158 protein-coding genes, 4 tRNA genes and 2 pseudogenes (1 of these 164 only partly in view) are annotated in these 172,282 nt (G+C 59.7%); 79 read left to right on the top strand and 85 right to left on the bottom strand.

Features of this window, described 5'->3' with window-relative positions; translation table 11 throughout:
* On the top strand, positions 1 to 283 hold a 283-nt coding region (locus KHU30_RS20730; protein WP_211444480.1), incomplete at its 5' end, for a hypothetical protein.
* Here KHU30_RS20730 and KHU30_RS20725 read toward each other — a convergent pair.
* The gene (locus KHU30_RS20725; protein WP_211444479.1) at positions 270 to 1,046 is read right to left on the bottom strand and encodes an enoyl-CoA hydratase; all 777 of its coding nucleotides are present in this window, start codon (positions 1,044 to 1,046) and stop codon (positions 270 to 272) included. The two genes, KHU30_RS20730 and KHU30_RS20725, sit on opposite strands and share 14 nt — an antisense overlap.
* Before the next feature lie 224 nt (positions 1,047 to 1,270).
* On the opposite strand from KHU30_RS20725, the gene KHU30_RS20720 reads away from it, so the two are divergent.
* Complete coding sequence (locus KHU30_RS20720; RefSeq protein ID WP_211444512.1) at positions 1,271 to 1,708, top strand: universal stress protein; 438 nt, start codon at positions 1,271 to 1,273, stop codon at positions 1,706 to 1,708.
* Positions 1,709 to 1,816: 108 nt separating this feature from the next.
* On the opposite strand, the gene mltA is transcribed toward KHU30_RS20720, so the two are convergent.
* Together mltA and apaG are read right to left on the bottom strand one after the other, a co-directional pair.
* Positions 1,817 to 3,013: a murein transglycosylase A gene (gene mltA, locus KHU30_RS20715; protein ID WP_211444478.1), complete on the bottom strand. Its 1,197-nt coding sequence runs from the start codon at positions 3,011 to 3,013 to the stop codon at positions 1,817 to 1,819.
* Positions 3,014 to 3,185: 172 nt separating this feature from the next.
* On the bottom strand, positions 3,186 to 3,560 hold the full coding sequence (gene apaG / locus KHU30_RS20710; RefSeq protein WP_211444477.1) for a Co2+/Mg2+ efflux protein ApaG: 375 nt from the start codon (positions 3,558 to 3,560) through the stop codon (positions 3,186 to 3,188).
* Positions 3,561 to 3,715: 155 nt separating this feature from the next.
* On the opposite strand from apaG, the gene rpe reads away from it, so the two are divergent.
* The 3 genes from rpe to trpE all read left to right on the top strand — a co-directional run bounded on the left by rpe (position 3,716) and on the right by trpE (position 6,863).
* Complete coding sequence (rpe, locus tag KHU30_RS20705; protein WP_211444476.1) at positions 3,716 to 4,381, top strand: ribulose-phosphate 3-epimerase; 666 nt, start codon at positions 3,716 to 3,718, stop codon at positions 4,379 to 4,381.
* Positions 4,378 to 5,076: a phosphoglycolate phosphatase gene (locus tag KHU30_RS20700; protein WP_211444475.1), complete on the top strand. Its 699-nt coding sequence runs from the start codon at positions 4,378 to 4,380 to the stop codon at positions 5,074 to 5,076. The genes rpe and KHU30_RS20700 overlap by 4 nt, the downstream gene beginning before the upstream one ends.
* Positions 5,077 to 5,348: 272 nt before the next feature.
* The gene (gene trpE / locus KHU30_RS20695) at positions 5,349 to 6,863 is read left to right on the top strand and encodes an anthranilate synthase component I (RefSeq protein ID WP_211444474.1); all 1,515 of its coding nucleotides are present in this window, start codon (positions 5,349 to 5,351) and stop codon (positions 6,861 to 6,863) included.
* Positions 6,864 to 6,918: 55 nt separating this feature from the next.
* Here the strand turns inward: trpE and KHU30_RS20690 are convergent, their stop codons facing one another.
* A complete protein-coding gene (locus tag KHU30_RS20690) occupies positions 6,919 to 7,119 on the bottom strand; it encodes a DUF1059 domain-containing protein (protein WP_098497518.1) in 201 nt (66 codons plus the stop codon).
* A 404-nt stretch (positions 7,120 to 7,523) separates the two neighbouring features.
* On the opposite strand from KHU30_RS20690, the gene KHU30_RS20685 reads away from it, so the two are divergent.
* From KHU30_RS20685 to trpC, 3 genes are all read left to right on the top strand, one after another.
* A complete protein-coding gene (locus KHU30_RS20685; protein WP_211444473.1) occupies positions 7,524 to 8,093 on the top strand; it encodes an anthranilate synthase component II in 570 nt (189 codons plus the stop codon).
* Positions 8,094 to 8,161: 68 nt separating this feature from the next.
* Positions 8,162 to 9,199 (top strand): anthranilate phosphoribosyltransferase, encoded by a 1,038-nt coding sequence (trpD, locus tag KHU30_RS20680; protein WP_211444472.1) that lies wholly within the window; start codon positions 8,162 to 8,164, stop codon positions 9,197 to 9,199.
* Positions 9,200 to 9,234: 35 nt separating this feature from the next.
* Positions 9,235 to 10,038: an indole-3-glycerol phosphate synthase TrpC gene (gene trpC, locus KHU30_RS20675; protein WP_211444471.1), complete on the top strand. Its 804-nt coding sequence runs from the start codon at positions 9,235 to 9,237 to the stop codon at positions 10,036 to 10,038.
* Positions 10,039 to 10,055: 17 nt separating this feature from the next.
* On the opposite strand, the pseudogene KHU30_RS20670 reads toward trpC, so the two are convergent.
* Positions 10,056 to 10,343 (bottom strand): annotated as a pseudogene (locus KHU30_RS20670) (MetQ/NlpA family ABC transporter substrate-binding protein); the annotation flags it as partial.
* Positions 10,344 to 10,576: 233 nt separating this feature from the next.
* Here KHU30_RS20670 and KHU30_RS20665 point away from each other — a divergent pair.
* The 5 genes and pseudogenes from KHU30_RS20665 (at position 10,577) to KHU30_RS20645 (ending at position 20,976) form a co-directional block, all read left to right on the top strand.
* Positions 10,577 to 12,466 (top strand): S9 family peptidase, encoded by a 1,890-nt coding sequence (locus KHU30_RS20665; RefSeq protein WP_407928114.1) that lies wholly within the window; start codon positions 10,577 to 10,579, stop codon positions 12,464 to 12,466.
* A gap of 427 nt (positions 12,467 to 12,893) precedes the next feature.
* On the top strand, positions 12,894 to 13,886 hold the full coding sequence (locus KHU30_RS20660) for a LacI family DNA-binding transcriptional regulator (RefSeq protein ID WP_211444469.1): 993 nt from the start codon (positions 12,894 to 12,896) through the stop codon (positions 13,884 to 13,886).
* Positions 13,883 to 15,106: an AGE family epimerase/isomerase gene (locus KHU30_RS20655; RefSeq protein ID WP_211444468.1), complete on the top strand. Its 1,224-nt coding sequence runs from the start codon at positions 13,883 to 13,885 to the stop codon at positions 15,104 to 15,106. The genes KHU30_RS20660 and KHU30_RS20655 overlap by 4 nt, the downstream gene beginning before the upstream one ends.
* A 202-nt stretch (positions 15,107 to 15,308) precedes the next feature.
* Positions 15,309 to 17,885 (top strand): GH92 family glycosyl hydrolase, encoded by a 2,577-nt coding sequence (locus KHU30_RS20650; protein ID WP_211444467.1) that lies wholly within the window; start codon positions 15,309 to 15,311, stop codon positions 17,883 to 17,885.
* 81 nt (positions 17,886 to 17,966) lie between these two features.
* Positions 17,967 to 20,976: pseudogene (locus tag KHU30_RS20645) on the top strand (GH92 family glycosyl hydrolase).
* A 64-nt stretch (positions 20,977 to 21,040) separates the two neighbouring features.
* Here KHU30_RS20645 and KHU30_RS20640 read toward each other — a convergent pair.
* From KHU30_RS20640 to KHU30_RS20625, 4 genes are all read right to left on the bottom strand, one after another.
* Entirely contained in the window at positions 21,041 to 22,411 is a 1,371-nt protein-coding gene (locus KHU30_RS20640) for a carbohydrate porin (RefSeq protein WP_230427496.1), read from the bottom strand.
* Positions 22,412 to 22,505: 94 nt separating this feature from the next.
* Positions 22,506 to 23,147 (bottom strand): FMN-binding negative transcriptional regulator, encoded by a 642-nt coding sequence (locus KHU30_RS20635; protein WP_211444466.1) that lies wholly within the window; start codon positions 23,145 to 23,147, stop codon positions 22,506 to 22,508.
* Positions 23,148 to 23,194: 47 nt separating this feature from the next.
* The gene (locus KHU30_RS20630) at positions 23,195 to 23,626 is read right to left on the bottom strand and encodes a GNAT family N-acetyltransferase (protein WP_211444465.1); all 432 of its coding nucleotides are present in this window, start codon (positions 23,624 to 23,626) and stop codon (positions 23,195 to 23,197) included.
* Positions 23,627 to 23,741: 115 nt separating this feature from the next.
* The gene (locus tag KHU30_RS20625) at positions 23,742 to 25,007 is read right to left on the bottom strand and encodes a dicarboxylate/amino acid:cation symporter (RefSeq protein WP_211444464.1); all 1,266 of its coding nucleotides are present in this window, start codon (positions 25,005 to 25,007) and stop codon (positions 23,742 to 23,744) included.
* Between the two features lie 328 nt (positions 25,008 to 25,335).
* Here KHU30_RS20625 and KHU30_RS20620 point away from each other — a divergent pair, with 328 nt between their 5' ends.
* Both KHU30_RS20620 and KHU30_RS20615 read left to right on the top strand, forming a co-directional pair.
* Positions 25,336 to 25,851: an anthrone oxygenase family protein gene (locus KHU30_RS20620; RefSeq protein WP_211444463.1), complete on the top strand. Its 516-nt coding sequence runs from the start codon at positions 25,336 to 25,338 to the stop codon at positions 25,849 to 25,851.
* 113 nt (positions 25,852 to 25,964) lie between these two features.
* Positions 25,965 to 27,185, top strand: a complete 1,221-nt coding sequence (locus KHU30_RS20615) for an ABC transporter substrate-binding protein (RefSeq protein ID WP_230427495.1) — start codon at positions 25,965 to 25,967, stop codon at positions 27,183 to 27,185.
* A 130-nt stretch (positions 27,186 to 27,315) separates the two neighbouring features.
* Here KHU30_RS20615 and KHU30_RS20610 read toward each other — a convergent pair whose 3' ends face one another.
* The 3 genes from KHU30_RS20610 to KHU30_RS20600 all read right to left on the bottom strand — a co-directional run bounded on the left by KHU30_RS20610 (position 27,316) and on the right by KHU30_RS20600 (position 31,419).
* Positions 27,316 to 29,082: a tannase/feruloyl esterase family alpha/beta hydrolase gene (locus KHU30_RS20610; protein ID WP_407928110.1), complete on the bottom strand. Its 1,767-nt coding sequence runs from the start codon at positions 29,080 to 29,082 to the stop codon at positions 27,316 to 27,318.
* A 246-nt stretch (positions 29,083 to 29,328) separates the two neighbouring features.
* A complete protein-coding gene (locus KHU30_RS20605) occupies positions 29,329 to 30,396 on the bottom strand; it encodes an alpha/beta fold hydrolase (protein WP_211444461.1) in 1,068 nt (355 codons plus the stop codon).
* Positions 30,397 to 30,483: 87 nt separating this feature from the next.
* Positions 30,484 to 31,419: an alpha/beta fold hydrolase gene (locus KHU30_RS20600; RefSeq protein WP_211444460.1), complete on the bottom strand. Its 936-nt coding sequence runs from the start codon at positions 31,417 to 31,419 to the stop codon at positions 30,484 to 30,486.
* Positions 31,420 to 31,574: 155 nt separating this feature from the next.
* On the opposite strand from KHU30_RS20600, the gene KHU30_RS20595 reads away from it, so the two are divergent.
* The 7 genes from KHU30_RS20595 to KHU30_RS20570 all read left to right on the top strand — a co-directional run bounded on the left by KHU30_RS20595 (position 31,575) and on the right by KHU30_RS20570 (position 36,172).
* Positions 31,575 to 32,531 carry a LysR family transcriptional regulator gene (locus KHU30_RS20595; RefSeq protein WP_211444459.1) on the top strand — a complete coding sequence of 319 codons (957 nt, stop codon included), beginning with the start codon at positions 31,575 to 31,577 and terminating at the stop codon, positions 32,529 to 32,531.
* Between the two features lie 120 nt (positions 32,532 to 32,651).
* The gene (locus KHU30_RS20590; protein ID WP_211444458.1) at positions 32,652 to 32,960 is read left to right on the top strand and encodes a panthothenate synthetase; all 309 of its coding nucleotides are present in this window, start codon (positions 32,652 to 32,654) and stop codon (positions 32,958 to 32,960) included.
* A 231-nt stretch (positions 32,961 to 33,191) separates the two neighbouring features.
* Positions 33,192 to 33,443 carry a hypothetical protein gene (locus tag KHU30_RS20585; protein ID WP_211444457.1) on the top strand — a complete coding sequence of 84 codons (252 nt, stop codon included), beginning with the start codon at positions 33,192 to 33,194 and terminating at the stop codon, positions 33,441 to 33,443.
* Positions 33,406 to 33,564 carry an Rz1-like lysis system protein LysC gene (lysC, locus tag KHU30_RS25790; RefSeq protein ID WP_407928109.1) on the top strand — a complete coding sequence of 53 codons (159 nt, stop codon included), beginning with the start codon at positions 33,406 to 33,408 and terminating at the stop codon, positions 33,562 to 33,564. Before KHU30_RS20585 ends, lysC begins: the two co-directional genes overlap by 38 nt.
* A complete protein-coding gene (locus KHU30_RS20580; protein WP_211444456.1) occupies positions 33,542 to 34,039 on the top strand; it encodes a phage tail protein in 498 nt (165 codons plus the stop codon). The genes lysC and KHU30_RS20580 overlap by 23 nt, the downstream gene beginning before the upstream one ends.
* A gap of 559 nt (positions 34,040 to 34,598) precedes the next feature.
* Positions 34,599 to 35,177: a hypothetical protein gene (locus KHU30_RS20575; RefSeq protein ID WP_211444455.1), complete on the top strand. Its 579-nt coding sequence runs from the start codon at positions 34,599 to 34,601 to the stop codon at positions 35,175 to 35,177.
* An 11-nt stretch (positions 35,178 to 35,188) separates the two neighbouring features.
* Positions 35,189 to 36,172, top strand: coding sequence for a hypothetical protein (locus tag KHU30_RS20570; protein WP_211444454.1), 984 nt, complete (start codon positions 35,189 to 35,191; stop codon positions 36,170 to 36,172).
* 678 nt (positions 36,173 to 36,850) lie between these two features.
* Here the strand turns inward: KHU30_RS20570 and KHU30_RS20565 are convergent.
* From KHU30_RS20565 to petA, 6 genes are all read right to left on the bottom strand, one after another.
* A tRNA-Thr gene (locus KHU30_RS20565) sits at positions 36,851 to 36,926 on the bottom strand.
* Positions 36,927 to 36,951: 25 nt separating this feature from the next.
* Positions 36,952 to 37,461 (bottom strand): ClpXP protease specificity-enhancing factor, encoded by a 510-nt coding sequence (locus KHU30_RS20560; protein ID WP_211444453.1) that lies wholly within the window; start codon positions 37,459 to 37,461, stop codon positions 36,952 to 36,954.
* 96 nt (positions 37,462 to 37,557) lie between these two features.
* Complete coding sequence (locus KHU30_RS20555) at positions 37,558 to 38,169, bottom strand: glutathione S-transferase N-terminal domain-containing protein (protein ID WP_038485359.1); 612 nt, start codon at positions 38,167 to 38,169, stop codon at positions 37,558 to 37,560.
* A gap of 81 nt (positions 38,170 to 38,250) precedes the next feature.
* The gene (locus KHU30_RS20550; protein WP_211444452.1) at positions 38,251 to 39,033 is read right to left on the bottom strand and encodes a cytochrome c1; all 783 of its coding nucleotides are present in this window, start codon (positions 39,031 to 39,033) and stop codon (positions 38,251 to 38,253) included.
* Between the two features lie 16 nt (positions 39,034 to 39,049).
* Entirely contained in the window at positions 39,050 to 40,453 is a 1,404-nt protein-coding gene (locus tag KHU30_RS20545; protein WP_211444451.1) for a cytochrome b, read from the bottom strand.
* A gap of 3 nt (positions 40,454 to 40,456) precedes the next feature.
* A complete protein-coding gene (petA, locus tag KHU30_RS20540; RefSeq protein ID WP_211444450.1) occupies positions 40,457 to 41,077 on the bottom strand; it encodes a ubiquinol-cytochrome c reductase iron-sulfur subunit in 621 nt (206 codons plus the stop codon).
* Between the two features lie 303 nt (positions 41,078 to 41,380).
* Between petA and mscL the strand changes: the two genes are divergently transcribed.
* From mscL to KHU30_RS20525, 3 genes are all read left to right on the top strand, one after another.
* A complete protein-coding gene (gene mscL, locus KHU30_RS20535; protein ID WP_329956590.1) occupies positions 41,381 to 41,791 on the top strand; it encodes a large conductance mechanosensitive channel protein MscL in 411 nt (136 codons plus the stop codon).
* A 231-nt stretch (positions 41,792 to 42,022) separates the two neighbouring features.
* Positions 42,023 to 42,607 carry an RNA polymerase sigma factor gene (locus tag KHU30_RS20530; protein ID WP_230411527.1) on the top strand — a complete coding sequence of 195 codons (585 nt, stop codon included), beginning with the start codon at positions 42,023 to 42,025 and terminating at the stop codon, positions 42,605 to 42,607.
* A complete protein-coding gene (locus KHU30_RS20525) occupies positions 42,607 to 43,329 on the top strand; it encodes an anti-sigma factor (RefSeq protein WP_211444449.1) in 723 nt (240 codons plus the stop codon). Before KHU30_RS20530 ends, KHU30_RS20525 begins: the two co-directional genes overlap by 1 nt.
* A gap of 92 nt (positions 43,330 to 43,421) precedes the next feature.
* Here KHU30_RS20525 and clsB read toward each other — a convergent pair whose 3' ends face one another.
* The 21 genes from clsB to KHU30_RS20420 form a co-directional block, all read right to left on the bottom strand.
* Positions 43,422 to 44,585 carry a cardiolipin synthase ClsB gene (gene clsB, locus KHU30_RS20520; protein ID WP_211444448.1) on the bottom strand — a complete coding sequence of 388 codons (1,164 nt, stop codon included), beginning with the start codon at positions 44,583 to 44,585 and terminating at the stop codon, positions 43,422 to 43,424.
* A gap of 76 nt (positions 44,586 to 44,661) precedes the next feature.
* On the bottom strand, positions 44,662 to 45,468 hold the full coding sequence (locus tag KHU30_RS20515; protein WP_211444447.1) for an endonuclease/exonuclease/phosphatase family protein: 807 nt from the start codon (positions 45,466 to 45,468) through the stop codon (positions 44,662 to 44,664).
* A 12-nt stretch (positions 45,469 to 45,480) separates the two neighbouring features.
* A complete protein-coding gene (nudB, locus tag KHU30_RS20510) occupies positions 45,481 to 45,948 on the bottom strand; it encodes a dihydroneopterin triphosphate diphosphatase (protein WP_211444446.1) in 468 nt (155 codons plus the stop codon).
* A gap of 229 nt (positions 45,949 to 46,177) precedes the next feature.
* A complete protein-coding gene (aspS, locus tag KHU30_RS20505) occupies positions 46,178 to 47,980 on the bottom strand; it encodes an aspartate--tRNA ligase (RefSeq protein WP_211444445.1) in 1,803 nt (600 codons plus the stop codon).
* A 53-nt stretch (positions 47,981 to 48,033) separates the two neighbouring features.
* On the bottom strand, positions 48,034 to 48,684 hold the full coding sequence (locus tag KHU30_RS20500) for a DUF502 domain-containing protein (RefSeq protein ID WP_211444444.1): 651 nt from the start codon (positions 48,682 to 48,684) through the stop codon (positions 48,034 to 48,036).
* Between the two features lie 69 nt (positions 48,685 to 48,753).
* A complete protein-coding gene (locus KHU30_RS20495; RefSeq protein ID WP_211444443.1) occupies positions 48,754 to 49,083 on the bottom strand; it encodes an FmdB family zinc ribbon protein in 330 nt (109 codons plus the stop codon).
* Between the two features lie 133 nt (positions 49,084 to 49,216).
* Entirely contained in the window at positions 49,217 to 50,278 is a 1,062-nt protein-coding gene (locus tag KHU30_RS20490; RefSeq protein ID WP_211444442.1) for an ABC transporter substrate-binding protein, read from the bottom strand.
* 18 nt (positions 50,279 to 50,296) lie between these two features.
* Positions 50,297 to 51,085, bottom strand: a complete 789-nt coding sequence (locus KHU30_RS20485; RefSeq protein ID WP_230411528.1) for an ABC transporter permease — start codon at positions 51,083 to 51,085, stop codon at positions 50,297 to 50,299.
* Positions 51,078 to 51,989: an ABC transporter permease gene (locus tag KHU30_RS20480; RefSeq protein WP_211444441.1), complete on the bottom strand. Its 912-nt coding sequence runs from the start codon at positions 51,987 to 51,989 to the stop codon at positions 51,078 to 51,080. The genes KHU30_RS20485 and KHU30_RS20480 overlap by 8 nt, the downstream gene beginning before the upstream one ends.
* Positions 51,982 to 53,067, bottom strand: a complete 1,086-nt coding sequence (locus KHU30_RS20475; RefSeq protein WP_211444440.1) for an ABC transporter ATP-binding protein — start codon at positions 53,065 to 53,067, stop codon at positions 51,982 to 51,984. Before KHU30_RS20475 ends, KHU30_RS20480 begins: the two co-directional genes overlap by 8 nt.
* A gap of 136 nt (positions 53,068 to 53,203) precedes the next feature.
* Positions 53,204 to 53,818, bottom strand: a complete 615-nt coding sequence (locus tag KHU30_RS20470; RefSeq protein ID WP_211444439.1) for a methyltransferase — start codon at positions 53,816 to 53,818, stop codon at positions 53,204 to 53,206.
* 2 nt (positions 53,819 to 53,820) lie between these two features.
* Positions 53,821 to 55,398, bottom strand: a complete 1,578-nt coding sequence (ubiB, locus tag KHU30_RS20465) for a ubiquinone biosynthesis regulatory protein kinase UbiB (protein WP_211444438.1) — start codon at positions 55,396 to 55,398, stop codon at positions 53,821 to 53,823.
* On the bottom strand, positions 55,395 to 56,003 hold the full coding sequence (locus KHU30_RS20460; protein WP_211444437.1) for a ubiquinone biosynthesis accessory factor UbiJ: 609 nt from the start codon (positions 56,001 to 56,003) through the stop codon (positions 55,395 to 55,397). The genes ubiB and KHU30_RS20460 overlap by 4 nt, the downstream gene beginning before the upstream one ends.
* A gap of 98 nt (positions 56,004 to 56,101) precedes the next feature.
* The gene (locus tag KHU30_RS20455) at positions 56,102 to 57,049 is read right to left on the bottom strand and encodes a Tim44 domain-containing protein (RefSeq protein WP_211444436.1); all 948 of its coding nucleotides are present in this window, start codon (positions 57,047 to 57,049) and stop codon (positions 56,102 to 56,104) included.
* 8 nt (positions 57,050 to 57,057) lie between these two features.
* Complete coding sequence (gene ubiE, locus KHU30_RS20450; RefSeq protein WP_098495333.1) at positions 57,058 to 57,792, bottom strand: bifunctional demethylmenaquinone methyltransferase/2-methoxy-6-polyprenyl-1,4-benzoquinol methylase UbiE; 735 nt, start codon at positions 57,790 to 57,792, stop codon at positions 57,058 to 57,060.
* 277 nt (positions 57,793 to 58,069) lie between these two features.
* Positions 58,070 to 58,594, bottom strand: coding sequence for a hypothetical protein (locus KHU30_RS20445; protein WP_230427494.1), 525 nt, complete (start codon positions 58,592 to 58,594; stop codon positions 58,070 to 58,072).
* A gap of 103 nt (positions 58,595 to 58,697) precedes the next feature.
* Complete coding sequence (locus tag KHU30_RS20440; RefSeq protein WP_211444435.1) at positions 58,698 to 60,086, bottom strand: FAD-dependent oxidoreductase; 1,389 nt, start codon at positions 60,084 to 60,086, stop codon at positions 58,698 to 58,700.
* 38 nt (positions 60,087 to 60,124) lie between these two features.
* Positions 60,125 to 60,673, bottom strand: a complete 549-nt coding sequence (locus tag KHU30_RS20435) for a phosphonate degradation HD-domain oxygenase (protein WP_211444434.1) — start codon at positions 60,671 to 60,673, stop codon at positions 60,125 to 60,127.
* Between the two features lie 13 nt (positions 60,674 to 60,686).
* Positions 60,687 to 62,144, bottom strand: a complete 1,458-nt coding sequence (gene phnY, locus KHU30_RS20430; RefSeq protein ID WP_407928113.1) for a phosphonoacetaldehyde dehydrogenase — start codon at positions 62,142 to 62,144, stop codon at positions 60,687 to 60,689.
* 63 nt (positions 62,145 to 62,207) lie between these two features.
* On the bottom strand, positions 62,208 to 63,449 hold the full coding sequence (gene phnA, locus KHU30_RS20425) for a phosphonoacetate hydrolase (protein WP_211444432.1): 1,242 nt from the start codon (positions 63,447 to 63,449) through the stop codon (positions 62,208 to 62,210).
* A 33-nt stretch (positions 63,450 to 63,482) separates the two neighbouring features.
* A complete protein-coding gene (locus tag KHU30_RS20420) occupies positions 63,483 to 64,199 on the bottom strand; it encodes a phosphonate utilization associated transcriptional regulator (protein ID WP_211444431.1) in 717 nt (238 codons plus the stop codon).
* Positions 64,200 to 64,444: 245 nt separating this feature from the next.
* Here KHU30_RS20420 and KHU30_RS20415 point away from each other — a divergent pair, with 245 nt between their 5' ends.
* A complete protein-coding gene (locus tag KHU30_RS20415; RefSeq protein ID WP_211444430.1) occupies positions 64,445 to 65,575 on the top strand; it encodes a 2-aminoethylphosphonate--pyruvate transaminase in 1,131 nt (376 codons plus the stop codon).
* A 97-nt stretch (positions 65,576 to 65,672) separates the two neighbouring features.
* On the opposite strand, the gene KHU30_RS20410 is transcribed toward KHU30_RS20415, so the two are convergent.
* From KHU30_RS20410 to KHU30_RS20400, 3 genes are read right to left on the bottom strand one after another with little or no spacing between them, the layout of a single operon-like run.
* Complete coding sequence (locus tag KHU30_RS20410) at positions 65,673 to 66,104, bottom strand: gamma-butyrobetaine hydroxylase-like domain-containing protein (protein ID WP_211444429.1); 432 nt, start codon at positions 66,102 to 66,104, stop codon at positions 65,673 to 65,675.
* A 21-nt stretch (positions 66,105 to 66,125) separates the two neighbouring features.
* Entirely contained in the window at positions 66,126 to 66,554 is a 429-nt protein-coding gene (locus tag KHU30_RS20405) for an HIT family protein (protein ID WP_211444428.1), read from the bottom strand.
* 2 nt (positions 66,555 to 66,556) lie between these two features.
* Entirely contained in the window at positions 66,557 to 70,573 is a 4,017-nt protein-coding gene (locus tag KHU30_RS20400) for a DUF3683 domain-containing protein (RefSeq protein ID WP_211444427.1), read from the bottom strand.
* 322 nt (positions 70,574 to 70,895) lie between these two features.
* Between KHU30_RS20400 and KHU30_RS20395 the strand changes: the two genes are divergently transcribed.
* Positions 70,896 to 71,045: a hypothetical protein gene (locus KHU30_RS20395; protein ID WP_211444426.1), complete on the top strand. Its 150-nt coding sequence runs from the start codon at positions 70,896 to 70,898 to the stop codon at positions 71,043 to 71,045.
* A gap of 192 nt (positions 71,046 to 71,237) precedes the next feature.
* Here KHU30_RS20395 and KHU30_RS20390 read toward each other — a convergent pair whose 3' ends face one another.
* Complete coding sequence (locus KHU30_RS20390) at positions 71,238 to 71,729, bottom strand: YqaA family protein (protein WP_211444425.1); 492 nt, start codon at positions 71,727 to 71,729, stop codon at positions 71,238 to 71,240.
* Between the two features lie 177 nt (positions 71,730 to 71,906).
* Between KHU30_RS20390 and ilvA the strand changes: the two genes are divergently transcribed.
* From ilvA to KHU30_RS20355, 7 genes are all read left to right on the top strand, one after another.
* Positions 71,907 to 73,433: a threonine ammonia-lyase, biosynthetic gene (ilvA, locus tag KHU30_RS20385; RefSeq protein WP_211444424.1), complete on the top strand. Its 1,527-nt coding sequence runs from the start codon at positions 71,907 to 71,909 to the stop codon at positions 73,431 to 73,433.
* Between the two features lie 141 nt (positions 73,434 to 73,574).
* Positions 73,575 to 74,414 carry an NADPH-dependent 7-cyano-7-deazaguanine reductase QueF gene (gene queF / locus KHU30_RS20380; RefSeq protein ID WP_211444423.1) on the top strand — a complete coding sequence of 280 codons (840 nt, stop codon included), beginning with the start codon at positions 73,575 to 73,577 and terminating at the stop codon, positions 74,412 to 74,414.
* Between the two features lie 132 nt (positions 74,415 to 74,546).
* On the top strand, positions 74,547 to 75,158 hold the full coding sequence (locus tag KHU30_RS20375) for a hypothetical protein (protein ID WP_211444422.1): 612 nt from the start codon (positions 74,547 to 74,549) through the stop codon (positions 75,156 to 75,158).
* A 297-nt stretch (positions 75,159 to 75,455) separates the two neighbouring features.
* Positions 75,456 to 75,932 (top strand): PTS sugar transporter subunit IIA, encoded by a 477-nt coding sequence (locus tag KHU30_RS20370; protein ID WP_211444421.1) that lies wholly within the window; start codon positions 75,456 to 75,458, stop codon positions 75,930 to 75,932.
* Positions 75,933 to 75,980: 48 nt separating this feature from the next.
* Positions 75,981 to 76,928 carry an HPr(Ser) kinase/phosphatase gene (gene hprK, locus KHU30_RS20365; RefSeq protein WP_038485268.1) on the top strand — a complete coding sequence of 316 codons (948 nt, stop codon included), beginning with the start codon at positions 75,981 to 75,983 and terminating at the stop codon, positions 76,926 to 76,928.
* A 167-nt stretch (positions 76,929 to 77,095) separates the two neighbouring features.
* The gene (gene rapZ / locus KHU30_RS20360; protein WP_211444420.1) at positions 77,096 to 77,977 is read left to right on the top strand and encodes an RNase adapter RapZ; all 882 of its coding nucleotides are present in this window, start codon (positions 77,096 to 77,098) and stop codon (positions 77,975 to 77,977) included.
* A 43-nt stretch (positions 77,978 to 78,020) separates the two neighbouring features.
* Positions 78,021 to 78,647: an LON peptidase substrate-binding domain-containing protein gene (locus KHU30_RS20355; RefSeq protein WP_211444419.1), complete on the top strand. Its 627-nt coding sequence runs from the start codon at positions 78,021 to 78,023 to the stop codon at positions 78,645 to 78,647.
* A gap of 33 nt (positions 78,648 to 78,680) precedes the next feature.
* On the opposite strand, the gene mutY is transcribed toward KHU30_RS20355, so the two are convergent.
* From mutY to KHU30_RS20335, 4 genes are read right to left on the bottom strand one after another with little or no spacing between them, the layout of a single operon-like run.
* Complete coding sequence (gene mutY, locus KHU30_RS20350) at positions 78,681 to 79,802, bottom strand: A/G-specific adenine glycosylase (protein ID WP_211444418.1); 1,122 nt, start codon at positions 79,800 to 79,802, stop codon at positions 78,681 to 78,683.
* The gene (locus KHU30_RS20345) at positions 79,803 to 81,740 is read right to left on the bottom strand and encodes a dynamin family protein (protein ID WP_211444417.1); all 1,938 of its coding nucleotides are present in this window, start codon (positions 81,738 to 81,740) and stop codon (positions 79,803 to 79,805) included.
* Positions 81,741 to 81,792: 52 nt separating this feature from the next.
* Positions 81,793 to 82,614 (bottom strand): bifunctional DNA-formamidopyrimidine glycosylase/DNA-(apurinic or apyrimidinic site) lyase, encoded by an 822-nt coding sequence (mutM, locus tag KHU30_RS20340; protein WP_211444416.1) that lies wholly within the window; start codon positions 82,612 to 82,614, stop codon positions 81,793 to 81,795.
* The gene (locus tag KHU30_RS20335) at positions 82,598 to 82,840 is read right to left on the bottom strand and encodes a hypothetical protein (protein ID WP_211444415.1); all 243 of its coding nucleotides are present in this window, start codon (positions 82,838 to 82,840) and stop codon (positions 82,598 to 82,600) included. Before KHU30_RS20335 ends, mutM begins: the two co-directional genes overlap by 17 nt.
* A 50-nt stretch (positions 82,841 to 82,890) precedes the next feature.
* Here KHU30_RS20335 and KHU30_RS20330 point away from each other — a divergent pair, with 50 nt between their 5' ends.
* From KHU30_RS20330 to KHU30_RS20285, 10 genes are all read left to right on the top strand, one after another.
* Complete coding sequence (locus KHU30_RS20330) at positions 82,891 to 84,708, top strand: tetratricopeptide repeat protein (protein ID WP_211444414.1); 1,818 nt, start codon at positions 82,891 to 82,893, stop codon at positions 84,706 to 84,708.
* On the top strand, positions 84,705 to 85,379 hold the full coding sequence (gene lolB / locus KHU30_RS20325; RefSeq protein WP_211444413.1) for a lipoprotein insertase outer membrane protein LolB: 675 nt from the start codon (positions 84,705 to 84,707) through the stop codon (positions 85,377 to 85,379). The genes KHU30_RS20330 and lolB overlap by 4 nt, the downstream gene beginning before the upstream one ends.
* 22 nt (positions 85,380 to 85,401) lie before the next feature.
* Positions 85,402 to 86,289, top strand: a complete 888-nt coding sequence (gene ispE, locus KHU30_RS20320; RefSeq protein ID WP_211444412.1) for a 4-(cytidine 5'-diphospho)-2-C-methyl-D-erythritol kinase — start codon at positions 85,402 to 85,404, stop codon at positions 86,287 to 86,289.
* 86 nt (positions 86,290 to 86,375) lie between these two features.
* A tRNA-Gln gene (locus KHU30_RS20315) sits at positions 86,376 to 86,452 on the top strand.
* 172 nt (positions 86,453 to 86,624) lie between these two features.
* Positions 86,625 to 87,575 (top strand): ribose-phosphate pyrophosphokinase, encoded by a 951-nt coding sequence (locus KHU30_RS20310; protein ID WP_061936920.1) that lies wholly within the window; start codon positions 86,625 to 86,627, stop codon positions 87,573 to 87,575.
* A 126-nt stretch (positions 87,576 to 87,701) separates the two neighbouring features.
* The gene (locus tag KHU30_RS20305; RefSeq protein ID WP_211444411.1) at positions 87,702 to 88,325 is read left to right on the top strand and encodes a 50S ribosomal protein L25/general stress protein Ctc; all 624 of its coding nucleotides are present in this window, start codon (positions 87,702 to 87,704) and stop codon (positions 88,323 to 88,325) included.
* A 126-nt stretch (positions 88,326 to 88,451) separates the two neighbouring features.
* Complete coding sequence (pth, locus tag KHU30_RS20300) at positions 88,452 to 89,036, top strand: aminoacyl-tRNA hydrolase (protein WP_211444410.1); 585 nt, start codon at positions 88,452 to 88,454, stop codon at positions 89,034 to 89,036.
* Positions 89,037 to 89,142: 106 nt separating this feature from the next.
* Entirely contained in the window at positions 89,143 to 90,234 is a 1,092-nt protein-coding gene (gene ychF / locus KHU30_RS20295) for a redox-regulated ATPase YchF (RefSeq protein WP_211444409.1), read from the top strand.
* 239 nt (positions 90,235 to 90,473) lie between these two features.
* Positions 90,474 to 90,887: a CzcE family metal-binding protein gene (locus KHU30_RS20290; RefSeq protein WP_211444408.1), complete on the top strand. Its 414-nt coding sequence runs from the start codon at positions 90,474 to 90,476 to the stop codon at positions 90,885 to 90,887.
* Positions 90,888 to 91,012: 125 nt separating this feature from the next.
* Positions 91,013 to 91,909 (top strand): LysR family transcriptional regulator, encoded by an 897-nt coding sequence (locus KHU30_RS20285; protein ID WP_211444407.1) that lies wholly within the window; start codon positions 91,013 to 91,015, stop codon positions 91,907 to 91,909.
* Positions 91,910 to 91,926: 17 nt separating this feature from the next.
* Here the strand turns inward: KHU30_RS20285 and KHU30_RS20280 are convergent, their stop codons facing one another.
* The 3 genes from KHU30_RS20280 to KHU30_RS20270 are packed head-to-tail and all read right to left on the bottom strand — an operon-like array spanning position 91,927 to position 95,195.
* Positions 91,927 to 92,511: a hypothetical protein gene (locus tag KHU30_RS20280; protein ID WP_211444406.1), complete on the bottom strand. Its 585-nt coding sequence runs from the start codon at positions 92,509 to 92,511 to the stop codon at positions 91,927 to 91,929.
* Positions 92,512 to 92,520: 9 nt separating this feature from the next.
* Positions 92,521 to 94,734: a xanthine dehydrogenase family protein molybdopterin-binding subunit gene (locus KHU30_RS20275; RefSeq protein WP_211444405.1), complete on the bottom strand. Its 2,214-nt coding sequence runs from the start codon at positions 94,732 to 94,734 to the stop codon at positions 92,521 to 92,523.
* Positions 94,731 to 95,195, bottom strand: a complete 465-nt coding sequence (locus KHU30_RS20270) for a (2Fe-2S)-binding protein (RefSeq protein WP_211444404.1) — start codon at positions 95,193 to 95,195, stop codon at positions 94,731 to 94,733. The genes KHU30_RS20275 and KHU30_RS20270 overlap by 4 nt, the downstream gene beginning before the upstream one ends.
* Positions 95,196 to 95,542: 347 nt before the next feature.
* Between KHU30_RS20270 and KHU30_RS20265 the strand changes: the two genes are divergently transcribed.
* Complete coding sequence (locus tag KHU30_RS20265; RefSeq protein ID WP_211444403.1) at positions 95,543 to 97,846, top strand: FdhF/YdeP family oxidoreductase; 2,304 nt, start codon at positions 95,543 to 95,545, stop codon at positions 97,844 to 97,846.
* Between the two features lie 4 nt (positions 97,847 to 97,850).
* A complete protein-coding gene (locus KHU30_RS20260; protein WP_211444402.1) occupies positions 97,851 to 98,144 on the top strand; it encodes a helix-turn-helix domain-containing protein in 294 nt (97 codons plus the stop codon).
* 333 nt (positions 98,145 to 98,477) lie between these two features.
* Here the strand turns inward: KHU30_RS20260 and KHU30_RS20255 are convergent, their stop codons facing one another.
* Both KHU30_RS20255 and KHU30_RS20250 read right to left on the bottom strand, forming a co-directional pair.
* Positions 98,478 to 99,965, bottom strand: coding sequence for an aminotransferase-like domain-containing protein (locus tag KHU30_RS20255; protein ID WP_230427493.1), 1,488 nt, complete (start codon positions 99,963 to 99,965; stop codon positions 98,478 to 98,480).
* Between the two features lie 203 nt (positions 99,966 to 100,168).
* Positions 100,169 to 100,891, bottom strand: coding sequence for an OmpW/AlkL family protein (locus tag KHU30_RS20250; protein ID WP_211444401.1), 723 nt, complete (start codon positions 100,889 to 100,891; stop codon positions 100,169 to 100,171).
* Positions 100,892 to 101,169: 278 nt separating this feature from the next.
* Here KHU30_RS20250 and KHU30_RS20245 point away from each other — a divergent pair, with 278 nt between their 5' ends.
* Complete coding sequence (locus KHU30_RS20245) at positions 101,170 to 101,439, top strand: MoaD/ThiS family protein (RefSeq protein WP_211444400.1); 270 nt, start codon at positions 101,170 to 101,172, stop codon at positions 101,437 to 101,439.
* A 2-nt stretch (positions 101,440 to 101,441) separates the two neighbouring features.
* A complete protein-coding gene (locus KHU30_RS20240) occupies positions 101,442 to 102,530 on the top strand; it encodes a WD40/YVTN/BNR-like repeat-containing protein (protein WP_211444399.1) in 1,089 nt (362 codons plus the stop codon).
* 106 nt (positions 102,531 to 102,636) lie between these two features.
* Here KHU30_RS20240 and KHU30_RS20235 read toward each other — a convergent pair whose 3' ends face one another.
* From KHU30_RS20235 to KHU30_RS20225, 3 genes are all read right to left on the bottom strand, one after another.
* Positions 102,637 to 102,900, bottom strand: coding sequence for a hypothetical protein (locus tag KHU30_RS20235; RefSeq protein WP_211444398.1), 264 nt, complete (start codon positions 102,898 to 102,900; stop codon positions 102,637 to 102,639).
* Positions 102,897 to 110,981 (bottom strand): hemagglutinin repeat-containing protein, encoded by an 8,085-nt coding sequence (locus KHU30_RS20230; protein WP_211444397.1) that lies wholly within the window; start codon positions 110,979 to 110,981, stop codon positions 102,897 to 102,899. Before KHU30_RS20230 ends, KHU30_RS20235 begins: the two co-directional genes overlap by 4 nt.
* A 61-nt stretch (positions 110,982 to 111,042) precedes the next feature.
* Entirely contained in the window at positions 111,043 to 112,806 is a 1,764-nt protein-coding gene (locus tag KHU30_RS20225) for a ShlB/FhaC/HecB family hemolysin secretion/activation protein (RefSeq protein ID WP_230427492.1), read from the bottom strand.
* 24 nt (positions 112,807 to 112,830) lie between these two features.
* Here KHU30_RS20225 and KHU30_RS20220 point away from each other — a divergent pair, with 24 nt between their 5' ends.
* Together KHU30_RS20220 and KHU30_RS20215 are read left to right on the top strand one after the other, a co-directional pair.
* On the top strand, positions 112,831 to 113,409 hold the full coding sequence (locus KHU30_RS20220; RefSeq protein WP_211444395.1) for a hypothetical protein: 579 nt from the start codon (positions 112,831 to 112,833) through the stop codon (positions 113,407 to 113,409).
* The gene (locus KHU30_RS20215) at positions 113,406 to 114,683 is read left to right on the top strand and encodes a dicarboxylate/amino acid:cation symporter (RefSeq protein ID WP_211444394.1); all 1,278 of its coding nucleotides are present in this window, start codon (positions 113,406 to 113,408) and stop codon (positions 114,681 to 114,683) included. Before KHU30_RS20220 ends, KHU30_RS20215 begins: the two co-directional genes overlap by 4 nt.
* An 18-nt stretch (positions 114,684 to 114,701) precedes the next feature.
* Here KHU30_RS20215 and KHU30_RS20210 read toward each other — a convergent pair whose 3' ends face one another.
* Positions 114,702 to 115,205: a cupin domain-containing protein gene (locus tag KHU30_RS20210; RefSeq protein WP_230427491.1), complete on the bottom strand. Its 504-nt coding sequence runs from the start codon at positions 115,203 to 115,205 to the stop codon at positions 114,702 to 114,704.
* Positions 115,206 to 115,553: 348 nt separating this feature from the next.
* On the opposite strand from KHU30_RS20210, the gene KHU30_RS20205 reads away from it, so the two are divergent.
* From KHU30_RS20205 to KHU30_RS20170, 8 genes are all read left to right on the top strand, one after another.
* Positions 115,554 to 116,525 carry a MurR/RpiR family transcriptional regulator gene (locus KHU30_RS20205; protein ID WP_211444393.1) on the top strand — a complete coding sequence of 324 codons (972 nt, stop codon included), beginning with the start codon at positions 115,554 to 115,556 and terminating at the stop codon, positions 116,523 to 116,525.
* A gap of 70 nt (positions 116,526 to 116,595) precedes the next feature.
* On the top strand, positions 116,596 to 117,504 hold the full coding sequence (locus tag KHU30_RS20200) for an isoaspartyl peptidase/L-asparaginase family protein (RefSeq protein WP_230427504.1): 909 nt from the start codon (positions 116,596 to 116,598) through the stop codon (positions 117,502 to 117,504).
* A 43-nt stretch (positions 117,505 to 117,547) separates the two neighbouring features.
* The gene (locus KHU30_RS20195) at positions 117,548 to 119,404 is read left to right on the top strand and encodes a dipeptide ABC transporter ATP-binding protein (protein WP_211444503.1); all 1,857 of its coding nucleotides are present in this window, start codon (positions 117,548 to 117,550) and stop codon (positions 119,402 to 119,404) included.
* 67 nt (positions 119,405 to 119,471) lie between these two features.
* The gene (gene gsiB, locus KHU30_RS20190) at positions 119,472 to 121,034 is read left to right on the top strand and encodes a glutathione ABC transporter substrate-binding protein GsiB (RefSeq protein ID WP_211444391.1); all 1,563 of its coding nucleotides are present in this window, start codon (positions 119,472 to 119,474) and stop codon (positions 121,032 to 121,034) included.
* A 131-nt stretch (positions 121,035 to 121,165) separates the two neighbouring features.
* Positions 121,166 to 122,086, top strand: a complete 921-nt coding sequence (gene gsiC / locus KHU30_RS20185; RefSeq protein ID WP_211444390.1) for a glutathione ABC transporter permease GsiC — start codon at positions 121,166 to 121,168, stop codon at positions 122,084 to 122,086.
* A 50-nt stretch (positions 122,087 to 122,136) separates the two neighbouring features.
* Positions 122,137 to 123,012, top strand: coding sequence for a glutathione ABC transporter permease GsiD (gene gsiD, locus KHU30_RS20180; protein WP_211444502.1), 876 nt, complete (start codon positions 122,137 to 122,139; stop codon positions 123,010 to 123,012).
* On the top strand, positions 123,012 to 124,046 hold the full coding sequence (locus KHU30_RS20175; RefSeq protein ID WP_211444389.1) for a DmpA family aminopeptidase: 1,035 nt from the start codon (positions 123,012 to 123,014) through the stop codon (positions 124,044 to 124,046). Before gsiD ends, KHU30_RS20175 begins: the two co-directional genes overlap by 1 nt.
* A gap of 13 nt (positions 124,047 to 124,059) precedes the next feature.
* Entirely contained in the window at positions 124,060 to 124,878 is an 819-nt protein-coding gene (locus KHU30_RS20170) for a M55 family metallopeptidase (protein ID WP_211444388.1), read from the top strand.
* A 418-nt stretch (positions 124,879 to 125,296) separates the two neighbouring features.
* Here the strand turns inward: KHU30_RS20170 and KHU30_RS20165 are convergent, their stop codons facing one another.
* Entirely contained in the window at positions 125,297 to 126,694 is a 1,398-nt protein-coding gene (locus KHU30_RS20165) for an amino acid permease (protein WP_211444387.1), read from the bottom strand.
* Between the two features lie 85 nt (positions 126,695 to 126,779).
* Here KHU30_RS20165 and KHU30_RS20160 point away from each other — a divergent pair, with 85 nt between their 5' ends.
* From KHU30_RS20160 to KHU30_RS20150, 3 genes are all read left to right on the top strand, one after another.
* Positions 126,780 to 127,265 (top strand): hypothetical protein, encoded by a 486-nt coding sequence (locus tag KHU30_RS20160; protein ID WP_211444386.1) that lies wholly within the window; start codon positions 126,780 to 126,782, stop codon positions 127,263 to 127,265.
* A gap of 109 nt (positions 127,266 to 127,374) precedes the next feature.
* A complete protein-coding gene (locus KHU30_RS25250) occupies positions 127,375 to 128,640 on the top strand; it encodes a carbohydrate-binding protein (protein WP_329956700.1) in 1,266 nt (421 codons plus the stop codon).
* A gap of 123 nt (positions 128,641 to 128,763) precedes the next feature.
* A complete protein-coding gene (locus KHU30_RS20150; RefSeq protein ID WP_211444384.1) occupies positions 128,764 to 129,114 on the top strand; it encodes a hypothetical protein in 351 nt (116 codons plus the stop codon).
* A gap of 36 nt (positions 129,115 to 129,150) precedes the next feature.
* Here the strand turns inward: KHU30_RS20150 and KHU30_RS20145 are convergent, their stop codons facing one another.
* The 14 genes from KHU30_RS20145 to KHU30_RS20080 all read right to left on the bottom strand — a co-directional run bounded on the left by KHU30_RS20145 (position 129,151) and on the right by KHU30_RS20080 (position 144,724).
* A complete protein-coding gene (locus tag KHU30_RS20145) occupies positions 129,151 to 130,326 on the bottom strand; it encodes a glycoside hydrolase family 18 protein (RefSeq protein ID WP_211444383.1) in 1,176 nt (391 codons plus the stop codon).
* A 20-nt stretch (positions 130,327 to 130,346) separates the two neighbouring features.
* Positions 130,347 to 131,258: a glycoside hydrolase family 16 protein gene (locus KHU30_RS20140; RefSeq protein WP_211444382.1), complete on the bottom strand. Its 912-nt coding sequence runs from the start codon at positions 131,256 to 131,258 to the stop codon at positions 130,347 to 130,349.
* Positions 131,259 to 131,260: 2 nt separating this feature from the next.
* Complete coding sequence (locus KHU30_RS20135; RefSeq protein ID WP_407928108.1) at positions 131,261 to 132,616, bottom strand: MFS transporter; 1,356 nt, start codon at positions 132,614 to 132,616, stop codon at positions 131,261 to 131,263.
* A gap of 15 nt (positions 132,617 to 132,631) precedes the next feature.
* A complete protein-coding gene (nagZ, locus tag KHU30_RS20130; protein ID WP_211444381.1) occupies positions 132,632 to 134,158 on the bottom strand; it encodes a beta-N-acetylhexosaminidase in 1,527 nt (508 codons plus the stop codon).
* 56 nt (positions 134,159 to 134,214) lie between these two features.
* Positions 134,215 to 135,240, bottom strand: coding sequence for an SIS domain-containing protein (locus KHU30_RS20125; RefSeq protein ID WP_230427490.1), 1,026 nt, complete (start codon positions 135,238 to 135,240; stop codon positions 134,215 to 134,217).
* Positions 135,233 to 136,396 (bottom strand): N-acetylglucosamine-6-phosphate deacetylase, encoded by a 1,164-nt coding sequence (gene nagA, locus KHU30_RS20120; protein WP_211444380.1) that lies wholly within the window; start codon positions 136,394 to 136,396, stop codon positions 135,233 to 135,235. The genes KHU30_RS20125 and nagA overlap by 8 nt, the downstream gene beginning before the upstream one ends.
* Positions 136,393 to 137,127, bottom strand: coding sequence for a GntR family transcriptional regulator (locus KHU30_RS20115; RefSeq protein WP_061938885.1), 735 nt, complete (start codon positions 137,125 to 137,127; stop codon positions 136,393 to 136,395). Before KHU30_RS20115 ends, nagA begins: the two co-directional genes overlap by 4 nt.
* Positions 137,121 to 138,044, bottom strand: coding sequence for a BadF/BadG/BcrA/BcrD ATPase family protein (locus KHU30_RS20110; protein WP_211444379.1), 924 nt, complete (start codon positions 138,042 to 138,044; stop codon positions 137,121 to 137,123). Before KHU30_RS20110 ends, KHU30_RS20115 begins: the two co-directional genes overlap by 7 nt.
* A gap of 174 nt (positions 138,045 to 138,218) precedes the next feature.
* The gene (locus KHU30_RS20105) at positions 138,219 to 138,653 is read right to left on the bottom strand and encodes an ExbD/TolR family protein (protein WP_211444170.1); all 435 of its coding nucleotides are present in this window, start codon (positions 138,651 to 138,653) and stop codon (positions 138,219 to 138,221) included.
* A 93-nt stretch (positions 138,654 to 138,746) separates the two neighbouring features.
* Positions 138,747 to 139,175, bottom strand: a complete 429-nt coding sequence (locus KHU30_RS20100) for an ExbD/TolR family protein (protein ID WP_098495917.1) — start codon at positions 139,173 to 139,175, stop codon at positions 138,747 to 138,749.
* A 2-nt stretch (positions 139,176 to 139,177) separates the two neighbouring features.
* Positions 139,178 to 140,089, bottom strand: a complete 912-nt coding sequence (locus KHU30_RS20095; protein ID WP_211444499.1) for a MotA/TolQ/ExbB proton channel family protein — start codon at positions 140,087 to 140,089, stop codon at positions 139,178 to 139,180.
* A gap of 83 nt (positions 140,090 to 140,172) precedes the next feature.
* Positions 140,173 to 140,823 carry an energy transducer TonB gene (locus KHU30_RS20090; protein WP_211444378.1) on the bottom strand — a complete coding sequence of 217 codons (651 nt, stop codon included), beginning with the start codon at positions 140,821 to 140,823 and terminating at the stop codon, positions 140,173 to 140,175.
* Between the two features lie 305 nt (positions 140,824 to 141,128).
* The gene (locus KHU30_RS20085; protein ID WP_211444377.1) at positions 141,129 to 143,858 is read right to left on the bottom strand and encodes a TonB-dependent receptor; all 2,730 of its coding nucleotides are present in this window, start codon (positions 143,856 to 143,858) and stop codon (positions 141,129 to 141,131) included.
* 644 nt (positions 143,859 to 144,502) lie between these two features.
* Positions 144,503 to 144,724 (bottom strand): hypothetical protein, encoded by a 222-nt coding sequence (locus tag KHU30_RS20080; RefSeq protein WP_211444376.1) that lies wholly within the window; start codon positions 144,722 to 144,724, stop codon positions 144,503 to 144,505.
* A gap of 281 nt (positions 144,725 to 145,005) precedes the next feature.
* Between KHU30_RS20080 and KHU30_RS20075 the strand changes: the two genes are divergently transcribed.
* A complete protein-coding gene (locus KHU30_RS20075; RefSeq protein WP_211444375.1) occupies positions 145,006 to 145,926 on the top strand; it encodes a bifunctional helix-turn-helix transcriptional regulator/GNAT family N-acetyltransferase in 921 nt (306 codons plus the stop codon).
* A gap of 35 nt (positions 145,927 to 145,961) precedes the next feature.
* On the opposite strand, the gene KHU30_RS20070 is transcribed toward KHU30_RS20075, so the two are convergent.
* Positions 145,962 to 146,816, bottom strand: coding sequence for an NAD(P)-dependent oxidoreductase (locus KHU30_RS20070; protein ID WP_211444374.1), 855 nt, complete (start codon positions 146,814 to 146,816; stop codon positions 145,962 to 145,964).
* Positions 146,817 to 147,006: 190 nt separating this feature from the next.
* On the bottom strand, positions 147,007 to 147,294 hold the full coding sequence (locus tag KHU30_RS20065) for a hypothetical protein (RefSeq protein WP_211444373.1): 288 nt from the start codon (positions 147,292 to 147,294) through the stop codon (positions 147,007 to 147,009).
* Positions 147,295 to 147,662: 368 nt separating this feature from the next.
* Here KHU30_RS20065 and KHU30_RS20060 point away from each other — a divergent pair, with 368 nt between their 5' ends.
* Complete coding sequence (locus tag KHU30_RS20060; RefSeq protein WP_211444372.1) at positions 147,663 to 148,034, top strand: hypothetical protein; 372 nt, start codon at positions 147,663 to 147,665, stop codon at positions 148,032 to 148,034.
* Between the two features lie 80 nt (positions 148,035 to 148,114).
* On the opposite strand, the gene KHU30_RS20055 is transcribed toward KHU30_RS20060, so the two are convergent.
* Positions 148,115 to 148,546, bottom strand: a complete 432-nt coding sequence (locus KHU30_RS20055) for a universal stress protein (RefSeq protein ID WP_211444371.1) — start codon at positions 148,544 to 148,546, stop codon at positions 148,115 to 148,117.
* A gap of 282 nt (positions 148,547 to 148,828) precedes the next feature.
* Between KHU30_RS20055 and KHU30_RS20050 the strand changes: the two genes are divergently transcribed.
* Positions 148,829 to 149,236 (top strand): MarR family winged helix-turn-helix transcriptional regulator, encoded by a 408-nt coding sequence (locus tag KHU30_RS20050; protein ID WP_211444370.1) that lies wholly within the window; start codon positions 148,829 to 148,831, stop codon positions 149,234 to 149,236.
* 10 nt (positions 149,237 to 149,246) lie between these two features.
* Positions 149,247 to 151,001, top strand: a complete 1,755-nt coding sequence (locus tag KHU30_RS20045; RefSeq protein ID WP_211444369.1) for a chloride channel protein — start codon at positions 149,247 to 149,249, stop codon at positions 150,999 to 151,001.
* 199 nt (positions 151,002 to 151,200) lie between these two features.
* Here KHU30_RS20045 and KHU30_RS20040 read toward each other — a convergent pair whose 3' ends face one another.
* Positions 151,201 to 151,980 (bottom strand): alpha/beta fold hydrolase, encoded by a 780-nt coding sequence (locus KHU30_RS20040; protein WP_211444368.1) that lies wholly within the window; start codon positions 151,978 to 151,980, stop codon positions 151,201 to 151,203.
* Between the two features lie 554 nt (positions 151,981 to 152,534).
* Between KHU30_RS20040 and KHU30_RS20035 the strand changes: the two genes are divergently transcribed.
* Complete coding sequence (locus KHU30_RS20035) at positions 152,535 to 153,527, top strand: HEAT repeat domain-containing protein (protein WP_211444367.1); 993 nt, start codon at positions 152,535 to 152,537, stop codon at positions 153,525 to 153,527.
* 82 nt (positions 153,528 to 153,609) lie between these two features.
* The gene (locus KHU30_RS20030) at positions 153,610 to 153,813 is read left to right on the top strand and encodes a hypothetical protein (protein ID WP_211444366.1); all 204 of its coding nucleotides are present in this window, start codon (positions 153,610 to 153,612) and stop codon (positions 153,811 to 153,813) included.
* 426 nt (positions 153,814 to 154,239) lie between these two features.
* Here the strand turns inward: KHU30_RS20030 and KHU30_RS20025 are convergent, their stop codons facing one another.
* The gene (locus KHU30_RS20025; protein WP_211444365.1) at positions 154,240 to 154,509 is read right to left on the bottom strand and encodes a hypothetical protein; all 270 of its coding nucleotides are present in this window, start codon (positions 154,507 to 154,509) and stop codon (positions 154,240 to 154,242) included.
* 73 nt (positions 154,510 to 154,582) lie between these two features.
* Here KHU30_RS20025 and KHU30_RS20020 point away from each other — a divergent pair, with 73 nt between their 5' ends.
* Both KHU30_RS20020 and KHU30_RS20015 read left to right on the top strand, forming a co-directional pair.
* Positions 154,583 to 156,199 (top strand): M66 family metalloprotease, encoded by a 1,617-nt coding sequence (locus tag KHU30_RS20020; RefSeq protein WP_211444364.1) that lies wholly within the window; start codon positions 154,583 to 154,585, stop codon positions 156,197 to 156,199.
* A 204-nt stretch (positions 156,200 to 156,403) separates the two neighbouring features.
* Complete coding sequence (locus tag KHU30_RS20015) at positions 156,404 to 156,706, top strand: hypothetical protein (RefSeq protein WP_211444363.1); 303 nt, start codon at positions 156,404 to 156,406, stop codon at positions 156,704 to 156,706.
* Between the two features lie 123 nt (positions 156,707 to 156,829).
* On the opposite strand, the gene KHU30_RS20010 is transcribed toward KHU30_RS20015, so the two are convergent.
* Together KHU30_RS20010 and KHU30_RS20005 are read right to left on the bottom strand one after the other, a co-directional pair.
* Complete coding sequence (locus KHU30_RS20010; protein ID WP_211444362.1) at positions 156,830 to 157,189, bottom strand: cupredoxin domain-containing protein; 360 nt, start codon at positions 157,187 to 157,189, stop codon at positions 156,830 to 156,832.
* Between the two features lie 9 nt (positions 157,190 to 157,198).
* On the bottom strand, positions 157,199 to 157,711 hold the full coding sequence (locus tag KHU30_RS20005; protein WP_230427488.1) for a DUF4142 domain-containing protein: 513 nt from the start codon (positions 157,709 to 157,711) through the stop codon (positions 157,199 to 157,201).
* Between the two features lie 138 nt (positions 157,712 to 157,849).
* On the opposite strand from KHU30_RS20005, the gene KHU30_RS20000 reads away from it, so the two are divergent.
* Entirely contained in the window at positions 157,850 to 158,521 is a 672-nt protein-coding gene (locus tag KHU30_RS20000; protein WP_211444360.1) for a helix-turn-helix transcriptional regulator, read from the top strand.
* 332 nt (positions 158,522 to 158,853) lie between these two features.
* Here KHU30_RS20000 and KHU30_RS19995 read toward each other — a convergent pair.
* A tRNA-Met gene (locus KHU30_RS19995) sits at positions 158,854 to 158,930 on the bottom strand.
* Between the two features lie 84 nt (positions 158,931 to 159,014).
* A tRNA-Met gene (locus KHU30_RS19990) sits at positions 159,015 to 159,091 on the bottom strand.
* Between the two features lie 185 nt (positions 159,092 to 159,276).
* On the opposite strand from KHU30_RS19990, the gene KHU30_RS19985 reads away from it, so the two are divergent.
* From KHU30_RS19985 to KHU30_RS19970, 4 genes are all read left to right on the top strand, one after another.
* The gene (locus KHU30_RS19985; RefSeq protein ID WP_211444359.1) at positions 159,277 to 159,861 is read left to right on the top strand and encodes an NUDIX hydrolase; all 585 of its coding nucleotides are present in this window, start codon (positions 159,277 to 159,279) and stop codon (positions 159,859 to 159,861) included.
* Between the two features lie 20 nt (positions 159,862 to 159,881).
* On the top strand, positions 159,882 to 160,619 hold the full coding sequence (gene aat, locus KHU30_RS19980; protein ID WP_211444358.1) for a leucyl/phenylalanyl-tRNA--protein transferase: 738 nt from the start codon (positions 159,882 to 159,884) through the stop codon (positions 160,617 to 160,619).
* 141 nt (positions 160,620 to 160,760) lie between these two features.
* Complete coding sequence (locus KHU30_RS19975; protein ID WP_211444357.1) at positions 160,761 to 161,486, top strand: arginyltransferase; 726 nt, start codon at positions 160,761 to 160,763, stop codon at positions 161,484 to 161,486.
* Positions 161,487 to 161,582: 96 nt separating this feature from the next.
* The gene (locus KHU30_RS19970) at positions 161,583 to 162,626 is read left to right on the top strand and encodes a quinone-dependent dihydroorotate dehydrogenase (RefSeq protein WP_211444356.1); all 1,044 of its coding nucleotides are present in this window, start codon (positions 161,583 to 161,585) and stop codon (positions 162,624 to 162,626) included.
* Between the two features lie 60 nt (positions 162,627 to 162,686).
* On the opposite strand, the gene KHU30_RS19965 is transcribed toward KHU30_RS19970, so the two are convergent.
* The 5 genes from KHU30_RS19965 to cysT all read right to left on the bottom strand — a co-directional run bounded on the left by KHU30_RS19965 (position 162,687) and on the right by cysT (position 168,261).
* Positions 162,687 to 163,901 carry an NYN domain-containing protein gene (locus tag KHU30_RS19965; RefSeq protein WP_211444355.1) on the bottom strand — a complete coding sequence of 405 codons (1,215 nt, stop codon included), beginning with the start codon at positions 163,899 to 163,901 and terminating at the stop codon, positions 162,687 to 162,689.
* A 412-nt stretch (positions 163,902 to 164,313) separates the two neighbouring features.
* Positions 164,314 to 165,303, bottom strand: coding sequence for a CysB family HTH-type transcriptional regulator (locus KHU30_RS19960; RefSeq protein WP_211444354.1), 990 nt, complete (start codon positions 165,301 to 165,303; stop codon positions 164,314 to 164,316).
* 10 nt (positions 165,304 to 165,313) lie between these two features.
* Positions 165,314 to 166,402, bottom strand: a complete 1,089-nt coding sequence (locus KHU30_RS19955; protein ID WP_211444353.1) for a sulfate/molybdate ABC transporter ATP-binding protein — start codon at positions 166,400 to 166,402, stop codon at positions 165,314 to 165,316.
* On the bottom strand, positions 166,399 to 167,232 hold the full coding sequence (gene cysW / locus KHU30_RS19950; RefSeq protein ID WP_230427501.1) for a sulfate ABC transporter permease subunit CysW: 834 nt from the start codon (positions 167,230 to 167,232) through the stop codon (positions 166,399 to 166,401). The genes KHU30_RS19955 and cysW overlap by 4 nt, the downstream gene beginning before the upstream one ends.
* A gap of 156 nt (positions 167,233 to 167,388) precedes the next feature.
* Positions 167,389 to 168,261, bottom strand: a complete 873-nt coding sequence (gene cysT / locus KHU30_RS19945) for a sulfate ABC transporter permease subunit CysT (protein WP_211444352.1) — start codon at positions 168,259 to 168,261, stop codon at positions 167,389 to 167,391.
* A gap of 395 nt (positions 168,262 to 168,656) precedes the next feature.
* Here cysT and KHU30_RS19940 point away from each other — a divergent pair, with 395 nt between their 5' ends.
* The 5 genes from KHU30_RS19940 to KHU30_RS19920 form a co-directional block, all read left to right on the top strand.
* Complete coding sequence (locus KHU30_RS19940; RefSeq protein WP_211444351.1) at positions 168,657 to 168,977, top strand: hypothetical protein; 321 nt, start codon at positions 168,657 to 168,659, stop codon at positions 168,975 to 168,977.
* Positions 168,978 to 169,035: 58 nt separating this feature from the next.
* Positions 169,036 to 169,308, top strand: coding sequence for a hypothetical protein (locus tag KHU30_RS19935; protein ID WP_211444350.1), 273 nt, complete (start codon positions 169,036 to 169,038; stop codon positions 169,306 to 169,308).
* Between the two features lie 99 nt (positions 169,309 to 169,407).
* Positions 169,408 to 170,808 carry a sensor histidine kinase gene (locus tag KHU30_RS19930; RefSeq protein ID WP_211444349.1) on the top strand — a complete coding sequence of 467 codons (1,401 nt, stop codon included), beginning with the start codon at positions 169,408 to 169,410 and terminating at the stop codon, positions 170,806 to 170,808.
* 41 nt (positions 170,809 to 170,849) lie between these two features.
* A complete protein-coding gene (locus KHU30_RS19925; protein ID WP_211444348.1) occupies positions 170,850 to 171,557 on the top strand; it encodes a head GIN domain-containing protein in 708 nt (235 codons plus the stop codon).
* A gap of 20 nt (positions 171,558 to 171,577) precedes the next feature.
* On the top strand, positions 171,578 to 172,282 hold the 5' portion of the coding sequence (locus KHU30_RS19920) for a LytR/AlgR family response regulator transcription factor (RefSeq protein ID WP_211444347.1). The gene runs 54 nt beyond the window's last position; 705 of the gene's 759 nt are visible here — the first part of the coding sequence; it begins with the start codon at positions 171,578 to 171,580; its stop codon lies off the right edge, out of view.

Here is a 172,282-nt window from a genome sequence, read left to right as displayed (position 1 = left end):
CCAGTTACCCGGCTCGCGTCGCTGTCAAATCGTTTTGTTTGTCAGCAGCAGAGAGATGAGATTATGTAGCGTTTCAAGTTTTTCGTCAACTACTTTTTTACTTCTTACCGAAAAACTTTTTACTCACTACATCCACTTCAACCCGCTTTTTTCCCGCAAACTTCGCGCCCAATTCAGCACCAATTCCTTGCTGCTGTTTCGTTTCTTTCGCGTCGTTCTCAACGGGAGGCGAACTATAGCAAGCCCTCCCGCCGGCGGCAAGCATTTTGTTAAATATTTTTAAAAACAGGCAGACGCTTGCCCAGGAACGCTTGCATGCCTTCCTTCTGGTCTTCTGTAGCGAAGGTGCTGTGGAACAGGCGGCGCTCGTAGTTGATGCCCTCCGCCAGCGTAGTTTCATAGGCGCGGTTGACCGATTCCTTGATCATCATCACTGCCGGCAGCGACATCGAGGAAATCACGATCGCCGCCTCCAAGGCTTCCTGCAGCAGCCGTTCCAGCGGCACCACGCGCGACACCAGGCCGGCGCGCTCTGCTTCGGCGGCATCCATCATGCGAGCGGTCAGGCACATGTCCATCGCCTTCGACTTCGATATGGCGCGCGGCAAGCGCTGTGTACCGCCGGCGCCGGGGATGATGCCCAGCTTGATTTCCGGCTGGCCGAACTTGGCATTGTCGGCAGCGATGATGAAATCGCACATCATCGCCAGTTCGCAGCCCCCGCCCAGTGCAAACCCCGCCACGGCGGCGATCACCGGCTTGCGCACACTGCGGATCTGTTCCCAGTTGCGGGTGATGTAATCGCCTTTGAAGACATCCATATAGCTCAGCTCCGCCATGCCGCCGATGTCGGCGCCGGCGGCGAAAGCCTTGTCGCTACCGGTCAGTACGATGCAACCGATATCCGGATCGGCATCGAACTTGAGCAAAGCCTGGCCCAGCTCGGTCATCAGCTGGTCGTTCAGGGCGTTCAGCGCCTTCGGGCGATTCAGATGGATCAGACCAACTTTTCCTTGGGTCTCAACCAGAATGTTTTCGTATGTCATTACAGATCCTATCTTTATGTATGTTGATTACGTATGTTGAATCGGCTTAATTGTAGCGCCGCTAAGTTAGATAAGGTTTAGGATGGCTATATTGCAAATCCACAGCGGCCGCCCGAGGAATCTTTCAATTTGTGCATTGTCTATATATATGCAGGAAGTAACTATATTACCGACGAGATCGCCAGTTTTTGACCGACACCCCTTTTACTGGAAGGAGGCAAGCCATGTTCAAAACCATTCTTGTACCCACCGACGGCTCTCATTTGTCGGAAAAGGCCATTAATACAGCGATTGAATTTGCAAAATTCAGCGGCGGCAGGATCCTCGCCCTCTCCGTTGCCGAACCTTATCCATTCTCGCCAATGGCGGAAAGCAGCATGGCGACCGACCCCGGCACGTATGAAGAAAACATGCTGGCGCTGGCCAAGCTGAATGTACAGAAAGTCGCCGACGCCGCCAAGATCGCCGGCGTATCCTGCGAAATGTTGACGGCGCAGGCCTTCAATCCCGACGAGGAAATCATCAGCGCCGCCGAAAAACACCATTGCGATGCGATTTTCATGGCTTCGCACGGGCGTAGCGGCCTTAGCCGGCTATTTCTGGGAAGCAAGACCCAACGAGTGCTGGCACATTCGACCATTCCAGTGCTGGTACTGCGCTAAACACCTGTCCGAACCACAGCGAAAACCGGTTGATGACACAACCAGGACCGACTTGATCCATATCGCTGCAAGTCCGGTCCGTCATTCATGCTCTATATAGAGAGCAACTCAGCGCGCCGGCGCCCCCTTAGGCAGCAGCAGCCACATCATGCCGCGCTGCTTCATCCGGCCGGCCTTTTCGCCCGCTTCGTTGCCAAAGCCCCAGAAGAAGTCGGCCCGCACCGCTCCCTTGATCGCGCCGCCAGTATCCTGCGCAATCACCAGCTGTTGCAATGGCGCGCTGCTGTTCGGCTGGGTGGTCGCCAGGAACACCGGCGTTCCCAGCGGCACAAACTGCTGGTCGACCGCGATCGAACGCAGCGGCGTCAGCGGCACGCCTTGCGCGCCTTTCGGTCCCTGGCTAGCATCCAGCACTTTTTCCTCTTTGAAGAAGACATAGCTCGGATTGGCGTTCAGCAGTTCCTGCTGACGGCCCGGATTGGCTGCCAGCCAGCCTTTGATCCCCTGCGCCGAAGCCTGGGCCAGCGTCAATTCGCCTTTATCCACCAGGTAGCGGCCGATCGAGCGGTAGGGATAACCGTTCTGGTCAGAATAAGCGACCCGCACAATGCTGCTGCCGTCATTCATCTGCACCCGGCCGGAACCCTGCACCTGCAGGAAGAATGCATCGATGGGATCGTCCACCCACAGGATTTCCTTGCCGGCCAGGGCGCCGGACTTATCCAGCTCTGCCCGGCTTGGATAAGGCACCACTTTATTGCCGACCAGTCGGCCGCGCAAGCGCAAGCCTTTCAATTCCGAATAAATGCTGGCCAGGTCGACCGTGATCAGATCGTCCGGCGCGCGGTAGATCGGCGTCTGATAAGGACCGCCGCGCTTGCGCGAGCCCTTCAGCAGCGGCTCGTAATAGCCGGTGACCAGGCCGTTGTCGCTGCCATCGGCATTGATAACCTGATAAGGCGTGAAGAACGATTGGAAGAAGATGCGGATGGCTTTTTCATTGCCGGCATCCAGCCCGGCCGCGATGGCGCAAGGCTCTTTCCAATCGGCTTTACGGGCTTGCGTGGTGCATGAAGTCAGGAAAGCCGGCAGCGCCTGGCGCAAATCGTCGCTGTCCCAGCCCGGCAGGGCTGCGAAGGTAGTAGCGCGCAGGTTGGCGCCAGGGGCGACCGAAGGCACGGTGGGAGCCACACCCGGACGCGGCGTTTCCTGTGGAGGAGGAGTAAGGGGAGTCGTGGTGCAGGCAGCTAAACTGAATCCGATAATCAAGACAGAAACGGGTAAACTGAGACGTTTAAATAGCATTTAGGATTCTTTATGTGGTTAGTGGCTCTCGAAGCTTGCTTCGCCTTCTTTGTATTCGCATTCATTGTCTGGTGGACCATGTTTTCCGGCCGCAAGCCGGATCAGAAACCGCCGCGCAAATCGCTACCGCCAAAAGACGACAAAAAGGACCAATAGTTCAAAGCTCAATGCATCAATGCAGGGTGCGCGGCAGAGACAGGATGAATTCCGGGATGCGCGCCTCGAACTGTTCGCCGTCTTCAGCCACGCAGAAATACTCGCCCAGCATCGAGCCCTGCGGCGTCGCCAGCGAGGTGCCGCTGGTGTATTCGAACTGCTCGCCCGGCTGCAGCAGCGGCTGATGGCCGACCACGCCCAGGCCGCGTACTTCTTCCACGTGATTGTTGGCGTCGGTGATGACCCAGTGCCGCGAAATCAGCTGCGCGGCGACCTGGCCGGTGTTCTTGATGGTGATCGCATAGGCGAAGACATAGTGCGAACTGTCAGGCTGTGATTGCTCTTCCAGGTACTGGGTTCTGACAGTGACGGTGAATTCATAGGCGGCCATGCTGGTTTCCTCGGTTGATGCTTATATATAAGATTTAGATATAGCGGACGGCCCATTGCACACGAATTTCTGCCCTGACGCAAGCTGCAAGGGCACCTGATGCGGGGCTAAAGGGTAAAATAGCGGTCTTTTGCGCCTTTCCCTGGACCGCCCTCATGCCAACCTATCGTATCGCTCCAAGTATCCTCTCCGCCGACTTCGCCCGCCTGGGCGAGGAAGTACGCAACGTTGTCCGCGACGGCGCCGACATCATCCACTTCGACGTCATGGACAACCATTACGTACCGAACCTGACGATAGGCCCGCTGGTGTGCGAAGCCATCCGCCCGCATGTGCAGGTGCCGATCGACGTCCACCTGATGGTCAAGCCGGTAGACCGCATCATTCCCGACTTCGCCAGGGCCGGCGCCAACATCATCACTTTCCATCCGGAAGGTTCGGAACACATCGACCGTTCGCTGCAGCTGATCCGCGACCACGGCTGCAAGGCCGGTCTGGTGTTCAATCCCGCCACGTCGCTGGAATACCTGGACTATGTAATGGACAAGATCGACATCATCCTGATCATGTCGGTCAACCCCGGTTTCGGCGGCCAGTCCTTCATTCCGCAAGCGCTCAAGAAAATCGCCGAGGCGCGCCGCCGCATCGACGAATCGGGGCGCGACATCATGCTGGAAGTCGACGGCGGCATCAAGATCGACAACATCGCAGCGGCCGCCAAGGCTGGCGCGGATACTTTCGTGGCCGGCTCCGCCATCTTCGGCAAACCCGACTACAAGGCCGTCATCGACGACATGCGCGCGCAACTGGCAACCGTATGAACGCAGCCGCGACTGCCCCGACTGCGCTGAGCGGCATCGCCGCCGCCATCATCGACTTGGACGGCACCATGCTGGACACGGCGCCGGATTTCCACGCCGCCGTCAATCGCATGCGCGCCGAGCTGGACCTGGCGCCGCTGCCGCAGCAAACCATTGTCGACTTCGTCGGCAAAGGCAGCGAGAACCTGATCCGTCGCGTGCTCGGCGTCGATTACCCTGCCGCCCAGGTCGAACAGCATTTCGAAGCAGCGCTGGACTCCTATCAGCGCCACTACGCCGTGGTCAACGGCAACCTGGCCACGGTCTATCCGGGCGTGGTGGAAGGTTTGCAAGCCATGCGCCAGCAAGGCTTGCGGCTGGCCTGCGTCACCAACAAACCCCTGGAATTTGCCGTCGCCCTGCTGCAAAAAGCCGGCTTGCGCGATTATTTCGACGTGGTTTACGGCGGCGATTCTTTTCCGAAAAAGAAGCCGGACCCGATGCCGCTGCTGGCGGTATGCGCCGATTTCCAGCTGCAACCGGCGCAGGTGCTGGCCATCGGCGATTCCAGCAATGACGCCCAGGCTGCCCGCGCGGCCGGTTGCCCGGTGTTTAACGTGCCTTATGGCTACAATCACGGCGAGTCTATACAAAATGTCGATTCCGATGGTATAGTCACCTCGCTGCTTGTTGCAGCACAAAATATCAGCAACTAAATCGACTGAATTACAGTTTATTTTAAGACCGCCCAATCTCTCATGTTTTTCAACAAAAAACTTCATGTCCTCTTAGCCGCCCCCGGGGCCTGGCTATGGCGACGCTGGCAATCCTGGGCTAACTGAACCCACCGATAGCTGCTGCCTGAGTACTTGCGGACAAAGTAATTCGCCACACTGTGACGACACACTCTCCTCTCGATATTTAAAATTCAGGCAACGTTTTTTGTAGTGAACCACCGCTGTTCTACAATAGCGGCCTGGAGAGAAACATGACCGAACTCGAATTCAAATCGCTGGCCACCCAAGGCTACAACCGCATCCCGCTGATCGCCGAAGCCTTTGCCGATCTCGAAACCCCGTTGACGCTGTACCTGAAGCTGGCGCAGACCCAGCAGACCGGCAAGAACACCTTCCTGCTGGAATCGGTAGTCGGCGGCGAGCGTTTCGGCCGCTATTCGTTCATCGGCCTGCCGGCGACCACGCTGCTGCGCAGCTACGGCACGCGCATCGAAGTGCTCCAGCATGACAAGGTCATCGAAACCCGCGAAGGCAATCCGCTCGATTTCATCGCCGAATTCCAGGCACGCTATAAAGTGGCGCTGCGTCCTGGCCTGCCGCGTTTCTGCGGGGGCCTGGCCGGCTACTTCGGCTACGACACGGTGCGCCATATCGAAAAGCGGCTGGCCCATTCGACGCCGAAAGACGATCTCGGCCTGCCCGATATCCAATTGCTGCTGACCGAAGAACTGGCCGTGATCGACAACCTGTCCGGCAAGCTGTACCTGATCGTGTATGCCGATCCGACCCAGCCGGAAGCCTTCTCCAAAGGCCGCCAGCGCCTGAAAGACTTGCGCAACATGCTGCGCCGCCCGGCCGATGCGCCGGTGACGTCGGCTTCGGTACGCACCGAAACCATCCGCGAATTCAAGCGCGAAGATTATTTGAAAGCCGTCGCCAAAGCCAAGGAATACGTGATGGCCGGCGACCTGATGCAGGTCCAGATCGGCCAGCGCATCAAGAAACCTTACGTCGACTCGCCGCTGATGCTGTACCGCGCCTTGCGCTCGCTGAATCCGTCGCCGTATATGTACTTCTATAATTTCGGCGACATGCAGATTGTCGGCGCCTCGCCGGAAATCCTGGTCCGCAACGAACAAACTTCAGCGCCAAAAGCCAACGGCGAAGCCAAGCGCACCGTGACCATCCGCCCATTGGCCGGCACCCGCCCGCGCGGCAGCACGCCGGAACAGGATGCGCAACTGGCCACCGAACTGCTGGCCGACCCCAAGGAAATCGCTGAACACGTGATGCTGATCGACCTGGCGCGCAACGACATCGGCCGCATCGCCGAAACTGGCAGCGTCAAGGTGACCGACCAAATGGTGATCGAAAAATATTCGCATGTGCAGCATATCGTTTCGAATGTCGAAGGCGAGCTGAAATCCGGCCTTTCCAACCTGGATGTGCTGAAAGCGACTTTCCCGGCCGGCACCCTGTCCGGTGCGCCGAAAGTGCGCGCCATGGAAATCATCGACGAACTGGAACTGACCAAGCGCGGCATCTACGGCGGCGCCTGCGGCTACCTGTCGTTCGGCGGTGAAATGGATGTCGCCATCGCGATCCGCACCGGCGTCATCAAGGATGGCATGCTGTACGTGCAGGCTGCGGCCGGCATCGTCGCCGACTCGGTGCCCGAGATGGAGTGGCAGGAAACCGAAAACAAGGCGCGCGCAGTGCTGCGCGCGGCGGAACAGGTGCAAGACGGCCTGGATGGAGAAATCTGATGCTGGCCATGTCCTTATGGCCAGCGCAAGAAGCCAGGCGTTGATGCCGCAACCGTCAGATCTTTAGCGGCGGCGTGCCTTCCTTGAATAGCTGTCCGAGCTGGCTACGCAATTCGGGGGTGTCCTGGTGACCGTGAACGCTGACCGCATGCTGGACTGCCGCTGCCAGCAATTCTTCATCGTTATCGGCAGCGATCGCCACGGAACACTTGGTATCGCTAGGATATTCGCGGCAATCGATGTATTTGCGTGACATGGTGAGCTCCTTCATTGCAGCAATATGATTGCAGCACACAAACGGCCTGCTGCGAGCACGCTTGAGAATAAATCTTAGGAATCAAAGAGGCCTTTGTCAACGCAGCGCCGGCGTAAATCTTGAGGTCGCCGGAAGCCGCCGGAAAGCTGATTTTCCGGCATGCTTTCCCGGCAAGAACTTTGTCGGCAGCAGGTTTTCCTGTCGCCAATATTGAGGATTGACAAGCACTGCGACCCGGCGCCATCGGATGCGCCATCTGATCAAAATCGAAGCAGTTCCGATAATTCCGTTTGAGACTATGATGACTATGATTATTGCCACACTTTGCCGCCGCGACAGGACAACCTGCCAAGCTGCCGCCCTGCAGGCAGAATTCCCAACAAAATCAATGGGTTAAAACTATTATGCTGCTAATGATCGACAACTACGATTCCTTCACCTATAACCTGGTGCAATACTTCGGTGAACTTGGCGAGGATGTCCGTACTTTCCGCAACGACGAAATTACACTCGATGAAATCAATGCCCTGAAACCTGACCGCATCTGCCTGTCGCCAGGCCCCTGCAGTCCGAAGGAAGCAGGGATCTGCGTCGACTTGCTGCAGCAGTTCGCCGGCCAGCTGCCCATCCTCGGCGTCTGCCTCGGCCACCAGGCCATCGGCGAAGCATTCGGCGGCAAAGTGATCCGGGCCCAGCAAGTCATGCACGGCAAGACCTCGCCGATCAGCCATACCGGCGTCGGCGTTTTCAAGGATTTGCCCAATCCGTTTACCGTGATCCGCTATCACTCGCTGGCGATTGAGCGCGCTTCGATTCCGGCCTGCCTGGAAATCACGGCCTGGACCGAAGACGGCGAAATCATGGGGGTGCGCCACAAGGATTACGATATCGAGGGTGTGCAGTTCCACCCGGAATCGATCTTGTCGGAACATGGCCACGCGCTGCTGCGCAACTTCGTCCAGCGCACTGCCTGAAGCGGCGCCAGCCGTTCGCCGGCGCCTGCGGAGGCGGCGCCGCCTTTCTCATTCCCGGTAAGGACATCATGCCAATCACCGACCAAGAAGCGCTCCTGCGCTGCATCGAACACCGCGAAATCTTCCACGACGAAATGCTGTCGCTGTTCCGCCGCATCATGAAGGGCGAAATGTCGCCGCTGATGATTGCGGCGCTGACCATGGGCTTGCGCGTCAAGAAGGAAACCATCGGCGAAATCGCCGCCGCCGCGCAGGTCATGCGCGAGTTCGCCACGCCCGTACCCTGCCGCGACACCAGCAACCTGGTCGATATCGTCGGCACCGGCGGCGATGGCGCCCAGACCTTCAATATTTCGACCGCCTCCATGTTCGTGGCCGCCGCTGCCGGCGCGCGCGTCGCCAAGCATGGCGGGCGCAGCGTCTCATCTTCCTCCGGCAGCGCCGACGTTCTGGAATCGTTCGGCGCCAATATCAACCTGACGCCGGCCCAGGTGGCCGAGTCGATAGAACAGACCGGCATCGGCTTCATGTTCGCGCCCAACCACCATGCTGCGATGAAGCATGCAGCACCGGTGCGCAAGGAACTGGGCGTGCGCACCATTTTCAATATCCTGGGGCCGCTGACCAATCCGGCCGGCGCGCCGAATATCCTGATGGGCGTATTCCATGCCGACCTGGTCGGTATCCAGGTGCGCGTCTTGCAGCGCCTGGGCGCGCAGCACGCGATCGTCGTCTGGGGCCGCGACAACATGGATGAAGTCTCGCTCGGCGCCGGCACCATGGTGGGCGAGCTGGTCAACGGCGAGATCCGCGAATATGAAATCCATCCGGAGGATTTTGGCCTGCAGATGACCGCCAGCCGGAACTTGAAAGTCTCCAACGCGGTCGAATCGAAGGAAAAAGTGCTGGAAGCGCTGCTGGACCAGCCGGGCGCGGCGCGCGATATCGTCGCCATCAATGCCGGCACCGCCTTGTATGCGGCCGGCGTCGCCAGTTCTATCGGCGATGGGCTGGACAAGGCCCGCGCGGCAATCGCTTCCGGCGCAGCCAAAGCAAAACTCGATCAGTTCGTGCACGCCACGCAAACCATCGCCGCCGCCGGCTGAACACCATCATCAATACCGTAGCAAAGGATAACGCCATGTCTGATATTTTGAACAAAATCCTGGCCGTCAAAGCGGATGAAGTCGCTGCGGCAAAAAAGCAGCAAGATTTCGCTGGCCTGCGGCGCGAAGTGGAATCCGATGCCGAGGCGCGCGCCGCCCTGCGCGACTACGAAGCCGCGCTGCGCGCAAAAATCGCGGCGGGACACGCCGGCGTGATCGCCGAAGTCAAGAAGGCCTCGCCATCCAAGGGTGTGATCCGCGCCGACTTCCGTCCGGCCGAGATTGCCGTCGACTACGTTGCCCATGGCGCGGCCTGCTTGTCAGTGCTGACCGACATCCAGTTTTTCCAGGGTGCGCCGGCTTACCTGCAGCAAGCGCGCGCCGCCTGCAGCCTGCCGGCGCTGCGCAAGGATTTCATGATCGATCCGTACCAGGTGTACCAGGCGCGCTCCTGGGGCGCCGACGCCATCCTGCTGATTGTGGCTGCGCTGGACCATGGCCTGATGGCGGAGATGGAAGCGGTCGCGCATGAGCTGGGCATGAGCGTGCTGGTGGAAGTCCACAACGCCGAAGAGCTGGACGCGGCCTTGAAACTGAAAACCAATCTGCTCGGCATCAACAACCGCAACCTGCGCACGTTTGAAACCTCGCTGCAGACCACGCTGGACCTGCTGCCGCACATTACGCCGGACAAGCTGGTGGTCACCGAATCCGGCATCCACAGCAAAGACGACGTCAAGCGCATGCGCGACGCCAATGTCCATGCCTTCCTGGTGGGCGAAGCCTTCATGCGGGCGGAACACCCGGGCGTCGAACTGGCCCGTCTGTTCGATCACTGAAGCTGCAAGACCTGCACTTAGAACGCCGGAATCAAGGATCCCTTGAATTCGGCTTCGATGAATTTGCGCACTTCTTCCGACGAATAAGCCTTGACCAGTTTTTTCACCCAAGGCTTGTCCTTGTCTTCCGCCCGCGTGACGTTCAGCTTGGCATACGGCCCCTTGGCATCCCCCACCGCAATCGCATCGCGCTGCAATGACAATCCCGCCTTCACCGCATAGTCGTTGTTGACCGAAGCCGCCGCCAGATCGTCCAGCGAACGCGGCAGCTGCGCCGCATCCGGTTCCACCAGCTTGAGTTTCTTCGTCCAGGTCGCCGGCTGCCAGCGCTTCGTTCGGCTGCAGATAGCCTTCACACATCCGCGGGCCGTCGCTACGGAACGATTTCGCATGTTGGTATATCTCAGCAATCGATTGATGAATACCCATTCCTGTTTGCGGCATATAATAATTTTGCCAGTCAATCACGCCGGCTCAGGCCTACAGGCCTGAACGCCGGCTACGACCGACGTACTTTTGGAGGTTTTCGATGCGCGCAATATATAAAGTGGTTACCGCAACCTGCTTCAGTTTGTCCATCATAGGCGGAGGAGCAATGGCCGCCGACCCGCCCAAGCAATATTCCGTGCGCGATTTCTTCAGGAATCCCGAGCAAGCCGGTTTCCAGCTCTCCCCTAACGGCAAATACATCAGCTTCATGCAGCCTTGGGAAGGCCGCATGAATATCTTTATCCGGACCGTCGGCTCGGATGCGCCGCCGCTGCGCGTCACCTCCGAAAAAGACCGCGATATCAGCGGCTATTTCTGGAAGGGCGACGATCGCATCCTGTTTGCCAAAGACTTCGGCGGCGACGAGAATTTCCACGTGGTGTCGGTCGGACGCGACGGCAAGGACCTCAAGGACCTGACGCCCTACCCCAAGGTCCGCGCCCAGATCGTCGACGACCTGGAAGACATTCCGGATGAAATCCTGGTCAGCCACAACAAGCGCAATGCCGAAATCTTCGACGTCTACCGCATCAACGTCAAGACCGGCGCCGAAAAGCTGGTAGCCAAGAATCCCGGCACCATCCAGGCCTGGATCACCGACCACGACGGCAAGGTGCGCGCCGCCACGACTTCAGACGGCGTCAACACCAGCCTGCTGTACCGCGCCAGCGAAAGCGCGCCGTTCAAGACTATCCTGACCACCTCATTCAAGGATTCGGTCAGCCCGCTGTTTTTCACCTTCGACAACAAGAAGCTGTACGTCTCCTCGAACCTGGGCCGCGACAAGCAGGCCATCGTGATCTTCAATCCGGAAACCGCCAAGGAAGAAGAACTGCTGTATGAAAATCCGGAAGTCGATGTCGACGGCCTGTCCTTTTCGAAGAAGCGCAAGGTGCTGACGGAAATCAGCTACACCACCTGGAAGCCCGAGCAGAAATTCCTCGATGCGCAAAGCGAAGCCTTGCACAAGACCCTGCAGGAAAAACTGCCTGGCTACGAAGTCATCACGCAGTCGCACACCAAGGATGAATCGAAGTGGATAGTGGCCGCCTACAACGACCGCACCCAGGGCAGCCGCTATCTGTTCGACAGCAAGAGCGGCAGCCTGACCAAGCTGGCCGACATCAATCCGGCCATCGCGGAAAAAGACATGGCGGAAATGAAAGCGGTGCAGTACAAGGCGCGCGACGGCTTGCTGATCAACGGCTACCTGACCCTGCCGCAGGGCAAGGATCCAAAGAACCTGCCGGTGATCATCAACCCGCACGGGGGCCCTTGGGCGCGCGATGTGTGGGGCTACAACCCGGAGGTGCAGCTGCTCGCCAACCGCGGCTATGCGGTATTGCAGGTCAACTACCGCGGCTCCACCGGCTACGGCCGCAAGTTCTGGGAAGCCTCGTTCAAGCAATGGGGCAAGACCATGCAGGATGACCTTAGCGATGGCGTGCAATGGCTGGTCACGCAAGGCATCGCCGATCCCAAGCGGGTGGCGATCTACGGCGGCTCCTACGGCGGCTATGCGACGCTGGCCGGCGTCACCTTTACGCCGGAACTGTATGCGGCAGCGGTCGACTATGTCGGCGTCTCCAACCTGTTCACCTTCATGAACACCATCCCGCCCTACTGGAAGCCGTTCCTCGACCAGATGCATGAGATGGTCGGCGATCCGGAGAAAGACAAAGCCTTGCTGAGTTCGGCCTCGCCGGCATTGCATACCGACCGCATCAAGACGCCGCTGTTCGTTGCGCAAGGCGCCAACGATCCACGCGTCAACAAGGCCGAATCGGACCAGATCGTGGAGAGCCTGCGCAAGCGCGGCGTGCCGGTGGAATACATGGTGAAGGACAATGAAGGCCACGGCTTCCACAACGAAGAAAACCGCTTCGACTTTTATACAGCGATGGAAGGCTTCCTGGCCAAGCATCTGACGCCGCAATAAACGTCAACGCATTGCTTTACTGGATATGGAAAGCGCGGGCGCCGGCAACGGCGGCCCGCTTTTTTTTCGCCGCCAAAGGTAACAATCAAAGCGCGGCAACATCCCCGGCAAGAATCGATGCCTCGACAGTCTTTAGATGCTGTTTAGATACAGTTTCTTCACATATGCCTATTCACAGGCTGAGGAATGACGAAGGTTTAGTAAGTTTACTAAACAAATAAAACTCATAAATGTAAAATAAATCCTTATATATCAGCTAGTTATACTATTTTATTTTAAGAAATATTTGTAAATTTCATTTTTTTACTATACATTGATACTCACAAAACACCCTTGAGTTCCGGCGGCATCAGGCGCGACAGCACCGCGGCCGGATCTCAGGCAAATGCAGGCGCCGCAGCGGCAGCCGGCAAACAAGGAGGAGAGAATGCGAGCAACGATCCGCGATATCGCGCTGGCTGCCAATGTATCCATCGGCACCGTGTCGCGCGCCCTGAAAAAACAATCTGGCCTGACCGAGCAGACCCGCATCCATGTACAAAGGATCGCGTCCCAGCTTGGCTACAACGAAGCCAACCTGCGTCAGGGAAAAATCCGCCGCCTGACTTTCCTGCTGCATCGCCAGCACAATAATTTCGTCGCCAGCCCGTTTTTTTCGCATGTGCTGCATGGCGTGGAAACTGCTTGCCGCGAGCGCAGCATCGTGCCGACCGTATTGTCGATAGGCCCGGCCGACAATGTGATGGAACAGATCCGCCTGCACGAACCCGATGCGCTGGCGGTGGCCGGCTTCATGGAGCCGGAAGTGCTGGAATCGCTGACCAAGACCGGCAAGCCGGTAGTGCTGATCGATTTGTGGGCGCCCGGCTTCCGCTCCGTGAACATCGACAATCTCGGCGGCGCCCTGGCGGCGACCCGCCATCTGATGGAGCTCGGCCGCCAGCGGCTGGCTTTCGTTTCCGGGCCGCTGTCGCACTATAGTATTGCGCAACGCGCGCTGGGCTACCGCCAGGCGCTGTTCGAAGCCGGCCGCTTGTTCGATCCGCGCCTGGAAATCACTTTGCAGCCGGGCCAGGAACTGCAGCAGCAAGCCGCCGCCGCGATACACACCCTGCTGCAATCGGGACCGCCGCCGGACGCCATATTCTGCTACAACGACGCCACCGCGCTGGCCGTCATGAATGCGTGCCAGGCGCGCGGCCTGCGGATTCCGGAAGATATCGCGCTGGTCGGCTTCGACAATATCGATGGCGCCGCCAGCGCCGCGCCGCCGCTCACTACGCTGGCGGTCGACAAGGAAGCACTGGGGCGGATGGGCATGCAGCTATTGCTGGACGATGCGCCGGCGCAAACCGAAGTGGTGCTGCCGGTGGAGCTGATCCAGCGCGCCAGCACGCTGGGCAGCGGGACGCTCGCATGAACATGCTCGAACCGACCGCCATGCCCAAGGACGAATTCCGCCATCCAGCCTTCCTGCTGCAGCACGTGCGCGACACCATGCGCTTCTATCATCCGCGCGCCATCGATGCCACGGGCGGCTTCTATCATTTCTTCAAGGATGACGGCAGCATCTACGACAGCGAAACCCGGCACCTGGTCAGCAGCACGCGCTTCATCTTCAACTATGCGATGGCTTACCGCCAGTTCGGCGACCCCGCCTATCTGGATGCGGTCCGGCATGGCGTGGCCTTCCTGCGCGATGTGCACTGGGATGCGCAATTGCAAGGCTACGACTGGACCTTGTCCTGGAAAGACGGCCGCAAGCAAGTGCTTGATCCGACCCGCCATTGCTACGGCCTGGCGTTCGTCCTGCTGGCTTACGCCCACGCCATGATGGCGGGCGTGGCCAGCGCCGAAGAATGGCTGTACCAAACCTACGACCTGCTGGAACAGCGTTTCTGGGAACCGCACGCCGGCCTGTATGCCGACGAAGCCAGCGCCGGCTGGCAGCTGCAAGCCTATCGCGGCCAGAACGCCAACATGCACATGACCGAGGCGCTGCTGGCGGCCTATGAAGCCAGCGGCGACACGCGGTTCCTGGACCGCGCCGATATGGTGGCGCGCCATATCACGGTGCGCCAGGCAGCCCTGAGCAATGGCTTGATCTGGGAACACTACCATCCAGACTGGACGGTCGATTGGGATTACAACAAGGAAGACAGCAGCAATATCTTCCGTCCCTGGGGTTTCCAGCCCGGCCATCATGCCGAATGGGCCAAGCTGCTGCTGATACTGGAACGGCACCGGCCGCAGGAATGGCTGCTGCCGCGCGCGATCGAACTGTTCGATGCCGGCATGGATGCGGCCTGGGACATGGAGTGCGGCGGCATCTACTACGGCTTCGCGCCGGACGGCGTGATCTGCGACCAGGACAAGTATTTCTGGGTGCAGGCAGAGAGTTTCGCCGCTGCAGCCCTGCTGGCCCAGCGCACCGGCAAGCATCGCTTCTGGGACTGGTACGACCATATCTGGCAATACAGCTGGCGGCATTTCATCGATCACCAACATGGCGCCTGGTTCCGCATCCTGACTCGCGACAACCGCAAGTACAGCGATGAAAAGAGCCCGGCCGGCAAGACCGACTACCACACCATGGGCGCCTGTTATGAAGTGCTCGGCGTCTTGCAACAAAAAGGATGACGATGCGGTTCCGGCCGAACATGTCTCCTGAAGGCTTGTACTGAATATCTCTTGACCCGCGGCGCCGTCACGGCCCGCCCTGTCGCCAGCCGGCTTCCCCGACCTGGCCACACCAGCAAATACTGAAATGCGAATTGAATTCGTAGTGGGTAGGTGTTTCCGATTACTTTGCATCAGCAAGTAACGACAATAAGGAGGAACGATGAATAAACAGACATGCAGGAAACTTGCAGCGAGTGCACTCGCGGTCATACTGTTCGGTTGCGGCGACGGTTCAAATGGCATCGATGGAAAGACCGGCAGCGCCGGAGCGGCCGGCGTCAATGGCGTTCCCGGCCAGCCGGGAGCTACGGGAGCTACGGGAGCGGCCGGTGCAGCCGGTCAGCCGGGACCCGCGGGAAGCAGTGCTGCCACACCAGTGGCCGACGCCGACAATGCGCTCAAGCCGCTGCCCGAACTGGCGCTGACCAAGTACATCAATCCCTTCCTCGGCACCAGACAACAACCCGGCGGCACCCATCCCGGCAACACCAGTCCGGCGGCAACCCTGCCGTTCGGCATGGTCTCCTTCGGCCCCGACACCGACATCGATCACCAGTATTATTCCAGCGGGTCGGGCTACAACTACGACAGCAACATGATCAACTACTTCAGCATGACCCGCATCAGCGGGCCGGGCTGCCGCAGCGGCGGCACCTTGCCGATCATGCCGACCATGCTGACCAGCCAGCTCGCCAGCAACAGCAACCTGGTCATGCGCCAGGCCGGCAACACCTTCGATCACAAAGACGAAACTGCCGCGCCCGGCTACTACAAGGTGAAGACCAAGGACGGCATCGTCACCGAGCTGACCGCAACCGCCCGCAGCGGCTTCGCGCGCTTCACCTATCCCGATAAAACCAAGGCCATCCTGGTGATCGATGCGACCCAGAACAATTCGATGACCGGCGTCAGCGCCCAGATCTGGCAAGACCCGGCCGACGCCAGCGGCTTTTACGGCAAGACCTCCAACAAATTCAACTGCGGCGGCGCCTACGACGTGTATTTCTACATACAGTCCGGTTCCGCCTACGCCACGGCGCCGCGCTTCATCAACAATAGCGGCACCGTGATCCTGAATTTCGACCTGTCCAAGTCGGCCGGCAGCAGCGCGGCAGTCAAGATCGGCCTGTCGTATGTCAGCCCCGCCAATGCCTTGCGCAACCTGAAAAAGGAAAACGCCGGCTTCGATTTCGACAAGACCAAAAGCCAGGCCGACGCCACATGGAACACCCGGCTCAACACCATCCAGGTGGATGCGGCCGGCGCCAGCGGCGATTCCCTGACGCAGTTCTATACAGCCTTCTACCACGCCATGTCCGGCCCGACCTTGTTCAGCGATGTCGACGGCAGCTACATCGGCCTGGACAAGCAGCGCCACCAGACCGATGCCTACAAGGACAAGAACGGCGTCCTGGTGCGCCGCAGCCACTACACCACCTTTTCCATCTGGGACACCTACCGCTCGCTCGGCGCCATGCATGCCTGGCTGTTCCGCGACGAAGCGGCCGACATGGCGCAATCGCTGGTGAACGACGCCGTCCAGTGCGGCGCCTTCCCGCACTGGGCTGACGCCAACGTCGACGACGTGCCGATGGAAGGCGACCATGCGCCGATGCTGCTGGCCAGCCTGCAAGCCTTCGGCGCCACCCGCTTCGACAGCGCCACCGCCCTGACCTACATGAAGCGCGCCGCCTTCGGTCCCAGCACGGACTGGCCGCAATGGCCCGCCTGCAACGGCAATCCGGCTTTCGGCAGGAACGTGGCGGGCACCGCGCAAGGCAATATGCCGGATTACCTCAAGCTGGGCTATGTCGCCGAGGGCGGCGACGCCAGCGGCATCCATACCGGCTCGCTGACGATAGAAGGCGCCAACCGCGATTTCGCCATCGGACGTTTCATCAGCAACCTGAATCCGGGCGACGTCTCCGCCGAAGACAAGAAGAGTGCCGCCGCCCTGCTTCTGCGCGGCGAGAACTGGAAAAACATTTTTAATCCGACCACCAAGGTGCTGGCGGTCAAGGACCTGGCCGGCAGCTGGGCTTCGCCCTCGCAGGACGACGGCTATCACGAAGGCACGGCTGCCCAGTACCTGTGGGCGATCCCGCATGACCTGAGCAAAATCGTCACCGCCCTCGGCGGCAACGCAGCCGCCATCCAGCGCCTCGACACATTGTTTTCCGTCAGCGCCAAAGCCGGGACGCCGTCCGGGCTGACGCTGGACAGCAGCCGGCTCAACGGCGGCGAAAATTCGGATGACTTCTACATGGGCAACGAACCCGGCTTCGCTTCGCCATGGGCCTATAACTGGACCGGCACGCCTTCGCGCGCGCAGTTCGTGCTGCCGCAGATCATGGCCGCCACCTTCTCCAGCAAACCCGAGGGCTTGCCGGGCAACGACGATGTCGGCGCCACTTCGGGCTGGTATGTGTGGGCTGCGCTGGGCTTGTACCCGATGATTCCCGGCGTGCCCGGACTGACCATGGCGACACCGCAATTCTCCAGCATCACGATCCAGCTGGCGGACGGCAAACGCTTGCTCATCAAGCGCGACAAGAATGCCGCCTTTGTCAAAACCCTGAAAGTGAATGGCCAGGACTGGCCCAGCACCTGGCTGCCGCTGAGCAAAGTGCAGGCCGGCGGCACGCTGGATTTCAGCGTCTCCGACAAGCCGACTTCGTGGGGCCAGGCCAGCGCGCCGCCGTCCGGCGCCGCCGGCAATTTTTCCCAGTCTCCCTGACGCAATTCAAAGGATGCGGATCGGCCATGCGGCCGGTTCGCCGGCGTTCGCCTGCCGTTGGCGCGGGCTGCGTTCGCCGTTATGCAAGCACGCCAGCTTCATCCAGAAATTTGGACTTTCAAAAATAATGCTATTGGAGGAACAATGAATCTGCATTCGAACAAAGATCTCAGACATAAGCTGGCCATCGGCATTGCCGCCGCAGCGCTGTTCGGCTGCGGCGGCGGCTCGGACCAGCCATCCGCCGGAAGCACTGGCGCCTCTGCCGCGGCCAACAGCCTGGTTAAAGATGCTGCGCCGGCAAACGCCGGCACGCTGCAATCAAACAGCGATGGCTTCACCAAAGTCGCGCTGACGCAGTACGTCAATCCCTTCGTCGGCACCGCGGATTCATCGGCGCCGGCCACCGATCCTGTGCCTGCGGGCGCCAGGGGCGGCACCTTCCCCGGCGCGACGACGCCGTTCGGCATGGTGCAATGGACGCCCATGACTCCCAGCAACGGCGGCCAGGACCATCCGGTAGGCTACATCTACAAGGAAAAGACCATCACCGGCTTTCCGCTGACGCAGATGAGCGGCTCCGGTTGCGACGGCAATGAAGGCGAACTGCCGATCATGCCGACCTTCGACACCAGCGCAGTCGGCGTCAACGCCAAGGAAAATTTCGATCACAAGAATGAAACGGCGCGGCCCGGTTATTACCAGGTGACTTTGAACGACGGCATCAACACCGAGCTGACGGCGACCACCAGAAGCGGTTTCGGCCGCTTCACCTTCCCGGCCAGGTCAGCCGTCGCCAGCGCCAGCAAGACCCCTTACCTAGTGTTCGACGCCACCCGCAGCAACACCATCTCGCCGACCACCGGCGTCATCAGGACCGAGGGCAAGGATGGCTTGTCCGGCTCCACCGTCGGCGGAAAATTTTGCGGAGCGAGGACTTACACCCTGTACTTCTACGCCAAGTTCGACCGCAACATCACCGCCGCCATCAGCAACGGCAAGGCTAACGTGACCTTCGACGCCGGCAGCAAGCCGGCGGTGCTGATGAAGATCGGCCTGTCCTATGTCAGCAGCGACAATGCCCGCAAGAACCTGGAACAGGAAAACCCGAACTGGGATTTCAACGCCGTGCGCGATGCCGCCGCCGATGCCTGGAACAGTCGTCTCAACACGATCCAGGTCACTGGCGGCAGCGAGACCGAAAAACGCAAGTTCTACACCGCGCTATATCACTCGCTGCTGTCGCCCAACACCAATAGCGACGTCACCGGCGACTATCTCGGCTTCGACCAGAAGATCCACAAGGTGCAGGACGGCCGCACCCAGTATGTCAACTACTCCAACTGGGATGTGTACCGCAGCCTGATCCCCTTGAACAGCATGCTGTTTCCCAAGGAAACCAGCGACATGATGCAATCGCTGGTCAACGACGCCGACCAGTGCGGCGCCATTCCGCGCTGGGCGCCGATCAATGTCGATGCCGGCATCATGCCGGGCGACTCCGGCGTGCCTGCCATCATGGGCGGCTATGCCTTCGGCGCCACCAACTTCGACGCCAAGAAAGCCTTGGACTACATGACCCTGGTCGGCAACAAGGCCGATGTGCAATGCACTGGCGACCACGTGCGGGACAGCGTCGACCGCATGAACGACTACCTGGTGCATGGCTACGCCGCCATGGACAACGGCTGGTGGGCCGGCTCGCTGACGTTTGAATTCGGCACCGCGGATTTCGCCACCGCGCAGCTGGCCAAGGCCCTGGGCGACAACATGAACTACCAGCTGTTCCTGAGCCGTTCCGCCAACTGGAAAAACCAATTCAACCCGACGCAAAAGCAACTCCTGCCGCGCTATCGCAACGGCAGCTGGCTGCTGAACCCGCAGCCGAACGCCGACATGGTGGAAGGCAACGCCGAGCAATATACCTGGATGTCGGCCTACGACGCGCGCGGCCTGTTCAACCTGGCAGGCGGCAATGCAGCCGCCATCAAGCGCCTTGACGCCTTCTTCCAGAATCTCAATGCCGGCATGAACCTGCCCAACTTCTACATGGGCAATGAACCGAGCTTCGCCACGCCCTGGCTGTACAACTGGAGCGGTGCGCGACGTGGTCAACACGGTGTTCTCGGACGATCCGGGCGGCTTGCCGGGCAATGACGACCTCGGTGCGGTCTCGTCCTGGTACGTGTGGGCGGCAATCGGTTTGTATCCGGAAATCCAGGCGGTCAGCGGCTTGACTGTCGGCAGCCCGATGTTCGACAAGGTGGTGATCCGCTGGGCCGACGGCAGCAAGAAACTGGCGATCAACGCAAAAGGCGCCGCCAGCAACTCGCCGTATATCCAGACCCTGGCGCTGAATGGCCAGGCGCTCGACATGCCTTGGCTATGGCTGAAAGACTTGAAGGACAGCGCCACGCTGGACTTCACGCTGGCTGCCAGCCAGTCGCAATGGGGCCAGGATTCCGCAGCCAGGATGCCTTCGTTCGGCCTCGACAGCTTTACCAGCCTGGCCGACGCCCTGAACAATCACGGCATCGGCAGCGATGGCCAGAAAACCACGCGCGGGCTGGAGGGCTATACCTACGACATGGGCGGCTGGAGCTATTCCTCGCAAGCGCTGGCGGCAGCCGGGGCGACTGCGGGCGGCGGCGTCAGCTTCAACGGCATCCGGTTCACCTGGCCGGACGGCAAGTCAGGACTGGATAATATGGTCAGCCAGGGCCAGACCATAACCCTGGCCAAGCCGCGGGCAGCGACGACGCTGGCGATCCTGGGCAGTTCGACCAATGCCTCAAGCGCACCGACCGGCAAGCTGACCGTCACCTATGCCGACAATACCCAGGCCAGTTTTGACCTGCGCTTCGACGACTGGACGCTGGGCGGCGGCTCGGCCAAGGTCGGCAGCTACAACCAGGTTGCCCTGACCAGCGCTCATCGGGTCGACCAGAACGGCAATACCGACAGCACCAAGGCCTATGTCTATTATTGGGACGCCAAGCTGGACCAGCAACGCCAGGTCAAGAGCATCACGCTGCCGTACCAGACCGACAATGGCGCAGTGATGCATGTGTTTGCGATGGAGCTGAAGTAAGGTGAAAGGCGCTTACGGCTTGCGCAAACCGTGCCGTAAGCGCAAGCCGCTCCCTGCGATGCGCCTAGAATTCCGCGTGCAGCCGCAGGGAGCCCACCGTCACCGGCCCGCGGTCGGCGTTGTAGGCGGGATTGTAGAAGCGCTGCACATCCGCCGTCAGCGCAACGGCTTTCGACAGGCTGTAGCTGTAATAGGCTTCCAGGATGCGTTCCGGCCGGTAGTTCAGCTGGCCGTCGCCGATGAACACGCCCAGCCCGCCGGCCGCCAGGTATTCCTGATGCGCCTTGCTCAAGCCGTTCTGTATCAGGGCGAAACCGAAGGTGTCATTGGCGCGATGCCAGCTGCTGCCCTTCACCGAAACACCCGCGCTGACCGAGCGTTCGATTTCCGAGAATGAATAGGTTTCGGTCTTGCCGTCGTTGCGGCTGACACGTGCAAAGACGCCGACATCGCTGCCCAGGCTCTGCTCGATATTGATCCCGTAGCCATACTTGATCTGGCTCTTGCGTACCTGCGCCACATCGGGTGTGCCGCCGTTGAGCGCGGCATACGCCAGCGCATCGGAAAAGCCGCCCATGAATTCCTTGTTGCGGAAAGCCAGCAGGCGCAGCTTGCCGGGCTGGCCGGCTATCACGTGATCGTGCTCGAGCTCGATCTGGTCGCTGTGATATTTGGCGATGCGGGTGTCCAGGCGCTGGCCGTTCGACTCCAGCGGCACCATGAAACGGCCGAAACGGAAAGCCCAGTCGTCGTAATAATATTCGGCCGCCCCGCCCCAGGTATAGCTGCGGGTATCTCCGGAATAATCATAGGGGCCATAAGTCGACAAGGCCCAGTTCAGGAATTGCGTGCGGCCGTCATGAGCATAGGCATTGTTGTCGAAGATATCGATGATGCTCAGGTTACCCAGCGTGAACACCAGGCGCCGCTTGTCGACCATGCCGGCCAGCTGGTTGGGCGCCGACTCGACCGCCTGTTTGTCGCCGCCGAAACCCCAGGTCTGGCGCAGGAACAGGCGCGCCCGGTAAAAGGTGGGGCTCGAACTGCTGCCCTTCTGCTGCTCCGAGTCCATCATCCCGCCCAGGCCGGTCAGGCCCGACATCGGCACGGCTTGCACCACCTCCGGATTGAAGTACAGCTCGCCGCCGCTCCAGGTGCGCAGGCCAAGGAACAAGGTGCCGGAGAAGGAATAGCCTTTTTCGGCCGCAGTGCTCAAACTGTTGGTTCCTGAATACGCGGCGTCAAACGAAGGCTTCTTTTGCCACACATAGGTGGCCTGTCCGTGCACGCCCCAGGTTTCTTCCTCGATATCGTCCGCATGCGCGGCGAGCGGCGCGGCGGCCGCGGCCGCCAGCATCAGACCCAGCCAAACCCGGTTGTCCGGGCTGAAGGTGAAACGATCGTTGAATATGCGCACTAGTTGTTTACGTAACATGGATTTTCAACACAGGCGCAATGCTGTGCAGGCGGGCTTGATGGAATGACGGAATGATGGGGATATTACAGCATCGTCGCAACGAATCCCTGGTTTAACGCTTGGCTTTGCCGGCCTCGACCAGCGCCGCCATGGCCAGCGACTCATCGTCGGCCAGCGCGCTCAACCCGGCAATCACGGTTGCCTGGTTCTGCGCCGGCTGGTTCTGGCTGACCTTCCACTTGCCGCACAAACGGGTAATCACGATTTCGATGCCGACGATGGCGCCCATCAGCTTTTCCGTGTAATCCTGCGGCGCGTCGGACAACTGCCAGGGCCGCGCGAAAGCGGCTTCGTTGTGCGCGGTCAGCGCCGCCAGGTGCGCCGGCAGCCAGCTGGCGTCGTCGATGATGCGCAGCGTGCCGTAGGCATGCGCCACGGCGTAGTTCCAGGTCGGCACCACCTTGCCGGTCTCGGCCTTGGTCGCATACCAGGACGGCGTGATGTACGCCTCCGGGCCATGGAAAATCGCCAGCACTTCCACCTCCTTGCGGAAATCCTGCCAGAGCGGATTGGCGCGCGCCACATGTCCGTGCAAGGTGCCGAAAGGGCCGTCTTGCGCAGACAGCAGCAAGGGGATGTGGTTGGCGTTGAGCCCGTCCGAGGACAGCGTCACCAGAGTGGACAGGGGACGTGCGCGTATCAGCTCGTGCAGGACTTCGATGCGCGGTTCGTCAAAGTGCTTGGGGATATACATGATGTGCTCGTGTGAAGTATCTGGCCGGCCAAGGATTACCGAAAAATTCAGCGCCGGTTGGCATAGGCTTCCGGCACAAAGCGCTCCATCAGCGTCTGCGGCCGGGCGGGCACCGTGAAACCGAACTTGGCGTACAGCCCGTGCGCGGTGCTGGTCGCCAGCATGAAACGCCGCAGCCCCTGCAGCCTTGGATGCGCCATGATCGCCGCCATCAGCTCGGCGCTGTAGCCTTTGCCGCGGTGTTCGGCCAGCACGAAGACATCGACCAGGTAAGCAAACGTCGCATAGTCGGTAATGACCCGCGCATAGGCCACTTGCCCGCTACCGGCAAACAAGCCGAAATTCAGCGAATGGCGGATCGATTCTTCCACCATCGACAGAGGAATGCCGCGAGCCCATGCCGATTCTTCAGACAGGAAACGATGAATCAGCGGAACGTCCAGTTCAGCCGCTTCGGTGGTGATGCGCAATTCGTCCATCGGGGGATGCTTTCAGGTTATTTACAGAAAACCGCAGGCCTGTAAATTAGCATACTCCCGAATGAAAAACAGCGCCCTGGCGGCGCTGTATCTCAAATGCTACTTCTCAGTTTTCTCACGCATCGCTTGCCAGGGCCTTGCGGCCGGCATCTTCATCCAGCTCGCCTTCCCACTTGGCGATCACCGAGGTCGCAATGCCGTTGCCGATCACGTTGGTGGCGGTACGGCCCATGTCGAGGAACTGGTCGATGCCGATGATCAGCAGGATGCCGGCTTCCGGCAGATGGAACATCGGCAGGATGGCGGCCACCACCACCAGCGAACCGCGCGGCACGCCAGCCATGCCCTTGCTGCTCACCATCAGCACCAGCAGCATGGTGAGCTGCTGGGCAAACGACATTTCGATGTTGTAAGCCTGGGCCACGAACAAGGCGGCGAACGCCTGGTACATCATGGAGCCGTCGAGATTGAAGGAATAACCGAGCGGCAGCACAAAGCCGGTGATCTTGTTGTTGACGCCGAATTTCTCCAGCTGCTCCATGGTCTTCGGATAGGCTGCTTCGCTGCTGGCGGTGGAAAACGCCAGCATGATCGGTTCTTTCAGCAGGCGCAGCAAGGTGAAGATCCCGCCGCGCAGGAAAAGATAGCCCATCCCGATCAGCAAGGCCCACAGCGTAGCCAGGCCGACATAGAAACCGCCGAGGAACTTGGCGTAAGTTGTCAGCACGCCAAAACCCTGCACCGTGATCACGGCGGCGATGGAGGCAAACACACCAAGCGGGGCGAAGCGCATCACGTAGTCCGTGACCTTCAGCATGACTTGCACCAGGCCATCGATCGCCGTGGTCACCACCTTTGCCGACTCGCCCTTGACCGAAGCCAGGCCGAACCCGAAAAACAGCGAGAACACCAGGATCTGCAAGATTTCATTCTTGGCCATGGCGTCGACGAAACTGCTCGGGAACACGTGGGAAACAAAATCCTTCAGGTTGAAGCCGCTGGTATTGAGCTTGGTGTCGGCGCCCAAGGCCGGCAGCGGCAGGTTGAGCGCGTGGCCGACCTGGAGCACGTTGACGAACAACATGCCCAGCGCCAAAGACAACAGGGAGGCGATCACGAACCAGCCCAGTGCCCGGATGCCGATACGGCCGACCGAGCTGCTGTCCTTCATGCCGGCAATGCCGGACACCAGCGTGCCGAACACCAGGGGCGCGATGATCATCTTGATCAGCCGCAAGAACACATCGGTGATGATAGAGAAATAGGCGGCGATTTCCTTCGCCGCCGCTTCGTCCGGCGCCAGGCTGTGGCAGATGTACCCGACCACTATGCCAAGGACCATGCCGAGCATGATCCAAGTCGTTGCTTTAATTCTTTTCATTTACGTATCCTGCCGTTAGACATATAAAAAATACAAAAGCTGTCGACCCGGACTGTGCCGGCATCGCGAAGAAACCTTTATTTCCACAATGAAATATACTTTGCGAAAATATCAACGTTCCACTGGAAAAATAAAAAAGCCCTCATTGCTGAAGGCTTGATGAACCTGGTGTCGGCGGCAAGACCTTGCCCCTGATGGCAAGCCTGCGCCAAAGCTCGAACGGACCAGCATGGTACATTAGAAAACCGCCTCCAATCAATAAAAAGAGGCTTGGAGCCTGCATGCGCGCGGGTGACGACAACGGTTTTATACCAACGGAGACCTTCACATGACTGTCATTGAAAATCTGTTGTTCCCCATCTTGCTCTATGCAGCGCTCGCTTGCGGGTTATTGGGCGGACTGTTCTTCGCATTTTCCAATTTCGTGATGAACGCCCTGTCCCGCATCTCGCCGGCCAGCGGGATCGCCGCCATGCAGTCCATCAACGTCACGGTGCTCAATCCGCTGTTCCTGCTCCTGTTCCTTGGCGCCGCCCTGCTCTGCGCGGCCTTGGCCGTCTTTGCCGTTTTGCGCTGGCAGCAGCCTTATGCCGGCTGGCTCCTGGCGGGCAGCCTGTTCTATCTTGCCGGCGGTTTTCTGGTGACGATGGGATGCAACGTTCCGCTCAATGACGCGCTGGCTGCGGTAGATCCGTCCCTGCCGGAATCATCGCGGGTCTGGCAGAACTACCTCAGCGCATGGACCAGCTGGAACCACGTCCGGACCATATGCTGCCTGCTCTCTTCCGCACTGTTCATCGTCGCCGCTGCGCGACAAGCCTGGCTGACGCAGATCTCAAATTAAGACGACAAGCTTATATTTTTACTGGAAGCTCTGAAAATACCGAGTTTTTCATCTCCTTGATGTATATTTCCCAAAAGAAATTAATAGGCAGCAATTAAATCTAGGAGATGGTGATGCAAAACCGCAGTACATATGGCTTCATTTTTTGTCTGGCAGCATTAGGATTCAGCGCAAGCGCACAGGCCGAACTGCCGCCCATCAAGATCGGCGTCATCGGCCCGATCACCGGCCCCTCGGAAGACATGGGGCAAAGCATGATAGGCGGCGCCAGGGTCTTCCTGGCTGACATCAACCAGGTCGGCGGTGTGCTCGGCCGCAAGATCGAGCTGGTCGAGCGCGACGATCGCGCCAAGCCCGATATCGGTTCCGCCATGGCCAAGGAAATGATCGAGAAGGACGGCGTCGTCGCCGTGGTCGGCTTCGGCAATACCGGCGTCGCCCTGCCAGCGGCGAAACTGTTCCAGGAAGCCAAGATCCCGCTGATCGTCACGGGCGCCACCGGCGCCACCATCACCAAATCCTTCATGCCGCCGGCCTATCCGGTCAGCTATATCTTCCGCACATCCGCCAGCGATGCGCTGCAGCCGATCGTGATCCTCAACGATGTGATCGACCGCCGCAAGATCGACAAGATCGCGCTGCTGCATGATGACAGCCCCTACGGCCAGTTCGGCAAGCAAAGCATGCTGACCGAGCTGGGACGGCGCAACATCAAACCGGTCCTGGTGGAAAGTTTCAAGGTCGGCGACCAGGACATGACGACGCAGCTGCAGCACGCCCGCGACAACGGCGCGCAAGCTGTCGTGATGTACTGCCTGGCTCCCGAGGGCGCAATGGTGGTGAGAAGCGCGGAAAAGCTGAAACTGCGCCTGCCGATCGTCGGACCTTGGGGCATGTCGCAGCAAACCTTTATCGACAAGGCCGGCCAGGGAGCGGAAGGCGTGCGCAGCTCGGTGACCTTCATCGAAAACGAACTGAGCTCGGTCAGCAACCAGTTCTCGCTGACCTATCGCAATGTGAACAAGACCAACCACATTCCTTCCGCCGTGGCCGCGGCGCAGACCTATGACGCCTTGCGCCTGATTACGCTGGCGATATTCCAGGCCAACTCGGTGGACGGCGGCAAGGTCAAGGATGCGCTGGAGAACCTGCAGGTGCACACCACCTCTACCGTGGTTTCGCGCTATTTCAAGCCGTTCTCGCCGACCGACCACGAAGCCATCGACCTGAACATGATCGTCATGGGTGAAATCCGCAACGGCAAGGTAGCGTACGCATACAAGGAAGATGCCAGCAGCGGATCGATTACGCGCACCAAGAAGGCCAGCAACTGATATCGCCGGCGCCGGGCAGTTAGCGTTACCAGCCCGATGCCTGAATCCCGAGGCAGCTGAAAAGCTCCGGGCCAGCTGGCCCGGGATTATATGGATCGCGTTCCCGGGAAATTAGGCAGCGCTGAATCCGCTACTGCGTAGCGCAACTGAAACTCGCAGCCAGGTTGATATCGCCCGCGCCCTTGTATTTCGGCCATGCCGGAAATTCGCACAACGGCCTGGTGCGGCCCGGGACGCCAGCCGTATCCGAGACGACCTGCGCTGCCGGGGCGCTGCCCTGCTCCACCCAGCTCTCCAGCGCCGTCAGCGAATCCCATGCGGCATTGAAGACCGTCGACAAGGAATGGCCATAGCCGGGGATTTCGTAGTAGCGGACGAAGCTGTCAACCGCAGTGCTGCCCATGGTGGACTGCAGGCGCCGGAAATAATCCTCACTGGAGCGGGTGCTGACCAAGGCATCCGACATGCCGTGCGCCATCAGGATTTTTCCGCCCTTGGCCATGAATGCCGACAAATCGGTCTTGTTGATATCTTGCATGAGCGTGAGCTGATCGATGCGCGCCTGCCATGCGCCCGCATGCTGCGGATCTAGCGACAGGGAATCAAATGCCGGATCACGCGTGATGAAATGCTTCGCCCATTGATCCCAGAACGTCGCCCAGTATGGCGCATCGGCCGGCATGGGTTGCGCCGGCTGGCTGTCGCCCATGGCCAGCAATCTTACCGTCTTCTGCGCCGCCGAGTCGCCGGCCAGGCCGAGATCGGCGCCCCATACATTAAAGCCGGGAAATTGCGTTTCGCCGCTGCCGAGCGGGCGGTCAAACGTGATTGCGGTGCTATAGATCTTCAACGCAGCAATCTGCGCATCGGAGAGGCAATTGTCGCCCGTATCTGCGCCGCCGGCACAGCGCAAGGGCGCGCCGTTGAGCATCGCGCTGGCGGGATCGAAGCGGCTGTTGCATGCCTGCATGTTGCTGATCAAGCCGTCCTTGACGCCATCCAGCGCGTCGCAGGCTTCCATCGCCGCGTCGTACAGCGTCTTGCGCTTTGCCAGGTTCAAATAGGCATTCGGCATGGCAAAGGCGCGCGTGATGCGGCCGAACTGCAGGTCCAGGCTGGCCGCGGCCCAGGCCGGATAAAGCGCGATCACGCCATCCCAGTCCTGCGGCCAGCGCTGCGCCACCGCCAATGCTTCGCGGCCGCCGGTCGAACCGCCGGCGAAGTAGGATTTTTGCGGCAGGCCGCTGGCGTAATACCGCCCGATCAGATGGATCGCCACATCGCGTGTTTTCTTGAGCGCGTCGCCGGCAAAATTCTGCAAGGCTTCGTCGTTCCGTCCGAACGAACCGTCGCGGCTGCCCGTCTGGTTGGCCTGGTGCCCCGAATCGCTGGCAAAGGTTGCGTAGCCGCGCGCCAGCGGCTTGGCCTGATCCAGCGGGCCGGCAGGGACATTGCCACTGACATCGGGAACAGTGCCGTTATACCCGCCGCCGCCGAACATCAGCGCCTTGTGGTTCCAGGCGGTCGGCAGATCGAGCTGGAATTTGATTTTCGGCGCCGCCGGATCGACCGGATCGATCTCGCCCTTCACCAGGCAATACTCACCCGTCGCCGCCACGCCGGCGCCGGCAGCCGGTACGCTGTGCGCATCGGTCACGATTGCGCCCGTGGTCGGCAAGCCGATGGCCTGGGCGGAGATCGCCATGCCGTTTAGCTGAGGACAGCTGAGTGGTCCGGCGCCGGCTTGCAACTCGCTGCTGCATCCGGCGGACAGCAGAGCCATTCCCAGCAAGAGCGGGAATGCATACAAGCGGTAAAGCCGCGCATTGATGCCGTATGTTTTACTGCCAGAGCCCGGGGCTTCAAACGTTCTCAGAAATGTTCCTCGATTCATCATGAGTGCAGCTCCTCCAGTAAGTGTTGGTCGTGGCTATCTATTCAACTCACGTAACAATAAACCAGTCTGGCGGAATTCATCGGGACGGCAAAATTAAGAGGCCCTAGTTACCGGGCAATGCAGTTCATTTAAGCGAGCACGGCGGACGACAGGCGGCGCTTTCCCTGCGCGCTGAAAACGAGAAGAGTGCGGCCGCCGCAGGCCGCAATCCTCAAATACCCACTTCGCCGCATGCCGTGCTGCTTGCTATTGCGCGCTTATTTTTTGCACGGCACGGTCATCGTCGCTTTGGAGAAATTCCTTCAGCAGATTGAAATACGCATCCGTTTCCTCCACCCATGGCCGGTGTCCGCTGCGTTCAAAGACCATCATCCTGCTGCTGGCGGCAGGCAGCGCTGCCTTGATTTCGCTGGCGATCTTCGGCGTGCCGACGCGGTCGTAACGTCCTGCGGCGACCAGGGTCGGGACTGTGAAAGATTGCATGCGCGCACGCGGATCGTAGTGCTTCATGGTGCCGCCCACCTGCCACTCGGGATCCTGGCCGATGAAGCTGAGGTAGACATCGGAATTGGCGGCGTCGGCCGGGTCGCCGGAGCTATACAGCTTGCTTTCCATATCCGGATCGCGCCAGTAGATGTCCAGCTCGGTCTCTCCATACAGCTTCCCATATTCCGGCGCGCTCGATTTGACGCCGTGCGCGCGCAGCTGCATCAGTTGCTGCCATATCTCGGGAAACTGGTTGCGCGCGGTGAAATTGACGCTGTCGATATTCTGCTGCCAGCTGTGCGCATTGAGCATCGTGCTGGACAGCACAAGCTTGGAGACATGCTGCGGGTACTTCAGCGCATATGCGAGCGCAGGCATGCCGCCGTACGAATGGCCGAGCACCGAGATGCGCTCATAGCCCAGCGCGATGCGCAAGGCTTCGATGTCCTCGGCGTCGCGTTGAACTGTATATTCCGAGGCGCGCTTCGAATCCAGCCTGTCCGAACGGCCTCTGCCGATATTATCCAGATAGACGACGGTATGTTCCGCGGCGAGCCGGGAGAACCACGGATGGAACGACGCGTGGCTTGAGCCCGGGCCGCCGGCGATCAGGAAGACCGGCGACCCGGAGCCCTCGGTTTCATAATAGATTTTGCCGTACCGCGAAGGAGCAAACTGCCCTTTGCCATGCATCTCTATGCCTGTCTTGGCAGGCGCCTCGGGACTGGCCTGCGTCTGCGCGCTGGCGGGAAGCCCGGCAAACATTGCGGCGGTCAATGCAAATGCAGCGATTTTTTTAATACCGAACTGGCTGGATCTGGCTTTCATTTTCTTCTCTCTTTTATCAGAATTTGTCGAAGCGATATTGGTTCATCACGCGCAACCTGCCGTTCGTGGCAGGCAGCATGAAGGCAATTACCTTGTCAGCGTTGCGCGAGTCTCGATGAAGCTGGTGACGCGGCTGGCGATCTCCGCCGAGTCTTCTTCCAGTGCGAAGTGGCCGCTATCGAGAAGGTGCAGCTCGGCGTTCTTGATATCCTGCAGATAAGCCTTGGCGCCGGCTTCGATGAACAAGGGGTCGTTCTTGCCCCAGACGATCAGCGTCGGCGGCTGGCTCTTGCGGAAATAAGCATGCCAGGCGGGATATTGTTCTACGTTGGTATGGTAGTCGACCAGCAGCCCCATCTGGATCTTGCGATTCAGCACGCTCTGCAAGCCGTCCTGGTCATGCATCCATGCATCGGGACTCAACTGCTCGGGATTGCGGGCGCCGGTCTTGTACATGAATTGCACGCCTTGCGGACTGAGCACCTGCGACATGGCTTGCTCGGTCTCGGCATTGATGCCGACGCTGAGCTGCTTGATGTCGCTTGCCAGCTGGGCGGACAAGCCTTCCTTGTAGGCATTGGCGTTCTGGATGACCAGGGCGGAAATCCACTCAGGGTGCTTAGCCGCGATGCGGAAGCCGACCGGCCCGCCGAAATCCTGGACATACAGCGCAAATTTCGTGAGCCCCTTCTTTTCCAAGAAACGCGTCATGACATCGGCCAGGCCGTCAAACGTCGGCGTGAACGGCACGCCTTCCGGCACCTCGCTGTAGCCGCTGCCCGGATAGTCGGGCGCAATCACGTGGAATTTCCCCATCAGCGCAGGAATCAGATCCCGGTACATATGCGATGACGATGGAAAGCCATGCAGCAGCAGAATGGTCGGATTGGCCGGATTGCCTGCCTCGCGGTAGAAAATCTTGATGCCGTCCACGTCCTGAGTGCGGTAAGCCACTTGCGTCGCGGCCTGCGCCTCCAGCGAGGAAAACAACGCGATGCATAGTCCGATGAATGTCGATTTCATGAATCTCTCCTGAGGGGGAATAGGTGCGAGCCGGTAGTTTTTGACTTCTTTTAAATATTCCATGGGAGAAATATACCTGTATCCACTAGCATTGATAAGATGGATAATTACTAAAACAATGTCCATCATTAATGGACAATAAACAGGCGCCCAATATGGCAAATCTTTCCTCAGTCAATCTCAATCGCCTGCTGGTCTTTGTCACGGTGGTGGAAGCCGGTTCTCTCACTGCCGCGGCCAATCGGCTGGGCCTGACCAAGACCATGGTCAGCACCCACATGCAGCGCCTGGAGAGCGAAATCGGCGCCAGCCTGCTGGTGCGCACCACGCGCCGCCTTAACCTGACCGACGCCGGCGAAGCCTTTTACGAAGCCAGCCGACGCATCGTCAGCGATGCTGAGACTGCGATCTCCGCCGCCGGACACGACACGGAGGAGCCGCGCGGCACCCTGCGCATCACCGCGCCGATCGACTATGGCGCGACGGTAGTCGCGCCGGTGGCTGTCGCCCTGCAGCTGCACTACCCGCGCCTCAAAATAGAATTGCTGGCCGGCGACCGTTTCTTCGACCTGGTCGCGGACGGCATCGACGTAGCGATACGCATAGGACGGCTGGCCGACTCCGGCCACCAGGCCGTCCGCATCGGCAGCTTCGAGCACTGGCTGGTGGCGAGCCCGCAGTTTCTTGAACGGGTTGGCATGCCGCGGACGCTGGATGATCTGAAAGATTTGCCGTTTGTAGCGCTATCGGTATTGCCGCAGCCGCTGACCTGGACCTTCAAGACCCAAGGCAAGACCGAACAAACCGTACGCTTCAATTCGACGTTTTCCGCGAACACCGCTTATGCCGCCGGCATCACCGCGCTGGCGGGGGCCGGGCTGGCGGTCTTGACGGATTTTGCAGTGGCCGAGCATGTTGCCGCTGGTCGCCTGCTGCGCGTGCTGCCGGAGTGGGAATTACCGGATGGCGGGATTCATGCGGTGTTTCCGGCGGCGCGGCATCGGCCGAAGAAGACGCGGGTGTTCATCGATGAGCTAAGAAATCATGTCAACAAATCGGAAGGAGCAGCCGTCAGCCTCGGCCCAAACCGGACGGTGCCTGAATGCAACTAGATTGATCGGATCGAAATGACGGGTGGCTAAATTGACCAGTAAACCTACAATGAAAAGGTTTTACAGGAGTGAATCAAGATCTTTGGCTGGGAAGTCATTCAAATCTCTAAGGAGACAATCGTGCGGATGCTATTGAACGTCAAATTTCCTAATACCGAATTCAACGCAGCTATCAGGGACGGCTCGGCCAGCAAGAAAATGGGCCAGATTCTGGATGAGTTAAAACCGGAGGCAGCCTATTTCACCGAACAGCACGGGCAGCGAACAGCCCTCCTGATCGTCAGCCTCGATGACCCTTCGAAAATCCCCATGCTTGCCGAGCCATGGTTCCTGACTTTCAATGCCAATGTGGAGCTAAGAGTGGTCATGACGCCAGAGGACTTGAAGAGGGCCGGGCTTGAAGAGCTTGGCAGAAAATGGGCATTTTAGGACGCCCTAAAGCGACAGCACAACGCAATCGCTGAGCTGCATTAGGCGCCGTAATGACAAGTCGCGGCGCAAAAGAAAAAGGCCCTCATTTCTGAGGGCCTTTTAAATTCTGGTGCTGGCTGCAGGACTTGAACCCGCCACCCCCCTGATTACAAGTCCAACGGGAAATTGATTCCTTTCAATTACTTACCGAGTTTTCAGTTCCGCAATTCGATAATTTCGATATCCCTCTTGGGAATTGACGCGCTGTGCCTGGTGATTTATGTCCAGCGGGATAGCCTGACCGCTGCCAAGGAACGTGCCGAGACCGCCAAACAGATCACAGGCGATCGCGACGGCACCATCAAGACCTTGACCGACGCGGCGGCCAAGGACAAGAAGGCCGCCGCCAAGCTGCAAGCCGCCACCGGCGCCGACGCTGACAGTCACCCCCTGTCCAGCGATCATGCGCTGCAAACTGCCGGCGACGGCGTCCAGAACTAACGGCGCGTTGTTGCTTGCCCTGGAGCGCGCAGAAGCTGCGCGGGGCATTTGTGCGGCCCAGATGGGCGCCGTTGCTGATTGTCAGGAGGACGCCGAACGTGTACAAGCCAAAAAGCCTTAGTGCACATCTGACAGCCGCCAGCGCTGAATTGCAGCAGAACCCCGACAAGCTGCTGGTCTTTGCGGAGGGTGGCAACACGGTGGCGACCGGCACCGCTTCCCTGTCGTTTGAATATCGCTATAAGCTGAACATCATCATCACCGACTACGCTAGCAGCGAGGATGCCATCATGGTCCCGTTGCTGGCCTGGGTGCAGGTGCGCCAGCGCGACCTGCTGGACAATGTCGAGCTGCGCAAGACCGGCATCGGCTTTGATGTGGATTACAACAACCACGCGTCGGTAGACCTGCCGATCACACTGGCGCTGACCGAGCGGGTGATAGTGAAACCAGCCGGCGCCGGTCGGCTGGAAGTGTTGCACCTGGCCGAGCCGCAACCCACACCAGCAAATACCGCTGATTTCTGGCAAGCCTATGCAGGCGCTGGACGGCGCGCCCTATGCGGCGCGCAAGCAGCGCAAGAATCCACGGGGTAAGAAAGGGAGAATCAAACGGCAGAAAGCCGCCATGTTTGAGAAGACCGCACGCTAAAAAATCTCAAAATCGAGCAGGACGAAAATCAGCTTTCAGTCGGCTTCCTTGGGCGCGTTGCGCGGATTGCCCGCGTGCATCAGGAGGGATTGACCGACAAGGTTGCAAAAAAAAGGCGACATATCACTACCCGACTCGAGCACTACTTGAATTTAATGTGACTGACCACGCAGTGATTCGGCATTCTTTACTCAAACATCTGAATAGTCCTTTTTAAGAAAATTTCATCGCCAGGTCAAATTCTTAGTTCGTAGGTCATTGCCGATAAGCGTGACGACAATCGACGTTTCATCCAGTTTCGCGATATCTGGCGTAAATATTCATGAAATCTTAATAAATAAATACAAATCTCACAAAAAGAGTGGCACTTTTCTCATTTCTAATTGGCAACACATATGAGCAGTCATGCTCGATCTTTGATCCATAAATTGCAGAACAGGCGAAGCCGCAAATATCGACCTCGGTACTGTTGCGATAAGTCTTTAACTAACAGAAAAGGATTGTGTGAACCATTTAGCTAAATGTCCTTTTGGACGCAGGATAATATTCTCTTTAATAATTAGCTTATTTTATGGAAGCTCAGCCAGTGCAATTGATACCGTCATCATTACTGCGCCTAGACCCGACCGCCCATCAGGCCCATATTATGGCGACCCTGATGGCCCTTCTGCAGGGGGTGGAGATGGAGGAGGTGGAACTCCAGGCAGTCCGTCCGACCTAATTGCCGAGCAAAAAAAGCAAAGCAAGAATAGTGACATACGATGCAATCCAGATTTGCCCCAAGAAATGAGAAATGTAACGTCAAGATCAAGCCAAGATGAGCGATGGGCTGTCGCCAATCAACTCAAAGCAATGTGGAATGTAAAAGAAGGTCCTGCAGCGAGAATTGGCAGCGCCCTATTTGGGTATTTCAATCCAAAAAGGCAATACGTGTTTAAGGTCGCCTATGCAGATGGTGGCTGGGAATGGTGGACGGCAAATCCAGCAATAGGCAGCATTTCCGTTATACCGGGTTCCAATACGGGATTCTATGGCGGCGATGGAGTCGCTAAACCGAGTCCGGATTGTCCCAATTACGGTTAATTAGAGGTTATATGAAAAATTCGATTAAGATCAAAGCGCTGATTTTTCTGGTCATTGGCATTTCTATCGCCGGTTATGCATGGCATTTCACAAAGGGTCAAGATGCGGCAGATGGGCAACAGTCAATACAGAATCAAAGCGTGGCTGTAGGACGCTCAGTGGAAGATGGGGCAAGATTAGAAAATACGGTTTTAGCTGGCCAAACAGGTAAATCAAACGAAAAGCCCACCGTCGCAATGGCAAAAGCTTTTTATGCCAGCACTGATCTACACGCCTTCGCGGAGTCGGCAAAAAATCATCCAGAAGCAGGAGGCATCGGCTATGCAATAAGTGCGCTCAATTTATGCAGAGAATTGCGTAATTTGCCAGAACCAGGGAATGATGGAAAAGAAGATTCGATTAATTACGGAAAAAGACTTGCAAGTTATAACCGTATAAAAATCCGATGCCAAGGATTTTCTGATAATGATTTTTCTACAGATACTATTAGTGAACTGGTCAGGAGAGAGAGGGACGATAAAGATATCTTACGTACAGTAGATATTTCTTTTGCTCTTATCCTTGGAAACGCTGGCCCGGATCGCAACATTTCGTCGGAATCCAGAAAGCAATTTTTTAAAGAGATCAGTAATTTGCAAGATCCCGGCGTAATAAGTGTTTTCGGTCGAGAAATCGTAACGTATCAAACTCCGGAAGGTGGCGTTGGTTATTGGTTGGATGGTCATTTTTATCCACAAAACTCCGCAAATTCACCGCTGACTGATGCTTGGGAATTGGCCTCATGCTCGTTTGGAATGGTATGCGATCAAACAAATTCAATCATTGAACTTCAATGCGTCACAAAAGGTCAGTGTTTTGATAATTTGTCCGATTTTTATAAAAACACTACGTATGCCAACAACGCTTCTTCTTTTCAGGATTTGTTGAAATATAGAGATCGAATTATGACGGCGATCCAAAGCAAAAGCGTGGATGCTTTTCTAAAGCCAAATTAGATTTGCGAATGTGAATCGATCGAGCGATTTACGGATTTTCTGCATTGAGTTTTACACAGCGCAAGTATGATTGCCTTCGCCTGATCTGCACTAGACTCGTAGGTTTGGTCTTGTCTACAGCCTCATCAGCTGGTACGGCGACGCGGATAGTGTACAAACACTCCTCGCGTCGCCGCGTTCTTTTTTCCAGACCGACACTGTAGTACGCCACCTCGCAACAAAACATTCCTTGGCAGTTGGCAACGTGGATATCAACCCGCTATCAGGTGCATGCCAAGCTATACAGTTTCACCGGTCCAGATCCGACCGTTGTGCTGGGTGACGCGAACAAGCGTATGCAGCAGTACGCCAAGGAGGCGCATCAGCTGGGGCGCGTACCCAATGAACGCGACCACGTTGCGCAGCTTATTTACACGCGCCAGGGAAGTCGCCATCAATACCCACCCCGAACTAGCAACCGGAATAAAGGAATTCCAATTCCGTGATTTACGGGCGAAAGCGGGAACCGATAAAGAAGAAATTGACGGTATTTCTGCCGCACAGGACCAGCTAGGGCACGCAACCGCGACAATGACTGCACACTATGTTCGACACCGCAGGGTAAGCTAGTCAAGCCTACAAAATGATTTTTGCGGAACAAAAGAAAAAGGCCCACCAGACGGTGGGCCTTTTAGATATTGGTGCTGGCTGCAGGACTTGAACCCGCCACCCCCTGATTACAAGTCAGGTGCTCTACCAGATGAGCTAAGCCAGCTAAACTGCGAAGACCGCAATTATACCTATTTAATTCGCGTTAGGGTAGGTCTTCCACCTTTTTTTGGTGGTTCCGGATCTTTTTCGGGGTCTGTTTCAGGCGAATTCTGTTTGGCATCGCTGCTTGGCGACGGTACGGAAGTCAAAATCGGCGTCACCGTGGCTGACGGCTCGGTGCTGAGCTCAGGTTCGGGCGCGGCGCCGCTGAGATCGGACTCGGCCGGGGCCGATGGTTCGAAGGCCATGCCTTGGCCGTTTTCGCGGGCATAGATGGCGATCACATTGTCGACCGGCACGGAGATGTCGCGCGATACGCCGCCGAAACGGGCGCTGAAATTGACGAACTCGTTATCCATCTTCAAGCCGCTGGTGGCTTCGAAACTGATGTTCAATACAATCTCGCCATTCTTGACGAATTGCATCGGCACGCGCGTGTGCGCATCTACCCTGGCCGCCAGATAGGGGGTGTAGCCATTGTCGGTGCACCATTCATAAATGGCGCGCAACAGATACGGTTTGGTAGAGGTTTCGGACATGGCAGCTACTTGGTTCGGTACAAATGATTGAGAAACAACTGAGCAAGGGCTGTCCCGCATCGCCAGCGGCGATACCGGACAGCGAACAGCAACATCTTAACGACGCATGACTTTTTCCGACGGCGTCAGCGCTTCAATGTAGGCCGGGCGCGAGAAGATACGCTCAGCATACTTCATCAGCGGCGCAGCCGTCTTCGACAGTTCGATGCCGTAGTGATCCAGACGCCACAGCAATGGCGCAATCGCCACGTCCAGCATCGAGAACTCGTCGCCCAGCATGTATTTGTTCTTCAGGAACAAAGGCGCCAGCGTGGTCAGACGGTCGCGGATTTCCGAGCGTGCCTTGTCGTGGCTCTTCTCTGCTGCTTTGGTTTTCTCGTTTTCCAGCGTGTGCACGTGGATAAACAATTCTTTCTCAAAGTTGAACAGCATCAAACGCGCACGGGCGCGCATCAGCGGATCGGCCGGCATCAGCTGCGGATGCGGGAAACGTTCGTCGATGTACTCATTGATGATATTGGACTCGTACAGAATCAGGTCGCGCTCGACCAGGATCGGCACTTGACCATAAGGGTTCATGGTCGAGATGTCTTCCGGCTTGTTGAACAAGTCGACATCGCGAATTTCAAAGTCCATGCCTTTCTCGAACAGAACGAGACGGCAGCGTTGTGAAAATGGGCAGGTTGTACCCGAATAGAGAACCATCATTTTTATAGTTCCTTAGAAACAAAAGGGTGAGACCCATACGGCTCACCCCAAAACGCATATCCGCAAAATCGCGGATATGAACTACTTAACGTCTTTCCAGTATGACGCGTTGAGGCGCCATGCCAGAACAAAGAACATGCCGAGGAACAGCAGTACCCAGACGCCCAGGCGCTTGCGGGTATTCTGAGCAGGCTCGCCCATCCATTCAAGATAGGAAACCAGGTCGGCGACTGCAACGTCGTATTCGACCTTGTTCATCTTGCCTGGCTTGAGCTGCTCGAAACCGACAAACTTGTGCTCCATCTTGCCTTCTTCATGAGGATCTTTTACGTCTTCGTATTTGGCAGTACGAATGCCTTCCAGTTCCCACAGCACGTGCGGCATGCCGACGTTAGGGAAAACCATGTTGTTCCAGCCGCTGGGACGGCTGTCATCCTTGTAGAACGTACGCAGATAAGTGTACAGCCAGTCCGGGCCGCTGCCGGCGCCGGATGCCTTGGCGCGGGCGATCACCGACAAATCGGGCGGCGCGGCGCCGAACCATTCCTTGCCGTCTTTCGGCGCCATGGCGATGGTCATCAGGCCGCCGACCTTGTCGCTGGTGAACAGGAGGTTGTCCTTGATCTGCTCTTCTGTCAGGCCGATATCGCGCAGGCGGTTGTAGCGCATGGACGAAGCGGAGTGACAGTTGAGGCAGTAATTCACAAACAGCTTGGCGCCGTTCTGCAGCGCCGACAGGTTGTTGCCCTGCGGTGGAGCGGTATCCAGCGGATAACCGCCCTCTTCACTGGCAAAGGCAAGCGCCGGCAGCAGCACTAGAGTCGCCATTAATTTTTTTATCAATGCGCTTTTAAGCAATGTCATGTTCTTATCCTCTGGCTTAGTGCGGGTGATAAACAACACGGTCCGGCACCGGCTTGAAGGTACCGGCGGCGCTCCACCATGGCATCAGCAGGAAGAAGCCGAAGTAGATGAAAGTGCAGACCTTCGATACATAGCCGCCGATTGCCGATGGCGGCTGCACGCCAAGGTAACCGAGCACCACGAAGGTGATCGCAAACAGGATGTAGACATATTTGTGCCAGCTCGGACGATAGCGGATCGACTTGACCTTGGAATGATCCAGCCAAGGCAGGCCGGCTAGGATCACGACCGAAACGCCCATCAGGACGACGCCGAAGAACTTGGCGTCGAAGATGAACATGGCGCCGATGATCGCCACGCCGACGGCGGTGGCGGCAATCTTGATCATGCTGCTCAGCGTTGACTTGAACCACAGCAGCGCGATGAAGGCGGCAACGCCGGCTTGCAGATAAATGATGAAGTCCGAAGTCACTGCCCGCAGGATCGAATAGTAAGGCGTGAAATACCAGACCGGTGCGATATGCGGCGGCGTCTTCAGCGAATCAGCCGGGACAAAGTTGTTGTACTCGAGGAAGTAGCCGCCCATTTCCGGGCCGAAGAACACCACGGCGCTGAAGACGATCAGGAACACCGCAACCGCCATCACGTCATGCACCGAGTAGTAAGGGTGGAAAGGCACGCCATCCAGCGGCACGCCCTTGGCATCCAGCTTTTCCTTGATCTCGACGCCGTCGGGATTGTTCGAGCCGACTTCGTGCAGGGCGATGATGTGGGCCACCACCAGGCCGATCAGCACCAGCGGAATCGCGATCACGTGGAACGAGAAGAAGCGGTTCAGGGTAGCATCCGACACCACGTAGTCGCCGCGTATCCACAGCGACAGGTCAGGGCCGATGAAAGGAATCGCACCGAACAGGTTGACGATCACCTGCGCGCCCCAATACGACATCTGGCCCCATGGCAGCAGATAGCCCATGAAGGCTTCGCCCATCAGGCACAGGAAAATGCCGACGCCGAACAGCCATACCAGTTCGCGCGGTTTGCGGTACGAGCCGTACAGCAGGCCGCGCACCATGTGCAGGTAGACCACGATGAAGAAGGCCGAAGCGCCGGTCGAGTGCATGTAGCGCACCAGCCAGCCCCAAGGGACGTCGCGCATGATGTATTCGACCGAGGCGAAAGCCAGGGTGGCGTCCGGCTTGTAATGCATCACCAGGAAGATTCCGGTGACGATCTGGATCACCAGCACCAGCAGCGCCAGCGAACCGAAGGCGTACCAGAAATTGAAGTTCTTTGGCGCGTAGTATTCCGACAGATGCGCCTTCCAGGTGGAAGTCACGGGGAAACGCGCATCGACCCAGTTCAAGGCTTTTTCGGCGATGGGAGCATCGGCCGGCAGCTGCTTTTCGTGGAATGCCATGGTTTAAGCCTCACCTTTCTCGTCTTTACCAATGACGATCTTGGTATCGGACAGGTACATGTAGCGTGGCACATCGAGATTGTTTGGCGCTGGCTTGTTCTTGAAGACACGGCCGGCCAGGTCGAAGGTGGAACCATGGCAAGGGCAGAGGAAGCCGCCTTGCCAGTCGTCCGGCAGCGAAGCCTGTGCGCCCGGCGCGAATTTCGAGGATGGGGAGCAGCCCAGGTGCGGGCAGATACCGACCAGCACCAGGGTTTCCTCGTGGCCGACGTGGCCGCGGTTGTTCGACTTGTTCTTGCAGTAGTCGGGCAAGTCCATGGTGTAGGGCTTGAGCGACTCGGGATCGGCAACTTCAGAGGCCGTATGTTCCAGCCCTTTCATTTGCTCGGGGGTGCGTTTCATGATCCAGACGGGCTTACCGCGCCACTCGAACACTTGCATCTCGCCTGGTTTAATGCCGGAAATATCCACTTCCACTGGCGCTCCTGCTGCTTTCGCGCGCTCGGACGGCTGGAACGTGGACACAAAAGCCCCCGCCGTGGCCAGACCGGCCACGCCACCCGCCGCGCATGTAGCGACGAGCAAACCACGCCGACCGGAATCGACCTGCTTTTCGATACTCATACCAACCCCAATCAGTCAAAATACGAAAATTGCACGGAACTTCTAGCAACCCTAGATTATATCGAAGCCGGAGACTGTTTTAAAGGAAATACGTACAGTCAAGTACAAAATCAGCTAATTGTGTGGAATCTGCCGTTAAATCTGGCACAATTCCCGTCAGCGCCTCACTCTTGCACCGCAGCAAGTCTAAGCGATGGGGAAAAGATGCTGGAAAATAACAAGAATTGACAATTTTGTCCTTTTAATCCGGTCGCGATCGCAGTATCTTCCCGACTGTCAACATTAGTATGGAGAAATAGCGATATGAGCATGATGCAAGAATTCAAGACCTTTGCACTCAAAGGCAATGTGATGGATCTGGCGGTCGGCGTCATCATCGGCGGCGCCTTCGGCAAGATCGTCGATTCATTGGTGCAGGACATCATCATGCCGGTGGTCGGCAAGATTTTCGGCGGCCTCGACTTCGCCAACCACTACTTCCCGCTGAACGGCCAAAGCGCCGACCTGACCCTGGCCGAAGCGAAGAAGGCCGGCGCGGTGCTAGCCTATGGCAACTTCCTCACTATCGCCCTGAATTTCATCATCCTGGCATTCGTGATCTTCCAGATGGTGCGCATCATCAACAAGTTGCGCGGCGAAGTGCCGCCCGCACCGGCGGCCGATCCGGAAAATACCGTGCTGCTGCGCGAGATCCGCGATTCCCTGAAAAAATAACGCCGCCCTGCAGCTAGCGGCACAGCCGCAGCCGACAGCCCGCCTTCAGACAGCGGGCTTTTTTACGGCCGCCGCCTAAACCAATTGAGCAAGAGACAAGGCGATCGCCGCTTGCCGGTTGCGCCACAAGTTGCCATGCGCTAATCTGCAGATTGAGATGCTTGGTTGCGCAACAACAAAACCAGGCCCCGCCGGTAATGCGAACGCAGTCCACATCAAAAGGAAGTCGAATTGCCTTCTACAGACCTGCATCCGGAACAATTGAAAATCTGGCTTGCAGCCGTCGTGCGCAAGGACGCCGCCGCTTTCCGCGCTCTGTATGAGGCGACTTCTCCGAAACTGTTTGGCTTCGCGCTGCGTATACTAGTTAAGCGCGAATGGGCGGAAGAGGTCCTGCAGGAAAGCTTCATCAGCATCTGGAACAACGCCGACAGCTACCAGGCCAGCCTGGCGGCGCCGTTGACCTGGATGACCACCATCGTGCGCAACAAGGCCTTCGACTTCCTGCGCCGTGCCGACCGCGCCGTCGAGATCGATGCCGACACATTTGACAAGGAAGTCATGAACGCAATGGAAAGCGCCGATCCGACACCGTTGGAAGCGCTGCAGCTCACCGACGATGCAAAGGCGCTGGCGACATGCCTTGGGCGTCTGGAGGGATTGCATCGGCAAGCCATTGCCCTGTCCTTCTATCATGACCTGTCGCATAGCGAAGTGGCAGAGCAAATGAAGCTGCCGATCGGCACCGTCAAAACATGGATACGGCGCGGCCTGGAGCGCCTCAAAGCCTGCCTCGGCAAGCTGGGGAGCGTCTGATGGACATCCAGACCAAGCCTGCCCTGATAGACAAGCTGGCAGCCGAATATGTATTGGGCACGCTCAAGGGCGGCGCACGGCGCCGTTTCGAGAGCTTGCTGCGGCGTCACGACGTATTGCGCCTGGCGGTAGCCGAATGGCAGGACCGGCTGCATCCAATGGCCGAGTTGGCGCCGGCAGTGCCGCCGCCGGCAGCGCTCTGGCCGGCCATCGAAGCCAAGCTGGGCCTGTCCGCCAAGCCGCAGCACAAGCGTCCCTTCTGGTTCGAGCTGCGCGAAGACCTCAGCTTCTGGCGCGGACTGGGCATGTTCTCGACCGCCGCGGCCCTGATCCTGACCTCGCTGCTATTGACCAAGCAATTGCAGCCGGTGCCGGCGCCTGCGGCAAGCTCGTATATCGCGATGCTGAGCAACGATCAGGCGCAACCGATTGCCGTTGTGACCGGAGATGCGCCAGGCGGCCGCCTGACAGTCAAGGTGGTGGCGCCGCAGGCGATCGCCGCCGACAAGAGCCTGGAACTGTGGGCTGTGCCGAAAGAAGGTCCGCCGCGTTCGCTCGGCCTGCTGGCCGCCGACGGCAGCGTCAGCCTGGCCTTGCCTGCCAACGCTACGCCGCAGTCGGTCCCGCTGCTGGCGGTGACACTGGAACCGAAGGGCGGATCGCCGAATCCCAACGGTCCGACCGGGCCCATCGTCTTCAAGGGCGCCTGGGTGCAGATCTAGCCGCTGACGGTTGCTTCCGATACGGGCCGCTGCAGATGATGCCGCGGCCCGAGTCATTTTCCCCTGCTCTATCAGACCCGCTCAAGCAGCCTTCATTCGCGGTTGCCGGCAGCAATTACCCGCATCAGCAAGCGATACAGAAAAAAAGCCGCGCCGTGCCAGGCGCGCGCCCGCCACGACAGATTGTCAAAGGCGTCGGCCGCAACGGCATCGCCGTCGGCAATGCCGGCTTCTATCTGCCGCCGCAGTGTGCGCGAAAAATCGGCATCCTTGATCACTACGTTGGCCTCCTGGTTCACCAGCAGGCTCAAGCCGTCGAAATTACTGGAGCCGACCGTGGCCCAATCGTCGTCGATGACCGCGACTTTGGCGTGCAAGGTCGTTTTGCGATACTCGACAATCCTGACCCCTGCCTTCATCAATTTCGGATAATAGGACTGGCTGACCGCGTCCTGCAGACGATAATGGCCGACCCCCAGCAGCAAGGTGACCTGGACGCCGCGCCGCGCTGCCTCCTCCAGGCCGCGCCGCAATTTCCTGCCTGGCGCGAAATAAGGGCTGGTCAGCAAGGCGCTCTGGCGCGCATGCCCCAATGCCTGCAGGTAGGCGCGCTGGATGGTGCGGCGGTTGCGCAGGTTATCGCGCAGCACCAGGCCGGCCAGCGCCGGTCCGTGCGCGCTGCCCGGGCGGCGCACGCGGCTGCGCTTGAACTGCTGCAAGCGCGCCAGCAGTTTCATTTCGCCCAGCCGCATCCATTGCGCTTCCAGTTCAAGATGGATGGTAGCCACCAGCGGGCCCCTGATGCTCACCGCGAAATCCCAGCGCGGCGCTGGCAAGGGCAGGCGCAGGTCGTCGTCGGACACCATGTCGTCGATGATGTTCAAGCCGCCGATAAAGCTGATGTCGCGATCGACCACGCATATCTTTCGATGCATTCTTGCCACGCCGCGCTGGAACCAGGGATTGAAGGCGCGATACATGACGCCGCCAGCCTCGAACTCCTGCTGCAGCGAAAGCGAGCGCTGGTGGCCGCTGCCGAGCCAGTCAGCAATCACACGTACGGTGACGCCGCGCCGCGCCGCGCGCGTCAGCGCCTGCTGCACCGAGGACGCGGTAGCGTCGGCGGCGAAGATATAGGTTTCCAGGTAGATTTCGGCGCGGGCGGCGTCGATGGCGGCAATCAATGCCGGAAAAAAGGCAGCGCCGTTGTGCAACAGCGTGATGTGGTTGTCTGCGCTGAAGCTTACCGCGCGCATGCGACGAACAGGAGGAGAAACGGCATCCGGACGGTCTTTCTGAAATCATGGTTGAGGCTGGCGCCGCCAGCCGCTTTTATCGCAATCTGAGCGTGGCCACGATAGGCGCATGATCCGACAATTTTGCCCATTCCGCGCCATGCAGGACTTCCGCCGATTCTACCGTAAAGCCGCGCAGATAAATCCGGTCCAGGCGCAGCCAGGGAAAGGCGGCGGGAAAAGTCCGCGCCGGCTTCAGCTTGGGCGTGCGCCCTATCAGTTGCTGCAGGTAGGAACCGACGCCCTGCATCATGCCGGTCGTGGCGATGCGTTCGTCGAAGATCTCGGCCACATCCAGCCGCACCCTGAGAAAATCGCTCAGGCGATTGCCCCAGTCGTTGAAATCGCCGGCGATGATCAGCGGCGCATCCGGCGGCGAGGAACTGCGCACCGCTTCGATCAGGGCCGCGGTCTGGCGGCGGCGGCCGCCGCCGAACAAGCCCAGGTGCACCACATAGCAGTGGACATCGGCGGTCGGGGTCTTCAGGACGCAGTGCAGGATGCCGCGCGCCTCGTAAGCATGGTCGGATACATCCTGGTTGCTTTGCGAGGCGATTTCGAAGCGGCTCAGCAAGGCGTTGCCATGATGGCCATGGTCATAGACGGCGTTCATGCCGTAGGCTGCGTGATGCGAATCGCCGGCCAGGAAATCGTGCTGCGGCTGGTCCGGCCAATGCGCCGCGTGGCGCGCCGCCAGCAAGTCGTGCCGCCCCTGCACTTCCTGCAGGAAGAAGACGTCTGCCTGCATCCGCGCCAGCGCCTGCTTCAGGGCATGCACGCGCGGCCGGCTGCCGAGCGAGGAAACGCCCTTGTGTATGTTGTAGGTGGCAATGCGCAGTTTCATGGAGGGTACGGCTTACTGTCGTTTAAAGTGGTGCGGCAACTGCAGGATCGCCTCGGCATTCGACGGCGAAAAACAGGCATCGGCAGCCTCGCGGTAAGGCAGCCACTTGTATTGCAAATGCTCGCGCGGCGCCAGCGTGACCGGCACGCCGGCCGGCACCAGCAGGCCGAACACGTGCTCGGTGTTCTTTGTAATCCCCGGCGCATAGCGATGGCGCCATACCGGATAAATCTCGTAGACGTTAGCCACCCGCCAGTCGTTCAGATTGGAGGGCGGCACGCTGCCATCCTCAGCGGCGACCACAATGCCGGTTTCCTCTTGCACCTCACGTATCGCCGTTATTTCCAGCGCTTCATCAGGGAAGTCCTTGGAACCTGTCACCGATTGCCAGTAGTCGCGTTTATCGGCGCGCTCCATCAACAACACCTGCAAGTCTTCCGTGTAAATAACCACCAATACCGATTCGGGAATTTTATACATGCAAATAAGCAAAAAATGAGGTTGCGTCAGCGTAATCCGGCGAGCGCAAGATCAGGTAAACCATGCTACACCATCAGCGGCCGGAACCGAGCGGGCAGCCGCACAGCCCGCCGGGCGAGATTGCGCCGTACCGTGCCCGACTACGCAAAGCACTACTATAAACCGGTTTCGACGGGCGTAAAAAAAGCGCGGAAAACCGCGCTTTTCGATTGCTGCTTTTTATCTGAAATCAGACGACTTTCGCTTCCGGCATGCGCAGGCGGATATGCAATTCTTTCAATTGCTTTTCGTCGACTTCCGACGGCGCCTGCGTCAGCAGACATTGCGCGCGCTGGGTCTTCGGGAAGGCGATGACGTCGCGGATCGACTCGGCGCCGCACATCATGGTGACGATGCGATCCAGGCCGAAAGCCAGGCCGCCGTGCGGAGGCGCGCCGTATTGCAGGGCGTCGAGCAGGAAGCCGAATTTCAGCTGCGCTTCTTCGGCATCGATCTTCAGAGCACGGAACACCTTGCTCTGCACGTCTGCGCGGTGGATACGGATCGAACCGCCGCCCAGTTCCCAGCCGTTCAAGACCATGTCGTAGGCCTTGGCAATTGCCTTGCCTGGATCGGTTTCGATAAAGTCTTCGTGGCCGTCTTTCGGCGATGTGAACGGATGGTGCAAGGCGTTCCAGCGGTCGCTGTCTTCGTCGTATTCGAACATCGGGAAGTCGACCACCCACAATGGACGCCATGTGTCGTCGAACAAGCCGGCCTTCTTGCCGAATTCGCTGTGGCCGATCTTGACGCGCAGGGCGCCGATGGCATCGTTGACCACCTTGGCCTTGTCGGCGCCGAAGAAAATCAGGTCGCCGTCTTGCGCGCCGGTCAGTTCCAGGATCTGCGCCAGCGCTGCATCGTGCAGGTTCTTGACGATAGGCGATTGCAAACCGTCGCGGCCGCTGGCCTTTTCGTTGACCTTGATGTAAGCCAGGCCCTTGGCGCCGTAGATGGCGACAAACTGCGTGTAGGCATCGATTTCCGAGCGCGGCATGGCGGCGCCGCCCGGCACGCGCAGGCCGACCACGCGGCCGTTGTCCATGTTGGCGGCGCCGGCGAAGACCTTGAAGTCGACGTCTTTCATGACCGCGGTCAGGTCGGTGAACGCCAGCTTGACGCGCATGTCCGGCTTGTCCGAACCGTACAGGGCCATCGCGGTGGCAAAGTCCATGACCGGGAACGGGTTAGGCAGGTCGATGTCCAGCGCGTTCTTGAACACCAGGCGGATCATGCCTTCGAACATGTCGCGGATTTCCTGTTCCGACATGAAGGAAGTTTCGCAGTCGATCTGGGTGAATTCCGGCTGGCGGTCGGCGCGCAGGTCTTCGTCGCGGAAGCATTTGGTGATCTGGTAGTAACGGTCGAAGTTGGCCACCATCAGCAGCTGCTTGAACAATTGCGGCGATTGCGGCAGCGCGAAGAAATGGCCGGCGTTGACGCGCGACGGCACCAGGTAGTCGCGCGCGCCTTCCGGAGTCGACTTGGTCAGCATCGGCGTTTCGATATCGATGAAGCCGTTGGCGTCCAGGAACTTGCGCACTTCCATCGTCACCTTGTAGCGCAGGCGCAGGTTGTTTTGCATCTGCGGACGGCGCAGGTCCAGCACGCGATGCGTCAGGCGGGTGGTTTCCGACAGGTTGTCGTCGTCCAGCTGGAACGGCGGCGTGATCGACGGGTTCAGCACTTCCAGGTCGTGCGCCAGCACTTCGATCTTGCCGGACTTCAGGTTGCTGTTGCCGGTGCCGTCAGGGCGCAGGCGCACCACGCCGGTGATGCGCAGGCAGAATTCATTGCGCACCGCCTCTGCATTCTTGAATACTTCGGCGCGGTCCGGATCGCACACCACCTGCACCAGGCCTTCGCGGTCGCGCAGGTCGATGAAGATGACGCCGCCATGATCACGACGACGATGCACCCAGCCGCACAGGCTGACGGTTTGGCCGAGAAGGACCTCAGTAGTGAGGCCGCAGTATTGGGTTCGCATGGACATATTCAGTTTTTCGCAGTTCAGATGTTGTACGGATGTTTTAAATTAATGTTGCTTCATGCGCCGGATTCATTGGCGCTGCCCGGCGGCGTATCGATGGCCAGCTTCTTGCCGGCCAGCTGCTCCGGCGCCACCACGCCCATTGAAACAATATACTTCAGCGCCTCGTCGACGCTCATGTCGAGTTCGATGGTGTCTTCGCGCGGCAGCATCAGGAAAAAGCCCGAAGTCGGATTCGGCGTCGTCGGCACATAGACGCTGACGTAGTCGCCGGGCAGGTGATTCTTGACGTCGCCGCCCGGAATCCCGGTCAGGAACGCGATGGTCCACGATCCCTGGCGCGGATACTGCACCAGCAAGGCTTTGCGGAAGGCATTGCCGGAGGATGAGAACAGGGTGTCCGAGACCTGCTTGACGCTGGAATAGATCGAACTGACCACTGGAATCCGCGTCAGCACCGCTTCCCACATCGAGACGATCTGGCGGCCGATGAAGTTGCGCGTCGCCAGGCCGGTCAGGAAGATCACCAGCAAGGTCAGGATGGTGCCGAGGCCGGGAATGTCGTGCCCCAGCAAAGCCTTGGGCCGCCATTGCTCAGGCAGCAGCAGCAGCGACTGATCCATCGTGCCAATGATCAGATTCAGCACCCATAGCGTGATTGCCAGGGGCACTAAAACCAGTAGACCGGTGATGAAATATTTACGCATGGCTTTCTTTGTCGGACGTCAGCTGCCGTGCAGCTGCGCCGGGTTCAACTCGTTGACTAAGCGACGACCTTAGCTTGCCGCTGCCGTGCCGCCCGCGCTGGCGGCTGCCGGCGCCGGGCTGCTGGCGGGCGCTGCAGGCGTCGCCGGAGCAGTGACTACGGTACCAGCGGGCGCCGCCGCTTCCGCTGCGCCTGCCGGCGGCACGGTCGCTCCTGCGCCGCCACGGAAATCGGTGACATACCAGCCGCTTCCTTTCAGCTGGAAACCGGCTGCGGTAACCTGCTTCTTGAACGAGGCTGTGCTGCAGGACGGGCAAACCGTCAGCGGCTCATCGGACATCTTTTGCAGCACATCTTTGGCAAAACCACAGGCTTCGCAGCGATACGCATAAATCGGCATGGTGAAACTCCGCAAATATCTTACAAAACCCTGAATTATAAAGGTTTTTTCCAGCATATACGGACCTGGCCGGCGGCTTGTGGCGGCGGCGCCATGATTTGGCGCAATTATTGCCAATTTCACATCAAGAAACTCAGCGCGCGCGGATCTCGGTCCAGATGCGGTTGACGGCGCGCCGCTGCTTGCTGTTCAGGTCTTTCAGCATTTCCAGCTTGGCGAAGCCGGCCTTGTCCGGAAAAATCGCCTGGTTGTTGGCGATCTCCGGCTTGATGTACTTGGCGGCGTCGGCGTTAGGATTGCCGGAACCGATCAAGTTGCTCAGCTCAGCGGCATTCTTGCCATCCAGCATGAAATTGATGAACTTCTGCGCCAGGTCAGGCCGCGGCGCCGCCTTGTGGATCACCATGCTGTCCAGCGCCAGAACCGCGCCCTCTTTCGGCATGCCGTGGCGGATGCGGAATTTGCGGCCGGCTTTCTGGGCATCGACATCCGCCTGGAAAATGTCATTCGAATAACCTTGCACCAGCCAGATATTACCTACAGTCAATTCCTTGATGTAGCTGCTGCCATTGAACGCCGCCCAGTACGGTTTGGCTTTGAGAATGACGTCCTTGGCTTCCTGCCAATGCTTCTCATCAGTGTCGTTGGCGGAATAGCCCAGGTATTTCAAGGCGGCGCCCATTAACTCGTTGGCCGAATCCAGCACAGTAACCTTGCCCTTGATCTTGGCCAGGATCTTCGGATCGAAAATCGCCGCCCAGCTATCCACCGGAATTCCCAGTTCCTTCATCTTCTGGTCGTTATAGCCCATCAAGGTGACCGTATAGGCGTAAGGCACGGAATACTTGTTGCCCTTGTCGAAATCCGTATTCAGGTAGGCCGGGTTGATGTTCTTCAGGTTCGGCAACTGCGCCTTGTCGAGCGGCAGCAAGGCCTGCTGCTTGATCAGGGCATCCAGCGCATTACCGGTCGGTACGATGATGTCATAACCCTTGGCGCCGGCCGCCAGCTTGGCCAGCATTTCCTCGTTGTCGCCGTAGTAAGTCTGCACCACCTTGCATTTGCAGAAAGCCTCGAAGCGCTCCACCGTCTCCGGCGCAATGTAATTGTTCCAGTTGTACAGGTGCAGTTCGTCGGCGGCTTGGGCAGAGACGCTGGCAAACAGAAGTGAAGCAATGGCGAGCAGTTTTTTCATGGCTGTCCTGATAGGCGATTAGGAAGAACGTAAGGCGTTGGGCGCAAGCTTGGACGCGATGATTATAAGCAGCAAGGTCAGGCCCATCAACAAGGTCGAGACCGCATTTACTTCCGGCGTGACGGCAATCTTAATCATTGAATAGATCTGCAGCGGCAAGGTGGAAGCGTTGGCGCCGGCGGTGAAGAAGGTGATCACGAAATCGTCGATCGAGAGGGTGAACGCCATCAAGGCTCCCGCCACCACACCTGGCATGATCAGCGGCAGGGTCACCAGCCGGAATGCCTGCATGGGCGTGGCGCCGCAGTCGCGCGCCGCTTCGGTCAGGCTTTCATCCATGCCGGACAGGCGCGAGCGCACCACGATGGCGACAAAGCCGATGCAGAACGCGATGTGCGCCAAGGTGATCGACAGCAGTCCCAGCGTGATGTTCAGCATGACGAAGAAAATCAGCAGGGATACGCCGACCAGGATTTCCGGAATCGCAATCGGCGTCAGCACCAGCAAGGGCAGCAGCTTGAGCTTGTAGCGATGCATGGCGAAACCGGCCATGGTGCCCAGCAAGGTGGACGCGGCGCTGGCCACCAGCGCGATCATCAGCGAATTGCCGGCGGCGCGCAGCATCTCATCGTTATTGAACAGCTTGCGATACCAGTCCAGCGTAAAGCCGACCCACTCGGCATTGAGCTGCGAGTCGTTGAAGGAATACACCACCACGATAATCAGCGGCACGTACAAAAACGCATACACGAACAGCGCCACCAGCCACAGGCCGAGCGGACGCCGCATCCGGTTCAGGTTAACCATGGGCTTCTCTCCTTGGCCTTGCCACCAGCACGGCAATGCCGGCGGCGATCAGCGCCGCTACCGTGAGGACGATAGACAGTACGCTGCCGAACGGCCAGTCGCGGGTTTCCAGGAATTGCTGCTTGATGACGTTGCCGATCATATCGCTGCCGGTGCCGCCCAGGATGTCGGAGACCGCGAAAATCCCCAGCGCCGGAATGAATACCAGCGCCGCGCCGGCATACACGCCGGGCAAGGACAGCGGAAAAGTGATGCGCCAGAAGCGCTGCCAGGCCGATGCGCCCAGGTCCTGGGCGGCGTCGACCAGCGCCGGGTCATGCTTTTCCAGATTGGCGTAGAGCGGCAGCACCATGAACGGCAAGTGCACGTAGACCAGGCCGACAATCACCGAGAACGCGGTAAACAACAGGCGCACCGGCTCGATGCCGGCCAGTCCCAGCACGTAATTGACCGCCTGCGTCAGGCCGGATTGCGGGCCGAGGATGATCATCCAGGCATACACGCGTATCAGGAAATTGCTCCAGAACGGCAGGATCACCAGCAGGATCAGCAGGTCGCGGTATTTCTTCGGGCTGCGCGCAATCAGCAGCGCCAGCGGATAGGCCATCAGCAGGCAGCAGCAAGTGGTGATCACCGCATACATCAGCGATTTCAGGAAGATCGCGGTATAGATGAAATCGGAGGCGAAGCGCTGGAAATTTTCCAGCGTCAGGTCCAGCTTGCCGGCCTCGTCGAACACCGGCGCCAGGCCGCCGTAGTCGCCAGCATAGCGCACTGAGGCGAACACCATGATCAGGCTGGGGATGGCGAAGAACAGCAGCAGGTAGAACAGCGGCGGCCCGCTGATCAGCCAGCGCGCCAGCCGGCCGCGTTTGGCTGCGTCGTTTTTTGCCATCTTACTCATACAAGAAATGTCCTGCGTCGAATTGCCAGGCGATGTCGACCATGTCGCCGACCTCGAAGAATTTGGCGCGGCCGGCGGCCGAATTGGCCAGCAAGGCTTCGATCGTGGTGCCGCCTTCGGTCTGCACGATGTACACGGTGACATCGCCCAGATACAGCAGCTCCTTGACGAAGCCCTTGAAATGGTTTTCCGCGGTGTCGGTGCTGATCTCGGCGCTGATATGGATCTTTTCCGGCCGCAGCGCCAGCGTGCCTTTCAGGCCGGCGGCCGCATTCGGCGGCACGGCGCTTTTCACCAGGCCGAGGCCGGGCACGTCCAGCTGCATGGAGGCGCCGTCGATGCTGGCGATAGCGCCGTCCAGCAAGTTGCAGGTGCCGATGAAATCGGCGACAAAACGGGTGCGCGGATAGCTGTAGATGCGCGACGGTTCGTCCAGCTGTTCGACGTTGCCGCGGTTCATGACCGCGATCCGGTGCGACAGCGCCAGCGCCTCGCCCTGGTCGTGGGTGACGTAGACGAAGGTGATGTCGACTTCTTTTTGCAGATTGATCAGCTCGATCTGCATCTGCTCGCGCAGCTTGGCGTCCAGCGCCGACAAGGGCTCGTCCAGCAGCAGCAGCTTGGGACGCGACACCAGCGCCCGCGCCACCGCGACACGTTGCCGTTGACCGCCTGACAACTCATGCGGAAAGCGTGCGGCGAAGCCGGTCAGGCGCACGTCTTCCAGCGCTTCCTCGACCCGGCTGCGGATCTGCTCCGCCGGCACCTTGGCCATCTTCAGGGGGAAAGCGATGTTGGCCGCCACCGTCATGTGCGGAAACAGCGCGTAGTTCTGGAACACGGTGCATACCGGCCGGTGCTCGGGCGGACTGCCCACCAGGTCGACGCCATCCAGCAGGATCTGGCCGGAATCGGGCAGATCGAAACCGGCGATCATGCGCAGCAAGGTGGTTTTGCCGCAGCCGGAAGGGCCCAGCAGGGTAAAGAATTCGCCGGCTTCAATTGACAGGCTGATATTGTCAACTGCGGCAAAGTCGCCAAAACGACGACTGACGTTACGGATTTCTAGCAGCGCCATATTTAGTCATTTCCAGAAGGGCGAAAAACCGCCAATTGTAGCAAGTTGACTGCAAATTATGTGAAAAAAGCCAGTGCATGTACCGTCGGACACACACTGGCTCGTATTTTGACGACTCTGGCGCCGAGACTACCTGTCAGCCTCGGCGGCGCCATTCCATCCAGCGCTCTTTGCCTGCAAATACGGCGATGGAATCGGTCACATCCTGCTCATCGGCCAGTTCGAAATCGACATGCAATAAGCGTTCCAGTTCAGCCCGGCTAATGCCGAACGGCGGCCCTTTGGGCGAGTCGTCGAAAAAAAAGAAGCCGGCCAGCGTGGCGCCGGCCGGCAACAGCTCTGCCCAACGGCGGACGATATCGGCACGCCGTGCGGGCGGCAAAGCGCACAGGAAGGCGCGCTCATAGATAAAGCCGAGCGGTTGCTGCGCCTCATAGGTAAAGAAATCGGCCTGCAGCACGCGCCCGTACCACTTTCCCAGTACAGCCTGCGCGGCGCTCACCGCGGCGCCGGAAAAATCGATGGCGGTCACATCCCAGCCGGCCTCGGCCAGATAGGCTACCTCGTAGCCGGTGCCGCAACCGGGAATCAGGGTCGATGCCGGTCTGCTGCGGTTCACGTACTGTTGCAGCGCCAGCGGCACGCCGCCGGTATCCCATGGCTTGAAATCCTGCTCGAAGCGCTCGCTCCAGAAATCGGGGTGCGAGGGATCGCGGCTGGCAAACTTGGGAGGAACATCGGGAGTCGCCATGGCTACCACCAGATTCTGTGCGCGAAGCGAAGATAAAGCAGCGTCAGCAACACACCCGCGATGACGCCGCCGCCGAGATAGACCACGATGCCCAGGAAGTGGTTGGTCTTGCGTTGCTCGGCAATCAGCTGCCACATCAGTTCATTACTGTGTTCGCCGCGCGGCTCGATGGCCTTGGTCATTACCTGATGCGCCAGCCGCGGCAGTTGCGGCAGCAGCTTGCTGTAACGCGGCACTTCGATTTTCAGATGCTGCAGCAGGCCGCGCCAGCCCATCTGCTCGCTCATCCAGCGCTCCAGGTGCGGCTTGGCGGTCTTCCACAGGTCCAGGTCCGGATCGAGCTGGCGGCCCAGGCCTTCGACATTGAGCAAGGTCTTTTGCAGGAGCACCAGCTGCGGCTGCACTTCGACATTGAAGCGGCGCGAGGTCTGGAACAGGCGCAGCAGCACCTGGCCGAAGGAAATATCTTTCAGCGGCCGGTCGAAGATCGGCTCGCAGCAGGCACGCACTGCCGACTCCAGTTCGTCGACCCGGGTTTCCTTGGGCGCCCAGCCGGATTCGATATGCGCTTCCGCCACGCGCTTGTAATCGCGCTGGAAAAACGCCAGGAAATTCTGCGACAGATAATCCTTGTCGAAATCGTTGAGGGTGCCGACGATGCCGAAGTCAAGTGCGATGTAGCGGCCGAAAGTGGCCGGCGCTACCGACACCAGGATATTCCCGGGATGCATGTCGGCATGGAAAAAGCCGTCACGGAACACCTGGGTGAAGAAAATCTCGACGCCGTCGCGCGACAGCTTGCCGAGATCGACGCCGGCGTCTCGCAGGCGGTCCAGCTGCGAAATCGGGATGCCGTGCATGCGTTCCATCACGATCACCGAAGGCGAGCAGTATTCCCAGTACATCTCGGGCACCACCAGCAAATCCGAATCGGCGAAATTGCGGCGCAGCTGGCTGCCGTTGGCGGCTTCGCGCATCAGGTCCAGCTCATCGTGCAGATACTTGTCGAATTCGCCCACCACTTCACGCGCCTTCAGGCGGCGGCCGTCGGCCCACAATCTCTCGACCAGGCCGGCGGCGATATGCATCAGCGCCACGTCTTCATCGATGGATTTCTTCATGCCGGGACGCAGCACCTTGACCGCTACTTCCTTGCCGTTTCTCAGTGTCGCAAAGTGTACCTGCGCAATCGAGGCCGAGGCCACCGGCTCGCGCTCGAAGCTGGCGAACAACTCATCCGGATGGGCCTTCAATGATTTTTCGATCTGTGCAATCGCCAGGTCCGAGCTGAAGGGCGGCACCCGATCCTGCAGGCGCGCCAACTCGTCGACCATGTCGCCCGGCACCAAATCGCGACGGGTCGACAGCACTTGTCCGAACTTGACGAAAATCGGCCCCAGCTCTTCCAGCGCCATGCGCAAACGCTCGCCGCGCGGCGCCGAAATATCGCGCCAGAAAATCAGGGTATCGATCAGCTTGGAGATGCGCGGCGTATCAAAACCCGACATGGCAATATCGTCCAGGCCGTAACGCACCGCAACGCGGACGATCTTAAGAACTCGCAAAAATTTCAGAATCATGGGGTTTTCAATTTGTTGATGCGTTTCGCCAGGCGCTCCAGATCGTCGCGCAGCCTGGTGACATCATTCGTAAAGTCGGACACAGCCCGCGGCCGCACCAGCATCGGCTGTTCTTCCAGAAAATATTCGGCCAGGTTTTCCGCCAGCTTTTTATGCGTCGAGAGAACGCCTGCGATCAGCGCGTTGCCGCCGGAAACGATGCGCACGGCGGCGATATCGCCGACCAGCTTGCTCAGATCGTGTTCGGCATCCCAGCGCAAACCCTGGCTGACTTGGGAAATCGCATTGGCAAAATCGGCGTCGCCCTCGATCTTCACGTAGGAGAAAGCACGCTCGCGGTTCTGTGCGATCAGCGGCAAATCCGCCAGATTGACGCGGATGGTGACGTTGGGGAGGTTCACCACCTTTTCATCCGTATCCGTGGGCGGCGCCTGCAGCAAGCCGTCGACGCCGACCTGCCAGCTCAGCTTGACGGCGCCGCCGTCGAAACAGGCGACCTTGCCGGCGTGCGACGCCAGGATACGCTGCGCCCACGGTTCTTGCGCCAACAGGTGATTGACAGACGCGGTAATCGGCTTGAAGTTTAGTGGTGAAGTCATCGTCATAAAATAAAACCGCCCATGATTATTCATGGGCGGTCCAAGTTTATCAGTTTGTCAGGCCCAGAGCCTGTTTATGCTCTGGCGCGCGGCAAGACAGGGCCTTATGCCGCCACTTGCTGAATTCCCGCCAGAACCCAGCCGCCCTGCCCCGACAAGGGCTTGGACAGGTTCCAGACTTCAGTGAACGGCTCGGCCGAGGCTTCCGGCACTTCCTTGATCAGGCCGGTGAACTTGACGCTGGCCAGGTAATCGTTGCCGACGGTTTCGATGCCCATCAGTTCGCCATCCAGCTGCACGACGTCGGTGTTATTCGGCGAAGCGCCGCGTTCCTGCAATTGCAGGCGCAGTTCGCCAAACATTTCCGGCGTGGTGAATTCGCGGATATCGTTGATGTCGGCCTTGTCCCAGGCGGCCTGCAGGCGAATGAAGTAAGTCTTGGCGCTGCGGACGAAGCCGGGCACGTCGAAATCCGCCGGAATCCCCCAAGGAGCGCTGTTAGCCGCGGCGGCCGGAGCGGCTGAGGCTTGGAACGATGAAGCGGAATTGACGCGAGAACCGATTTCAGGCGTGAAACTGGACGAATTGCTATCGAAATTGGCGGCGGGAAGATTGCCGCCCAGGTTAGGCGCCGAGCCTGGACCGGAATATGCCGCCGGCGCTGGGCTGTTCTTGCGCATTACCAATCGCACAACAAAAATCACCGCGACCGCCAGCAAGGCCATCATCAGGAACGAGCCGAAAGCGCCGCCCAGGCCGAAATGCGACATCAGGGCGCCCAGGCCGAGACCCAGCAAGGCGCCGCCGAGGATGCCCTTCCATGGGCTGGCCGGTTTAGGCGGAACCGCAGACGGCGTGGCGGCAGGCGCCGCCGGCCTGGCCTGGTTGGCGCTGCCGAAATTCTGCGACGGCGCGCTTGGCGCCTGGCGCGAAATGCCGGACGACTGCTTGCCGAACGAACCGCCGCCGCCGAGACGACGGGCGTCGGCATTCGATATTGTCATCGACAGGGTGGTTGCGACCATCAGCAACATCAGCAAAAACTTCTTCATGCGAGCTCCTACAGTTTTATGCCGGTATGCAAGGCCGCCACACCGGCAGTTAAATTGAAATACTCAACCCGCGCCAGGCCCGCATCCGTCATCATCTGTTTCAGGGTGTCCTGATCGGGATGCATGCGGATCGACTCCGCCAGGTAGCGATAGCTTTCAGAATCATTGGCAATCTGCTTGCCCAGCCACGGCAATACGGAAAACGAGTAGACGTCGTAGGGCTTTTTCAAAGGCTCCCACACTTTCGAAAACTCCAGCACCAACAACTTGCCGCCCGGCTTCAGCACACGGCGCATTTCCGCCAGTGCGGCATCCTTGTGCGTCATGTTGCGCAAACCGAAGGCCACCGAGACGCGGTCGAAATAATTGTCCGGGAACGGCAATTTCTCGGCGTCGCATAGCAAGGTGGGGGTGGACAAGCCATTATTCAAGAGACGATCACGGCCGACGCGCAGCATCGACTCGTTGATGTCGGTCAGCCAGACCTCGCCGGTAGGCCCGGCGCGCTTGGCGAACGCCTTGGCCAGGTCGCCGGTGCCGCCGGCGATATCCAGCACCTTGAAACCGGGACGGATGGCTGCCTGGGCGATGGTGAAAATCTTCCAGACGCGATGCAGGCCGGCCGACATCAGATCGTTCATGACGTCGTATTTAGGCGCAACCGAGTGGAAAACTTCGGCGACTTTGTGGACTTTATCGTCCTCGGAGACGGTTTTATAACCGAAATGCGTGGTGTTGGTCATGGTGGCAAGCTTGTTTTGGCAGTCTTACATTATACAAGTCCGGCCAGCAGATGCTTGGCTTGCCAAATAATCTATGGAAATCTGCTTTTCTGTTGCCGGCTATGGGATAGCCGCCAGGCTTTTGCCGGCGGGATAGCCGCTTGGCGGCGGCGCGGTGGGATAGTTGGCCGGCCAGGCCTGCGAAACCAGATCGCAGCTGCGCTTCTCGATACCGGGGAACTGCTCCGCCTCCTTCGCCGGATACGACAATGGCTGCGCGGCGGCGGCATGGATCGATTCATTCTCTCCCGTCAGTCAGGGGCATCAGATTTTTGCCATTTTCCCAGTTGGTGCCAAGCGGATTGGCTACGTTGTTTTCACTCGTTGAAAAATCGCCGTGCTGTTGCGGGATTTTGCCGTCGACCGGCACGATTGCGCGTTGCGTGAACCTATGCCTTGCGTTATCGAATTCCAGCACATGGTAGGCGCTGGTGTTATTCCAGTCCGCGGAAGGAAAGGCGATGAAGTGCACCGTGTATTTTTCTGCGCCGAAACTGCCATCGACAACATAACTGCCATAGTGCTCCTCGCCTGGCGAAATGATCTTATACAGACCGTTATCGTAATAAAACAAGATGGCGTCATGAAACGGCTTTTTTTCATACAGTTTTCTGTAATAAAGCCGCTGCATGTATGTCGGTTTCCCAAACTGCACACTCAGCGCAGCAGCCGCGCCGCCTTCCGCGGCAACAACGCTGGCGCTGCTCATGAACCCCGGAATGGCAAAAAACAAAGCAGCAACGCGCGAAATGGCAGATCTCATCTCTATCCTCGCAAACATCATGTTGGAAATCAGTTAGCTCAGATCATAGCGATAACGCATGGGATGAGATGAAACTTAATTAAAAACTAAGCAATGTCTTACGTTAAGCTTTGTCAGCCTTGCCGGCCGCGTTGGCCAGCTTGCTCAGCATCTGGTCCAGCAGCCACGGTTTGCGATCGTGGTCTTCCGCCAGTTCCTTGCGGCGGATGGCGTTGCGCACCAGCAGCGAGCCGAGATAACGCACCGGCTCCGGCGGAAACTGTCCGCGCGGGCCGGTCGCCAGCGGGCTGCGGCTCCAGTCGTTGTCCAGTCCGAGCACCAGCGATGACAGCAGTTGCCCGCCCATGTAGCTGGGGCCGACACCGTTGCCGGAATAGCCGAAACCGTAGAACACATTCGGCATATCGTTCAGCCGTCCGAAGAACGGGAAACCGGTGACCGAACGGTCTGACGGTCCGTTCCAGCTGGCGGTAATCGGCACGCCGGCCAGCGCCGGGAAGAATTCGTGCAGGCTGCGCTGGAGTTGCTGCTCATAGGGGGAACGCTGGTCGAATACCGGCAGGATGCGGCCGCGCCAGGCGAAGGTGTTGCCGCCCTTGCCCAGCATCAGGCGGCCGTCTTCTGTGCTGCGGTAATAGAACACGAAGGTGCGCGAGTCGAGCACCGATACGCCGTCTGTCAGGCCTATCCGCTGCAGCAGCTCGGGACATTTTTCCGTGATCACCATGTCGCTGGACACTACCGCCAGCGTGCGTTCGAACTGCGGGAAACGGCTGGCCATCCAGGCATTGATCGCCAGCACCATCTTGCCGGCCTGCAGGCTGCCGGCGGGCGTTTGCAAGACAACGCTGGCGCCGGGCGTGAAGGACAGCATCGGCGTTCGTTCATAAATCCGCCCCCCCATCTGCAAGGCGACGCGGCGCAATCCGCGCACCAGCTTGCCCGGATGGACGGTCGCCGCCATCGGTGAAAATATGCCGGAGAGATTGCGCGTCGAACCGGAACGGCGCTGCACTTCAGCATCCGGCAAGGAATGATAGGAACTGATGCCCTGGCGCTGCAATTCGGCCAGCACCGGATCCAGCACGCCCAGCTGGGCTTTGGTGGTGGCGGTGTAAAGCGTGCCGTCCTGGCGGAATTCGGCGTTGATCCTGTGTTCGCGGCAGAAATCGCCGATATGCTCGACCGCCGCTTCCGAAGCCTTCACCAGCCTGACCGCTTCGGCCTCGCCGAACAGACGCCGCAAAGTGAGAAACTTGGTCGACCAGGTCAGCAGGCAGCCGCCATTGCGGCCGCTGGCGCCGGCGCCGCACAGGTCGCTCTCGATGATGGCGATGTCCAGCGCCGGATCCTGCTGCTTCAGCTGGATCGCAGTCCACAGGCCGGTAAAGCCGCCGCCGACAATCGCCACGTCGGCTTTTTGCCGGCCTTGCAGCGCGGGAGCCAGCTCGCCGTCGGCGAATAGAGCATCTTCCAGCCAGAATGGGCGCATGAGGGATCGATCCTAGATGAGCAACGATTAAAGAGTAACTAAGAGGTCAAAGCACAGGCCGACATCAGCCTGGCGAAATGCTGCAGATCTGGCGTCTGCATTCCTGCCACCTTGGCCTGATCGTCCCAAAGGCGCAGGCTGACGGCATCGGCAGCGTAGGGCCGGGCAACGAACTGCGCAGCGTCGGCCGCGGAAAATACGCCGCCCTGCAATTCCAGGCTGCGCTTGGAATCTTCGGAAAGACGTCCCCAATAGGCGGTGTCGGTCGCGCATAGATAGCGCTTGGCGTCCACGTGCAGACGGATCGGCTCCAGCACCGCCGCGCTGAACAAGCCGCGCAGATAAGGGATGGCAAAATATTGATGGGTGTCGTCGACGCCGCGCGCCGACGGCGTCTCGCCTTGCGGATTGAGCAGATGGCCGAGGTCGTGCAGCAAGGCGGCGCACACCAGTTCGTCCGTGGCGCCGGCCTGCGCGGCCAGGGTCGCCGATTGCAGAGCATGCTGCAGCTGGTTGACCGGTTCGCCGCTGTACATTTCATGGCCGCCTTGTTCAAACAGATCGCAGATTTGCGCAATAGTGAGCATGTTTTCTTCCCGCTCAGTTCCAGGGCAAGGAATAGGTTTTGGTATTGCAGAAGCTCTTCATCGCTTCTTGCACGCCTTCCTTGTAGCCGAGGCCGGAATCCTTGATGCCGCCGAACGGCGTCAGCTCCAGGCGATAGCCCGGGACTTCACGGACATTGATGCTGCCGACTTCCAGCTCGCGCACGAAGCGCGTGATGTAATCGAGCCGGTTGGTGCAGACCGAGGACGACAAGCCGTAAGGCGTCGAGTTCGAGATGCGGATCGCATCGGCGATATCGGTGCAGCGGATCACCGGCGATACCGGTCCGAAAGTCTCTTCCGCCACCAGCTGGCAATCGGCCGGAACGTGGTCCAGCACAGTGGGCGAATACACGGCACCGTCGCGCTGATTGCCGAACAACAGCTTGGCGCCGCGCTGGCAGGCGTCGTTCACCTTGGCTTCGAAGGCGCTGGCGGAACGGGCGTCGATCACGGTGCCCATGTCGTTCTGCAGATCCATAGGATTGCCGTACTTGACAGCCTTGGTCTTGCGCACCAGCAGATCGACGAATTCGTCAGCCACGGCCTGGTGCACGATCATGCGCTTGATGGCGGTGCAGCGCTGGCCGGAATTCTTGTAGGAGCCGGATACCGCCAGCGTTGCCGCCTCTTCCAGGTCGGCGTCTTCCATCACGATGATCGGATCGTTGCCGCCCAGCTCCAGCACCTGGCGCTTGTACACGGCTTTGCCGGCGATGTATTTACCGATCGGCACGCCGCCGGTAAACGTCACCAGGTCGACATCCGGATTGATCAGCATCTCGTCGGCGATTTCGGCCGGATCGCCGGTCACCACCGAGAACATTTCCGGCGGCAAGCCGGCTTCGTACAGGATATCGGCCAGCAGCAAGGCCGACAGCGGCGTCTTCTCCGTCGGCTTCAGTACCATGCGGTTGTTGGTGGCAATCGATGGCGCGACCTTGTGGGCGACCTGGTTGAGCGGATGATTGAATGGCGTGATGGCCGAGATCGCGCCCAGCAGCGGCTCCTTCAGCGTATAGACCTTGCGCTGCTTGCCATGCGGCGTCAGGTCGCAGGAAAACACCTGGCCGTCGTCCACCAGCGCCTGGTTGGCGGCAAACACGAAGACGTCGCAGGCACGGCCGACTTCGTACAGGCTGTCCTTCTTGCACAGGCCGGCTTCCGCCGTGATCAGGTCCGAGATGGCGTCGGTATTGGCGCGCAGCAGTTCGGCGGCGCGCAGCATGATGCGCGAACGCTCGAAGCGCGTCAGCGGCGAGCGGAACGCCCGCGCCGCCTTGAACGCATGGCGGATGTCGTCCGCCGTGGCTTTCGGCACCGAACCGACCAGCGCGCCGTTGAAGGGATTGCGGATTTCTATGCGGCGCGGGTTGCCGACCAGCTTGCCGGCAATCCGCATGTCTTGATGTAAAGGTTCGTCCTGCTTGAGCTTGCTCAGTTCGGTCAGCATCATGTCCTCGAATCAATCGATGGTTGTAGTTTCTTGCTTACTGCGCATGCTTATTGCGCGTGCTTATCGAGCATGATTCATGGCCAGGTAGAACACGTCGAAATTGCGCAGCCGGTGATCGGCTGGAATCGCGCTCAGCTTGCGGTTGAACATCAGCGGCACTCTTTGTTCCGAGATGCCGCCGTGCGAGCGCAGCGGCAGCTTCAGCTCGGACAGGTCGTGGCGGCTGGCAGCGGTGCCGATCACGGTCAGGCGCTCGCTCACCACCACCAGGTCGCCGATGCGGTCAGGCGGCAATTCAAAGCGCTCGGCGGCCTGTGCACGCGTCAGCACCAGTTCGATGCCGGGAACGGCGCGGATCATGTCAGCGATTTCAGCAGCATCGGCGGCAGCCGGCAGATACACCGTGGCGTAGGAACCGAGCGCGCCGTGGTGCACCACATAAGGATCGGTGATCGGCAGGATGACGCGGGTCTTTTCGACGCCGGCCTTGGCATCGAGCACGTCTTGCAGATAGATCACGTTCGGCTTGCCGGCGCTGTCGGTCTTGGCGTTCATGCCATGGTCGGCGGTCAGGCCGATCACCGCACCCAAGGCATCGAGCTGGGTCAGGTAATGATCCATCATGGCGTAGAAGGCATTGGCGCCCGGCGTGCCCGGCGCGTACTTGTGCTGGATGTAATCGGTGGTCGACAGGTACATGATGTCAGGCCGCTCGCTCGCCAGCAGCTTGACGCCGGCGGCAAACACGAACTCCGACAAGTCGGCGCTGTACACCGACGGCAGCGGCATGCCGACCCGCTCCAGGAGATTGTCGATGCCGTTCTGTTCGAGCGTGGCCTGGTCGGCCTTTTCCGCCGAGAAGCAGATGCCGCGCATCTTGTGGCCCAGCAGGCCGCGCAGCTTGTCCTTGGCGGTGATCACCGCCACCTTGGCGCCGGCATCGGCGAAGGTGGCCAGGATGGTGGCGGCGCGCAGGTACTTGGCGTCGTTCATCATCACTTCCTGCCTGGTTTCCAGGTCGTAGAAGTAGTTGCCGCAGATGCCGTGCACCGCTGGCGGCACGCCGGTCACGATCGACAGGTTGTTGGGATTGGTGAAGCTGGGCACCACGCAATCGGCGCTCAGCACCGTGCCCTGCTCCACCATTTTTTTCATGAAGGGCGCAACGCCGGCCTGGATCGCCTGGTTGATGTATTCCTGCTCGCAGCCGTCGACACAGACCACCACCAGCGGTTGCTGCATCGCTTGATAACTACGGCCATTGATGTTGAAAGAGCCGCTGAGGGCTGTGGTATTGGACATGTGCTTGCCTTCGTCGTGAGTCTGAGGGAGCTGCTACTTCAAGGTGATCTGTTCGGCTGCCGCTGCAGCGGCCATCTTTTCCTGCGCCTTATGCATGCGCTGGCGGCCGGCTTCGGCGTGTTCGCGCATGATGGCGCCGGCGGCCTGCGCATCGCCGGCGGCGATGGCGTCGACGATCTGGTGATGTTCGGTAGTGGAAGTCGGCAAGCTGCCCTTTTGCGCCAGCGCCGAACGGCGGAACAGATTGAGTTCGTTGACCAGGCGGCGGTAGGTATGCAGCAGCTTCCTGTTGGCGGTGAACTGCACCAAGGCATCGTGGAAGGCCAGGTTCAGCTTCAGGTAGCCGTCGACATCGCCCAGGGCGACCATGCCATCCATGCGCTCCAGCAGCGTGCGCAGTTCCTGCACCTGCGCCGGCTTGATGGCGGCTGCCAGCTTGCGGCCGATCAGCTCATCCAGCGCTGCCCGCACTTCATAGATCTCGTCGGCTTCCTCGACCGAGATCTGGCGCACGAAGACGCCGCAATTCTTTTCCTGCTGCACCAGGCCAGCTTCTTCCAGCGCGCGGAACGCTTCGCGCACCGGGCCGCGCGAGACGCCCAGCATTTCCGCCAGCGACACTTCATTGAGCTTGTCGCCGGCGACCAGGTCGCCGGCCAGGATCATGCGCTCAAGCTCCTTCTGCACCAATGAAGGCAGCGAATTTTTCTGGACCAGGGCGATGGTGCTCATTGTGCGGTTGATTGTCATGGCGTTTCTTTTTTTCGGTTTGATGATTGCACTTTAATTCAACAGCGTGTAGATTGTCAACAAAATACATAAGACATGATGCAATGAAAAGCATGGCGAAGGCAATGAAACGCCGATCCTGCTGCCGTCTGCATGTTGCACGCCTGTCACGCGGTGTTGCTGACGAGGACGCAGCTGGCGCCAGACCGGAACATATTCAAACGACAAACGACAACCGACATCCGCACCAGACCAAAGGAAATATCATGAGCCTGCAAAGCCGCGACCCGATTCTGCTGACCCCCGGACCATTGACCACCTCGCTCGCCACCAAGAGCGCCATGCTGCAGGATTGGGGTTCATGGGATGCCTCCTTCAATGCAATCACCACCAAGGTGCGCCGGCAACTGCTGGATATCGTCAATGCACACGAATCCCATGCGTGCGTGCCGATGCAGGGCAGCGGCACGTTTTCGATAGAAGCGGCGATCAACACCCTGCTGCCGCGCAATGGCCACATGCTGGTGCTGATCAACGGCGCCTACGGCAAGCGCATGGCCAAGATCGTGGAAATGATGGGGCGCCAGGTATCGGTGTTTGAAACCGCCGATGATGTGCCGACCACAGGCGCCGACGTCGAACGCGTGCTGAGCAACGACCGCAGCATCACCCATGTCGGCGTGATCCATTGCGAAACCAGCACCGGCATCCTCAATCCGCTGGCGGATATCGCTGAGGTGGTGGCGACGCACAAGAAGAGCCTGATCATCGACGCCATGAGTTCCTTCGGCGCGCTGGCCATCGATGCAGCCAACATCCCGTTCGACGCATTGATCGCCGCCAGCGGCAAGTGCATCGAAGGTCCTCCGGGCATGGGTTTTGTCATCGTGCGCAAGTGCGTACTGGAAAAAACCGTAGGCAACTCGCGCTCGCTGTCGCTGGACCTGCACGATCAATGGGCCTACATGGAAAAGACCACGCAATGGCGCTTCACCCCGCCGACGCATATCGTGGTGGGTTTCCATCAGGCGCTCAATCAATTCTTTGAGGAAGGCGGACAGCCGGCGCGGCTGGCGCGCTACACAAAAAACTACGAGACCCTGATGGCGGGCATGCGCGAGCTGGGACTGGTGCAGTTTCTGCCGGCAAAAATCCAGGCGCCGATCATCGTGACAATGCACGCGCCGAACAGCGCCAACTATGAATTCAAGGATTTCTACAAGCGGGTGCGCGACAAGGGATTCATTCTTTACCCGGGCAAGCTGACCCAGGCCGAGACTTTCCGCGTCGGTTGCATAGGCGCGATCGGCCCGGAAGAAATGCGGCAGGCCGTGCATGCGATCGGCGATGCGCTGCGGGAGATGGGAATCAAGACCAGGAATGCGGTCAGTTCCTGATGGATTCGGCGTGGCGCCTTGCGCTTCGCTCCGTCATTCCCGCGAACGCGGGAATGACATGACCGACGAGGTGGCGATGCCTGGATTGCTAACTCTTTCAGGCGCAGCCGTGGCCGCCCGCGGTCTTGCTGGTCATCGGCAGGTCGCGCCCGGCTTCGCGGCCATGACCGGCGGCATCCAGACGCTGCAGGTAATCCTCCCACATCGCTTCCTGATCGCGACCCAGCTTGTACAGATAGGCCCAGGTAAAGATACCGCTGACGTGGCCATCGGAAAAGGTCGGCTTGACGGCGTAATTGCCGACCGGATCGAGCGCCGCCATTTCGACATTGCGCTTGCCGGTCTGCAGCACTTCCTGCCCGGGGCCATGGCCGCTGACTTCGGCCGAAGGCGAATATACGCGCATCAGTTCAAACGGCAGCAGAAACACCGCGCCGTCATCGAAGGCGACTTCCAGCCTGCACGACTGCTTGTGTACGACGAATGACACCGGCGCGGGCGCCGGGGCTGATTGCTTGGAACCGGTCATGTGGATTGCCTGTAGAGAGGATTAAAACTGCTCGGAGATGGCGGAACGCAATGCGCCGAGCAATGCCTGCCGCTGCGCCAGGGTGTATGGCAACGGCTGCCGTTGCGCCTCGGCCCATACCGGGCTGGGAAAATGCGCATCGTCCGCATAGCGCGGAATCACGTGCCAATGCAGGTGCGGCGTCATGTTGCCGAGGCTGGCCAGGTTGATCTTCTCCGGCTGCATGACGGCGCGCACTATCGATTCCACCTTGCAGACCGCGGCCATCAAGATGCTGCGATCGGCCGCCGGCAGGTCGGTCATTTCCTTGACGTGATCATTCCAGATGACACGGCAGAAACCTGGATAAGAGGCGTCATCGACCAGCACCACGCGGAATTGCCTGGCGTAATGGAGTACTTCGCCCCCGTCGCCGTTGCACAGTTCGCAATCAGCTGAATGCATATTCATGGTCACACCAGGATCCGTTCGATGCCGCCGTTGTTGGCGCGCGCAACGTAGTCAGGCAACCAGTTCTCGCCCAGCAGATGGCGCGCCATCTCCACCACGATGTAATCCGCAGTGGTGCCGGCATCGTCGTTGTAGCGCGACAAACCCTGCAGGCAGGACGGGCAGGAAGTGAGGATCTTGACGTCGCCGCCAAAACCGTCGGCGCGCAACTTGTCCGCGCCCTTGTTCATTTCCTCTTCCTTGCGGAAGCGCACCTGGGTCGAGACATCCGGACGGCTGACGCCGAAGGTGCCAGACTCGCCGCAGCAGCGCTCGTTCTTTTCGATCTTGGCGCCGTTGTCGGTGGTGATCAGGGCATTCACCGTCTTCATCGGATCCTGCAGCTTCATCGGGCTGTGGCAAGGGTCGTGGTACATATAGCGCGTGCCGCTGACACCTTCCAGCTTGAGGTTTTTCTCCAGCAGGTATTCGTGGATATCGATGATGCGGCAGCCCGGGAAAATCTTGTCGAACTGGTAGCCCTGCAGCTGATCGTAGCAAGTGCCGCAGGAAACGATCACGGTCTTGATGTCGAGGTAGTTCAGGGTATTGGCCATGCGATGGAACAGCACGCGGTTGTCCGTGATGATCTTCTCGGCCTTGTCAAAGTCGCCCGAGCCGCGCTGCGGATAACCGCAGCACAGGTAGCCCGGCGGCAGCACGGTTTGCACGCCGACCTGCCACAGCATGGCTTGCGTCGCCAGGCCGACCTGCGAGAACAGCCGCTCGGAGCCGCAGCCCGGGAAATAAAACACGGCTTCGGTGTCGGCGGTGGTGCTCTTCGGGTCGCGGATGATCGGCACGATCTTGTCGTCTTCGATATCCAGCAAGGCGCGCGCGGTCTTCTTCGGCAGGTTGCCCGGCATCTTCTTGTTGATGAAGTGGATCACCTGCTCCTTGATCGGCGCTTTGCCGACAGTCGCAGGCGGCTTCCTGGTCTGCTTCTTGGCGAATTTCTTCAGCATGTCGTTGCCGAAGCGCTGCGCCTTGAAACCCCAGTCCGTCATGACCTTGCGCGTCATGTTGATGGTGGCCGGATCGGTCGCGTTGAGGAAGAACATCGCAGCCGTGGTGCCGGGATTGAACGATTTCTTGTTCATCTTGCGCAGCAGATTGCGCATGTTCATCGAGACGTTGCCGAAATCGATATCGACCGGGCATGGCGTCACGCACTTGTGGCAGACGGTGCAATGGTCGGCCACGTCTTCGAATTCTTCCCAGTGCTTGATCGAGATGCCGCGCCGGGTCTGCTCTTCGTACAGGAAGGCTTCCACCAGCAGCGAAGTGGCCAGGATCTTGTTGCGCGGCGAGTACAGCAGGTTGGCGCGCGGCACATGGGTGGCGCACACCGGCTTGCATTTGCCGCAGCGCAGGCAGTCCTTGACGCTGTTGGCGATGTCGCCGATATCGCTTTGCTGCATGATCAGCGATTCGTGCCCCATCAGGCCGAACGATGGCGTATAGGCATTGCTGAGGTCGGCCTCGAAGCCGGGCAGGTTCAGCAGCTTGCCCTTGTTGAAGCGGCCTTCCGGATCGACGCGCAGCTTGTAGCTGCGGAAATCCTTGATCTCGTCTTCGGTCAGGAATTCCAGCTTGGTGATGCCGATCCCGTGCTCGCCCGAAATCACGCCGTCCAGCGAACGCGCCAGGGTCATGATGCGGGCCACCGCGGCGTGCGCATCCTGCAGCATTTCGTAATGGTCGGAATTGACCGGCAGGTTGGTATGGACGTTGCCGTCGCCCGCATGCATGTGCAAGGCGACGAACACGCGGCCGCGCAAGACGCGCTTGTGCACCGCGCTGCACTCGTCGAGGATCAGCTTGAAGGAAGCGCCGTTGAAGATCTGCCGCAGCAAAGCGCGCACTTCCTGTTTCCAGGAAACGCGGATAGTGCGGTCCTGCACCACGTCGAACACCGTGGCATCCGGCTGCTGCAGCAGGCGCTGCTCGAACACGAGGTCGAGCTTTTCCAGGCCAAGCGCGAACAACTGCGGCCTGGCCTCCTGCAGCGGCGTATCCAGGTGCTCCAGCAAATAGGTCCAGCGCGCCTGCACGTTGTCGAGCAGCTGCTCGGCCTGGTGCACGCGGTCTTCCAGGATTTCGGCGGCGGGAATATCGTCGCCGTCGGCATCGTCGCCCTTGCCCAGCGGCAGATTGCCCTTGAGCAGGAATTCGCGCAGCTCGTCCAGCAGCTGCAGCTTGTTCTTGGCCGACAGTTCGATATTGATGCGCTCGATGCCGTCAGTGTATTCGCCCATGCGGTTAAGCGGAATCACCACGTCTTCATTGATCTTGAAGGCGTTGGTGTGCTTGGCGATGGCGGCCGTGCGGGCACGGTCCAGCCAGAATTTCTTGCGCGCTTCCGGGCTCACCGCGACAAAACCTTCGCCAACCCGGTTGTTGGCCATGCGCACCACTTCCGAGGCCGCCTGCGCCACCGCGTTTTCATCGTCGCCGACGATATCGCCGAAGAGGGCCATCTTGGGCAGCACGCCGCGCTTCGACTTGGTGGTGTAGCCGACTGCGCGCAGATAGCGCTCGTCCAGATGCTCCAGGCCGGCCAGGATCGCCCCGCCCTTCAGGGTTTCGGCATCGAGGAAATCCTTGATCTCGACGATCGATGGAATCGCATCGCGCGCCTGGCCGAAGAATTCCAGGCAGACGGTGCGCGTGTGCTTCGGCATCTTGTGCAAAATCCAGCGCCCGGAGGTAATCAATCCGTCGCAGCCTTCTTTTTGAATGCCAGGCAAACCCGCCAGGAATTTATCGGTGACGTCCTTGCCCAGGCCTTCCTTGCGGAACACGCGCCCGGCGATTTCCAGGATTTCTGTCTTGAACGGCTTTTCGCTTGGCCGGCCTTTTTCAGCCGGGTGGCGCCATTCCAGCTGGAAGCGCGCCAGCGGCGTGTCGTGGATCTTGCCGAGGTTGTGGTCGAGACGGGTAACGTCCAGCCAGTCGCCGTTCGGGTCGACCATGCGCCAGCTTGCCAGGTTGTCAAGCGCGGTGCCCCACAGAACGGCTTTCTTGCCGCCGGCGTTCATGGCGATATTGCCGCCGACGCAGGACGCTTCGGCCGAAGTCGGGTCGACCGCGAACACGAAGCCGGCCTTTTCGGCGGCGTCGGAAACGCGCTTGGTGACCACGCCTGCGCCCGAATAAATCGTGGCGTACTCTTTATCCAGCCCTGGCAGGACCGCCATTTCGACCGCGCCCAGCTGCTCCAGTTTTTCAGTGTTGATGACTGCCGATAAAGGCGTCAGCGGAATCGCGCCGCCGGTATAACCGGTGCCGCCGCCGCGCGGGATGATGGTCAGGCCGAGCTCGATACAGCCCTTGACCAGGCCGGCCATCTCGTCTTCGCCATCCGGGGTCAGCACCACGAACGGATACTCGACGCGCCAGTCGGTGGCGTCGGTCACGTGCGAAACGCGCGACAGGCCGTCGAACTTGATGTTGTCCTTGGCGGTATAGCGGCCCAGGATCTTGTTGGCGCGCTTGCGCAAGTCGTAGGTCTGGCGGAATTCGTCGGCAAAAGCGGCAATCGCCTTGCGCGCGGCAGCCAGCAGCGCTTCGACATTTTCGCTGCGCTTCCTGGCTTCTTCATCGTTGACGGCGTCGCCGCTGTCGGCCTGGTCGGTGACGATGCGCCGCTTGTCCACTTCGCTGAGACGATGATGCAGCGCGTCAATCAGGGCCTGGCGACGCTTAGGATTGTCCAGCATGTCGTCCTGCAGATACGGATTGCGGCGCACCACCCAGATATCGCCCAGCACTTCATACAGCATGCGGGCGGAGCGGCCGGTCTGGCGTTTGCCGCGCAATTCGTCGAGCAGGCGCCAGGACGCTTCGCCTAGCAGGCGGATCACGATCTCGCGATCGGAAAACGAGGTGTAGTTATAGGGAATCTCGCGCAATCGCGTAGGGGTGGCGCCTTGTGGCGCATCTGACAATAATGCCTGGATTTTGACTGGGGCGTTCATTGGTCTTGAGAAGTTGGCTACTGCTGCTGAATCAGCATTTTAGCCGATTGCGCCCATTCGCGACGGCAAGCAGTGGATTTGTGCAGTGCAAGATACAGACTACAACATTCGGTTGACTTATAGCCTATTCATATGAAATTAATTAATTTAATCAATTTCTATAATTTAATAGTTTATAACTACAATCAATGCATCCCCGTCACTTTCAGGAGTCCCCCATGTTCAGCCAGATCATCAGCGAAATATTGGAAAGCATTTCCCTCACACTGGCCGACTATGGCCAATGCAAAGGCTGATCAATTACCTCGCCAGGAGCCTTGCCATGACACCCGTCTCTTTATCCAAAAGAAATCCTTACTTCGGCCTGTCCTATCTGCTGCGCAACCGCGCGTGGCCCTTGCGCATGCTGCCTTACGCGATCCTGCTGCTGATTGCGCCGGCGATGTTCTGGGCGGGCCTGTCCGCCATCTGATCCGGACGACTCAGATTTGCGGCTCGGTCATCGCGGTATGGACGGCGATGGCGACCGGCCATGCCGGCTAATCAGGCATGGCGTTCTCTCCCCGGAGGTTTTCGATTTCAAAGAAGCATGCAAACCAGTGCTGATGCAGGAAAAAGGAAAGCACATCGTAGTGCGCTGCAAAATCCACGGTTTATTTTCAGCTCACGCCAGCCAGCTCGCGACTTCGCGCCAGAAGCCGTCCGGCACATTCAGCAGCAGCCAGACCACCAGGATGTAGCGCAGGAATTTGCCGATCGCCATATACATGAGCGAGGGCCAGAACGGCAGCTTGAGCCAGCCGCCCAGAGTGCAGATCGGGTCCCCGACGCCCGGCACCCAGGCCAGGAGCATGGTTTTCGCGCCATAGCGTTCCAGCCAGCCGAACCAGCTGCTGCCGCGTTCGCGCGCGAACGCCTGCTTGGCGCCGTAGCCCATCCAGTAATCGACCGCCCCGCCCAATGTGTTGCCCAGCGTGGCGACGAAGATCACCGGCCAGAACAGCGCGCCATTGGCCTTGACCACGGCGAACACCGCCGGCTCGGAGCCCAGCGGCAGCAAGGTGGCGGCGACGAAGCTGATGATAAAGACGGAAGTCAGGCCGACGCTGGGCACAGCCAGCGTCTTGAGCAGCCATAAAACGGCGGATTCGATCATAAAAGCAATTCATAAAGACGGCAGACCGGCCGCGCATGACGGCTCGAAATGAGACGGATTGCGATGCGGCCGAGAAAACCTGGTGGCGCAGAAAAAGCCCTCCATTATAATGACCGGCTGTTTCCCCCTGCTCAGGGCCTGTTGCCGGCCACGTTCCATCCACTACTGACTAACGACATGACCACAGATTATTTGCAAAAAATCCTCACCGCCCGCGTCTATGACGTCGCGGTCGAAACCCCGCTTGAACTGGCGACAACGCTCTCGCAGCGCATTGAAAACCAGATTTATTTCAAGCGCGAGGATATGCAAAGCGTGTTCAGCTTCAAATTGCGCGGCGCCTACAACAAGGCCGCCAGCCTGACGCCGGCGCAGCTCAAGCGCGGCGTCATTTGCGCGTCGGCCGGCAACCACGCCCAGGGCCTGGCGCAGTCCGCAGCCAAGCTCGGCTGCCGCGCAGTCATCGTGATGCCGAAGACCACGCCGCAGATCAAGATCGACGGCGTCAAGGCGCGCGGCGGCGAAGTGGTGCTGTTTGGCGACTCTTATACCGATGCGTATAACCATGCACTGACGCTGGAAAAAAAGCACAAGCTGACCTTCGTCCATCCTTTCGACGATCCTTACGTCATCGCCGGCCAGGGCACCATCGGCATGGAAATCCTGCGCCAGCACTCCGGCCCCATCCATGCGATCTTCGTGCCGATCGGCGGCGGCGGCCTGATCGCCGGCATCGCCGCCTATGTCAAGGCGGTGCGCCCCGAGATCAAGATCATCGGCGTGCAAACCACCGATTCCGACGGCATGGCGCGCAGCCTGAAGGCCGGCCGCCGCGTGACGCTGCCGGATGTCGGCCTGTTTGCCGACGGCACCGCGGTCAAGCTGGTGGGCGAAGAAACCTTCCGCCTGGCGCGCCTGTATGTCGATGAAGTGATCCTGGTCGATACCGATGCCGTCTGCACCGCGATCAAGGATGTGTTCCAGGACACCCGCAGCATTCTGGAACCTTCCGGCGCACTGGCGGTGGCCGGCGCCAAAGCCTATGTCGAACGGGTCAAGGGCACGCGCAAGGCCATCAAGAACCAGACCCTGGTCACCATCGCCTCCGGCGCCAACATGAATTTCGACCGCTTGCGCTTTGTCGCGGAAATGGCTGATATCGGCCAGCTGCGCGAAGCGGTGTTCGCCGTCACCATCCCGGAACAGCGCGGCAGTTTCCGCCGTTTCTGCGAGCTGGTCGGACCGCGCAACGTCACCGAATTCAACTACCGCATCAGCGATGAAAAAACCGCCCACGTGTTTGTCGGCGTGCAGACTTCGAGCCGCGACGAAGCCAGCCAGATCGCCAGGAATTTCGAGAAGCACGGCTTCGATACGCTCGACCTGACCCATGACGAACTGGCCAAGGTCCACGTACGCCACCTGGTGGGCGGCAAGAGCGCACTGGCGCGGGACGAATTGCTGTACCGCTTTGAATTCCCCGAGCGGCCGGGCGCGCTGATGCGCTTTTTGGATTCGATGGCGCCCAACTGGAACATCAGCCTGTTCCATTACCGCAGCCAGGGCGGCGATGTCGGCCGTATCCTGGTCGGCTTGCAGGTGCCGAAAAAGGAAATGAAAGCGTTCCGTACTTTCCTTTCCAGCCTCGGCTATCGTTATTGGGACGAGAGCAGCAATCCGGTCTACAAACTGTTCCTCGGCTAAGTTGCCCGACTCGCTTGCGGCGCCCGGGCCGCAAGCAAATAACTGGTTCCTGATAAGCGCAAATAAGCGCATTTGAGCGACACATATCAGGAACATCATGCTTATCTGGCAAAATACTGCTTTTAAGCACGAGCAAAAATCATGACCATGTCAAATACGCCCGACGCCTCGCCGCTCGGCAAACCCGCCGCCTACCAGACGCAGTACCAGCCTTCGCTGCTATTTCCGATCGCCCGGCAGGGCAAGCGCGACGAAATCGGCGTCAGCGGCACCTTGCCCTTTTTCGGCGTCGACATCTGGAATGCGTATGAAGTGTCCTGGCTTAACGCACGCGGCAAACCCCAGGTTGCCATCGCCACGTTTACCGTGCCTGCCGATTCCCCGAATATTGTCGAATCGAAGTCGTTCAAGCTGTACCTGAACTCCTTCAATCAAACCAAGCTGGCCGATGCCGATGCCTTGCTGCAGTTGTTGCGCAACGATTTGTCAGCCGGCTTCGGCGCGCCGGTGCACGTCACGCTGACCACGGCCGATGCCTTCGCCAGCCAAAAAATACAGGAACCGCAGGGTTTGCTGCTGGACCGGCTGGATATCGAAGTCGACGAATACCAGCCCAATCCTTCGCTGCTGAAGACGGATCCGAACAAGGTTGTCATTGAAGAAACGCTGGTCTCGCATCTGCTGAAATCAAATTGCCTGGTGACCGGCCAGCCGGATTGGGGCAGCGTGCAGATCCACTATGTCGGCGCAGCCATCGACCAGGAAAGCCTGCTGCGCTACCTGATCAGCTTCCGCGACCATAACGAATTCCATGAACAATGCGTGGAACGCATTTTTATGGACATCATGCGCAACTGTGCGCCGCAAAAATTGTCTGTATATGCCCGCTATACCCGCCGCGGCGGCCTGGACATCAACCCCTGGCGCAGTAATTTCTCCACCGGGCAGCCCCCTTCGAATTGGCGTCAGGCAAGGCAGTAACACACAATTCGTTACATTTGTAGCAAAAAGACAGCACTTAAGCACATAAATGCGCATTAAATTGGCGGGGATATTGACGCGTTGTCACTACACGTCTAACGTACCACCTCGCTGTAAAGGACTCTATATTTCATGACAATTTTTTCTCGCTTCACCGCCGTCAAAAGGACAGCAATATTCTCCGGCATGACTGCCATCGCCGCCGTGTGCGCCCCGGCCCACGCTCAGGACACCCCCGACACCACCGGCTGGTTCAGCAAAACCCTCACCCAGACCCAGGACAGGCTGAGCAACATCGCCAACAATGGCGATATGGAAGTGTATCTGTCAGGCTACGCCTACCACGGCCGCCATACCTATACCGAAGAAAAGATCCGGGAATTGAATGAAAAGGCCTGGGGCCTGGGCGGCGGCCGCACCATCCGCAATGCCGACGGCAACGACGAATCCCTGTATCTGTTTGCCATTCGCGATTCCCACTACAAGCCGCAGATCATGGCCGGCTATGCCTATGAGTGGATCTGGAACGTGCCCAAGACCCCGGTCGAAGTCGGCGCCGGCTATACCGCCATGCTGATGAGCCGCCAGGATTACTTCGGCGGCGTCCCGTTTCCGATTGCCTTGCCGGTCCTGTCGCTGGGCGTCAAAGGCGCCAAGCTGATGGGCTCTTACGTGCCGCGCCTGTCCCAGAACAAGGGCAATGGCGACGTCTGGCTGGTATTCGCGCGCTTCGAAGTTAAGTAAAACACCAGGCTTGTCAGCGATGGGCATCATTGCAAGTTGATGTTGTTGGCCGGAATCAAGTCTATAATTCGGGTTAGGTGTCGCCAATAGAAACGATATCGGCGCCGTAGCCCGGGCCATGCCGGCTTGGGCCAGACCGGGGGAAGCGTGGTGTAAAATCTGCGCTCACGTAACAGGGAGCCGCGGCCTATCCCCCGAACCTGGCATGTTTTCGACATGCTGCGGCAGGTTTTTAGCGATGGCGGCTCTGCTAAGTAAGACAAACCATCCATACTGGACCGCATACCAATTTGTATTATGACTAATCTTGCAAAAATCCTGCCCGCACAAAATGTGGCGCTGGATCTGGAAGTCTCCAGTAAAAAACGCGCTTTCGAACAAGCCGGTTTACTCTTCGAAAACAACTGCGGCATTGCCCGCTCTACCGTCTCCGATAACCTGTTTGCGCGCGAACGCCTCGGCTCCACCGGACTGGGCCACGGCGTTGCCGTGCCGCATGGCCGGGTCAAGGGCTTGAAAGCGCCATTGGCGGCATTTGTCCGCCTGGCCGAACCGATTCCGTTTGAATCGCCGGACGGCGAACCGGTCAGCCTGCTGGTTTTCCTGCTGATTCCAGACAACGTCACCCAGCAGCACCTGGAAATCCTGTCGGAAATCGCCGAAATGTTTTCCAGCGACGCCTTCCGCCAGATCCTCGCCAGCGACCCCGATCCGGCCTCGGTACATGCCCACATTGTCTCTTGGCAGCCCATGGGCACGGAAAATGCGACATAATTGACAGGAGGGCAACCGCCCGCCCAATTACCATGTCAGATGCCAATCATGCCCGCTTCCACGCCCCTCTCGATCCAGCAACTGTATGACGAAAACCGCGAGTCGCTGCAACTAGGCTGGTTTGCCGGCTTCCCCGGCGGCGAGCGCCTGATTTCCGGCGATGCCGCTTCAGCGGCCGACCAGGTCGGTCACTTGAACCTGATCCATCCGGGCCGGATCCAGGTCTTCGGCCATCAGGAGACCGAGTACTACCAGCGCCTGTCGGCTACTTCGCGGGTCTACCAGACCGCTGAACTGGTGGCGGGCGCGCCGCCGGCATTCATCATTGCGCAGGGGCTGGCGACGCCGCCCGACATCCTTGAAATCTGCGACGAAAAGAATATCCCGCTGTTCTCCACGCCGCTGCCCGCGGCCCAGGTGATCGATTACCTGCGCGTGTACCTGTCGAAGAAACTGGCGCAGCGCATCACCATGCACGGCGTGTTCATGGACGTGCTGGGCGTCGGCGTCCTGATCACCGGCGAATCCGGCCTCGGCAAAAGCGAGCTGGGGCTGGAACTGATTTCGCGCAGCCACGGCCTGGTGGCCGACGATGCGGTCGAATTCGCGCGCATCGCGCCCAACATGATCGAAGGACGCTGTCCGCATCTGCTGCAGAACCTGCTGGAAGTGCGCGGCCTCGGCCTGCTTGACATCAAGACCATCTTTGGCGAAACCGCGGTGCGCCGCAAGATGCGGCTCAAACTGATCGTTCATCTGGTGCGCCGGGCGACGCTGGAAGAAAACTACGAACGGCTGCCGCTCGACGCCCATACCCAGGAAGTGCTGGGACTGGCGATCCGCAAGGTCATCATCCCGGTGGCCGCCGGCCGCAACATCGCGGTGCTGCTGGAAGCCGCGGTGCGCAATACCATACTGCAGCTGCGCGGCATCGACACGCTCAAGGATTTCATCGCGCGGCAACGTATTGCGATGGACAGCGATAGCGATCTCTGATCCCCAGACAGGAAGCCCGTAGCGATACAAAACCGCAGGCGCAGCCGGCACTGGATCCTGCCCGTCACATATAAAATGCGGAGTTGCAGATTCGGCGGCATACGATCCTTGCCCCTTTCAATCCGGACACTTCCTGTAAAACCCGCGACTTACGGTATCATTCGCCAATGCGCATTATTCTTATCACCGGCATCTCCGGTTCCGGCAAATCAGTCGCTCTTCGAGTGCTCGAAGACGCGGGTTATTTTTGCGTCGACAATCTGCCGCCGGTCTTGCTGCGCGAGCTGGTCGCCGCGCGCCAGCATGAAGGCGCGCAGATGCTGGCGGTAGCCACCGACGCCCGCAGCGCCGATTCGCTGGCCGGCCTGCCGAGCGATATCCAGCAACTGCGGGCCGAAGGGCACGACGTCAAGGTATTCTTCCTGACGGCGCAGACCGAATCGCTGATCGCGCGTTTTTCCGAGACCCGCCGCAGCCATCCGCTGTCGCACCGGCTGCGCCCCGGCCAGAATCCGAGCGACCGCCTGACGCTGACCGAATGCATCCAGATCGAACGCGAGATGCTGGTCGAGATCGAGAGCATCGGCCATACCATCGACACTTCCGACATGAGCGCCAACCGCTTGCGCAGCTGGATCAAGGAGCTGGTCGATACCGAACCGGCGCCGCTGACCCTGCTGTTCGAATCGTTCGCCTTCAAGCGCGGCGTGCCGCTGGACGCCGACCTGGTGTTCGATGTCCGCATGCTGCCGAACCCGCATTACGACGTCAAGCTGCGGCCGCTGACCGGACGCGACCAGCCTGTGATCGCTTTCCTGGAAGGCTTGCCCAAAGTGAGCGACCTGCTGGGCGACATCCGCAATTTTGTCGAAAAATGGCTGCCTGAATTCAAGGACGACAACCGCAGTTACCTGACGGTGGCGATCGGCTGCACAGGCGGCCAGCACCGCTCCGTATATATGGTGGAACAGCTGGCAGAGTATTTCCAGGTGTCGGAACGCGTAGTGCGACGCCATCGCGAACTGGCCAAGCACGCCGGCGACCGCTAATCAAAGCCGCAGTTCATCCTCTTAGCCGTTCATTTCTTTTTCCATGTCCGAAAACAATTCCTGGATTCCGTTATTTCCCCTGAATGCCGTCCTGTTCCCCGGCGGCGTCCTGCCGCTCAAGGTCTTTGAAACACGCTACCTGGACATGCTGCGCGCCTGCATGAAAAGCGGGCAGCAGTTCGGCGTGGTGCTGATCAAATCCGGACAGGAGGTGGGGCTGGCGGCGGAGCCCGAAAACGTCGGTTGCCTGACCCGCATCACCGAATGGGACATGCAAGACCTGGGCGTGATGATGCTGCGCACTGAGGGCAGCCAGCGCTTCCGCATCCTGCAGCAGCGGGTATTGCCGGATCAGCGCCTGGAAGCGCAGGTAGCGTTGATCGACGACGATCCGGCGACCACGCCGGATGAAGTTCACCTGCAATGCGCCGGCACATTGAAGCTGGTGATCGACGACATCAACAAGAAGGGGCGCGCCACGCACGGCGCGGATTACGCCAGTCCGTTTTCATTGCCGGGGCAATTCGACAATGCCGGCTGGGTCGCCAACCGCTGGTGCGAAATCCTGCCGATTCCTTTGAAAGCCCGGCAGAAACTGCTGGAGCTGGCCGACGGCCGCGAGCGGCTCGGCATCGTTCACCAGTATCTCCTGCAGCACAACATCATCTAGATCCGCGCCGGCAAGCGGCCGGCGCCTCTGCCCTCAGGCAAACAGGTCGGCCTCGCGGAAAACCTCCAGCAACAGTTTCTTGACCGGCGCCGGCAGCGGCGCGTCCGCCAGCCTGTCGGCCGGGTACCAGACGTGACCGGACTCGGCAATGCCGTCCAGCCGCTGCGCCAGCGTAACCTGGAACGGCGCGATATGCAGCTTGAAATGGGTGAATACGTGGGTGAAGCCTGACAGCGCTTCATACGAGGCAATGCTGCCGAAGGCTGCCGTGGCGCGCTCCAGCGCTGTCGCGACGTCGCCTTCCGGCGCAACTTCCGGCAGCGACAGCAAGCCGCCCCAGATGCCGCTGTCGGGGCGCTGTTCCAGCAAGACCTGGCCCTGGTCGACGATGACCAGCATGCCGGTATGCTTTTCCGGGATGGCTTTCTTCGGCTTGCGCACCGGCAGTTCCGCGGTGCGGCCGCTGGCCAGCGCGACGCAGCGTTGCGCCAGCGGGCAAGTCTGGCAAGACGGCTTGCTGCGCGTGCACAGGGTCGCGCCCAGATCCATCAAGCCTTGCGTATATGATTCCACGCCCTGCTGCGGCAGCAGCGCTACCGCGCGCTGCCACATCGCATCTTCCACCGGCTTGGCGCCGGGGTAGCCTTCAATCCCGAATACCCGCGCAAACACGCGCTTGACATTGCCGTCCAGGATGGCGGCCTGCACGCCATAGGAAAAGGCGGCGATGGCGGCGGCAGTGGAACGGCCGATGCCCGGCAAGTCCTGCAGCAACGCCGGATCGCGCGGGAAGATGCCGCCATGCTCAGCCACTACGCGCTGCGCACAGCGGTGCAGATTGCGGGCGCGGGTGTAATAGCCCAGCCCGCTCCAGTGCGCCATCACTGCTTCGCTCGGTGCGGCTGCCAGCGCCTGCACATCGGGAAAGCTGGCCAGGAATTTCTGATAATAAGGAATCACCGCGGCCACCTGCGTCTGCTGCAGCATGATTTCGGAGAGCCAGACGCGATAGGCGTCGCGCGTCTGCTGCCACGGCAAGGCGTGGCGGCCATGCTGCTTCTGCCAGCCAATCACGGCCGCCGAAAAAGAGGGATCGGCGTATTGGGCGGCAGTTTGTTGCGAAGAGATGCTGCTGTTACTGACTACACGTTTCATTTATACCGCAACTTTCATCGGCGCCAGCTCGCTGCCCAGCGCGTTTCTTAAATCGTTCTCCAGCGCCATCAAGGTGTTCCTTTGCGCAGTCAATTCATTCTGCAGCATTTCCACCGACTGGATTTTTTCTTCCAGGCTGTCGATCGCCACATGCACTCGTTCTATCGAATCGGTGCGCTGCTTGAGCTGCGATTTGTGGGCGCGGATCTGTTCTTCCAGCGGCGCCATCACCACCTTGAGCCAGGCGTCGACATCGCGGTTGGCTTGCAGGTAGCTTTGCTTGACGCGCGAAGCGATCGAATCGAAGAATTTCTGCATCAGCACCACCTGGCTGGTCTTCACCAGCGTCACTGTGCCGAACTGGCGATGATAGGCGGTTTCGATCACGCTGATTTCCTTGCGATACTTGTCCAGCGAAAACGGCATCGGCGTCGACAGCGCCAGCCCGTGTTCGGTCGAAAACTTGCGGTACATGATGGTCATCATTTCCGAGATTTCATCGGTCTTCTGCCCCGACAGCATCAGGTTTTCCTGCGCGTTGTCGAAGAATTCCTTCACCGCGTGGCGGAAGCCGGCGGTAAACATGCTGCCTTCCATGGTTTCGCGCGTCTTGCGGATTTCTTCTTTCAGCAAGCCCATGCCCAGTGTCGTGAAGACGCCTGCCGAAAGGCGCGCAAACACCGTGCGCGTCCCCTGCAACTTGAGCAAGCTCTCGTCGAACTCCTTTTTCTCGATATCGATGCGTTTCATCATGTGACTGATGATGGAAGTATTCTTGCCGCGCAGGCTCTTCAGCTCCAGCAACTGCTCCACCACGCTGCGGATATGCGCCGACATCAGGGCTTGCTTGGTGACAGTCAGGTCATGGATGTCGGCGATCAGCTGCGAACGGATGATGTCGCGCTTGGCCGGGATCAGCTCGCGCGACAGGGCGTTCTCCAGCGTCGGTAGGCGGCTCCGGCGCAACAGGCCGGGCTCGCCGTTGATCTTGCCGACCAGCCCTTTCTGCGCAGAGACCGGATAGACCTGCGCCTCCGACAGGCCCAGAGTATGGGCCACGTTGGAAACCTGCTTGCTGATCTGCTGCTCGACCTCGAACGGCGAGCGCAGCTCGTCCCACATGCTGTCGATCTTGTTGAGCACCACCATGCGGCCGGCGCCGCTGCCGATATGATGGCGCCAGACATCGATATCGCTCTTGGTGACGCCGGTATCGGCGGCCAGGATGAACAATACCGCGTGGGCGTTGGGAATCAGGTTGAGCGTCAGTTCCGGCTCGGTGCCGATGGCGTTCAGGCCCGGCGTGTCGATAATCACCAGGCCTTCCTTCAGCAAGGGATGCGGGAAGTTGACGATGGCGTGGCGCCATTGCGAAATCTCGACCCGGCCGAGGACGTCGACGGCGACCGCGGCGTCGGGATCGTCTTCATCGTACAAGCCATACAGCTTGGCCTCTTCCACCGGCACCCATTTGGTCAGGCTGACCTGCTTGAAGGCTTCCAGCATGCCGTCGGTCGACGAGATGTCCAGCGGCAGTACGGTCCAGACGTGGTGCGCGCCCTTGTAATCGCTGGTCGACTGCGATTCGGCGCGGGTTTCAATCGGCAGCAGCCGGATGCAGGACGGGAACGAGGGGTCGTACAGCAGCTCGGTCGGGCACATGGTGGTGCGGCCGGCGGCCGACGGCAAGATGCGCTGGCCGTAGTCGGCGAAGAAGATCGCGTTGATCAGCTCTGATTTCCCGCGCGAGAATTCGGCCACGAAGGCGATCGACAGTTTATCGTCGGTCAGCCGCGCCAGCGCTCGCTCTATGCGCTGTTCGCTGGCGATATCCGACAATTTCGATGCGCTCGCCCAAGTCTGGTAACGCCGCAGTGCGCCCGCCACGCCGGTACGCCACTCACTGTATTCCTGGAATTTCTGAACTAGATTACTCACTGTCGCTCTCGCCTATCGTTTCTGATATTTTCTTGATGATTATTTCTGGAATTCATTTCTGGCACGTCTTGCAATAAAACGTCGACCGCTGCCCCTGCTTGATCTGCGAAATCAGCGCTCCGCAATTTCTGCACGGCAACCCAGCACGATCATAGACGAAATAACTCTGTTGGAAGTAGCCGGATTGGCCATCGGCGCCAATAAAATCGCGCAAAGTGCTTCCGCCCTTCTCAATCGCCGCCGCTAAAATTATCCGAATGGCATCAACCAGCCACTCATAGCGCGCCAGGCTGATGCGGTGCGCCGGGGTTTTCGGATTGATGCCGGCGCGGAACAGGCTCTCGGAAGCATAGATATTGCCGACCCCGACCACGATATCACCCGCCAGCAGCACTTGCTTGATCGGCGCGCTGCGCTTACGCGTCTCCTTATACAGGATCTGCGCCGAAAAAACCTGCTCCAGCGGCTCCAGCCCGAGCCCAGCCAGCAGCAGGTGCTGCTCCAGCGGACCGTCGGCGTCGGCATGCCATAGCACGGCGCCGAAGCGGCGCGGATCGGTCAGGCGCAACAGCTGCTGGCCGACCACCAGGTCGAAATGATCATGCTTTTGCGGCGCCGTACCGAGCTCCAGGATGCGCAGATGGCCGGACATCCCCAGGTGGATCAGCAGCGTGCCGTGATCGAAACGCAGCAGCAGGTATTTGCCGCGGCGCTCGACCCGCAGCACGGGACGTCCCACCAGCAGCGCCGGCAAGTCTTGCGGAAACGGCCAGCGCAAACCGCTGTGACGAAAAACGACAGCGGTGACCACACGGCCATCCAGATGCGGCGCAACGCCGCGGCGGGTCACTTCTACTTCAGGAAGTTCTGGCATAAGTCTTTAATTCCGGAGACAGGCTTGAGCAGCAACTGACAAAATCTGTCGCGAACCCTCCCGCTCCGGGCTGATCGTATAAATAGTTAAAAAGCAGATAAAACAGCAGATGAATAAGATCTGCAATTACAAAAGACAGCAATTGCATGGCGCCGCCCGATACATTTTTTGAAACAAAACTCCCGCCCGCCGCTGCGCATTGCCCTCTGGTTGGGCGTAAAATCAAGATTACCTCTGAAATTCAGAATTCACCGCTGACAAGCTAGGATATGTCCCTTGAAAAAAGCTCTTGCCATTGTAACGCTCTCTACCCTGCTGTCGGCTTGCGCCTCTGTAACGCCAAGCAACAACGATGCCACAAGCGCTGATGTCCAGCCTGCCGCAAGCCCGGCAGCAAGCGCGGCGGCCAGTCCGGAGCAACTCAAGGCGCGCAAGCTGGCGACCCGCGCCATGCCGGTCAAACCGCCTGAGGAACATTTGCCGGCCGTGCCGCTGACCAAGGAAATCCTGTTCAAGGTGCTCAGTTCGGAAATCGCTTTCCAGCGCGGCAACTGGCAATCCGCCTATGTGACCCTGCTGGGCGCCGCACAGCAGACGCGCGACCCGCGCCTGGCGCGCCGCGCGGCCGAGATGGCGCTGGGCGCCAAGCAGGCTGCCGAAGCGCTGGTGGCGATCCGCCTGTGGCGCGAGCTGGCGCCCGATTCGGAAGAAGCGACCCAGTACTATCTTGGCTTCATCATGCTCAGCAATAACCTGGCCGAAGCCAAGCCGATCCTGGAAAAACGCCTGCTGGACGCACCGCCCCAGGCGCGCGGCGTCATGATGCTGCAAATCCAGCGCCTGCTGATGCGGGCGCAGGACAAGCCCGGCGCCTTCGCTCTGCTGGAACAGCTGGTGGCGCCTTACACGGCGATGGCGGAAGCCCACCTGGCGCTGGCGCAGGAAGCCTTCAGCATCGGCAACGCCACGCGCGCCAAGGAAGAAGCGCAAATCGCCCTGAACCTGAAACCGGATTCAGAACTGGCGATCCTGACCAGCGCGCAAGTAGCGGCGGACAGCAAGGACGTCGAACGCATCCTGACCGATTTCCTGAAAAAATATCCCGGCTCGCGTGAAGTGCGGGTGGCTTATGCGCGCACCCTGATCGACCAGAAGCAGTACGAGAAGGCCCGCAGCCAGTTCGAGATCCTGCTGAAAAGCGACAAGCAGGACGCCACCACCTTGCTGGCGCTCGGCTTGCTGAACGCGCAGATCGGCGACACCCTGGCGGCCGAGCGCTACCTGACAAGCTATCTCGACCAGCTCGCCAAGCATCCTGACGAGGCGCGCGACAGCACCCAGGCCTTGCTGATCCTGGCGCAGATCGCAGCCGACCGCAACGACACCGACACCGCCCTCAAATGGCTGTCGCAGGTCGAACCGGGCGATGCTTACCTGGATGCGCAGCTGCGCCGAGCCCAGCTGCTGTCGAAGCGCGGCGACCTCGACGGCGCGCGCCGGGTGCTGGCTGAAATCGACACCAACGGCGAGCGTGAAAAAACCCAGGTGACCCAGGTCGAAGCTCAATTGCTGCGCGAATCGAACCGTCCGCAGGAAGCGTTCAAGGTGCTGGAAACCGCGCTCAAGGCGCAACCGGAAAATACCGACCTGCTATACGACTACGCGATGATGGCGGAGAAGCTCGACAATCTCGGCACCATGGAAACAGCACTGCGCAAGCTGATCGCGATCGCGCCGGAAAACCAGCAGGCCTACAACGCGCTCGGCTATTCGCTGGCGGAACGCAATATCCGTTTGCCGGAAGCGCTGGTCCTGATCCAGAAGGCGCTGGCCCTGGCGCCGCAAGATCCTTTCATCGTCGACAGCATGGGCTGGGTGCAATACCGCCTTGGCAACCTGGACGAAGCCGAGACACGGCTGCGCACTGCCTACGGCTTGCTGCCCGATCCTGAAATCGCCGTGCACCTGGGTGAAGTGCTGTGGGTCAAGGGACAAAAGACCGATGCGCAAAAGCTGTGGCGCGAAGTGCGGCAGAAGGATCCACAGAACGACGCCCTGAAGAACACCCTGGCACGACTGCGCGCGAACATATGATGCGCGCCGTCCGCAACACCACCAAGCCGTCGGCGCTGCGCCGTGCCGGCCTGGGCGCGCTGATGCTGGCCGCCATTGCATTGAGCGGCTGCAGCACCCTGCCGTCTTCAGGCGACACTGCGGCGGCCAGCAGCGGCAGCAACGGCAGCGCCGCCGCGCGCCAGTATCGCCAGGCCATCGATGTCAGCGGCCGGCTGTCCCTGCGTTATCAGCAGGACGGCAAGCAGCAGGCCATGTACGGCAGCTTCACCTGGTCGCAAAGCAAGCAGGAAACCGCCATCACACTGCTTTCGCCGCTGGGGCAAACGCTCGCCACCATCAATATCGGCGCCGGCCAGGCCACCCTCAAACAAGCCGGCCAGCCGCCGCGCATCGCCAGCGACGTCGACGCCTTGACGGTGCAGGCGCTGGGCTGGCCGCTGCCGATCGCCGGCTTGCGCGACTGGCTGCAAGGCTTCGGCGAAGATGCCGGCGGCCAGCGCTTTACGGCGACCCCGAACGCCGACGACAGCTTCAGCGTCACCACCGCCGACAAGTGGCTGATCCAGTACAGCAACTGGCAAGACAGCGGCGCCGAGAGCTATCCGAAGCGGATAGACCTGGCGCGCAATACCGCGCAGGCTGGCGAAGTGGCTATCCGCATCGCCATCAGCAGCCGCCAATCGCATTGAACCTCGTACACTGAACTTCGCAATGACACGCACGCTGAACAACTGCCCCGCGCCAGCCAAGCTGAATTTATTCCTGCACGTCACCGGCCGCCGGCCGGATGGCTATCATCTGCTCCAAACCGTGTTTCAGCTGGTCGACTTCAACGACCTGCTGCACTTCGAATTGCGCGACGACGACCAGATCCGGCGCAGCACCGATATTCCCGGCGTGCCCGAGGAAAGCGATCTGATTGTGCGCGCCGCCGTGCTGCTGCAAAGCGCGCTCCGGCGTAAGGCCGCGCTTGCCGGCGCGGCGCCGGCGCCATTGGGCGCGAATATCGGCATCGAAAAAAAACTGCCGATGGGCGGCGGCCTTGGCGGCGGCTCTTCCGACGCCGCCACCACGCTGATGGCGCTCAATCACCTCTGGCAAGGCGGCCTGTCGCGCCAGGAATTGATGGCTTTAGGCCTGCAATTGGGAGCCGATGTGCCGTTTTTCCTGTTCGGGCGAAACGCATTTGCAGAAGGCATCGGAGAATCGCTGCAAAAGCTTGACACCCCGGGGCTATGGTTCGTTATAATTCAGCCCGGCGTAACAATTCCGACAGAAATAATTTTTTCATCTTCGGAATTGACAAGGAATACGAAACCCGTCAAAATGACGGACTTTTCGATAGGTACTAAAAAACTTTTCGGAAAAAACGATCTGGAAGCCGTGGCGGTAAGCAAGTTCCCGGAAGTTGCAGCAGCCATCAAATGGCTAGGCAATTACGGCGACGCCAGGATGACCGGCTCAGGTGCTTGTGTTTTTTGTGCTTTTACCGAAGAACACGACGCTGACGAGGTGCTGAAATCAGTGCCGCTTCAGTGGAAAGCATGGAAAGCCAAGGCGATGCAGGAACATCCTCTCGCCGGATTGTTGGATAATTAGTTGAGTTGCACAGAATTCGGTTTAACATCAGATTCAAGCGCGGCAGACAGTGCCGGCGCGGATTTATGGTAGACAACAAGTTGCGTAGGGGAATCGCCAAGCTGGTTAAGGCACTGGATTTTGATTCCAGCATTCCAAGGTTCGAATCCTTGTTCCCCTGCCATTAAATACGGACAATAATGTCCAGCAGCAATTAGCCTTATAGCGGCAGCAAGATACGCCGCATCAGAAATACAACACTGCACACAGCGAACACATAAGCCGCCAACGCAAGACTGGAACAGTCTGGCATTGTCGGCTTTTCAACTTTTTAACGACAGTATCCAGGGAACTCCATGGCAAACGAAAACCTGATGGTTTTTACCGGCAACGCAAACCCGGAACTAGCTATTGGAGTTGTCAAGCAACTCGGTATTCCGCTAGGCAAGGCCAACGTTACTAAATTCTCCGACGGCGAAGTCATGGTCGAGATCAATGAGAACGTACGTGGCAAGGATGTCTTCGTGCTGCAATCGACTTGCGCACCGACCAACGACAACCTGATGGAAATCATGCTGATGGTCGATGCCCTCAAGCGCGCATCCGCCGGCCGTATCACCGCTGCGATTCCTTACTATGGCTATGCGCGGCAAGACCGCCGCCCGCGTTCGGCGCGGGTTGCGATTTCCGCCAAGGTGGTGGCCAACATGCTGCAGGAAGCCGGCGTCGAACGGGTCCTGATCATGGACTTGCACGCTGACCAGATTCAAGGTTTCTTCGATATTCCGGTAGATAACATCTACGCGTCGCCGATTCTGCTGGGCGACCTGGTAAGCAAGAACTACGACGACCTGCTGGTCGTATCGCCGGACGTCGGCGGCGTGGTGCGCGCCCGCGCTTTGGCAAAACGCCTGAACTGCGACCTGGCGATCATCGACAAGCGCCGGCCGAAGGCGAATGTCTCCGAAGTCATGAACATCATCGGTGAAGTCGAAGGCCGCAACTGCGTGATCATGGATGACATGGTCGATACCGCCGGCACCCTGACCAAGGCAGCCGAAGTATTGAAAGAGCGCGGCGCCAAGAAAGTGGTTGCTTACTGTACGCACCCGGTCCTGTCCGGCCCCGCCCTTGAGCGCATCGTCAATTCGCCGCTGGATGAGCTGGTCGTCGTCGACACCATCCCGCTGTCGGCGGAAGCCAAGGCCTGCGGCAAAATCCGCCAGCTGACATGCGCCAGCTTGCTGGCTGAAACCTTCAAGCGTATTACCAAGGGCGATTCGGTGATGTCGCTGTTTGCAGAATAAGTTTTAATAGATTTTATCGTCCTTGCATCTGGCGACAGATGCAAGGACGACCTTAAATCCCCTGGTCGCGGGGGATTTCTACCGCCGGACAATCATAAATAGTCCGGCACACAATGGAGCTTCAAAATGAAAGTAATCGCATTTGTACGCAAAGAGCAGGGGACCGGAGCGAGCCGCCGCCTGCGCAATGCTGGCCAGACACCAGGTATCGTTTATGGTGGTTCCGACGCGCCGGTCAATATCTCGCTGGACCACAACGCGCTGTACCACGCGCTGAAAAAAGAAACTTTCCACTCCTCGATCCTCGACCTCGAAATCGACGGCAAGGTACAGAAAGTCCTGCTGCGCGACTTCCAAGTCCACGCATACAAGCAACTGGTCCTGCACGCTGACTTCCAGCGCGTCGATGCCAAACAGGCAATCCACGTCAAAGTGCCGCTGCACTTCATCAATGCAGAAGTTGCTCCTGCAGTGAAACTGTCCGGCGCCATCATCAGCCACGTGCTGACTGAACTGGAAATCACTTGCCTGCCAGCAGACCTGCCAGAGTTCGTTGAAGTCGACCTGACCAGCATCGAAGTCGGTCACTCGATCCACTTGGCTGACCTGAAGCTGCCTAAGGGCGTTTCGGCTGTGTCGCAAGAAAACCTGACTGTCGCTACTGCATCGATCCCAGCCGGCAAAGTTGAAGCTGAAGCCGAAGCTGCTGCTCCAGCCGCTCCTGCTGCCGACGCTGCCGACAAGAAATAACAGTCGCTGCATTTACCAGAAGGCTTTTGCTCTGGTCGAAAAACCCGCCTTCGTGGCGGGTTTTTTATTGTTGGCCCCTGCTTCTTCTATAATCTGCGCTAGCCCTCATACGAAAATCACGCAAACATGTCCATCCGTCTCATCGTCGGCCTCGGCAATCCCGGTCCGGAATACGAACAAACGCGTCACAACGCCGGTTTCTGGCTGGTCGATAACCTGGCAAACGATCTCGGCTGCCGGCTGGCCCGGGAAGCGCGCTTCAACGCATTCGTCGCCAAGACCAGCATCGCCGGCCAGGAAGTCTGGCTGCTGGAACCGCAGACCTTCATGAACCGCTCCGGCCAGTCGGTGGGCGGCATCGCGCGCTTCTACAAGATCGCGCCGGAAGAAATCCTGGTGGTGCACGATGAGCTGGACCTGCCCCCCGGCAGCGCCAAGCTGAAAAAAGGCGGCTCCTCGGGCGGCCATAATGGCTTGAAAGACATCACAGCGGCGCTCGGCACCCAGGATTACTGGCGCCTGCGGCTGGGCATAGGCCATCCGCGCACGCTCAACCTGCAGCAGGTAGTCGCCGATTTCGTGCTGCACCGGCCGCGCAAGGATGAGCAGGCGCCGATCGAAGAGGCGATTGCCGACAGCCTGAGGATCATTCCGCTGCTGTGCGAAGGCAAATTCGAGGCGGCAACCATGCAGCTGCATACCGCCAGATAAAATCGCCGCTGCCGCCAATGCGATTGCTTACGGTTTAAAGGCCTTGGCAGCGGCTTCCGGTAAAATAGCGGGTTAATTCAATACTTCACTCTGTAAAGTCCAAATCATGAGTCTCAAATGCGGCATCGTCGGCCTACCCAACGTCGGCAAATCCACCCTCTTCAATGCCCTGACCAAAGCGGGCATTCCGGCGGAAAATTACCCCTTCTGCACCATCGAGCCGAACGTCGGCATGGTTGAGGTGCCGGATCCGCGCCTGAAGGCGCTGGCCGAGATCGTCAAGCCGGAACGCATCCTGCCTGCGACCGTCGAGTTCGTCGATATCGCCGGCCTGGTGGCCGGTGCATCCAAGGGCGAAGGCCTGGGCAACCAGTTCCTGGCGCACATCCGCGAAACCGACGCCATCGTCAACGTCGTGCGCTGCTTTGAAGACGACAACGTGATCCACGTCGCCGGCAAGATCAATCCGCTGGACGATATCGACGTCATCCAGACCGAGCTGGCGCTGGCCGACATGGGCACGGTGGAAAAGGCCATCCATCGCGAAAACAAGAAAGCCCGCTCCGGCGACAAGGATGCCGCCAAGCTGGTGGCCCTGCTGGAGCGCCTGATGCCGGAACTGGACCAGGCCAAGCCGGTGCGCGCCTGCGGCCTCGACGCCGAAGAAATGGCCCTGATCAAGCCGCTGTGCCTGATCACCGCCAAGCCCGCCATGTACGTCGCCAACGTTTCTGACCACGGCTTCACCAACAACCCGCTGCTGGACCAGCTGACTGCCTACGCAGCCTCGCAAAACGCGCCCATCGTGGCCATTTGCGCAGCGATCGAATCGGAAATCGCCGACCTGGACGAAGCCGACAAACACGAATTCCTGGCCGACATGGGCATGGAAGAACCCGGCCTGGACCGCCTGATCCGCGGCGCCTTCAAGCTGCTCGGCCTGCAGACCTACTTCACCGCCGGCGTCAAGGAAGTACGCGCCTGGACCATCCATGTCGGCGACACCGGCCCGCAGGCAGCCGGCGTGATCCACACCGACTTCGAACGCGGCTTCATCCGCGCCCAGACCATCGCCTACGAAGATTTCATCAGCCACAAGGGCGAGCAAGGCGCCAAGGAAGCCGGCAAGATGCGCGCCGAAGGCAAGGAATATGTGGTCAAGGACGGCGACGTGCTCAATTTCCTGTTTAATGTTTAAGCCTTCGTTTGGCACATCGGGGTATTGACTGCACGCATTGAATTTTGGTGCATGTCAAACAGACATCCCGCAAACTCAAAACGCGGCGAAGCCCGGCCCTCTCCCTGCAAATTGGGGATGGGCGCCGGGCTTTTTCTCTATTAAACGCGGATGAACAAAACCACGCGCCATGCACTCTAATGGGATGTGATCCAACACTCACGCCTTGCCTTCTCGCCACCTCGATTTCAGGAGGAGCCATGAACCCCAAATTGCTTATCCCGGCCATTGCTGCGGCCACGTTATGCGCCGGATGTTCATTACCGCCTAGGATCGATCTGCTAGGCGATCCGGCGGTAGTGACGGCCGCCACACGCACCATCGTTATCACTCCGGACACCAGCTACGTCAATGTAACCGGCGGCGAAATCATCAAATTCGTTGTGGGCGACAAATCTTTTGCCTGGAATTTTGACGGCGCCGATTATCTTGAAAAATTCGATTTAAATCAGACCGCGCCGCCAGGAATGCTTGATCACCGGGTCATCGCCTATGTCGCCGCCAATCCCCTATATTCCGGCGGTGGCGATGGCCGCCATCACGGCGACGGTCACGGCGGCGGTCATGGGGGCGACTTTACCAGCGGTGGCGGTCATGGCGGCGGCCATAAGTAGCTAGCGCGGAAGGACCTGCCCGGTTTGCTAACAAAAGTCAAAATCAAGCGCATTGTGCAATAAATTCCATACAAACCGTCGAGGATTCACTAGACTGTCCAACATCCGTATAGCAAAGAGCGACGATGGACAGAGTAGAAACCATGCAGGTATTCGTGCGCGTGGCCGAAACCGGCAGCTTCACCAAGGCCGCCGATGGCCTGGGGCTGCCGCGCGCCACTGTTTCCGCCGCTATCCAGCAGCTGGAAGCCAGCCTGGGCGCGCGCCTGCTACAGCGCACCACGCGCCGTGTGCACCTGACGCAGGACGGCAGCGCCCTGCTGGAACGCTGCTATCAGCTGCTGTCCGACTTTGAAGAGATCTCGGGGTTGTTCAGGCAAACCCCGGCGCAGGCCAGCGGCAAGCTCAAGGTGGACGTGCCGAGCCGTCTCGCCAGGCTGGTGATAGCGCCGGTCCTGCCGGAATTCTTCAAACTGTATCCCGATATCGAACTGGAACTGCGCTGCACCGACCGCTCCATCAACCTGATCCAGGAAGGCGTCGATTGCGTGATCCGCGTCGGCCAGCTGGAAAACAGCAGCCTGGTGGCGCGTCCGCTGGGTCAGTTTGAACTCATGAATTGCGCCAGCCCGGCGTATCTGCGGCAATATGGCAAGCCTGCCACGCCGGCCGAACTGGAACAGCACTGGGCCGTCAACTATCTGTCGCCCACCAGCGGCCGCAGCGCGCCGTGGGAATACGTGGAAGACGGCCTGCTTAAGATCGTGGAAATGCGCAGCCGCGTGGCGGTGAACAATGCGGAAACCTACATCGCCTGCTGCCTGGCCGGTCTCGGCTTGATCCAGATACCGGCCTATGACGTGCGCAACCACATACGCGCGGGCGAACTGCAGGAAATCATGCCGCAGGCGCGCGCCAGCGCCATGCCCGTCTACGCGCTCTACCCGCACCGGCGGCATTTATCGCGCCGGGTGCAGGTGTTTATCGACTGGGTCGAAATCCTGCTGCAGCGGCACCATTAACGCGCCGCAATCCTGTTCTATTTCGCGGCCTGCTTGACCGGATCACCGGGACAAGGTCCGCCGGCATCAGCCCAGGCCTGCAGTTTCTGCACGAACTCTTCATGTGAAATCACCGGCGTGGTGCGGCCGGCGCCCGGGTTCCAGGCCCACAGCACCAGCGGATCGGTCTTCATGTGGTCGATCACTTCATCCATGGTCTTGCGGTTGCCGTTCTTGCCCGGATCTTTCATCGCCTGGCAGATCAGCACCTTGCTCAGCGATTGCCAGGCCATGCTGAGCGGCGGCATTTTCCAGTGCGGCGCGCCCGGCACCTTGCCGTCGGCGCTATTGCTTGCCTGGTGGCAGGCAGCGCACTGCAAGGTGGCGACGCCGCTATCGTGCGGGCCGCGCATCACTAGTTGCGCATGCTCGATGCCGATATCCTTTTGATGCGGCGCCTGCACCTGGTGGCAATTCAGGCAGCGCGGTCCCATCACCACGCTGGCGATGGGCTCGAACAATTGCTGCCCGGTCGGCGCCGGCGCTTGCTGGGAAAGCGCCGGAACACAGATCAGGGCCAGCAGCAAGGCTGGCAGGACGCCGAATATTTTCAGATATTTCATCACGCCACCCTATGCGATCTGGAACTGGTGATTCTTGAGAGGCAGCGAACGTATGCGCTCGCCGGTCGCAAAAAATATGGCGTTCGCCAAGGCCGGGGCGACGCAAGCCACGGCCGGTTCGCCGACGCCGCCGGGATGCTCGCTGCTCGGCACCAGCACTACTTCTATCTTCGGCGTCTGGTACATGCGCAGCACCGGGTAGTCGTCGAAATTGCTCTGCTCGACCACGCCGTTTTTAAGAGTGATCTCGCCGAACAAGGCAGACGACAAGCCGAACACCACGCTCGATTCCATCTGCGCCCGCACCAGGTCGGCGTTGACCACCACGCCGCAATCGATGGCGCACCAGACCTTGTGCACGATGAGCTTGCGGTTCTTGTCGACGCTGGCCTCGACCGCCATGGCGACAAAACTGCCGTAGGAATCGTGCACCACGATGCCTCTATGCGCGCCGTTTGCAGCCGGCTGCGGCCAGGCACAGGCTTTTGCCACCGCGTCCAGCACGCCCAGGTGGCGCGGCTTGTTTTTCAGCAGCTCGCGCCGGAACTGATAGACATCCTTGCCTGCCGCATGCGCCAGTTCATCGATGAAGGTTTCAACCGCATAGGCGTTGAACGAGTGCCCTACCGAGCGCATCCACAGCACCGGGACCTGGTAGTGCGTGGTGTGCAGGTCCACCAACACGTTCGGGATCGCGTAGGGAATGTCCTGGGCGCCTTCGGTCGACAAGGAATCGATGCCATCTTTGACGATGAACGGTTCCATGATGCTGCCGCCGCCGATCGACTGCACCGCGATGCGGTCGGTCCAGGAGCTCACCTGGCCTTGCTCATCCAGGGTAGCGCTCAGGCGGCAATAGGAGGCCGGACGGTAATACCCTCCCTTGATGTCCTGGTCGCGGGTCCACACCACTTTCACCGGCTGCTTCAGGTCCTGCGCCACCACCTTGGCCACATGCGCGGCGTCGACCACCACGTCGAAACCGAGGCTGGAACGGCGGCCGAAGCCGCCGCCGGTAAACATCGTGTTCAGCTTGACCTGCTCCGGCTTGAGTCCTAGCACGCCGGCGATCGCCAGCTGGTCGCCGCCCGGCCATTGGGTGCCCAGCCACACTTCACAGCCGTTTGCGCGGACATCGAACACCGCATGCAAAGGCTCCATGGCGGCGTGGGTCAGATAAGGAAACTGGTAGTCCGCGCTCAAATGTTGCTTTGCGCTTTTCTGCGCGGCGGCCACATTGCCGTCATTGCGCGCCACCGTGCCAGCGACATCCATCAGCTGCCGGTACACGATGCCTTGCATATCCGAGGACACACGCTCGCCGGCCACCGCATCCCATTCGATCACCAAGGCATCGCGCCCCAGCTTGGCGGCCCAGAAATCCTTGGCCACCACCACGATGCCGGCCGGCACCTGGTACACGCCCAGCACGCCGGCAACCTGGCGCGCCTTGCCGGCGTCGAAGCTGCGCACCTTGCCCTTGAAAATCGGCGGCCGCGCAATCAATGCGGTAAGCATGCCCGGCAACATGACATCCATGCCGAATTTCGCGCTGCCGTCCGATTTTGTCTTGCCGTCCAGGCGCCGCACCGGACGGCCGATGATTTTGAAATTGCGCGGATCTTTCAGCGCCACATTGTCCGGCACCGCCAGTCCCGCCGCCTCCGAGGCCAGCTCGCCATAGCTGGCGCTGCGGCCGCTGGCCGCATGCAGCACCCTGCTCTTGTCGGTATGCAGGCTGCCGCTATCGACATTCCAGCGCTTGGCCGCGGCCGCCAGCAATATGGCGCGCACCGCGGCGCCCGCCCTGCGCTGCGGCTCATACTGCGCCATGGTGGTAATGCTGCCGCCGGTGAGCTGGGTATGCATGATCGGATGGGCGTAGGCCGGCGCCGTCGGCGACTGCTCCCAGCGCACCAGGTTCCAGTCGGCGTCCAGCTCTTCCGCCACCAGCATCGGCAAGGCGGTAGACACGCCCTGGCCCATTTCGGTATGGCCGACGATCACGGTGACCAGGTTATCCGGGGTGATGCGGACAAAGGCATTCGGCTGCAATGCTGCGCCCGCGGCCGGCGCGGCCGCCATGGCGCCGCGCATCGTTGCGCTGATGTGCCAGCCGACCAGCAAGCCGCCGCCGACCAGGGCGCCGACCTGCAAAAATCCACGGCGCGAAATGGTAACGGAATCGGCAGCGGAATCAGAGGGAGGATTAGTCACGCTCATTTTTTCGCTCCACTGTCGGCGACGCTGTGCACGGCGGCGCGGATGCGCGGATACATGCCGCAGCGGCAGATATTGCCCGACATGGCCTGGTCGATATCAGCGTCGCTTGGCTTCGGTATGCTGGTCAGCAAGGCTACCGCCGCCATCACCTGGCCCGACTGACAGTAGCCGCATTGCGGCACGTTCAATTCTTCCCAGGCTTGCTGTACTTTCCTGCCGATCGGATGCGCGCCTATGGCTTCGATGGTCGTGATCTGCCTGCCTTCCAGCGCCGCCGCCGGCGTCACGCAAGAGCGCACCGGCAAGCCATCCACATGCACGGTGCAAGCGCCGCACAGCGCCGCGCCGCAGCCGAATTTGGTGCCGGTCATGGCCAGCTCGTCGCGCAAGACCCACAGCAGCGGCTTTTGATTCGATGCATCTACCTGGTGTGCCTTGCCGTTGATATGAAGTGTAGTCATCACGCTCCCCGTTGATCGTGCACTGTGAATAAGCCTGGACGGCCAATCTTTTGCGAGCCGCCTGCCTTGCTGCGGTGCGTAAATTTTAAGTTAATCAAAAGCAAAAAATAGACACAATTCCTGAATGCAGTATTCACAAAATCCACTCAATACCCATGTCCTCGCCTCTGGTTTTCTCTTAAACCCAAGAAACAAGTACAGATATAATTAAAAATGTAACTGTGCTTTAAATCTACCGTGCCGACTGTATATGCCAGGGTAGAAAACCGCCAATTACACTCCACCCTATCCTGCGCATTTTGCGCAACCGGCATCGCGTGGCTTCGGCAGCGTCACAAGGAATAACATTGAGCAACGAGAAGATCGAGCAGTACAACCACCCGGCCGGCGGCTGGGGCGCCCTGAAATATGTGGCCTTGCACTTGCTCAAGGAAAAAGTACCGGGCGGCGGCATACGTACACTGTTGAAGCAAAACCAGCCGGACGGTTTCGACTGCCCCGGCTGCGCCTGGCCGGACCGCGATCACGCTTCAACCTTTGAATTCTGCGAAAACGGCGTCAAGGCGGTAGCGGCGGAAGCCACTTCCAAGCGCGTCACGGCCGCCTTCTTTGCCCAGCACAGCGTTGCTGAACTGCTGCAGCAATCGGACTACGAACTGGAAGAACATGGCCGCCTGACCGAGCCGATGGCCTACCACGCCGCCAGCGACAAATACCAGCCGATCTCGTGGCCGGACGCCTTCGCGCTGATGGCCGGCCATCTCAATGCGCTGGAGGACCCGAACCAGGCTTCGTTCTACACCTCCGGCCGCACCAGCAACGAAGCGGCGTTTCTCTATCAATTGTTCGTGCGCGCATACGGCACCAACAATTTCCCCGACTGCTCCAACATGTGCCACGAGCCGACCAGCGTCGGCCTGCCGGAAACCGTCGGCGTCGGCAAAGGCACGGTGACGCTGGACGACTTCGATCTCGCCGACACCTTGCTGATCTTCGGCCAGAACCCGGCCACCAACCATCCGCGCATGATGGGCGAGCTGCGCGAATGCGCCAAGCGCGGCGCCACCATCGTTTCCATCAATCCCTTGCGCGAACGCGGCCTGGAGCGCTTCTCCAGCCCGCAGCATCCGTCCGACATGCTGTCGCGCGCCGGCACTACGATCAGCAACATGTTCATTCGCCCGACCCTGTGCGGCGACCTGGCGCTGGTCAAGGGCGTCATCAAGCGCGTGCTGGAGCTGGACGACCTGGCGCTGCAAAACAATGAAGAGCGCATCATCGATGTGCAGTTCATCACTGAACACACCGCCTACTTCGACGAGTTCGCCGCCGATATCCGCGCCGAGAACTGGGACGATATCGTCACCGAATCCGGCGTCGGCCGGGACGATATCGAAAGGCTGACGCAAGTGTACGTGCGCGGCAAGAACGTCATCGCTACCTGGGGCATGGGCCTGACCCAGCACAAGCACGGCGTCGACACCATCCAGATGGTGTCCAACCTGATGCTCTTGCGCGGCAACATCGGCCGCCCGGGCGCCGGCCTGTGTCCGGTGCGCGGCCATTCCAATGTGCAAGGCGACCGCACCGTCGGCATCGATGAAAAGCCGACCGCCGCTTTCCTCGACCGCATCGAAAAGGTGTACGGCTTCAAGCCGCCGCGCGAACACGGCCTGGACGTGGTCGGCACCATCGAAGCCATGCTGCAAGGCCGGGTCAAGGTTTTCATCGGCCTCGGCGGCAACTTCGCCATGGCGACGCCGGATACGCCGCGCACCTGGCAGGCGCTGCAATCCTGCGCGCTGACGGTGCACATCACCACCAAACTCAACCGCAGCCACCTGATCCACGGCAAGGATGCGCTGATCCTGCCGACCATGGGCCGCACCGAGATCGACATGCAGGAAAGCGGCGCGCAAGGCGTGACGGTGGAAGACTCGATGAGCATGGTGCACGTTTCATACGGCATCAACAAGCCGGTGGCCAAGACTTGTTTGTCCGAAGTCGACATCGTCGCGCGCCTGGCGCACGCGACGCTCAAGGACAGCCGCATCCAGTGGCTGGAGTATGTCAAGAACTACGCCATGATCCGCGACGACATCGAAAAAGTGTACGACGCTTTCAAGGACTACAACGCGCGCATCGCCCAGCCCGGCGGCTTCCACCTGGGTGTCGCTTCGCGCGAACGGGTCTGGAAGACCGCCAGCGGCCGCGCCCAGTTCAAGACACTGGCGATTCCCAAGGACACGCCGATCCACCAGGCGCGCCGCAAGTACGGCCCTGAGTTGATGACGTTGATGACGACCCGTTCGCACGACCAGTACAACACCACCATCTATGGCATGGACGACCGTTATCGCGGCGTGTTCGGCCAGCGCCGCGTAGTGTTTGCCAACCTGCTGGATATCCAGATGCTGGGCTTTGCGCCAGGCGACTGGGTCGACCTGGTCGGTGTCTGGGACGACGGCATCGAACGCCGCGCCGACCGTTTCCTGCTGGTTGAATTCGACATCCCGCGCGGCTGCATCAGCAGCTACTATCCGGAGACCAATCCGCTGGTGCCGCTCAACAGCTTCGCCGACAAGGCGCGCACGCCGACTTCCAAATCGATTCCGGTGCTGCTGCGCCGTTCCTTGCAGCAGGCGGCGTGATCCGATGCTGATACTGGAAAATGAAATCGACGACGCCGTGCTGCTGATCTTGTCAGCGCTGCATGCAGACGCCAGCGATCAGGACAGCCATCGCGGCGAACCAGGCCTGTCGCTGGCCAGGCTCAGCAAGCGCACCGAACTGCGCATGAGCACGCTGCGGCGTCACCTGAGCGCGCTGGAAGATGCGGAAATTGTCAGCGTCGCCGTCAACGAAGACGGCACCGGGCGTGCGGCCTTGACTCCCTACGGTATGGCGATTTTCGATGCGCTGGATGAAACCACCGGCGTGGATTATTGAGAATTTCGTCGTGCTTAACCCATGCAGCTAACTGGGGTCGGCAGCTAATTGGGGTCAGAGTGAACTTTCTGCGCGCTTTTTGCAGAAACTTCACTCTGACCCCAATTAGCGGGCCACGGAGTACATACTTTGTCGCTAGAAAAGAAAAACCATGAATGCGCTTTTTCTTTCTCCGAATCCGTCATGTGGGGTCAGAGTCGATTTTCGCGATAAAGCGCCGCGAAAGTCGACTCTGACCCCAGATGACTCCCTGACCCCAGATGACTCCTGACACCAGATGACTCTGACGGCATAGCGCCACAAAACGCCGGCCTGGCGAGATGCCAGGGTAGATCAATCCAGCATGTCTGCCGCCAGCTCGCTCAGCCGGCGCAAAGCCTGCTCGATCTGCGGCGTCCAGCTGTAACTGTAGTTCAGGCGGATGAAACTGCGGTAGGCATCCGAAGTGGAAAACAAACGCCCCGGCGCAATCGTAATCCCCTCCGCTAGCGCTTGCCGGTACAGCACCATGGAATCGATCGCCGGCGGCAGCTCCACCCACAGCACGTAACCGCCGCTGGGCCGCGTGATGCGGGTGCCGGCCGGGAAGAAGCGGCCGACAAAAGCGCTCATGATGTCGCAGCGCTGCTGCAAGGTGCGACGCACCCGGCGCAGGTGGCGGTCGTAGCCGCCAGCGGTCAGATAGGCCGCAATCGCCCGTTGCGGCAGAGTTGATGTGCTGAGCGTATTGAGGAATTTCAGCTTTTCCACCTGCTCCCGATAACGTCCCGGCAGGGTCCAGCCAATCCGATAGGCGGAGGTCAGGCTCTTGGAAAACGACGAGCAATACAGCACCATCCCGCGTTTGTCGTAGGCCTTCAGCACGCTCGGATGGGCAGCGCCAAAGTAGAGCTCGTTGTAGACGCCGTTCTCGATGATCGGCATGTTGTAGAGTGCGCCAAGTTCGACCAGTTGGCGCTTGTTTTCCTCGGGCATTTCAAAACCCAGCGGATTCTGGAAATTCGGCATCACCATGCAAGCAGCAATCGGCTGCGTCTGCATGATGGTTTTCAATGCGCCGATATCCATTCCCTGCCGCGGATCGGTCGGTATTTCGATGGCGCGCATGCCGAGCCGTTCGATCGCATGCAGCATCGCATAGAAAGTCGGCGATTCCACGGCAATCGTATCGCCGGCTTTCGCGACGGCCTGCAGGCACAGGTTGATGGCTTCGGTAGCGCCGACCGTCACCACCACATCGCCGGGATCGATGCTCAGCCCGGTTTCCAGATGTCGCCTGACAATCTGCCGGATCAAATCCGGATGGCCGGGCGGCAAATCGTCCAGTACGCCGAGCGGGCCGCCGCTGCGCAGGATCGCGCCGTTGTACTGGCTGATGCGGCGGGCCGGGAACAGGGCCGGATCGGGATACGGTGAGCCGAGCGGAATCGCATCGTTCTGATGTATCGATTTGAGCGTCGCCAGCACATGTCGGCTGACATCCACTTCAGCCGACACTGGCAACGGCTCCGAACGCCCGGGTTCCGCCGGAGAAGCCTGCCAGGACAGCGACGCCGACGCCGGTGCTGCACCGGCACCGATACCGATACGGCCAAACTGCGGCCGCACAAAATAACCCGATTGAGGATGACTTTCGATGACTCCGCTGCTCTCCAGCAACTCATAGGCGCGCACCACGGTCGTGATGCTCAGCCCATGTTGCTGGCTAGCCTGCCGCACCGAACTGACACGATCGCCGGGCCGCAATACGCCGCTGTGCACGGAAGCAGTCACCTGCTCGGCCAGGCGTTGGTATAGCGGTTGGCGGCGGGAAATTTTCAAGCGGAGCGCTCGCAGGGATCGATGACCGCCTCATTATAATGACAATCAATCCCGGCGAGCGCCCCATCGGCAATGCGGCTGACCTGCCGCAGCGGAAGAGTAAGTTTCAGCCCCAGGCCCGACCGGAAAATGCAGCACGGACACTCTCAGATAGAAAAAGACGCTCTCTTTATTGATCCATGCGCCGAGCCAAAAGCAGAAAATCAGAAACGATAACCGACAGTCAACAGCGTAACGATTGGATCCAGCGTCAGCTTGGTCGTGCTGTACACCGGACCAGCAGGGGTTTGCGTAGTCAGGTCGGCCGCAGTTTTCAATTTCACGTATGACACTGAAAAATTCGCAGACCAGTTTTTGTCGAAATTGTAAGCGAGACCAATATTGGCGACCGGCGCCAGCGAATTGCTCAGACTCACGCTGGTAGGGCTGCTCGTATTACCGGCCGTCATCCCGCTGAGAGTCTGGACGAATTTATCCGTGGTCCTGATATCGGAGTACCAGACGTAGGCGGCCCCGACTCCGACGAAGGGCCGGAATTTGCTCTGGGCATCGCCGAAATAATACTTGGCCAGCAAAGCCGGGCTCCACAGCTTGGCTGTGCCGATTTGCCCGACTCTCTCCAACGCCCCTTCGCCGGCAAGCTTGAATGTCGGCGGCATTCCCATATCGGCCGTGATGGCGAAATGATCGGTCAGGAAATGTGTGATTTGCAAAGCCAGGGTATCGGCGTTGGCGACACCGGCGCCGGAGTCGTGGATTGCGTTGCCGCTGATTTTCAGCGGCTCGCTGGAATCTTGCGGTGAAATATGCGCCCATCCGGCACTAACGATCGTATCGCCGGCTTGCTGCGCCATCACAGGAGCCGCCAATGCTGCAATGACGGAAAAGGTTATCAATTTTGGAAATGTGGCAATGCGTTCTCTCATTTTCTGCTCCTAAGGTGGTTTTTATTTATGAACATCCGCACAGCCTGCGGGTGCAGTGCGAATCTTTTTTGTGGCGCCTTGTAATCCCGGCTGGATCGGAAGCGCTCTGCTATATGACTAAAATGCTAAGAGATAGCCGCGGGAGCGTATATGAGCCGAATCTGAAATTGAGATAGCTTATTTCTGCTTTTCATATCAAAATATTCTTCCTGCGGACGACCCCGTCTGCCCGGCAGTTCAAGTACGAAACGACCTCGCCCGACTACCCCGGAGAAGCCATGGCGACTCTCATTTTTACCCCCCAGCTGGCGCGTTTTACCGACGTGCCGGAGATTCACACCGATGCCGCCACCCTGCGTGCCGGACTGGAGAATGCGTTCTCGGCCAATCCGCGCCTGCGCAGCTATGTGCTCGATGACCAGGGCCGGCTGCGCCCGAATGTCGCCGTTTTCATCGACGGCCATACCGTGCGTGACCGTATCCACCTTGACGTCCCGCTCGGGACCGGAAGTACGGTTCACGTTCTGCAAGCACTTTCTGGAGGTTGATCATGAGTGACCGCGCCTGGATTGCCACTCGCAAGGGATTGTTCGAACTGGTGCGCCGCGCAGGAAAATGGGACTTCGCGGCCACTGCGTTTCTCGGCGAGCCGGTCACGATGATGTTGCCGGATCCGCGCGACGGATCGCTTTACGCAGCACTCAATCTCGGGCACTTCGGCGTGAAACTGCATCGCCGCGATGCCGGTTCCGAGCAGTGGACGGAAATTGCCGCTCCCAGCTATCCCATCAAGCCGGCAGACAGTGCGGACCCGGTTGACTGGACGCTCAGGTTCATCTGGTCGCTGGCTTGCGGCGGCGCCGACGAGCCTGGCGTGCTCTGGGCAGGCACCCTGCCGGGCGGCTTGTTCCGCTCGCCCGACCGTGGCGCTTCATGGACTTTGGTGCAATCTTTGTGGGAGGCTCCCGAGCGCAGCGAATGGTTCGGCGGCGGCTACGACGTGCCGGGCCTGCACAGCATCTGCGTCGATCCGCGCGACAGCCGCCATATCCTGGTCGGCATTTCCTGCGGCGGCGCCTGGGTCACGCACGACGGTGGCGCCAGCTGGTCGCCCAGCGCCAAAGGCATGCGCGCCACTTACATGCCGCCCGAACGGGCCGACGACCAGCGGATCCAGGACCCGCATCGGATTGCGCGGGCCGCAGGCGCACCGGATAAATTGTGGTGCCAGCATCATAACGGCATCTGGCGCTCGACCAATGCCGGCGCCGACTGGCAGGAAATCACCGAAGTGCCATTATCGAATTTCGGCTTCGCGGTAGCGGTCCATCCGAACGATGGCGACACCGCCTGGTTCGTCCCTGCCGTGGCCGATCAGACGCGCATCCCGGTCGATGCGGCACTGGCGGTCACGCGCACTGTCGACGGCGGAAAGTCGTTCAGCGTGCTGCGCACCGGCCTGCCTCAGCAGCATTGCTACGACCTGATATACCGGCACGGGCTGGCGGTGGCGGACGATGGCCGCACCCTGCTGATGGCGTCCACCACCGGCGGCGTCTGGCTATCCGAAAATGGCGGCGATACCTGGCAAGCGCTAAGCAGCAACCTGCCGCCGGCTTATGCGGTCTGCTTCGGTTAATGCTTTTAAAAATTATCAATAAGGTACCTCGATAAGCGGCCCAGGTACGGCATGATTTCGCCGCCTCCGATTCAGACGAGATCCTGATTTGTGCGAACACAACGGCTCACCTCGCTTGATTATTTTTTTCTGCTTCTTCTTTGTAGCTGTCTTTGGCTTTTTTATAGGTGTTGTCAAAGGGTTTTAATTTAAGTGCATTTGCTTTTTCCGCATATGCACCAATAGCCCCTATAGCAAGCCCTGATGTCAATCCTAAATACATCCATATTTCTGTCAAAAATTGATATGACAGATACATTATGAACAGACCACCAAATGCGAGAAAAATTCTAAACCAAGGAGAAAAATTCCCATCTCTTATTAATTTCATTTTTTCCCTGTATTGTTCATTGTGTTTTGCAGATTGTTCGCCGGAGTCGTATTTTTTATTACCTCGCCAAATTCAGTAAAAGCTGGGCTAAGTAACGGAAATTTATTTCCCAAGGAGCCAGTAAATAAATCAACCCCGCCACCAACCCAAACCTGCCCCAAATTAGGCCGCAACAATTGTTCCAATGCACCAGCTCCCAATCCAACTACAGTCGCCGAACTAGCAATGGCAAACTGTGTTGCAGCCCCAGCAGCAGCCACGGGATTGGGACTAGTCGCCAGAATAGTGCCGTAGGCCGTCGTGCCTGCCATGATCCATTTTCCATCACCAAGATTCGTGCCAATAATGACATCTGGCTTTCCTGCTTCCGTTTTACCATTGGTTGTCATGGACATGCCGCGCATTTGATCTTCGACCTGTTCCACCGTGTATTTTCCGTTACTGTTTTGCGCCAGCGTCTTGGCAAGCTCTTTCTCACTCGGATGCAACTGCCGATTATTCCGATCCGCAACCAACCCAATATTCGCCCCAGCCGCAGCACTCTGCACACTTCCGCCAGCCAGCATCCCCGAGGCCGCACCCACCAGCGTCGCGCCCAGGTTCATCATGTCGTTGAAAGCTTGCGTGCCAGGCTGATAGCCCTGACTGACCAGATACTCGCTCATCGCCGGCACCATCGCTTCGTAGCCCATGCCGGCCGCCAGACCGCCGGCGGTGCTGCTGCCGCCGATCTTCGCTTCGATCACGCCGACCATGCCGTGCAGGGCTATTTTCTCAAGGGAGCCATCTGGCCAGTTGTTGTTCTTGGCGACGTCTCCCACGATATTGGTCAAGACCGAACCGACCAATCCGGCGGCTTGTTGGTTTTCTTGGGCCTGTTGTTGCCGCGCTTGCAGATCCTGCGCTTGTTGCAGCGTCAGTGTGTTGGCCAGCGCTTCGTTCGCCGTCGCCGCGTCGCGGCTGGTGAGCGTGTCTGCGGTGGCCTGGCTTTGGGCATCCTTCTCTTTATCGCCGGTGCCGGTGATGACGATCTTGGCCGGGCTGATGACGCTGCTGGTGCTGCTGCTTTGGTCGCCATTCTCTGGCATGCCGAGGCCGCTGTTCAGGTTACCCAGCGCATTGCCCGTAATATTGCTGACGATGCTGCCAGTCGAGGCGCCGGCACTGACGCTGGACGAACTGGTGTGCTGGCTGTTGGCCAGATCGCTGCTGGTCAAGCTGGCCGTTTGCAGGTTGTTCTTGTCTTTGTCTGCCGTACTGGTAATGGCTGCACCCACCAGGTCGGTGTTGCCTTTGACCTTGATATCGAAGCCGCCACTGCCGGCAGCGATACCGCTTTGGCCGACCGCACTTTGATAGTTGTGATCGACCGTTTGATTGGTATAGCTAACGCTGCCGCTGACCATCTGGCCTGTGCAGATAGGCGGTACGCAAATGCTCAAGCTGAAACCACCGCTTTCCTGCTTGCCGTCAAAGTTGCTTTTATCTTGCAGGGTCCAGACGTTCAGATTGCCGCCGATATCGGCCGTCACCTGGTTGCCGGCCAGTTGCGCACCCATCATGTTGAGATCGCCACCGCTCTTGACGCTCAATTGGTTGCTGGCGCTGATCTGCGTATTATCGTAGGTCGTCTCGCTGCCGTTGGCGTGGCCCTTGGCGACCGAAGCGCCGACCTGGAAACTCAGGCCGGTCTGCTGACCGTTGGAGCCTAGCGTGGCGCCAATACCAGCGCTGCTGCCGCTGTTGCTTGATTGCAGATCAGCGGTGTTTTTTGCGGCAATCAGATTGATATTTCTGGCAGCGTCGAGACTGATATCCCGTGCCTGCAGCTTGGCGCCTTCCATGTTGATATCACCCTCTCTGGCGGTGATGTCAATACTGCCGGCTTGCGCTGTCGTGCCGCGCGCCTGACTAGCGCTATTCTGGCTATCCTGCCGGCTTTGGCTGGCGCCGAGGTTGACGCTGATGCCGAAACCGGCGCCGCCGGTGCCGGGTGGGGCATCAGAGTTCGGTCCGGCAAGGGCGTTCTGCGTGGCTGAGATACTGTCCTTGGCTGCAACGACGGCGCCGGGCAGTGCGCCGGCCAGCTTGTAAGTATCGTAACCGGCTTTGAGCGCCAGCGCGCCCTGGAGCCTGTCATTACTGGTATTTTGCGAAGCCGTCATTCTATCGCCGATGCCGGTCACGGCTCCACCAACGGTGCCGGTCAGGCTACTGCCTAAGGTGACGCTGCGGCTGTTGGCATGGAACTGGTTCGCGCTGCTGTCCTGAATCGCCTGCAAATCAACGGCGTTACCGCCGATGCTGAGCCGGTCACGCGCAAGCAGTTCCGCACCTTGCGTGGTGACATTGCCTTGGCCTGTGCCTTTATATTGGCTGTCCAGTCCGGCCTGCATGCTCAGATTGCCGCCATTGGCCGAGATCAGGCTGGTGCTTTGCACCATGCTGTTGCCACTACCGCTCTGTGTAGCCGAGGTTTGACTGAAATTGGTGAAACGGCCATTCAAACCGCCCATGATGCCGATACTGGTGCCACTGCTGTGACTGTCGTTCTGCACGCTTTGCGTATTGGCCGCCGCCAGGACGTTGATATCGCGTCCGGCGTAGATGACGACATCTTTATCGGCCGTGATGGTGCTGGCGGTGATGGTGGTATCGCGCCCGCTGTTGGTACGCACATTGGCACCGCTGATGTCACTGCCGATCTGACTGACGCTCTTGCCGTTCTGGCGCATGTCTTGCGTGCTCTTACCGTAGCTGACGCCAGTCATCACGCTGCCCGAGAAACCGGATTTCTTTTCTTCAACGGAGAAACTGTTCTGACTGGTTTGCTGGGCGCTGACGATGTTCAGATCACGTCCCGCATTCAGACTCATATCACCCTGGGCAATGACTTGACTGCCCTGCACCGTGGTGTCGCGCCCGGATTGGATAGCGATGCCATTGCCGGTGAAGCTGCTGCCGATTGCCTGCGTCACATTGTCGTTGCGCTGCGAGCGGCTGGAGGACGACGACATCATACCTTTGGAGGTCGTGTAGATTGCCTGATCGACGCTGCTGGTTTGCTCTGCCGTGCCGATATGGACATCGCGGCCGGCAACAGCCGTCAACTGGCCGCCGGCATTGGCATAAGCCGCCGCCGCATTGATATCCTGGCCGGCGGCCAAGGTCAGGTTACCGCCGCTTTGGATCTGCGTGCCGTTGACCTGCGTCCGGTTCTCATAGAGATGATTGTCGGCATTGTAGGTGACGTTGTAGCCGTTCTGCGTCTTGACTGTCGTCAGGCTCAGATCACGTCCGGCTGTCAGGCTGGCATCTGCCGTGGTGTTGATATCGGCGGCGGCCAGGTTCATGTCGCGCCCGGCCAGCATCGACAACTGATCGGCGTTGACACTGGCGATCTGGTTCAGGCCAATATTGGTGCCGTTTTTACTGGTCGCAGAGCTGGTGGTGCTGGCGAGGTCGATGTCGCGCCCGGCCAGGATGCCGACCCGGTTGCCGCTGATGCTGCCGCTGCTGCGCACGTCGTTTTGCGCAGCGAGGATGACGGTGCCGTCCTTGGCCGTGCTTTGCAGGCGGCCGCTGTTGCTGATGTCGCCGCTGGCATTGACGATCAGGTTGCTGCCGGCCTGCAGCGTGCCGCCGTTGGCCAGTGAGCCGTTGATGCTCAGATCGATGTTCTGGCCGGCAATCAGGGCGCCGTCGGCGCGCACGTCGCCGGCATTGGTCCGCGCCAGGTACAGGACCGGCGCCAGCACTTCCGTGCTGCTGCCGTCGGGCAGCGTCACCGTCTGCGTCACCAGCCAGACGATATCGGACGTCAGCGCTGCCATTTGCGCATCGTTCAGGGCGACGCCGGGCGTCAGCTGGAACTGCTGGGCAGTGGCCACGCCGGCATCCATCAATGCGCGGTAGGCGTCTTCGTTGCTGTTGTAGCCGTCCAGGTAGCGCCGTCCCGTCAGTTGCGCGACCTGGTTGGTGATCAGCTGTTGTTCGTAATAGCCGTCGCCCAGGCGCTTATGCACTGCTTGCGGATCGATGCCGAGCCGGCCCAGCAGGTAGTCGCTGCTGAGAAACTGCTGATAGCTGGTAAAGGCGGGGTCGGTCACGATCAGGTACGGCTGGCCCGGCAGCGGGTGCAGTTGATAGAGCTGGCTGGTCGGCAATTGCAGATTGGGCAGCTGGCCGTCAGGGCCGGCGACGCTTTGCTGAGTGCCGCTCATGCCCGGACCGCCTTGATTGCTGCCGAGGCTGCCGCCTGTGGCGCCGGGCAGCTGGCTCGGACCGACCTGCTGGCCCGTGGCCGGGTTGTCGCCATGGCCGGGATTTGTGTTCTCCTGCAGCGACCAGACCGGCAGCGCAATGTCCGTCGCCGGCAGCGCAACATCATAGGCCTGGCCGTTGTTGTCGTAGGTGTAGTGGTTGTCGTGCGAACTGCCGCTGACCCAGTGATAGTAGTTCTCCCCGGCGGTCATGTACTGCACCGGGTTGACGGTGCCGGTGGCGCCGATGTTGGCGATGTGGCCGGTCTGGCCCGAGATCGTGCCGCCGGCGATGATGGTGCTTTTATCGTTGGCGACGTTGCCGGACAGGAGCAGGTTGCCGCCAACGCTGATCTTGCCGGGATCGCTGTTCTTGACCACGGTCTGGGACACGGTCAGGGTGTAGTCGCGCTTGTAGAATTTCTCGAAACGACTCCCGTCCGGCAGCACCAGTACGATGCCGCCGTCGCCGCTGTCGCTCCAGCTGACCTGATCGGCGCGGTACCAGGTATCGCTGTTCCAGGAACGGTATTCGGTGACGCGCACAGTCTTGGTCGGATCGATCTGTTCTTCGGTGCTGAAATGCGCATTCTGGTTGAGCAGACTGGCGCTGTGCAGCGACAGATTGCCTCCGGCATCGATAGTAGCGGAACTGTTCGTGATCGTGGCGGCCTGTCCGGTGGCTTGCTGATTGGCATCGAGCGCGCCGCCGATGGCCATGTCGCCTAAACTGGCGAGCAGTGCATGCTCGCGATTGACGATGGTAGCGGCACCGATGTGGAGGGTGTTGCGGGAAGCGATAACGGCGTCGGCATCGTTGGTCAGCGTCGCTGCCGACAGGGCGATGCCATCGCCATAGATGCGGCCCTGGTTCAGCAGATTCTGCTGCGCCAGCAAGACGGTGGCGCCGCTGTTGATGAGCGCACTTTGGGCGTTGATGATGTTGCCTGCGGTGAGCGTGAGGCCATCCGCGGCTTGCAAGGTGCCGTTGTTGGTCAATGCGCCGGTGGCGTTCAGTTGCAGGTTGCGGTTGGCCGTGATGCGATTGGCAGCGCTATGGATGTAGTCGCCTTGCAGGCTGAGTTCGGCGTCGTGCCCTGCTATCACCGTGCCATCGCCGGTGAGGGTGCCGGCGGCAAGATCCAGGTCCGTAGCGGCAGCGATCTGGCCGGCGTGGTTGGCGATCACGCCGCTTTGCTGCAGATCGATATTGCCGCTGCCGGTCACGATGCTGCCGCTGCTGTTGTCGAGACTGGCGCTGTGCAGAACGATATTGCCGTCCGCGCTGATGCTGCCGTTGCTGTTGTCGATGACGGCGCCGGCTTGATCGAACGCCAGCGACCGGCCGGCGTACAACTTGCCGGCACTGTTGTTGAGCATATTGCTGATATGGAGGGCAAGGTTGCCGCTTGCAATGACCTGGCCTTGCCGGCTGTTGTCCAAAGCGTTGGCCGTGAGCGTGACGTCGCCGTTGCCGCCGAGGACGCCGCCGGCGTTGCTGATATGTGCGCTGCGCATCGACGTCGTCCCGGTACCGGCGTTGGCGATGCGCCCGGCGCTATTGTCGAGCGTGCCTGCCGCGAGCGACAGGGATGCCGTGCTGCCGTTGGTTTCGATGCGGCCGCCCTGGTTGCTGAGGGCGCCGCCGGCCTGGAGGCTGGCATCGGCATCGCTTTGGATGGCGCCGCCGTCATTGTTGAATTCGCCGGCGCTGGCCAGGCTGACGCCTCCAGCGCCGTAGATCGCGCCGCCGGCATTATCGATACTGCCGGCGCGCAAGGTGAGTGCCGCGCTGCTGCCGATGAAGCCGCCGCTGCGGTTGCTCAGGTTGCCGTTGTTGTCGAGCGCGAGGTTGCCGCCCAGGCTTTGCAAGGTGCCGCCATCGTTGACTAAGTCAGTTCCGCTCACTGTGAGGTCACCGGCGCTGCTCTCGACCGTACCGCCCTGGTTATTGATCGTGGCGCTCGCCAGATGCAAGCTGGCGGCGCCAACATAGCCGCCGCTGTTATTGAGGTTGCCGCTCCGAATCTCTGCCTGCCGCGCTGCGAATAGCTTGCCTGACTGGTTGTTGACGGCGGCCATCGCCACCTTCAGTTGACCGTTGCCGCCAATGCTGCCGCCCTGGTTGGAGAGGCTGCCGATGGCGCCGCTACCGATGGTCAGCATACCCTTGCCGGCATGGGCAATGGTCCCGCTGTCGTTGAGCAGTGTTTGCGGTGTCAGGGTCAGATCGTCGCCGTTGGTCTGCAACATGCCGCCGTTGCGATTGTCGAGCGTGTCGGCAACGTCAACGCTGCCGCCAGCCGCGCCGGTCTGGATCAGCCGGCCCTGCCGGTTGTCCAGATTGGCGGCATGGATGTTCAGCTGATTGGCATTGATCTCGCCTTGCCTGTTATTAAGCGCGCCAGCGGCGCTGACATTGCTGCCGTCGCCGGCAAGCAGGCTGGCGCCGGCATGATCGATATCCCCGGCCGTGGCTGTCAGGTCGACATTGCCGCCGGCAGTGGTGCGCGCTCCCGCCAGATTGAGACTGGCGCCCTGGATGCCGATGTGACCGGTTGCAGTGTTCTGTCCCACAGCGGCAACCGCGCCGTCGGCGACCAGGGCGAGACTGCCGGGCTGGCTGGCCAGCCCGTTGGCATCGATCCCGGCCCCAAGCGTTCCGCTCGAATCGATACTGCCGGCACGCAGGTTGACATCCGCTCCGGCGGCGATGGTGCCGCTGTTGCGCATTTGTCCGGCATTCCCGATATGGATCGCCTGCCTAGCGTACAAGGTGCCGTCATTGCTGACATCGGCATCGCTGCGCAACACGATGTTGCCGCTGGCATTGGTGGCGCCGCTGAGTTTCACCAGACCGGCGCTGTCGATGGTCACGTCGCCTGCGGATGCAGCGATATTGCCGGCGCTGACCACGCCGACGCCTTGCTCGGTTCCCTTGAGCATGATCTTGCCGGCATACATGCCGCCCAACGCCGCCACATCGATACCGACCGACGGCACAACGCCTTCACCCTGGATCACTTGCACGCCCAGATCGCCGTAGTTGACTTGATTCGCGCCAGTGACAACATGGAGGCTATTGGCCCACAGCTGGCCGTTGACCTGGACGCTGCGGGCGATCAGGTCGGTCTGGTCCGTATTACCGGCGTTCATGCCGTTGATTTGAATATCGCCGCGCGTGACGCGCAAGGCGCCCAGGCTGCCATCGCCGCCAAACACCGGCGTACCGGTAGTCAGTACGCCACGGCTGGTATTGATGAAGCCGCAGCCGGAGCAGGTGATGCCGTTCGGATTGGCGATGATCACCTCGGCGCGCTGTCCGGCCACTTCTGTGTAGCCGTTCAATTGGCTGCGGCCGCTGCCCATGACTTCATTGAGGACGATTCTGGCGCTGCCGCCCGCCAGATTCGGATTGCCGTCGATATAGCCGCCCAGCTGGGTCTGCGTGGCGGTGCGGGTGTTGTTGAGAATCACGCCGTTGCTGTCAACGTTGTACTGATCGTAGCGATTGTGGCTCACGCCTGCCGCATTGGGCGTGACAATCTGCACCAGCGGACGGCCATTGGCGCTCTGATCGATGGTGGGGCGCGGACCGCCATTCTTGTAGGCCACCATTTGCGCCTGCACTACCGTGACGTGGCCGAACAACGCCGCCACCATCAAGCCTAGTGGTGCAAAACGCATCAGCGGCAACGCGCTGATACGCGCATCGCTATCGCCTGCTGCGCCTTTGCCCTGCCGCGACGCATTTTCTGCAACGACCATCAACATCCCGCGGGCTCTATTGAAAATGACACGGTAGGCTTGCTTGTTCATGCTTACTCCAAATCGGATACGGTGAATCGGCGGTTAAATGGCGGACGGTCAGGTCTCGCCGTCAGTATTGAAAGGTCAGGCTGAAGCCGATCGCGGGCGCCGCCGTTTTAAATTCCGCGGGTTTGTACAGCGACCAGCTGGAAAAGATGTCGTAAGTTAAGCCGGGCAGGCCGCCGCGCACGCCAACTGCGGCGCCGGCCAGCTTGTTGCCGATCAGGTATTGCACGCTCGGGCCATACACTTGGCCGTAATCGATGCCGACATAAGCCGATTGGCCGCTTTGAGCCAGCGGGATGTCGAGTTCATTGCGCACAAAGAACCCGCGTTCTGCGGCCAGCGTCAGTTCGCCGTCGAAACCGCGCACCGTGTAGCGATTGCCGATGCTCAATTGATCGGTCAGGTACAACGGCGAACGGGTATTCTGGCCGCGCAGGGTGCCGATGTAAGTCAACGGCTGGCCCGCGACCCTGAATGGCAGGCTCAAGGCGGCATCGATGGTTTGCAGGGTGTAGCGAAAGGTGGGCGAACCGGGTTCGCGATTGTCTGGATCCGCTTGGCCGTTGAACCAGGAGACGCCCCAGCGGTTGGCCAAGGTCAGATCAAGCTGGGCATCGCCGAAATAATGCTTATGCACCCAGCCCAGTTCAGCGACGGTGGTGTTGCGCTGCTGGACGGCGATTTCCGTATCGTCAATATAGGCATGGCTCCAGCGCTTGCCGATCTTGAATTGCCAGCTGTTCTTTTGTACTTGATCGCGCTGGAATAATTGCGCAACCTTGAATTCCAGATTGCGCGACTTGCCGCTGGAGACGAAATCTTCGTTGCTGCCGGCGATTTTCTGGTGATAATCGTAGGTGCTTCCGGATATCGAATAATTCCAGTAGCCGGCCGGGATCGCGTAATAGACATTGTTGCCGCTGGTGCCGCGCTGATCGGCCTTGCGGTCGGCATCGCTACTCATGCCAATGTTGAACATGTCGGACAAGCCGAGCGGATTGTCGATGGCCAGATTGAGGCCGGCTTGCAGCTTGCCGGTACCCTTGGCGCCGCTGTCGTCGAGCGTGCCGGTCAGCTTCCACGGCGTGCTGCGTTCAGCGTCGATCACCACGTCGCTCTCCCCCGGAACTTCACCGGGTACGATTTGCATGTCGACGTCTTGACTGGGTACGCGCTTCATCTGCTCCAGCCCCTGTTCCAGGTCGCGCAGGTTGAGTAGCGCGCCGGCACTTGTCGGGAATGCGTTGCGCCAGCTGCCGTAGAGGCTGGGATCGGCAAAGCGGATCGCCCGGATCACACCTGGCACCAACGCCAGTTTCAACGTACCGCTGGCCAGGTCCTGTTCGGGAATGCCCACGCGCGTGGTGCTGTAGCCTTTGCCGAGGATCTGCTGAGTCAGCCGCTTGACGATCAGATTCAGGCCCTCCTTGCCGATGCAGGCCCCCGCATAGCTATGCAGATAGTCCTGAGCAAATCGGAAGGGAGCGTGCGGCAGATCGCTGGCGCCGGCCAGCCGGATTTCCGGCGGCAACTGGCCAGGTACGTCGAGAACGAATTGCTGGATCGTGAAGCAGGGAGATTCGGCCGGCAGCGTCAGCGTGTCCGCGGCTTCTGCCGGGACTGCGCCTTGCAGATTCACATTCGGCGCCTGCTGCTGCCGCTGGCGCTCTTGCGCTTCCGCCTGGCTGCGGCGGCGCTGCTCTTCACTTGCGGGAGTTTGAATCACTTCCGCGGAGCGGGGGAGGCGCCATGCTTCATCGCCCGGCACAGGCCCAGCCTGTGCGTACGCCTCCTGAATAGTCGCAGCAAGCAGCAGTGCCGCTCCCATTCCCTTTATGACGCCGGACAGGTTTTGATCTGGGGTATTTGCCCTCATGGGTTGCTCGAATTACAAAATGAAAATTTTATAAACAAGCAAGCCAAGGAGATATGGGATAAATCTGAAATGCTTCGGGACTGGCCATCTTTATCGATGTTGTTGCCATTTAGCGTCGCATTTTCTGCCCACGGCATAGGTGCTGCAGGCGGTGCAACCGCTGCCATCGAAAAAATCCGGCAGGAATCGATACTGATGCATTGCCGCCGTCGCGTGGCAGCGGTGTTGCCCGACAACGCCGTCGACGCCACGGCGATTCAACCTGCTGCGCACCGGCCAGCCTCAGCAGTATTGCTGCGATCTGATATACCAACACGGGCTGGCGGCATATGCCGTGTGCTTCGGATGACGAGATTGTTCATCGACAAGGCAGTTATCAATAGAACAATCAGGCATATAGATAGTGCAAAAAAATATTGGACGCGGCCCAAGCAAGCCCGGATACTCCGGGCTTGCCCGGCGGGCTTGCTTGGTTTACGCGCCTGCCGCAGGCCTGCCATACTCTCGCCATTCGCGTTGCAGCAAGACGCTCCTTATCTCTCGATTACTCTATGAATATTTTTTCTCTCTGGTTCCGCATTCCCTTTTGGCAGCGCGTGCTGGGCGGCTTCGTGCTTGGCGCGCTGGCCGGCTGGCTGGTAGGGGCGCCGGCCGAAACCTGGTTCGGCCCGCTCGGCAAGCTGTACGTCACGCTGATCAAGATGATCGCCGTGCCGCTGGTGTTCTTTGCTGTGACCAACAGCATCTCCAGCCTGCATGGCATGAAGAGCGTGGCGGCGCTGGGCGGCAAGACCTTCCTCTGGTTTGCCGTCACCGCCGTGCTGGCGGTCGGCGTCGGCCTGGCGGTCGCCAGCTTTACCAATCCCGGCCAGAACCTTGGCCAGCTGGCTATCGCTGCCGATTACACGGTGCGCGAAGTGCCGACGCCGATCCAGGTGCTGCTGGACGTGGTGCCGTCGAATCCGTTCAAGGCGCTGTCCGAAGGCAAGATCCTGCAGGTGATCTTCTTTGCCGCGCTATTGGGCATGGCGCTGGTCAAGCTGGGCGACAAGGTCAAGCAAGTGCGCGAATTGATGGGCGAAGCCAGCAGCGCCATGATCCAGATCACCCGCTTCGTGCTGGAAATGACGCCGCTCGGCACCTTCGGCCTGATCGCCGCGCTGGTCGGTTCCTACGGCTTCGAACGCCTGCTGCCGCTGGGGAATTTCGTCTTCACCCTGTACCTGGCTTGCGCGCTGCATATCGTGGTGGTGTACGGCGGCCTGCTGCTGACCCATCGCCTGAATCCGGTCCGCTTTTTCCGCGGCGCTTTCCCGGCCATGCAAGTGGCGTTCACCAGCTCCTCCAGCTTTGCTTCCATGCCGATCGCCTTGCGCAGCGTGGTGCATAACCTCGGCGTCAAGCAGGAATATGCGGCGTTCGCGGTGCCGCTCGGGGCCAGCATCAAGATGGACGGCTGCGGCGCCATCTATCCGGCGATCGCTTCGATTTTCGTGGCCCAGTACTTCGGCCTGCACCTCGACATGTCGCAGTATTTCATCATCATGCTGGCGTCCGTGCTCGGCTCCTTCGGCACCGCCGGCGTGCCCGGCACGGCGATCGTGATGGTGACCCTGGTGCTGAGTTCGGCCGGCCTGCCGCTGGAAGGGATCGGCTACCTGGTGGCAATCGACCGCATCCTCGACATGATGCGCACCATGACCAACGTCACCGGGCAGATGCTGGTGCCGGTGCTGGTGGCCAAGGAAGAAGGCTTGCTGGACCTGGAAATCTACAATGCGGCCAACAGCGATGTCGGCCTGGACCAGAACAGCAACGCGGCTGCCTGATCCATCCAGCCTTATTTTTCAAGGCTCGCCATCCCAATAGTCCAGGTCGTTTTCAGCGCGCTGGATCACATCGAAGACCCGTTCGCCGCCGGCGGACGCGGTCGCCAGGAACTTGCCGGAATCGGGGTATTCGCATACCTCGGGCTGCTCCCTGGTGCTCACCGAGAGATACTTCAGAGGCTGGTCAGAGGTATTCACTATCTGGTGCGGATACTCCGGGCCGGGCGGAATGAAGACGATGTCGCCGCTGACCAGCGCCAGCATTTCTCCCGCGACCCTGAGCGAACCGCTGCCCTCAAGGATGATGAACATTTCCTCTTGCGCGTAATGGAAGTGATACGGGCAGGAGATTTTTCCGGGGGCGACCGTATCTATGCTGGCGCCCAGCTTCTGCGCCGCCGTGCCGGTCGCCAGGCGCGCGCAGAGCGAATCGTATAAAGGCTCGCGCACGTCGTGCGCGGTGGGGACGGTATTGAAGTTGCGGATCAGGCGCTGACGCAAGCCCTCTACGTTTTCACTCATTCTCTTCTCCGAAATAGTATGTGCGCTTACTGCGCCCTATGAGGCGCGTGGCAAGAAGAATACACGCAAGCAGCTGTCTCTGCGCTGTCATCGCCATACGGTCTGTCAGCTGTCAATATTGCCTCTTTTCTTCCGCTGCTTGAAGGCGCACCATTGCAGACAGGTGCGATGCAAAAATGGTGCAAAGCCGCATTCCTGCAACGCCCGCGAGCCGTCTCTGCACCACATGTGCGCAGATTCGATGCCACAAAATACACATCTTAAAAAAGAAAATAAATTTCCTTTACTTGCAGAGAAAATGAAAATATATTTACACAAAATATAAAAATCATTCACTGGGGATAGTCAATGCAGCACGCCGCAGTCACAGCATGGCAACGCGAAAGCGCGGTTGCCGCACGTATAGGCAAAGCCTATCCGGCGCTCTCGAAAGCGCACCGCAAGGCGGCTGACTACGTCCTTGCGAACGTGTTTCGCGCCGCCACCATGACTATCGACGAACTGGCCGACGTGGTCGGCATCTCGCTGGCGACCGCCAACCGTTTCGCCCATGCGCTCTCGTTCGACGGCTATCCCGCATTCCGCGCCGCGCTGGTGCTGGACTTTGCATCTTCGCTGGCGCCGGTGGAAAAACTGCGCGACCAGGTGCAGCGCCCTGCCAGCAGCGCTGAAATCGTCGCCGCCGCCCTCGGCGCCGACATGCAGAACCTGGAAGCCACCCGCCGCGCCCTCGCGCCTCAGCAGTGCGACCAGGCGGTCAGCATGATCCTCAATGCCGAACGGATTTTCATACTGGGCTTCGGCGCCAGCGCTTTCCTGGCCGGCATCATGGCGCATGCGCTGGAACCGTATTGCCGCACGGTGCAGTCGGTAGCCGGCCCCGGCGGTCCTTCGCAAGCCGGCCGCCAGTTCTTCAAGCTGGACCAGCGCGACCTGGTGATCGCACTTGCTTTCCCGCGCTATGTCACCGATACCGTGACGCTGACCACGCGCGCCAAGGAGCGCGCCGCGCAAGTGCTGGCATTTACCGACAACCCGACCTCGCCGCTGGTGCCGCTGGCGGACGTCACCCTGTACGCGCAAACCGAACGCCAGTTGTCGCCGACCTCCGACGCCGCTGCCTTGTCCTTGATCCAGGCAGTGTGCGACGCGGTCGCGCATCGCGCCAACCGCTCGGTGCATGCGGCGTCCAAAATGACCGAGGCGGTGCTGCCCTGGCTCTATCACGCGGATGGCGTCAACCCGTCCAAGATGAAGAACAAGAGCGGCAGAACAGCGACCACCACAGCAACCATCAAATCAGCAGCGAAAGCAAAATAACGTGACCACCTCAAACAACATCGCCACCATCGCCATCCACGGCGGCGCCGGCACCATCTTGCGCAGCGCCATGAACACTGAGCAGGAGCAGGCTTATCACGACGCCCTGGCAGAAATCCTGACCGCCGGCCAGAGCATCCTGGCGGCCGGCGGCAGCGCGCTGGACGCGGTCGCCAAGGCCGTCAGCATGCTGGAAGACTGCCCGCTGTTCAACGCCGGCAAGGGCGCGGTCTACACCCATGCCGGCACGCATGAGCTGGACGCCGCGATCATGGACGGCGCCACGCTAGGCGCCGGCGCGATTGCCAACGTCGCCCGCGTGCGCAACCCGATACTGGCCGCGCGCGCGGTCATGGAACACAGCGAACACATCTTGCTGGTCGGCGCCGGCGCCGAAGAGTTTGTCGCCCAGCACGGCGCCGAGCTGGTGGCGCCCGAATACTTTCATACCGAAGCGCGCCACGCTCAATGGCTGCGCGCGCGCAAGCAGGAAGGCATGCTGCTGCTCGACCACGACGCCGCCAGCCAGGCGGCAACGGAGATCGCCCCGATCGACCCGGACGACAAGTTCGGCACGGTCGGCGCGGTCGCCCTCGACCTGCATGGCAACCTGGCCGCGGCTACCTCCACCGGCGGCATCACCAACAAGCGCGTCGGCCGCGTCGGCGATTCTCCGCTGATCGGCGCCGGCTGCTACGCCAACAACCGCACCGCCGCGATTTCGGCGACCGGCACCGGCGAAGCGTTCATGCGCACGGTGGCGGCCTACGACATTTCGGCAAGAATGGAATACGCCGGCGCCTCGCTGCAGGATGCGGCGCAGCAGGTGGTGATGGAGCTGCTGCCGCGCTACCAGGGGCGCGGCGGCCTGATCGCCATCGACGCCAAGGGCAATGTGGCGCTGCCGTTCAATACGGAAGGCATGTACCGCGGCTACGCCAAGGTCGGCGCTGCCCCGGTAACGGCGATTTACAAATAATCACTCAAGAAACATGGCAACCCCAGGAAGCGATCATATGAACATGCAAACAGGCCGCCGGGTGCTGACGGTAGAGCAGATGAGCGTCGGCTTCACTACCTCCGAACGCAAGGTGGAGGCGGTGCGCAACCTGTCTTTCCATATCGATGCCGGAGAAACCCTGGCCATCGTTGGCGAATCGGGCTCCGGCAAGTCGGTGTCGTCGCAGGCCATCATGCGCCTGATCGACTACGGCGGCGGCCGGATCAGCGGTGCGAGCATGAACTTCCAGCGGCGCGACGGCAGCATCATCGATCTCGCCACGGCCGGCCAGGGCACCATGCGGCATATCCGCGGTTCGGAAATCGCCATGATTTTCCAGGAGCCGATGACCTCGCTCAACCCCGTCTTCACCGTGGGCGAACAGATCGCCGAATCGATCCGCCTGCATCAAGGCAAGAGCATGGCGGAAGCCCGCGCCGAAGCCCTGCGCATGCTGGAAATCGTCCGCATCCCGGAAGCGCGCCGGTTGCTGGACCGTCATCCGCACCAGCTGTCCGGCGGCATGCGCCAGCGTGTGATGATCGCCATGGCGCTGTCCTGCAAACCGTCGCTGCTGATCGCCGACGAACCGACCACTGCACTCGACGTGACGATACAGGCGCAGATCCTGCAACTGATCCGTACATTGCAGGATGAAATGCAGATGGCGGTGATCTTCATCACGCATGACATGGGCGTGGTGGCGGAAATCGCCGACCGCGTGGTGGTCATGTGCCGCGGCGAGAAGGTCGAAGAAAACAATGTGCACGCCATCTTTGCAGCGCCACAGCATCCTTATACCCAGGCGTTGCTGGCGGCGGTGCCGCGGCTGGGCGCCATGCACGGCACCGACCGGCCGGAGCGGATCGCCATCGCCGGCGCCGCCGTCACGCCGGAAATGGCAGCCGAGGCAAAAATCATCCGCAGCATTCCGGGCGCCGATCCGCAGCAGCAGCCCTTGCTGAAAGTGCGCAAGCTGACCACCCGCTTCGACGTCAAGAGCGGCGTCTTCAGCCGCGTCAAGCAGCGCGTGCACGCGGTCGAGCAAATCAGTTTCGATCTTTATCCGGGCGAAACGCTGGCGCTGGTGGGCGAATCCGGCTGCGGCAAATCGACCACCGGCCGTTCGCTGTTGCGGCTGGTCGACATCACCAGCGGCAGCGTCGAGTTCGGCGGGCGCGACCTGGCCACGCTGCCGCGTTCCGAACTGCGCTCGCTGCGGCGCGAAATCCAGTTCATTTTCCAGGACCCGTTCGCCTCGCTCGATCCGCGCCTGACGGTCGGCTACTCCATCATGGAACCTTTGCTGGTGCACGGCATGGCCGAAGGCGCACAGGAAAAAGTCGCCGCGTTGCTGGAACGGGTCGGCTTGCTGCCGGAACATGCGCAACGCTATCCCCACGAATTCTCCGGCGGCCAGCGCCAGCGCATCTGCATCGCCCGCGCCCTGGCATTGAATCCGAAAATCGTGATCGCCGATGAGTCGGTATCAGCGCTGGATGTCTCGATCCAGGCGCAGATCGTCAACCTGATGCTGGACCTGCAGCGCGAGCTGGGCATTTCCTTCATCTTCATCTCGCACGACATGGCGGTGGTGGAGCGCATCAGCCACCGCGTCGCCGTGATGTACCTGGGGCAGATCGTCGAAATCGGTCCGCGCCGCGCCATCTTTGAAAATCCACAGCATCCGTATACCAGGAAGCTGATGGCGGCAGTGCCGGTGGCCGATCCCGAGCAGCGCCATCGCCAGCGCGAAGTGCTGGCGGGCGAAATTCCAAGCCCGATCCGCAATGTCGGCGACCTGCCGCTGGTGGAGCCGCTGCAGCAGGTCGGACCGGGGCACTTCGTGGCGATGCACCGGATTTCCAGCGCTTACTAGAGTTAGAGTTTATTTGCTTTATCCGTTTGTTTGTCTTCAATGACTTTTTGAACCAGGGGAGTAACACATGCGCACGATTCATAACTTCGATCACTTCAGCAAGATCCTCGCCAGCACCGCGGTTGCACTGACCGCCCAGTTCGCCGCCGGCCACGCTTTCGCCGCCAAGGACGTCACGCTGGCGGTCGCTTCGACCTTCACCACGCTCGATCCTTACGACAGCAACGATACCTTGTCGCAAGCGGCGATCAAGTCCTTCTACCAAGGCTTGTTCGGTTTCGACAAAGACTTGAAACTGGTCAACGTGCTGGCCGACGGCTATGAAGTCAGCAAGGACGGCCTGGTGTACACCATCCGCCTGCGCAAGGGCGTCAAGTTCCAGGACGGCACCGATTTCAAGGCAGACGCCGTCAAGGTCAACCTGGAACGCGTCATCAATCCGGACAACAAGCTCAAGCGCTTCAACCTGTTCAACCGCATTGCCAAGATCGACGCGGTCAACGACTACGAAGTCAAGATCACCCTGAAAGAGCCGTTCTCGCCCTTCATCAACACGCTGGCGCACTCTTCCGCCGCGATGATTTCGCCAACGGCGCTGAAACAGTACGGCAACAAGGACATCGGCTTCCATCCGGTCGGCACCGGCCCGTTCAAGTTCGTCGAATGGAAGCAGACCGACTACATGAAAGTCGTGAAATTCGACGGCTACTGGAAAAAGGGCTATCCGAAGGTCGACAGCATCACCTGGAAACCGGTGGTCGACAACAATACCCGCAGCGCCGTGATGCAAACCGGCGAAGCGCAGTTCGCCTTCCCGCTGCCTTACGAGCAGGCCGAACTGCTGAAAAGCAAGCCGAACCTGGACCTGATCTCATCGCCATCCATCATCCAGCGCTACCTCTCGATGAATATGCTGCAGAAGCCTTTCGACAATCCGAAAGTGCGGCAAGCGATCAACTACGCGATCAACAAGGAAGCGCTGGTCAAGGTTGCCTTCAGCGGCTACGCCATGCCACAGGATGGCGTGCTGCCGCAAGGCGTCGACTATGCCCTGAAGACCGGACCATGGCCTTATGATCCGAAGAAAGCCAAGCAGTTGCTGACCGAGGCCGGCTATCCGAACGGCTTTGAAACCGAATTGTGGTCGGCCTATAACAATACCACCGCACAGAAAGTCATCCAGTTCGTGCAGCAGCAGCTGGCGCAAGTCGGCATCAAGGCCAAAGTGACGGCGCTGGAAGCAGGCCAACGCGTGGAGAAGGTGGAAAGCGCGCCGGTTCCCGCCAACGCACCGGTACGCATCTACTATACCGGCTGGTCGTCCTCGACCGGTGAAGCCGATTGGGGCCTGCGTCCTCTGCTGGCGTCGGAATCGTTCCCGCCCAAGCTGTTCAACACGGCTTACTACAAGAACGAGAAAGTCGACGCCGGCATCGCCAAGGCACTGACCACGACCGACCGCGCGGAAAAGACCACGCTCTACAAGGATGCGCAGACCGAAATCTGGAAAGACGCGCCTTGGGCTTTCCTGGTCACGGAAAAACTGCTGTATGCGCGCAACAAGAACCTGAAGGGCGTGTATGTGATGCCGGACGGTTCGTTTAATTTCGATGAAATCGAATTGAAGTAATCATCCGTATCACCATCATTCCCGCATACGCGGGAATGATGGGGCCGCCTAGGTGGGGCCGCCCAGACGCAGCAGAGAATGCCAGCAAACAGATACTATCGCCGCAATTTGGCCAACTACCCGAGTACCCCATGTTTCCTTACGTACTAAAACGCCTGACGGGCCTGATACCAACCCTGCTGATTGTCGCGGTAATGGTGTTCTTATTCGTCCATCTGCTGCCGGGCGATCCGGCCCGGCTGGTGGCCGGTCCCGAGGCCGACTCGCAAACGGTGGAACTGATCCGCAAGGACCTGGGCCTGGACCGGCCGCTCCCCGAGCAGTTCGTCAACTATTTCAGCAAGGCCCTGCGCGGCGATTTCGGCATATCCCTGCGCAGCAAGCGCCCGGTCAGCGCTGAAATTGCCGAACGCTTCTGGCCCACCTTCTGGCTCACCGTCACCAGCATGGTGTGGGCGGTGCTGTTCGGCCTGATCATCGGCATTGCCTCCGCCGTCTGGCGCAACCAGTGGCCTGACCGGCTTGGCATGACACTGGCGGTATCCGGCATTTCCTTTCCCTCGTTTGCACTGGGGATGCTGCTGATGGAACTGTTTTCGGTCCAGCTGGGCTGGCTGCCGACCATCGGCGCCGACAGCTGGCGCCACTACATCCTGCCGTCGCTGGCGCTGGGCGCCGCGGTGGCCGCCGTGATGGCGCGCTTTACCCGTTCTTCCTTCATTGAAATCCTGCATGAAGATTTCGTCCGCACCGCGCGCGCCAAAGGCTTGTCGGAAACCGTGGTGGTGCTCAAGCACTGCCTGCGCAATTCGCTGATTCCGGTGGTGACCATGATGGGCTTGCAGTTCGGCTTCCTGCTGGGCGGCTCCATCCTGGTGGAAAAGGTGTTCAACTGGCCCGGCATGGGCCGCTTGCTGATCGACGCCGTCGAAATGCGCGACTACCCGATCATCCAGGCCGAGATCCTGCTGTTCTCGCTGGAATTCATTTTCATCAACCTGGTGGTTGACGTGCTGTACGCCGTCATCAACCCTAGCATCCGTTACAAGTGAGGCCGCCCGTGTCGACGCCATCCAATCCTGCGCATTCAGCCACAACTGCCATCGCTGCCGCGCCCCTGCCGAGCAGCGTCCGTACGCCCTGGAGCGAATTCTGGCGCAAGTTCAAGAAACAGCACCTGGCGGTCGCCGCCGGCTGCTTCGTGCTGTTCCTGATCGTGGTGGCGATCGCCGCGCCCTGGATAGTCCCTTACGACGCCGAGAATTATTTCGACTATGACGCCTTGAACGCCGGACCGTCGCTGGCGCACTGGTTCGGCGTCGACTCGCTGGGCCGCGACATTTTCAGCCGCATCCTGATGGGCACGCGGATTTCTCTGACCGCCGGCTTTCTCTCGGTGGCGGTAGGCGCCGTCGTCGGCACCCTTGCCGGCCTGATCGCCGGCTATTACGAAGGCTGGGCTGACCGCATCATCATGCGCATCTGCGATGTGCTGTTCGCCTTTCCCGGCATCTTGCTGGCGATCGGCATCGTGGCGATCCTCGGCAGCGGCATGAGCAACGTGATCTTTGCCGTGGCGATTTTCAGCATCCCGACTTTCGCCCGCCTGGTGCGCGGCAATACGCTGGCGCTGAAGCACCTGACCTTCATCGAAGCGGTGCGCAGCATAGGCGCGAACGATTTCACGATCATCCTGCGCCATATCTTCCCTGGCACGATATCGGGCGTGGTGGTGTATTTCACCATGCGCATCGGCACTTCCATCATCACTGCCGCCGGCCTGTCCTTCCTCGGCATGGGCGCGCAGCCGCCTATGCCTGAATGGGGCGCGATGCTGAATGAAGCACGGTCCGACATGATGACGGCGCCGCATATCGCGATTTTCCCCAGCCTGGCGATTTTCCTGACGGTGCTGGCTTTCAATCTCCTCGGCGACGGCTTGCGCGACGCCCTGGATCCCAAGATCGACCGCCGCTGATGCTAGCCCTTCCCCACATCGGCAGATTGCCGTCCGGCCCGCTCAACGCCATCAGCGATGTCGCTGGCGTCACTGTCGGCCATGCTACCCTGGCGCAAGGCGCCATCCAGACCGGCGTGACGGTGATCCGGCCGCACGGCGGCGATCTCTTCCGCGACAAGCTGCCTGCCGCAGCGACAGTATTCAACGGCTTCGGCAAAAGCATCGGCCTGCTGCAGGTGCAGGAACTGGGCGTGCTGGAGACGCCGATCGCGCTCACCAACACGCTCTCCGTCGGCACCGTAGCGATGGCGCAGATCCGTTGCGCCATCAACAGCAATCCCGAGATCGGCCGCAGCGATCCCACCGTCAACCCGCTGGTGTTCGAATGCAACGACGGCTACCTGAACGACATCCAGGCGATGGTCGTCGCACCAGAGCATTACCAGCAGGCGCTGGCCGCCGCCGCCGCCGAATTTGCGCAAGGCGCGGTCGGCGCCGGCCGCGGCATGTCCAGCTTCGATCTCAAAGGCGGCATCGGTTCCGCCTCGCGCTGCGCCGAGATCGGCGGCAATCAGTATTGCGTGGGCGCGCTGGTGCTGTCCAACTTCGGCAAGCTGCCAGCCCTGACCCTGGCCGGCCGGCACCTTGGCGCGCAACTGCTGGCGCTGCGCACGGCTACCGGGGACGCGCCGGAAATGGGTTCCATCATCATGATCGTCGCCACCGATGCGCCGCTGGACGCGCGCCAGCTGGGACGGCTGGCGACCCGCTGCGGCATCGGCCTGGGCCGTACCGGCTCGATCTACGGCCATGGCAGCGGCGACCTGGCGCTGGCGTTTTCCACCGCCCAGACCGTGCCTTATCGCCCGCACGACGCCATCCGCCAGAGCGCATGCCTGCACGACAGCTTGCTCGATCCGCTGTTTGAAGCGGTAGCCGACAGCACCGAGCAAGCCATCGTCAACGCCCTGTTTGCCGCAAAAACCGTCAACGGCCGAGACGGCCATCAGCGGCTTTCCCTATCCGACCTGGCAGCCAGGCTGCCGACCTAAACAAAAAAAAACTATGAAGATACTGATTTCCGTTGATATCGAAGGCGTTGCAGGCGTTTTCAACATAGAACAAACCCGCGCCGGCAATCCCGAATACGAACGCGCGCGGCGCCTGATGACGGCCGAAGCCAACGCCGTGATCGAAGGCGCGCTGGCCGGCGGCGCCAGCGAGATCGTGGTCAACGATTCGCACGGCGGTTTCCGCAACCTGCTGCCCGACCTGCTGCATCCGGCCGCCAGCCAGATCCTCGGCAAGCCGCGCCTGCTGGGCATGATGAGCGGCGTCGACAGCGGCGTCGATGGCGTGATGATGGTCGGCTACCACGGCCGCGCCCAAAGCCGCGGCATCCTGGCGCACACCATCAACGGCTTTTCCTTTGCCCGCATCTGGCTCAACGGCCAGGAACTGGGCGAAGCCGGCATCTACGGCGCGCTGGCAGGCGAGTTCGGGGTACCGGTGATTTTCGGCAGCGGCGACAATGTCTTCACGGCCGAAAACCAGCCGCTGTTCCCGCAAGCCACCCTGGTCAGCGTCAAGACCGCGGACGGCGCCGCCAGCGGCACTTCGCTGTCGCCGCAAAGCGCCCTGGCGCTGCTGGGTGAAGGCGCCAAGGCCGCAGTCAACAAGCTCGCCGACTGCCGCCCCTTTATCCTGCAGCCGACCATCACCTGCCAGCTGCAAACCAACAGCCCGGCGCTGGCCGACCTGTTCTGCCTGCTGCCGATCGTGGAAAGAGTCGACGGCGTCAACCTGACGTTCTCGGCACCGTCGGTGCAATATGCAGTGCGAGTCCTGAACAGCATGTCGGCCATGTCCTTCATGCTGCGCTGACTTTCGAAGTTGGGGTTGCTTTTGAAGTTGGGGTTGCCGTTGCCTTTGACGTGCTCCGCATTGAGACGTTGCCAAATCCGGCGCGTGTCAGCCGGGAATTGTGAGGGGCATGTTTGAGCCGAAGGCGAGTTTTGCCCCTCACCCGGCTGGCGCGCGCCGGATTTGGGGACCCGACCGAAGGGAGGGCGACGGCTTTGCGGTCGCCTTTTCTTTGCTTACTTTCTTTTGGCGAAGCAAAAGAAAGTAAGCGGCTGCCGGGCCGCCCCCGGCAAGCATCCACGGAGCAGAAAACGTTTTAGCAACCCGCAGACCGTTCTTAGCATGCCACCGCACTCACTCCGTAGAACGTCAAATGGGGTCAGAGTAATTTTCGCAAAAAACCGCGAAAAAAAACTCTGACCCCATTTGACTGCTTTGGCTATGAATTTGGGTGCAGCAGCGAGCGTTTCCGCGCGTAGCCGAAATAAACCACGAATCCGATCGCCAGCCAGCACAGGAACGCAATCCAGGTCACCGCCTGCAGATGAAACATCAGGAACACGCAAAACCCGATCGCCGCCAACGGCACGAACGGCACCCCAGGACAACGGAACGCCCGCGGCAATTCCGGCCGCGTCCGCCGCAACGCCAGCACCGCCACAGCAATCAATGAAAACGCCATCAACGTCCCGATATTGATCAGCTCCGCCAGGATATTCAAAGGAATCAAAGCCGCAATAAACGCAAACACGACCCCCACCAGCCAGGTAGTAAAGAAAGGCGTCGCAAAACGCGGATGAATGCTAGACAGCTTCTTAGGCAGCAAGCCATCGCGCGACATCGCAAACAGAATCCGCGTCTGCCCGTAAGTCATCACCAGGATCACCGTAGTCATGCCGATGATCGCCCCCAGGTCGACAAAACCCGCCACCCAGTTCTCCCCCGCATACTGCAAAGCCAGCGACACCGGATGATCGACGCCGGCAAATTTCTGGAACGGCACGATACCCGTCATGACCCCAGCCACCACCACATACAGCAAGGCGCAAATTCCCAGCGAAGCGATAATCCCCACCGGCAAATCGCGCGCCGGATTCTTGACTTCCTCGGCAGCCGAAGTCACCGCATCGAAACCGATGAAAGCAAAGAACACGATCGCCGCGGCATTGAACACGCCGTTATAGCCGAACGGCAGGTACGGCTGCCAGTTGGCCGGCTGCACATGGCTGACGCCGACCACGATGAACAGCAGCACCACCGCGATCTTGATGAACACCATGATGTTGTTGGCGCGCGCCGATTCGCGGATGCCAAGCGACAGCAAGCCGCTGATCACCAGCAGGATGCAGAAAGCCGGCAGGTTGAACCAGGTGGTCACGCCAGGCACGGCGCCCGGCGCCGCCGTCAGCACGGTCGGCAAGCCGATGCCGAAACCGGACAGCAGCGATTGCATATAGCCCGACCAGCCCACCGACACCGCCGACGTCGCCAGTCCGTATTCCAGCATCAGGTCCCAGCCGATGATCCAGGCCACGATTTCACCCATGGTCGCGTAGCTATAGGTATAGATCGAACCGGACACCGGCACGGTGGAAGAAAACTCCGCGTAGCACAGAGCCGCGAAACCGCAAGCGATGGCGGCCAATATGAATGACAGCGACAGCCCCGGTCCGGCCAGCAAGGCGCCGCTGCCGGTCAGCACGAAAATACCGGTGCCGACAATCGCGCCGACGCCCAGCAAAGTCAGGTCCATGGACCCCAGCGTGCGCTGCAAGCCGGTATCGGTGCGACTGGAATGGATCATCTTATCCAGATCTTTGGTACGAAATAAACTCATGCAACAACTTCCTTTGAAAACGACGACATCGCCCCAAGCCAGCGCTTGAGTGGCGGGCGCTTCTCCGCGACAAACCGGGAAAATAATGAAAAAGGCAAGAATTATACTTGCTGCCGCCTTGCAACCCCAAAACGACAATTTCCGCCAGCGCGCAGGTTCCCCGGCGGGCACAGCTGCCTGGCAAGAAAGACAGCTGTCCGGCAACGGATTTCGTGCGCATTTGAACGCCGAAAACTTCGCCGGAAACTTCGATGAAAATGCACATTCCCGCTTTGCCGCACAAAAATGCGACCAGTCCACTTATCAAAAAAACAGTCTGGGCAATATTCATATAAATCAATATAAACAATGCATTAGCTATAGCTTGATGGCACCAGAACGAGACCACAAATTTATTAAAGCAATACCAGTTAGATACAGATTGACAGCCACTTTCGAGGCTCTTACAGTGCGCTTAATTCGATATTTCCATATGGAAATACCGAAGATGAACAAGATATCGTCCGTTGCCTGCACATACGCGCACAGGCAAGGTGCACGACGGCGGCAATTGCTACAGCTTGGGTTTTAATTCACATCGCATAGCAAGTCTGGACATGCCTTCCGGCAGCTGGCCTCCCACGCTGCCCGACCAACCTTCTCAGGAGAGAAAATTGAAACGGAAACTCATACAGGGCCTCATGCTTACGCTTGCATGCAGCGCCATCATGGCCGGCGGCGCCGAGGCCAGCCCCTTGATGGCGGCAAGCGCGCAGGCAGCAACGACAGTAGCTTGTTATACGGCATGGGACGCCAGCACGGCGTATACCGGCGGCGCCACCGTCAGCTACAACGGCGTCAACTACAAGGCCAACTGGTGGACCCAAGGGAACAATCCTTCGACCAGCAATGGCGGCTCGGGCAGCGGCCAGCCATGGACCATCGTCCAGGCCTGCGGCGTCGTGACGCCGCCGCCTCCTCCTCCGCCACCACCACCTCCGCCACCTCCACCACCGCCCCCTCCGGGCGGCGGCACCACACCGGCCGGCTTCGTGTTCAGTCCGTACAAGGATGGCAACATCAACCTGAACTGGAATACCTATGCCATGAGCACCGCGGTCAACGGCAGCACTCAGACCGTATTGAGCGCGATGCCCGCCAAGCTCGGCACCCTGACCTGGGCCTTTGCCACCGGCGCCTGCGGTAGCGAAAACTGGGGCGGCGTATCGGCATCGGCCTTCGCCGCGGCCAACGTGCAAGCCTTCGTCAACGCCGGCAAGAAGTACATTGTCTCCACCGGCGGCGCGGCAGGTTCCTTCACTTGCACCAACGATGCCGACTTCAAGAAATTCATCCAGACCTATTACTCGGCCAACCTGGTCGGCATCGATTTCGATATTGAAGCCGGCCAGACCACTGCCGATATCAACAACCTGGTGCTGCGTGTGAAAAACGCGCAGGCGGCCTATCCCAACCTGCGCTTCAGCTTCACGGTGGCGACCCTGGGCGGCAATGTCTCGCCTAGCCTCGGCTACTATGGCGTGCAAGTGATGCAGTCGATCCAGGCTTACGGCCTGACCAACTACACCATCAACCTGATGGCCATGGACTATGGCAGCCCGGCCGGCGGCAACTGCATGCTCAACAGCAGCGGCGGCTGCGACATGGGGGCGTCAGCGGTGCAATCGGCCATCAATCTGCACAACCAGAACGGCGTGCCGTACAAGCAGATCGAAGTGACGCCTATGATAGGCGGCAACGACTCGGCAAATGAAACCTTCTCCATCGCCGATGTCGCAACGCTGGTCAACTTCGCACAGCAGAACGGCCTGGCCGGCATCCACTTCTGGTCCTTCGATCGCGACCGCGATTGCGCGCCGGGCTCGGCTTCGCCGACCTGCAATACCTATGGCACGGCGGGCACGCTGGGCTTCACCAACGCCTTCATCTCGAAGCTAGGCCTGTAAGCCAAGCACGCAGCATGAAGCTAGAGCCGGCTCTGCGGAGCCGGCTTTTTTTTTGCCTGATGCGATGCGGATGTTACTATTTGCTCAACAGCTACCGTTTCACGTCGTCCCCAAAGAGCCTAAATGAAAGTTTCGCATCCCGCAGTCGCCATCCTCGCCGCCGCCGTCTTGTCAGGCTGCGCCTCCACCTGGGTCCATCCGAGCAAGCCCTCCACCGAGCTGTATCCCGACGAATTCGCTTGCAAGCAGGAAGCCATGCGCATCTATCCGATCGTGGTGGTGAACCAGTTCAATCCTGGCATGCAAACGCCGGGCAATACCTATTGCAAGAAAAACGACAATGGCGACACCAGGTGCACGACCTACCCTGGCATGTACACGCCGCCCAGCTATTCGCAATACGATATCAATGACCGCGAACGCGACGAGATGGTGAAATCCTGCCTGTACGCGCGCGGCTGGCATCTGGAATAAGCAAGAGGAGTATCTTGCCCGGGCGGGCAAGGCAGATTATTTCGGCGGCAGCAGGCCGGCCGCCACTTTGTCCAGCAAGACTGCATTGCGGTCGGCCGACAATTGCCAGAACATGGCGCCGCCCAATCCCATCTGCTTCAGGTAGCTGATCTTGTACTCCAGCGATTCGGGATCGTCATAGCTGACGAATTCGCCGGTATCGGGATTGAACAGATATGGCACCTTGGCCGCGTCGTTCCAGTAGCGCGTGAAGCCATTGCGGTTCACCAGCGTGGCGGCGATGTCGCTGTAGTCGAGTTCGCCCTCCTCCGTACTGCCGCGCCCCTTGCCGTCGCAATCCTGGTGCTGGCCGTGCAGGCCGGCGCCACACTTTTTCCAGCTATAGCCATAGAAAGGCATGCCCAGCACCAGCTTGGCGGCCGGGATGCCGTCCTGCAAAGCCATCTCCACCGTGCTGCTGACATTGAACCTGGGGTTGGCTTCCGGCCGCGCCAGCGCCGGGTCGTTGTACAAGGGCGCGACATGGCCGGCAAACTTGTTCCATGTGCCGCTGAAGTCGTAGGTCATGATGTTGACCCAGTCCAGGATCGCCGCCACCTTGGCCATTTCGGTATTCTGGAAAAACGCCTGGTTGTTGCCGACCGCCGCGGTCAGCAGATAGCTGCGGTGCTCCTGCCTGCCTGCGCTGTCGAGCTTGTCGCGCAAGGCTTGCAGCAGCAGCGTGTAGTTCTGCTTGTCCTCCGGCCGCATGGCGTTGCCGGCATCGCCGCCGGCCACCGGAAATTCCCAGTCGATGTCGACGCCGTCAAAGCCGTTCTTGCGGATGAAAGCCAGCGCGCTGGCGGCAAACTTGCGGCGCGCCTGCGGCGTCAGCGCGACATTGGAAAAATCCTTCGAGCCGGCCCAGCCGCCGACCGAGATCAGGGTTTTCAGGGCCGGGTTGCGCTGCTTCAGGGCGCGCAGCACGACAAAATCGCGCTGTCCCTGCTCGGCGCTGATGGCCTGGTCGGCCGCCACCTCGCCATCCTTGATGACGGCGAAGGCGTAATTCAGATGCGTGATTTTGCCGGGATCGATATCCGCAACCGAGTATGGACGTTGCGAAGGCAAGTAGTAGGCAACGACTTTGTACGCCGGCAGGCTGCCTGCAGCCGCACTGGCCAGCAACGGCAGCATGGCCGCCATCGACATCGACAATCTCATCAGTTTCATCAGGCGCTCGCTCAGTAAAATCAGAAATCGCAGTTCGACGCCAGGGCCGGCGTCATCGCGGGTACGGTATCGATCCGGTGGGTGTCGGCCTTGCGATAGGCGCCGACGGCAGCGTCCACCTGCGCCGGCGACAGCAGCCTATCCTTGGCGTGCAGCACCCAGGCCACATCCTGCTGGTAGCTGCGTTGCTCCTTGCTGTCGGCCAGCACGCCGCTAGGCGAGAACCACAGGTTGAAATTGATCGACATCGGCTGCGCCGGGTAATTGCGGCCGCCGTGCTCGTCGAGCTGCGCGCCATCGAGGAAATAGCGGATCTTGCCGGCCGCAACCTGCATCAGCACCGTGTGCCAGCCGCCCAGCGCGCGCTGTTCTTCGTGCACCTGGTTGAAAGCATTCCAGGGCTCCATCTGCACCGTCTGCCAGGACACGCTGTACAGGCGGCTGCGTGGATTGCCCCAGCCGCCGTTGGGCAGGTACTCCCAGTCCAGTTCGCTGTATTGCGGATCGAAATCATGCTTGAGCGGACTGGAGGTATAGAAGGACTCGACCACCAGGTCGCCGCCGGGTCCCGCCAGCGGCGCATCGCTGAAACGTATGCGGGCGGCGTAGGTGCCTTCGAAATACTTGCGCTGATGGCAGAGCTGGGCCTGGAAGGTGCCTTGCGGCGTGCCGTCGGTGCGCGCATTGAGGCGCAGCAGGCGCGCGCCGCCGGTTTGCGGATCGTCTACCAGGCTGACGGTGTCCGGCCCCCACTGCCCGTGCTCGATGCCGGGATGGCCCTGCTGGTCGCGGATCTTCCAGCCGCCGGCCGCCAGCGCCTTGGTGTCGGCGTAGTGGAAATCGTCAAAGAAAATTGAATCGGCAGCAGCCATGACGCCGCCCGCCGCCAGCGCCAAGGTCAACGCCAATGCGCCATATCGAAAATGCCGCATCGCTAGCTTGCCGCCTGCGCCGCATCGCCGCCGGCCTTTTCATGACGCCCGATCGGCACGATGCGCGACAGCAGCAGCACCGGTATCGCCGACACCAGCACCCACAGGAAAAAATGCTGGTAGCCGAGCGCCGCCTGCACCGAGCCGCTGACGATCTTGAACAGTACATAGCCCAGCTGCATGATGCCGGTGCCCAGCGCGTAGTGCGCCATCTGGTACTTGCCGACCGCGACTTCCTGCATGATGAACAGGATCAGCCCGACGAAGCCGAAGCCGTAGCCGAACATCTCCAGGCTCAGGGCGGCGCCGATCACGCCCAGGTTGGCGGGCATGGCGGTGCTCAGGAAAAAGTAAGCCAGGTTCGGCAGGTTCATCGCCAGGATCAGGAAGAACATGCTGCGCTTCAAGCCGCGCCAGGCGGTGAAATAGCCGCCCAGCAGGCTGCCTCCGATGAAGGCGACCGTGGCCAGCGTGCCGTACACGGCGCCGACTTCCGCTGTCGCCAGCCCGAGGCCGCCCTCAGCGCGCGCCGCCCGCAGGAACAGCGGGCCGATGGTGGTGATCTGGCCTTCGCCGGCGCGGAACAGGATGATGAACAGGATCGCCAGCCAGATGCCCGGCTTCTGGAAGAAATCGATGATCACTTCGCGCAAGGTCAGCCAGACCCCCTTCATCCCGCCGGCAGGACGGGCCGGATTGCGGCCAGCCGGCAAGGCCCACAGATGATAGGCCGCCAGCAGCAGCATGCTCAACCCCAGCATGCCGAAGATCAGGCTCCAGGCTTGCGCCACCGCCATGTGCTTCTCGAAATAGCCGGCCAGCACCACCAGCCCGCCCAGCGAAAAGAAACGCGCCACATTGTAGAAGCCGCCCTGCCAGCCGGCATAGGTGGCCTGCTGGGTCGAACTCAGGCTGGCGATGTACAAGCCGTCGGCCGCGATATCGTGCGTGGCGGAAGAAATCGCCACCAGTCCCAGCAAGGCAATGCTGACGGCAAAATAGTTCGGCAAATGCAGCGCCAGCGCCACCAGCCCGAGGCTGGCGCCGCCGAAAAACTGGAACAGCAGGACGATAGCCTTCTTGCTGCGCGCCGCTTCCAGGAACGGACTCCAGAGCGGCTTGAAGACCCAGACGAAACCCAGCATGCCGGTCCATAGCGCAATCTGGTCGTTGCCCATGCCCATGCTCTTGTACATCAGGCCGGCAATGGTCGCCACCACGAAATACGGCAAGCCCTCGGCAAAGTACAGTGTCGGCACCCAGAGCGCCGGGTGGTGTTCGGGCTTTTCTTCTATGCGCATGTCGACAGCCGCCGTGGGTAGGATGATCGATTCCTGATTGCCGAGTTGGTAAGCCATTCTGGTTCCTGAGGTTTATTGCGGGCCGCTGGCCATGGATGCCAGCGGAATCCTGCCTGCGGCTGGTTGCTTGCCGGCCAGCCAGTCGGCCACGGCTTCCAGCGCCGCATCGGCGAAGCCGTAGCTGATCAGCGCGGGCGCGGCGATGTCCAGGGTCTGGAACGGATTCCACAGCGCCAGGTGCAGATCGGGACGCCACTCCTTGCGCGCCCGTTCGCCGTAGCGCAGACGCGTGGTGGAGGCCAGGATCACGGTCCGGCCGTCGTCCGGCAGCGAGCGCCAGTCGACGCTGTCGTCATCGTCGAAAGTGACCAGTTCGACATCGTAGCGGCGCGCCAGCAAGGCTGCCACCGCGCTGGCCGGCAAGCCGGCTTCGGAAACGCCGTCGCCGGCGGCATCGGCGCAGGCCAGCAGGCGCACTTTGGCGCCGTCGGCCAGCGGTTGCGGATTGCCGGTCACGGTCAGGCCGCGGCGCCAGGCTGCCGCCATCAGGCGCCGGTCTTCGGCTTCCGTGAGATAGCTGCCGGCGGCGCATGGGTAGGCAGCCGCCAGCGCGTCGAGACGGGCCAGGCGGGCATCGATGCCGGCGCGGTCAAGGTTGCCGCCCTCCTCGGCTGCGGACAGCGCCGCCGTCAGGGCCGCCAGCGTTTCTTCCTGCGTGCTGCGGTTGCCGAGCGCCATGACCATGTCGGCGCCGGCCGACAAGGCCTGCACCGCGGCATTGCCGACGCCGTAGCGGCCGGCGATGGCATGCATGTCCATGCCGTCGGTGATGATGACGCCGCGATAATCCCATTCGGTGCGCAACAGATCGGTTAGGATCTTGCGCGACAAGGTGGCCGGATGTTCGGCGTCCAGTGCCGGATAGACGATGTGCGCGCTCATCATGGCCGGCGCCCGGTGCGCTGCCTTGAACGGCGCCAGCTCCAGCGCATCGAGCGCGCTGCGCGGCTTGTCGACGGTGGGCAGGTCGCGATGCGAATCGACGTGGGTGTCGCCATGGCCGGGGAAGTGCTTGACGCAGCAAGCCACGCCTTCCGCCAGGCTGCCCTCCATCCACGCCAGCGCCAGCTCGGTGGCGCGCTGGGGATCGGAGCCGAAGGAGCGTTCGCCGATCACCGGGTTGGCCGGATTGTTGTTGAGGTCCAGCACCGGCGCGAAATTCCAGTTGAAGCCGAGCGAACGGATGCCGCGCGCCACCGCCGCCCCGACCGCCTGCGCCAGCGCCAGGTCGTTGCCGGCGCCCAGCGACATCGCCGCCGGCGGCGCCGGCAGCCAGGTAGCGCGCACCACCGCGCCGCCTTCCTGGTCGATGCCGATCAGGGCGTTCGGTCCCATCGCGGCGCGCAGGTCGGCGGTCAGCTTGCTCAGCTGCGCGGCATCGACCATGTTCTGGCGGAACAGGCAGACTGCCCGGATATGGTTGTCGCGCAAGAACTGCGCGGTATCGTCGTCCAGCACCGTGCCAGGAAAACGGATCATGATCAGTTGCCCGGCGCTTTCACGCGCGCTGCGGCCGGGCTTGCTGGCTGTGTTACTCATGTTGCATCTCCATCGCGCAGGCGCAGCGCCGGCGCAAACTTGTTGCGTTGACTGGCTCAATTAGTCTTGGTGACCTTGCTCAGATGGCGCGGACGGTCCGGATCAAGGCCGCGCGCGATCGACAGCTTGGCCGCCATCACATAGAAAGCCTGGATGGCCGCGATCGGATCCAGGTCCGGCGTCGGCCCCAGCGGCAAGGTCAGGTCGCGTTCCTTGATGTCGGCCGGCGCCGCCAGCAATACGCGCGCGCCGCGGCCGCGCATTTCTTCCGCCAGCTTGAGCAGGCTGGCCTGGGTCGGTCCGCGCGTGGCGAAAATCAGCAAAGGGTAGCCTTCGTCGATCAAGGCCATCGGGCCATGCTTGATCTCGGCGCCGCTGAATGCTTCGGCTTGCAGCACCGAGGTTTCCTTGAACTTCAGCGCCGCTTCCAGCGCCACCGGGAAACTGGCGCCGCGGCCGACCACCATGATCCTGGAAGCCGGCGCCAGCACTTCGATCGCTGGCGACCAGTCGACTTCTGTCGCCTTTTGCAAGGCTTCCGGCAAGGCCTCGATCTGCGCCAGGAATTCGGCATCGCCCTGCCAGTGCCCCACCAGCCGCGCCGCCGCCGCCAGGCTGGTGATGAAGCTCTTGGTCGCCGCCACGCTCAGCTCGGGACCGGCGTGCAGCGGCAGCGTCCATTCGGCGCTGGCGGCCAGCGGCGAGCCGGCATCGTTCACCAGCGCGACAGTCGTGGCGCCGCCTTCGCGGAAATAGCGGATCGGTTCGATCACGTCCGGACTCTGGCCGGATTGCGACACCGCGATCGCCAGCGCATCGCGCGCCAGCAGCGGCGATTTGTACAGCGTCACCAGCGACATCGGCAACGAGGCGACGATGCGGCCCAGGCGCGCCATGATCAGGTAGGCGCAGTAATTGGCGGCGTGGTCGGAACTGCCGCGCGCCACTGTCAGCACGCTGGCCGGCTGCGCCTGGCGCAGGCGAGCGGCCAGCGCGGCGTAGCTGTCGCCGTCGCGCGCCAGCTGTAAAGCCACGTGGTCGGCGGCCGAACACGCTTCCTGCAACATCTGTGAACTAAACATCTGTGAGACCAATCTGCTCTCCCTCTACATATACCTTGGTTAAATTGAGTTTCCGGTCCAGTACCACCAGATCGGCATGACAACCGCTTGCCAGGCGGCCGCGTTCCGGCAAGCCGAGATGGTCGGCGGCATAGGTCGAAACGCGGCGCGAGGCATCGGCCAGGTCGAGGCCGAGGCCAACCAGGTTGCGCAGCGCCTGGTCCATGGTCAGCGTGCTGCCGGCCAGGGTGCCGTCGGCCAGCCTGACGCCGCCCATGCATTTGTGTACCTGCTGGCGCCCCAGCATGTAGTCGCCGTCCGGCATGCCGGTGGCGGCGGTCGAATCGGTCACGCAGTACAAACGCGGAATCGCGCGCAGGGCGGCCTTGATCGCCCCTGGATGCACGTGCAGCAGGTCGGGAATCAGTTCCGAGTAGCGCGCATGCGCCAGCGCGGCGCCGACCATGCCCGGCGCGCGCGCCTGGAAGGCGGTCATGGCGTTGAACAGATGGGTGAAGCCGGAAGCGCCGTGCGCCAGCGCCTGGACGCCGTCTTCATAGCTGCCCAGGGTATGGCCGATCTGCACCCGCATGCCCGAATCGCTGAGCATCCGCACCACCTCCAGGTGGCCGGCGATTTCCGGCGCCACCGTAATCAGCTTGACCGGCGCCAGCGCGCTCAGCCGCGTCACTTCCTGCAAGCTCGCCGGCTGCGCGAAATCGGGCTGGGCGCCGAGCTTGCCCGGGTTGATGTACGGCCCTTCCAGATGCACGCCCAGCACCCGCGCAGTGCCGGGACGGCGCGCGCGGCAGGCGTGGCCGCAGGCTTCCAGTGCGTTTTCGAGATCGCTGAGCGGCGACGTCATGGTGGTGGCCAGCATGCTGGTGGTGCCATGCCGCGCGTGGATGGCGGCGATGACATCGACGGCGTCGCCGCCATCCATGATGTCCTTGCCGCCGCCGCCATGCACATGCAAATCGATGAAGCCGGGCAGGATGTAGGGATCGAGGTTGTCGGCAGGATCGGCCGGCATGCCGTCGATCGCAGCGATGCGGCCGTCGAAATGCAGGCTGCCGCTGACCCAGCCCTGCGGCGTCAGGATATTGCCCCTCAGCGTCACGCCGGACAGATCATTGCCGTGGCTCGATGCGCCGCCTGGGTGGCGGCCATCGGTCATCGCCGCAGCTCCGCAACGAAGTCGTAGTAGTCGCTCCGGCAATAGGAATGCGACAGCTCGATCGCCGCGCCGTTTTCCAGATAGCCGACGCGGGTGATATGCAGCATCGCGGCGCCGGTCTTGATGTCGGCCAGCTTGGCCTGGTCGGCGCTGGCGTTGATGGCGCGGATATGCTGCAGGGCGCGCACCGGCGCCACGCCGAGCGTCTCCAGGTGCACATACAGCGAATCGGTCACGGCTTTCGGATCCGGCAGGTACAAGGCGGGGATGGTGGTCGTTTCGATCGCCATCACCACGTCGTCGGCGGTACGCAGGCGCTTCAGGCGCGACACCACGGTGTTCGGCGACAGGCCCAGCGCCAGGATTTCTTCGGCGACGGCGATGCCGGTCTCGCGCAACAGCCATTGCGAACCCGGCCGGAAACCGCGCTGCCGCAGTTCTTCGCTGAAGTTGGTCAGGCGCGACAAAGGCTGTTCCAGCTTGGGCGTGATATAGGTGCCGGAACCGCGCTTGCGGATCAGCATGCCGCGCTCGCACAAGACATCGATGGCTTTGCGCGCGGTCACCCGCGAGATTTCCAGCGATTCCGCCAGGATCCTTTCGGAAGGCAGCGCTTCATCCGGCTGCCAGACGCCGCCGTTGATCTGCTCCGACAGCCGGTTGACCAGTTGCAGGTACAAAGGCGTGTCGCTGGCGCCGTCCGGCTTGAGTTTTTCTATCTGAGCTAGCATGTTTGCTTCCCTTTTAATCTTTGGTCGATTAAGCGTAATGCGCCCGCTGCGGCATCTGCATGCGGCTTGACTACCAGCGCCAGCAGCGGCTCCGGCAGGTACGGCTGTAAATGCGCGGCGAGGCCGCCGCACAGTGCAATCGGCAGTTGTCCATCCGGATCCAGGGAAGCGGCGATGCGCGCCACTTCCTGGCCGGCCGCCAGCATCAGCTGGCGGGCCGCGGCGTCGCTGGCGGCATGCTCGATCACCAGCGGCGCCAGTTGCGCATAGCTGGTCTGGCTGGCGCCTGCCAGCCAGGCGAACATGCTGTCGCGATGGCTGTCGAAGCGGGCGCCGCGGGCTTGGTTGCTGCGGTCGCAAAAGTGGATCAGCGCGCGGGCAAAATCGCTGCCGGCAGCGCGGCCGTCCAGCACATGCTGGGCGTGGGTAATGGCGCGCATGCCGAGCCAGGCGCCGCCGGCTTCGTCGCTGGCGGGAAAGCCCCAGCCGCCGACTTCGCGCCGCTTGCCCTCGGCAGTCAGCACTTCGCCGACGCTGCCGGTGCCGATGGCGATGATCACCCCGGGCCGGCCCTGATGCGCGCCTACCAATGTCGTGAAGGCATCGGTTTCGATCACGGTATCGCGGAAGCCTGGATTGCTGGCGGAAAATTCGGCTGCCCATTGCTTGTTGTTGACGCCGGCCAGGCCGAGGCCGATGGCCATCCTGTCGAGCGCCGGCCGCACCAGGCCTGCGCTTGAAAATGCGCCCTGCAGCGCCTCCAGCACCGCCGACCAGGCGGCTTCGACGCCGTGCATCAGCCCGGAAGGACCGCCGCTGCCCGTCGCCAGCAGCACAGCAGCGCCGCCATCGTTGCGCGCCAGGCGCACGCGGGTGCCGGTGCCACCGCCATCGACGCCAATCAGGTATTCAATCATGTTGTTGCATCCATCGCTTTCATCTGCCACTGGCATTGTTCTTATTCGCGGAAACAAACTGGATTCACTTTATGGGGACCGAAAGCGGCTGTCAACCGGCCTTTAAGTGGTATTAAAAATTAGACCGAAATACCACTTGAAGGCCGTGTTTTCTGATTAAAAAAATACTATTTGCTACTCCATGAACTGCTCGTTGCCGACGATGCCGATCTTGGTGACGCCCAAGCGCTGCGCCGACGCCATCACGGCAGCGACCGACTTGTACTCCACCAGCTTGTTCGGACGCAGATGCACTTCATCGATATTGCCGCCGGCGACCACCGTTTTCAGGCGGTCTTCCAGCTCTGCACGGCTGGCCATCGGCGTACCGTTCCACATCACCGTGCCGCTCGGATCGATATCCACCGTGTCGACCACTGGCAAAGCCAGCGGCGGCGGCGGATTACCGGTCGGCATGTTCAGCTTGATCGCATGATTCTGGATCGGAATCGTGATGATCAGCATGATGATCAGCACCAGCATGACGTCAATCAGCGGCGTCATGTTCATTTCCATCATCGGTTCCGGATCATTGGCGCTGCCGCCGGATGAGCCCACATTCATACCCATTTGATGCTCCTAATATTTGAGACTTCCTGCGCAGTCAGTTGGAGCAGAGTCACGCGGCCCCTTTCGGCGCCTCTTGAACCCTGCTCCGACAGATCAGTTGCGTGCAGGCGGTTCGGTAATGAACCCGATCTTGGCGATCCCTGCCCGCTGCGCAGTCAGGATCACCTTGCCGATGTATTCATACTTGGTTTGCTGATCGCCGCGGATATGCAGTTCCGGTTGCGGCACTTCTACCGCCACTTCCTTCAGTTTCGACAGCAAAGTCGCGGTATTCGGCACCAGTTGCTCGTTCCAGAACATGTCGCCTTGCTTATTCACCGCCAGGTTGATGTTCTCCGGCTTGGTCTTATAAGGTTCGTCGAATTCGTTCGGCAGCTTCACTGGAATCGTATGTGTCACCACCGGGATCGTGATCAGGAAGATGATCAGCAAGACCAGCATGACGTCGACCAGCGGCGTCGTGTTGATCGTGCCGATCACTTCGTCTTCATCCCCATCGGGGGAGCCGAGTGACATCGCCATGATTAGCCAACCTTTTTGTTGATGTGAGCAACCTGGCTAGCCGAGCTCGAAGACATCACGCCGCTCAGCAGGACCGAGTGCAGGTCGGCGCTGAACGAACGGATTTCTTCCATCGCGCTCTTGTTGCGGCGAACCAGCCAGTTGTAGCCCAGCACCGCAGGCACCGCCACTGCCAGACCGATCGCAGTCATGATCAGCGCTTCACCGACCGGACCGGCAACCTTGTCGATCGACGCTTGGCCGGCGATACCGATTGCTGTCAGCGCATGGTAAATACCCCAGACGGTACCGAACAGACCGACGAACGGTGCGGTCGAACCGACAGTTGCCAGGAAAGCCAGGCCGTCTTGCAGGCGGCTCTGGACTTTTTCAACCGAACGCTGGATCGACATCGTCACCCAGGTGTTCAGGTCGATCTGTTCCAGCAAGGCGCCGTCGTGGTGCACGGTGGATTTCTCGCCATTCTCGGCGATAAAGCGATAAGCACTGTTCGGCTTCAAGCCCGCCACGCCGGCGGCGACCGTGCCGGCTTTCCAGAAGGTCTTCTTGGCGTTTTGCGCCTGGCCCATCAGTTTCACTTGTTCGATCAGCTTGGTGATGATGATGTACCAGCTGCCCATCGACATCAGCACCAGGATGATCAGGGTGCCGCGGGCAACGAAGTCGCCGCCTTTCCACAGGGCGTCCAGGCCGTATGGATTGTCGACGGTTTCCTTGGCTGCAGGAGCCGGCGGCGGGGTTGGGGTGTCGGCCAGCGATGCTGCGGCAGTAGCAGCCGGAGCGGGGGCAGCAACAGCCGCCGCGGATGCAGCCGGGGCCGAAGCCGCGGTTTGCGCAACGGCCAGCGGCGCCGACAGCGCCGCGGCTGAAATCATCAGGGCTGTGGCCAGGGCGGATAAGCGATTACGTGTGATAGACATGCTGTTGCTCCAAATTTTAGAAAGTAGATTGCCGCAATCGCGACGTGGTGTAAGGCTTGCGCCGTTCGATGTTGAGCCTACTCAAGCTTCCAGACATACTGCATTTTTGTCGAAGACTGCACGGGCTTGCCGTCGGCCATGGCCGGCGTGAAATGGCACAGGCTCCAGGCTTTCACCGTGGCCCGGTCCAGATCCTTGAAACCACTGCTCTTTTCAACCGAGGAATCGAGCACGTTGCCGTCGGCGCCGATAGTCAGCTTGACCGTGACCATGCCCTCTTCTTCGTTGCGCAAGGAAGTCCGCGGGTATTCCGGCTTCTCGCAATTTCCGGCAATCTTGGCGCTGGTGTGCGCCGGGCCGGCCTCGCCGTTAGTGGCCGGTTGCGCCACGGATGTCGGCAAATCGTTGCTCGGCGGTTTGACATTGGTGACCGCGGCAATCACATTGTCCGCTGGCGGCGGCGTGACCTTGACCTCGGGTGGAGGAACGAATGGCGGCGGCGGCGCGACCGTTTTTGGCGGCGGCGGCACTGGTTTGTCCGGCGGCGGCGGGGGCGGCGGCTTGATCTCTTCGATGATCTTGGTTTCGACCGGTTGCTGGATCACTTCCACAACCTTGCGCGCCAATCCTGTAAGAAGTCCATAAATCAGAAGAACATGCAGAGCAACAACCACACTGATGCCGACTACATTCTTGGAGGGATTTTTCCCATCCTGCGCGAAATCCATACAACGACTCCTGTTTGTTTGCCTGACTGCGGGCAATCTCGGTATTGACAACGACATCGGCGCGGCATGTCGTCTGTCGGCGTCCTGAACTTGTACTGGTTTGCTGGTATTTACATCGAACCGTATCCGACCTGAGCGGTAAAAAGACCGGAGAGCGTTTTCATCAAAGCCAAGCTGCAGAAAAATCCGGTCATCAGCGCTCTCCCGGCAAAATCAACGTCAACTCTTACTTCAACCGCACACAACTTCAGTTGCTGCCGGCATGCCGCAAGCTACACGGCAGGCCTGCAGTTTGCTACAGCTCACTAAAACTTCAGATGGGCATTCAGGTAGAACTGGCGGCCGTTCTTGTAGAACGCACGTGGCTGGTCTTCGCTCAGCGCGTAGTACTTGAGGGTCGGGTTGTTCAGGTTCTGCGCATCCAGCGTGAAGGCCAGCTGCTCGCTGTACTTGTAGCCGAGAGACATGGCCAGGGTGCCGACGCCGGCTTGATAGAACGCTGTGCTGCGATCCAGGCCGCTGTAGAAGGCGCTGCGGTAGTTATACGAGATGCGCGCGTTGAAGCGTTCATCTTCGTAATACGCCGTCAGGTTGGCGGTACGCTTCGAGGCGCCGACCAGAGGACCGTTGCTGGCGTCATAGGCGTTGATGAAAGTGGCGTTGGTGGCGAAACCGAAGTTTTTCCCCAACGGCATTTCATAGGCGAGTTCGATGCCGTTGACCGTGCCGCTGGTATTGGTTGGCACCGTCAGTACATAATCCGCCATGTAATTGGCAGGATGGTCAGGCGTGCTGGTGACATAACTTCTGGTGACGCTGCCCAGGCCGACATAGCTGGTCAGGTTCATGTTGAAGATACTTGCCGACACCAGCGAGCGCGGAGCAAAGTACCACTCCACCGAAGCATCGAAGTTGTTCGAAGTAATAGGCTTCAGGTCTGGATTGCCGCCGCTGCCGGAACCGATAGAACCGAATTGCGCCGGCGGCGTCAGCGTTACCTGGCCGGCCAGCGCAGAGTAGTCTGGACGGGTCATGGTCTTGGATGCGGCAAAACGGGCGACCACATCCTTGCTCAGGTCGAACTTCAGGTTCATGCTCGGCAACACGTCGGTGTAGGTATTGTCGTCGTGCTGCTTGACGAACGGACCGAAAGCGGACGTCGTGATCGCACCTGGCGCGCTAGCTGGCGCGAGCACGTTGGAGATGACGCTCTCTTTGGTCTGGACGAGACGCAAGCCGATATTGCCGCTCCAGTGATCGCCTTCGAGATTGCCTTGCAGGTAACCGGCTGTATTTTTTTCCTTGACCGAAAACTCGGAATTCCAATCTTCACGCGTCACCGGATCGCGATTGGTGAAGGCGTTATACGCTGCCAGCTGGCCTGGCGTGTAATACCAGACATTGGTCGGGAAGCCGCTGCCCAGGCCGCTGCCGAAATTGGACGGGAAATTTTGGAAGCCCTGCGGGAAATTGGCTGGATTGCTGGCGCCGGCCGCCGGACCCTGACCAATCACGCCATCGGAACTGCGCTTGTGGTCGTTATAACGCAAGCCAAACTGAACGGTCCTCAACGCTCCCAGGCCGGCGGAATATTCGCCATCAACCTGCGCCCAGTTTTCCTTGTCCTTGACGTCGATGTTCTGGTCGCCGAAGATCCAGCCGAACGCTGTAGTGCCGGTGTTGGGGCTGGCGTTGTTGGTAGCACCCAGGTTCCAGTTGGCGGCGGTGCCGATGCCGTTCAACTGGTAACCGGCGCCGGCGCCAACGCCGACATTCCATTCAGCGACGTTCTGAGTTGGCGTCTTGCCTTCGCCGGCAGAGGTGCCCAGCTTGGTGGTGAAGTTCAGCGAATCAGTTGCGCGCCACTTGGTGCCGAGCTCGATGAAATTTGAGCTGGCGCTTTCGTCCGGACGTGAAATCTGGTCGTAAACCCCGTAGTTGGTGCCCGCTACCGGAGCAAAAGTCGCCGATGTCAGCGTATTGTTTTTCACCGTGTAGCCAGGATTCGGCGATTGGCCGGCGCCGGCGTTGATGACCTGCGCGCCCCAGAATTCATAGCTCCGGTTATAGTTGGCAGCCTTCATTTCTGAAGTGAAGCCGTTGATGTCGAAAGAGAAATCGTTGCTGACCTTGAACTGGGCATCGATCAAGCCGCCGGTGCGCTTGCGCTGCTGCTCGAACAGGGCCGAGTTGATCAGGTTAGGCGCATACACGCCGGCCAGGTCGGGATGCGCGGTAGCGATGGCGCTGCCCGGAGCGATCTTGGTATAACCGAGGATTTCCTGCCCTTGCCGTTGCAGATGGCGCTCTTCCGAAAACGCCTGCACCAGGATGCCGAAGGTGTTCGCGTCGTTTTTCCAGTTCACCAATGCGCTCATCTGCGGATCGGTCTTGCCCGGCAGATCGGCATACACGGCGCCGAGGGTGGCTTCAGCAGTAAATTGCTTTTTGAACTCCAGCGGCTTGCGGGTGATGATGTCGACCGAACCGGCGACCCCGCCTTCCACCAGGCTGGCTTCAGAGCTCTTGTGGACCACCACTGAGCCGACCAGTTCGGAAGGCAGCATCGTATAGCTGACGCTGCGGCCGACCTGGCCGGACTGGTCCAGCACGAACCAGTCGCCGGAGGCGACGTTGTGGCCGTTGATGAGCGTCTGCGTCAGGCTCGGGCTGGTGCCGCGCATGCTGACACGGTCGGCTTCGTCGAAACCGCCTTCAGTGGCGCCGGCGTTGCCGATGGTGACGCCGGGCACGCGCGACAGCGAATCGGCAACGTTCTTGTCCGGCATCTTGCCGATGTCTTCGGCCGTGATGACTTCCACATGCGAATCGGCATTGCGTTTTTGAGTGATGGATTTTTGCAGCGAACCGCGAATGCCGCTGATGGTGACCTGCTCGATCTGGCCGCCCTTGTCGGTAGCCTTGCTGTCAGCTTTTGCAGCTGCATCATCGGCTTGCTGCGCATACGCCGGCATGGCTGCCGCCATGACCAGCAGTGCAACGGCAGATGCTATTGGTGTCAAATTCTTATTCACTTACTGTTCTCCCCATCGATTGCGGCCCAGCCTATCTGACGCAGGCCATTTTTCATTTACTTCTCCTCGATGCGGTTTGACGTTGCTTCAAGCCGGCAAAGGGAGAACCTTTTTTCGATACAGTCGCCAATACAACAAGACCTACCCAACAAGACGCCGCATGTCACCGCGGGTGCTTCGGCTTCACCGCCAGCTCCTTCTCCAAAGACCTGGCGGCGAAGATGTTGTGCGTACTCTGCCCCGCACATCACCCCAACCTGCCTTGCGCCCAAGCTCCAAAATTCCATTTAGAAACGTTGCGCTGGGGACACTCTATGGACCGAAAAAGTGGCTGTCAATAGGCATTCAACTGGTATTACATAAATAAATTATTGGTATCAAAAAACACAATTCGTATAACTATATATACCGTTGTTTACATTCATTATTTCGCAAACTACATGTGTGTTGTTTAGTCGACTGGACTGGTCGCTTTTTTTGAAAAGCAGGCCTGGAAAAAATGTATTTTTCTAGAAAATAAAAATTATCGGATTTTTTGTTGAACTTCTTCCACATGGATGCAGCAGCGCTTCAACTGACATCCACGCAGGCTTGAAATTTCGATTTTTTACTATGAAAACATAGGCTTACATTGATCACGGGAATCACTCCCCCATGATGCAAAAAAGGTATTTGATTAAATTAAAAGCAATAAATAATGTTTTTCCCAATATATTTTTGATAAAAATATATAAGCCGTTACCTGAATCAAGCGGCCTTATCCAAGGCGCTAAACAACGCTGCGTTGCAGCATCATTCAAACCATTGAATAAATGATCAAGACCAGTTTGTATTGGTAGTTTTTTTGTAATACCACTTTGGTGCATCAATACCCAAAATGGTGAATATGTTTTATCGCGGATATCGTCACGACACTGCGGTCGAAACGACAAATTGAGCAGGATGAAAGGCAGGATGCCGGGCCTCTCCGGCAGCGAGGCACGGCCTCGAATCGCCGGCGGCCATCGCTGGCCGACGACATTGGAGGGATCAGTTTGGTGCGCCGCAAAATGATCACGCGGCCGATGACCGGCAACAATCTTATGTTGGCTTGATTTAGTTGCCTAAAGCACTTATATTGAAGCCTTAAGCAACTTATTGAGGTCACATGACTATCGAACAACTGGACGATCGCGCCAGCATAGTCCGGCGCTTCAACCGCTTTTACACCGACAAGATAGGCGTGCTGCACGAGCACTTGCTCGATAGCGCATTTTCGCTCACAGAGCTGCGCATCCTGTATGAACTGGCACACCGGTCTGCGTTGACGGCGGCGGATCTGGCGCGTGAGCTGAGCCTTAATCCCGGCTACCTGAGCCGCGTGATCTCCGGCTTCGAGAAAAAAGGCCTGCTCGAACGCGTGCGCTCGGAAACCGACGGCAGGATTGCGCAGCTGCGCCTGACGGAGCTCGGGCACGCTACTTTCGCGCCGCTGAATGATGCGTCTCAGCGCGAAGTCGCCGCCATGCTGGGGACATTATCGGTGCCGGAACAGCATCAGCTGGTCGACGCCATGCAGCAGATAGAAGGCCTGCTGGGCCAGCGCACCTCTTCCTATCTGCTGCGCGATCCGCGGCCGGGCGACATGGGCTGGGTGGTGCACCGCCACGGCGTGCTCTACGCGCAGGACTATGGCTGGAATTCGGATTTCGAAGCGCTGGTGGCCGACATCGTCGCCAAGTACATGCGCGATTTCGACACTGCTTCCGAGCGCTGCTGGATCGCCGAGAAGGACGGCAAGGTGGCCGGCTCCGTATTCGTCGTGCGCCATGACGAAACCACGGCCAAGCTGCGGATGCTATACGTCGAGCCAAGCGCGCGCGGCATGGGAATAGGCCGGCGGCTGGTCGAGGAATGCCTGCATTTCGCGAAATTCGCGGGTTACAAGAAGATGCAGCTGTGGACCAACAGCATCCTGGTGGGCGCCCGCGATATCTACACGAAAGCCGGTTTTGAAAAGATCGCGGAGGAATCCCATCACAGCTTCGGCAAGGATCTGGTTGGCGAGACCTGGGCGCGCGATCTGTGAGCGCGATCGATTCAGCTTTGCACGGCGGTCAGCGCTTAAGGCCGCGGCACCGCGTCGATGCCGACGATACTGGCATCTGCAGCGCCATGTCCTGCTGAAATGAGCTGGTCCATCCTGGCCGCGACCGCAGGCAATGCCGCCATCGGCCGCTTGCCTGTCGTCTCCAGCATCAGCCGCACATCCTTGCGCGCCATCGCCAATTCAAAACTCGGGGTGAAATTGCCTTTGGCCATGTTCACGCCCCGGCTCGCCACCATGCCGTTCAAATCCAGCAGCCCGAGCAGCTTGATGGCGTCCTCGCCGTTGACGCCGCTCGCCTGCGCCAGGGTCAGCACGTCGGCCATCACCGCGGAGAGGCCGATGATCATGGCGTTGCCAAACAGCTTGTTGGCCGCGGCAAGGTCGGCGCGTTCGCCCATGTATTCGAGACGCCCGGTCATTTTGGCGAGATCCGCCTGGACCGATTCAAACAGCGCCTTCGGCCCTGCGGCCATCATCGAGCCTTGAGCATTGCGGGCAGCAGCAGGCCCCATGAAGACTGGGCAGTGCAAATACTTCACTCCGGCAGCATGCAAGCGTGCGGCACGTTCGGCCGTGAGCGCAGGTAATGTCGTAGTGTGATCAATCAGGACCGTGTCGGGAGACAGTTCACCGCGGATCGCCGCAATAACTTCCTCCACCACCGCGTCGTCCTTGAGCACGATATGCACTCTTGCGGCAGTCCGCACCGCTTCGGCAGGCGTCGCTGCCGCCTTCACGCCGAACTGGGAAAGAGCTTGTGCTTTGTCGATGGAGCGATTCCATGCGGTGACGGAATCGCCTCGTTTTGCGGCGGCCTCCGCGAATGCGCTTCCGAGCAAGCCGGTGCCGAGAAAAGCGATATTTGCCATGATCGTATTCCTTTTAAATTGAGCCCGAACAACAGAGTGTCGAAATATAACACCGGATCAATTTAACGGTTTGCGACCGACGGTTTTGCGATGGCTTGATGTCTGATGCTTGATGCTTGATGCTTGATGCTTGATGCTTGATGCTTGATGCGTGCGAACTGCACGATTCCATAGCAGACGATAGCTACGGCTATTCGCCCAGTTCAACAGTCATCAGCGTCGCCGCATACTCGATGGTTTTCTTATAGTCGGGCATGCTGGGATGCGTGCTGTTTGCCAGTGCCGTCAGACTGTTCTGGAACACTCGCTGGTTGAACGCCGGATCTCCTGCCTTGACGTTAATCAGATAGTCGCGAACGTCGCGGATTGCGAGAAGCACCGAAAAGCGGATGTCCTCGCCGTAAAGCGCGAGCGTCGCGCATCCCAGGATCTTTTCGATACTCTTGTTGAGATATGTATCGTTGATGAGCGCTTCCATTTCAAATCCCCTAAAAAACACTGCTCAGCAAAATCATCGTGGAAACCACGCTGCGCTGTCCAATGATAAATAAGAGATTTCACAATCATTTTCAAATCTGTTAAATCGAGAGAAATATATAATGACTGGCGGCATTTTTCAGCACCCTGTCCTGCCCATAAATAGCCAGTTCCAGGAATTTCAAGCTATCACTAATGACAGCATATTTCCACGAAGCAACTTGATTTAATGGCCGCTCATATCCGAGGGATATGCGCCGGGCATGGCTAACGGAAAAGCTTTCAATAATTAAGCCAGTCACCGTTTTTGCATCTGTTGGCTAATGCCTCCCTTTCAGAAGCACGCTTAAAACCATGGATGGATTAATCATGAAATCTAATGTCGTCTACACCGATTCGAAAATCTCCAAAGAAAAGGCTTCCTTTGCGCCAGCAGCCGGTTATGACTCAGGCTGGGTAGACGCCAACAACCAGACCAACCACAACATGGCGTTTACCCATGGACTTGGCAGGTCGCCGACGCAAGTCACAGTGCTGTTCTCGCCTGATCAGGAAACCTCCTATCCCTTGCAATGGTCGTGGAATCCGGAGAATTCCGGCAGTCCGGTAACAATCTGGTTCAACGATCATACGGTGCAGTGTTCCATTTGGAATGGATCGTCATTGCATGGCGCCTGGAACGGAGCAACCGGCCAGTGGACCAACTGGAGCAGCGGATATTTGCGAGTCTTTGCTTCCTGATCCAAGCAACAGGTAAGGCTTAGCCGATTGCACTTGCGCCCGTCAAGGCGGAGGCAATTGGCTGCTGCTGTACGAACCGATCAAGGATGAACGGCAACCAGAATGCTGGACTTAACCCTCTCGATCAGCAATGCATCCATGGAACCGCGCCACCAGCGCATCGCAAGCGCCTTACGGCGTGGATGGCCGACAATAATAAGATCGATCCCCAATGCATCCGCGAGCGCACCAATGACCTCGACCGGCTCGCCCATCTGAAAATGAGGCACCACATCGAGTCCGGCGTCGGCCATCAGCGCCCGCCCCCGCTCCAGCTCTTGCTCCATCATCTGGCTATTGGTGGTGAATGCCAGCTCGGGAGCATAGCCTCCCGCCATGCCATACGGACAAAGCTGAATTACCGCCAGCAAATGGATTTCAGTCGACGGCGGCGGGTTGATGCGAATGCATTCGTGCAGCGCGGACTGACTCTCCGGAGTGCCGTTGTAGGCAACCAAAATTTTCTTGTACATGACATCCTCCTGTCACCACGGGTCCGTCGCATGCGAATAGATAGAGCTATTGTGCGCCCTTTGCATTTCAGCGCACGAAATTTCCTGGCGCTGCGCATGAACGGATAATCTTCGGCCCGATTTTTTCGCCTGGCAGCGCGTAAGACGCATGTCAGGCGCAGGATCTCAGGCATGGTCCATGGAAAATTGATCGGCAAGAAAAGCCGGGCCTCTTGGATCAATATATCGTATTGTGATATATTAATCACCCCCATAGAACCCCGCCACTCCAAAGAACCGAGCATGCCATCCCCGTCCTTGACCAAGCAAGACTTTGAAGCTCTGTCGACATTTCGTTACCAACTCCGGAAATTCCTGCGCTTCAGCGAAGAAGCGGCGCAGAGCGAAGGCGTCACGCCGCAACAATATTTGCTGTTGCTGCATGTAAAAGGAACGCCCGGCCGCGACTGGGCCAGCGTCGGCGAGCTGGCCGAGCGCTTGCAATCGCAGCATCACAGCGTGGTGGCGCTGATCTCGCGTTGCGAAAAACTGAAGCTGGTGCAGCGCCGCGGCAGCGACGTCGACCGCCGCCAGGTCAATATCCACCTGCTGCCGGACGGCGAGCGCTGCCTGGCCAAGCTGGCGGAACTGCACCGTACCGAGCTGACTACCCTGACCGATATTTTCCGCGTCCCCACCATCAACATCTGAGAACTTCATCATGTCTTCGAACCACCACTCGCACAAACGCGATTTCGCGGCCGATACGCGCCTGCTCAGGATTTCATTGATCGCGGTGATCATCGGCGGTTGCGGCACCCTGGCGGCCTATGCCCTGCTGAACCTGATCCGGCTATTCACCAATCTGTTCTTTTATCAGTCGCTGTCCTTCGCCGTGCGTTCGCCAGCCGGCAACCATCTGGGCTTGTGGGTAATTTTGCTGCCGGTGCTCGGCGGCTTGATTGTCGGCCTGATCGCGCGTTTCGGCTCCGAGAAAATCCGCGGCCATGGGATTCCTGAAGCAATCGAAGCAATCCTGTTCGGCAAAAGCAAGATGTCGGCCAAGGTGGCCATACTCAAGCCGCTGTCGTCCGGCATCGTGATCGGCAGCGGCGGCCCGTTTGGCGCGGAAGGTCCGATCATCATGACCGGCGGCGCCATCGGTTCGCTGATCGCCCAGCATTTCCACCTGACGGGAGCCGAACGCAAGACCCTGCTGGTGGCCGGCGCCGCAGCCGGCATGACTGCCGTATTCGGCACGCCGGTGGCGGCAGTGCTGCTGGCGGTGGAATTGCTGCTGTTCGAATTGCGGCCGCGCAGCCTGCTGCCGGTGATCGTCGCCTGCGCGGTAGCCGGATTCACCCGCCCGCTGCTGCTGGACGCCGGTCCGCTGTTTCCATTGCAGACGCCGGAAATCGGCCCCAGCGCGCTGTTCTCCTGCGTCGTCGCCGGCATCCTCGGCGGCGCCTTGTCGGCATTGATGTCGACCGCCTTGTACCGGGTCGAGGATCTGTTCAGCAAATTGCCGATCCACTGGATGTGGTGGCCCGCGCTGGGCGGCATCGCAGTAGGCATAGGCGGCTATTTCGAGCCGCGTGCGCTGGGCGTCGGCTACGATGTCATCGGCGATCTGCTGAACGGCAACCTGCTCATGCAAGTCGCCTTGAGCCTGCTGCTGGTGAAAGCGGTGATCTGGGTCATCGCGCTCGGCTCCGGCACCTCCGGCGGCGTATTGGCGCCGCTGCTGATTATCGGCGCCGGCCTCGGCACAGTGCTGGGGCCATGGCTGCCGGGCGGCGACGCCCATCTGTGGCCGCTGGTGTGCATGGCCGCGGTCCTGGCCGGCGTGCTCGGCGCACCGCTTACCGCAGCGGTCTTCGCCTTCGGCCTGACCCACGACACCAACGCCCTGCTGCCGCTGCTACTGACCACCGGCGTCGCCTACGGCTTCACCGTCCTCACCATGCGGCGCTCGATCATGACCGAGAAGATCGCCCGCCGCGGCTACCACATCTACCGCGAATACGGCGTCGATCCGCTGGAACGCCAGCACGTGGATGAGGTCATGACGCATGCGACAGTGGCAATCCCCGCCAGCCTCACCATCGCGGAAACCCTGGAGCGCTATTTCGGCGCGCAGCAAATGCATCGCTGCTACCCGGTGGTCGATATCGAGTACGGTTTGCTGGGAATGATCGAACGCAGCAGCTTCGGCCCGCAAGCCGATGGCAGCAACCCACTGACGACCTTGTTCAATCCGGGATATCTGGAGCAATCCGCCGCCCTGGTCGCGCTGCCGTCCGAGACCTGCCGCATCGCGGCGGCACGCATGGCGACGCATCACCTGGAGCGGTTGCCGGTAGTCACCGATCTGCAAAGCCGCCGCCTGATCGGCATCATCAGCCGCAGCGACCTGATCAAGCCGTCGCGGCTGTTTTTCGATGAAGAGCAAAAACGCGAGCGGCTGTTAAGCTGAACCGGAGGAAGTCCATGGACCCAGCGATGTATTGGCTGGAAGGATTTGCACGCGAAACGGCGGCGGCCAGTCAACCTGGATGCCTAAGAGCTTGCTGCGTGCGATGATCGGGATCTTGTTGAGCGGCCTGATTGCTGTAGATATGGCTTCCAATGCAGCAGCGGAATGCAGGGCAGCCTACTCAAAAAGGAGGCCGATCTTAAGCGTTGGCGCGCAAGAAGCTCTTGACCGCGTCGGCAAATTCATCGGGCAACTCGTCATGGATAGTATGGCCGGCGGCAAACTCCAGATAGCTGCAATTGGGATGATTAGCCAGCATCCACTGGCCATCTTCCGTTCGCATGTCCCTGCTGCGCATACCGTGCAACAGCAGCGTAGGGCATTGCAGTTGCAACCAGTCGCCTGACCAGTCACCAGTCACGGCATGCTGGGAGCGGGCTATCCAATGCGGGTCGAACCGAAAGCCCCAGCCATCGTCATATTCGCAAGCGCTATCCAGGAAATATCGGTCACCGCTTAGCCCCTTGTCCGCCAGCAGTTCCAGCAAATCGGACAAGCTGGCGTAACGATGCGGCCAGTCGACCGCGAACCCGACCATGGGGGAGACATGCACGCCGATATCTTCCACCACCAATGCACTAACCATATCGGGATGCTGAGCTGCGAATTGGTAGGCATTTACGCCGCCAAGCGAGTGCCCCAGCAAAAACAGCGGGCGTTCCGGGCTTAGATGCCTGACCAGGTTGCGTATGTCCTTGACATAGGCGCCCCTGGAGCAATCTTCAGGATGCTGACTCCAGCCATGGCCGCGCTGGTCCAAGGCCACCACGCGATAGTCCTGCGCCAGCGCCTGTGTCAAAGGCGAAAAATTGCGGGCGCAGCCAAAGTGCCCATGCATTGCCAGCAATAACGGCGCATCGATGCCGGAATCGAGGTAAGACAGGCGGACGCCATCGCTATCAAAAGTAAATCTTTTCATGCTCAAATATTTTCAGGGCATTAAACCGTTTTGAGTCTACATTATTTTTTGAATTATCAATCTCCGCTGACATCCCCATATAAAAAGCCGCTCATTGGCAGCTTGAATCGATGCTGGGGCTACCGTCATGCCGCGGGCGAGCTGGGGCAGCCGTCAGCGCCCGGCATGCCCAAGCGCGTCAACCAGCGGCAGTGGGTTCGATTCCCGCCGCTTCCACCATTAAAAACCGCCCCAGACCACCATGACCTTGTACATATCAGGGCTGAAAAAACTGCGAGGTCTGACGATGGCTGAAAAGGTCTCCATTTTCGCCCACGCCTTGGAACAGGCCGTCCCTTTTTTGATTTTCAGTCGTCATACAAAATAGACAAGCGCCATTTGCTGCGATGTCAATGTCAAAGTCAATGAGACAGAGAGGGAAGCTCACACCTCATCTATTTGTCAGATACTCAACAAAAATATAGAATGCGCCAGCTCATCGCGAATGCGAGAAGCACTCAAGGAGGTTGCCCGATGCGGGCTCCAAAAATAATACTAAGAAAGGCAGCAAATAAATGAAATTATGTAATAGCGCATTACGAGGCGTCACAGGTATTGTCATATCGATCGCTTTCCTATCCGGCTGCGCGATCAATATGAAAGTGCCCATTAAAGATCCGGTTTCGTCCACCGGGACGTATGACAAAACAAACTCGGTCCCCGAGACGACTTTATTATTTAAGGATGACCAATCGGAGTCTGACAAGGCGCAGATTCTAAGCGGCACGATTCCAATGCAAATGGTTTACCAGGACAAACCATTTGATGCGGTCCCCTGGATTGCCAAGCAGACAGTCAAGGAAATGAATGCCCGCAACCTGCCGGTTAAACTGGCAGCAAATGGAGAAAATGGTACTGGCATTCTGATCAAGCGCATTCATATCGAAAATCATCGCGTCAGCGGATTTTCGCCCTTCGTGACATTCACATCTTTGCGCGCCGACGTCGAGACCGCTGACGGACCGCAGCGTGTTACGGCTTATATCAAGCGCGCCAAAGTGCCGGTATGGAGCTTCGACGAAATAATCGATCCAACCTATAACGATTCGCTGTCGCTCCTGATCAAGGAACTGGCCGCCAAGATCAACCAAAAACTGTTCCATCAGATGGCAAGCAATGAAACAGTCACAGCATTAATCGACAAAATCAACAAAGAGGGAGCAGCGCAGAGCGACTCCTATCTGGACGTCTATCAGCTTGGTTTTAGCAACAATCCGATTGCCGTACCAGAACTGGTCAAACTGAGTTCAAACGCAAATGAATATGTTCGACTTGCAGCCCTTTCGTCGCTGGGCATTCTAAAGGCAACCGATCAACTGAAATTTCTTACTGACCGTTACGAATCAACTGCCGGCATATGGCAAGACCGTGCTATGGCGCTGAAAGCGATTGGCGATCTGGGAACACCGGAAAGTCAGGCCTATCTGCAAAAACAGCGGGAAAATTTCAAGAATAAGACTGACAAGGAAGCGCGCTGGACAAACGATATCATCGCGTTATACATGTAATTAGTCATTCGGCTTTCGGTATTCTCGACATGATCTACTTTGATATTGTCGACAGCGATTTGATTGATCGTTGTTTGTATTGATGAAAAAACCTCTGGGAATTTTTGTTCTCAGAGGTGTGTTTGACAAAGAAATGCCAGCGGACCTATCTGGCGCGCTGCAAGACAACAGGCAAGCGGCTCATGCTATTTTTGGCGGTATCTCCGTCTTCGGAAAAAGGCAAATCGAACTGCAAGGCGATGAAGTCTGCGCCAAAATGAAAACGGACCAGCTACTAAGCAAGTAGCTGGTCCGTCTTTTTATTGGTTGCGAGGGTAGGATTCGTCCGTTATATACCGATACGACTTAAATGATGACTGTGCTCACTGCGATGCTGCCACAGTTATTGATTTGCGCGCAAACCGTTCAAATTACAAGGACACTTGCAAAAGGTGTCGGGGCCATGCATGCATTCAAAATTTCTCAGCTCGTAGGCCAATAGCTCGTAAACTTTAGTATTTTGCGCCCTCACAACCCGTCGTCGCTATTTCAAAAAATGAAGCCGTTCTTAAAGTGACAATTTTTGACCGCCGACGAACATTTATTTGTAGTATCTGTTTTTGACTTTGTAAGCGCAACGGTGCTTTCTGGTCGTGGCACAAATGTTGCCTTAAGGAATTTTTTATTTTCGACGGACACGAGCAATGCCTTTCTCCCCTCTTCTAACTAAGCGTCATTCACTGGCTGCCGCCGCCCTCTCATTGCTGTTGTCCGCCTGCGGCGGCGGCGACGGCGCCAATAGTTCCAGCACGTCCAGCACAGCCGTGGCTCCCAACCCGGGAACGTCGACCGTACCGACACCCCCCGGCACTGCAACGACACCGACTCCGCCGGCTGCGCCACCCGGCACTGCGACCACGCCGACTCCGCCAGTTGCGCCACCTGGTACAGCGACGACGCCGACCACGCCCGTTGCTAGCGGTACGCTGTCACTGAACAGCATTGAATTGGCCCAAACGCATGTCATTCCCCCAGCGGGCCGTACGATCAATACCGCCAATGGCAAAAGCCGGACCTTGAATTTGCTCGCCAACCGAGCCGCGTTGCTGATGGTCGAGCCGACCACGGCAGGCGGCAGCATTCAAGTCGAGATAGCAGGCGGCAACCTCGGCAGCCTCGTTCTGAATACGCCTGACAAATTGCCGGCAACGGATAACGGCATGCCCAGCTATTCATCCAGCAAATACAGCGTGCTGTTGCCTAAAGAGTGGATACAACCGGGAACCACGTTGAAGATCACCCGCGGTAATGAGGTGAGCACAGTGCCATTGACCGTAACCGCCGGCGTCAATCTGAAAGTGAGAACCGTACCGGTCTTTTTCTTCGGCGCTACTCGCGCTATGACAGACGCAAATCACGAACAATTAGGGATGGATGGGAGCAGCATCGCCCTGGACTATGCCCAGGAAATTCCTGCGGCAACAGTGGAAGGCGTAACTTCAGGGGATCTGCCGTTCATGGATTTCGTCCTGCCTCCCACCGGCACTGCGGCTGCGCAAGCCTATTCTTCTTTCGCGGCGGCGAGGAGTTCTCCTGGCGCGGACGGTTATGTGCTGATGGGGCAGATGCTCAGCGTCCTTCCCGAATTGCGCAGCGTGACTGCAAACAATGACGGCAATCTGAATGTCGCCTATTGGGCGCCAATGGTGCTGGAAGATCCTCTCACCGGAAAACTCATCGGCATGGGCGGCGGCCTGACCAGCGTGGGCGCCGGAAATGCCGATGGCGATTCCGACAATTATGGCGGCATCTTCGTCCATGAGATGGGCCATGGCTACGGCATGTCGCACGCAGGCGACATGTACAACAGCGGCACGTTTCCCTATCCTGGCGGCAGTTTGTCGGGATCAAGCTGGGGTTATGACGCAATTCGCAATCAGCTGCTGTCTCCAGTGCTGCCGGCCTTGCCATGCAAATCCAGCGGCCGCCAGCTGGATGCTGCGGGACACTGTTATCGGCAAGACCCGATGCAAGGCGGCAGCGGCGACCATCCAGCGGGCTATCGCTGGAGCATGTTTGCCGATTACAGTAGTGCGCTGATACAGGGATGGATGAGCAGTCGTATCGTTTATGATCCGGCCGCGGCTAGCGGTGCATTCCGCTTTAGCAGCTGGTCGGCAGCCCAAGGCGCATACGTCGACGCCAGCTCCACAGTAAGTCAGTTGCAACGAGATATGCTAGGCAACCAACAGGTAGTCACCGTGATGGGCAACATCTCCAAAACCGACGCCACTCTGAATCGCCTGGCGGTAAGCACGGCAGGCCAGGGAAATATACCTCACACCTTTGATCCGACCAGCCAGTCTGATTGGGATCAAATGAAGTTGAAGTACGCGAACTACTGCCAAAATACAGGATGCGACTATACGCTGCGCGCGACGTTTGCCGATGGAAGCACGCAAAATGTATTGCTGCCAAAGGGCTATCATCAAAACAACAGCAATACCGTGAATCCGAATTCGGGCAACCCGCTTAACGGCGCAAGTTTCATCCGATTCGCCGTCAACTTCAGCGCTGCCAAAAGCCTGGCGCGACTGGATTTGTATGTGACGGAGTTTGGCGCCAAACCTGCCTTTAGTGCAGTCAATGCGGCCAATCTGGTCAATCCGATTGCCAGCTGGGTCACGCATTGATAGGAGGGTGGTATGGATTCGAACTGATCTATCCAAGGCGTCACAATAAGCGCGCTCGTATCTGACGTGAGGCACAACGCGCGCAACAACAAGCAGCTTGAGTCTTTACTTCCCAGGTCCAGTCGCAGGGATTCACTTCAAGGCAAACAAGCGCTTTCATTCAACCAAGAAAGGCTGGCACAGTTGGGGGAAGAAATAAAACGAATGGTGGAAGCAATTGCACCCGCTGGCATCTCACCGGCCCTCGCATCTCGCCTAAAGCTAGCTGAAAAAGAGCGCGTCGCGGTTCAGCAATCCATTGAAACTGATGCTAAAGGTCAAAAAGCACTGGCACCGGATATTGCTCGCCTGTTCAATGAAATGCTAATGGACCTATCTAGCGCGCTACAAGACAACGGGCTAGCCGCCCATGTTATTTTGCGGAGCATCTTCGGAAAAATGCAAATCGAACTGCGAGGCGATGAAATCTGCGCCAAAATGAAAACGGACCAACTACTAAGCAAGTAGCTGGTCCGTCTTTTTTTGGTTGCGGGAGCGGGATTTGTACGTTATCTACCTATCCGGCTAAAGTAACGCGCTGCCCTACGGGCGCAGTGGCATTCGAATTCCAAAATTTTAATTTTCTATCTTCTATTTCACCACCACCTTTCCTCTCATCGTCGGATGGAAAGAGCAAACGTAAGGGAACACACCTCTCTCAGTCGCCTTGAATTTCCAAGAGCGACCGGAAGCAATTTCCTTCGAATCGAAACTGTGATTTTCCGCCGTCACCGTATGAGGAAAGGCATCTTTGTTGGTCCATGCAACCGTGTCGCCTACATTGACTTCGATGACCTCCGGCGAGAATTTCATGCCCTCGATGACGATAGCATGGTGCACGGGTTGGGCCCCGGCATCTGCCCCCAAAACCGCGCCGGCGCATGCGCAAAGCAGCAACGCTAAAGCAATCCGCCGGCCTCGTCCGCCGGCGCAATTTGAGAAGATAGACATATCGAGCCTCTATTTCATATACGCTTGAATTTCTTTAGCGTGCTGCAAATGGGCATCGATTGCCGGCCGGACTTTCGTGATCAGATCTTTCAGCTCGGCATTCTGGGCGCTGGGCAGGAGAGTCTTGTCAATCGCATCCAGGACCGCCTGGTGATAAGTAACTTCATTGTCGACATAGGCCTTGTCGAACGCTTTTCCGCTTAGCGTACCGAGATGCTTCAGGTTCGCCACGCCGCCGTCTTTCAAGCTCTTGCTGGTCGCGCTCTCTTCCGGCGTGACATGCAGCTTGGTGACCAAAGCCGTGGCTTGCTTATTGACACCGGTATGATCGGTGATCATGCGCTGCGCAAATTCTTTGACTTCCTTGTCATGCGATTTCGATTTGGCCACCATGCCGGCATTGATGTCCACTGTATTGGCCGCCACCACGATCCCGGCAATCTGCGCATCGTTCGGCGCCGCCGACTGCGCTATGGCTACCGCAGCTCCCAACGTCAATATGCTTGCGACCAAGGCGTTCATTATTGTGTTCATTTGAAACCTCATCGTCAGGTTAAAACTTCAGAATAGCTATATTAAACACTTTGTAAAGCCTTTTATGTTTTAAGTAGGTCTGGCATAATAAAGATGAGTTTCGCGGATGCAAGTTGAAGGACGCAAATGATTGACATGATAGGAGTGCGGCACAGGGAGTTCCTTGAGCTGCTGATCAAAAACAAAGCGGGCCTGACGGTTGATAATTTATCCAAGGCGCTGGGCATCACGCGCACAGCGGTCAGGCAGCACCTGGCCACGCTGGAAGCAAGCACGCTTGTAGCGAAGAGCACTACCCGGCCTTCGGGAGGACGTCCGGAGCAGCTGTATGTGCTGACCGACAAGGGAAATAGCTCTTTTCCTCGCCAATATTCCTGGTTTGCGCAATTACTGATCGGCATGCTGGAACAGGAAATCGGCGAAAAAATGGTCGGCGAACGCCTGGCCGCGATGGGTGGGAAAGTTGCGGAACAATTGCGCGCCAACCACGCAGAAGGAGAAAACCTGTCCGCCAAAGTGCAGAATCTGGCTGCGATCATGGAAGAGCTTGGTTACAGGGTCAATCGCAATGCCCAGGCCAATATAAAAGGCATTCCGATTATCGAAGCCGACAATTGCGTGTTCCACGATCTGGCAAGCAAACACCCTCAAGTGTGCCGGTTTGACCTCGCCCTGCTCTCCACCTTTACCGACAGCAAAGTCGTGCATGAAACATGTATGGTGAAGGGCGCGAATGCTTGCCGCTTCAGATTTGATAAGGACACACCAGAGCAGATGCCGACGGATTTTTCTGAGTAACGCTCTCAGAGAGCGCCCCAAATCCCTTGGTCGGCAAACATTGATTTTCACTTTGTTAGGCAGATAGCCTTGCAATTAGCTAAAACTGGCTCTCAATTTCAACTAATGATTCACGCTGTCTGAGGTCGGCGGGCTAGTGGCACCAGATATTGCCCGCCTGTTCAATGAAATGCTAATGGACCTATCTAGCGCGCTACAAGACAACAGGCCAGCCGCCCATGTTATTTTGCGGAGTACCTTCGGGAAAATGCAAATTGAACTGCGAGGCGATGAAGTCTGGGCCAAAATGAAAACGGACCAACTACTAAGCAAGTAGCTGGTCCGTCTTTTTTTGGTTGCGGGGGCAGGATTTGAACCTACGACCTTCGGGTTATGAGCCCGACGAGCTGCCAGACTGCTCCACCCCGCGTCTGAATATAAAAAGCCTTAAGCGTATTCCACTTAAGGCTTCATGCGTAAGAATGGCTTTGACTGCTTGCCTTCTTACTGTAACTGGTTGCGGGGGCAGGATTTGAACCTACGACCTTCGGGTTATGAGCCCGACGAGCTGCCAGACTGCTCCACCCCGCGTCTGAAGAATGAAAGTATATAACGTATTGCACTGCAATGCAACAGATACCGACAATTGCATTAAGAAAGCATATGGGGATTGGCCGATGCTAAACTCCTCAACTACCCTGTTATGCTAGACATTATTCCCAATCAACCCGATCAGGAACCCGCTTCCCGACCGTTCAAACTAATTACCGGTGTCTATGAAATTCTGTTCCGAATGCGCGCATCCCGTCAGCCTGCAAATCCCGCCGGACGACAACCGCATGCGTTATGTCTGCGGCAATTGCGGCGCCATTCATTATCAAAACCCGAAAATGGTGATCGGCTCGATTCCGGTCTGGGAACGGAATGGCGAATTGCGCGTGCTGCTGTGCAAACGCGCGATCGAACCGCAATACGGTTTCTGGACCTTGCCCGCCGGCTTCATGGAAAACGGCGAGACCACCGGCGCCGCGGCGCAGCGCGAAACCGAGGAGGAAGCCGGTGCGCGCATTCAGCTGCACGAACTGTTCTCCCTGCTGAACGTGCCGCATGTGCACCAGGTGCACCTGTTCTACCGCGCCACTTTGCTCGATACCGATTACGCCGCCGGCACCGAAAGCCTGGAAGTCGCCCTGTTCACGGAAGCTGAAATCCCGTGGGACGATATCGCCTTTCCGACCGTCGAGATCACCTTGCGCGCCTTCTTCGCCGACCTCAAAAAAATCCGCCAGGAAGGCGGTCATTTCAGCTTGCATACGCAGGATATTTTCAAACCCATGCGCCCAGGCCTGGCGCCGAAATAACGCATACTGCTGGAGCCGCCATGATCCCCTGGCTTGAGCTGGACAGCCCATTTCCCGACGTCAGCACTGCCCTCACCGAGGAGGACGGCGCCAGCGGCTTGCTGGCGGCGGGCGGCGACCTGTCGCCACGGCGCCTGCTGGATGCCTATCGCCATGGCATTTTCCCCTGGTTCTCGGAAAACCAGCCGATTCTCTGGTGGAGCACCGATCCGCGCATGGTGCTGTGGACCGAACGCTTCGCCATCTCCGCCAGCCTGCACAAGACCTTGCGCAAGGTGCATCGCAGCATGCACTCTCCCCATGGCGACCGCCGCTGGCAAGTGCGTTTCGACTTTGCCTTCGAGCAGGTGATGCGCGCCTGCGCAGCGCCGCGGCGCGACGGCGCCGGCACCTGGATTTCGGAAGATATCGTGACCGGCTACCGCGGCTTGCACAAACTCGGCTACGCCCACTCCTCGGAAGTGTGGCTGGACGGCAAACTGGTCGGCGGTGCTTACGGCGTCAGCATCGGCCGCATGTTCTACGGGGAATCGATGTTTACCCGGGTCAGCGACGCCTCCAAGATCGCCCTCGCCTATCTGGTGCATTTCCTGCGCCGGCATGAAGTCGGCATGATCGATTGCCAGCAGGAGACCGGCCACCTGGCGTCGCTAGGCGCGCTGCCGATCCCGCGCAGCGAGTTTCTGCAGCACTTGCGGCAGGCCACCAACCATCCGCAAATCCACCACTGGCAGCCGCTGCCGCTGTTTCACGATTAATCAATTGCAAGTCCTTATGCAAACTGGAATTACGGTGTAAATTACTAGTGTCAGTACCGCAATGAAAGTGCTACTTTACGTTTATCCAGCGAGACATCCAAACGAGATGAACACTAAAGATTCAGATCAGCCGGAATGCATATGACGCACTTAAAAGATCTGCCATTTTCAACGCTGCAGTTTTACGCCACAGCGCCCTATCCGTGCAGCTACCTGGAGCACCGCCAGGCGCGCTCGCAGGTGGCGACGCCGTCGCACCTGATCAACGCCGATGTCTATTCCGAATTGGTGAAGAACGGTTTCCGCCGCAGCGGCATTTTCACCTACCGCCCCTATTGCGACGGCTGCCAGGCGTGCACGCCGGTGCGCACGCTGGTGGCCTCGTTCCAGCCCAACCGCAGCCAGCGCCGCGCCTGGGAGCGCCACAGCAACCTGACCACGCTGGTCACCAACCTGGCCTACGTCAACGAACACTACGACCTCTACCTGCGCTACCAGACCGCACGCCACAGCGGCGGGGGCATGGACCAGGACAGCCGCGACCAGTACGCGCAGTTTCTGCTGCAAAGCAAGGTAAACACCCGGCTGGTGGAATTCCGCGAAGCCGACGGCACCTTGCGCATGGTCAGCATCATCGATGTCCTGAATGACGGCCTGTCATCGGTTTATACCTTTTACGATCCCGACGTCCCCGGCGCTTCCTACGGCACCTACAACGTCTTGTGGCAGATCGGCCAGGCAAAACAGCTGGGCATGCCCTATGTCTACCTCGGCTACTGGATAGAGGAAAGCCCGAAAATGGCCTACAAGGTCAACTTCCAGCCGCTGGAAGCGCTACAGCAAGGGCAATGGAGTGCGTTAGAATAGCCGCCGCGGATCGCGGCGCGCGCAAGCTTGGCTTGCGGCGCTGTCTTTTCGCTAATTTCCCCTCAATCCGCACCCTTTTTTACAGCTGCCCCTATCGTGCCCGCCAAACTCCTGTACGCCTTTGCCCGCCCCGCCCTGTTCTCCCTCGATCCGGAAGCCGCCCATAATCTGACCTTGCCGGCCCTGCGCCGCGCTGCCGCGCTGGGGCTGACCTCGCTGCTGGGCAAGCCCGCGGCCGATCCGCGCACCGTGATGGGGGTCACCTTCCCCAATCCGGTCGGACTGGCGGCTGGGCTGGACAAGGATGGCGCCTACATCGACGGCCTGGCGGCGCTCGGCTTCGGCTCGATTGAAATCGGCACGGTGACGCCGCGCGCCCAGCCCGGCAATCCGAAGCCGCGCATGTTCCGCCTGCCTGCCGCCAACGCCATCATCAACCGCATGGGTTTCAACAATGGCGGCGTCGACGCCTTCATCGCCAATGTCCAGGCCTCGCGCTTTTACCAGGAACGCCAGGGCGTGCTCGGGCTGAACATCGGCAAGAATGCCGACACGCCGATCGAACGGGCCGCGGAAGACTATCTGTATTGCCTGGCAAAGGTCTATCCCTACGCCAGCTACGTGACGGTGAACATTTCCTCGCCCAACACCAAGAACCTGCGCCAGCTGCAAGGCGCATCCGAACTCGATGCCCTGCTGGCGCAGCTGAAGGAAACCCAGCAACGGCTGGCGGACCTGCACAAGCGCTACGTGCCGATCGCGCTGAAGATCGCGCCGGATATCGATGCCGAGCAGATCAAGACCATTGCCGACGCCTTGCTGCGGCATAAGATCGACGGCGTCATCGCCACCAACACCACCATCAGCCGCGACGCCGTGCGCGGCCTGCAGCACGAAAACGAAGCCGGCGGCCTGTCCGGCGCGCCGGTGCTGGCCCTGTCCACCAGCGTGGTGCGGCAGCTGCACGGCGAACTGGGCGACGCCCTGCCTATCATCGGCGTCGGCGGGATTTTCAGCGGCGACGATGCCCAGGCCAAGATCGCTGCGGGAGCATCGCTGGTGCAACTGTATAGCGGCTTGATCTATCGCGGCCCTGCACTGGTGCGCGAATGCGCGGCGGCGCTGCGCCAGAAAAGCTGACGCCAGCGAGGTAGCGCTCTGAGCGCTACCGGAGAAACATAAAATCGCCGCCGTCCCTCATCAGGCATCGTCCGGCTTCACTTCCGATTTACGCGGGCGGCGGCTGCGCGCGGCGGGCTTGCGGGGCGCTTTTACCGGCTTGACCGGTGTTTCCTCCGGTGGCTGAAGCGGCGCTTCGACAGCTGCCGGCGCCTCCGGCGCAATATTGAGATCCTGCGCGACGATTTGCGGCACAGCCGCTGCGATTTTCTTTTCAGCTGGCTTGCGGCCTCCGCGTCCCTTGCGGCGGGCTTCCGGTTTGGCGCCGTTCTCTTCAGCTTCAACCGCAGCCGCTGTCGCCACGACTGCTGTGGCTTCAGGCATTGTGGGTTGCGGCGCTTCCGCCGGCTGTTCCGCCGCGACTTCGCCGGCAATCGTGGCGCCGCTATTGCTGCCACCATTGCTGCTACTGCCGCCACTACTCCGATACACGTAAGTCCCTGATTTCTCATCACGGCCGAATTCGAGCAGACCGCGTGCCTGCGCTTCTTCCAGCAAATTGCCGAAGGCGCGGAAGCCGTAGTATGACTCGCTGAAATCGGGCTTGCGCCGCTTGATCGCCTCTTTCAGCACGGAAGCCCAGATCTTGCCGCTGTCGCCGCGCTCGGATACCAAGGCATCGAAAGTCTCGACCGCCATGTCGATCGCCTGGTTCTTGCGCGCCTCCAGCTCTGCCTTGCGGCGCTTTTCTTCATCTGGCGAACGCTTGGCTGCCGGCTGCGTTTCCCGTGTACCGCGCCTGGCGGCTGTGCGCCGGCTTTCACGGACCAGGTCGTCATAAAAAATGAATTCATCGCAATTGGCGACCAGCAGGTCGGAAGTCGATTGCTTGACGCCGACGCCGATCACTTGCTTGGCGTTCTCCCGCAGCTTGGAGACCAGCGGCGAGAAATCGGAATCGCCGCTGATGATGACGAAGGTATTGACGTGCGACTTCATGTAGCAAAGATCGAGTGCGTCCACCACCAGGCGAATATCGGCTGAATTCTTGCCTGACTGGCGCACATGCGGGATTTCGATCAGCTCGAAATTGGCCTCGTGCATGGTGGCCTTGAATTCCTTGTAGCGCTCCCAGTCGCAATAAGCCTTCTTGACGACGATGCTGCCCTTGAGCAGGAGCCGTTCCAGCACCGGCTTGATGTCGAATTTTTCGTATTTTGCATCGCGCACGCCGAGCGCGACGTTTTCGAAGTCGCAGAACACTGCCATGCTGAGGTTTTCCGGGGATGAGGCCATAAATTTATTGTTTTCCAATGAGGGGCGGGCTTGAGGGGCTGGGCTTGACGGGCTGGGCTTGAGGGTTGGCTTGATCATCATGCGCTACAGCGGACATCCAAGCCATCGATTATAGCCAACAATGCAGGGCAGATGAGCTGCGGCAGGCGGCAGGCGCCCTGTACGAGTTACCCACAGAAATTGTGAACATGCCTGTGGATAACTCCATCGCCTGACGATCAAGTCATTGATCTATATGAGTTTTCTGCCGCTGGTACGGAAACACGCAAAAAAAAGCCCGCCAGGCCTTGCGGCAGCGGGCTGAATCCGAACCTAGAGAGGGATTCGGAGGAGACAGACGAATCGTAGCGCCCCAATATGACGGCAGCGTGACCTGGGCGCCGCCGGCCGTTGTTTAGAGCAGGTTCTCGGATCAGGCGATCTTCAGGACGCGCTCTTCAAAATCCACCTTGTGCACGCTGCTGCCGGCGCCGTGCGGCTCCGCATGCAGCGCTTCGATGATGTCCTCGCGCTTCAGCTGCGGCGCAAACTGCAAGATGAAATCGTAGGTATACGACCGCAGGTAGGCGCCGCGCCGCACTGCCAGCCGCGTCACGTTGGAGGCCAGCAGATGCGATACATCGATCGTGCGCAAGCCGTTCTGGCTGCTGTGCTCGGTCGCCATCGACGCCACCAGGCCGATCCCCAGCCCCAGGGCCACATACTGCTGGATGACGTCGGAATCCATCGCCGTCAGGACGATGTCCGGCGTGATGCCTGCGGTGCGGAAGGCATCGTCGATATGGCCGCGGCCGGTGAAACCGACGTCATAGGTGATCAAGGGGTAGGCAGCGAGGTCCGCCAGGCTGATCGGCCCTTCGACCGCCAGCAGCTGATGGCCTTCCGGCACCACCAGCACGTGGCTCCATTCATAGCAAGGGAAGGAAATCAGCTCCTTGAACTGGGTCAGCCCCTCGGTGGCGATGCCGACATCGGCCTTGCCCGAGATGACCCAGTCGGCGATATGTTCCGGCGAGCTTTGCTGCAAGGCGATGCGGACATCCGGGAAACTGGCGCGGAAGCCCTGCACCACGCGCGGCAAGGCGTAGCGCGCCTGGGTATGGGTGGCGGCGATGGTCAGGGTGCCGCTGGTTTCGCCGGAATATTCCTGGCTGGCCTGGCGCAGGTTTTCTGCTTCCTGCAGCAGCCGTTCGACGATCTTCAGGATGCCCTTGCCGGGATCGGTCAGGCCGATCAGGCGCTTGCCGTTGCGGATGAAGATATCGACGCCGAGCTCTTCTTCCAGTTCGCGGATCTGGCGGCTGACGCCGGGTTGCGAAGTAAACAAGACATTCGCCACTTCAGTCAGGTTGAAGCCGCAACGGGCGGCTTCGCGGATCGAGCGTAATTGCTGGAAATTCATTCTATTCTCCTTAGCGGATGGAAGGCTGATCGACGAACACCTGCAGGCGGCGCGGACGCACCAGCAGGGTTTCGCCATCTTTCAAATTGAGTTGCTGGAAGCGTTCGCTGGAAATCACGGCTTCGATCAGGCCGGCGTCGCCGTTGTCGCTGCGATCGCGGCGCTGCAGTTCCAGCTGCGCCAGCGGACCGATGGCGTGGGCGCGCTTGAGCTGCACCACGATGCCCTCGCCGCCTGCGCTGTAGCGGTCGATCTCCAGGTCATGCGGGCGCACATAGCCGATGCCTTGCGCATCGTCTGCCTCGGCATGGTCGGGCGCGGCGAAACGCATGCCGCCGCTGTCCAGCACGCCCTGGTGCACACGGCCGTGAAACAGGTTGACGTTGCCCAGGAATCCATACACGAAAGGCGAAGCCGGATTGTCGTAGACCTGCTGCGGCGCCCCTGTCTGCTCCACATTGCCCTTGTTCATCAGCACGATCCGGTCCGCCACTTCCAGCGCTTCTTCCTGATCGTGGGTGACGAAGATGCTGGTGACATGCAGCTCGTCATGCAAGCGGCGCAGCCAGCGCCGCAGTTCCTTGCGCACCTTGGCGTCGAGCGCGCCGAACGGCTCGTCCAGCAGCAGCACGCGCGGCTCCACCGCCAGCGCGCGCGCCAGGGCGATGCGCTGGCGCTGGCCGCCGGACAGCTGCGGCGGATAGCGGTCGGCCAGCCAGTCCAGCTGTACCAGTTCCAGCAGGCGCGTCACCTTGTCGCGGATCGCGCTTTCGCTAGGGCGCTGGGGGCGCGGCTTGACGCGCAGGCCGAAGGCGATGTTTTCAAAGACGGTCATGTGCTTGAACAAGGCGTAATGCTGGAACACAAAGCCGACCTGGCGCTCGCGTACATGGCGCGAGGAAGCGTCTTCGCCCTCCAGCAAGACCTGGCCGCTGTCCTGCGCTTCGAGGCCGGCGATAATCCGCAGCAAAGTGGTCTTGCCGCAGCCGGACGGCCCCAGCAGCGCGGTCAGTTCGCCGGTCGGGAACTCCAGCGACACATTGTTGAGCGCGACAAATTCGCCGAAACGCTTGTTGATATTGCTTACCTGGATGCTCATGCCTGCTCCTGTCCTGATTGTTGTGCCGGCTGATGCAGCGGCTGATGCAACAACGGCACCGTTTCCCGCAAACGCCATTCGATGAACGATTTCAGCGCCAGCGTCAGCAGCGCCAGGAACGCCAGCAATGAAGCCACCGCAAAGGCGGCCTGGAAGTTGTATTCGTTGTAAAGGATCTCGACCTGCAAAGGAATAGTGTTGGTCTCGCCTCGGATATGGCCGGACACCACCGACACCGCGCCGAACTCGCCCATGGCGCGCGCATTGCACAGGATCACGCCGTACAGCAGGCCCCACTTAATATTAGGCAAGGTCACATGGCGGAAGGTCTTCCAGCCGGATGCACCCAGCACCAGCGCAGCCTCTTCCTCTTCGCTGCCCTGCGCCTGCATCAGCGGAATCAGTTCGCGGGCGACAAACGGAAAGGTCACGAACACGGTGGCCAGCACGATGCCCGGCACGGCAAACAGGATCTTGATGTCATGCTCGCGCAGCCATGGGCCGAACCAGCCTTGGGCGCCGAACAGCAAGACATAGATCAGGCCGGAAATCACCGGCGATACCGAGAACGGCAGATCGATCAGGGTCAGCAGAATGTTCTTGCCGCGGAATTCGAACTTGGCGATGGTCCAGGAAGCGGCGATGCCGAACACCAGGTTGAGCGGCACGGCAATCGCCGCCGTCAGCAAGGTCAGCTTGATGGCGCTGACCGCGTCCGGCTCGACGATCGCCGCCAGATACGCTTCCCAGCCCTTCTTGAAGGCCTCGGCAAATACCGACAGCAGCGGCACCACCAGGAACAGGGTGAGGAACAGCAGCGCCACGCTCATCAGCAGCGCGCGCACCCACAGCGGTTCCAGCGTTGCGTTCGGCACATGAACAGGTTCGCCGCGCGGCTGCAGCCTGGCGCTCGGCGCTGCCTGCGCATTGACGACGGTAGCGGCGGCTGGATTGAAATTGCTGGCGCTTGCGCTCATGTCAAGCTCCTATGCTTGCGCAGACTGGCCGCGCTTGCGGGTCCAGGCTTGCAAGACATTGATCGCCAGCAGCAGCAGGAACGACACTGTCAGCATGACAACGGCGATCGCGGTGGCGCCGGCGTAATCGTACTGCTCCAGCTTGGTAACGATGAACAAGGGGGTAATCTCCGACACCATCGGCATGTTGCCGGCGATGAAAATCACTGAGCCGTATTCGCCGGTGGCGCGAGCGAAAGACAGGGCGAAGCCGGTCAGCAAGGCCGGAAAGATCGTTGGAAAAATCACCCGGGTAAAAGTCTGCCAATGATTGGCGCCGAGGCTGGCGGCCGCTTCTTCCAGCTCTTTCTCGGCATCTTCCAGCACCGGCTGAACGGTACGCACCACGAACGGCAAACCGATGAAGGTCAGCGCTACCAGCACCCCGAGCGGGGTAAACGCGACCTTGATGCCGAGCGGTTCCAGATACCGGCCGATCCAGCCGTTGCTGGAGTACAGCGCGGTCAGGGCGATGCCGGCCACCGCCGTCGGCAAGGCAAACGGCAGGTCGACCAGGGCGTCGATCAGCTTCTTGCCGGGGAATTCATAGCGCACCAGCACCCAGGCCACGATGCCGCCGAAGAATGCATTCAGCAGCGCTGCCAATAAAGAGGCGCCGAAAGTCAGGCGATAGGAAGCCATCACCCGCGGCGAAGTGACCGCGGAGATAAAACCATCCCAGCTCAGGGTGAAGGTTTTGAGGAATACGGCCGACAAGGGGATCAAGACGATCAGGGCCAGGTAGAACAGCGTAAACCCGAGCGACAGGCGAAACCCGGGCATCACGCGAAACGGCGCGGCGGGCCTGGCAAGGTTGTTAACTGGAAAAGCGGCGGCGGTCATGCATCGTCCTCTTATTACAAATACGGCTAAAGAACGATGATATTCGCATCGGATTGTTATAAAGAGAACGAACTTTTTTGCATGTACATAGAATCAATTTGCATAAGAGAAATACCGGATATCGCAGTTCAGCACATATTTCATTGCTTTTGAGGCAATTCAAAATCGCCCGAATTTTCCCGCAAAACCGCCTTTTGCGGGGCTAGCCGCCCCTCAGGCTGCCAAAAGCGCGAAAAACCCGATGCAGCCCAGTCCCGCTTTTTTGTATTCTGTCCCGCATTTCCTGCAACTTGTCGCAAGCAGCTGGCGACTTGTCCTGCCCCTCCCTAAAGTGACGACATGCAACAACGTCAGCCACCTAAACAAGTCATCAAGTCACTTAACGGAGAATACAAATGAACACAGCAAACAAAGCCCTGATCGCCGCCCTGTCCATCGCTACCCTGGCTTTCGGCGTCAGCTCGGCACAGGCGGCACCGCAGCAAGCGGAAGTCTCGACACTGCCAACCATCACCATCGTCGGCAAGCGTCCAGTCCACAGCGACCTGCTGGCAACCGTGACCATCGTCGGCAAGCGCCTGACAGTGCAAGAAAAGCTGGCCCTGGCGCAACAGGACGACTGCCTGCCAACCGTCACCATCATCGGCAAACGCCTGAACCGCGAACCGAAAGTCATGGCGCAGCAAGAAGGCAATCGCAAGAAAGCGGTCATCTAAGACCTTTATCCGCCACTTAAGCATCGTTTAGTCGCAGATCCATCCCCGGAGAATGCAAATGAACACATCATCTAGATTGCTGGCCGCCGCCGCCCTGTTAGCGACCCTTGGCATGAGCGCAGCACCAGCCATGGCCGCCGGAGCAGCCAGGCAAGGCGCCGTTAAATCGGACGACATCCCGCTGCTGATGCCGCCCATCGTCATCATCGGCAAGCGCCTGACGCCGGAAGAAAAAGCCATGTACGCGGCGCAGGACCGCGCGCAGAACATGAAAAAAATAGCACGCAAGAAAAACGCGACCACCGCGACAGCAGCGCTCAGCGCGCTTTGACACCTAATTCCGTATAGCAAAACGACCAGACTGCCGTGTCGGTTCCGTTTAAAATGACGGCAACTTTGAAAGTTGCCGCACAACCTGGCTTGCCACCCTATGACTCCTGAATCGCTAGACTCACTGAAGAAAAATGCTTCCACTGCCACAGTCTATCTGTCGCAGACCTTCGACAAGATAGCGGGCTGGGTTACACAACTCTCATGGTGGAAGTTTTTCCTGTTTGCGATACTGGTCATGATCGGCGCCAGCATTCTGCAGGAAACGCTGTTCTCTTCGAATGAAAACGTGGTGATCATCGACCGCGTCAGCCGGCACGACAGCAAGGCCAACAAAGCGGCCAAGGCCGGCAAGGGCAATGCCGACATCCGCATCGACGGCAGCGGCGTCCATATCAAGGCCTATACCTACGACGACAGTAACGACGCCGCCAGCACACCGGCCTCGGCTGCAACAGCCGCCAGCGCCGCATCCGACGAAAACGGCAACGCCGGCAGCAAGGTGGCGCCGCCGGCAGCGCCGCTGGCTTCCGACTCCATGCCGGAACCCAAGGAACCGCCTGCGCCGCCGGCCGCGCCAGCCGCACCTGCGCCGGCCACTCCCAACGCCGCCAGCCTGGACCTGAAACTGCCGCCGGACGCCGCCCAGGATGTGAACCAGGCAATCAACGACGCCGTGGCCGCGATCCATGAAGCCGCCGCCGAAAAAGCAGAGCAGCAGGTCGCCCGCTACCAGAAGAAATCATCGGAATGGTTTGTGAATTTTGTGCTGCTGCTGTTGATCGGCCTGTTCGGCACCAAGGCTCTGATGGGCGGCAAGAAGCGCGCCGAAGCGCGCGCCCAGGCGGCCAACGCCGCCGCCGAGCACGCCAACCTGCAGCGCGAAGTATCGGAAGCCAAGATGCAGATGATCCAGGCCCAGGTGGAACCGCATTTCCTGTTCAACACCCTGGCCTCGGTCGACTACCTGATCGAAACCGATCCGCCGCGCGCCTCGGCCATGCAAAAACGCCTGATCCAGTACCTGCGGGCTGTGCTGCCGCAAATGCGGGAAACCGCCACCGTCACCTCGCTCGGCCGCGAAGTCGACATCGTGCGGGCTTACCTGGACTTGCTGAAGATGCGCATGGAAGAACGCCTGGTCGTCGACATCCAGGTTTCCGACGGGCTGCGCAGCGCCGCCTTCCCGCCGATGATGCTGCAGTCGCTGGCGGAAAACGCCATCAAGCACGGGCTGGAAAGCAAGACTGACGGCGGCACCTTGCGCATCAAGGCCGAAGTGGCCGACAATAAGCTGCGCGTCAGCGTGACGGATGACGGCCTCGGTTTCGGCGCCGTCACCAGCAACGGCACCGGCCTGGGATTGCAAAGTATCCGCGATCGCCTCAAACTGCTGCACGGCAACGCCGCACAGCTGGAGATTGCACCCAACACGCCGAGCGGCGTATGTTCGACGATTGAAGTGCCTTACCAGGTCGTCGGCAACGGCAAGAAAGCCTAAGCCCACAGCTCAAATTCGCCACAGAAGTAACAGGAGCACATATGAAAGCGCCATCACGTTTTGCCCTCTTTTTTGCGCTGGCCGCCGCCGCAATGATTCCATTGCTCGGCTACAGCTCCAGCGCGGCTGCGGACGTGACCAGGACGGAACGCCAGGTAGGCAGTTTCCAGCAGGTCGAAATCATGGACGCAGTGAACGTCTACCTGACCCAGGGGCCGGCCAAGCCAGCCGTGATCGAAGCAGAAAACGGGCTCGCTTCGCGGGTCCGGCTCGATGTCAGCGGTTCGGTGCTGAAAGTGATTTTCAGCGGCAGCAGCCACCACGACATCAACGTCTACCTCACCGCCCCTGACGTCAACGGCCTCAGCATCTTTGGCTCTGGCGATCTCAAGGTGGTCGGCAAGCTGAGCGCAAAGGACGTCGTCAAGATCTCGATCGCCGGTTCCGGCTCCGTCAGCGGCGAACTCAATTCGCCCAACGTCAATGCCTCCATCGCCGGCGCCGGCGATATCAAGGTCAAGGGCAAGACCCGCGACCTGCGCGTCTCGATCGCCGGCAGCGGCGACTACGACGGCTTCGACCTGATGGCGGAAAACACCCATGTGTCGATCGTCGGCAGCGGCGACGCCCATGTTTATGCCAGCAAGCAGCTGTCGGTTTCCACCGCCGGCTCGGGCGATGTATCCTATCTCGGCGACCCGCAGGTGCGTTCCAGCATCATGGGTTCCGGCTCCGTCAAGAAACGCTAATTACTTGTTAAAATCCGCCCATGCCTACTGCAATCATTGCCGATGACGAGCGCCTGATGCGCGACCAGATCCGCCTGCGCCTGAGCCAGGCATGGCCGGAACTGGAGATCGTCGGCGAAGCCAAGAATGGCGATGAAGCCATCGAACTGGTCGACCAGCTGGAACCCGACTTCACCTTCCTCGACATCCGCATGCCCGGCAAGACCGGCTTGCAGGCAGCGCAGGAAATCGGCGGAAAAAGCCATATCGTTTTCATCACGGCATACGACGAATACGCCATCGAAGCCTTCGAACACGGCGCCGTCGACTACATCCTGAAACCGGCCGAAGCGGAACGCCTGGGGTTGACAGTAACGCGCCTCAAGGCACGCCTGAGCACGAGTACGGCGCCGACCGACATGAGCTCGATGCTGACCCAGCTGGCCAAGCAGATGGGAATCGCCGCCAAGCCGGTCTACCTGCAATGGATACAGGCCAGCATCGGCCAGCAGCTGCGCCTGATTCCGGTGCAGGAAATCCTGTTTTTCCGTTCCGACGAAAAATACACCAGCGTCCAGACCGCCACCTACGAAGCACTGATCCGCAAGCCGGTGCGCGACCTGGCGGAGGAACTCGATCCCGACCTGTTCTGGCAGATCCACCGCGCCACGCTGGTGAACGTCAACGCCATCGACGGCATCACGCGCGACATGCGCGGCCGCCATCAGGTGCTGGTCAAGGGACAT

The organism is Collimonas humicola (assembly GCF_018304945.1).
Lineage (GTDB): Bacteria > Pseudomonadota > Gammaproteobacteria > Burkholderiales > Burkholderiaceae_D > Collimonas > Collimonas humicola.
The sequence above is the reverse complement of the archived record's forward strand: the minus strand, read 5'-3'. Positions and strand labels throughout refer to the sequence as shown.

Bases quoted from the DNA above. Each gene is read 5' to 3' on its own strand.
- KHU30_RS20725 (WP_211444479.1), bottom strand. From the start codon at position 1,046: ATGACATACGAAAACATTCTGGTTGAGACCCAAGGAAAAGTTGGTCTG.
- KHU30_RS20720 (WP_211444512.1), top strand. From the start codon at position 1,271: ATGTTCAAAACCATTCTTGTACCCACCGACGGCTCTCATTTGTCGGAA.
- mltA (WP_211444478.1), bottom strand. From the start codon at position 3,013: ATGCTATTTAAACGTCTCAGTTTACCCGTTTCTGTCTTGATTATCGGA.
- apaG (WP_211444477.1), bottom strand. From the start codon at position 3,560: ATGGCCGCCTATGAATTCACCGTCACTGTCAGAACCCAGTACCTGGAA.
- rpe (WP_211444476.1), top strand. From the start codon at position 3,716: ATGCCAACCTATCGTATCGCTCCAAGTATCCTCTCCGCCGACTTCGCC.
- KHU30_RS20700 (WP_211444475.1), top strand. From the start codon at position 4,378: ATGAACGCAGCCGCGACTGCCCCGACTGCGCTGAGCGGCATCGCCGCC.
- trpE (WP_211444474.1), top strand. From the start codon at position 5,349: ATGACCGAACTCGAATTCAAATCGCTGGCCACCCAAGGCTACAACCGC.
- KHU30_RS20690 (WP_098497518.1), bottom strand. From the start codon at position 7,119: ATGTCACGCAAATACATCGATTGCCGCGAATATCCTAGCGATACCAAG.
- KHU30_RS20685 (WP_211444473.1), top strand. From the start codon at position 7,524: ATGCTGCTAATGATCGACAACTACGATTCCTTCACCTATAACCTGGTG.
- trpD (WP_211444472.1), top strand. From the start codon at position 8,162: ATGCCAATCACCGACCAAGAAGCGCTCCTGCGCTGCATCGAACACCGC.
- trpC (WP_211444471.1), top strand. From the start codon at position 9,235: ATGTCTGATATTTTGAACAAAATCCTGGCCGTCAAAGCGGATGAAGTC.
- KHU30_RS20660 (WP_211444469.1), top strand. From the start codon at position 12,894: ATGCGAGCAACGATCCGCGATATCGCGCTGGCTGCCAATGTATCCATC.
- KHU30_RS20655 (WP_211444468.1), top strand. From the start codon at position 13,883: ATGAACATGCTCGAACCGACCGCCATGCCCAAGGACGAATTCCGCCAT.
- KHU30_RS20650 (WP_211444467.1), top strand. From the start codon at position 15,309: ATGAATAAACAGACATGCAGGAAACTTGCAGCGAGTGCACTCGCGGTC.
- KHU30_RS20640 (WP_230427496.1), bottom strand. From the start codon at position 22,411: ATGTTACGTAAACAACTAGTGCGCATATTCAACGATCGTTTCACCTTC.
- KHU30_RS20635 (WP_211444466.1), bottom strand. From the start codon at position 23,147: ATGTATATCCCCAAGCACTTTGACGAACCGCGCATCGAAGTCCTGCAC.
- KHU30_RS20630 (WP_211444465.1), bottom strand. From the start codon at position 23,626: ATGGACGAATTGCGCATCACCACCGAAGCGGCTGAACTGGACGTTCCG.
- KHU30_RS20625 (WP_211444464.1), bottom strand. From the start codon at position 25,007: ATGAAAAGAATTAAAGCAACGACTTGGATCATGCTCGGCATGGTCCTT.
- KHU30_RS20620 (WP_211444463.1), top strand. From the start codon at position 25,336: ATGACTGTCATTGAAAATCTGTTGTTCCCCATCTTGCTCTATGCAGCG.
- KHU30_RS20615 (WP_230427495.1), top strand. From the start codon at position 25,965: ATGCAAAACCGCAGTACATATGGCTTCATTTTTTGTCTGGCAGCATTA.
- KHU30_RS20610 (WP_407928110.1), bottom strand. From the start codon at position 29,082: ATGATGAATCGAGGAACATTTCTGAGAACGTTTGAAGCCCCGGGCTCT.
- KHU30_RS20605 (WP_211444461.1), bottom strand. From the start codon at position 30,396: ATGAAAGCCAGATCCAGCCAGTTCGGTATTAAAAAAATCGCTGCATTT.
- KHU30_RS20600 (WP_211444460.1), bottom strand. From the start codon at position 31,419: ATGAAATCGACATTCATCGGACTATGCATCGCGTTGTTTTCCTCGCTG.
- KHU30_RS20595 (WP_211444459.1), top strand. From the start codon at position 31,575: ATGGCAAATCTTTCCTCAGTCAATCTCAATCGCCTGCTGGTCTTTGTC.
- lysC (WP_407928109.1), top strand. From the start codon at position 33,406: ATGCGCTGCAAACTGCCGGCGACGGCGTCCAGAACTAACGGCGCGTTG.
- KHU30_RS20570 (WP_211444454.1), top strand. From the start codon at position 35,189: ATGAAAAATTCGATTAAGATCAAAGCGCTGATTTTTCTGGTCATTGGC.
- KHU30_RS20560 (WP_211444453.1), bottom strand. From the start codon at position 37,461: ATGTCCGAAACCTCTACCAAACCGTATCTGTTGCGCGCCATTTATGAA.
- KHU30_RS20555 (WP_038485359.1), bottom strand. From the start codon at position 38,169: ATGATGGTTCTCTATTCGGGTACAACCTGCCCATTTTCACAACGCTGC.
- KHU30_RS20550 (WP_211444452.1), bottom strand. From the start codon at position 39,033: ATGACATTGCTTAAAAGCGCATTGATAAAAAAATTAATGGCGACTCTA.
- KHU30_RS20545 (WP_211444451.1), bottom strand. From the start codon at position 40,453: ATGGCATTCCACGAAAAGCAGCTGCCGGCCGATGCTCCCATCGCCGAA.
- petA (WP_211444450.1), bottom strand. From the start codon at position 41,077: ATGAGTATCGAAAAGCAGGTCGATTCCGGTCGGCGTGGTTTGCTCGTC.
- mscL (WP_329956590.1), top strand. From the start codon at position 41,381: ATGAGCATGATGCAAGAATTCAAGACCTTTGCACTCAAAGGCAATGTG.
- KHU30_RS20525 (WP_211444449.1), top strand. From the start codon at position 42,607: ATGGACATCCAGACCAAGCCTGCCCTGATAGACAAGCTGGCAGCCGAA.
- clsB (WP_211444448.1), bottom strand. From the start codon at position 44,585: ATGCGCGCGGTAAGCTTCAGCGCAGACAACCACATCACGCTGTTGCAC.
- KHU30_RS20515 (WP_211444447.1), bottom strand. From the start codon at position 45,468: ATGAAACTGCGCATTGCCACCTACAACATACACAAGGGCGTTTCCTCG.
- nudB (WP_211444446.1), bottom strand. From the start codon at position 45,948: ATGTATAAAATTCCCGAATCGGTATTGGTGGTTATTTACACGGAAGAC.
- aspS (WP_211444445.1), bottom strand. From the start codon at position 47,980: ATGTCCATGCGAACCCAATACTGCGGCCTCACTACTGAGGTCCTTCTC.
- KHU30_RS20500 (WP_211444444.1), bottom strand. From the start codon at position 48,684: ATGCGTAAATATTTCATCACCGGTCTACTGGTTTTAGTGCCCCTGGCA.
- KHU30_RS20495 (WP_211444443.1), bottom strand. From the start codon at position 49,083: ATGCCGATTTATGCGTATCGCTGCGAAGCCTGTGGTTTTGCCAAAGAT.
- KHU30_RS20490 (WP_211444442.1), bottom strand. From the start codon at position 50,278: ATGAAAAAACTGCTCGCCATTGCTTCACTTCTGTTTGCCAGCGTCTCT.
- KHU30_RS20485 (WP_230411528.1), bottom strand. From the start codon at position 51,085: ATGGTTAACCTGAACCGGATGCGGCGTCCGCTCGGCCTGTGGCTGGTG.
- KHU30_RS20480 (WP_211444441.1), bottom strand. From the start codon at position 51,989: ATGAGTAAGATGGCAAAAAACGACGCAGCCAAACGCGGCCGGCTGGCG.
- KHU30_RS20475 (WP_211444440.1), bottom strand. From the start codon at position 53,067: ATGGCGCTGCTAGAAATCCGTAACGTCAGTCGTCGTTTTGGCGACTTT.
- KHU30_RS20470 (WP_211444439.1), bottom strand. From the start codon at position 53,818: ATGGCGACTCCCGATGTTCCTCCCAAGTTTGCCAGCCGCGATCCCTCG.
- ubiB (WP_211444438.1), bottom strand. From the start codon at position 55,398: ATGATTCTGAAATTTTTGCGAGTTCTTAAGATCGTCCGCGTTGCGGTG.
- KHU30_RS20460 (WP_211444437.1), bottom strand. From the start codon at position 56,003: ATGACGATGACTTCACCACTAAACTTCAAGCCGATTACCGCGTCTGTC.
- KHU30_RS20455 (WP_211444436.1), bottom strand. From the start codon at position 57,049: ATGAAGAAGTTTTTGCTGATGTTGCTGATGGTCGCAACCACCCTGTCG.
- ubiE (WP_098495333.1), bottom strand. From the start codon at position 57,792: ATGACCAACACCACGCATTTCGGTTATAAAACCGTCTCCGAGGACGAT.
- KHU30_RS20445 (WP_230427494.1), bottom strand. From the start codon at position 58,594: ATGAGATCTGCCATTTCGCGCGTTGCTGCTTTGTTTTTTGCCATTCCG.
- KHU30_RS20440 (WP_211444435.1), bottom strand. From the start codon at position 60,086: ATGCGCCCATTCTGGCTGGAAGATGCTCTATTCGCCGACGGCGAGCTG.
- KHU30_RS20435 (WP_211444434.1), bottom strand. From the start codon at position 60,673: ATGCTCACTATTGCGCAAATCTGCGATCTGTTTGAACAAGGCGGCCAT.
- phnY (WP_407928113.1), bottom strand. From the start codon at position 62,144: ATGCTGACCGAACTGAGCAAGCTCAAGCAGGACGAACCTTTACATCAA.
- phnA (WP_211444432.1), bottom strand. From the start codon at position 63,449: ATGTCCAATACCACAGCCCTCAGCGGCTCTTTCAACATCAATGGCCGT.
- KHU30_RS20420 (WP_211444431.1), bottom strand. From the start codon at position 64,199: ATGACAATCAACCGCACAATGAGCACCATCGCCCTGGTCCAGAAAAAT.
- KHU30_RS20415 (WP_211444430.1), top strand. From the start codon at position 64,445: ATGAGCCTGCAAAGCCGCGACCCGATTCTGCTGACCCCCGGACCATTG.
- KHU30_RS20410 (WP_211444429.1), bottom strand. From the start codon at position 66,104: ATGACCGGTTCCAAGCAATCAGCCCCGGCGCCCGCGCCGGTGTCATTC.
- KHU30_RS20405 (WP_211444428.1), bottom strand. From the start codon at position 66,554: ATGAATATGCATTCAGCTGATTGCGAACTGTGCAACGGCGACGGGGGC.
- KHU30_RS20400 (WP_211444427.1), bottom strand. From the start codon at position 70,573: ATGAACGCCCCAGTCAAAATCCAGGCATTATTGTCAGATGCGCCACAA.
- KHU30_RS20395 (WP_211444426.1), top strand. From the start codon at position 70,896: ATGACACCCGTCTCTTTATCCAAAAGAAATCCTTACTTCGGCCTGTCC.
- KHU30_RS20390 (WP_211444425.1), bottom strand. From the start codon at position 71,729: ATGATCGAATCCGCCGTTTTATGGCTGCTCAAGACGCTGGCTGTGCCC.
- ilvA (WP_211444424.1), top strand. From the start codon at position 71,907: ATGACCACAGATTATTTGCAAAAAATCCTCACCGCCCGCGTCTATGAC.
- queF (WP_211444423.1), top strand. From the start codon at position 73,575: ATGACCATGTCAAATACGCCCGACGCCTCGCCGCTCGGCAAACCCGCC.
- KHU30_RS20375 (WP_211444422.1), top strand. From the start codon at position 74,547: ATGACAATTTTTTCTCGCTTCACCGCCGTCAAAAGGACAGCAATATTC.
- KHU30_RS20370 (WP_211444421.1), top strand. From the start codon at position 75,456: ATGACTAATCTTGCAAAAATCCTGCCCGCACAAAATGTGGCGCTGGAT.
- hprK (WP_038485268.1), top strand. From the start codon at position 75,981: ATGCCCGCTTCCACGCCCCTCTCGATCCAGCAACTGTATGACGAAAAC.
- rapZ (WP_211444420.1), top strand. From the start codon at position 77,096: ATGCGCATTATTCTTATCACCGGCATCTCCGGTTCCGGCAAATCAGTC.
- KHU30_RS20355 (WP_211444419.1), top strand. From the start codon at position 78,021: ATGTCCGAAAACAATTCCTGGATTCCGTTATTTCCCCTGAATGCCGTC.
- mutY (WP_211444418.1), bottom strand. From the start codon at position 79,802: ATGAAACGTGTAGTCAGTAACAGCAGCATCTCTTCGCAACAAACTGCC.
- mutM (WP_211444416.1), bottom strand. From the start codon at position 82,614: ATGCCAGAACTTCCTGAAGTAGAAGTGACCCGCCGCGGCGTTGCGCCG.
- lolB (WP_211444413.1), top strand. From the start codon at position 84,705: ATGATGCGCGCCGTCCGCAACACCACCAAGCCGTCGGCGCTGCGCCGT.
- ispE (WP_211444412.1), top strand. From the start codon at position 85,402: ATGACACGCACGCTGAACAACTGCCCCGCGCCAGCCAAGCTGAATTTA.
- KHU30_RS20310 (WP_061936920.1), top strand. From the start codon at position 86,625: ATGGCAAACGAAAACCTGATGGTTTTTACCGGCAACGCAAACCCGGAA.
- KHU30_RS20305 (WP_211444411.1), top strand. From the start codon at position 87,702: ATGAAAGTAATCGCATTTGTACGCAAAGAGCAGGGGACCGGAGCGAGC.
- pth (WP_211444410.1), top strand. From the start codon at position 88,452: ATGTCCATCCGTCTCATCGTCGGCCTCGGCAATCCCGGTCCGGAATAC.
- ychF (WP_211444409.1), top strand. From the start codon at position 89,143: ATGAGTCTCAAATGCGGCATCGTCGGCCTACCCAACGTCGGCAAATCC.
- KHU30_RS20290 (WP_211444408.1), top strand. From the start codon at position 90,474: ATGAACCCCAAATTGCTTATCCCGGCCATTGCTGCGGCCACGTTATGC.
- KHU30_RS20285 (WP_211444407.1), top strand. From the start codon at position 91,013: ATGGACAGAGTAGAAACCATGCAGGTATTCGTGCGCGTGGCCGAAACC.
- KHU30_RS20280 (WP_211444406.1), bottom strand. From the start codon at position 92,511: ATGAAATATCTGAAAATATTCGGCGTCCTGCCAGCCTTGCTGCTGGCC.
- KHU30_RS20275 (WP_211444405.1), bottom strand. From the start codon at position 94,734: ATGAGCGTGACTAATCCTCCCTCTGATTCCGCTGCCGATTCCGTTACC.
- KHU30_RS20270 (WP_211444404.1), bottom strand. From the start codon at position 95,195: ATGACTACACTTCATATCAACGGCAAGGCACACCAGGTAGATGCATCG.
- KHU30_RS20260 (WP_211444402.1), top strand. From the start codon at position 97,851: ATGCTGATACTGGAAAATGAAATCGACGACGCCGTGCTGCTGATCTTG.
- KHU30_RS20250 (WP_211444401.1), bottom strand. From the start codon at position 100,891: ATGAGAGAACGCATTGCCACATTTCCAAAATTGATAACCTTTTCCGTC.
- KHU30_RS20245 (WP_211444400.1), top strand. From the start codon at position 101,170: ATGGCGACTCTCATTTTTACCCCCCAGCTGGCGCGTTTTACCGACGTG.
- KHU30_RS20240 (WP_211444399.1), top strand. From the start codon at position 101,442: ATGAGTGACCGCGCCTGGATTGCCACTCGCAAGGGATTGTTCGAACTG.
- KHU30_RS20235 (WP_211444398.1), bottom strand. From the start codon at position 102,900: ATGAAATTAATAAGAGATGGGAATTTTTCTCCTTGGTTTAGAATTTTT.
- KHU30_RS20230 (WP_211444397.1), bottom strand. From the start codon at position 110,981: ATGAACAAGCAAGCCTACCGTGTCATTTTCAATAGAGCCCGCGGGATG.
- KHU30_RS20225 (WP_230427492.1), bottom strand. From the start codon at position 112,806: ATGGGAGCGGCACTGCTGCTTGCTGCGACTATTCAGGAGGCGTACGCA.
- KHU30_RS20215 (WP_211444394.1), top strand. From the start codon at position 113,406: ATGAATATTTTTTCTCTCTGGTTCCGCATTCCCTTTTGGCAGCGCGTG.
- KHU30_RS20210 (WP_230427491.1), bottom strand. From the start codon at position 115,205: ATGAGTGAAAACGTAGAGGGCTTGCGTCAGCGCCTGATCCGCAACTTC.
- KHU30_RS20205 (WP_211444393.1), top strand. From the start codon at position 115,554: ATGCAGCACGCCGCAGTCACAGCATGGCAACGCGAAAGCGCGGTTGCC.
- KHU30_RS20200 (WP_230427504.1), top strand. From the start codon at position 116,596: ATGAACACTGAGCAGGAGCAGGCTTATCACGACGCCCTGGCAGAAATC.
- KHU30_RS20195 (WP_211444503.1), top strand. From the start codon at position 117,548: ATGCAAACAGGCCGCCGGGTGCTGACGGTAGAGCAGATGAGCGTCGGC.
- gsiB (WP_211444391.1), top strand. From the start codon at position 119,472: ATGCGCACGATTCATAACTTCGATCACTTCAGCAAGATCCTCGCCAGC.
- gsiC (WP_211444390.1), top strand. From the start codon at position 121,166: ATGTTTCCTTACGTACTAAAACGCCTGACGGGCCTGATACCAACCCTG.
- KHU30_RS20175 (WP_211444389.1), top strand. From the start codon at position 123,012: ATGCTAGCCCTTCCCCACATCGGCAGATTGCCGTCCGGCCCGCTCAAC.
- KHU30_RS20170 (WP_211444388.1), top strand. From the start codon at position 124,060: ATGAAGATACTGATTTCCGTTGATATCGAAGGCGTTGCAGGCGTTTTC.
- KHU30_RS20165 (WP_211444387.1), bottom strand. From the start codon at position 126,694: ATGAGTTTATTTCGTACCAAAGATCTGGATAAGATGATCCATTCCAGT.
- KHU30_RS20160 (WP_211444386.1), top strand. From the start codon at position 126,780: ATGAAAAAGGCAAGAATTATACTTGCTGCCGCCTTGCAACCCCAAAAC.
- KHU30_RS25250 (WP_329956700.1), top strand. From the start codon at position 127,375: ATGCTTACGCTTGCATGCAGCGCCATCATGGCCGGCGGCGCCGAGGCC.
- KHU30_RS20150 (WP_211444384.1), top strand. From the start codon at position 128,764: ATGAAAGTTTCGCATCCCGCAGTCGCCATCCTCGCCGCCGCCGTCTTG.
- KHU30_RS20145 (WP_211444383.1), bottom strand. From the start codon at position 130,326: ATGAAACTGATGAGATTGTCGATGTCGATGGCGGCCATGCTGCCGTTG.
- KHU30_RS20140 (WP_211444382.1), bottom strand. From the start codon at position 131,258: ATGCGGCATTTTCGATATGGCGCATTGGCGTTGACCTTGGCGCTGGCG.
- KHU30_RS20135 (WP_407928108.1), bottom strand. From the start codon at position 132,616: ATGGCTTACCAACTCGGCAATCAGGAATCGATCATCCTACCCACGGCG.
- nagZ (WP_211444381.1), bottom strand. From the start codon at position 134,158: ATGAGTAACACAGCCAGCAAGCCCGGCCGCAGCGCGCGTGAAAGCGCC.
- KHU30_RS20125 (WP_230427490.1), bottom strand. From the start codon at position 135,240: ATGTTTAGTTCACAGATGTTGCAGGAAGCGTGTTCGGCCGCCGACCAC.
- nagA (WP_211444380.1), bottom strand. From the start codon at position 136,396: ATGACCGATGGCCGCCACCCAGGCGGCGCATCGAGCCACGGCAATGAT.
- KHU30_RS20115 (WP_061938885.1), bottom strand. From the start codon at position 137,127: ATGCTAGCTCAGATAGAAAAACTCAAGCCGGACGGCGCCAGCGACACG.
- KHU30_RS20110 (WP_211444379.1), bottom strand. From the start codon at position 138,044: ATGATTGAATACCTGATTGGCGTCGATGGCGGTGGCACCGGCACCCGC.
- KHU30_RS20105 (WP_211444170.1), bottom strand. From the start codon at position 138,653: ATGGGTATGAATGTGGGCTCATCCGGCGGCAGCGCCAATGATCCGGAA.
- KHU30_RS20100 (WP_098495917.1), bottom strand. From the start codon at position 139,175: ATGGCGATGTCACTCGGCTCCCCCGATGGGGATGAAGACGAAGTGATC.
- KHU30_RS20090 (WP_211444378.1), bottom strand. From the start codon at position 140,823: ATGGATTTCGCGCAGGATGGGAAAAATCCCTCCAAGAATGTAGTCGGC.
- KHU30_RS20080 (WP_211444376.1), bottom strand. From the start codon at position 144,724: ATGCACCAAAGTGGTATTACAAAAAAACTACCAATACAAACTGGTCTT.
- KHU30_RS20075 (WP_211444375.1), top strand. From the start codon at position 145,006: ATGACTATCGAACAACTGGACGATCGCGCCAGCATAGTCCGGCGCTTC.
- KHU30_RS20070 (WP_211444374.1), bottom strand. From the start codon at position 146,816: ATGGCAAATATCGCTTTTCTCGGCACCGGCTTGCTCGGAAGCGCATTC.
- KHU30_RS20065 (WP_211444373.1), bottom strand. From the start codon at position 147,294: ATGGAAGCGCTCATCAACGATACATATCTCAACAAGAGTATCGAAAAG.
- KHU30_RS20060 (WP_211444372.1), top strand. From the start codon at position 147,663: ATGAAATCTAATGTCGTCTACACCGATTCGAAAATCTCCAAAGAAAAG.
- KHU30_RS20055 (WP_211444371.1), bottom strand. From the start codon at position 148,546: ATGTACAAGAAAATTTTGGTTGCCTACAACGGCACTCCGGAGAGTCAG.
- KHU30_RS20050 (WP_211444370.1), top strand. From the start codon at position 148,829: ATGCCATCCCCGTCCTTGACCAAGCAAGACTTTGAAGCTCTGTCGACA.
- KHU30_RS20045 (WP_211444369.1), top strand. From the start codon at position 149,247: ATGTCTTCGAACCACCACTCGCACAAACGCGATTTCGCGGCCGATACG.
- KHU30_RS20040 (WP_211444368.1), bottom strand. From the start codon at position 151,980: ATGAAAAGATTTACTTTTGATAGCGATGGCGTCCGCCTGTCTTACCTC.
- KHU30_RS20035 (WP_211444367.1), top strand. From the start codon at position 152,535: ATGAAATTATGTAATAGCGCATTACGAGGCGTCACAGGTATTGTCATA.
- KHU30_RS20030 (WP_211444366.1), top strand. From the start codon at position 153,610: ATGAAAAAACCTCTGGGAATTTTTGTTCTCAGAGGTGTGTTTGACAAA.
- KHU30_RS20025 (WP_211444365.1), bottom strand. From the start codon at position 154,509: ATGCTGTTCAGTGACAGCGTACCGCTAGCAACGGGCGTGGTCGGCGTC.
- KHU30_RS20015 (WP_211444363.1), top strand. From the start codon at position 156,404: ATGGTGGAAGCAATTGCACCCGCTGGCATCTCACCGGCCCTCGCATCT.
- KHU30_RS20010 (WP_211444362.1), bottom strand. From the start codon at position 157,189: ATGTCTATCTTCTCAAATTGCGCCGGCGGACGAGGCCGGCGGATTGCT.
- KHU30_RS20005 (WP_230427488.1), bottom strand. From the start codon at position 157,711: ATGAACGCCTTGGTCGCAAGCATATTGACGTTGGGAGCTGCGGTAGCC.
- KHU30_RS20000 (WP_211444360.1), top strand. From the start codon at position 157,850: ATGATTGACATGATAGGAGTGCGGCACAGGGAGTTCCTTGAGCTGCTG.
- KHU30_RS19985 (WP_211444359.1), top strand. From the start codon at position 159,277: ATGAAATTCTGTTCCGAATGCGCGCATCCCGTCAGCCTGCAAATCCCG.
- aat (WP_211444358.1), top strand. From the start codon at position 159,882: ATGATCCCCTGGCTTGAGCTGGACAGCCCATTTCCCGACGTCAGCACT.
- KHU30_RS19975 (WP_211444357.1), top strand. From the start codon at position 160,761: ATGACGCACTTAAAAGATCTGCCATTTTCAACGCTGCAGTTTTACGCC.
- KHU30_RS19965 (WP_211444355.1), bottom strand. From the start codon at position 163,901: ATGGCCTCATCCCCGGAAAACCTCAGCATGGCAGTGTTCTGCGACTTC.
- KHU30_RS19960 (WP_211444354.1), bottom strand. From the start codon at position 165,303: ATGAATTTCCAGCAATTACGCTCGATCCGCGAAGCCGCCCGTTGCGGC.
- KHU30_RS19955 (WP_211444353.1), bottom strand. From the start codon at position 166,402: ATGAGCATCCAGGTAAGCAATATCAACAAGCGTTTCGGCGAATTTGTC.
- cysW (WP_230427501.1), bottom strand. From the start codon at position 167,232: ATGAGCGTGGCGCTGCTGTTCCTCACCCTGTTCCTGGTGGTGCCGCTG.
- cysT (WP_211444352.1), bottom strand. From the start codon at position 168,261: ATGACCGCCGCCGCTTTTCCAGTTAACAACCTTGCCAGGCCCGCCGCG.
- KHU30_RS19940 (WP_211444351.1), top strand. From the start codon at position 168,657: ATGAACACAGCAAACAAAGCCCTGATCGCCGCCCTGTCCATCGCTACC.
- KHU30_RS19935 (WP_211444350.1), top strand. From the start codon at position 169,036: ATGAACACATCATCTAGATTGCTGGCCGCCGCCGCCCTGTTAGCGACC.
- KHU30_RS19930 (WP_211444349.1), top strand. From the start codon at position 169,408: ATGACTCCTGAATCGCTAGACTCACTGAAGAAAAATGCTTCCACTGCC.
- KHU30_RS19925 (WP_211444348.1), top strand. From the start codon at position 170,850: ATGAAAGCGCCATCACGTTTTGCCCTCTTTTTTGCGCTGGCCGCCGCC.